Origin of the sequence: Clostridium sp. (assembly GCF_050717635.1) — a bacterium.
GTDB lineage: Bacteria > Bacillota > Clostridia > Clostridiales > Clostridiaceae > Clostridium_AD.
On record NZ_JBOITO010000013.1, the window covers coordinates 461371 to 687014 of the forward strand.

At 31.5% G+C, this 225644-nt stretch carries 211 protein-coding genes, 3 tRNA genes, 1 other RNA gene, 1 pseudogene, 1 CRISPR repeat array and 2 riboswitches (1 of these 219 running past the window's edge); of the genes and pseudogenes, 182 read left to right on the forward strand and 34 right to left on the reverse strand.

What is annotated here, in order from left to right:
* The 3 genes in view from ACREWB_RS08110 to ACREWB_RS08120 are tightly spaced (at most 48 nt apart) and all read right to left on the reverse strand, a layout consistent with a single transcriptional unit that may run on beyond the window.
* A protein-coding gene (locus ACREWB_RS08110) for an ABC-2 transporter permease (protein WP_431546949.1) crosses the window boundary here: on the reverse strand, positions 1 to 488 show its 5' portion. Its footprint begins 208 nt before the window's first position; the window shows 488 of its 696 coding nt (coding positions 1-488); its start codon is at positions 486 to 488; the stop codon falls past the left edge of the window.
* A 48-nt stretch (positions 489 to 536) separates the two neighbouring features.
* Entirely contained in the window at positions 537 to 1385 is an 849-nt protein-coding gene (locus tag ACREWB_RS08115; protein WP_431546950.1) for an ABC transporter ATP-binding protein, read from the reverse strand.
* 1 nt (position 1386) lies between these two features.
* Entirely contained in the window at positions 1387 to 1767 is a 381-nt protein-coding gene (locus tag ACREWB_RS08120) for a GntR family transcriptional regulator (protein WP_431546951.1), read from the reverse strand.
* Positions 1768 to 1990: 223 nt separating this feature from the next.
* On the opposite strand from ACREWB_RS08120, the gene ACREWB_RS08125 reads away from it, so the two are divergent.
* The 3 genes from ACREWB_RS08125 to ACREWB_RS08135 are packed head-to-tail and all read left to right on the forward strand — an operon-like array spanning position 1991 to position 5100.
* Positions 1991 to 3226 carry an ABC transporter permease gene (locus ACREWB_RS08125; protein WP_431546952.1) on the forward strand — a complete coding sequence of 412 codons (1236 nt, stop codon included), beginning with the start codon at positions 1991 to 1993 and terminating at the stop codon, positions 3224 to 3226.
* The gene (locus tag ACREWB_RS08130; RefSeq protein ID WP_431546953.1) at positions 3214 to 4440 is read left to right on the forward strand and encodes an ABC transporter permease; all 1227 of its coding nucleotides are present in this window, start codon (positions 3214 to 3216) and stop codon (positions 4438 to 4440) included. The genes ACREWB_RS08125 and ACREWB_RS08130 overlap by 13 nt, the downstream gene beginning before the upstream one ends.
* A 24-nt stretch (positions 4441 to 4464) precedes the next feature.
* On the forward strand, positions 4465 to 5100 hold the full coding sequence (locus ACREWB_RS08135; RefSeq protein ID WP_431546954.1) for an NUDIX hydrolase: 636 nt from the start codon (positions 4465 to 4467) through the stop codon (positions 5098 to 5100).
* A gap of 63 nt (positions 5101 to 5163) precedes the next feature.
* Here ACREWB_RS08135 and ACREWB_RS08140 read toward each other — a convergent pair whose 3' ends face one another.
* Positions 5164 to 5514, reverse strand: coding sequence for a hypothetical protein (locus ACREWB_RS08140; RefSeq protein ID WP_431546955.1), 351 nt, complete (start codon positions 5512 to 5514; stop codon positions 5164 to 5166).
* Between the two features lie 148 nt (positions 5515 to 5662).
* On the opposite strand from ACREWB_RS08140, the gene ACREWB_RS08145 reads away from it, so the two are divergent.
* The 8 genes from ACREWB_RS08145 to ndk all read left to right on the forward strand — a co-directional run bounded on the left by ACREWB_RS08145 (position 5663) and on the right by ndk (position 13330).
* The gene (locus ACREWB_RS08145) at positions 5663 to 6304 is read left to right on the forward strand and encodes a lactate utilization protein (protein ID WP_431546956.1); all 642 of its coding nucleotides are present in this window, start codon (positions 5663 to 5665) and stop codon (positions 6302 to 6304) included.
* 51 nt (positions 6305 to 6355) lie between these two features.
* Positions 6356 to 6555: riboswitch (cobalamin riboswitch) on the forward strand.
* A gap of 101 nt (positions 6556 to 6656) precedes the next feature.
* Complete coding sequence (locus tag ACREWB_RS08150; protein ID WP_431546957.1) at positions 6657 to 7514, forward strand: energy-coupling factor transporter transmembrane component T family protein; 858 nt, start codon at positions 6657 to 6659, stop codon at positions 7512 to 7514.
* A gap of 22 nt (positions 7515 to 7536) precedes the next feature.
* Entirely contained in the window at positions 7537 to 9201 is a 1665-nt protein-coding gene (locus ACREWB_RS08155) for an ABC transporter ATP-binding protein (RefSeq protein WP_431546958.1), read from the forward strand.
* A complete protein-coding gene (locus tag ACREWB_RS08160) occupies positions 9201 to 9902 on the forward strand; it encodes an ECF transporter S component (RefSeq protein ID WP_431546959.1) in 702 nt (233 codons plus the stop codon). Before ACREWB_RS08155 ends, ACREWB_RS08160 begins: the two co-directional genes overlap by 1 nt.
* A 12-nt stretch (positions 9903 to 9914) precedes the next feature.
* The gene (locus ACREWB_RS08165) at positions 9915 to 11726 is read left to right on the forward strand and encodes an LPXTG cell wall anchor domain-containing protein (protein WP_431546960.1); all 1812 of its coding nucleotides are present in this window, start codon (positions 9915 to 9917) and stop codon (positions 11724 to 11726) included.
* A 49-nt stretch (positions 11727 to 11775) separates the two neighbouring features.
* Positions 11776 to 12459 carry a DUF4430 domain-containing protein gene (locus tag ACREWB_RS08170; protein WP_431546961.1) on the forward strand — a complete coding sequence of 228 codons (684 nt, stop codon included), beginning with the start codon at positions 11776 to 11778 and terminating at the stop codon, positions 12457 to 12459.
* 118 nt (positions 12460 to 12577) lie between these two features.
* Positions 12578 to 12793: a hypothetical protein gene (locus ACREWB_RS08175; RefSeq protein WP_431546962.1), complete on the forward strand. Its 216-nt coding sequence runs from the start codon at positions 12578 to 12580 to the stop codon at positions 12791 to 12793.
* Between the two features lie 66 nt (positions 12794 to 12859).
* Complete coding sequence (ndk, locus tag ACREWB_RS08180) at positions 12860 to 13330, forward strand: nucleoside-diphosphate kinase (protein ID WP_431546963.1); 471 nt, start codon at positions 12860 to 12862, stop codon at positions 13328 to 13330.
* Positions 13331 to 13388: 58 nt separating this feature from the next.
* On the opposite strand, the gene ACREWB_RS08185 is transcribed toward ndk, so the two are convergent.
* Both ACREWB_RS08185 and ACREWB_RS08190 read right to left on the reverse strand, forming a co-directional pair.
* Positions 13389 to 13748, reverse strand: coding sequence for a hypothetical protein (locus ACREWB_RS08185; protein ID WP_431546964.1), 360 nt, complete (start codon positions 13746 to 13748; stop codon positions 13389 to 13391).
* A 39-nt stretch (positions 13749 to 13787) separates the two neighbouring features.
* Positions 13788 to 15266 (reverse strand): nicotinate phosphoribosyltransferase, encoded by a 1479-nt coding sequence (locus ACREWB_RS08190; protein WP_431546965.1) that lies wholly within the window; start codon positions 15264 to 15266, stop codon positions 13788 to 13790.
* A 138-nt stretch (positions 15267 to 15404) separates the two neighbouring features.
* Between ACREWB_RS08190 and ACREWB_RS08195 the strand changes: the two genes are divergently transcribed.
* The 6 genes from ACREWB_RS08195 (at position 15405) to ACREWB_RS08220 (ending at position 23934) form a co-directional block, all read left to right on the forward strand.
* Positions 15405 to 17453, forward strand: a complete 2049-nt coding sequence (locus tag ACREWB_RS08195; RefSeq protein WP_431546966.1) for an ATP-dependent helicase — start codon at positions 15405 to 15407, stop codon at positions 17451 to 17453.
* 141 nt (positions 17454 to 17594) lie between these two features.
* Positions 17595 to 17894, forward strand: a complete 300-nt coding sequence (locus tag ACREWB_RS08200; protein ID WP_431546967.1) for a hypothetical protein — start codon at positions 17595 to 17597, stop codon at positions 17892 to 17894.
* 95 nt (positions 17895 to 17989) lie between these two features.
* The gene (locus ACREWB_RS08205; protein WP_431546968.1) at positions 17990 to 19999 is read left to right on the forward strand and encodes a cell division protein FtsA; all 2010 of its coding nucleotides are present in this window, start codon (positions 17990 to 17992) and stop codon (positions 19997 to 19999) included.
* A gap of 60 nt (positions 20000 to 20059) precedes the next feature.
* Positions 20060 to 21217 (forward strand): M20 metallopeptidase family protein, encoded by a 1158-nt coding sequence (locus ACREWB_RS08210; protein WP_431547165.1) that lies wholly within the window; start codon positions 20060 to 20062, stop codon positions 21215 to 21217.
* A gap of 122 nt (positions 21218 to 21339) precedes the next feature.
* Positions 21340 to 22293, forward strand: a complete 954-nt coding sequence (locus tag ACREWB_RS08215) for a pseudouridine synthase (RefSeq protein WP_431546969.1) — start codon at positions 21340 to 21342, stop codon at positions 22291 to 22293.
* Positions 22294 to 22305: 12 nt separating this feature from the next.
* Positions 22306 to 23934, forward strand: a complete 1629-nt coding sequence (locus ACREWB_RS08220) for a putative polysaccharide biosynthesis protein (RefSeq protein WP_431546970.1) — start codon at positions 22306 to 22308, stop codon at positions 23932 to 23934.
* Between the two features lie 57 nt (positions 23935 to 23991).
* Here ACREWB_RS08220 and spoVB read toward each other — a convergent pair whose 3' ends face one another.
* Positions 23992 to 25491 (reverse strand): stage V sporulation protein B, encoded by a 1500-nt coding sequence (spoVB, locus tag ACREWB_RS08225; RefSeq protein WP_431546971.1) that lies wholly within the window; start codon positions 25489 to 25491, stop codon positions 23992 to 23994.
* A gap of 293 nt (positions 25492 to 25784) precedes the next feature.
* Here spoVB and ACREWB_RS08230 point away from each other — a divergent pair, with 293 nt between their 5' ends.
* The 20 genes from ACREWB_RS08230 to ACREWB_RS08325 all read left to right on the forward strand — a co-directional run bounded on the left by ACREWB_RS08230 (position 25785) and on the right by ACREWB_RS08325 (position 46220).
* Positions 25785 to 26306: a hypothetical protein gene (locus ACREWB_RS08230; RefSeq protein WP_431546972.1), complete on the forward strand. Its 522-nt coding sequence runs from the start codon at positions 25785 to 25787 to the stop codon at positions 26304 to 26306.
* Positions 26307 to 26393: 87 nt separating this feature from the next.
* Positions 26394 to 26948, forward strand: a complete 555-nt coding sequence (locus tag ACREWB_RS08235; protein WP_431546973.1) for a ferritin-like domain-containing protein — start codon at positions 26394 to 26396, stop codon at positions 26946 to 26948.
* Between the two features lie 76 nt (positions 26949 to 27024).
* Positions 27025 to 28323 (forward strand): PQQ-dependent sugar dehydrogenase family protein, encoded by a 1299-nt coding sequence (locus ACREWB_RS08240; protein ID WP_431546974.1) that lies wholly within the window; start codon positions 27025 to 27027, stop codon positions 28321 to 28323.
* A gap of 39 nt (positions 28324 to 28362) precedes the next feature.
* Entirely contained in the window at positions 28363 to 29064 is a 702-nt protein-coding gene (locus ACREWB_RS08245) for a zinc dependent phospholipase C family protein (RefSeq protein WP_431546975.1), read from the forward strand.
* 79 nt (positions 29065 to 29143) lie between these two features.
* The gene (locus ACREWB_RS08250) at positions 29144 to 29683 is read left to right on the forward strand and encodes a class I SAM-dependent methyltransferase (RefSeq protein ID WP_431546976.1); all 540 of its coding nucleotides are present in this window, start codon (positions 29144 to 29146) and stop codon (positions 29681 to 29683) included.
* Positions 29658 to 31385 carry a B12-binding domain-containing radical SAM protein gene (locus ACREWB_RS08255; RefSeq protein WP_431546977.1) on the forward strand — a complete coding sequence of 576 codons (1728 nt, stop codon included), beginning with the start codon at positions 29658 to 29660 and terminating at the stop codon, positions 31383 to 31385. Before ACREWB_RS08250 ends, ACREWB_RS08255 begins: the two co-directional genes overlap by 26 nt.
* Positions 31386 to 31573: 188 nt before the next feature.
* Positions 31574 to 31900, forward strand: a complete 327-nt coding sequence (locus tag ACREWB_RS08260; protein WP_431546978.1) for an ATPase — start codon at positions 31574 to 31576, stop codon at positions 31898 to 31900.
* On the forward strand, positions 31887 to 33854 hold the full coding sequence (locus tag ACREWB_RS08265) for a V-type ATP synthase subunit I (RefSeq protein ID WP_431546979.1): 1968 nt from the start codon (positions 31887 to 31889) through the stop codon (positions 33852 to 33854). Before ACREWB_RS08260 ends, ACREWB_RS08265 begins: the two co-directional genes overlap by 14 nt.
* 13 nt (positions 33855 to 33867) lie before the next feature.
* On the forward strand, positions 33868 to 34344 hold the full coding sequence (locus ACREWB_RS08270) for a V-type ATP synthase subunit K (protein WP_431546980.1): 477 nt from the start codon (positions 33868 to 33870) through the stop codon (positions 34342 to 34344).
* 47 nt (positions 34345 to 34391) lie between these two features.
* The gene (locus ACREWB_RS08275) at positions 34392 to 34991 is read left to right on the forward strand and encodes a V-type ATP synthase subunit E (protein WP_431546981.1); all 600 of its coding nucleotides are present in this window, start codon (positions 34392 to 34394) and stop codon (positions 34989 to 34991) included.
* A 67-nt stretch (positions 34992 to 35058) separates the two neighbouring features.
* Positions 35059 to 36060 carry a V-type ATP synthase subunit C gene (locus ACREWB_RS08280; RefSeq protein WP_431546982.1) on the forward strand — a complete coding sequence of 334 codons (1002 nt, stop codon included), beginning with the start codon at positions 35059 to 35061 and terminating at the stop codon, positions 36058 to 36060.
* Complete coding sequence (locus ACREWB_RS08285) at positions 36053 to 36361, forward strand: V-type ATP synthase subunit F (protein ID WP_431546983.1); 309 nt, start codon at positions 36053 to 36055, stop codon at positions 36359 to 36361. The genes ACREWB_RS08280 and ACREWB_RS08285 overlap by 8 nt, the downstream gene beginning before the upstream one ends.
* Positions 36362 to 36378: 17 nt before the next feature.
* Positions 36379 to 38151: a V-type ATP synthase subunit A gene (locus ACREWB_RS08290; protein WP_431546984.1), complete on the forward strand. Its 1773-nt coding sequence runs from the start codon at positions 36379 to 36381 to the stop codon at positions 38149 to 38151.
* Complete coding sequence (locus ACREWB_RS08295) at positions 38144 to 39526, forward strand: V-type ATP synthase subunit B (protein ID WP_431546985.1); 1383 nt, start codon at positions 38144 to 38146, stop codon at positions 39524 to 39526. The genes ACREWB_RS08290 and ACREWB_RS08295 overlap by 8 nt, the downstream gene beginning before the upstream one ends.
* A 2-nt stretch (positions 39527 to 39528) precedes the next feature.
* Positions 39529 to 40200 (forward strand): V-type ATP synthase subunit D, encoded by a 672-nt coding sequence (locus ACREWB_RS08300; protein ID WP_431546986.1) that lies wholly within the window; start codon positions 39529 to 39531, stop codon positions 40198 to 40200.
* A gap of 163 nt (positions 40201 to 40363) precedes the next feature.
* Positions 40364 to 40834, forward strand: coding sequence for a peptide deformylase (gene def / locus ACREWB_RS08305; RefSeq protein WP_431546987.1), 471 nt, complete (start codon positions 40364 to 40366; stop codon positions 40832 to 40834).
* A 156-nt stretch (positions 40835 to 40990) separates the two neighbouring features.
* Positions 40991 to 41899, forward strand: a complete 909-nt coding sequence (gene nadA / locus ACREWB_RS08310) for a quinolinate synthase NadA (protein ID WP_431546988.1) — start codon at positions 40991 to 40993, stop codon at positions 41897 to 41899.
* A gap of 4 nt (positions 41900 to 41903) precedes the next feature.
* Entirely contained in the window at positions 41904 to 43205 is a 1302-nt protein-coding gene (locus ACREWB_RS08315; RefSeq protein ID WP_431547166.1) for an L-aspartate oxidase, read from the forward strand.
* A complete protein-coding gene (nadC, locus tag ACREWB_RS08320; protein WP_431546989.1) occupies positions 43186 to 44022 on the forward strand; it encodes a carboxylating nicotinate-nucleotide diphosphorylase in 837 nt (278 codons plus the stop codon). Before ACREWB_RS08315 ends, nadC begins: the two co-directional genes overlap by 20 nt.
* 113 nt (positions 44023 to 44135) lie before the next feature.
* Positions 44136 to 46220 carry a methyl-accepting chemotaxis protein gene (locus ACREWB_RS08325; protein WP_431546990.1) on the forward strand — a complete coding sequence of 695 codons (2085 nt, stop codon included), beginning with the start codon at positions 44136 to 44138 and terminating at the stop codon, positions 46218 to 46220.
* A 530-nt stretch (positions 46221 to 46750) separates the two neighbouring features.
* Here ACREWB_RS08325 and ACREWB_RS08330 read toward each other — a convergent pair.
* Entirely contained in the window at positions 46751 to 47587 is an 837-nt protein-coding gene (locus tag ACREWB_RS08330) for an SDR family oxidoreductase (RefSeq protein ID WP_431546991.1), read from the reverse strand.
* A gap of 263 nt (positions 47588 to 47850) precedes the next feature.
* On the opposite strand from ACREWB_RS08330, the gene ACREWB_RS08335 reads away from it, so the two are divergent.
* A complete protein-coding gene (locus ACREWB_RS08335; RefSeq protein ID WP_431546992.1) occupies positions 47851 to 49026 on the forward strand; it encodes an FprA family A-type flavoprotein in 1176 nt (391 codons plus the stop codon).
* Positions 49027 to 49070: 44 nt separating this feature from the next.
* Positions 49071 to 49469 (forward strand): hypothetical protein, encoded by a 399-nt coding sequence (locus tag ACREWB_RS08340; protein ID WP_431546993.1) that lies wholly within the window; start codon positions 49071 to 49073, stop codon positions 49467 to 49469.
* Between the two features lie 3 nt (positions 49470 to 49472).
* Here the strand turns inward: ACREWB_RS08340 and ACREWB_RS08345 are convergent, their stop codons facing one another.
* The gene (locus ACREWB_RS08345; protein WP_431546994.1) at positions 49473 to 49649 is read right to left on the reverse strand and encodes a Spo0E family sporulation regulatory protein-aspartic acid phosphatase; all 177 of its coding nucleotides are present in this window, start codon (positions 49647 to 49649) and stop codon (positions 49473 to 49475) included.
* Between the two features lie 276 nt (positions 49650 to 49925).
* Between ACREWB_RS08345 and ACREWB_RS08350 the strand changes: the two genes are divergently transcribed.
* The 3 genes from ACREWB_RS08350 (at position 49926) to ACREWB_RS08360 (ending at position 52527) form a co-directional block, all read left to right on the forward strand.
* A complete protein-coding gene (locus ACREWB_RS08350; RefSeq protein WP_431546995.1) occupies positions 49926 to 50087 on the forward strand; it encodes a DUF896 domain-containing protein in 162 nt (53 codons plus the stop codon).
* A 23-nt stretch (positions 50088 to 50110) separates the two neighbouring features.
* Positions 50111 to 51034, forward strand: coding sequence for an HPr(Ser) kinase/phosphatase (hprK, locus tag ACREWB_RS08355; protein ID WP_431546996.1), 924 nt, complete (start codon positions 50111 to 50113; stop codon positions 51032 to 51034).
* A gap of 86 nt (positions 51035 to 51120) precedes the next feature.
* Positions 51121 to 52527: an aminopeptidase gene (locus ACREWB_RS08360; protein WP_431546997.1), complete on the forward strand. Its 1407-nt coding sequence runs from the start codon at positions 51121 to 51123 to the stop codon at positions 52525 to 52527.
* Between the two features lie 48 nt (positions 52528 to 52575).
* Here ACREWB_RS08360 and ACREWB_RS08365 read toward each other — a convergent pair whose 3' ends face one another.
* The 5 genes from ACREWB_RS08365 to ACREWB_RS08385 form a co-directional block, all read right to left on the reverse strand.
* Positions 52576 to 53409: a PHP domain-containing protein gene (locus ACREWB_RS08365; RefSeq protein ID WP_431546998.1), complete on the reverse strand. Its 834-nt coding sequence runs from the start codon at positions 53407 to 53409 to the stop codon at positions 52576 to 52578.
* Between the two features lie 85 nt (positions 53410 to 53494).
* Positions 53495 to 54547: a flavodoxin family protein gene (locus tag ACREWB_RS08370; protein ID WP_431546999.1), complete on the reverse strand. Its 1053-nt coding sequence runs from the start codon at positions 54545 to 54547 to the stop codon at positions 53495 to 53497.
* Positions 54548 to 54578: 31 nt separating this feature from the next.
* Positions 54579 to 55823, reverse strand: coding sequence for a lactate/malate family dehydrogenase (locus ACREWB_RS08375; protein WP_431547000.1), 1245 nt, complete (start codon positions 55821 to 55823; stop codon positions 54579 to 54581).
* Between the two features lie 27 nt (positions 55824 to 55850).
* Entirely contained in the window at positions 55851 to 60707 is a 4857-nt protein-coding gene (locus ACREWB_RS08380; protein ID WP_431547001.1) for a cytidyltransferase, read from the reverse strand.
* Positions 60708 to 60834: 127 nt separating this feature from the next.
* Positions 60835 to 61308, reverse strand: a complete 474-nt coding sequence (locus ACREWB_RS08385) for a DUF4883 family protein (RefSeq protein WP_431547002.1) — start codon at positions 61306 to 61308, stop codon at positions 60835 to 60837.
* Positions 61309 to 61462: 154 nt separating this feature from the next.
* On the opposite strand from ACREWB_RS08385, the gene ACREWB_RS08390 reads away from it, so the two are divergent.
* The 6 genes from ACREWB_RS08390 (at position 61463) to ACREWB_RS08415 (ending at position 66391) form a co-directional block, all read left to right on the forward strand.
* The gene (locus ACREWB_RS08390) at positions 61463 to 62401 is read left to right on the forward strand and encodes an acyl-CoA dehydratase activase-related protein (protein WP_431547003.1); all 939 of its coding nucleotides are present in this window, start codon (positions 61463 to 61465) and stop codon (positions 62399 to 62401) included.
* On the forward strand, positions 62355 to 63452 hold the full coding sequence (locus ACREWB_RS08395) for an acyl-CoA dehydratase activase-related protein (RefSeq protein ID WP_431547004.1): 1098 nt from the start codon (positions 62355 to 62357) through the stop codon (positions 63450 to 63452). Before ACREWB_RS08390 ends, ACREWB_RS08395 begins: the two co-directional genes overlap by 47 nt.
* Positions 63433 to 64389: an acyl-CoA dehydratase activase gene (locus tag ACREWB_RS08400; RefSeq protein WP_431547005.1), complete on the forward strand. Its 957-nt coding sequence runs from the start codon at positions 63433 to 63435 to the stop codon at positions 64387 to 64389. The genes ACREWB_RS08395 and ACREWB_RS08400 overlap by 20 nt, the downstream gene beginning before the upstream one ends.
* A 139-nt stretch (positions 64390 to 64528) precedes the next feature.
* A complete protein-coding gene (locus tag ACREWB_RS08405) occupies positions 64529 to 64675 on the forward strand; it encodes a Spo0E family sporulation regulatory protein-aspartic acid phosphatase (RefSeq protein ID WP_431547006.1) in 147 nt (48 codons plus the stop codon).
* Positions 64676 to 64845: 170 nt separating this feature from the next.
* Positions 64846 to 65199, forward strand: coding sequence for a P-II family nitrogen regulator (locus ACREWB_RS08410; protein WP_431547007.1), 354 nt, complete (start codon positions 64846 to 64848; stop codon positions 65197 to 65199).
* Positions 65189 to 66391, forward strand: a complete 1203-nt coding sequence (locus tag ACREWB_RS08415) for a cation:proton antiporter (protein WP_431547008.1) — start codon at positions 65189 to 65191, stop codon at positions 66389 to 66391. The genes ACREWB_RS08410 and ACREWB_RS08415 overlap by 11 nt, the downstream gene beginning before the upstream one ends.
* Before the next feature lie 35 nt (positions 66392 to 66426).
* On the opposite strand, the gene ccsA is transcribed toward ACREWB_RS08415, so the two are convergent.
* The 3 genes from ccsA to rsmH form a co-directional block, all read right to left on the reverse strand.
* On the reverse strand, positions 66427 to 67977 hold the full coding sequence (gene ccsA, locus ACREWB_RS08420; protein WP_431547009.1) for a cytochrome c biogenesis protein CcsA: 1551 nt from the start codon (positions 67975 to 67977) through the stop codon (positions 66427 to 66429).
* Between the two features lie 2 nt (positions 67978 to 67979).
* Positions 67980 to 69233, reverse strand: coding sequence for a hypothetical protein (locus ACREWB_RS08425; RefSeq protein WP_431547010.1), 1254 nt, complete (start codon positions 69231 to 69233; stop codon positions 67980 to 67982).
* Between the two features lie 169 nt (positions 69234 to 69402).
* The gene (gene rsmH / locus ACREWB_RS08430; RefSeq protein WP_431547011.1) at positions 69403 to 70452 is read right to left on the reverse strand and encodes a 16S rRNA (cytosine(1402)-N(4))-methyltransferase RsmH; all 1050 of its coding nucleotides are present in this window, start codon (positions 70450 to 70452) and stop codon (positions 69403 to 69405) included.
* Between the two features lie 347 nt (positions 70453 to 70799).
* Here rsmH and ACREWB_RS08435 point away from each other — a divergent pair, with 347 nt between their 5' ends.
* The 14 genes from ACREWB_RS08435 to ACREWB_RS08500 all read left to right on the forward strand — a co-directional run bounded on the left by ACREWB_RS08435 (position 70800) and on the right by ACREWB_RS08500 (position 89410).
* Positions 70800 to 71645: a hypothetical protein gene (locus ACREWB_RS08435; RefSeq protein WP_431547012.1), complete on the forward strand. Its 846-nt coding sequence runs from the start codon at positions 70800 to 70802 to the stop codon at positions 71643 to 71645.
* 90 nt (positions 71646 to 71735) lie between these two features.
* Complete coding sequence (locus ACREWB_RS08440; protein ID WP_431547013.1) at positions 71736 to 73130, forward strand: L,D-transpeptidase family protein; 1395 nt, start codon at positions 71736 to 71738, stop codon at positions 73128 to 73130.
* 100 nt (positions 73131 to 73230) lie between these two features.
* On the forward strand, positions 73231 to 73851 hold the full coding sequence (locus ACREWB_RS08445; protein WP_431547014.1) for a uridine kinase family protein: 621 nt from the start codon (positions 73231 to 73233) through the stop codon (positions 73849 to 73851).
* A gap of 199 nt (positions 73852 to 74050) precedes the next feature.
* A complete protein-coding gene (locus tag ACREWB_RS08450; protein ID WP_431547015.1) occupies positions 74051 to 74674 on the forward strand; it encodes a hypothetical protein in 624 nt (207 codons plus the stop codon).
* Positions 74671 to 76686, forward strand: a complete 2016-nt coding sequence (locus tag ACREWB_RS08455; RefSeq protein WP_431547016.1) for a flotillin family protein — start codon at positions 74671 to 74673, stop codon at positions 76684 to 76686. Before ACREWB_RS08450 ends, ACREWB_RS08455 begins: the two co-directional genes overlap by 4 nt.
* Before the next feature lie 42 nt (positions 76687 to 76728).
* On the forward strand, positions 76729 to 81651 hold the full coding sequence (locus ACREWB_RS08460; protein ID WP_431547017.1) for a DNA repair ATPase: 4923 nt from the start codon (positions 76729 to 76731) through the stop codon (positions 81649 to 81651).
* Between the two features lie 305 nt (positions 81652 to 81956).
* Positions 81957 to 82913, forward strand: coding sequence for an Rpn family recombination-promoting nuclease/putative transposase (locus ACREWB_RS08465; RefSeq protein ID WP_431547018.1), 957 nt, complete (start codon positions 81957 to 81959; stop codon positions 82911 to 82913).
* 136 nt (positions 82914 to 83049) lie between these two features.
* Positions 83050 to 83397, forward strand: a complete 348-nt coding sequence (locus tag ACREWB_RS08470) for a hypothetical protein (protein ID WP_431547019.1) — start codon at positions 83050 to 83052, stop codon at positions 83395 to 83397.
* A 432-nt stretch (positions 83398 to 83829) separates the two neighbouring features.
* Positions 83830 to 85209 (forward strand): DNA repair protein RadA, encoded by a 1380-nt coding sequence (gene radA / locus ACREWB_RS08475; protein WP_431547020.1) that lies wholly within the window; start codon positions 83830 to 83832, stop codon positions 85207 to 85209.
* Positions 85209 to 86153: a polysaccharide deacetylase family protein gene (locus ACREWB_RS08480; protein WP_431547021.1), complete on the forward strand. Its 945-nt coding sequence runs from the start codon at positions 85209 to 85211 to the stop codon at positions 86151 to 86153. Before radA ends, ACREWB_RS08480 begins: the two co-directional genes overlap by 1 nt.
* A 24-nt stretch (positions 86154 to 86177) precedes the next feature.
* A complete protein-coding gene (locus tag ACREWB_RS08485) occupies positions 86178 to 86927 on the forward strand; it encodes a tetratricopeptide repeat protein (protein ID WP_431547022.1) in 750 nt (249 codons plus the stop codon).
* A gap of 169 nt (positions 86928 to 87096) precedes the next feature.
* Positions 87097 to 87909, forward strand: a complete 813-nt coding sequence (locus ACREWB_RS08490) for a transporter substrate-binding domain-containing protein (RefSeq protein WP_431547023.1) — start codon at positions 87097 to 87099, stop codon at positions 87907 to 87909.
* A gap of 9 nt (positions 87910 to 87918) precedes the next feature.
* The gene (locus ACREWB_RS08495; protein WP_431547024.1) at positions 87919 to 88692 is read left to right on the forward strand and encodes an amino acid ABC transporter permease; all 774 of its coding nucleotides are present in this window, start codon (positions 87919 to 87921) and stop codon (positions 88690 to 88692) included.
* Complete coding sequence (locus tag ACREWB_RS08500) at positions 88676 to 89410, forward strand: amino acid ABC transporter ATP-binding protein (protein ID WP_431547025.1); 735 nt, start codon at positions 88676 to 88678, stop codon at positions 89408 to 89410. The genes ACREWB_RS08495 and ACREWB_RS08500 overlap by 17 nt, the downstream gene beginning before the upstream one ends.
* Positions 89411 to 89629: 219 nt before the next feature.
* On the opposite strand, the gene ACREWB_RS08505 is transcribed toward ACREWB_RS08500, so the two are convergent.
* The 8 genes from ACREWB_RS08505 to ACREWB_RS08540 all read right to left on the reverse strand — a co-directional run bounded on the left by ACREWB_RS08505 (position 89630) and on the right by ACREWB_RS08540 (position 97604).
* Positions 89630 to 90481 carry a DMT family transporter gene (locus ACREWB_RS08505; RefSeq protein WP_431547026.1) on the reverse strand — a complete coding sequence of 284 codons (852 nt, stop codon included), beginning with the start codon at positions 90479 to 90481 and terminating at the stop codon, positions 89630 to 89632.
* A gap of 25 nt (positions 90482 to 90506) precedes the next feature.
* Complete coding sequence (locus ACREWB_RS08510; RefSeq protein ID WP_431547027.1) at positions 90507 to 91832, reverse strand: DUF4317 domain-containing protein; 1326 nt, start codon at positions 91830 to 91832, stop codon at positions 90507 to 90509.
* 231 nt (positions 91833 to 92063) lie between these two features.
* Entirely contained in the window at positions 92064 to 92666 is a 603-nt protein-coding gene (locus ACREWB_RS08515; RefSeq protein WP_431547028.1) for an SPOCS domain-containing protein, read from the reverse strand.
* Positions 92667 to 93061: 395 nt separating this feature from the next.
* On the reverse strand, positions 93062 to 94069 hold the full coding sequence (locus ACREWB_RS08520) for a DUF3231 family protein (protein ID WP_431547029.1): 1008 nt from the start codon (positions 94067 to 94069) through the stop codon (positions 93062 to 93064).
* Positions 94070 to 94138: 69 nt separating this feature from the next.
* The gene (locus ACREWB_RS08525; RefSeq protein WP_431547030.1) at positions 94139 to 95131 is read right to left on the reverse strand and encodes a DUF3231 family protein; all 993 of its coding nucleotides are present in this window, start codon (positions 95129 to 95131) and stop codon (positions 94139 to 94141) included.
* Positions 95132 to 95310: 179 nt separating this feature from the next.
* Positions 95311 to 95889, reverse strand: a complete 579-nt coding sequence (locus ACREWB_RS08530; RefSeq protein WP_431547031.1) for a bacteriorhodopsin — start codon at positions 95887 to 95889, stop codon at positions 95311 to 95313.
* A 182-nt stretch (positions 95890 to 96071) separates the two neighbouring features.
* The gene (locus ACREWB_RS08535; RefSeq protein WP_431547032.1) at positions 96072 to 97013 is read right to left on the reverse strand and encodes a hypothetical protein; all 942 of its coding nucleotides are present in this window, start codon (positions 97011 to 97013) and stop codon (positions 96072 to 96074) included.
* Positions 97014 to 97070: 57 nt separating this feature from the next.
* A complete protein-coding gene (locus tag ACREWB_RS08540; protein WP_431547033.1) occupies positions 97071 to 97604 on the reverse strand; it encodes a hypothetical protein in 534 nt (177 codons plus the stop codon).
* 568 nt (positions 97605 to 98172) lie between these two features.
* On the opposite strand from ACREWB_RS08540, the gene ACREWB_RS08545 reads away from it, so the two are divergent.
* The 18 genes from ACREWB_RS08545 to ACREWB_RS08630 all read left to right on the forward strand — a co-directional run bounded on the left by ACREWB_RS08545 (position 98173) and on the right by ACREWB_RS08630 (position 118356).
* A complete protein-coding gene (locus tag ACREWB_RS08545) occupies positions 98173 to 98334 on the forward strand; it encodes a YvrJ family protein (protein WP_431547034.1) in 162 nt (53 codons plus the stop codon).
* 510 nt (positions 98335 to 98844) lie between these two features.
* On the forward strand, positions 98845 to 99957 hold the full coding sequence (locus ACREWB_RS08550) for a DnaD domain-containing protein (RefSeq protein ID WP_431547035.1): 1113 nt from the start codon (positions 98845 to 98847) through the stop codon (positions 99955 to 99957).
* Positions 99945 to 100358: a sigma-70 family RNA polymerase sigma factor gene (locus ACREWB_RS08555; RefSeq protein ID WP_431547036.1), complete on the forward strand. Its 414-nt coding sequence runs from the start codon at positions 99945 to 99947 to the stop codon at positions 100356 to 100358. The genes ACREWB_RS08550 and ACREWB_RS08555 overlap by 13 nt, the downstream gene beginning before the upstream one ends.
* 67 nt (positions 100359 to 100425) lie before the next feature.
* Entirely contained in the window at positions 100426 to 100587 is a 162-nt protein-coding gene (locus ACREWB_RS08560; protein WP_431547037.1) for a YvrJ family protein, read from the forward strand.
* A 114-nt stretch (positions 100588 to 100701) separates the two neighbouring features.
* Positions 100702 to 100926, forward strand: coding sequence for a DUF1659 domain-containing protein (locus ACREWB_RS08565; protein WP_431547038.1), 225 nt, complete (start codon positions 100702 to 100704; stop codon positions 100924 to 100926).
* A 43-nt stretch (positions 100927 to 100969) separates the two neighbouring features.
* Positions 100970 to 101206, forward strand: a complete 237-nt coding sequence (locus ACREWB_RS08570) for a DUF2922 domain-containing protein (protein ID WP_431547039.1) — start codon at positions 100970 to 100972, stop codon at positions 101204 to 101206.
* 293 nt (positions 101207 to 101499) lie between these two features.
* The gene (locus ACREWB_RS08575; protein WP_431547040.1) at positions 101500 to 101715 is read left to right on the forward strand and encodes a hypothetical protein; all 216 of its coding nucleotides are present in this window, start codon (positions 101500 to 101502) and stop codon (positions 101713 to 101715) included.
* Positions 101705 to 101938, forward strand: coding sequence for a helix-turn-helix transcriptional regulator (locus ACREWB_RS08580; protein WP_431547041.1), 234 nt, complete (start codon positions 101705 to 101707; stop codon positions 101936 to 101938). Before ACREWB_RS08575 ends, ACREWB_RS08580 begins: the two co-directional genes overlap by 11 nt.
* Before the next feature lie 347 nt (positions 101939 to 102285).
* Complete coding sequence (gene cas3, locus ACREWB_RS08585; protein WP_431547042.1) at positions 102286 to 104703, forward strand: CRISPR-associated helicase Cas3'; 2418 nt, start codon at positions 102286 to 102288, stop codon at positions 104701 to 104703.
* A gap of 14 nt (positions 104704 to 104717) precedes the next feature.
* Positions 104718 to 105458 carry a type I-C CRISPR-associated protein Cas5c gene (cas5c, locus tag ACREWB_RS08590; RefSeq protein ID WP_431547043.1) on the forward strand — a complete coding sequence of 247 codons (741 nt, stop codon included), beginning with the start codon at positions 104718 to 104720 and terminating at the stop codon, positions 105456 to 105458.
* Complete coding sequence (gene cas8c / locus ACREWB_RS08595; protein ID WP_431547044.1) at positions 105433 to 107349, forward strand: type I-C CRISPR-associated protein Cas8c/Csd1; 1917 nt, start codon at positions 105433 to 105435, stop codon at positions 107347 to 107349. The genes cas5c and cas8c overlap by 26 nt, the downstream gene beginning before the upstream one ends.
* Before the next feature lies 1 nt (position 107350).
* On the forward strand, positions 107351 to 108208 hold the full coding sequence (gene cas7c, locus ACREWB_RS08600; protein ID WP_431547045.1) for a type I-C CRISPR-associated protein Cas7/Csd2: 858 nt from the start codon (positions 107351 to 107353) through the stop codon (positions 108206 to 108208).
* Complete coding sequence (gene cas4 / locus ACREWB_RS08605) at positions 108198 to 108860, forward strand: CRISPR-associated protein Cas4 (protein WP_431547046.1); 663 nt, start codon at positions 108198 to 108200, stop codon at positions 108858 to 108860. The genes cas7c and cas4 overlap by 11 nt, the downstream gene beginning before the upstream one ends.
* Positions 108860 to 109891, forward strand: a complete 1032-nt coding sequence (gene cas1c, locus ACREWB_RS08610) for a type I-C CRISPR-associated endonuclease Cas1c (protein ID WP_431547047.1) — start codon at positions 108860 to 108862, stop codon at positions 109889 to 109891. The genes cas4 and cas1c overlap by 1 nt, the downstream gene beginning before the upstream one ends.
* 8 nt (positions 109892 to 109899) lie before the next feature.
* Complete coding sequence (gene cas2 / locus ACREWB_RS08615) at positions 109900 to 110190, forward strand: CRISPR-associated endonuclease Cas2 (RefSeq protein WP_431547048.1); 291 nt, start codon at positions 109900 to 109902, stop codon at positions 110188 to 110190.
* Between the two features lie 166 nt (positions 110191 to 110356).
* Positions 110357 to 114845: a CRISPR direct-repeat array (repeat unit 32 nt; unit sequence GTCGCTCCCTATATGGGGGCGTGGATTGAAAT).
* Positions 114846 to 115489: 644 nt separating this feature from the next.
* Positions 115490 to 115927, forward strand: coding sequence for a hypothetical protein (locus ACREWB_RS08620; protein WP_431547049.1), 438 nt, complete (start codon positions 115490 to 115492; stop codon positions 115925 to 115927).
* A 601-nt stretch (positions 115928 to 116528) separates the two neighbouring features.
* Positions 116529 to 117908, forward strand: coding sequence for a D-serine ammonia-lyase (dsdA, locus tag ACREWB_RS08625; RefSeq protein WP_431547050.1), 1380 nt, complete (start codon positions 116529 to 116531; stop codon positions 117906 to 117908).
* Positions 117909 to 117942: 34 nt separating this feature from the next.
* The gene (locus ACREWB_RS08630; protein WP_431547167.1) at positions 117943 to 118356 is read left to right on the forward strand and encodes an acyl-CoA thioesterase; all 414 of its coding nucleotides are present in this window, start codon (positions 117943 to 117945) and stop codon (positions 118354 to 118356) included.
* A gap of 129 nt (positions 118357 to 118485) precedes the next feature.
* On the opposite strand, the gene ACREWB_RS08635 is transcribed toward ACREWB_RS08630, so the two are convergent.
* Positions 118486 to 118851 carry a VOC family protein gene (locus ACREWB_RS08635; protein WP_431547051.1) on the reverse strand — a complete coding sequence of 122 codons (366 nt, stop codon included), beginning with the start codon at positions 118849 to 118851 and terminating at the stop codon, positions 118486 to 118488.
* Positions 118852 to 119276: 425 nt separating this feature from the next.
* On the opposite strand from ACREWB_RS08635, the gene ACREWB_RS08640 reads away from it, so the two are divergent.
* The 8 genes from ACREWB_RS08640 to ACREWB_RS08675 all read left to right on the forward strand — a co-directional run bounded on the left by ACREWB_RS08640 (position 119277) and on the right by ACREWB_RS08675 (position 130401).
* The gene (locus tag ACREWB_RS08640; protein ID WP_431547052.1) at positions 119277 to 120203 is read left to right on the forward strand and encodes an NTP transferase domain-containing protein; all 927 of its coding nucleotides are present in this window, start codon (positions 119277 to 119279) and stop codon (positions 120201 to 120203) included.
* A gap of 331 nt (positions 120204 to 120534) precedes the next feature.
* Positions 120535 to 122652: a xanthine dehydrogenase family protein molybdopterin-binding subunit gene (locus tag ACREWB_RS08645; RefSeq protein WP_431547053.1), complete on the forward strand. Its 2118-nt coding sequence runs from the start codon at positions 120535 to 120537 to the stop codon at positions 122650 to 122652.
* Between the two features lie 54 nt (positions 122653 to 122706).
* Entirely contained in the window at positions 122707 to 123180 is a 474-nt protein-coding gene (locus ACREWB_RS08650) for a (2Fe-2S)-binding protein (RefSeq protein ID WP_431547054.1), read from the forward strand.
* Positions 123174 to 124001: an FAD binding domain-containing protein gene (locus tag ACREWB_RS08655; RefSeq protein WP_431547055.1), complete on the forward strand. Its 828-nt coding sequence runs from the start codon at positions 123174 to 123176 to the stop codon at positions 123999 to 124001. Before ACREWB_RS08650 ends, ACREWB_RS08655 begins: the two co-directional genes overlap by 7 nt.
* Before the next feature lie 25 nt (positions 124002 to 124026).
* A riboswitch (purine riboswitch) is annotated at positions 124027 to 124127 on the forward strand.
* Between the two features lie 267 nt (positions 124128 to 124394).
* Entirely contained in the window at positions 124395 to 126263 is a 1869-nt protein-coding gene (locus ACREWB_RS08660) for a DNA/RNA helicase domain-containing protein (RefSeq protein WP_431547056.1), read from the forward strand.
* 11 nt (positions 126264 to 126274) lie between these two features.
* Positions 126275 to 128911: a DUF8426 domain-containing protein gene (locus ACREWB_RS08665; protein WP_431547057.1), complete on the forward strand. Its 2637-nt coding sequence runs from the start codon at positions 126275 to 126277 to the stop codon at positions 128909 to 128911.
* A gap of 4 nt (positions 128912 to 128915) precedes the next feature.
* A complete protein-coding gene (locus ACREWB_RS08670) occupies positions 128916 to 130187 on the forward strand; it encodes an McrC family protein (RefSeq protein WP_431547058.1) in 1272 nt (423 codons plus the stop codon).
* A complete protein-coding gene (locus tag ACREWB_RS08675) occupies positions 130180 to 130401 on the forward strand; it encodes an SRA domain-containing endonuclease (RefSeq protein WP_431547059.1) in 222 nt (73 codons plus the stop codon). The genes ACREWB_RS08670 and ACREWB_RS08675 overlap by 8 nt, the downstream gene beginning before the upstream one ends.
* Before the next feature lie 123 nt (positions 130402 to 130524).
* Here the strand turns inward: ACREWB_RS08675 and ACREWB_RS08680 are convergent.
* Positions 130525 to 130611, reverse strand: a tRNA-Leu gene (locus ACREWB_RS08680).
* 302 nt (positions 130612 to 130913) lie between these two features.
* On the opposite strand from ACREWB_RS08680, the gene polA reads away from it, so the two are divergent.
* The 36 genes from polA (at position 130914) to ACREWB_RS08860 (ending at position 161391) form a co-directional block, all read left to right on the forward strand.
* On the forward strand, positions 130914 to 133529 hold the full coding sequence (gene polA / locus ACREWB_RS08685) for a DNA polymerase I (RefSeq protein WP_431547060.1): 2616 nt from the start codon (positions 130914 to 130916) through the stop codon (positions 133527 to 133529).
* A 27-nt stretch (positions 133530 to 133556) separates the two neighbouring features.
* Positions 133557 to 134174: a dephospho-CoA kinase gene (gene coaE, locus ACREWB_RS08690; RefSeq protein ID WP_431547061.1), complete on the forward strand. Its 618-nt coding sequence runs from the start codon at positions 133557 to 133559 to the stop codon at positions 134172 to 134174.
* Complete coding sequence (locus ACREWB_RS08695) at positions 134164 to 134724, forward strand: lytic transglycosylase domain-containing protein (protein ID WP_431547062.1); 561 nt, start codon at positions 134164 to 134166, stop codon at positions 134722 to 134724. Before coaE ends, ACREWB_RS08695 begins: the two co-directional genes overlap by 11 nt.
* A gap of 109 nt (positions 134725 to 134833) precedes the next feature.
* A tRNA-Leu gene (locus ACREWB_RS08700) sits at positions 134834 to 134915 on the forward strand.
* Positions 134916 to 135061: 146 nt separating this feature from the next.
* Positions 135062 to 135514 (forward strand): hypothetical protein, encoded by a 453-nt coding sequence (locus ACREWB_RS08705; protein WP_431547063.1) that lies wholly within the window; start codon positions 135062 to 135064, stop codon positions 135512 to 135514.
* Between the two features lie 188 nt (positions 135515 to 135702).
* The gene (locus ACREWB_RS08710) at positions 135703 to 136218 is read left to right on the forward strand and encodes a GNAT family N-acetyltransferase (protein WP_431547064.1); all 516 of its coding nucleotides are present in this window, start codon (positions 135703 to 135705) and stop codon (positions 136216 to 136218) included.
* Between the two features lie 80 nt (positions 136219 to 136298).
* Positions 136299 to 136919, forward strand: coding sequence for a C40 family peptidase (locus ACREWB_RS08715; RefSeq protein ID WP_431547065.1), 621 nt, complete (start codon positions 136299 to 136301; stop codon positions 136917 to 136919).
* 113 nt (positions 136920 to 137032) lie between these two features.
* Positions 137033 to 137767: a hypothetical protein gene (locus ACREWB_RS08720; RefSeq protein ID WP_431547066.1), complete on the forward strand. Its 735-nt coding sequence runs from the start codon at positions 137033 to 137035 to the stop codon at positions 137765 to 137767.
* A gap of 181 nt (positions 137768 to 137948) precedes the next feature.
* Positions 137949 to 138209 carry a DUF4321 domain-containing protein gene (locus ACREWB_RS08725; protein ID WP_431547067.1) on the forward strand — a complete coding sequence of 87 codons (261 nt, stop codon included), beginning with the start codon at positions 137949 to 137951 and terminating at the stop codon, positions 138207 to 138209.
* A 10-nt stretch (positions 138210 to 138219) separates the two neighbouring features.
* A complete protein-coding gene (locus tag ACREWB_RS08730) occupies positions 138220 to 138795 on the forward strand; it encodes a Maf-like protein (protein WP_431547068.1) in 576 nt (191 codons plus the stop codon).
* 12 nt (positions 138796 to 138807) lie between these two features.
* Positions 138808 to 139494: a RadC family protein gene (radC, locus tag ACREWB_RS08735; RefSeq protein WP_431547069.1), complete on the forward strand. Its 687-nt coding sequence runs from the start codon at positions 138808 to 138810 to the stop codon at positions 139492 to 139494.
* Between the two features lie 20 nt (positions 139495 to 139514).
* Positions 139515 to 140522 carry a rod shape-determining protein gene (locus tag ACREWB_RS08740; RefSeq protein ID WP_431547070.1) on the forward strand — a complete coding sequence of 336 codons (1008 nt, stop codon included), beginning with the start codon at positions 139515 to 139517 and terminating at the stop codon, positions 140520 to 140522.
* Between the two features lie 2 nt (positions 140523 to 140524).
* Positions 140525 to 141373 (forward strand): rod shape-determining protein MreC, encoded by an 849-nt coding sequence (gene mreC / locus ACREWB_RS08745; protein ID WP_431547071.1) that lies wholly within the window; start codon positions 140525 to 140527, stop codon positions 141371 to 141373.
* Between the two features lie 10 nt (positions 141374 to 141383).
* Positions 141384 to 141875: a rod shape-determining protein MreD gene (gene mreD, locus ACREWB_RS08750; protein WP_431547072.1), complete on the forward strand. Its 492-nt coding sequence runs from the start codon at positions 141384 to 141386 to the stop codon at positions 141873 to 141875.
* A gap of 28 nt (positions 141876 to 141903) precedes the next feature.
* On the forward strand, positions 141904 to 144798 hold the full coding sequence (locus tag ACREWB_RS08755; RefSeq protein WP_431547073.1) for a penicillin-binding transpeptidase domain-containing protein: 2895 nt from the start codon (positions 141904 to 141906) through the stop codon (positions 144796 to 144798).
* Positions 144799 to 145079: 281 nt separating this feature from the next.
* Positions 145080 to 145712, forward strand: a complete 633-nt coding sequence (minC, locus tag ACREWB_RS08760; protein ID WP_431547074.1) for a septum site-determining protein MinC — start codon at positions 145080 to 145082, stop codon at positions 145710 to 145712.
* A 14-nt stretch (positions 145713 to 145726) separates the two neighbouring features.
* Positions 145727 to 146533: a septum site-determining protein MinD gene (minD, locus tag ACREWB_RS08765; protein WP_431547075.1), complete on the forward strand. Its 807-nt coding sequence runs from the start codon at positions 145727 to 145729 to the stop codon at positions 146531 to 146533.
* Between the two features lie 14 nt (positions 146534 to 146547).
* Positions 146548 to 146811: a cell division topological specificity factor MinE gene (minE, locus tag ACREWB_RS08770; RefSeq protein ID WP_431547076.1), complete on the forward strand. Its 264-nt coding sequence runs from the start codon at positions 146548 to 146550 to the stop codon at positions 146809 to 146811.
* 97 nt (positions 146812 to 146908) lie between these two features.
* Positions 146909 to 148006 carry a rod shape-determining protein RodA gene (gene rodA / locus ACREWB_RS08775; protein ID WP_431547168.1) on the forward strand — a complete coding sequence of 366 codons (1098 nt, stop codon included), beginning with the start codon at positions 146909 to 146911 and terminating at the stop codon, positions 148004 to 148006.
* 23 nt (positions 148007 to 148029) lie between these two features.
* Positions 148030 to 148401: a methylglyoxal synthase gene (mgsA, locus tag ACREWB_RS08780; RefSeq protein WP_431547077.1), complete on the forward strand. Its 372-nt coding sequence runs from the start codon at positions 148030 to 148032 to the stop codon at positions 148399 to 148401.
* A gap of 143 nt (positions 148402 to 148544) precedes the next feature.
* Positions 148545 to 148916, forward strand: a complete 372-nt coding sequence (locus tag ACREWB_RS08785; RefSeq protein ID WP_431547078.1) for an endopeptidase — start codon at positions 148545 to 148547, stop codon at positions 148914 to 148916.
* Positions 148913 to 149776, forward strand: coding sequence for a M50 family metallopeptidase (locus ACREWB_RS08790; RefSeq protein ID WP_431547079.1), 864 nt, complete (start codon positions 148913 to 148915; stop codon positions 149774 to 149776). Before ACREWB_RS08785 ends, ACREWB_RS08790 begins: the two co-directional genes overlap by 4 nt.
* 205 nt (positions 149777 to 149981) lie before the next feature.
* Positions 149982 to 151835, forward strand: a complete 1854-nt coding sequence (locus ACREWB_RS08795) for a TIGR03960 family B12-binding radical SAM protein (RefSeq protein WP_431547080.1) — start codon at positions 149982 to 149984, stop codon at positions 151833 to 151835.
* Complete coding sequence (locus ACREWB_RS08800; RefSeq protein WP_431547081.1) at positions 151819 to 152523, forward strand: TIGR03936 family radical SAM-associated protein; 705 nt, start codon at positions 151819 to 151821, stop codon at positions 152521 to 152523. The genes ACREWB_RS08795 and ACREWB_RS08800 overlap by 17 nt, the downstream gene beginning before the upstream one ends.
* 20 nt (positions 152524 to 152543) lie before the next feature.
* Entirely contained in the window at positions 152544 to 153986 is a 1443-nt protein-coding gene (locus ACREWB_RS08805) for a ribonuclease E/G (RefSeq protein ID WP_431547082.1), read from the forward strand.
* Between the two features lie 145 nt (positions 153987 to 154131).
* Entirely contained in the window at positions 154132 to 154443 is a 312-nt protein-coding gene (rplU, locus tag ACREWB_RS08810; RefSeq protein ID WP_431547083.1) for a 50S ribosomal protein L21, read from the forward strand.
* Between the two features lie 2 nt (positions 154444 to 154445).
* On the forward strand, positions 154446 to 154784 hold the full coding sequence (locus ACREWB_RS08815; RefSeq protein ID WP_431547084.1) for a ribosomal-processing cysteine protease Prp: 339 nt from the start codon (positions 154446 to 154448) through the stop codon (positions 154782 to 154784).
* A gap of 4 nt (positions 154785 to 154788) precedes the next feature.
* Positions 154789 to 155091 carry a 50S ribosomal protein L27 gene (gene rpmA, locus ACREWB_RS08820; RefSeq protein ID WP_431547085.1) on the forward strand — a complete coding sequence of 101 codons (303 nt, stop codon included), beginning with the start codon at positions 154789 to 154791 and terminating at the stop codon, positions 155089 to 155091.
* Positions 155092 to 155144: 53 nt separating this feature from the next.
* Positions 155145 to 155681, forward strand: a complete 537-nt coding sequence (locus tag ACREWB_RS08825; RefSeq protein ID WP_431547086.1) for a Spo0B domain-containing protein — start codon at positions 155145 to 155147, stop codon at positions 155679 to 155681.
* 69 nt (positions 155682 to 155750) lie between these two features.
* Positions 155751 to 157034 carry a GTPase ObgE gene (obgE, locus tag ACREWB_RS08830; protein WP_431547087.1) on the forward strand — a complete coding sequence of 428 codons (1284 nt, stop codon included), beginning with the start codon at positions 155751 to 155753 and terminating at the stop codon, positions 157032 to 157034.
* Between the two features lie 52 nt (positions 157035 to 157086).
* The gene (yhbY, locus tag ACREWB_RS08835) at positions 157087 to 157377 is read left to right on the forward strand and encodes a ribosome assembly RNA-binding protein YhbY (protein WP_431547088.1); all 291 of its coding nucleotides are present in this window, start codon (positions 157087 to 157089) and stop codon (positions 157375 to 157377) included.
* Between the two features lie 92 nt (positions 157378 to 157469).
* Complete coding sequence (gene nadD, locus ACREWB_RS08840; RefSeq protein ID WP_431547169.1) at positions 157470 to 158072, forward strand: nicotinate-nucleotide adenylyltransferase; 603 nt, start codon at positions 157470 to 157472, stop codon at positions 158070 to 158072.
* A 53-nt stretch (positions 158073 to 158125) separates the two neighbouring features.
* A complete protein-coding gene (gene yqeK / locus ACREWB_RS08845) occupies positions 158126 to 158698 on the forward strand; it encodes a bis(5'-nucleosyl)-tetraphosphatase (symmetrical) YqeK (protein WP_431547089.1) in 573 nt (190 codons plus the stop codon).
* 4 nt (positions 158699 to 158702) lie between these two features.
* Positions 158703 to 159977, forward strand: coding sequence for an LCP family protein (locus ACREWB_RS08850; RefSeq protein WP_431547090.1), 1275 nt, complete (start codon positions 158703 to 158705; stop codon positions 159975 to 159977).
* Between the two features lie 26 nt (positions 159978 to 160003).
* Entirely contained in the window at positions 160004 to 160384 is a 381-nt protein-coding gene (locus ACREWB_RS08855) for a RidA family protein (protein ID WP_431547091.1), read from the forward strand.
* Positions 160385 to 160458: 74 nt separating this feature from the next.
* The gene (locus ACREWB_RS08860; protein WP_431547092.1) at positions 160459 to 161391 is read left to right on the forward strand and encodes an RluA family pseudouridine synthase; all 933 of its coding nucleotides are present in this window, start codon (positions 160459 to 160461) and stop codon (positions 161389 to 161391) included.
* A 57-nt stretch (positions 161392 to 161448) separates the two neighbouring features.
* On the opposite strand, the gene ACREWB_RS08865 is transcribed toward ACREWB_RS08860, so the two are convergent.
* Positions 161449 to 162726, reverse strand: a complete 1278-nt coding sequence (locus tag ACREWB_RS08865; RefSeq protein WP_431547093.1) for a serine hydrolase — start codon at positions 162724 to 162726, stop codon at positions 161449 to 161451.
* Positions 162727 to 162864: 138 nt separating this feature from the next.
* On the opposite strand from ACREWB_RS08865, the gene ACREWB_RS08870 reads away from it, so the two are divergent.
* The 5 genes from ACREWB_RS08870 to ACREWB_RS08890 all read left to right on the forward strand — a co-directional run bounded on the left by ACREWB_RS08870 (position 162865) and on the right by ACREWB_RS08890 (position 168141).
* Positions 162865 to 163536: a helix-hairpin-helix domain-containing protein gene (locus ACREWB_RS08870; RefSeq protein WP_431547094.1), complete on the forward strand. Its 672-nt coding sequence runs from the start codon at positions 162865 to 162867 to the stop codon at positions 163534 to 163536.
* Positions 163537 to 163617: 81 nt separating this feature from the next.
* On the forward strand, positions 163618 to 164646 hold the full coding sequence (gene selD, locus ACREWB_RS08875; protein WP_431547095.1) for a selenide, water dikinase SelD: 1029 nt from the start codon (positions 163618 to 163620) through the stop codon (positions 164644 to 164646).
* Between the two features lie 32 nt (positions 164647 to 164678).
* A complete protein-coding gene (gene selA / locus ACREWB_RS08880) occupies positions 164679 to 166058 on the forward strand; it encodes an L-seryl-tRNA(Sec) selenium transferase (protein ID WP_431547096.1) in 1380 nt (459 codons plus the stop codon).
* A gap of 20 nt (positions 166059 to 166078) precedes the next feature.
* Entirely contained in the window at positions 166079 to 167995 is a 1917-nt protein-coding gene (gene selB / locus ACREWB_RS08885) for a selenocysteine-specific translation elongation factor (protein ID WP_431547097.1), read from the forward strand.
* Positions 167996 to 168044: 49 nt separating this feature from the next.
* Positions 168045 to 168141 (forward strand) — tRNA-Sec (locus tag ACREWB_RS08890).
* Between the two features lie 81 nt (positions 168142 to 168222).
* On the opposite strand, the gene ACREWB_RS08895 is transcribed toward ACREWB_RS08890, so the two are convergent.
* Both ACREWB_RS08895 and ACREWB_RS08900 read right to left on the reverse strand, forming a co-directional pair.
* Positions 168223 to 168606, reverse strand: coding sequence for a hypothetical protein (locus tag ACREWB_RS08895; protein ID WP_431547098.1), 384 nt, complete (start codon positions 168604 to 168606; stop codon positions 168223 to 168225).
* A gap of 48 nt (positions 168607 to 168654) precedes the next feature.
* Positions 168655 to 168912, reverse strand: coding sequence for a hypothetical protein (locus ACREWB_RS08900; protein ID WP_431547099.1), 258 nt, complete (start codon positions 168910 to 168912; stop codon positions 168655 to 168657).
* Positions 168913 to 169158: 246 nt separating this feature from the next.
* Between ACREWB_RS08900 and ACREWB_RS08905 the strand changes: the two genes are divergently transcribed.
* From ACREWB_RS08905 to holA, 16 genes are all read left to right on the forward strand, one after another.
* A complete protein-coding gene (locus ACREWB_RS08905) occupies positions 169159 to 169473 on the forward strand; it encodes a hypothetical protein (protein WP_431547100.1) in 315 nt (104 codons plus the stop codon).
* 12 nt (positions 169474 to 169485) lie between these two features.
* Positions 169486 to 170526 (forward strand): V-type ATPase subunit, encoded by a 1041-nt coding sequence (locus tag ACREWB_RS08910; RefSeq protein WP_431547101.1) that lies wholly within the window; start codon positions 169486 to 169488, stop codon positions 170524 to 170526.
* Positions 170527 to 170560: 34 nt separating this feature from the next.
* The gene (locus ACREWB_RS08915) at positions 170561 to 172528 is read left to right on the forward strand and encodes a V-type ATP synthase subunit I (protein WP_431547102.1); all 1968 of its coding nucleotides are present in this window, start codon (positions 170561 to 170563) and stop codon (positions 172526 to 172528) included.
* A gap of 63 nt (positions 172529 to 172591) precedes the next feature.
* Entirely contained in the window at positions 172592 to 173017 is a 426-nt protein-coding gene (locus tag ACREWB_RS08920) for an ATP synthase subunit C (protein WP_431547103.1), read from the forward strand.
* A 16-nt stretch (positions 173018 to 173033) separates the two neighbouring features.
* On the forward strand, positions 173034 to 173342 hold the full coding sequence (locus tag ACREWB_RS08925) for a V-type ATP synthase subunit F (protein ID WP_431547104.1): 309 nt from the start codon (positions 173034 to 173036) through the stop codon (positions 173340 to 173342).
* A 46-nt stretch (positions 173343 to 173388) separates the two neighbouring features.
* Positions 173389 to 174000 (forward strand): V-type ATP synthase subunit E, encoded by a 612-nt coding sequence (locus tag ACREWB_RS08930; protein WP_431547105.1) that lies wholly within the window; start codon positions 173389 to 173391, stop codon positions 173998 to 174000.
* A gap of 20 nt (positions 174001 to 174020) precedes the next feature.
* On the forward strand, positions 174021 to 175778 hold the full coding sequence (locus ACREWB_RS08935; RefSeq protein ID WP_431547106.1) for a V-type ATP synthase subunit A: 1758 nt from the start codon (positions 174021 to 174023) through the stop codon (positions 175776 to 175778).
* A 30-nt stretch (positions 175779 to 175808) separates the two neighbouring features.
* On the forward strand, positions 175809 to 177191 hold the full coding sequence (locus ACREWB_RS08940; protein ID WP_431547107.1) for a V-type ATP synthase subunit B: 1383 nt from the start codon (positions 175809 to 175811) through the stop codon (positions 177189 to 177191).
* Between the two features lies 1 nt (position 177192).
* Positions 177193 to 177813 carry a V-type ATP synthase subunit D gene (locus tag ACREWB_RS08945; RefSeq protein ID WP_431547108.1) on the forward strand — a complete coding sequence of 207 codons (621 nt, stop codon included), beginning with the start codon at positions 177193 to 177195 and terminating at the stop codon, positions 177811 to 177813.
* Positions 177814 to 177997: 184 nt separating this feature from the next.
* Complete coding sequence (locus tag ACREWB_RS08950) at positions 177998 to 178177, forward strand: hypothetical protein (RefSeq protein WP_431547109.1); 180 nt, start codon at positions 177998 to 178000, stop codon at positions 178175 to 178177.
* Between the two features lie 185 nt (positions 178178 to 178362).
* Positions 178363 to 178527, forward strand: a complete 165-nt coding sequence (locus tag ACREWB_RS08955) for a zinc-ribbon domain-containing protein (RefSeq protein ID WP_165413721.1) — start codon at positions 178363 to 178365, stop codon at positions 178525 to 178527.
* A 151-nt stretch (positions 178528 to 178678) separates the two neighbouring features.
* A complete protein-coding gene (locus tag ACREWB_RS08960) occupies positions 178679 to 179197 on the forward strand; it encodes an MORN repeat-containing protein (protein WP_431547110.1) in 519 nt (172 codons plus the stop codon).
* Between the two features lie 145 nt (positions 179198 to 179342).
* On the forward strand, positions 179343 to 179489 hold the full coding sequence (locus ACREWB_RS08965) for a hypothetical protein (protein ID WP_431547111.1): 147 nt from the start codon (positions 179343 to 179345) through the stop codon (positions 179487 to 179489).
* 192 nt (positions 179490 to 179681) lie between these two features.
* Positions 179682 to 179942 carry a hypothetical protein gene (locus tag ACREWB_RS08970; RefSeq protein WP_431547112.1) on the forward strand — a complete coding sequence of 87 codons (261 nt, stop codon included), beginning with the start codon at positions 179682 to 179684 and terminating at the stop codon, positions 179940 to 179942.
* A gap of 132 nt (positions 179943 to 180074) precedes the next feature.
* Positions 180075 to 181415, forward strand: a complete 1341-nt coding sequence (locus ACREWB_RS08975) for a ComEC/Rec2 family competence protein (protein ID WP_431547113.1) — start codon at positions 180075 to 180077, stop codon at positions 181413 to 181415.
* 27 nt (positions 181416 to 181442) lie between these two features.
* On the forward strand, positions 181443 to 182474 hold the full coding sequence (gene holA / locus ACREWB_RS08980) for a DNA polymerase III subunit delta (protein ID WP_431547114.1): 1032 nt from the start codon (positions 181443 to 181445) through the stop codon (positions 182472 to 182474).
* A 36-nt stretch (positions 182475 to 182510) separates the two neighbouring features.
* On the opposite strand, the gene rpsT is transcribed toward holA, so the two are convergent.
* Complete coding sequence (rpsT, locus tag ACREWB_RS08985; RefSeq protein WP_431547115.1) at positions 182511 to 182777, reverse strand: 30S ribosomal protein S20; 267 nt, start codon at positions 182775 to 182777, stop codon at positions 182511 to 182513.
* A gap of 201 nt (positions 182778 to 182978) precedes the next feature.
* Between rpsT and gpr the strand changes: the two genes are divergently transcribed.
* The 25 genes from gpr (at position 182979) to ppdK (ending at position 208088) form a co-directional block, all read left to right on the forward strand.
* Positions 182979 to 183953 (forward strand): GPR endopeptidase, encoded by a 975-nt coding sequence (gpr, locus tag ACREWB_RS08990; protein WP_431547116.1) that lies wholly within the window; start codon positions 182979 to 182981, stop codon positions 183951 to 183953.
* A 91-nt stretch (positions 183954 to 184044) separates the two neighbouring features.
* Positions 184045 to 184302, forward strand: a complete 258-nt coding sequence (locus ACREWB_RS08995) for a hypothetical protein (RefSeq protein WP_431547117.1) — start codon at positions 184045 to 184047, stop codon at positions 184300 to 184302.
* A 74-nt stretch (positions 184303 to 184376) separates the two neighbouring features.
* Positions 184377 to 186182, forward strand: a complete 1806-nt coding sequence (lepA, locus tag ACREWB_RS09000; protein ID WP_431547118.1) for a translation elongation factor 4 — start codon at positions 184377 to 184379, stop codon at positions 186180 to 186182.
* A gap of 52 nt (positions 186183 to 186234) precedes the next feature.
* Entirely contained in the window at positions 186235 to 187356 is a 1122-nt protein-coding gene (gene hemW, locus ACREWB_RS09005; RefSeq protein ID WP_431547119.1) for a radical SAM family heme chaperone HemW, read from the forward strand.
* Between the two features lie 252 nt (positions 187357 to 187608).
* The gene (gene hrcA / locus ACREWB_RS09010) at positions 187609 to 188655 is read left to right on the forward strand and encodes a heat-inducible transcriptional repressor HrcA (RefSeq protein WP_431547120.1); all 1047 of its coding nucleotides are present in this window, start codon (positions 187609 to 187611) and stop codon (positions 188653 to 188655) included.
* A 50-nt stretch (positions 188656 to 188705) separates the two neighbouring features.
* Positions 188706 to 189380, forward strand: a complete 675-nt coding sequence (gene grpE, locus ACREWB_RS09015; protein ID WP_431547121.1) for a nucleotide exchange factor GrpE — start codon at positions 188706 to 188708, stop codon at positions 189378 to 189380.
* Between the two features lie 69 nt (positions 189381 to 189449).
* Positions 189450 to 191297: a molecular chaperone DnaK gene (gene dnaK, locus ACREWB_RS09020; RefSeq protein WP_431547122.1), complete on the forward strand. Its 1848-nt coding sequence runs from the start codon at positions 189450 to 189452 to the stop codon at positions 191295 to 191297.
* A 143-nt stretch (positions 191298 to 191440) separates the two neighbouring features.
* Positions 191441 to 192568, forward strand: coding sequence for a molecular chaperone DnaJ (gene dnaJ, locus ACREWB_RS09025; RefSeq protein ID WP_431547123.1), 1128 nt, complete (start codon positions 191441 to 191443; stop codon positions 192566 to 192568).
* Positions 192569 to 192637: 69 nt separating this feature from the next.
* Positions 192638 to 193573: a 50S ribosomal protein L11 methyltransferase gene (gene prmA / locus ACREWB_RS09030; RefSeq protein WP_431547124.1), complete on the forward strand. Its 936-nt coding sequence runs from the start codon at positions 192638 to 192640 to the stop codon at positions 193571 to 193573.
* 36 nt (positions 193574 to 193609) lie between these two features.
* Entirely contained in the window at positions 193610 to 194362 is a 753-nt protein-coding gene (locus ACREWB_RS09035) for a 16S rRNA (uracil(1498)-N(3))-methyltransferase (RefSeq protein ID WP_431547125.1), read from the forward strand.
* The gene (mtaB, locus tag ACREWB_RS09040) at positions 194362 to 195669 is read left to right on the forward strand and encodes a tRNA (N(6)-L-threonylcarbamoyladenosine(37)-C(2))-methylthiotransferase MtaB (protein ID WP_431547126.1); all 1308 of its coding nucleotides are present in this window, start codon (positions 194362 to 194364) and stop codon (positions 195667 to 195669) included. The genes ACREWB_RS09035 and mtaB overlap by 1 nt, the downstream gene beginning before the upstream one ends.
* Positions 195670 to 195757: 88 nt before the next feature.
* Positions 195758 to 196102: a histidine triad nucleotide-binding protein gene (locus ACREWB_RS09045; protein ID WP_431547127.1), complete on the forward strand. Its 345-nt coding sequence runs from the start codon at positions 195758 to 195760 to the stop codon at positions 196100 to 196102.
* A 192-nt stretch (positions 196103 to 196294) separates the two neighbouring features.
* Positions 196295 to 196471, forward strand: coding sequence for a 30S ribosomal protein S21 (gene rpsU, locus ACREWB_RS09050; RefSeq protein WP_291643704.1), 177 nt, complete (start codon positions 196295 to 196297; stop codon positions 196469 to 196471).
* A 20-nt stretch (positions 196472 to 196491) separates the two neighbouring features.
* Positions 196492 to 196743: a GatB/YqeY domain-containing protein gene (locus ACREWB_RS09055; RefSeq protein WP_431547128.1), complete on the forward strand. Its 252-nt coding sequence runs from the start codon at positions 196492 to 196494 to the stop codon at positions 196741 to 196743.
* 45 nt (positions 196744 to 196788) lie between these two features.
* The gene (gene yqfC, locus ACREWB_RS09060; protein WP_431547129.1) at positions 196789 to 197073 is read left to right on the forward strand and encodes a sporulation protein YqfC; all 285 of its coding nucleotides are present in this window, start codon (positions 196789 to 196791) and stop codon (positions 197071 to 197073) included.
* A complete protein-coding gene (yqfD, locus tag ACREWB_RS09065; protein WP_431547130.1) occupies positions 197066 to 198214 on the forward strand; it encodes a sporulation protein YqfD in 1149 nt (382 codons plus the stop codon). The genes yqfC and yqfD overlap by 8 nt, the downstream gene beginning before the upstream one ends.
* Positions 198215 to 198268: 54 nt before the next feature.
* Positions 198269 to 200371, forward strand: coding sequence for an HD family phosphohydrolase (locus tag ACREWB_RS09070; RefSeq protein ID WP_431547131.1), 2103 nt, complete (start codon positions 198269 to 198271; stop codon positions 200369 to 200371).
* 16 nt (positions 200372 to 200387) lie between these two features.
* Positions 200388 to 200888 (forward strand): rRNA maturation RNase YbeY, encoded by a 501-nt coding sequence (gene ybeY / locus ACREWB_RS09075; RefSeq protein WP_431547132.1) that lies wholly within the window; start codon positions 200388 to 200390, stop codon positions 200886 to 200888.
* Between the two features lie 21 nt (positions 200889 to 200909).
* Positions 200910 to 201608, forward strand: coding sequence for a diacylglycerol kinase (locus tag ACREWB_RS09080; protein ID WP_431547133.1), 699 nt, complete (start codon positions 200910 to 200912; stop codon positions 201606 to 201608).
* A 130-nt stretch (positions 201609 to 201738) separates the two neighbouring features.
* Positions 201739 to 202137 (forward strand): cytidine deaminase, encoded by a 399-nt coding sequence (locus ACREWB_RS09085; RefSeq protein ID WP_431547134.1) that lies wholly within the window; start codon positions 201739 to 201741, stop codon positions 202135 to 202137.
* 51 nt (positions 202138 to 202188) lie between these two features.
* A complete protein-coding gene (gene era / locus ACREWB_RS09090) occupies positions 202189 to 203070 on the forward strand; it encodes a GTPase Era (protein ID WP_431547135.1) in 882 nt (293 codons plus the stop codon).
* Positions 203067 to 203831, forward strand: a complete 765-nt coding sequence (recO, locus tag ACREWB_RS09095) for a DNA repair protein RecO (protein ID WP_431547170.1) — start codon at positions 203067 to 203069, stop codon at positions 203829 to 203831. Before era ends, recO begins: the two co-directional genes overlap by 4 nt.
* A gap of 44 nt (positions 203832 to 203875) precedes the next feature.
* On the forward strand, positions 203876 to 204517 hold the full coding sequence (locus ACREWB_RS09100) for a DUF4342 domain-containing protein (protein WP_431547136.1): 642 nt from the start codon (positions 203876 to 203878) through the stop codon (positions 204515 to 204517).
* A gap of 247 nt (positions 204518 to 204764) precedes the next feature.
* Positions 204765 to 205406: a transcriptional regulator CcpN gene (gene ccpN / locus ACREWB_RS09105; RefSeq protein ID WP_431547137.1), complete on the forward strand. Its 642-nt coding sequence runs from the start codon at positions 204765 to 204767 to the stop codon at positions 205404 to 205406.
* Between the two features lie 45 nt (positions 205407 to 205451).
* Entirely contained in the window at positions 205452 to 208088 is a 2637-nt protein-coding gene (gene ppdK / locus ACREWB_RS09110) for a pyruvate, phosphate dikinase (protein WP_431547138.1), read from the forward strand.
* Between the two features lie 65 nt (positions 208089 to 208153).
* Here ppdK and ACREWB_RS09115 read toward each other — a convergent pair whose 3' ends face one another.
* Positions 208154 to 209224: a CotS family spore coat protein gene (locus tag ACREWB_RS09115; RefSeq protein ID WP_431547139.1), complete on the reverse strand. Its 1071-nt coding sequence runs from the start codon at positions 209222 to 209224 to the stop codon at positions 208154 to 208156.
* Positions 209225 to 209466: 242 nt separating this feature from the next.
* On the opposite strand from ACREWB_RS09115, the gene ACREWB_RS09120 reads away from it, so the two are divergent.
* The 7 genes from ACREWB_RS09120 (at position 209467) to rnpB (ending at position 216497) form a co-directional block, all read left to right on the forward strand.
* Positions 209467 to 210495, forward strand: a complete 1029-nt coding sequence (locus ACREWB_RS09120; RefSeq protein ID WP_431547140.1) for a deoxyguanosinetriphosphate triphosphohydrolase — start codon at positions 209467 to 209469, stop codon at positions 210493 to 210495.
* A 170-nt stretch (positions 210496 to 210665) separates the two neighbouring features.
* A complete protein-coding gene (gene dnaG / locus ACREWB_RS09125) occupies positions 210666 to 212438 on the forward strand; it encodes a DNA primase (RefSeq protein ID WP_431547141.1) in 1773 nt (590 codons plus the stop codon).
* A gap of 19 nt (positions 212439 to 212457) precedes the next feature.
* Positions 212458 to 213552: an RNA polymerase sigma factor RpoD gene (gene rpoD, locus ACREWB_RS09130; RefSeq protein WP_431547142.1), complete on the forward strand. Its 1095-nt coding sequence runs from the start codon at positions 212458 to 212460 to the stop codon at positions 213550 to 213552.
* 103 nt (positions 213553 to 213655) lie between these two features.
* Positions 213656 to 214543 carry a PH domain-containing protein gene (locus tag ACREWB_RS09135; protein ID WP_431547143.1) on the forward strand — a complete coding sequence of 296 codons (888 nt, stop codon included), beginning with the start codon at positions 213656 to 213658 and terminating at the stop codon, positions 214541 to 214543.
* 11 nt (positions 214544 to 214554) lie between these two features.
* On the forward strand, positions 214555 to 215238 hold the full coding sequence (locus ACREWB_RS09140; protein WP_431547144.1) for a tRNA (adenine(22)-N(1))-methyltransferase: 684 nt from the start codon (positions 214555 to 214557) through the stop codon (positions 215236 to 215238).
* Positions 215235 to 216050 carry a Nif3-like dinuclear metal center hexameric protein gene (locus ACREWB_RS09145; protein WP_431547145.1) on the forward strand — a complete coding sequence of 272 codons (816 nt, stop codon included), beginning with the start codon at positions 215235 to 215237 and terminating at the stop codon, positions 216048 to 216050. Before ACREWB_RS09140 ends, ACREWB_RS09145 begins: the two co-directional genes overlap by 4 nt.
* A 58-nt stretch (positions 216051 to 216108) precedes the next feature.
* Positions 216109 to 216497: RNase P RNA component class A (rnpB, locus tag ACREWB_RS09150), an RNA gene on the forward strand.
* A gap of 15 nt (positions 216498 to 216512) precedes the next feature.
* Here the strand turns inward: rnpB and ACREWB_RS09155 are convergent.
* The gene (locus ACREWB_RS09155; RefSeq protein ID WP_431547146.1) at positions 216513 to 216725 is read right to left on the reverse strand and encodes a tyrosine-type recombinase/integrase; all 213 of its coding nucleotides are present in this window, start codon (positions 216723 to 216725) and stop codon (positions 216513 to 216515) included.
* 1164 nt (positions 216726 to 217889) lie between these two features.
* Between ACREWB_RS09155 and ACREWB_RS09160 the strand changes: the two genes are divergently transcribed.
* The 5 genes from ACREWB_RS09160 to ACREWB_RS09180 all read left to right on the forward strand — a co-directional run bounded on the left by ACREWB_RS09160 (position 217890) and on the right by ACREWB_RS09180 (position 224574).
* On the forward strand, positions 217890 to 219632 hold the full coding sequence (locus tag ACREWB_RS09160; protein WP_431547147.1) for a serine hydrolase domain-containing protein: 1743 nt from the start codon (positions 217890 to 217892) through the stop codon (positions 219630 to 219632).
* A gap of 250 nt (positions 219633 to 219882) precedes the next feature.
* Positions 219883 to 220554 carry a response regulator transcription factor gene (locus ACREWB_RS09165; RefSeq protein ID WP_431547148.1) on the forward strand — a complete coding sequence of 224 codons (672 nt, stop codon included), beginning with the start codon at positions 219883 to 219885 and terminating at the stop codon, positions 220552 to 220554.
* Positions 220555 to 220615: 61 nt separating this feature from the next.
* Entirely contained in the window at positions 220616 to 221629 is a 1014-nt protein-coding gene (locus ACREWB_RS09170; RefSeq protein ID WP_431547149.1) for a sensor histidine kinase, read from the forward strand.
* Positions 221630 to 221831: 202 nt separating this feature from the next.
* Positions 221832 to 222599, forward strand: coding sequence for an ABC transporter ATP-binding protein (locus ACREWB_RS09175; RefSeq protein ID WP_431547171.1), 768 nt, complete (start codon positions 221832 to 221834; stop codon positions 222597 to 222599).
* Positions 222589 to 224574, forward strand: a complete 1986-nt coding sequence (locus ACREWB_RS09180; protein WP_431547150.1) for an FtsX-like permease family protein — start codon at positions 222589 to 222591, stop codon at positions 224572 to 224574. Before ACREWB_RS09175 ends, ACREWB_RS09180 begins: the two co-directional genes overlap by 11 nt.
* 186 nt (positions 224575 to 224760) lie before the next feature.
* Here ACREWB_RS09180 and ACREWB_RS09185 read toward each other — a convergent pair.
* Positions 224761 to 224974 (reverse strand): annotated as a pseudogene (locus tag ACREWB_RS09185) (IS3 family transposase); the annotation flags it as partial.
* Positions 224975 to 225644: the final 670 nt, after the last annotated feature.

The following is a 225644-nucleotide window of genomic DNA, read 5'->3' on the forward strand; positions in this document are numbered from 1 at the left end:
ATTAATATTGTAAGGAGTTTCCTAAGAAAATTAAGCTTTATAAAGAATATTGGCAATGAGATACTTGCAATTATAGAAGTTATACAGTATATAACTAAGATAGTTTTCCAGCTATTTGTTGGTAGATTCATACCCAAAGTTAAGTTTAATTGTGTAAAAAGCATTATCGCTATGAGCAATAAAGTAGTTGCAACATATATAGATATAAAAACATATAAATAGATGTTTGTAAGCAAATACAATTTTGAAACTGGTATAACTTCATATAATTTATTTTTTGCAGTTATAATGGAATAAACTGCAAACAGTGTAGAAACTGTGGGATAGAATATGAATCCTCCCTCTCCAAATGTTATCATGAAAATAATCAGAATATACATTAGTATAAACGTAAGAAAAAGTGTCGATTTTGAGCGTTTCTTACCACTAGTGAATTTTGTTGAATAACTTAAAAGTTTTTGATAATTCAAAAATTTCTTTAGCATCATTCCACCCCCTTGTAAGAATTTTTGTATTGTAGTTTCTATTGATTTTCATTACTTCGCACCAATATAAACCATAATATCTTCAATAGTTGGCCTAGCAGTTTTTACTCCGTCTAAACTTTTTAGTTTTATATTCTCACTTAATCCATCAAAGCCGAAAATTGTTTCTTTTAATCCTATAATTTCAGATTTGATTTCATTTGTCATAGCTTCTTTCTCAATTTGTACCAGGATATAGTTGTCAAGCATCTCGTCTTTTCCTTTAGTAAAAACAATTTTACCATCATCAATCATAGTTATATAATCAGCAATTTTTTCAAGGTCACTTGTAATGTGTGTTGAAAAAAGTATTGACCTTTTTTCGTTTTGCATAAGCTCTAAAAGTAAGGAAGTTACCTCAGCTCTTGCTATAGGATCAAGCCCTGCTGTAGGTTCGTCAAGTATGATTAATTCTGGGTTATGACATAAGGCCATTACAACTCCAAATTTCATCTGCATACCTTTTGAATATGTTGAAAGCTTTTTATTTGGATCAAGTTCAAAACGTTTCATTAACCCGTCAAATTTTTCATGGTCAAAGGTTTTGTAAAAGGGAGATATCATCTTTTTTATCTTCCTAGGTTTTAGATTAAGGGGATAAATTAAACTATCGAAAACAACTCCTATTTTCGCTTTAACGATTTCTTCGTTTGAAAACATAGGGACACCGTCGAATAACACTTCTCCTGATTTTCTTTCAAGTATATTAAGTATTGTTTTAATAAGGGTGGTTTTGCCTGAACCGTTCTTTCCTATAAAACCCATGATAGTTCCCTTTTCTATTGAAAAACTTATATTATTTAAAGAAAAATCTCCTATTTTTGAATTCAAGTTTTTAATCTCCAAAGCCTTATTTGTCATTTTAACTACCTCCATATATTTCATTTATAACACTATGCATTTCCTCAGGGGATATGCCTGAAGTATCTGCAAATTCTTTAATTTCAAGGAGCCGTTCCCTGAGCATATCAAGGTATATGGCTTTTATTTTAACCCTGTTAATCTCTGCTACAAAGCATCCTCGTCCTTGTAAATTTACAACCATACCCTCTTTTTCAAGTTCTTCATAAGCACGTTTTACGGTTATGATTCCAACTTTCAAATCCTTTGCCATAAGCCTGATTGAGGGTAATTGTTCCTTAGATTTTAGATTTCCACTTAAAACCATTTCTTTTATCTGATTCTGTATTTGTTCATAAATGGGTGTTTGCGAAAGGGCAGATATAAGAATATTCGTGCACACCACCTCCTTGTCTACTGTTATTATACAATAGATACAGTGTGATGTCAATAATTTCTTTTGATTACAATTAATCCTTTATAAAATTTATGAGTAATATTTATGTCTATTTGTGTGTGAATTAGTAAGCTAATGTGGAATATAAAAGAGGATAGTTGAAATTTATGGAGAATATTAGTTGTTAACTAGATTTAAATTAACTATATGAAAAATTAGGGTGGAAATTATGATTAAAAGATTAAGAATTTTAATATTAAAAGAATTGAAAATTATTATAAGACATAAGGAGTGGCTTCTAGCTTCTTTATGTCTTCCGTTTATAGTGTTTTTTATACTTTCCTTTTCATTTAAAGACATGATGAAAAAAGAATCTGATATTTCCCCAATAGTTGTTGCTATAGTGGATAAGGATAATAGCACGGCAAGTAAGCTTCTATTAGAAAATTTTAGTAATAATAAAAACTTTTCAAATTTTATAAATGTTGAAGTATGTACAAGTGGGTCAGCTAATGAGAAATTTAATAACAGTTTATTAACTGGAATAATAGAAATACCTAAAAACTTTTCTGAAAGCTTGATTGCTATGGAAAATCTACCTTTGGAGATAACTCTAAATTCGGATGAACCTCTTAAAAGTTCCATACTAAAAAATGTTATGCAGGGGTATTCACGGATTATCGGAGCTGTGGGAATAGGAGTTACTTCTGTTCAATATTATATGGATAAATATGATGAGCCTACGGAAAATAAAGTTAAGGTAAATGATTTTTTATCAAGAAATTTAGTTTTTACCGCATTGGGTAGATCTAGATTTTTTACTTATGAGCCTCACAACGATATTCCGTCTACCACATCTGTAGAATATTACATTATTGCAATAGCAGTACTTTTATTAATGTATATGGGTATAGTTTTAGGAAACTTACTTATTAAGGATCGGAATTCAATGGTGATTAAACGACTCCTTATCACTCCGGCTACTTCCTTTGAAGTCATATTAAGTAAGTGGATAGCATATTCTACTTATTGTGTTGTGCTTTTAATGATTTTTATAGCACCTATATTTATATTTTATAAACTAGATATAGGGGATATAATGAAAAATTTATTTGTGTTTATAATAATCAGTGTAGGATTTATAATAAGTTTTTACATAATGCTTGCTACTTTTTTTAGAAGTGAGGAGAGTTATATTTTGATGACTAATATATATGTATTTGTATCTGCAATTATTGGTGGGAGCTTTATACCACTCACAATGATGCCTGAAAAGATAAGAAATATTTCTAAATTAACCCCTAACTATTGGATAATAAAAGGGGAGATGTACATAATAAATTTATATTCTCTTAATGATATTAAATTTATTATAGGGGGGATGCTCTTGCTAACACTATGCATGTTAATGACCTCCATGCATATGCTTAAGAGAGGTAAGAGGAAAATACAATGGATAGTATAAGAATACTAATAGCTATAAGAATGAAAATATTATTTAGGAAGAAAATATTTATTATACTTAGCATCCTTGCGCCTCTAATTTTATTGTTGTTTGTTGCAACTATTTTTACTAAGCCATCTTTTTTAAGTAAGGTGCCGATAGCTGTAATTGATGAAGATAATTCTTTGACTTCTAAGAGAATATTAGAGGGGCTTGGTCAAAGCAATTCGCTGAAATGTACAGTTATTAAAAAAGCAGATATCAGTAAAAATCTTAATGATAATTTTGTGCAAGGGATATATATATTGAATTCTGGATTAGAAGAAAACATAGAAAAACAAAGATTTGATGAATTGGTAACTGTTCATTATTTGCCACACAATGTTTTTGCACCAGGAATTACAGACGTAATTGCCGGTGAAATATTGTATTATGTCTGTGGGGTCAAGGCTGCTAGCACAGGTGCTAAGGCAATAAGTGAAAATGATGAAAAAAAAGTTTATGATGAAATCATAAAGTATAGTTTAAGTCATATTAATGATCCTGATTTTAATTTGCCGCTAAAAGTAAATTCTATTTCTCCAAATACTAAAATAGAAAATACGGTTATGATTAAAGGAGATATTGTATCTAAGCAGTTTTCTCTGGGAATGGTTATAATTTTTTCTACCTTGTTTTTATTATCGGGAAGTGCAACAATAATGAAAACTAGATCATCAGGAGTTTATAAAAGAATTAAGGCATCTGGAGTGGCATACTCTTATTTGCTTTTAAGTGATGTAATAAGTATTATGCTAAGTGGAAGTTTTGTAGTTTTATTGCAATTTAGTTTTTTATATAAAATAATGGATATGCATAGTTTAAAAAGCTTTGGTTTAGTTGTTATTGTTTGTATAATCTATATGTTTTGTATGTCGAATTTATTTGTACTGTTAACTCGCATATTCAAAAGCCACATTACTTTTCAGAGCGTTATGCCGGTGTTTATATTGTTTATGGGACTGATTTCAGGTTGCCTCTGGAGCACAGAACTGATGCCAAAAAAAATAATTCAAGTTGCACACTTAATGCCAACATATTGGATACACAATGCTATAACAAAGTTAATATTATATAATGGAGTTATTAATGATATTTTATTGAATTTAATTTATTTGGTCCTTTATGGAATAATATTTATGGTTATAAGTTTTATAATAGAAAAAAACAGAGCTTTTAAAAATAACCAAGCTTAGGTTATAAATTTGGAGGTGATTAATATGATAAATAAGTTAGAACAAATATTTGCGGATAGAAAGTCTAAGGTAATAGGTGAATTTAAGGAAAGTGCAGTTATGATATTACTTGTGGAGGATTCAGAGGAGTTATCAGTGATATTTGAAGTGCGTGCACATAAATTAAGGAGTCAGCCAGGTGATGTTTGTCTGCCAGGAGGTCAATTGGAACGCGATGAAAATCCAAGGGAAACTTCTATAAGAGAAACTATGGAAGAATTAAACTTAAAAAGAGAGCAAATTCAAGTTATAGGAGACATGGATTATTATATAAGTCCTTATGGAAATATAATGTATGCTTTTGTGGGTAAGCTAAAATATGGAGAAATAAATCCTAGCCAAGATGAAGTGGACCACATATTTAAAGTTCCACTTACATTCTTCTTAGAGAATGAACCACTGCTTTATAAAATGGGGATAGGACCTATAAACCAAGAGGGTTTTCCTTTTCATTTAATAAATGGAGGTAAAGATTATAAGTTTAGGAAAGGGTATTTAGATGAGTATTTTTATGAGTATAATGGATATATAATATGGGGGTTCACAGCGCAAATTATTAAAAGCTTTATTGATATACTATTAAGTGGTGCCACCCACGTGGCAAGTGGCAAGTTACAATAAATTTTAAAATCAAGTGCCACCCACGTGGCAAGTGGCAAGTTTAAACTGATATTATAAGTTGGATTATTTGCCTGCTACAACTTTATTTTGCGTAAGGAATAATGAAACACTTACTACAATTACAGTTAAATAGACAAAGACATATATAATTGAAATTAATCCTGCTGTATGGAAAAATTTAAGATAGATAAAAACACTTATTGAGATTATGGTCCAAAACAGAGAAACATAAGCCATTTTATTATTTCTGTCTCTCCAATTATCAGGGTCTTTCATGGAGCCAATAATTTTATCACGCCTTTTACTTTTCTCTCCGGTGTTAATCACAATGAATTTGTAATACAAGAAAAATATTAATGCTATTATAAAAATGCCTAAAAATACATAGGATAAGGATATACTGGTAATATTCAAAAAAATCACTCCTCTTATAAGGTGACTATAAAATCACACTTTATATGATTAATATGTCCTGAAAGTTAAAATATATGTTTATTTTTGTTTTATAAGTTATAATTATAAAAGTGATAATATAAAAAACAATTAAAAGGAGAAAAATAAAATGAAAGAAATAAATGATTGGCATAATGGAATTATAGGTTCAAGAGTAGTAGAAGCACTTGAAAAAAATGGTTTTAAAGCTATTTATTTTCCGAATGGTGAACAAACCTCAGAATTTATAATGAATAATATAGTTAAAGGGGACAAGGTAGGTTTTGGAGGATCAATGACTATAAAGAAGCTTGGTATACAAGAAAAGGTGAAATCTATGGGAGGTATTGTGCTAGATCATGGTGACCCAAATTTATCCCCAGATAAAAAAATGGAAACTATGAGGGGAGAGCTTGTTTGCGATGTTTTTCTATGTAGCTCTAATGCTGTAACTTTAGAGGGAGAACTTGTTAATATTGACGGGGTAGGAAACAGAGTGGCGGCAATGAGTTTTGGACCTAAAAAAGTAATTGTTGTAGTAGGAGTTAATAAAATCTGTAAAAATGAAGATGCAGCTTTTCAAAGACTAGAACAAATCGCAGCACCAAAGAATAATAAAAGGCTAAATACGCCTAATCCTTGTACTAAAATTGGAATTTGTAGTGATTGTAAATCAGATTCTAGAATTTGTAGGATTTATTCAGTAATTAAGAGAAAACCAATGAAAACTGATATTACTGTGATTGTAATTGGTGAAGACTTTGGGTTTTAATAAAATAATTTTATTGGATTGTTATAAAAGAGTGGACAATTAAATATAATAACAATATAATTGAATTATAGAAATAATTAAATATAACATGTAATTATAAGAGGGAATGTGGTTTAATGCCACAGCAGCCCCCGCTACTGTAATCATGGACGACGGGTATATTACCACTTGACGTAATTTAAAAGCGTTAGGGAAGGGTACCTTTAGGACGAAGTGAAAGCCAGGATATCTTTTATAATTATAAACAATACAATATCTTCGGAGGGAAGGTAAAGGCTTATATTATATAGACCTTTACCGAACTTTTAAGTTCGGTTTTTTTGATTTTCAGGAAGTATCAACAGGAGGAGTTATGGTTAGTGAAAGCAGTAAAATTCATGTTTTAACAGCAGCACTACTAGGACTAAATTTACTTGTAATAACCTTTTTATGCAGAAATCCAATGGTGCTGGCAATAATTTTTATGTTCTGCACTATCACTATGTTATACAGCGGAAATATGCAAAAACTTAAAAATGGCTTTAAATATTTTATTCCTTTTTCTATATTAGCAATAGTGGTTAATATGATATTTGTGGCTCAGGGAAGTACTACACTATTTTATTTGTTTGGAGGAAAATTCACATTGGAAGCTTTACTTTATGGTGCTATATTAGCATTTAAACTTTTAGTGGTAATTTATTTATTTATGGTAGTTTCAATAATTATAGATACAGATGTGGCATCATCCTATTTTTCTTCAAAACTACCAAAATCAACATTAACTATTATGATTTCGCTTAAAATATTTCCTAATATGAAAAATAGAATTATAAACTTAAAGGAAATATATAGCATAAGGGGTGTTGACTTTGAAAGCAAAAAGCTAAAAGAGAAAATCAAAAGCAATATACCTGTATTATCTGTTTTGCTGGAAGATTCCTTAGAGGGGGCTTTTGGTATAGGCGAAGCTGCCTATGTGAGAGGGTTTTTAAGTGGTAAAAGAACTGTATATGATAAACCTAGGCTCCAAACAATTGATTATTTAATAATTATAGGCAGCAGTGCTGCAATGATTTTTTATTTGATAATAAAGGCAAGTGGATTAGATGACTTTGATATATATATGAAGGTTAGCACGTCACAACTTATAAATTATTGGGTTATAGTCCTACTAATACTAGTGATCACAATAGAAATTATTCTAGCTGAAAAAATAAAACATAAATAATATTACTACAGGGAGCAAAGAAATGTCATATATAGAGATGAAAGAACTAACCTACTACTATCCTAAAGAATCAAACCCGGTACTTAAAAATATAAATTTAAAAGTAGATAGAGGAGAAATTTTATTTGTTGTAGGAGAATCAGGCTCAGGAAAATCAACGTTAGCTAAATGTATTTCAGGAGCTGTACCAAATTTTTATGGAGGTACGATAAAAGGCAGTGTAACAATAGATGGTAATGAAGTAACAGAAATGGAACATAGTACGCGGGCAAATGAGATAACTATGGTTTTTCAAGATCCAGAAAGTCAATTGATTATGAATAAAGTTCACAGGGAGATTGCTTTTGGACTTGAAAATGTTGGAGTTGAAAGCTTTGAAATGAAGAGAAGAATTTTTGAAGCTATGCAGTTTTCTAATATATTAGACTTAGCAAATAGAGACATTAATACTCTATCCGGTGGGCAAAAACAGAGAGTTGCAATAACTTCTGCAATAGTTTATTTACCAAATTGTATTATTTTAGATGAACCTACGTCGCAATTAGATCCAGCTTCTGCAGAAGATGTTATTGGACTTATAAAGAAAATAAATGACGAACTAGGAATTACCATTATAATCATTGAACAAAGGATCCATAAATGCTTTGATATTGCTGATAAAATCCTTATATTATCTAAAGGAGAAATAGCTTTTTCAGGAAGTAAACAGGAGCTTTATAATGAGACAGATAAGGATCTCCAATTGTTTCTACCTGATTATTTAAAAATATCAAAAGAGTTAAATATTGCAAATATGCCTTATAGTTTAAGAGAAGCAAGAAGAGCTATTGATGAATTTACATATGAATATAAACCGAGCTCTCTAGAGGAAAGTTTACCAAACAAGGAAGAACTTATAAAAATCCAAAATTTGAGCTGTAAATATGATGATGATTTAGTTATTAGTGATTTAAACACTAGTATAAAACAAGGCGAATTCATTGGTATTATGGGTGCTAACGGTGGTGGGAAAACAACTTTTCTAAAATCACTTATGGGCCTTCTAAAATATAGTGGTAGCGTTAAAGTAAATTTTAGTGGACAGTATAAAGAAATTAAAAAGCTGAAAATCAAAGATATAGCAAGGATTATAGGATACATTTCACAAAATCCTAATGATTATATTTCAAAGGAAACTGTCTATGATGAATTAAAGTTTACTTTAGATAATTACAATATTAAAGATTACGAGGTTATAGAAGATACTCTAAAAGCTTTAGATATTTACAAATTAAAGAATAGAAACCCAAGAGACCTTAGCGGTGGTGAGATTCAGAGAGTTGCCATAGCCTCAATTTTGGTTCTTAAACCCCGAATTCTACTTTTGGATGAGCCAACTAGGGGATTAGATTTAAAGGTAAAAACAATGCTAGGGGAAATATTACAAGAACTCAATAAAAATGGGACTACCATAATACTCGTAACTCATGACGTGGAATTCGCATCAGAATTTTGCAACCGATTTTTATTAATGTTTAATGGTGAGATAGTAGGGGATGGGAATCGTTTAGAGGTTCTTGGTACGGGAATTTATTATACCACCACAATTAATAAGATCTTTAGAAATAGTAATAGTAATATTTTTACTTTGAAAGATTTTGCTTTTAGTAAAGTGCATTCAAATAAGCTTGATTTGAAGGTGAGATAGTGAAAAAAATTACAATGTATTTTACATTTTTAGTTCCAATACTTCTAATAGTGCTGGGTATAAAATATAAGAGTTATATTAATATGTCCTTAAGCGTAACTTTAGCTGTGTTTTTAATAATATTTTTAAGCTATTTTTATTTTGAAAAAAGCTCAATGGGAACTAAAGAAATAGCAGTTATTGCTACCTTAAGCGTATTTTCAGCAATTAGTAGATTACCCTTTGCAGCCATAATAAATGTTCAACCCACAACCTTTTTAGTAGCACTATCTGGACTTGTTTTTGGACCTTATGAAGGTTTTTTGGTTGGGAGCACTGCAGCTTTTATATCAAATATATTTCTCGGTCAAGGGCCCCATACCCCTTGGCAGATGCTTGCCTGGGGTATAGTTGGAGCACTCTCAGGCTTAATAGGTAAAAGAGGAAAAAAACTTTCTGTAGAAAAGTTTGCAATTATATGTTTCTTATACGGATTTTTGTTTGATTGGATAATGAATTTATGGTCGGTGCTTATAATATTAGACCCAATCAGTATTAAAGGCATTATAACCATTTATATTACAAGTGTTACTGCAGATATAATGCATGCGGTGGGAAACTTTATTTTTACTTTGATTTTTTACGAAAGCTTTTACAAAGTCTTAACTAGATTTAAAAGCAAATTAGAAATAACTTATATTAAAAATATCAAAAAAAATTAGGGGGAAATAATAATGAGAAAGACAATAAAAATGAAGATTTACACTATGGCTTTGGTACTAATATTCGTAATGGGTCAAATTCTTGCAGGAACTAGCACAATGGTTAGTGCTGTAGAAAATGATTTTCAGGTTTCGGTGCAGGTAGAAGGATTCGATAAAATAATTACAACAGGAAAATCTAGTAAATCAAATGGGTTTGAGGCTTTAAAAGAGGTATTAGATAAAAATAATATCCCTATGGTTTCTACTGATGGGAAAAATGGTAAATTCATTGCAGAAATTGATGGAATAAAAAGTGGCAAATTTGGTGGTTATGATGGGTGGCTTTATGCAATAAGTAGAAATAATAGTTATGAAAATATTGTTTCAGGTATTGATGGTTCCACGTTAAAAAGCGGAGATAAGCTTATTTTATATTATGGTGATATGGGAACTATGACGGCAAATAAAATAGATTATTCAACTAAGGATGCAAATGTTGAACTAACTATAAGTTTAAATAATGCTTATGAAGATTGGACAACAAAAAAAGAAATAATTCAACCTATTAAGGGTATAAAGGCTAAGATTGATGGCACTGAGGTAGCAGTTGTAGATAATAAAATTACACTAAAAGAAGGACTTGACGCTGGAAAACATACGCTTGAGCTAAGTGATTTTAGAGCTGATGGATCTCCAAAAGTTGTTTATGACAAAATAGAATTTACTATAGGAAAAGAAGTAACAACAGGCGTTAATGATAATGAAAATAATGCAAGTGAAGACGTAGATAATACTACAATTGCAAAAGAAACTTCTAAAGCAATAAATAGTTCAGTGGCAGTTGTAAAAGCAAAGGGAATTGATACTTGGTCTGCTGTTAGTTTAAATAAATTAGGTGAAAAGGTAGACACTGCCTTCTTAAAAGAAAGTGTGGAAGATATCAAGACAAATGGAGTGAAAGATTTAAACAACACAGACATTGAAAAATTAATTATAGGCTTAACGGCATCTGGCTATACACCTTATAATGTGGAAGGTCATGATTTAGTTTCAGAACTACTAAATAGGGATATAGATACATTTTTAATTAATGATGCAGTGTTTGGAATCTTTGCTTATAATTACGCTAACATAAAGGGTGATTACAAAGTTACTAAAGAAAAACTAGCTGATATTATAATGAAATCAAAGTTAAGTTATAATGCAGATACAAATAAAATGGTAGGATGGACTTATTATGGGGACAAAATAGATCCAGATATGACAGGAGCAGCTATAAATGCACTATCAGAATTTTATAGTACGAAACCAGAGGTGAAAGAAGCTATTGATGCTTCAGTAAATACTCTATCCATATTGCAAAATGAAAGCGGATACAGCGTTAGTCAATATGGTTTAGCTAGTGAAACTACAGCGTTTGTTATATTAGGACTTACGTCAGTAGGAATAAACCCAGAGGGAGAAATATTTAATAAAGCCAAAGGGGATTTAGTTTCAGCACTATTATCCTTTAAAGCAAAAGATGGAGGGTTTAAGCATTTAGTAGAGGAAACTAAGTCAAACTACACATCAACAGAACAGGTACTTAGAGCGCTAATAGCACTTAAAGAATATAAAACTTCTGGGAAATATGATTTTTACTCTAGCGATATTAATTCAAAAGAGTTACCAGTTTTTTCTCTAGCGGACAATACAACAACGGATACAGTTACAAGTAAAGCAGAGGCTGGTAAATTACCTCAAACGGGGTCTGTTATTGATACTAATATTCTTATAGTTTTAGGAATGCTATTTATGGTTATAGGAGTGTTGTATACAAGAAAGATTAGAAGTGAAAAATAATGTATAGTCTAAAAATGCCGTAATGTCAAAATAGAAGAGAGTGATTTAGTTGAAAAAGAAAATATTACTTTTAGCTACAGTTATATTAATAAGCGTAGGGCTTTTAAGTGTTACAAAAATTGTACAAGATAAGTACCTTAATAAAAATACCGCTGAAGTGCAGCAAGAAGAAAAAGACTCAACTTCAGAAAAAGTTGTTGTAAAAGAAAAGGATATACAAGAACAAATGGTTAAAGAGGAAACAGTTAAGGATGATGTTAAACCGGAAGTTAAGAAGCAGGAAACAAAAGCGGTAGTGGAAAACAAAACAACAAATACAAAGGCTAGTAGCACTGGAAATGCAGTGGTTGCAAAGAAAAAAGCAGTAGTTGTAAAAAAAGCAGCACCTTCTAAAACTCCTGAACCTAAAAAAGAACCTAATTTAATAATTAGAGATGATATCTCGGGTAAAATGATTTTATCTGTATATGTAAACCTGGAGAATAAAACAGTAGCTGATATTACACGCAGTGAATTAGATAGCAAGGGTATTAGCTATAAAGCAACAGGTAGAGGGGGAACAACTTACTTTACAATGATTAATAACCTTAAAGAAAGGGGTGGTGGCAATCCCTTAAGCGGTTGGTGTTATTATGTAAATGGAGTTAAACCAGGCATAAGCTGTGGAGCAATAAAACTTAAGTCAGGTGATGTTGTAAAATGGAAATATTTAATAGATGCGGTGAATAATTAAGGCCATTTTCAGGCACATTTAAATTTATATTTAGAATTTTCAAAAAACACTGTAATTTATCGCTTAAATATCTTATAATGCTATTAAGAGTAGTAAATTATGGGAATGAGGTGATGAAATGTTACAGTGTCCTTTTTTAACAACAGCGGAAGAAGAAGTTAATTGTTTTAAGGAATGTGCACTATACAGATGGGCAGATAATGGTGGCAATTGTCCATTTCTTGAACTTAAAGCTTTTAAACCACTAATCATTAAAAATCATTCAGATTATGATTTATTTAGTGAGGATAAAGAATCCCCTTTAAGACTATTATATAAACAAACTTATTCATAGAGTTATAAGTACTAGTTTATATTATGCAATAATTGGATATAATTAATTTATAGAGGGGTGAATTATATGGAAAGAACCTTGGTTTTAATTAAACCTGATGGAGTTAATCGTGGACTTATTGGGGAAATTATCAATCAATATGAGGAAAAATCGCTTGAAATTGTAGCACTTAAAATGATGATTGCTACAAAAGAAAGTGCTGAAAAACATTACAGTGAACATGCAGGAAAGAACTTTTTTGAAGAGTTAATAAATTATATTACCGAAGGCAAGATTTGTGCAATTATTTTAATGGGCGATAAAGCTGTGGATGTAGTAAGAAAAATAAATGGAGATAAAGATCCTACAAAGGCAGAGATTGGAAGTATAAGAGGAAAATTTGCTTTAGATAAAACTCAGAATTTAGTTCATGCATCTGATAGCACTGAAAGCGCAGAACGTGAAATTACAATTTGGTTTCCAGAGCTTACACAAGGCGCGTATGATAGAACTGTGGATTTATTTGCAAAAATTCCTGGACCATTAGTAAACGTATAGTTTATTTAAATGGCCATAAAAAAACTAACCAAAAACATTTTGGTTAGTTTTTTTATTATTAGTGAGAACCACAATTTCCAGAGCAACCGCCACAAGATTTATCATCACTTTTAGAGCAATTAGGTTTGCTGTTTTCTGGTAATTTTGTTTTAATCCAAAAGCGAGAATCTTTGTAGGCTATTATGAGTTCTGCAATATTATCTATAAGAGTTTCATCATATAATATTTTTAAATCACCAATGGTGTTTTTAATGTCTCCTGCTTTAAAATTGTCTAAGATGATTTCTGTTTTTGTAGTATTGCAACAACCACTAGCGTTCACAAATCTGACGCTGTCATAATCTTCGCTCCATTTAATCATTTTTGTAAGCTCTTGATGAGCATCCTTTGAGAGTTTAATTTTTAAAGTTTGTTTCATAATTTCTCCTATTATTCTTAGTAATATTTATTATTATTTTTATTCTTCCAAGGCCTCAGAATAATGGTTTAATAAACTCTGCTTTAAATTCCATAGATTCCAAGAAAGATCTATATAATATGCATGGGGATTTTGTAATCTTAAAACTTCTGGCCATAAATTAGAAACTTCTCTAGCAGAAAAAGCTTTTATTTCCATAACTGAAGGAGAGTTATAAATAGGTTTTCCATTTTCAAATATTTTAACCATAAGATCTTTTACATAGTAATTTTTTAGTTTTGTCTTTTTCCAGGTAAAGATTTGATTAAATATCTCAAGTGGTCTATTTTCATCAATTACCTCGTCATGTAGTGTAATTAAATCTGCAATGGCTTTATGTGTTGTTTTATCAAAAATCCTATATATTTTTTTAAATGCAGGATTAGTTATTTTTTCTTCGTTTTCACTAATTTTTATTTTTGGTATTATAACTGAATCGTTTTCAACAGCAACTAATTTATAGACGCCGCCAAACACTGGTTCTGATCTTGCAGTAATAAGTCTCTCGCCAACACCAAAGTTATCAATTTGTGCCCCGTTTTCTAAAACACTCTTTATTATATGTTCATCAAGGGAGTTAGAAATCGTTATTTTTACATCTGAGTATCCAGCTTCATCTAGAATCATTCTTACTTTTTTAGTTAAATAGGTAATGTCACCGCTATCTATTCGGATTCCTTTAGGCCTTTTGCCCATTGGTTTAAGTACCTCATCAAATACTTTTATGGCATTTATCACACCAGAGCGTAGTACGTTATAAGTATCTATAAGAAGCATGCAGTTGTCAGGGTAAGTTTTAGCCCAAGATTCAAAGGCCTCGTATTCCGTATCAAAAAGTTGTACCCAACTATGAGCCATAGTACCAATAGCAGGAATATCAAACATTTCTTCAGCTATGGTGCAGGCAGTACCAGAACAACCACCAATAACAGCAGCCCGAGCACCATATATGGCACCATCATAGCCTTGAGCACGTCTAGAACCGAATTCCATAACAGGCCTACCTAAGGCAGCTCTACATATCCTACTTGCTTTAGTGGCTATTAAGGTTTGATGATTTATTGTGAGTAGCACCATTGTCTCAACAAATTGAGCTTGTATAACAGGTCCTTTAACTATAACTAGGGGTTCACCAGGAAAAACAGGATAGCCCTCTGGTATTGCCCATACATCGCAACAAAATTTAAAATTCTTTAGGTAATCTATAAAGTCTTCTGAAAAAACATCTTTTCCTCTTAAATAGGATAGATCATCTTCTGAAAAACTTAAATTTGAAAGGTATTCAATTAACTGTTGTACGCCGGACATGATGCAATATCCACCACCGTCAGGTATTCGTCTGAAAAACATATCAAAGTATGCTATTTTATCTCCAACATTATTATCAAGATAAGCGTTAGCCATGGTTAATTCATAAAAATCTACTAGCATTGTTAGATTTCTTTCATTTCTCACATTAAAATCTTTTGAGTATTTCATAATTTTTCCCCTTTGAAATTTAATAAAAGTATATAATGGAATTATAACATAATTCCAATTTATTAAGTACTTATGATTAATAAAGAGAATTTTGGGTATAAACATAATATATGACATAACTATAGTAGGTGAAAGAAAGTGGAAACAAAACGTATTATGGATAATAAAGTATTTAAAGATAAAATAAATACAAATTTAAGTCAGGAACAAAAGGCAGCGGTTTTTTCTGAAAACAGAAATTTATTAGTTACGGCAGGACCGGGATCGGGTAAGACAGTAGTTATCGTTAATAGAATTGTTTATTTAATAAACCATAAAAAAATAAACCCTAAAAATATTATAGTAATTACTTTTACAAGAGCTGCGGCAATTAATATGAAAAGGAGATATGTTGCTATTAATGGAAGTGAAAGAGTTCCGTTTTTTGGAACGTTTCATGGCCTGTTTTATAAGATTCTTAAAAACTATTATGGCGAGATAACTATAATTAATACGCTAGAGGTATATAAACTTATAAAAAATGTACTAATGTCTTATTTAGATGAAGTTAGTGACGAAAAAGTAAAGGAAGTAATAAATAATATTTCTGTGTTTAAGACTAGTTCCGATGATCTGGAAAATTTCTCTTCAAGTATTGATAAAGGAATCTTTACAGCAGCCTATAATATTTACGAGCAGTATAGGAAAGAAAAAAACTTATATGATTTTGATGATCTTCAAATAGGTTGTAGAGACTTGTTTATAAAAGATTACACACTGCTTAAGGGTTATAAAAGCTTATTTAAACATGTTTTAGTTGACGAATTTCAAGATTGTGATTCCATGCAAGTGGAAATACTAAAACTTATAAATGAAGGTAATTCAATTTTTGCTGTAGGTGACGAGGATCAGTGCATTTATGGCTTTAGAGGATCAAATCCTGAGTGTATGGTTAAGTTTTCAGATCATTTTCAAGGGGGAGGGAAATTACCCTTGTCCACTAACTATAGATGTCCGAAGAATATAGTGGAAATATCCATGAGTATTATAAAGAATAATAGTATGAGAAATGAAAAAGACATCATAGCGTTTAAGCAGCGAGATGGTGGCATTTCTGTACTAAATAATGTAAATGAAAATTATCAGGCAGAGGAGATTAGTTGCATCATTGAAAAACGCAATGGTGTACAGGATAAAAATTATAGAGATAATGCAATATTGTACAGAACAAATGTAGAGTGTAGAAGTCTAATAGATGTTTTCATTAAAAAAAGAATCCCTTTTCTACTTTTAGATAAGGAATATGATTTTTTTGAGCATTTCATTTGCAAAGATATAATAGCATATTTAAAACTCAGTATTGATAAGACGGAAAGAGATAGTTTTCTTCGCATAATTAATAAGCCCTTTAGATATATAAGTAAATTAAATTTAGATAAATTAAGAAGAAATTCTGTAAAAGATGATTGTTTTGAAATGGTAAAGGATATAGAAGGTACACCAGTGTTTCAAATGAAGATGTTAGATAAATTAAAAAAAGATATTCATAGTTTAAATAAAATTTCATTAAAAAGTGCCGTAGACAATATAGTCTTAAGTATTGGTTATCATGATCATATTAAAGAGTATTGCACAAAATTTAAGATTGATGTAGTTGAGATGGAGGACGTTATAGACGAGTTTAGACAATCAATAGAAGGCTATAATTCTATAACGGCTTTTCTTGCACATGTAAAGCAGGTTAAAGAGGAGATTAAAAGGCATAAGAAGAGTACAGAGGATGATGCGGTGATACTTAGTACAATTCATGGCGTAAAGGGTATGGAGTTTAAGAACGTATACTTGATTAACTGTAATGAGGAAAATATCCCACATGTAAATAGCATGGATAAAAACATAGAAGAGGAAAGAAGACTATTTTATGTAGGAGTTACAAGAGCTATAGATAATGTTTGGCTGTGCATTTCTAAAAATATAAAAGGAAAAGTAAAAGAAACCTCACGATTTATTGTGGAGTGCAATATTATAGGAGAAGATGGTACAAATTTTCCTTTTAAAGAGGGAGATACGGTGCTGCATAAAAGTTTTGGCAAAGGAAAAGTAATTTCTATTACAAATAATGATTTAGAACTTAAGTTTGAAGGGGGAATTATAAGAAAATTTGATGCTAAGGTACTATATAATAATTCACTAATATCAAAAGTTTAAAGTTTAAAGATTACTTTTTATATTTTGTTTTGGGTTGTAAAGTGGAAAAATAACACATATAATGTAATGGTAGGCTATATTTTACATCTGGTATGAATATATGTACTATAAGAGGAAAATGTTTATTTAGGAGGAGTTTTAATGGTTGCCTTTAAGAAAATGTGGGAAGATGTAGGATTGATTTTGTCCAATGGAGATTACTCAGATATAAAAATTTTAGAAAAGTTTAATTGTGGATTTACAGTTAAAGAGCGAGATAATGTAATCTTTATTACAAGAGATGATTTTGTGGATTTTTGGTGTAAGTTACTGTATTATAATGAATTATCCTTAGAGCAGGTTTTAAAAGATGATAAATCAAAACCAAAATACATTTACACTATTGTAAAACAGTTACCTTATATATCAGAAAATTCTGGAGTAATTAAGTTAATGCAGTAGTTTTGTTGAATATTGCAATATTATGTTATATAATTTTACTAAGCTCATATGTTATTAATATGAGCTTAGTATTTTTGTGAGGAAGAGGTATAAAAATGGATATCACAAATGTTAATAAAGAGAAACTAATATTTGCTTTAGATATAGGAACAAGATCCATTATAGGAACAGTTGGAGTAATATCCGAGAAGAAATTTGAGGTTCTTTCCGAAAGCTATATAGAACATGAGGATAGAGCTATGATTGATGGTCAAATTCACGATATTGACTCCGTAGCTAGTGGAGTGAAAAAGGTAAAAAATGAATTGGAGAGTAACCTAAATATTTCCTTAACTAAAGTAGCTATTGCTGCTGCGGGAAGATTTTTAAGAACAACTACAATAAAGGCTGAAATAGAAGTAGATGGCGATAAGGAAATTAATAGAGAAGCTATTAGAAGTTTGGAGATTACTGCGGTTAAAATGGCGGAGGATGAAGTTATTAAATCTACACAAGGTAAGCTTTATTGCGTAGGCTATAGTGTTAAAAATTACTATTTAAATGGTTACGTAATTTCAAATTTAAACGCTCACAAAGGTGAAAATATCGGAGTAGACATTATTGCCACCTTCCTTCCACGTTCAGTGGTTGATAGTCTTTATGCTGTTATGAATAAGGCTGGACTTTCTGTTGTGAGCTTAACATTAGAGCCAATAGCAGCTATGGAAGCTGCAGTACCACAAAATTTACGGCTTCTAAACTTAGCATTAGTTGATATTGGTGCAGGCACTGCGGATATTGCTATTAGTAGTAAAGATAGTATAAGTGCATATGGTATGGTACCAATGGCTGGGGACGAGGTAACTGAAATAATAGCTCAATCCTATTTGGTAGATTTTAATACCGCCGAGAGAATTAAAAAGCAGGGAAGCGGAGAAGAAAAAATTGTATTTATAGATGTATTAGGCCTTGAAAATGAAATAGAGCCTGAAGAAGTATTAAAAATAATTAACCCAATAGTTATTAAAATTGCAGAACAAATTGGAAATAAGATAATTGAATTAAATGGAGGCAAAGCCCCTAATGCTATATTTCTAGTAGGAGGGGGAGCACATACGCCTTTTATCAAAGAAAATCTTGCTAAAGTCCTAAATCTACCAATTCAAAGAGTTGCAATTAAAGGAAGAGAAGCAGTAGTTGATTGCATATGTGATCCTAGCCTTGGAAGCATTGGAGTTACTGTTTTAGGTATAGCACTTATATCAGTAAAGAGATTAGGAAATGATTTTGTTGATGTCACAATAAACGATAAGATTGTAAGCCTTTTTAATGCACATAAGCATACTGTTATGGATGTAATGGTGCAAGAAGGTATTAACCCTAAAGTATTAATTGGTAAGAATGGTAAGAATATCAGATTCACGGTTGATGGAATAAAACGAGTTGCCTTTGGCAGCTTAGCTAAAGGGGCGGAAATAAGAATAAATAACTCCACTGCAAATATTGATTCTGAGGTAATAGAAGGGGATGTCATAGAAGTTTCTTTTTCCATTGATGGAAATAGCGCTGAGCCTAAAATTATTGATTTTGTGAAGAATATTCAAGTTGTGAGTTTTTATTTTGATGATGAAATACGAAATATTGAGCCTGTAACATTCATTAATGGAAAAAGAGCTCTAATAGATGCAATAATTAATGAAAATGATGATGTAAATATAGAATTTTCAGCTACAATTCAGGAATATATAAAATATTTTGGAAATGAAGATAGTGGTTTAATTTTTATGATGAATAATAAAAAAGTTCAGAAGGAATATGTTATTAAAGAGGGAGATAGAATATATAGTGTAACGTTAAAAAAAGAGAATACTAATGAACATGTTCAGGTTAAAGATGTGCATAATAAATTAGACGCAGGATTAAAAGAGCTTGTAGTGGAGGTTAATAAAAAAAATATTACTCTTAAAAATAAAGAAAAATATATATTTGTGGATATATTTAATTATGTAGATTTTGATTTGTCTAAATCAAAGGGAAACCTAATCCTTACGCTAAATGATATTAAAGCTAGCTATTATCAGCCACTAAATAATGGAGATGTAATTCAAATATATTGGGATAACTAGTAATAGTTTTTTCAAGCGAACAATAAGTGGAGAGGTGTGTAAAATTTGAATTTTTTAGAAATGGCAGAAAATATTCATAGTCAGTTAGTAGATATAAGACGAGACCTTCATAAGAACCCAGAACTCGGTTTTGATTTATATAGAACTTCGCAAAAGGTAAAAGACTTTTTAGTAACGGAAGGTATTGAATATTACGCAGTAGCAGGAACGGGAATTTGTGCTATTATTCGTGGCAAGGGCGAAAAGACTGTTGCACTAAGAGCAGATATGGACGCACTTCCATTAGATGATAGGAAGATATGTGATTATTCTTCTACAGTTAAAGGTAAAATGCATGCTTGTGGACATGACGCTCATACCACTATACTTCTCGGCGTGGCCAAAATATTAAATAGCATGAAAGAGGAAATTCCGGGAAATGTTAAACTTTTTTTTGAACCAGCTGAAGAAACTACTGGTGGTTCAAAAATAATGATTAGTGAGGGAGTACTTTTAGATCCTAATGTGGATGCTATTTTTGGACTTCATGTAGAAGAATGGTTAGAGGCTGGAACTGTTGGTTTAAAAAGAGGTGTAGCCTATGCAGCATCCAATCCATTTACTATAAAAATAATAGGTAGTGGAGGACATGGTGCAAGTCCACATATGACAATTGATCCTATTGTAATAGCTAGTAGTGTAATTGTATGCCTTCAAAATATTATAAGTAGGGAGATTTCTCCTACAGATCCTGCAGTACTTACTATAGGGTCTATCCATGGAGGCACAGCTGAAAATATTATACCTGAGGAAGTTATAATATCTGGAATTATTAGAACTACAAACATCGAAAATAGGCAGTTTGTTAAGAATAGATTAATTGAAGTAGTAGAAGGCATAGTTACATCCATGAGAGGAAGATGTGAGATTGATATTAGGGAAAGTTATCCTTGTCTTTATAATGATGATAAGCTAGCGGGAATGTTTGAAACACTGGCAAGTGAGGTTATGGGAGAGGATAATGTTTATAAATTGGATAAGCCGACTATGGGAGGGGAAAGTTTTTCTTATTTTACTATGGAAAGACCATCGCTATTTTATTTTTTAGGAAGTGGAAATCTGCAAAAAGGTATAGTACATCCTGCTCATGGTAGTTTATTTGACATAGATGAGAGTTGTTTATCTATAGGCGTAGCTATGCAATGCAAGTTAGCTTATGAATTTCTATTGGATTTGTAACGATATTAGTATATAATTGATGCTTGATGTGATTTTTTTAAAACGTAAGGTGATTTATTAGAAAATAAATTGGATTATAAGCGGAAGTCGTCATTATATAGAATGCAAATAGGAGGAAACATATGAGGATAGAGATCGGAGTAAATGAAGCAGGACAAAGAACAGATAAATTTATGAGAAAAGTACTAGGTGATGTACCATTAAGTAAAATATATAAAGCTTTTAGAAAAGGTGATATTAGAGTTAATGGTAATAAAATCAAGGAAAAACATTCACTAGTACAAGGTGATATAGTTGAAACAAAATATATTACAAGTGAATTTAAAAAAGAAGAGTTTATTAGAATTGATAATAATCTAAAGATAACTTTTGAGGATGCAAATATATTAATGGTTGAAAAATGGCCAGGAGTTTTAGTTCATTCTGATAAAAAGGGTGGAGAAGCTACTTTAGTAGATTATGTCCTTTCTTATTTGTTTGACAAGGGAGATTATAGGCCTGAAAATGAAATAACCTTTACGCCAGCACCTTGTAATAGACTCGACAGAAATACTTCAGGTATAGTTATGTTTGGTAAAAACTTTAATTCTCTTAAACTTTTAAATGAAATGGTAAGGGAAAGAAGTGTTGAGAAATATTATATGGCACTAGTAAAAAACAGAATCAAAGATGGTGTTTATGAAGGGTATATACGTAAAGATGAGGATGCAAATATCTCAGAGGTATACGACACTAAGATGCCAAATACAAAAAGAATAGCCATGGAAGTTAAAAACATAGAAAGTTGTGGTACATTCTCACTAATAGATATTAATCTTATAACAGGAAGAAGCCATCAGCTACGTGCTCATTTAAGTCATTTAGGAAATCCTATTGTGGGTGATCCAAAATACGGTGAGAAAAAAATGAATAGTTTCTTCCAGAACAAATATGGTTTAGATTATCAGTTTTTATATGCTTATAAGGCAATATTTAAGAATTGCCCAGAGGAACTATCTTATATGGAAAACAAGACCATTGCAGAAAGTTTACCTCCAGTACTTAAGAAGATTAAAAAGGATGTATTTAAATTTTAAAGGGTGGGTTTAATGAGTGAAAAAGTGAACTTAAATAAACAGTCTACCTCAAAAGGCTTTGCCATATTATCTGCAGCGGGTTTTATGGTTAAGCTTTTATCTTTGCTCTATGTACCTTTTCTACTTGCGATATTAGGAGACGTAGGATATGGTATATATGCCCGTGCATACCCTATATTTGTATACATGTATGTATTAACAAATGCTGGTATTCCGGTGGCTATATCCAAGATGGTATCGGAGCTCATAGCTGTAGGAAATTACAAAGATGCGGTGAAGACTTTTAAAATAGCTAGATTTTTACTTTTAATATTAGGCACAATTATGTCACTATTGATGCTGATTTTTGCAGGGAATTTAGCGGTTATGGCAAAAAGTTCTAATGCCAAATTGGCAATTATGGCTCTTGCTCCAACTATTTTAATCTCATCTGTATTATCAGCGTATAGAGGGTATTTTCAAGGAAGAGGCAATATGACTCCAACTGCTATATCGCAGGTTTTGGAGCAAATTGCCAATACTGTATTTAGTTTAATTTTTGCAGCATATTTTATAAAGTATGGATTAGCAGCAGGTGCTGCAGGTGGAACTATTGGTACAACTCTAGGAGCATTAGTTGCAGCTATATATATGATTCATGCTTATAAAAAAAATAAAGTCTTCAGAGTTCCTAAAGGACATAATAAGTTAGTTATAAAAAGATTTACTACTAAAAGATTAGTGAAAAGGTTAATAAGTTATGCTATGCCGATGACAATATGTTTAGGATTACAACAATCAGGATTACTAATTGATATAAGGATAGTTCAATCAAGACTGTTTGACTCTGGATTTGTTGAGAGAGAGGTTACTATTTTATGGGGTGTTTTAACCCAATATACAACATTAATAGGTGTACCTATAGCTATTATTTCATCTCTGGCTATAACTATTTTACCTTCTATATCTAGCTTAGTGGCACTTGGGGACAAAAGAGCCGTTCGGTCTAAAATTAATTATGCTTTTAGGCTATGCTTTTTAATAGCAGTACCTTCAGCATTTGGACTTGCGGTTTTAGCTAAACCTATAATATATCTTCTTCACTTTGGTTCTGATGTTTCAAGATTACTGACCTATGGGTCAGTGGTAATAATACTTATGGCTGTGGTCAGTATTCAAACTTCAATTCTACAGGGTCTAGGGAAACTATATGTGGTTACTATTTATGCGGTAATAGGATTAATAGGGAAAGTTATTGTTAATTATATTTTTGTAGCAATTCCGAGTTTCAACATATTAGGTGCTGTTCTAGGTAATGGAGTGAGTTTTGCAATACTTTTGATACTGAACAATATTACTATGAACAAAGTGCTAAGGATTAGAATAAAGCTATTTAAACATGCAATTAAACCTATAATAGCATCAAGTATTATGGCAATAGTTGCAAAACTCATGCATGGGTACCTTGAATTTAGTTTTAGTTTTATAAAAGAAGGAATTTTTGCCAATGCTATGGCTATAATAGTTGCCATATTCTTATCCATGCTAACTTATTTCTTCATATTAGTGATTATAGGTGGAATAACTAAAGAAGATTTGGAAGGGTTTCCACGTAAGATTACGAAACTCATACCGGTATTTATTTTAAAAAAAATCAGGTAGGAAATTTAAATATGAATAGTAAAAGAAATAAGTCTAGGGCTTTTTAGAGCATTAGACTTATTTACTATTTTTTGAAATAATAAAAGAAAATAATATTAGGGAGAACCCAGTAACAATAATTACTATATTTTTAGTGATAAACATAGAATTTGGTATAGTATTATCTAAAATTTTAAGTATGAAGTATAAAAATATGCTAAGACAAACATTAATTATAATTTCTGTTATTGAAAACTCTAGATAACAGCTTTTTTTGATTGCAATAAAATTCAATATAAAGCTTACTATAGAGGTTACAAGGAGAGTTATTCCGTAGCCTAAAATACTCATACCTGGAATACCTAAGAGTATATATAGTAGCACAAGCTGTAAAATAGAAGTTATTAGAGAATTTATTAAAATTGTCTTTTGTTTACCAAGTCCGTTTAGTATTCCAAAGGTTGAACCAGCCATATACATGAATGGTGCGCTTAAGGCGGCAAGACGTATGTAGATGCCTAGGTCATATCTGTCGAAAAATAGTTTTCCAAGGGAATCACCAGTAGATAAACATATTATAAGAGTGGATACGCCCAGCAAAAATGAAATTTTTATAACCTCCACAACTCTGTCCTCTAAAGCGTGATAATCATTTTTACTAATACTTTTAGAAATATCTGGAGTTAATATGGTTGCCATAGACATTACAATAATAAAAGGAAAAAATACGATGCTCATAGCCATGCCTGCAAATTTACCGATTAAGGATAGAACCTCCGTGTATTCAAGACCTGCATAAACTAAGCGCCTAGGCACAATTAAGGTGGATAGTGCAGAAATTGCAGTGGTTAAAAAACCGTTAAGGGATAGTGGCAGAGAAACAACAAGGACATTAAATAGGAGTTGAGCTCTTCCTTCAGCTTTTTTAGTATACTGCTTGAATTTATTTTTACTTTTTTTATAGAAGGCATATAACAAAACAAAGCTTATAAATTCCCCAACGGATAAGGCAATGTAAGTAGCGGTTACAGTAGATGTTACATTTTTGAGTGTAAAGAAATTTATTATTCCAACTAATATCACCATTCTTACGGTTTTTTCAACTATATCTATTATTGCAGGTACTTTAACATTTGAAATACCATAGAAATAACCTTTGTATATAGATGAAAGAGCAACAAAGATTAAAGCGGGGCAAATAACTAAAAGAGAATATAATGTCCTTTGGTCTTTTATTATGTAAGTACTAATGAAGGGTGAAAAAACGAAAACTGATACAGCTATTAATAGAGCCCAAATAAAATCGAAAACAATGGCAGTATGTATAGTTTTGTTTAAATTGCCATAATCGTTTAGTCCGAAGTAAGATGAGGCTTCTTTTGAAATAGCTGTTACCATTCCACCACAAATAAGACAAATGAATAAATCATAGATTGGCATTACAAGGCTATAAAGACCCATACCTTGTGCTCCAAGTTTTTTAGAAAGTAGAATCGCAAACATAAATCTAAGTATACCGCCAACTAAATTTGAAACCGTAAGTATTATTGAATCTCTATAAAAAGTATCTTTTATCATGGATGGATCCTCCTTGTTCTTGACCCTGACCTATAACAGTTATTAATTATTTGTATGTGTAGTGATTGAATTATATTCTATAAGGTGGATAAAACTTGCATTCTTTTTAAAATAAATAGTTGATGTGGTTTGACATTAAACTGATAAAATTGTATAATACCAAGTGTACTAGGAAAATATAATTGAAAATTCAATATAATTCGAAAAGAAATTAATATAAAATGCTTTTTACATAATATATAACAGAAATTAATACATAGTTTTACACGATATGAATATTTAGGGGGATTAAAGTGAGCGAACAAATTGCGCAACAGTCAGTGAAATCATCTTTTTTTAAAAAACAATTTTTTAATTTTAAAATTAATGAGGCAATTAGAAATTGTAATAAAATTAGTGAGTATTTGCTAAAAAAGAACTATTTAAGTAAATATGATAGTAAATTAAGCTTAATAATTTCTGATGGGGTTAGTAGTGAAGTGGATGATAGTTATTTATTATATAAAGGATACAATAAGGATGGAAGCTTAAAACCTATTCGAAAATTTTCTGTTGTAAATAACGAAATACTAGAATATAAGAGTGATATTATGGGCGATATTATTGTTATAGATTTATATGAAAATAGTATATACTTACATAGCTATATTAATGATAACCAATTTATTACTGGGTATTTAATCAAAGAAGAAATAAAATCTTCTAATAATACACTGATTTTCAGTAATGAAAAGATTAAAATAAACCTTAGGAATATAAATAAATTTGATACGAGTAGTGTGGTTGATGATTTTGTAAATAAATATATTATATAAAAAACTCTCCTTAGGGGGAGTTTTTGTGTTAAAATATTCTTATTAATGATTGTTGTAACCAAAAAAACATGGGGGTATAATAGAAATATGAGATGTTTGATTTGTGGTATGGATATAAATATAAAAAATTTTAATATAAATAATAAGGGCCTACTGGAAGATAACAAGAGTAAATGTATTAAATATTGTCCGTTTTGTGGTGTAAATGCTAAGTATATAGTTGAAAGCGAAGAGTTATTTGAGGCCCCTTGTGAGTGCTTAGATCCTAGTAATTTAGTAATACTTGATCATGCTATGAAACTTGAAATATTTAATTCCGATTTTTATAAATCAGCAGCGCTTCTTGCGAGTAGCATAGAAATTAAAGAAACTTTTGAAGCACTTTCAACGATTGAGCGGATGCATGCTATAGTGCACATGAAACTAGGTGGATTCAAAGAATTGCCTAAACTTGTAAGCATAGATTATAGTAAACATAAGACTGACCAAAGCCTAATGAACCTGGCAGAAGATAGAGAAATTCATGCATCGCGGTTTTATGAAAAAAATATAAAAAAAATTGTTAATCCTAATGTTAAACAAGTATTTATTGCACTATCAGAAGTTGAAAGGGATCATATAAAAATTGCCAAAAGTAATTAACGCCTTTTATTAATACATATACTCTAATCTATGTAAATATATATAGATTAGAGTATTTATAATTTAGGGGGGAAGTATGAAAAAGACCATTGGATTTATAGTTATTTTAGCCACAATGGCTTTTGCACTATTTTCAATGAAAGGTTTCCTTACAGAATATAAGATTACAGTAAAAGATGGAGGTATAAAGTCACAAATACTTTTTAAAGGATTAAATGAAGCGGTAGATTTTACTGTGGACAAAGAGGGAAACTACTATATAGCTTTCAAAAATAGCATACAGTGTATTGATAGTGTAGGAAAATCATATGATATATTTGAAGATAAGAAATTGAGTATAAACAGTTTGGATTATAATGATAAAATATTATATTATGCATCAGGGACTGGAGTCTACTCTTATAATTTAATATCTAAAGAAGATAAACAAATAATTAAGGACATACCTAATTATGGAGATTATAATAAGAGTTTGATTAAGATTTATGGTGATTATATATTTGTTACTATAGGTGCTGCAACAAATTCTGGAGTAGTAGGTCCTGATAATAAGTGGTTAGAGGATTATCCTGTAAATCATGATATTTCTCCAAAGAAAATAACAGTTAAAGGAATAAATTTTACAAAAGAAAAAACTGGAGCATTTGTTCCATATAAAACTAAAAATATAAAAGGGCAAATTATTACGGAACATGTGCCAGGGAATTCTTCAATTATAATCTATAATTTAAAAACAGGAGCAAAGGCAAATTTTGCTTGGGGTATAAGGAATATGAAGGGCATAGATATTAACAGTGAGGGTAAAGTAGTGGTTACTGTGGGAGGGATTGAGGATAGAGGTTTAAGGCCAGTAAAAGGTGATAGTGATTATATATACCAGATTAAAAAAAATGCATGGTATGGTTTTCCAGATTATACGGGTGGAGATGAAGTTAGTTCCCCTAAATTTAGTGGATTAAATAACAGCATTATACCTTTTATTTTAGATAAACACCCTACAACAAATCCCAAAGCGCCGATTTATCAACATAAAGCAGTAGATAGTTTAGTTAGTTTAGCAGTTGATACAAAAGGAATATTAGGAGACTTAGGTTGTATATATTTCTATGAAAAGAATGATAATAGTATATATAGTCTGAATAGTTTGGGTGTGCTTAAAGAAAAAATTAACTTTGAAAAAGGTACTTATATATCTAGTATTAAGTTTTTTGATGGTCTAATAGCGTTAGATTCTACAAATGGATATCTTGTTAGAATAGAAAGAATTAAAGTGGATATTATAGAAAGTGGAACGAAAAGGTTTAGTTACTACTTATTAATAGTAGTGGTAACTTTAATAGTTAGCATACTTGTTGCTTTAAGCAAAAAGAGGTAAAATGTAGGTGGATTTATAATAAATTAAGAGGTGAACATTTTGAAGAATAAAATCGAAGCTACTTATGGGAAAACATTAAGAGGACTTATGATAACAGTAAATCCAATTAAAAAAAAGGTTATGAAAACTCATTGTATTGTCCATAAATTTATAAATATTCAAGCTATCGAAATATTGAAAAATAAGGGCTATAGTGAAGTCCATAGCTTTTACAAGGGATATATAAAAGAATTAAATAGCGGAGTAGCATGGGCGGATCAAGATTTTAAAAGCACAAATCACTTTTATCATCATGTTAAGGGAACTGGTCTATATGGATTTTCAAATGCCTTGACAGAATTTGAAAAGTATTATAAGTGTGCTTTGAAATTTATAGAAGCAGGAGATAAAAAGCAAGCGCTCTTTTATTTTGGAGCAGCTTGTCATTTAGTTCAAGATGCTACAGTTCCCCAACATGTGAACAATAAGCTTCTAAAAAGTCATAGAAATTTTGAGCTTTGGATTATAAGTAGATTAATGAGTGATTATTCTTTTCCTATTTTCAACGAAATTATAAATGAAGAGAATATAGAGGATTATATAAAGAATAATGCATTATTTTCTAATAAAACATATTTAGCTTATGCCAATGTAAAAAATAGAGAAGATAGATACAAAAAAATATCTACACTAATTGTGCAAAGATCACAAAAGACCACTGCTGGCTTAATGTTAAACTTTTATAATGAAATTAATAAATAATTCCTTTATATTAAAGGAATTATTTTGTTTTTGAAGAATAAATAGAACATGCAAATTATATTTACGAGGGGGTCAATAATTGAAAAAGGAGGTTTTTATAAGTTTAGAGAAAGAAATTTTTAAAGGTAACATATTAGATATAGGATTTTCAAACCATGGGATTATATATAATATATATAAACAATATCTTGATGATAGCAGCAGTATAGAGTATTTAGAAGGCAAAGAGGAAAAGATAAGAATAGAAAAGGGTCAATATGACGTTTGCGCACTATTCCTTACTTTAAGTGACATGAAATATGCACATACTAGAAAGAAAATAATAAAGGATATATATGAATTTTTAAAACCAGAAGGACTTCTATATATATGGGACATAGATAAGGGATTTTTCAAAACTTTTAATTCAACAATAAAAGTGGTCTTGCCTGATAAAAGTACCAAACAAATATCCACAAAAGATTTTAACATATTTAAAAATAGTTCTAAGGAAAATACAATAAAAATTTTAAAACCTTATTTTGAAGTATTAACACTTAAAAATTCAGATAATATCTATTATATGATATGCAAAAAGAAAGGAAAATCAGAAGATGAAAGTAATCCTAGTAGGAATTAATGCAAAATATATTCACAGTAATTTGGCAGTAAGGTATTTAAAAACATACGCTGAAGATCTAGATTATGAATGTGATATTATGGAATTTTCAATCAATGATAAGGTTGATAGAATTTTAGAGGAGATTTTAAGGCAGAAGCCTAATCTTGTGGCGTTTTCTTGCTACATATGGAATATTCAATACGTTAAGAAGATAGCATCACTTATAAAGCTTGTAGATAGTAAAATTGAGATTCTTTATGGTGGACCAGAGGTTAGTTATGACTCTGAGGCTTTTCTTAAAGAACAACCAGGCGATTACGTAATAGAGGGTGAAGGCGAAGTAACATATAGTGAACTTATTAACTTGAAAATTACCCATAAGAACAATTGTAAGACTAGTAGTGACAATGAAAATAATATTCAAAATATTTTAGGATTATATTATAGAAATAATGGTATTATAGGTTATAATGGTAAAAGACCTTTAATGGATATGGATGAGATTATTTTCCCATATAATGATGAAGAACTTACTAATAAAATAGTTTATTACGAAGCATCCAGGGGATGCCCTTTTAATTGTAAATATTGTCTTTCATCTACTACGCACGGAGTTAGATTTTTAAATACTGAAAGGGTAAAAAGAGAATTGAAATTCCTTGTTGATAAAAAAGTAAGACTCATAAAGTTTGTTGATAGAACATTTAATTGTAACCCGAAATTTGCATTAGAGATTTGGGAATACTTAATAAATCTAGATACTGACATAACTTTTCATTTTGAAATTTCAGCGGATATTCTAAACAGACAGGAGTTAGACGTTTTAGCTAAGGCACCAAAAGGAAGATTTCAATTTGAGGTTGGGGTACAAACAACAAATCCCGTAGTACTTAATAATATAAATAGATTTGTGAATTTTAATGATATAAAAGAAATAGTGGAAGAACTAGAAGGAATGAGAAACATCAATCAGCATTTAGATTTAATAGCAGGTCTTCCTGGAGAAGATTATGAGTCTTTTAAAAAATCCTTTAATGATGTTTATAATATTCATTCTGAAGTAATACAATTAGGATTTTTAAAGTTACTTAAGGGCTCAGATATGACAAATGAAGCGAAGCAGTGGGGGATGGTGTATGCACCTTATCCACCTTATGAAATTTTAAAAACAAGGGATATAAGTTATGATGAATTAGTAATACTAAAAAAGGTAGAACAAATGCTTGATAAATATTATAATTCACAAAAATTTAGCACTATTTTAAAATATTTTGTGGAAAAATTTAGTACACCATTTGAATTCTATTATGAACTAGGTCTATTTTGCCATGAAAGTGGATATTTAAGCAGAAGTATTTCTTCGGTAGATTATTATAAAATATTTATTGAATTCAATGAGTCGGTGCTTAAAGAAGACAATTTTGTTTTAAAAGAAATTGTGAAATATGACTATCTTAAATATAACAAAAAAAAGTGGTTGCCAGATTTTTTAACTAGAGATTTAGATAAGGCAGTAGAAAGAACAATTAAAGATATAATAGTACAAAGTGACAGTGTGAAAAATCTAAATAGCATTCATGTTGAAAAATTTATGATTAATATTTTGAATTATATAGATAATAATACTATTGTATACGAAAATCATTACTTAGTTTATGATATTAATAGTGATATAATTGATGTAACTAATCTTGTAAGTTCAACTATAAAACCACTTTAAAACCGCTTTTGTGACATGAAAGTGATATAATATTGTGAATATTAGTTGAAATCTGAAAAATGAGTTGAAATTTATACTTAAAATTAGTATAATAAAACTAGAGTGATTAAGGTGTAATTAATACTACATAAAGTATTAATAGTTAACTATGGATGTTTTAGTAAACTATTATAAAAGGTGGTGATATTTTGGCATTAGAAGCAATAAAGAATATAAAAAAAGCAGAGCAGCAAGGAGCAGAAATTATAAATAAGGCAATTTCAGATAGCAAGGATAGTTTAAAAAAATCTCAGATTGAAGCTCAGGGGCAATATAAAAAGATTTTAGAGGATGCAAAAGGGGAAACTAAAAAAATAATTGAAACTGCTAAGCAAGAAGCTGAAAAAACTTCCGAACCAATTTCTGAAAGTGGCAAAACAGAAGTGGATAGTATACTAAATTTGGAAAATGAAAGATTTGAAAAGGCTGTTAATATAGTGGTTGAGAGGATAGTGAAAAATAATGGCAATAGTTAAAATGAGTAAATTCACATTGTTTGCCTTTGAATCACAAAAAGAAACTTTGCTAGATAGCCTTCACAAATTTGAAAATGTTCAATTTATAAACCTACAAGAATTTGAAGAAGAACATTTACAATCACTTGTAAAAGACTCAGAAAAAGATAAAGTTTCTTATATAGAAGGTGAGCAGGCCAAAGTAAAATTTGCCCTTGAACTATTACTAAAGCATGCAGAAAAAGAAGGTGCTATAAAATCTTTAGTAAAGGGTAAAAACTTATTGAATTATGATGAGTTAGAAACTTTAGCTAAAAAATCAAACTATGAAGAGAATTACAAAAAAATAAAAGATAAAGATTCTGAATTAACCAAAATGAAAAATGAAAAAACTAAAATCAATACTGAAATAGAAGCATTAACTCCTTGGAAAACACTAGATGCTACGTTCAATGATTTAAAGCAGTTAAAGTCTTCTGTGTTTCTAATGGGATCTCTTCCAAAAGCATTTAAAGATACTTTTAGAGAGAAATTTGAAAGTGAAATTCCATATTCATATTTAGAAGTTATTAGTGAAGTAAAAGACGAAATAAATGTAATCGTACTAATATATAAAGAGTATGAAGATGAAGCTAAAGAGATACTTAAACAAAATAGATTTAATGAAATTACTTTTGCATATGATGGTACTCCAGCTCAGATTGTTTTGGATTCAAACAAAAGATTAGCTGAAATAACAAAAGAGGAACAAAGAATAAATGTGCAAATAAAGCATGACTGTGATTATATAGAAGATTTTAAAGTAGTATATGAATATTTATCAAATAAACATATAAAGGCTACAGCATGCGAGAATTTCTTAAAAACAGAGTCTGTAGTTGCTATAGAAGGATGGGTACCCACAGATTTAGCAAGTGAACTTGAAGACGTTGTAAAAGCTATAACAAAAGAAGATTTTTATTTGGAGCTAAAAGAAGCTTCTAAGGAAGATCTTGATGTACCTATACTTCTAAAGAATAATTCAATTGTAGAACCTTTTGAGTCAGTAACATCAATGTATAGTTTACCTCAGTATTCAGAATTAGACCCAACTCCATTACTTACTCCCTTTTATATGGTATTCTTTGGGATGATGGTAGCTGATATTGGTTATGGCATAATAATGTTTGTAGCTGCGCTAATGGCATTAAAGAAATTCAATTTAGATCTGGGTCAAAAAAAGTTTGTTAAGTTTTTCTTAGTATTAAGCATACCAACAACTATTGCAGGTGTTGTTTATGGAAGTTTCTTTGGAGATTTAATTCCGCTAATATCTAATAATAGCATAATAAAGCCCGAAGTGGATTTAATGATGATATTGGCAATATCAATAGTACTAGGTGTGTTTCAAGTTTATTTTGGTCTTGGAGTAAAAGCTTATATGTTAATTAAAGATGGCAAGCCAATGGATGCTGTTTATGATGTTCTAACATGGTACTTCGCATTAACTGGTGCTTTTTTATTCATAGGCGGTCCACTTGTAAAATTAAGTGCAACTGTAAGCAATATGGGTAAATGGGTTATGATAGCTGGTATGGTTGGACTTATATTAACACAAGGGAGAGAAAGTAAAGGCTTAGGCGGAAAAATCGGTGGAGGAATATATGGTTTATATGGTATTACCGGTTACATAGGAGATTTGGTTTCTTACTCAAGGCTTATGGCTCTCGGCCTTGCAGGTGGATTTATAGCATCTGCATTTAATACCATTATTAGAATGTTACCAACACCATATAATATTATTTTAGGAGCATTCATATTTGTGGGTGCACAAATGTTTAATTTATTCTTAAGTGCTCTAGGTGCTTATGTTCATAGTGCAAGACTTCAATATGTAGAATACTTTAGTAAGTTTTATGAAGGTGGCGGAAAAGCCTTCAAAGCTTTTAAACCAAAAAATCAATATGTTAATGTAAAAAATGAAATGAAAATTTAAGGAGGAATTAATTATGACGTTTATGGACTTTTTTGTTAAAAATGGTGGTTTTGTTTTTGCTGCACTAGGGATGGCTTTAGCGGTATTTTTACCAGGTATAGGATCTGCAAAAGGTGTAGGTATAGTTGGAGAAGCGGCTGCGGGACTTACAACTGAAGAACCAGAGAAATTTGGTAAAGCGCTTATACTTCAATTGTTACCAGGTACACAAGGACTTTATGGTTTTGTTATAGGTATAATGTTATTACCTAGATTAGCTGTAGATATGGAGTTAGGTACTGGAATGTATTTATTTATGGCTTGTTTACCAATAGCATTTGTAGGATTATATTCAGCAATAGCTCAAGCTAAAACAGCTGCAGCTGGTATAGCAATACTAGCTAAAAATCCAGAACATACTACAAAAGCTATTATACTATCTGTAATGGTTGAGACATATGCAATATTAGCATTCGTAGTTTCAATAATTCTAATTTTTAAGAAATTTTAGTTAAAAAATTTTAATTTTAAAACTAAGTAGTTAGAGGAAGTGAATATATGTCAAAAATAGATAGCTTAACAGCTAAGATAATAGAAGATGCTAATACTAAAGCAGAAGCTATATTGAAAGAAGCTAAGGATACAGAGGTATCAATGGTAGAAAGTAAAATCAAAGAAGCTGAAACACTAAAACTTCGGATGTTAGAAAAAGCTAAGATCGAAGCTAGTACAGCAAAACAAAGGATTGTATCAAATTCTCAGCTAACAGTGAGAAATGAAAAGTTAGTTGCTATGCAAACAATGATTGATAAGGTGTTTGTAGGAGCGTTAGAAAAGCTTCTACAAATAAACGAAAGTGAATATCTTGAAATTTTAAAAAGATACCTTCTATCAATGGAAATAGCAGGAGATGAAGAAATAATACTTCCTGGGAAATATAAAGAAATAGTAAGTGATGACTTTTTACTTGAAATAAATACAGCACTAAAAACTTCAGGAAAGATAGGAAAGTTAACTTTTAGCTCTGAGTCTAGGGATATAAATAGTGGATTTATAGTGCTTAAAAATGGTATAGAGATTAATAATACTTTTGAAAGCTTAGTTAATTCTTTAAGAGATGAAATGGAAGCACAAATCGTTGAACAACTATTCAAATAAATTTAAGGGAAGATAGCAATTGATAATTGATATCTACTCCTGAGCAAAATAAGGAGGATAGCCATATATGGATAATATGAATTTCACACAAGCTGTGGCTAGGCTGAGAGTATTAGAAACAAGACTCCTTAATAAAGTAAAGATTGAGAGAATGATTGATAGTAACTCGGCTGAAGATGTTCTTAAAATCTTGCAGGAAACTGAGTATGCAGGTTTGATGGGAACTATAAAAATAGCAGAGGACTACAATGTATTACTTAAAGAGGAGTTGAAAAGAGTATATTCCCTTATGTATAAAGTTTCTCCTGACCGCGCCATAGTGGATATTATGAGTTTGAAATATGATTATCATAATATCAAGGTGCTGTTAAAGGGTAGAACTTTAGATAAGGACTTTTCACATATGTTAATTCCAGTAGGTACAATAGATATAGAAAAGTTAAAATTATATATTGAAACTATGGAATATAGGGATTTAAATCCTATTATGAAAGAAGGTATACTCAAAACAGAAAAAAGCTATGAGGAACTTAAAGACCCGCAAAAGATAGATACTATAATAGACAAATTTATGTATATAGATATGTTAGCTAGGGCAAAAGTTTTAAAAATTGATTTTATTATTAGTTATGTTAAAAGAAGTATAGATTTTACTAATATAAAAACAATTATCAGATTAAAAAAACAAGAAAAGAATATTAATTTCTTTAAAGAGGTAATGCTTGCTGGTGGAGATATAGATGACGACATTTTAATGAAAGCCTTCAATGAGCCTATTGAAAACATGGCAAATAAATTTGCACTATCAAAATATGGGGAAGTTATAACACAAGGGATAGAAGAGTATATCCAAACAGGTAAACTTTCAACTCTTGAAAAGCTTTCAGAAAATTTCATCATGAAATATTTAAAAGATGCCAAATATGTTAGCTTTGGTCCAGAACCTATATTTGCATATATTGCTGCAAAGGAAACTGAGATAAAGATAATAAGAATAATTATGGTTGGCAAATTAAACAATGTTAGTACTGACGTTATAAGAGAAAGGGTGCGTGAGGTTTATGCATAAAGTAGGAGTAGTTGGAGATAAAGATTCAATACTTGCTTTTAAAGCCCTTGGAATTGACGTATACCCTGTTATTGAAATTGAAGAGGCTAAAAAAGTTATAGATAAAATGGCATTTAATAATTATGCAGTAATATTTGTTACAGAGCAAATAGCTCAGCATTTAAATGAAACTATAAAAAGATATAATAGACAGATGCTTCCTGCCATTATATTAATACCAAGTAATCAGGGCTCACTTAATATAGGAATGCAAAGAATTAGAGATAATGTAGAAAAAGCGGTGGGCGTAAATATTTTATAGAAAGGTAGGGAGATAACTTGAAAATCGGTAAAATTGTAAAAGTTTCAGGTCCTTTAGTTGTTGCTAAAGGCATGGAAGAAGCTAATATATACGATGTAGTTAAGGTTGGAGAAAAAGGCCTTGTTGGTGAAATCATCGAAATGAGAGGCGATAGAGCCTCCATTCAAGTATATGAGGAAACATCAGGTCTTGGACCGGGAGATCCAGTAGAAACTACAGGAGAACCACTAAGTGTTGAACTTGGACCCGGGCTTATGGAATCAATGTTTGACGGTATTCAAAGACCTCTTGAAGCAATAAGAGCTATAGCTGGTAATTTCTTAACAAAAGGCGTGAATGTTCCACCTTTAGATAGGACACGAAAATGGCAATTTGTTCCTACTGCAAAAGTTGGAGATGAAGTTTCATATGGTTATCAAATAGGTACAGTTCAGGAAACTACTGTTATCACTCAAAAGATAATGATTCCTAAGGGGATTTCTGGAACTATAACTTCTATAAAAGATGGAGAATTCACTGTAGAGGAAATGATAGCAGAAGTTGAAACTAAAGATGGTATTAAAGAAATTACATTAATGCAAAAATGGCCAGTAAGGCGTGGAAGACCATATGCTGAAAAATTAAATCCAGTAGAGCCATTAGTTACAGGTCAACGAGTAATAGATACATTTTTTCCAGTAACTAAAGGTGGTACTGCATGTGTACCTGGTCCTTTTGGAAGTGGTAAAACAGTAGTTCAGCATCAATTAGCAAAATGGGCAGATGCTGAAATAATAGTTTATATAGGTTGTGGTGAGCGTGGAAATGAAATGACAGATGTTTTAAATGAGTTTCCAGAACTAAAAGATCCAAAAACAGGCGAATCACTTATGAAAAGAACAGTGCTAATTGCTAATACCTCTAATATGCCAGTTGCAGCTAGAGAAGCTTCTGTATATACTGGAATAACTATTGCAGAGTATTTTAGAGATATGGGATACTCTGTAGCATTAATGGCAGATTCTACGTCTAGATGGGCAGAGGCTCTTCGTGAAATGTCAGGTAGACTTGAAGAGATGCCAGGTGATGAGGGGTATCCAGCATACCTAGGTTCACGTGTAGCTGACTTTTATGAAAGATCTGGAAAGATAAAATGCGTTGGAGACGGCGATAGGGTAGGCGCTATTACAGTTATTGGTGCAGTTTCACCTCCAGGTGGAGATTTATCTGAACCAGTTACTCAAGCAACACTTAGAATAGTTAAGGTATTTTGGGGACTAGATGCTCAACTTGCTTATAAAAGACATTTTCCAGCAATAAATTGGCTAGAGTCTTATTCATTATACTTAGATCAGACAACTGGTTGGATGAATGAGAATGTTGCAGAAGATTGGACTGAGCTTAGAGTTAAAGCTATGATAATACTTCAAGAAGAATCAAAACTTGATGAAATAGTAAGACTTGTAGGAGTAGATGCACTATCTGAAAAAGATAGATTGAAATTAGAAGTTGCAAAGACAATTAGAGAAGATTACTTACAACAAAATGCTTTTCATGAGGTTGATACATATGCATCTTTAGATAAACAATATAAAATGTTAAAGCTGGTAATAACATTCCATCATGAAGCTGAAAGAGCTTTAAAAGCTGGCGTTTATTTGAAGAACATATTAGAAATGAAAGTAAGAGATAAAATAGCAAGGGCAAAGTATATTCCAGAAACTGAGATGTCAAAAATTGATGATATATACAAAGAATTATCTGAGCAAGTTGAAAAATTGATAACGGAAGGAGGGGTTGCTAGTGCTTAAAGAATACAGAACAATAACAGAAGTTGTAGGTCCTTTGATGGTTGTAGAAAAAGTTGAAGGCGTTTGTTACGATGAACTAGTGGAAATAGAACTACAGACTGGCGAAATACGTAGCGGAAAAGTTCTTGAAATAAATGAAGATAAGGCAATGGTCCAATTATTTGAAAGTTCTGCAGGAATTAACTTAAAAGGTAGTAAGGCTAAATTCCTAGGAAGACCGCTTGAACTTGGCGTTTCTGAAGATATGCTGGGAAGAGTCTTTGACGGACTTGGTAGACCTAAAGATGGTGGACCCAAAATTATACCTGATAAGAAATTAGACATAAATGGAGAAGCATTAAACCCTGTAGCAAGAGACTATCCTTCTGAATTTATTCAAACAGGTATTTCAGCTATTGATGGACTTAATACACTAGTTAGAGGACAAAAGTTACCAGTATTTTCTGGTTCAGGTCTTCCACATGCGCAACTTGCGGCACAAATAGCAAGACAAGCGAAGGTATTAAATTCAGAATCAAAATTTGTCGTTGTATTTGCAGCAATAGGCATAACTTTTCAAGAAGCACAATTCTTTGTAGATGATTTTACGAATACTGGAGCCATTGATAGGACTGTGTTATTTATGAATCTTGCAAATGACCCAGCTATTGAGAGAATTGCTACACCTAGAATGGCGTTAACTACAGCAGAATTTCTTGCTTATGAAAAAGGATATCATGTTCTTGTAATTATGACTGATATTACAAACTACTGTGAAGCGTTACGTGAAGTTTCAGCTGCAAGAAAAGAAGTTCCAGGTAGACGTGGATATCCAGGATATCTTTATACTGACCTTGCTATGCTATATGAAAGAGCAGGAAGGATTAAAGGTCTTGAAGGTTCAATAACTCAAATCCCTATTTTAACAATGCCTGAAGATGATATAACTCATCCTATTCCTGACTTAACAGGATATATAACAGAAGGTCAGATTATCTTAAGTAGAGAACTTTATAAAAAGGGAATTATGCCACCAATAGATGTTTTGCCTTCATTATCAAGACTTAAAGATAAAGGTATAGGTAAAGATAAAACAAGAGAAGACCATGCTGATACTATGAACCAATTATTTGCTGCATATGCTCAAGGTAAGCAAGCAAAAGAGCTAGCAGTTATACTAGGTGAGTCAGCCTTATCTGAAGCAGATAAAAAATATGCAATATTTGCAGATGAGTTTGAGAAACAGTATGTTGCACAAGGGTTTGAAACTAATAGAACAATTGATGAAACAATAAACTTAGGATGGGAGCTTCTATCTATTCTACCAAGAAATGAACTTAAGAGAATTAGAGATGAATTTGTAGAAAAATACTTACCACTAAAAGAGGGTGAGTAAAAATGGCTAGGTTAAATGTCAATCCTACTAGAATGGAGCTTACTAAACTTAAAAAAAGATTAGGTACAGCGACTAGAGGGCATAAATTATTAAAAGACAAACAAGATGAACTTATGAGAAGGTTTATCGATCTTATAAAACATAATAATGAACTCAGAAAGAGTGTTGAAGAAGAACTACAAAATGCTTATAAGGATTTTTTAATGTCAAGTGCACTAATGTCTTCAGAATTTCTAGAGGAGGCTATTGCCTACCCAAAAGAAAGTATTTCTGTAGAGGTAGAAACAAAAAATCTTATGAGTGTTAATGTTCCATTAATGAAATTTGTAAGAAAATTAGAGGATGATCCTGGCAGCATATATCCTTATGGATTTGCTAACACATCAGCAGACCTAGATGGAGCTATAGAAAAATTATATCTGATTTTACCAAAACTTTTAGAACTAGCAGAAGTAGAGAAAACTTGTCAACTTTTGGCAGATGAGATTGAAAAAACTAGAAGGACAGTTAATGCTCTTGAGTATATGATAATACCTCAACTTCAAGATACTATAAAGTATATAAAAATGAAGCTTGGTGAAAACGAGAGAGGTGCTTTAACTAGACTTATGAAGGTTAAAAGCATGATGGAAGAATCTCAAAGAATAGCAGAAGCAAATAAAATTAAGGGATAAATATTAAGGAGTTAAGGTGTTGTTATGACATCTTAATTTTTTTTGTGAAAATTTAAGTTGATGTATGCTTCTAATTGGAATAGAATATATAATGAAAGTAATTAAAATTTATTGCTATGAAAGGCAATTAATATAATTAAATATTACAGTAAGGAGAATTAATATGGCAGTTAGAAAAATTTTACAATATGGGGACAAACGTCTGAATACAGTTTGTCAGCCAATTAAAAAAGTAGATGGAAGGGTTTTAGACACAATCGATGATATGATGGACACTCTTTATGAGGGTACTGGAATAGGTCTAGCTGCTCCACAAATAGGTGTTTTGAAAAGAGTTATCCTAATTGATTTAGGAGAAGAAGACGGTGAGCCAATAATAATTATTAATCCTAAAATAACGGCAAAGTCAGGAAATGAAAAGGATTGTGAAGGTTGTTTAAGTTATTTAGGCTATGAAGGTGAAGTATTTAGACCTACGAACGTTACTGTTGTGGGAATGAATGTTAAAGGGAAATCTGTTACCTATGAAGCTGAAGGATTACTTGCAAGAGCATTCTGTCATGAAATTGACCATTTAGATGGGATATTATATATGTCTAGAGCTGAGGAAATGTATGAATTAATTGAGGAATAATTTTATAAAAGAGCATACCCTATGATTATTAAAAATCATAAGGTATGCTCTTATTTTTATTAACATATTGCTATATTATTACACAAATGTTATTATGATATGAAACATTAGTGTATATACACCAGTATATACACATATAAAGAGGTGTATAAATAAATGAAACAGTTAAAAGAAAAAATTCAGAAGTTAAAAGTAGAAAAAAATGCTTTGATTTTAGCTCATTATTATGAAAATGACGATATTCAAGAGATAGCTGATTTCGTAGGGGATTCTTATTATCTTAGTAAAATAGCTAAAGAGTGTAAGGAGCAAACTGTGGTACTTTGTGGAGTAAAATTTATGGCTGAGAGTGTAAAAATACTTTCACCAGAAAAAACAGTGCTACTGCCCAATATGGATGCTGGGTGTACTATGGCAGATATGATTAATGCAGAGGATGTTAGGAAACTTAAAGAGGAGCACCCCAGCGCAGTGGTTATTTGTTATATAAATTCAACAGCAGAAGTTAAAGCTGAAAGTGATATATGCTGTACGTCTTCAAATGCACTAAAAATAGTAAATAATCTAAATAAAGAGGAAATAATATTTATACCAGATAAAAATTTAGGTGAATATATAAATGAAAAATCTAATGACAAAAAAATGATTTTATGGAATGGATTTTGCTGCGTTCATGAATTTGTAAGTGTAGAAGAAATTGTTGCAGTTAAAAATGGTGATAGTAATATAAAGATTTTAGTCCATCCTGAGTGTAATAGACAAATTAGGAAATTAGCTGACTTTATAGGAAGTACTGGAGATATAATTAAATTTGCTACGCAGGATACGGGTAAAAAATATATGATAGTAACAGAAGAAGGTGTACTGTATGAGCTGAAAAATAAAAATCCTAATAAAGAGTTTATAACTCCAAAGACAGCTATGATATGTAAGAGTATGAAGAAGACCACCTTGAATGATGTTTATTTGAGTCTTTTAAGTAAACAATATGAGATAATCTTAGATGAAAATATAAGACAAGCAGCGCATAAATGTCTAAATGCAATGCATGAAATGGCCAGGTGATTTTATGGATATGTATGTAGATGTGTTAATAGTTGGAACTGGTGCAGCGGGATTATATGCAGCACTTAATTTAAAAGAAAATTTAAATGTACTTGTAATAACTAAAGATGTAATAAATAAGTGCAATACCTCCTTAGCTCAAGGTGGTATTTCAGTAGCTAGAGATGAAAAGGATTTTGATTTATTTATACAAGATACACTAAAGGCTGGAAAGTTTAAAAACTCCATGAATGCAGTAACAACTCTAGTATATGAATCAATGGATAATATAAATAAAGTAGTAGATTATGGGGCAACCTTTGACACGGAGAATGGTGACTTTAAATATACAAAAGAAGGTGCACATAGCACTAGTAGAATCGTTCATAGCAAGGATGAAACTGGTAAAGAACTTTTTTTAACTTTAATAGAAGCACTTAAAAATAAGAAAAACGTTGTTATATTAGAAAACACTACTTTAATTGATATTATCATTAAAAAAAATAAATGCGTTGGAGGCATCGTCATTAAAAGAGAAAAAATAATAAATATTTATTCTAAGGAAACTATTTTAGCAACAGGTGGCATAGGAGGTCTATTTAAAAATTCAACTAGCAGGAGAAATCTTACAGGAGATGGGATAGCTATTGCATTAAGACATAAGATTAAAACTACTGATTTAAATTATATACAATTTCATCCAACTGCACTATATGATGATAATTTGAATTGTGAAAAGTTTCTTATATCTGAGTCTTTAAGAGGTGAAGGTGCAGTGCTTTTAAATAGATATGGCATAAGATTTGTAGACGAACTACTACCAAGAGATGTAGTAGCTAAGGCTATTTATGAAGAAGAAAAAAACAGCGGAATGCCTTTTGTATTTTTAGATATTTCATTTAAAAATAAAGATTATCTTGTAAATAGATTTCCTGGTATTTATAAAAAATGTTTAGAGTGTGGTATAGATATTACAAAAGATAAGATTCCAGTAACGCCTGTACAACATTATCACATGGGGGGAATTGCTGTTGACCTATTTTCTAGAACATCAATGAAACATCTATTTGCTTGTGGTGAAGTGAGTTGCACAGGAGTACATGGAGCAAATAGACTGGCAAGTAATTCGCTACTAGAAGCCTTGGTTTTTTCCAGAAGAGCTTCAGAATTTATAAATAAATCCATCGATGAGGTTAACTGCTTAAACTATGGGTTTATAAAGGATACAAAAGGAATTAGAAGTTATGGTGAAATTAATAAAAATACAGTTATAGATGAATTTAAGAAAATGGGGGAGGGCATAAGAAATGAATTGGTTAATTATTGATAATTTTATTATAGAAGCAATAAAAGAAGATGTACCTCAAAATGATATTACAACAGAATTTATCATAAGTGATGATTGTATTTGTAGTGTTGACTTAATAGCTAAAGAAAATGGAGTAATAGCTGGGCTACTTGTATTTGAGAGAGTTTTTAAGATACTTGGCCAGGTTAATATAGAGTTTTATAAAAGTGATGGAGATATAGTAAAAGAGGGAGAGTGTATAGCAAAACTAAGAGGAAAGACAAAACATATATTGACAGGAGAAAGACTTGCGCTAAACTACCTTCAAAGAATGAGCGGTATTGCTACATTAACCAAAACATATGTAGATTCATTATCGGGTACGGGAGTGAAAATTTTGGATACAAGAAAAACCACACCTAATATGAGGATATTTGAAAAATATGCTGTAAAAATTGGTGGCGGTTGTAACCATAGATATAATCTGTCTGATAGTGTACTAATAAAAGAAAATCATATAAGTGCAGCAGGGGGAATAAAGGCTGCGGTTAGTATTATACGTGAGAATGTTTCCTTTGTTAAAAAAATAGAAGTAGAAGTTGAAACTCTGGAACAAACTTACGAGGCTTTAGAAGTAGGGGTGGATATTATAATGCTAGATAATATGGATGTGGAAACTATGAAAAAAGCAGTAGAGATAATTAATAAAAGGGCTCTAATCGAGGCATCAGGGAATATAACATTAGATAATATTTTGAAAGTAGCCAGTAGTGGAATTGACTATATATCTGTAGGGGCCTTAACCCACTCCTACAAAGTGCTAGATTTGAGTATGAAAAACTTAGTTAATAGATAGGTGCTTTCAGGTGCAGGCAAGAATTACCAGCCTTGTTTATTGTTATTGGTCTAAAGAAAATATAAATTTGATCGATAATAATAATAATAAGAAATAACACAGGGGGTAAATATATGTCAAAATTAAAAAGGAAACAAGATGTAAATGTTACAACAGGTAAAAGTCTCAAGACGATAATAATTATTTCAATTCTACCAGTAGTGTTATTATCCTTAGTAATAATGGGTGTTTTTTCGAACTATACTTCTAAAAAACTTATAACTATAGAAATTGAAAATAGGATGGAACATCAGTTGCAAGAAACTATTAACTTAATTAATAAAGATATGGAAAAGCATGCTCAAATAGCAGTTGATTTAGGAAAGTTTGTTGGAACTAGTAGATTAGTATTAACCAAGGCAACAATGACAAAAGCTCAAGAAGAAGTACTTTCTACTAATGAGGATACATTTGGAGTTGGAGTTTGGTTTGAACCATATATGTATAACAAAGGTATAAAATTCTTTGGACCTTATGCATATAAAGAAGGCGATGTTTCAAAGATTACTGAAGATTATGCTACAGAGGAGTATAATTATCCAGAACAAACTTGGTATACTATAGGCAAAAATGTTGATAAAAATGTTGCATGGCAGGAACCTTACTATGATGAAACTCTAAATACTACTATGCTAACAACTACTGCACCAATGTATGATGAAAATAAGAACTTTTTAGGTGTTGTAACAGCTGATATGAATTTAACGACTATACAAGAAAATATTAAAAATATTAAAGTAGGCAAAAAAGGAAAAGCAATGTTGCTGGGAAAAGATGGAACATATTTTGCAGGTGTTTCTGAAGAATTAATTATGAAGACTAAGGCTTCAGAAGATAAAAATGCAAGCATAGCAAAACTAGGACAAGATATTTTAAAAAATAAAGAAGGAATATCTTATTTTGAAGATGAGAATGGTAAAAATCTTGTATATTACAAACAAATACCAGAATTAGGCTGGAATGTAGTGCTATCAATTCCGCAAAAGGAACTTTATGCTCCAATTAATAAGCTATTGATTAGTATAATTATACTAAGTCTAATTGCTTGTGCATTGGTTACATTAGCGGTAAGTATATTCAGTGGATATATTACTAAGAATCTCAAAGAAGTAAATGATCTTTCATATGCAATCGCGGAGGGGGATTTGACTCAAGTAATAAAGATAAAAAGTGAAAATGAAATAGGGTTAATGGGGAACAATTTAAATAAAATGACTAATAACTTAAGAGAAATAGTCCAGAAAGTTACTGGAAGTTTAGAACAAGTAGTAGCAACATCGGAAGAGCTTACAGCAAGTTCTGAGCAAACGCAACAATCTGCAGAACAAGTATCCCACGCTATTCAAGAGGTAGCCATTGGTAGCGGAGAACAAGTTGCTATAACTAATAATACAACAAAAATTGCAGAAGATATATTTACAAGTATGGAACAAATTTCAGATAATATTCAATCAGTAACACATACATCTTTAGAAACATCAATGCGAGCTGAAAAAGGTAATGAGGTAGTATCTTCTGCTATAGAACAAATGAATAATATTAGCGATAAAGTAGCAGTATCTACGCAAGTTGTGTCAAAACTTGGAGAAAAATCGAAAGAAATTGGAAGCATAGTATCATTAATAACGTCTATTGCTGGTCAGACAAATTTATTAGCACTAAATGCAGCTATTGAAGCTGCAAGAGCTGGTGAGCAGGGCAGGGGATTTGCTGTAGTAGCTGATGAAGTTAGAAAGTTAGCAGAACAATCTGCATCAGCAGCTGGGAATATATCAAGCTTAATAAATGAGATTCAAAAGGAAATAGTAAATGCCGTTAAGGCTATGGATAATGGTACCATTGCAGTTGAATCTGGCATTAGCATGGTGGGTCAGGCAGGTAAATCTTTTAGTGAGATATTAGAGGATATAAATAGTATAGCTTCTCAAATGCAGGATGTGTCTGCGGTAACAGAAGAAATAAGTGCTGGAACACATAATATGATAGAGTCAATTGGGAATGTTGCTAAGATTTCTACTGAGTCTACAGCAAATGCTGAGAATGTAGTAGCAGCATCACAGGAGCAGACAGCTCTAATGAAAGAGGTGGCTAATGCTGCTGAAAATTTAACTGAAATGGCTATGGAACTTCAAGCTTTAATGAGTAATTTTAGGTTATAGTGTTCAGCGTGTATTAACTAATTTTAAAAAAGTATATATTATGCAAATACATTTTGCATAATATATACTTTTTTTGGCTTTAGATTTTCAGTTTTATTATGAAACACCACTCATTAGTGACATCTTGTCTAATGCGCCATAAATAATTGTATTACCTTACGCCTTTGATACCATATATAGATCCTAAAAATGGGATTTTTAGCTTTTGATATACATGTATATTCTTACTAAGAGTAATACCTTTATGAATATAGACCTTCACATCTTCATATTCCATTAAAATAAATTGTTCAGAGGGAGAAAAATTTTTCTGAGTCTCAATCCAGAGACTTCTTGTAGGTGTGCTTCCTCAGCCACCACAAGAACTTTCCATAGACTGAACAACTATAACTGAGTTTCTTTTTTTTATCGAATTAATTGCTTTATTATCGATGGTTAACATAAAAACACCTCCATACCCGTGGTGGGTATATTTATATATTCATTCTATGCTGAATCGGGTTAAATGTCAATCACATATATATAAACTCTTATATTTTAAGGCAATTATCAATATAATCTTTTAGTCTATCAGTCCAAGATGGAATTTCTATATTCAAAGTCCGCTTTATAAGCGAACTATCTGCACAGGTGTATTTAGATTGATTAATTAGGTTGGACAAAAGTTTATCTGAACTAACAATCAATGGAACATTAAGATTAGCAAATTCTATTATGCTATTTATTAGCGCTCTTTTTGATAAAGAGCCTTTATTGCTATAGTTATATATCCCGTATTTATCAGTATCTAAAAGTCTTTCAAGGACTTCTACTAAATCTCCAATATAAGTTACTGAAAGGGTAGGGTTAGAAAATAAATAAATTGTTGTATGTTTACCCTTTATAAGGTTTCTTACAAAGCAATCATTGCCACCATAGACGTTTGAGCTGCGAACAATAAAATATTTCTTGCAAATTGTTTGTACTAATTCTTCGCCTCCCAGCTTGCTCTTGCTATAGGCATTTAAGGGGTTGCAGTCATCAGTTTCCACATGTGGTAATGTCTTAGTATCACCGTATACGTCTGTACTAGATAGATATATTAAGGGTATATTAAGCGCATTACAACACTTTGCAATGTTTAAAGTTCCTAAAGTGTTTACACTATATGCTAAAGATTCATGGTACTCACAAAAATGTTTATTTGTTATTGCTGCAGTGTGAATTACAGCGTCTGGCTTCAATTCATTTATAACTTTTTCAGTAGCTATCTTATCCGTTATATCAAGTTGGGTCTTATTTAATCCATATATAACATGTGATTTTGATAAAACACTGCAAAGATAAGTTCCAATATTACCACTTGCACCAGTTATTAAAATATTCATAAATTCCTCCTTAAAATACATGTTATTAAAGTATATGAATTAATATCTTGATTATTAGCATTATGGGACAAAACAAGAGAATACTTTACTCTATTGGTGTTAAACTATAAAATAGAAACTTTTTATCTGTAGATAAGGTTTTATTAATCAATAATTATTGTTAGTTGATGAATTTAACTAAATGTGGTAAAATATATAGTAAGTAAGGTAATTAAAATGGTAGATATTTAAAGTATTATTGACATATAAGGAGGAATTTGGGAATGAAAACAACAAAGTTAAGAGATAATATATATTGGATTGGGGTAAATGACCCGAAGCTCAGGGTTTTTGATATTATAATGGAAACCAAAAAAGGAACTACTTATAATTCATATATAATTGATGATGAAAAAGTAGCTATAATAGACTCAGTTAAAAATGGTTTTTTTGATGAGTCATTAGGTAAAATAAAAGGGGTTATTGGAGAGAGAAAAGTTGATTACATAATTGTTCAACATACAGAACTAGATCATAGTGGTTCTTTAGCTAAACTTTTAGAAGTTTATCCAGAGGCTGTTATTGTTGCCTCTACAGCAGCTATAAACTATTTAAAAGAGATTATTAACAAGGATTTTAATAGTGAAAAAGCAGTAGGAGAACTTTGTTTAGGAAAAAATACTTTGAAATTTATTTCTGCACCAAATTTACATTGGCCTGATACAATGTTTACATATGTTGTGGAAGAAAAAATACTATTTACATGTGATGTAATGGGTTGTCATTATTCACCAGCAAATTGTATAACAGATGCTTGTTCTGGTGATTATTTTGATGAAATGAAATACTATTTTGATGTTATAATGGGGCCTTTTAAAAAGTTCGTAAATATGGGTCTGGATAAAATCAAAGATTTAGAATTAGATATGGTAGCACCAAGTCATGGACCTATACATGTTGATGACATTAAAATGTATGTGGATCTTTATAGAAAGTGGGCTACAATTCACGAAATAAAAGAAAAAAATATTCAAATCTTCTATGTTTCTGCTTATGGTAATACGGAAGCTATAGGTGAATATATTGCAACTTTGATAAGTAAAAAGGGCATAAAAGCCGAGGCTCATGAAATTACATCTATGAGTTTAAGTGATATTGTGGAATTAATTGAAAGTGCAAGTGGCATTATGATTGGTTCTCCTACTATTAATCAAGATGCGGTAAAGCCTGCATGGGATGTTCTATCTCTTGTATGTCCTATAACCAATAGAGGTAAGTCTGCTGCAGCTTTTGGTTCATATGGATGGAGCGGAGAAGGTGTTCCTATGCTTACAGAAAGATTAAGATCATTAAAGTTTAAAGTGGTTCCAGAAGGATTTAAATTTAAATTTGTTCCTGATAGCAAGGAATATGATGGGGCTAACAAATTTGTAGAAGAATATTTAAAACTTTTAAATTAGGAATTCACTATAAGTAATTTATGGATGATGTTGGAGGTGTTTTTTTGAATAAACAATATATTATAAATTTTTTAAAGCAAAATGGCTTAAGTGATTTAGCTGAAATCAAGTATAAAAATGATACCATTGCGCTAAAGTTTAAATATTATTATGATGAAATAGAAATGGAAGCCGCTACATCTTTTGCAAACGAGGAAGGGGATTTCAAGCAAAATAAAGAAGATTGGTACGAAGAATATTTTTTGCCTTATTTAAGTGATATTGCAGCAGATAATGTGGAAGACATTATGGAAGAATGCGCTGAAGAGTTGGGAATTGAATACGAATTCATTGGCTGTGATATATCAGAAGATGATTATGAATACAATGAATTCGCAGTAGTTTTTTATGGCAAAGATGCAGATATTGAAATTGATGATATCTTAATGCAATTAGATTTTTAATCTTCAAGCCGCTTTTTTTATAGTGGCTTGAATTTTATGATACTTAACTATAACTTCATCTAGTTGCTGGCTGCAACTTACAACTAGTTTATCTGTAGGTTTTCTAAAATTAAGTAACATATGTAGAATCATTCTTAAGGATTCTAGTTCTTTTTTTATCAGACGTAATTTAATATTCATATTTATACCTCTTATTCTTAATTTATTTTGTTCTGGGGAACAAATACATAATACCAAAATATACAAACAATGTAAAATAATTTTTAAGTCATTATAGTATAAAAAGCAACATAATGGGATATGATTTTAGCAATTAGACAACTATAATATGGTAAAATATACCAACTATCGACCTGAGCATGTTTAAATAAGCTAATTGTTATAATATGTAAATGACGAAAAAAGTCTTAAATTGCATATTCTATAATTGTATAAATTGAAATAAGGAGTGATATTATGGATGAATTAACTAAAAGAGTGAATTATCTTTATAAGAAAAGTAAAGAAGAGGGACTTACAGAAAAAGAAAAAACAGAGCAACAAGAATTAAGACAAAAATATATTGATAATGTTAAAAGAAATTTTAGATCTCAATTAGATACAATTAAAAAAGTTTAACACTTTAATAGGAGGAAATTATAATGTCTGTTACTATAGAGGAATTAATAGAGCATTTTGAATTAGAAGTTTTAGTGCAAGGTAGTCAGGGTAAAATAATAAATGTTACAGATATTAATAGACCGGGTCTTCAGATTGCAGGATTTTATAAGCATTTTGACAATAATAGAGTGCAACTCCTGGGCATGGCAGAGTGGAGTTTTTTAGATTGTATGGAAACAGATTTGAGAATGAAGAGATTAAATAAATACTTTAAATTTGATACCCCTTGTGTTATTTTTACTAGACATTTAGAGCCTCATAAGGAAGTTATCAAAGCAGCTCAGGAAAATGGACGATGGGTATTAAGAACCAAATTGATTTCTACAAGATTTATCAGTAAACTTACCAACTTTTTAGATACTAAGTTAGCACCTGAAACTAGGCTTCATGGCGTTTTAGTAGATGTTTATGGTATAGGTATATTATTAACTGGAGAAAGTGGCATAGGTAAAAGTGAGTGTGCATTAGAATTAATAAAAAGAGGGCATAGGCTCATTGCAGACGATGCAGTAGATATTAAAGAGATAGATGGTACGCTCCTTGGAAGTTGTCCATACATAACTACAGGAATGCTTGAGGTAAGAGGTATGGGTATAATAGATATTCCAGCAATTTATGGGACTAGTTCTCTTTTAACAACTAAAACTATTAGTATACTTATTTCGCTTAACTTATGGAATGAGAATGAAGAATATGATAGGCTTGGTATAGATGATGAATTTATAAAAATTTTAAATGTACATTTAAGAAAAATAACACTGCCAATTAGACCAGGCAGGAATATAGCAGTTATTATTGAAGCTGCTGCAGCTAATTATAGATATAGTTTAAATTCTAAGATAACCCCAGTTGAAACTATAAATATGCGAATAGCAGAAGTAACTAAAGCAAAAAAAGCTAAATAAAAACAATATGTTTTAGTATTTGTAATTTAACAGAATATTTAGTAGAATGGTAATGTAGAAATTATTTTCGTAAGGAGGAAATATGTATGACAGATGTTAAAAGTTTAGAGAAAAAATATGAAGTAGCTTGGGATAAGTATAGTAAAAGTGATATTGAAAAGGTGTTTGCATTATCTGATAGCTATATAGATTTTATGTCAAAATGTAAAACCGAAAGAGAGTGCGTAACAGAGGTTGTTCGACTTGCTGAAAAAAACGGTTACAAGAATATTGACACTTATATAAATGAAGGTAGTACATTAAAAGCTGGTGATAAAGTTTATGCAAACTGTATGGGTAAAACACTAGCATTATTTTTAATTGGTTCTGAACCTATTGAAAAGGGTTTTAAAATTTTAGGTGCTCATGTTGACTCACCTAGGCTGGATCTTAAACAAAATCCATTATATGAGGATGCAGATTTAGCTTTAGCTAAAACTCATTATTATGGTGGAGTTAAAAAATATCAATGGGTGACTATACCTTTAGCTATTCATGGTGTTGTAGTTAAGAAAGACGGCACCATAGTAAATATAGTAATAGGAGAAGATGAAAAAGAACCAGTAGTGGGAATTTCAGACCTTCTAATTCACTTATCTGCAGACCAAATGCTAAAAACTATGGCAAAAGGAATTGAAGGTGAAGATTTAAATGTGTTCATGGGAAGTATACCAGTAGAGGATAAAGATGCTAAAAATAGAGTTAAGTTAAACATATTAAGACTTTTAAATGATAAATATGATATAGATGAAGAAGATTTTGTATCTTCAGAACTGGAAGTAGTACCAGCAGGACGTGCTAGAAATTATGGACTGGATAGCAGTATGGTTATGGCTTATGGACATGATGATAGGGTTTGTGCTTACACGTCTTATCAAGCATTAATGAACATAAAAGAAACAGACAAAACTTGTATTGTTTTGCTTGTGGACAAAGAAGAAGTTGGAAGTATAGGTGCTACAGGTATGCAATCAAGATTCTTTGAAAATACAGTAGCTGAAGTTGTTAATTTAATGGGAGAATACAGTGATTTAAAAGTAAGAAGAGCATTAGCAAATTCTAAAATGTTATCTTCTGACGTAAGCGCAGCTTTCGATCCGAATTATCCATTAGTTATGGAAAAACGTAATGCTGCATATTTTGGAAAAGGTATAGTTTTCAACAAGTACACAGGAGCTCGCGGAAAAGGTGGATGCAACGATGCAAACCCAGAATTTATTGCAGAGCTTAGAGGAATAATGGAAAAACATAAAATTTCATGGCAAACATCAGAACTTGGTAAAGTGGATCAAGGCGGCGGTGGTACTATTGCTTATATATTAGCTGAGTATGGTATGCAAGTTATTGATTCAGGAGTTGCCCTTCATAACATGCATGCACCATGGGAAGTTGCAAGTAAAGCAGATATATATGAAGCTTTAAGAGCTTATGAAGCTTTCTTAATCGAAATTTAAAATATGAAAGTATTAAAACAAAGAAGGAGATGTGTAGACATCTCCTTTTTATGAGTCTAATGCATTTACAAAGGTAGCTAGCTCGTTATGGCTTAAGGAAACTGAACCAATAACACCATGAGAGGTATCGGAGGTTGTAATTCCATGAAAATCTGAACCAGCAGTAATTAAAAGGTTGTACTCTCTAGCTTTTGCTTTTAGAAGAGCTTTTTGTTTTTTTGAATTCTGTGGATATACGGCTTCGATTCCATCGAAATCAAAGCACAACATTTCATCTATAGAAGAATGTTTGATTAAAACAGGATGTGCAAGTACAACTATTGCATTATGTTCTCTTAAAAGACTAATACCATCGGCTGTTGAAATTTTCTTTGTTTGAACATATGCAGGACTGTCATTTGATAGTAAAACATTAAATATATATTTCCAGTCATATTTGTAACCAGCATTTATTATGGCTTTAGCTATATGAGGTCTAGCTATTACGCCCTTAGCTTCATCTGAAATTTGTTTATAGTCTAACTTTATATTAAAAAAAGTATCTAAATTTTCCACTATTTTTTTAGCTCTTATTACTCTATAATTAGCCATGTCATACAACAAATTCTGAAAGTTTGGATCTTTATACTTATCGTCTTTAAAATAACCTAAAATATGAATACTTTCATCATTGTGAATAGTAGAAAGTTCTATAGCAGGGATTACCCTTATATTTTTAATTACACCTTCTCTAATGGCTTCCTCAACATTTAAAGTAGTGTCATGATCTGTTATTGCAATAATATCTAAGCCATTTATAGAAGCTTCATAAATTAATTCCTTAGGGTTTAGTTTTCCATCAGATGCATTTGTATGAAGATGGAAATCACCTCGATTGTACATATAATCACCTCGATTATTTGAATTGTTATTTGTGTTAATGTTCCACTTATCATTTTACCTAATAATTGCAAAAAATAAAAGGGTTTTAGCCTTTTATTTCTTTTTTTATATTTTCTGCGAAGTCTTTAGCAGTTTCTTGAATTTGTGGAATATTAAAAATTTCTCCAGGATCGTTAGCGATAGCCATTTTAGAAAAATATGGTGGCAATCTAAAACCCTTGTTTATATTTAAGGCTCCAATTAATTGTTTACTTATAGAATCACTGCCAGAATTACCAGAAACAACTACTGCAAAAGTAGTTTTATCATAAAAATCTATTTTTCGATATAGCACAGTTAGTCTATTTATTACAGATGTTAAGTTTGCAGCAACTGCATCATTATAGTTTGGGCATAACCATATTATTGCATCAGATTCTTCAATGGAAGGGAGTACATCGTGAATCATGATTCCTCCATAAAAACATTTGTTTTCATTCCCATAGTGGGTACACATTTTATAAGAACACCCGTTACAGTCTAAAACTTTTCCGTTTTCTATTTGTAATTCTTTAATATCGTAATGGGAGAGATGTTTTGAGACCATATGCCATAAATCTAGTGTATTAGAAGTTTTATGTGGACTGGAGTACAAAACTAATATTTTGGGACTATTTATGGTAACTGGGCTATATTCAAGTAATCTAGTACCGAGCTTTGAACACATGGTTAAACAAATTTCTTTTACGGATAAATTCATTGTTTTTTGCCAACTGCGATAATTCCTAAGGGAAGATGTAGCTTCAACTACAGAATGTCCTATAAAAGAGCAGCCTAAGTTGTTTGCAAGATATATAATATCTTGACTTGTACGCTTTGTGCCATGTTCAGTATTACTATGAGCTAATATTCCAGCAGTAGAGCCGAGAAGACATTTATCACCTTTTTCATATAGCTTTGAGAAAAATTGTAGCATGGAAGTATCGCAATCTATATTTGTTATTTCAGAAGCAAATAGTATTTTTTTGTTTTGAAGATTAGGAATGTGGTTACAATCGTTAACTATAGTATAATATGTGTTTTTAGTAACTACGCTTATCATTTCTGAGAGCATAATAGATATATCACTACTTGGTATAATTACAAATAAATCTTTCATAAAACCCCCTTTTATATTCCACTAAGTAAAATTAAATAAATTCACTAAGAAGTTTATAGGTTGAATTTAGCTTACAAAGTAGTACTTCATTTAAGTCTAATGTTTCTAGCTCGATGCCAGAAGGCAGAAGTCTGTTTTTAGAGCCCATAAAAGTACCCCCAATAAATGTAGCACTATAATGCCACTGTGAATTAATAGTAGCAAGTATTGACAAGGCACCAGATGAAAGAGCTGGTGCAATATAGGGCTTAAAGCCTGTTGACCTAACTTCTAGGTTAGCAGTTTTTGTGCTATGGGTTAAAGCATCTGAAAGCTCTTCATTGTAGTTTACAATACTATCTGCTATTATAAGGCCTTCTCCATGTGGCCCAAAAGCTCTACCCTCATGAATATAATGTTTTGTACTTTCATTCTGAGATGCATAATAGCAGGCTCTAGCATTCATAACGCCCAGGCCATAGCCTCTAATTTGTTCTGGCGCCAGGCCCTTAAAATCCATAATAGAAGCATTATCTGTATTACTCTGATTAAGGGCTGCTTTGCAAAGTAAATCTACTGGATCTGATACTACAGCAAATAAACCTTTAAAGTTTTTTACGCGAGCAAGAGTAGCATAATGTTCTACAATTTTAGAATTACCTATAAATTGCATTAACCTCACATCCTCTCCTTCTTTTATAACCGCAGGAACTCCAACGGATACGCAAAAAACGAACATGTCACAATCAAAGACCTCATCTTCACTTAAGGAAATTATATCTATAGAATTTTCCTTCATATCTGGTGAGAGAATTTGACTAAGTTCATATTGGTAACGCTTAATCCGATTTGTATCTTTATCATAAAGGCCTAAGCTTTGAATCTTATCCATACCTAATAGTTTTAGTCCTGTAAGCAGAGTCCCACCAACATCCCCTAGACCTATTACATTGATTCTCCATTTTTCAGGTTCCGTGTAGGTTAATACATCTTCCCAGTTATAGAACTTCGTATTAAGTGCGGTAACCCTATTACTTAAAATAGCATCTTTTATCCACTGGGGAATAGTTACAATAGGAGCTGTTGGCTTAATAAGTAAATTTAAGTCTTCTTCCTTTAGAAAGAGAAAATTCTCATGGGAAACAGAAAAACTTCTCCTTCCTTGTTCTGGGTTAAGCTGGTTTAGAGCAAAAATCATACCCTTATATTTTTCTGCTTCACTTTCCGATATTTCTTCTAGATTATAATATTTATGGCAAGATATTAATAATTTTTCTTTGTATATATAGTAGAACATTTTAAAATCACCCTTTCTGTTAAAGTTTTATGTTTTTTCACTTAATCTATTTAAGAGTTCTAAATCATTTTCCAGGTAGTGAGAGGGAGATATATTTAAATCATACTGCATATCCACTCCAATATCAGGGCACCGTGGAACAGTAAAGACTTCTCCGAGAGAAGCTAAAGTTAAATTACGAGTATATAAAATATGGAATTCAATTTCTAAAGCTTTTAATAGTTCTATAGAATTTTCAATACAAACCTCCGATAATTCATAAAGACTCTTTAGCGGTACATTCCTTATGAAAATTGGACGAGTGTAAGGAAATATTAAATTAATTGAAGGAAGCAAGTTACGTTTGGGGTAAAAGCCTCTCCAAAGAGCATCTCCACCAATGAAGGGATATAAGGTATTCTCATTAAACCAAATTTTAAGCTTTGGTATAAAATAAACACTATCAACATCTCTGGTTTGCTTATCCATAAGGTCTTTTCCACGTCCTGATAGAATACCTGTAATAATTTTCTTAACATTTACTGACTCTTTTTTTAACAGTGGATCTATAGCTTTAATCCTATAACCTTTATGCAGTATATTATCTACTAGTATTACAGGTCTATTAAAGGATTTTATCATTTTAATTTGATGCTCTAGATTTAAGTAATAAGGAACTTCTGCGATATTAAATTCCTTAACATCAGGGCTAAAAAACTTTTCTGTATGCAGGGATTTAGTAACGGTATTAGGAACTAGGTATCTATCAAGAATATCTCCATAAGGTACACACATAGCATCACCGTTTTGTTTATTTTGATTTAAATAAGTAGAAACATTATTTTCCTTGCAAACCTTTTTTACCATTTGCTGATGAAGTACATCACTATCAAAAGATAATACAAGTTCACCAGGATACAAATTAGTAAGTACCTTTTGTAGGCGTTTTCTTGTGCTATTTATAACTTGTTTTATTCTTTGACTACTTCTAAAAGGTTCTTTAAGAATATTTTCTAAATCTAAATTTAATATACAAGGATTATTCATATCTACAACTAGAGCTGTTAAATTAGGTCTTGTTGTAAAAGTTTTTTTGAATCCATGCAAATATAAAAGTTCTATTAGTGAAGGGGCATATATATCTGTTAGGATTGGTTTGAAAATTGCATATTCATAGTCTCTAGATATTGCATAAGCTAAAGTTTCAGTAATAAGTATTTGCTCAAATATTTTATTCTTTTTCTTGTTGTTAATATACATTAAATCAATAAGGATAATTCTACCAGAGGCGTTTTCACGAACGTACATTGATAATTTATCATCGTCTAATTCTTTATATAGAACATTAGAACGAATCCAGTGCATTGATGAAAAACCTAAGATTTCATTAGTTTGGATATTTTTAATTACTACAATCTTAGGAGCGATTTTCTTTGAAAGCTCAGTTAAAATATCAAAGATAAGGGCTTTATCATCACAACAATCGGAGAGCTTTTTTATGAAAATTTCAGTAATCTCTGTGTCTGAAATAAACTCAATATCTATATGAGAAGAGGCCAAAGAAGGTTTTTCTTGTGGTTCCCTTTGATAAAAACCATTTTCATAAATATACTGCTGAACTAGCGGATCAACTAAACTTGAAATGTCTCGATTATTGTCAATATAGTTTCTTATTTGACTAGAGCTAATGTTTGCATAACTAGCAGGTAAATTTATATATTTAATTTCACCAAGTATTTTTTTAGAAGCTTCAGTTAATAGCCTGTTTTTTCCACGTTCAAGAATTATATGCGAAAAATTGTGTATAGAGAACTGCGTTACAGGATTTTTATAGCAACTTGAATTTAATATAACATCGCTTCCACCAACAAAATAAACGTCAGAACCACTAAAATTTTCTTTTAATATTTTTAAATCCTGTGGATTTGAAATATTAGTTTGAAACTCTTCTGGGTATATAAAAATATTTAACTCATCTGAGATGGACATACTTAGTAAATTTTTACGAAGTAAATTTGGTAAGGTTTTTTTTGACCAAGAAAATTCATCTACAGATAAATAAACTTCAAAATCCATATTTCTTATTGTTTTTGCAATGTTCTTATGACTAAGTGAAAAAGGATCAAAAGTGCCTGGGAAAAAAGCTGTTTTTGTTGGGAGAGGTATATCAATATTACCCACAAAAAAACTATAATCTGATATAAATCTATATATGTGATTAAGTGCAGCAGAATTTGTAAGAAAAAGCAATTGCTCTGATTTATCCTCAGCAATTAGTGTAAGAATTTTTTTTGATGTTAATCTAAATATAATACACTTTTCTTCAAAAGATAAAAGTTTAGAACCGAAAATATCTTTTCCAAAGGTACTTATAGCAGATTGTTTAACTTTTGTTTTATAATCACCTAGTCCATTTAAAAGAATTCCAAGCATGTTTAACATTCGCAGGTCATAATCTTCTGATTTTTCAACAAATCTACTTTTGTATTTTGGATAATTAGATAAACACACACCTATGGTCTTTAGGACCAAGGGCTTTACATTCTCAGTAGCTATCTTTATTTTTATTTTTAAATCATCAATAATTTCGTTTAATTCCCTAGGTTGTAGCCAAAGAAGTATTTCACCTAGGAAAGGCGGAATGTACTCAGTAAACCGGTGACCTTCTATTTCTAGTGCACGTAGAAGTTCTATTGCAACCTCATTTCGCTCAGGTAGTGATAAAAGTGGCATAAGTTTATGTATAGCAACGCCAGCTCTATTACGAACAGCTTCAACAGCGCTTACTTTAAGTAAATTACAAAAATGAATAGCTGTGTGCATGCCTGTAGTAGGGGCTTTGTACATAGTATAATTTAAAAGTAAATCTATTTGATTTTTCTTTTTAATCCAATCAGTTGCTGTTTTCAAATTGCTTAAAAATATGTCAGGTATTTTTGCATAATCTTGCTCACAATATCTGTAAAAAACAGGAATAAAAGTTTTCATATCAAGCAGTGTAAAAATTCTAAGTCTAAGTAAATTCTCTGTAGGAATTTTACTTTTGGTATAGAGATTGTTAAAATGTATCTTTAAATTATCCTTTAAATAATTTTCTTTTGGAAGCTTGATTATTATGTCATTTATAATTTGTAGTGCAGATAGTCTTAGAATACTGCTTTTTTTATTTGTCATTGAAATTATGTAATTAAATACTACGCCTAAGTTGTCATCATATGGATCCATTGGAATATATTTTGCAGTTTCAAGTAGAAATAATTGAGTTTCTGTACTGGTAAAACGTGCTGAATCATAATATTTAATAATAATATCCCTGTAGGTAGATAGCATACTTTTCCTACAATTTTTAAATAAGGCATTAACCATAATTCTAGTGCTGTAACCCATCCATGTTCTATGACTTGCAATTATCTTATGACTCGGATAAAGTAGCAAATTAAAATATTCTACGAATAAGTCTGGGCTTGTTATGTTAAAATTTTGTATATTTACATCTTTAGGAATTTCCTTATTATAATCCTCATCAAAAATAGCAATGAGTACCCCAATAAGCTCAGCACAATGACGTCTAATATCATCTTCAGAATGAGTTAGATTATCGAAGAGAAATTTAATAGTCTGTAGCTTTTGTTTTTGAGTTAAATAGGTAGAATATTCTTCGAATACCCTTATATATTGTCTTAGATTTTTCCAGTGTTTTTCACTTCTAGCTTGCTCTAATATTTCATTTAGGGAGTATTCATCACGTAGCATATACATTAAATTGATATTGTGATTTATAGAAAGATATTTAAAATTTTGAACTATCTCATTTCCTTGCATTAAAGAAAAGATTGGAGATTTTTGAATGGTTATATCTTCTTTTTTGTCTAAGGAAGTGTTAATACCAATACTAATTAAATAATCCTCAAAATCTTTTAATTTAGCATATACTCGTCTATATCTTTTTTCCTTTTTTTCGTCAACATTTTCTAATTTATCAAGGATAACCTTAAAAGATTTATCTAATGGAAATATATTCATAGCTATGGTTTCACCAGTTGCATAATTTTTAACTCTAAAGTCACAATATATTAGTATTAGTGATTCTAGTGAAAGATTTTCAATTTCTAAATCCCAGGTGGAATGGTTTATTGCAATATTCCTAATGTAGTTTATGTTATGTTTTTTAAACCATTGATCAGTGTAATAATAATGCAAATGAGGAACTCTTTTAAGTTCTTCTCCTATGCAACCATATTTACCGATATCATGGCCCGCAGCAGCTCCTGAAACTCTTCCTAAATCTATTTGAACATCTTTTTCCTTAAGTTGTCTTGCAATATACAGCGATAGATAATGTACCCCACAAATATGATCAAGGGTGTTATATTTAAAAACCTCACCATTTAATTTCATCATTTCATAGATGAAATCACTTTTGAAAGCCTTAATAAATCTTAAGTATTCATCGTTATTTTCTAGATTTTCTATTTCTGCTTGAAGCAAGAAATTCATAGCGTAGTTACTCTGCCAGGAATTGTCGTTATAACCTTTTTGAACTGCACATACAATTCTAAGAACTGCTAGGTATAGTTCACAGGCAGGATATAAGGCTACATCAAGCGCTATGGTTACGGCCTTTGGAAAGGATTTGTTTAACGTGTAATTATATAAATAAGAGAGTGCGTCTTTTGGGAATTCTTCTTTGCACAGGTTACCTATCACATTTTTACAAATTAAAAAAGTTCGAGTGCATGTGAAATCCTTTAAATCTATCATAGCTTTTACGTTTTCTATATAGGATGGACTGGATAAAAAAATTTCAATAAGAGCTTTTGGAATGCCATTGTTTTTTAAAAAAATTGGATTTAATAATTTTCCTGATATTCTCTGATTAATTTCTTTAAAATATAAAACTTTCATGTGAGCCTCCTTGTCGTTATCTGATGATAATAACGTTATTATCTCTACTGTTATCTATATTGAAAATTATATACTTTAAATGTGATTATTTATAGGGGATAATGAACATTTTGTAAAAAAAAATACCTTAGTTAGGTATAAGGTATTTGCATAGTCCATAGAGATTATAGGCTTTATACATTTTACTTGTGTCTATATAATCCATTTTGTAGTCACCATCAAAGGGATATATAGAAATGAAATTTTCATTATAGAGATTTATTATATATTTGTTTTTATTAAAGCTTACAAAAATCTTATATAAGGGCTTTTCTGGTAAGTCAGCAGGCTTTTCTATAAAGTTATCATTTTTTAATGAATTAAAAAAATCAGAGAAGATAGATAAGTCTTCCTGGGAAAAATTCTTTTCTTTATAAAAGTTCATGTATAGAGCATAAATTTCTGTTGGCTTTTCTGTAGATAAATCACTCATTAATAAACTGGTGTAATGATAATTATTTGGTTTATTTTTACTGAACATATTTTTATTGATTTTATAATTACAGCCAAATAGGCTTAAAGATAAAAAAGCACACATTAGTATCAAAACATATTTTTTCACATTTAATCACATCCTTTAATAGTCTTGTAAATAAAATATGTTGCACAATTATTTTTTAGTACAAAAAAACATATATTAACCTATTTTAGGAATATTTTTTAGTCTAGTAGTTCAGAATAGAAATAGAAAGTATAAAGAATAATAAGGAGAAGTTATGAGAGTTGGTGTACCTAAAGGATTATTATATTACAAATACTACCCTTTTATAAATAGGTTTTTAATTGAATTAGATGCAGAAGTAATTACATCTATAGATACAAATAAAAACATTTTAAATGATGGGGTTAAATACTGTGTGGACGAGGCATGTCTACCTATAAAAATATTCCATGGACATATAATAGATATTAAGGACAAGTGTGACCTATTAATTATACCTAGGATTATGAGGGTCCGCCCGCGGGAATTTATATGCCCCAAATTTTGTGGGCTTCCCGAAATGATTTTATATAGCGTGCCTAATTTGCCAAAGGTAATGATAGAACCTATTTACGCTACTAGCGAGAAGGAATTATATAATTGGTGCAAAAAACTTGGAGGGATGATTACAAAGGATAAGAAAAAGATAAAAGTAGCATTTAGTAAGGCCTTAGAAGAACAGAGAAGTTTCAAATTTGGTATTAAAGATGAAGGATATAAAAAAAATATTGCCTTAGTAGGGCATCCATATAATCTTTACGATACTTTTATTAATATGAATATAGTAAAAAAATTAAACAAACTGGGGGTAGGAGTTATAACAGAGGAATATGTAGCGGAAGAACAGATTGAGGAAGAGGTAAAAACTCTTTTTAAGAGGCCCTTTTGGACTTTCGCGGCTAATTCTTATGGATTTACAACTAGTATAGCTAAAAATAGCGGAATAAATGGTGCTATATACATATCATCCTTCGCTTGCGGAATAGATTCTGTGATACTTGAGCTTATTCAAGATAAAATAGAGGATTTTCCTCTTTTAGTTTTAAAAGTTGATGAACATACTGGTGAAGGCGGTCTAGATACAAGAATTGAAGCTTTTATTGATATGATTGAAAGGAAAAAAAATAATGAAGATAACATTTCCACATTTAGGCAACACACATCTTGCAGCTAAAGCACTATTTGATGGACTTTCAATAGAGTGTATAATTCCACCTTTTAGTAGTAGTGAGGCACTAGAGCTAGGTTCAAAGTTTTCACCTGAAGAGATGTGCATGCCATATAAAATTATGATGGGCAATTATTTACAGAGTATAGAGATGGGAGCAGATACTGTAATTCTCCCTGGAAGCTGTGGTCCTTGTAGATTTGGTGAGTACTGCGAATTACAAATTAATGCACTAAAGAAAATAGGACACGATTTAACTTTTGTTGTAATAGATAGTCCTTTTGATGTAGGTAAAAATGAATTTTTAAATCGCCTTAAAAAGATTACAGATAATAGTACAAAAAGTAAAGTTGAAAGAATTAAAGCACTAAAGATAGCCTATGATGTAAATGAGCTAATAGAAAAAAATGAAGCTGCAGCACATTACTTAACAGGCTTTGAAATAAACAAGGGAGAATTTAAGAGACTTTTAAATGAATGCAAAATTGATGCAGCAAAAGCAAATTCTCCATGCCAAATGGTAGATATACTAAAAGATTATAACAAAAGAATAAAAAATATTACTATTAACAAACATAAATCTCCCATAAAAATTGCTATCATCGGTGAAATTTACACAGTGATTGAACCTTTTTCTAATCTTTATATAGAAGATAAACTTATGGATTACGGTGTAGCAACTAAAAGGATGCTTACTCCTAGTTGGTGGGTTAAAGATGCATTACTTAAATGTGTGAATCTTAACTCTATAGGTATAAGAATAGCATCTAAAGAATATCTACAGCATTATATTGGTGGGCATGCTAGGGAATGTATAGGAGAAGTACTGCTTGCAGAGAAAGAGAATTTTGATGGAGCAATTCAAATTTTTCCAATGGGATGTATGCCTGAAATTGTAGCCAAGGCTATTTTACCTGCAATTTCAAATGATAAAGATTTTCCAATAATGACTTTGGTAGTAGACGAAATGACTGGAGAAGCGGGATACGTTACTAGAATAGAAGCATTTATAGATATGCTAGAAAGGAGAAAAAATAATGTACTATATGGGAGTTGATGTAGGATCTGTAAGTACTAATGTTGTACTATTAGATAATACACTAAAGGTTGTTGATAAATTATATCTAAGAACAAAAGGCAAACCAATACTTGCAATTCAATATGGGCTTAAAATTTTAAGCGAAAAATATTATAATAACGAAATAAGATCTGTTGGAACTACAGGCAGTGGAAGACATATGGCTTCTTTTTTAATAGGTGCTGACATAGTAAAAAATGAAATTACAGCTCATGCAGTTGCAGCTCTTCAAATTGATAATGAGGTAAAAACCATATTAGAAATTGGAGGGCAAGATTCAAAGATAATCTTGCTTAAAAATGGTATAGTTACAGATTTTGCAATGAACACTGTATGTGCAGCGGGTACAGGGTCTTTTCTTGATAGGCAGGCAGAAAGGCTGGAAATACCTATTGAAAATTTTGGAGATTATGCATTAAGGTCTAAAGCACCTGTAAGAATAGCTGGTAGATGTGCAGTATTTGCTGAGTCGGATATGATACATAAGCAACAGCTTGGATACAAAGAGCAAGACATAATAGGGGGCCTTTGTGAGGCGCTAGTAAGAAACTATCTTAGTAACGTAGGAAAAGGAAAACAAATTAAACCTAAAATATTTTTTCAAGGTGGGGTTGCAGCTAATAAAGGAATTAAAGTAGCTTTTGAAAAATCCTTAGGAGTAGAAATTTATGTTCCAGAACACTATGATGTAATGGGAGCTATTGGGGCGGCCATACTTGGAAAAGAAGAACTAGCCAAAAGTGGAAAAACAAACTTTAAAGGTTTTGAAACAGCAACTAGTAATTTTGTGCCTAAAAGTATTGAATGCCATGATTGTGGTAATAATTGTGAGGTAATTGAAATAAAAGATGGAGAGAAAACTGTAGGCTGTTTTGGAGATAGATGTGGTAAATGGAGTAATAAGATGGTGATATAGATTATACAAATAACTATTCAATTGCTTAGAAATAAGTTCTTTAATAGTTATTTTTTTAGAATTTAACCATTATATGTTGCAAATGGTCTTATTATGTATTATAATTGTAACTAAATGACTTAAGAAAAGGGTGGGGAATATGGGTATTCAAATAGAACTACTAAGAAAAAAATTAGAAAAGTTAATATCAGCGGCTGATAGCCTTGTAGATAGTGAGATCATTTATGTTAGTGAGCAATTGGACAAGCTTATTGTTCATTATTATTTATATGAATATAAAGTATAATAAAAATTATGTGCATCTTTTGTGCATTTTTTTTATTTTTGAAACATTTCATATACAACCGTTAAAATAATGATTGTCTCAAGCTGATTTGTAATATAGCTACATTAGTAATATACTTATCATATTACAAATATTCTGAAATATTTCAAATAAAGTTGCAAGGAGGAAATATGAAGCTTTTATTTTTTATATTAAATAAAACAGAAAAATTAGATGAGGTTTTAACTGAACTTGCACGCATTAACATCAGCGGGGCCACGATTTTGGAAAGCGTGGGTATGGCTAGATTATTAAGTCATGCACATGATGAAGGTGAAATCCCTTTTTTAGGATCTCTTAGAGCATTTTTAAATCCTGAAAGAGAAAAAAGCAAGGTAATATTTGCAGTTATAAAGGAAGAGAAGTTAGAAGAAGCTGTCAGTGCTATCGAGTCTGTAGTGGGGGACCTTTCACATGAAGATACTGGTGTAATTTTTAGTGTGCCAATTGATTTTACGAAGGGGATTAGAAAAATTGGAAAGTAAAATAATAATTGAAGTTGCTATAATACTGTTTGCCGGAATACTTTTTGGTAGGCTTGCTAAATTCATAAAACTTCCCAATGTAACGGGTTACTTAATTGCTGGACTTCTACTGGGACCTTCTTTTTTCAACTTTCTTCCGGCTAATATGGTTAACGGTTTTTCTGTTATATCAGATGTAGCACTTGGCTTTATTGCTTTTTCAATCGGAAGTGAGTTCAATTTAAGCTATTTTAAAAAAGTTGGAATTTCACCTATAGTAATAGCCATAGCAGAGTCTTTTGGAGCGATTATACTCGTAACCATAACTTTAATTATTTTTGGTTTTGACATAAAGCTTTCAATATTATTAGGTGCAATTGCAGCTGCTACGGCTCCAGCTCAAACTATAATGGTTATAAATCAATATAAAGCTAAAGGACCATTAACATCAATGCTTATGAGTGTTGTTGCTATAGATGATGCTGTTGCTCTTATTGGATTTGGATTTGCTACCACCATAGTAAAAATGATGTCTTCAAATATTAACACTAATATTATTTTGTCAATATTAACTCCTATATATGGAATATTAATATCCTTTATTTTGGGAGGAATCGCAAGTATTCTTATGAAGTTAATATTCCGATGGTTTAAAAAATCATCAAATAGACTTTGCATTATTATTGCATTTATATTAATCACGTATTGGGTAGCTGGATTACTTCAGGGATCTCCACTACTAGCTTGCATGGCGCTTGGTGGTGTGTTTGTTAATATATATGAAGATATTGATAGTGTAATTAAAATTACAGAGAACTTTTCACCTCCAATTTTCATGGTATTCTTTGTTATTTCCGGAGCGGGTTTTAAAATTTCTGCACTAGCTGGAATAGGGGTCATTGGACTTTTATATGTTATTATGCGTATTATTGGAAAAATAGCTGGTGCGTGGTTAGGTGGAAAAATTACTAAACAAGATGATAAGATATGTAAATATCTAGGACCAACACTTATGCCACAAGCAGGAGTTGCATTAGGATTAATTGTAGTTGCTGGGAATCTTATACCGGAATATGCAACGCAAATTCGGGTTATTATATTATGTTCTACATTTATATACTCTATAATAGGTCCTATTGCCGCAAAAATAGCATTAGAAAAATCAGGAGAAATTGTAATTCCACATAAAATAATTCATAATTCAAATGCATAAGATATAGAGAAAATAAGGAAGGGGCAAGTAGGGTGTTATTCACTACTTGCCCTTTTTGAGAAGAAAAGCGTACCAAGAATCCCACTAAGTATCATAAATCCACCTAACCAGAATAGCCAGATAAAAGGTTTTGTTGTATATTTTAAACTTTCAGTAATTATGGTATCTCCTAAAAGTTTATGAATAGTTGTAGTTTTTCCTAAAGGGATTTTCAATAAATTTGTTTTCATTAAAATTCCCTCTTCACTAAAAACAGAAGATGTAATACTGCCAATTATAAGCAGCAAAACTCCAATGTGAGAAATATGTGCCCATATGTTTTTAAAAGTACTTACAAACATTATTTTAGGGATAAGTGGAAGCATCACTATCCAAAGTATAATTAACCATGGGAAGGATGAAAAAGCTGTTGCGGCAGAAATAATAATTATTAAAATAGTATTTATGATTATTATTTTTAGAAAATTCACTTCAAATAAATTACGCATGTAAACCGTAAAAAGAACTGAAGAAAAAATAGCAAAACTGAGTGCTACTGGAGTATAAAAACTAATTTCTGTTGAAATTCCAGAGAAAATAGGTAAGACAGTTCCAAGCAATATATAAACTGCAAAAATATATATAATATAACGGAATGCTGATAAAGTCTTTGCTTTGTTAACCTTAACCTTAATTTTAATACCATTTCTCAGCTTGTCCTTTAATAGAGCCACTATTAATATTAAAACCGAGAGTATGAATACTATTAAGAGTGGTAATGATATCGAGGATGAGGCATAAGAATGTACTGATGTATTTTGTAAAATTCCACTTCTTGCTAAAAACGTACCAAAGATAGCTAAAATAAAAGGAATCATAGCAAGCTTATGAGATATTTTTTTCTTATGAACGATTGCAGTTAAAATAAGAAAGGGAACCAAAGCTGCATTTTCAATAGGATCCCACGCCCAGTAACCACCCCATCCTAGTGCACGGTAAGCCCACAAACTTCCGGAAAATATTCCAGCCCCAAGAAATAGTAAGGACGCAATTACCCATTTTCTATTAATTTTTCTAAAACTTTGAGAAAATAACACTCCCATTGCAGAGTATCCTATAAATACAAGAGGTGGGTGAATTACCATCCATGGATCCTGTAGTGCTATATTAAGTCCATTTCCTTCCGTTGGTATATAATTCATAAGAGAAAATGGAGCACTTGAAAGAGCTAAGATCAAAATGATTGTACTTATCAAGGTATAGATAACATAAGACTTACGCTCACCACGTGCCAGTAGATTAATCCACATTGCAATCATTGCCCACAAAAGAAAAGAACCCTCCTGTCCTGCCCAAAGAGCTGAAATGCGGTAAATTGGTTTTAGCGACTTTGAAATATGATTAAATACATAAGCATATTGAAAATTGAAGGTAAATTGATAATAAATAAGGAGTAGCATAGAAGCCGTTATACAAAATATAGAACTAAATAAAAATAGATTTACCCAAAAACTTGCAAATTTTTTTTTATGAAAGAATAAACTTACAATTATATTTCCTAAACTCATTATTAAAGCAATAACAAGCAATAATTCACCTAGATTCATTTTTAATCCACTCCTTTATATCCGTGTATTTTTACATCCCCCTTTTGCTCATGACATGCTGAACATTTTCTAATAAAATCAGGTACACCATAAATTTTTATAGGTATTTGATTGTCTAACTCTAATGTAGATGGCCATTCTGCATGTGGGCTATTGTGGCAGGTCTCACAGGTAATAAAATCATTCATTGCCAAAGGTCCATTCTGAAGGTATGACTTACTGTATAATGTATTAGTATTAGGTGCATAATTTACCCCATGACAATCACCACAATTTGGCTCATTAATCCATGGCTGTCTACCTTGTTTTTGAGAACTAGAGACGGTCTCCATATCTCCATGACATTTGCTACTACTGCAAGTATATCCTGCGGCTGCCATAACTCCTCTATTACATTTAGTTTCAACACCTGGATGACAATTATAGCAAGTATTCTCAAGGCTTGACATTGTCATTTTAGAGGCATGATAATCGTGCATTGCAAGTGAAAGACTTTTAATCCCTTCTTTCCCCTTAGCATTTAATGCATTATCTTGATGACATTCATTACAACTGTGTGGTGTGCCGTTTATTGAATCATCATAAAGTTTTGTGCCTTTATTTTTATCGTGAGATTTTAATATATTAGCATTTGTATTAGTTTTTCCATGGCAATTGCTGCAGAGCATTTCAGTTGAAACTGGTGCAACAACTGCATCTTCTACGGCTATAACCTTCTTAGTTATTGCACTTTTCACTGTAATAGTTACGGTTTGATATGGATTAATAATTTTGCTTCCATCATTGTAAGGTGTTATGGGAATATATTCTGCTTCATAATATTTTTTATCCACAGATAGTTTGCATGTTCCGCTTAAGTAATTACCAGTAATACCTTCATTAGGCTTTAAATTATAACCATAAGCTTTTGCATAATCCCAAAAATTAACCTTATCAATAGAGGAAGTATTATTATTAACTGCATACTCTACTATTACCCCACCATTTATTAATTTGGCTTCTTTTACGCCTTTTTCAAATACTTGTACACGAATTGTATTTGCTGGAGGAAGTATCATAAAAGATGAGTAATCAGACTGAATACAGTGCATACCACTATCATTGTAAGCTAGTATAAGGTATTCTTTGTCCCTTTGTAATATAGTTGTAGTGGATTTTAAAATACTACTTGCGGCCCAAAGTATAATAAAACATGCGGCAACTAAAGGAATTGGTTTTAATAACTTTTTTATATCTAAAGTAATAAAAACTCTCAAAATTTTACTCCTTTAATATAGTAATCATTTAATTATATTAATAAATCTAAATATTAATTCATAATTATTTTTACCTTTATTATTATAAAATTTATAAAAGAATATAAAATGCCTATTATAACCAAGATAATTGATTATAATAGGCATTTTTGATCTAATTATTTAAAAATTATGCTTTTATAGCCCAACGCAATTTAGCACAGCGAGCACGACCATTGGTATTACATTCTTGTGATGATGGTCTTATAGGACCTGGAGCTATTTCACTATAGACACCTTCACGGAAAAAACGCTTAAAAGATTTTTTTACAAGACGATCTTCTCCTGAATGAAATGAAAGTATAGCAACGCGTCCACCCTTTGCAAGGGTATCAGGAAGCTTTTCCAGAAATTCATATAACACTTCAAATTCACTATTAACATCAATTCGTAACGCTTGAAAACACCTCTGACAGGTTTTTTTAATAACATCATTACTATTATTTCCTGGAATGAATTTAAGAGCCTCACTTATAATTTGTTGAAGCTGAGTTGTTGTTGATATGTCTATTCCTTTTTTAATTTTGGAAATAATAGCGCGGGCTATTGGTGCAGCATTTGGCTCATCTGCATTTTCTATAAGCATACCCTCTAATTCATCTACCGAAAGAGTTTTTAGACGATCCGCGGCAGATTGACCTCTATTAGGATTCAGACGTAAGTCCAGTGGCCCTTCACTCTTAAATGAAAATCCTCTTTCAGGATTGTCTATTTGCATTGAAGAGACACCTAAATCTGCCAATATAAAATTTAGTGGCCCTGATTCTAAAGCAATTTGATCTATATCGGAAAAATTCATTTGTTTAATCGTTAAAATTTCGGAGCCATAACCTAAGCTCTCTAAACGCTTTTGGGTGCGAGGTAATTCAACAGAATCTACATCGATTGCATACAAGTGCCCCTTTGAGTTTAAACATTTAAGCATCTCTAAACTATGACCACCATAACCTAGTGTTACATCGAGTCCTGTTTGACCAGGAGTAATTTGTAAAAATTCTAATATTTCTTTTACGCAAATTGAACGGTGCATACCAGCAGGAGTACTGCCTTTTTGAATAACTTTTGCCACAGTATCAGCATATTTTTCTGGTTGAAGTTCCTTATATTTTTCTTTAAAAGATCTAGGGTTAGTGCCTTTATATCGAACACGCCTTTGATGTTTTTGCTCTTGATTATCCATTGTTCTCCACCTTCTTTAATAACTTTTCGTAATGTTCTTACAAATCATATAATATCAAATAGAATTCATAAAAGCAAATTCACAAAAGTGGAACTTTGCTGTAATCTTATTTCACTTCAATAAGTTCAAATTCTTGTGAAATTAATCTTAAAAAAAATTTCCATATTATCTTTACAAATTTGTATAATTTCAGTATTATTAACTGGGTTGCAATATTATTTTTGAATTTATAGTTCCAATTAGGACAATTCCGTAATAAATAATAATATTAAATAAGATTGCTATCGCCACGTATACTTATTAATAAAATTAATCGAAAATTAAATAAAGAATATGGAGGGTTAAGCATGAAAAATATTAAAAAAAGTTTGGTTCTATCAGGTGTTTTCATACTAGCTATAAGTCTTGCTGCGTGTAAGGGAAACGAAACATCACCTGAAGTGATGGTGAAACCTACAAAGAATACATCGCCTGAAGTGATAGTAGAATCTGCAAAAAATACAGAAGTGAAAAATTCTGAGATTGCGAAAAAAGCAGACTTTACTTACAGTATTATTGATGAAATTTATACAGAGAAGGGAATCACAATAAAATTTCCACAGCTTAACAAGTCAAATAATGAAGCCAAGGTGGATTTAGTAAATAAAACAATTCAGGAGTATATTAAAATGAAATTGGATACACTTAGGATGGGGCAAGAGGATATGGATGCTTTTTCTATGGATTTAAAATATGAAATCACAGATTACAAGAACAAAGTAATTAGCATTGTCTATCAGGGAACCTCTAATTTTGAGAAATCTGCTTATCCAGTTAATATATATTACACGCAAAATATTACATTGGGTGAAGTTGATACCTTGATTTTAAAAGATATATTTGTTATTGATGATAAGTTTGTTGAAGCCTTCAAATCAGGTATTTATTCACCTTCTAGAGATGATTTAGATTTAGAAAAATCCGGTGTTAATCTTAAAGAAACAATTGAAAGTCAATATTCTAACGAAGATTTAATTAATCTTTTAAAAACACAAGAAGTAAATTACAAGTTAACTATGGATGGGGTTATAATAAGTATTGAAGTTCCGCATGCTATTGGGGATCACCTTGAGATGGTAATTCCTTATAAGACAGTGGAAGAAAATATGATTAAAAGTAGCCCAGTGTGGAAAGATTATTTATTTGTTAAGTGAGCATAAAGGTTTTAGTTTTAAAATCAAAAATTTAAACATATTATAAACTAGTTATTATGTTTAAATTTTTGATGAAAGGTATAAATCGATATGGTGAATTTTGATTTAAAAAAGCTTTTTAAAAGTAAGGGTACAGGAAATGTTATTATTTTAATAGCTTCAATTATACTAATATATTTACTTATTTCTTTATACTTTTCTAAGTATTCCTTTTTTAATACAGTGATAAATGGGGTAGATGTGTCATTAAAAACAAAAGAGGATATAAAGGATATAATAAGGAGTAATGTTAAAGATTATAAGTTGCAGTTAACAGAAAGAAATGGTGAAATTGAAGAAATAACAGGACAAGATATAGGAATGGAATACAATGAAAAAAATAGTATTGATAGTGTTTATCCAGGGCAAAGTTCTTTTAAATGGATAGTTTCATTGTTAAAGGAGCAAAAATATTATGTTGAGGATTTATTTATTTACAATAGTGATAATTTAAAAAATAAGATAAATGAATTAAATTGTTCAAATACAGATATTATACAACCTCAAAATGTAAGCTTTAAGTATAAAAATGGTTCCTATACAATTATTGAAGAAGTATATGGAAATAAGATAATTAAAGGTAAATTATATGAAGATATAGAAATGAGCATACTAAAAGGAGTAAGAAAATTAGATTTAAATGAAAGTCATTGTTATGAAAATCCAAGATACACTTTAAGTTCTGATAAAACTTTTGAAACCAAGAATTTACTAAATGAATATGTGAAAGCAAAGATTACTTATAAATTTGGGAGTAAAAACGAAATATTAGATGGAAATATAATAAGTAAGTGGCTTGGCGTTGATGAAAATTTAGAAATGGTAATAAGTAAAATAGCAGTTATGAAATATGTTAAAGAACTGAGTATAAAATATGATACTGTTGGAATATCAAGAAATTTTAAAACATCTATAGGGAAAATAGTAGAAGTTAGTGGGGGGATTTATGGATGGGCAATTAATCGTGAGGCTGAAACAGAAGCATTATTAGAAAATATAAAACTTGGTAATGTACTTGAAAAAGAACCTATATATACTCAGAAGGCTTTATATAGAGCGGAAAATGAAATAGGCAATACTTATGTAGAAGTTAATATAACAAGACAGTATTTATGGTTTTATAAAAATGGAAAGATAATAGCGCAAGGTTCTGTAGTAACAGGAAATCCAAATAGAGGACGTTCTACTGTCCTTGGAACTTATATGCTTAATTATAAACAAAAGGGGGCAATATTAACTGGACAAGGTTATGAAGCACCAGTAACTTATTGGATGCCTTTTTTCGGGAATACAGGAATACATGATGCAAGCTGGAGATACTCTTTTGGAGGAGAAATATATAAGAGCAGAGGAAGCCATGGATGCATAAATGCTCCAATATACTTAGCTAAAACAATTTTTGAAAATATAGAAGAGGGAACTCCGATTATTTGTTATGAAGAATAGAGAAATAAGCTAACTTTACAGTTAGCTTATTTATGTGTTTTTTTGTAATTAGAATGTACTATAATAAGGGTAAATTAAAAATACTAAGGAGGGACACATCATGAAAATTAATACACAAGACGATGTAGTTAAGCAGAATTACGTAAAGTATCCTTTGGTGTTTGCAGCAGTGAAAAAGTTAGCTAAGGCAAGTGCACCTATAATTATAGCAATTGAAGGTAGGTGTGGTAGTGGTAAAAGCTCTCTTTCAGTATTACTTTCAGAGGAGTTTGACTGTAATGTCTTTCATATGGACGACTTTTTCCTTCCCTTTGATATGAAAACAAAGGACCGTTTGGAACAACCGGGTGGCAATGTACATTATGAGAGATTTGAAGATGAAGTTCTTAAATCACTACAAAATCGGGAGGCTGTTACTTATCGAAAATATTCATGTTTGAAAGGAGCACTAAGTAAACCTATCCATGTAGAGCCTAAAAAAATCACTATCGTTGAGGGTGTTTACTGTCTGCATCCTACCCTTGCGAAGTATTATGATTATAGAATTTTTTTGGATTTAAGTTCGCAGGCTCAGTATGAGCGCATTCAAAAGCGCAACGGAGAAGAGATGCTTCAAAATTTTTTAGATAAATGGATTCCCATGGAGGAATATTATTTCTCAACACTGAATATTAAAGATCAATGTGATATTGTAGTTGATACCACCGTTTTGTGGAAATAGCTGTATACTTTTTTACGTTTATTACGTCCATGGACTAAACAGTCTCCCATAAATTTAAATTCTTATTATTTACATTTCAACCACAATATAATAAAATATACTTATGACAAATTATTTAATGGTAATGTTGGGTTAGCATTCCATGAATGTGAAGAATGTACAGTTAAGTTGAGGGGAATGTATGAGGAGGGGGGGTATTATGCCAGAGCTTTTAAAAAATGCTTTCGAAGGGATAAATATTATACCAACAGTATTGTTAATACTTATAGTGTTGTATTGGATTATTGTCATTATTGGTTTCTTAGACTTTGATTTTTTAGATTTTGATTTTGATTTAGAGGCTGGTGATACTTCAGGCCCACTCATTGCGCTACTGGGATTTCTGAATGCGTCAGAATTGCCATTTATGTTTATTTTTAGTGTACTAACATTAAATTTTTGGATTATAGCTATGTTAATGTATTACTTACCGATAACTATCGGAGGGGTAGTGAATACAGTATTATTAATACCAGCATTGATGCTTAGTATGGTTATTACTAAGTTTGTGTCCTTTCCGCTCAAAGTTATTTTAAAGTATAGCAGTATGCAAGATGACAGAGGTAGTGAAGTAATCGGTCAATTATGTATACTTAAATGTAATGTCAAAAATGGTCGACTAGGACAGGCAGAACTAAAAAGAGACGGGGCTTCTGTGGTGATAAATGTGAGAGCAGAATATAATTTAGAGTCATTTAATAAAGAGCAGGTTGCATTTGTTGTCAGAAAAGACATTGACAAAAACGTGTATTACATTGTTAAAAATGAAGGAGTGATAAAATGAGTTATTCGGTTCAGGTTTTGTTAGTTAGTATAGGAGTAGTTGTAGTAGTAATCATTGGTTTATTAGCATTGTTTTCTAAGTTCTACCATAAGGTGGAGCAGGGCAAGGTTATAATAAGAAATGGTGTTGGTGGTAATAGTGTGTGCTTTGGTGGTATTTTTGTAGTACCTACAATACATAAATACGAAATCATGGATATTTCGGTTAAGAAAGTGGAAATTGCTAGAGAAGGTAAAGATGGACTCATTTGTAAAGACAATCTAAGAGCTGATATTAGAGTTGTATTTTTTGTTAGAGTTAATCAAACACGAGAGGATGTACTAAAAGTCGCTCAGTTATTAGGGTGTCAAAAGGCATCTGATCCAAAAACACTTATGGAATTTTTTGATTCTAAGTTCTCAGAAGCTTTAAAAACAGTTGGTAAGAAGTTTGATTTTATTCAGCTATATACTGAAAGAGAGACTTTTAAAGATGAAATTCTTCAAATTATTGGAACGGATTTAAATGGTTATGTGATGGATGATGCTGCTATTGATTATCTTGAACAAACTGATGTTAACTTACTTAATTGTAACAATATATTAGATTCAGAGGGCATTAAGAAAATAACTGAGCTTACTGCAAAACAGTTAATATTAGCTAATCAGATACAAAGAGAGAAAGAAAAAACTATAAAACAACAGGATGTATCTGCAAGAGAGGCAATACTAGAACTTGAAAAGCAAAATGCAGAGGCAGAAGCAAAGCAGAAAAGAGAAATTGCAATTATTGTTTCTAGAGAAACGGCAGAAGCTGCAAAAGTAGCCCAAGAAGAGAGATTAAAGTCAGAGCTAGCAAGAGTTAAATCTGATGAAGAAATTGAAGTTGCCGAGCAAAATAAAGATAGACAAGTTATTGTTGCACAGAAAGCAAAAGAAAGCACAGATGCAATTGAGACTGAAAGAGTTGATAAAAAAAGATTACTTGAAAGAACAGAGAAAGAAAAATTAGTTGAACTTGCCATTATTGAAAAGGAGAAAGCATTAGAAGTTGAAAAGAAAAATATTCAGATAGTTATAAGAGAAAGAGTAGCAGTTGAGAAAGATACTGCGGTTGAAGAAGAGAAAATTAAAGATACCCGTGCAATTGCTGAGGCAGAACGTTTCAAAACTGTAGCAATTAAAAAAGCGGAAGAACAAGGAGAAAAAGACCGTATTATTTTGGTTAGAGCTGCAGAGGCTTCAAAACAAGCGGCTGAATGCTTAGCTGAGAAAACAATTATTGATGCTGAGGCTAAACTTAAGGCTGCACAAAAGGAAGCTGAGTCAATTAAGGTTATTGTTGATGCTAATATCCTTGAAGAATCAACTAGTGGTATAGCTCAGGCGAAAGTTATAGAAGCAAAAGCTCTAGCGCAGGCAAAAGGTGATAGTGCTATGATTGATGTAAAAGAGAAAGAAGGCAGTGTTGAAGCAGATATCTTAAAGAAAAAATACCTAGCAGAAGCAGAAGGGATTAAAGAAAAAGCTAATAGTATGAAGGCATTAGATGAAGTTGGTAGAGGCCATGAGGAGTTTAAACTTAAACTTGAAAAAGAGAAAGAGATTGAACTTGCCAGTATCAATATTCAGAAGGATATTGCACAGGCACAAGCTTCAGTTATTAACGAAGCGCTTAAATCAGCTAAAATTGATATTGTAGGCGGAGAAACAATGTTTTTCGATAAGATTATTGGTTCAATTACTCAAGGTAAATCTTATGACCGTTTAGTAAATAGTAGTGAAGTACTTACTGATATTAAAGATACATTTATTACAGGTGATCCAGAGTACTTTAAGAAACAATTACAAGATTTAACTGGTAGATTTAACATAACATCAGAAGATTTGAAGAACCTATCAATAGCTGGTGCTGTTAATAGGATGATGAAGGGTGCCAGTAGTGCTGACACGACAATGCTGGAAAAGCTTCTAGATACTGCTAATAAGGCAGGGGTAGGTAATTTGCCAGCAAATATTATACAAGGTAAGTAAAAGCACATATACCTAAACTACACGTGAATGAGGTAGATAAAGTTGGATGATAAAGATATAAATATTAAAAACAATGATATGGATAGTAGCACATATGAGGTTATTAAAAATCGTCTTGCAAAACAAGGCAATGACTTAAAAGAACGTGTTGAGAGTCTTAACTTGGTGCGAAAAGAAGTTTTTGGTTCTATTGAAACAAAGCTTCTTAGCAGCGAGAGAATAATAACAGAGAATAATTGTATACCTAGAGATATGGCACCAGTAGATGATTCTTTCATCTTTGGATACAATGTCAATATAGGCCTTAAATCTAAGGTGGAACTCAGTGATGTATTTTCAATTTATAAATATAAAGAATGTACATTTCAAAAGCAAACACTCCACTTAATTAATGACCAGCAGTTTTTGAAAGATTTCGATGATCTATATAAATATTATAAGAATACGGTTTTTGCTAAGTTTACTATAATAGAACCATATTTTTACATGGTTTTTCAAACAGGAGTGAATGCTACTGATATTAAAGCCTTTAAATGGCTAATTGAAGGTGACACGCTAATATATGTAGACTGTAGAAGTGAACATGAAGTTGTGTTTGCCAGTAAAAATGAGTTCAATTTTGTTAAAGCAACGCGGGATGATCAGCGTAGTGGTGTTCATCCCCATGTTTCAATTCTAGATAAGGTATTTGTAGAAACACTTGGTGGAGATTTAACAATTAAAATTGAGGATAATACTCAGACAGGTAAGGGAATTTATTCTGAAGCAGTGGAGGATAAAGACCAGAACCTTGATGATGCAGAAATATTTTATGCTGATTTAGGTAAAATAATAATACTTAAAATAAGGCCTTATAAGGAAAATGATTATAGGTACTTTTTATTTAACAACAAATTGAAGAATATTATAAGAATTGATTCAATAAAAGATACTTGTATGCTTTTACCAGGAAATCATGGACTTATTTTCCCAAAAGGCTATTATCTACAAAACGGAGAATATAAATTATTTGATGTTCCAGTAGAGCATTCAGTATTTGATCAGATGATTAGCTCATCTAATGGAGAAGACTATCAGTATATTTTTTATAATATAGAAAGCGGAATATATTTAATATATTCATATAATATAATCCAGCAAACAATTGAAACACCAATTGTTTGCACGGGATACTCTCATTTTAATAATGGTGAAATGATTGTATTTAAACATGAAAATGAACCAAGAAAGAATCATATGATACAGATATGGCAAACGCCTTATGTGGGCAAAAACTATGTAAGGGAAGGTCACACTGATTCCATTCTTTTTAATATTGGTAATGTGGATATCGTTAAGTGTATGGCTGATTGCACCATTGTTTTCAAACTAATTCAAAAGGGTGAGGGCTATCAGAGTATTTATTTTGATATTGTAAAAGAATCTCAGCAAATAATTGATGCGTATTTTTGGGTAGAAAAGCCGGAAGCATATAATTTAAAAGAAGTGCTTCTACGTATAAAAGAGACATCAACTTTTGCAATAGGTGAGTTTGAAAAAGTAGTTAGAATTAGGAATTCAACCCAAAAGCAAATAAGCGATGTAAAAGATGAATCAGAGCAGCTATTAAAAAAGTTGAAATATGGAACTTTTGATACCGTTTCTGAATATGTAAGGGTCCTTACTGATATTCGAAATCTTAGAGGCAGGATTGTTTCATTAAGGGACTTACGATATATAGACCTTTCCATTGTTGATTCACTTGATACTAGGGCACGCGAAAAAAATGAGGAATTGGCGAAGAAATGTGTTGAATTCTTAATACAGCCTGAAGGGCTTAAGATTTATGCCCATAGAGTAGAAGATTTACGAGATGCTGTTGATAAGGTTAATAAATCAAAAGAGGGGAAAGAGCTTACAGAAAAGATGGATGAAGCCTCTAGCGATTTAGAACTTCTTATAGATATTGTAGGTAATTTTAAGATTGAAGACCCTACCATAACAACAGAGATAATAGATAAAATTTCTACATTATTTTCTCTTTTAAATAATGCAAAGGCAAGGGTAAAGTCTAGGGTAGAGGAATTTGCTAAGAGTGAAATGACGCTGCAGTTTAACTCCCAAATGAAACTGCTTAGTCAAGCTGTAGTGAATTATTTGGATATTTCAGATACGGCAGATAAATGCGAGCAGTATCTTAATAAGGTTATGGTTCAAATACAGGAATTAGAAGGAAAGTTTGCTGAATTTGATGATTATGTAGTAAAACTTAGTGAAAAAAGAGAAGAGTTATATAATGCTTTTGAAAGTAAGAAACAGTCACTTCTAGATAAGTTAAATAAACGAATAATTGGATTGTTTAACTCGTCTGTTCGCATTATCAGCGGAATAGCTAATAGGTTAAAGGGTTTAGACTCTGTAGAAGGGATAAATGGATATCTTGCTACTGACATAATGGCTGAGAAGGTAAGGGACATTATATCTAAACTCCGAGAGCTGGGAGATAGTGTTAAGGCTGATGAGATTAGTTCAAAATTAAAGACTCTAAAAGAGGATACTATTCGCAATTTGAAGGATAAGCAAGAGCTATATGTAGACGGAGAGAACGTGATAAAACTAGGCAAACATCACTTCTCAGTAAATACGAAAGCTATAGATCTTTCCATAGTACAAAAGGATGATCATTTGTATTACCATATAGCAGGGACAGATTTTTGGGATAAGGTAGTGCACCCGGAAATTAGTAAGTTTCAGCATGTGTTTGATCAGAGTATCCTATCAGAGAATGTGGATGTTTATAGAGCGGAATACCTTGCTTATTCAGTTTTTGAAGCAGCAAGAAAGATGCAATTTGAGAGATTAGATATTTTGTACTCAAAGACGGAGCCACAATTAGTTGAACTTGTTCAAAAGTTTATGGAACCTAGATATCAAGAGGGTTACACTAAAGGGGTACACGATAGTGATGGGGCAAAGATACTAAAAGTATTACTTGAACTTCATTACAATATAGATTTGTTAATATATAAAAGCCCGGTTAGAGCTTTAGCTAGATTGTTTTGGAATCGTTTAGTAGATGATGAAACTAAAAAGCTGCTGACAGTTCGCTTAAAAGAATTAGCTAAGGTTCAGTTGTATTTTAAATCACTACCTAATTTGCAGAACTATGTTCCATATATAATTGAAAAAATGAGCAATACCTATAAGGAAATAAGCTTCTTTGATAACAAATATATCCCTGATGCGGCAGAATATCTTTGCATGGAGATTATGAAAGGTGAAGATTTTGTAGTTAGCAGGTCAGCTAAAAAAATATATGATGGTTTTATGAACTACATGCGAGATAACAATGCTTTAGATGAATTCTCTACATCAGTTAAAAATAGTTTAAAAGATATAGAAGGAGTTTTTTATCTTATTAAAGAATGGGTTAATGCTTATCGCTTTGATGTAATAGACAATACCGATATATTTGAAGCTTTGGACGAGGAAGAATTATCAGGGGTGCTTTACGAAGTTATTATTCTGCTAATTGAGGATAATGCTAGTTTAGGCAGAGTTATTAATGTTGAGACTCAAACAACCATAAAGGGAATTGTTGGAACACACGGGGTAATTAATGGAGGCATATATATTTTAGCTTATACAAAATTTATGCAAAGGTTAAAATATTATAGTGAGAGCGTAGTTCGCGATTATATTAAGTTTCAGAATATTAAAAAGGAACTAGTAGAGAAGTTTAAAAATGAACTTCATTTAGATGATTTTAAACCAAAAGTACTATCATCATTTGTTAGAAATAAGCTAATTGATAAAGTTTATTTACCATTAATAGGGAATAACCTAGCTAAACAAATTGGCGTTGTAGGAGAAAATAAGCGAACAGATTTAATGGGATTGTTACTTTTAGTTTCTCCACCGGGTTATGGTAAAACTACTTTGATGGAGTATATAGCAAGTAGACTTGGTATTAATCTTGTTAAAATTAATGGTCCCGCCCTAGGAAACGCAGTTACTTCATTAGATCCTACGATGGCTAATAATACTAGTGCTAGAGATGAACTAAGAAAACTTAATCTTGCATTAAAGATGGCAAATAATATAATGATATATGTTGATGATATTCAGCACTGTAATCCAGAATTTCTACAGAAATTCATATCATTATGTGATGGTCAACGAAAGATTGAAGGGGTATACAATGGTACATCACAAACTTATGATTTAAGAGGTAAAAAGGTAGCTGTGGTTATGGCGGGTAATCCATATACAGAAAGTGGTGAAAAATTCAAGATACCAGATATGCTATCTAATAGAGCAGATGTATACAATCTTGGAGATATGCTTCGTGAGAATGAAGAAGCATTTAAGCTTAGTTACATTGAAAACAGTTTAACTTCAAGTCCAGTACTTAGTAAGCTATCAAATAGAAGCCAGAAGGATTTATATGGTCTTATTGAAATGGCAAGTGGAGTGGAAAGAGAAAAAATTACTTTTGAGGGTACTTATTCTATAGATGAGCTTAATGAATATATTGGAGTTATAGAAAAGTTATTTATAGCACGGGATATAGTATTAAAGGTTAACATGGAATATATATATTCAGCATCTCAAGCTGATGAGTATAGGAATGAACCACCTTTTAAACTGCAAGGTTCTTATAGAAATATGAATAAGATTGCAGAGAATGTTGTTTCTGTTATGAATGATGAAGAATTATTTGAGAAAATACTTGGAAGCTATGAGAATGACTCCCAAACATTAACAACTGGGGCAGAGGCGAATATGCTTAAGTGGAAAGAACTTGTTGGTTGTTTAAATAGTGAAGAAGAAAGACGACTAGATGAAATTAAAAAGATATTCGTTGAAAACAAGTTTATTAAAGGTGACGACAAGATAGGTCAAGCGGTCATGGTTCTAAGTAATCTTACTGATAATTTAGAAATGATTAAGGACATAATGGCTAGAAGTAATAAAAAGAATTAAAATGCATAGTGTTTTTTAGCTGAGGTAGAGTTTGTATTGTTTAAAGACATAGACCGTAGACAAATTACTATATTAAGAGTACTTATATAATTAAATAGAAATCCAGATAAGTCACTGTAATAGAAAAATCTGAAAAATAAGAATACCAAAGCTGGTATTCTTATTTTTAAAAATTTCGTGCATTTAATATTGCAATATATACGATATTGCTTAATATCTAAAAGTAGTGTAAATGAAAAGTCAATATGATATAATAAAATAAGATTAATTATTTTACAAAAGATATATAAGGAAGTGAAAAAGCCTTGGCAAAGAAACATGATTTTGATGCAGCATGGAAAGCAATTTTAGAAGCTTTTGAAGTAGAAATAGTAGAACTACTTTTTCCAGAGATATTTAATAAAATAGATTGGACAGTAGAAACAGAATCATTAGATAAAGAATTATTAGAAATACAAAAAGATATATTTGATAAAGATAGTAGTGAAAAAGTAATATCAGATAAAATAATAAAAGTGAAATTAAACGATAAGGAAAGTAAGATACTGTTCATTCATGTAGAAGTACAAAGCTATGGTAGTGGAGATGAAATCTTTGGAGAAAGAATGTTTAGATATTTTTATAGAATATGGGACAAATTTAGGTATAAGCATAAAGATAGATCAGAAATAGTGGCAGCTGCAATATATACATATAAAGGTCAACGAGGTAAGGATAAGAAATATGTATATAAAGTACCAGGGATAAAAAATGAAATACTAATATATAACTTCAAAACTATTGATGTGGAAAAAATAAAACTCGAAAAAATTAGTGATGTTAACCCACTAAAACTAGTTTTTAAAATGGCAAAAAGTATATTAAAAACAGGTATACGGGATGAAGACATATATGATGCAAAAATAAAATTAGCAGAAGAACTAAAAAAATATGATAAAGTTAAAAATACTGATCAAATAAAAGCACTAGTAGATTTTTTGGAATACTTGTTTTTAATCGAAAATATTGAGTTTGAAAAAAGATATGAAGAATATAAAATGGTAAATGGAGGTGTATTTAAAATGAGTATAGACGAGATTAGAAAGTTACACTACAAGGAAGAAGGAAGAGAAGAAGGAAGAGAAGAAGGAAGAGAAGAAGGAAGGATAGTAATAGCAACAGAAATGTTATTAGATGGCGAATCAATTGAGAAGATTAAAAAATATTCTAAATTAAGTGATGAGGAAATAATAAAATTAAAAAATACACTATTTCCAAATTAGATATTTGAACATTAGAGTGGGCATCAGTGGCTGGAGTAGCAGCTATTGATGCTTATTTTTATTTTCTAACAAGTGAGACCTTCGCTCTCACAATAGTGACTGTCACATGTCGAAAGATAGGAAGTTAGAACATCTGATGCAGATTTTAGGATATAAAGTTGGGCAAGAAGTTTTTGGAGAAAGAATGTTCAGATACTTTTATAGGATATGGGATAAATTTAGGTATAAAAATAACGATGAGTCGGAAATAGTGGGCGCAGTAATATATTCTTATAAAGGTGAGCGAGGCAAAGATAAAAGATTAGTGGATTTTTTAGAATATTTATTTTTAGTTAAAGATCCAGAGCTAGAAAAGAAGTATGAGGAATATAAAAAGAAAAATGGAGGTGCATTTAAATTGAGTATAGACAAGATTAGAAAATCGAACTACATGAAAGAGGGAAGAGAAGAAGGCATAGCGAAAGAGGAATCAGATAATACCTAAAGAATGGGTTAAGAAATTATTTAAAGCACAATCAGATCCGGGTAATGGGCAGAAATACGGATACTTATGGTGGCTAGAGAATAAAAAAGACGGTAAACATAATACTAGATTATATTTTTACTTTTGTAAAATGAAGATACATGTTACAAAAATACAGTAATTTTTAAAAGAAAAAAAAGCAAGCTCATAAAGAACTTGAAACAAAAAAACGTTCTAAAATGATTTTATGTAAAGCTTATTAATTTATAATTGTGTTTGAAGTGAATGCAGAAAGATTGTTCATATTACTTTGAAGACTTTGTTAGTCAATTAGGTTTATGATATAATGGTAAAATAGTGCATTAAATGATTATATAGTGGAATGATGTTAATAATAAACAAATAAACAAATAAATAATTGCATAGAGGATGATAATAAGGGGATGTATTTAATTGGCTAAAGATAAAAAAGTTTATATCTGTAAAGACTGTGGGGCGCATTCTCCAAAATGGATGGGGAAATGTAATGAGTGTGGTGCTTGGAACACATATGAAGAAAAAATAGTTAAGGCAAGCTTTAGTAAATCTAACTCAGGTAGAATGGCAATAACAACTAACCCAACAAAACTAAGGGCGATTGTACAATCAAACAGTGACAGGATAGTTACAGGAGTTTCAGAATTTGATAGGGTTATGGGTGGTGGAATAGTTAGAGATAGTATAAGTATAATTTCAGCACCTCCTGGCATGGGCAAGTCAACTCTTTTATTGCAACTAGCAAATGCACTGTCTTTGAAAGGATACAAAATTTTATATGCATCTGGGGAGGAAAGCAATAGTCAAATTAAAAATAGAGCTGATCGTACGGTAAAAGAAATAGCTGATAATTTCTGGGTAGTTTCTGATACTAAGTTAGATGATATATTACAACATATAGAAGCAGTTGACGCAGACTTAATAATACTTGACAGTATTCAAACATTTACTTTAGAGGAGTATTCAGGTTCAAGAGCAGGATCTCCTACTCAAGTAATTGAATGTGCAACAGCTTTAAAGGATAAAGCAAAAAATCCAGATAGACCAAGAGCTGTATTCCTGGTTGGGCAAATGACAAAAGCTGATGAGATGGCGGGTCCTAGGATACTAGAGCATTTAGTGGACACAGTACTATACATAGAAGGAGAAGATGGAGAAGAACTGAAGCATTTAATTAGCAAAAAGAATAGATATGGGGATACGTCTGAAAGTGGGTTATTCCGCATGACGGAAATAGGGATGGAAGAAATAACTGACCCATCGGAGTTTTTTATGACCAAAAGGGAAGAGCTAGTTCCAGGTAGTGCCTTAGCCGTTATAAAGGATGGTACAAGACCAATTGTTATAGAGGTAGAAAGTCTTGTATCTAAATCGTTTACCCCTTATCCAAGCAGACTAAGTGAGTGTTTTGCAAGGAAGGAACAACTAGGGACTCTTATCTCAATTCTTGAGGAAAGAGGAGGGGTAGGACTTTATGATAAGAATGTTATTATAAAAGCAACAGGGGGTCTTAAGCTAACTGAAACATCAGTAAATCTTGCTGTAGTGATGAGTATTGCGTCCTCTGCATTAAACCATGGAATATCTACGGATACAGTTTTTATAGGAGAGCTTGGTCTTACTGGAGAGCTAAAAAAAGTACCGTCACTTGAGCAAAGATTAAAAGAAGTAGATAGAATGGGTTTTAAAAAGGCATATATACCGATGAATTGTTTAAAAGCAGGGGTCAAATTTAAGAATATAAAGGTTATTCCTTGTAAGAAATTAATAGATGTTATTCAAAAGGAAATCAAATAATGATGAAAGAAAAAATTATAACACGCAAAACAAGTAAAAATAAGTTTGCAAAAGAAATGCTTATTTGTCTAACGATAATTTCTTTATTGGTTGCTTCTGGCTGTTCAAGTAAATATTCCCAGCTAACTTCCAATGCCAATACTAAAAAAAATTCCATTGTAAAATCCAATCCCGTTCAGCCTAAAATAGAAACGAAAGTAAATGCAAATACAAATACGGAAAGTAAAGTTGAAGAAGCAACAAGTTTAAACAATACGATACAAAATGATCAATCTGTGCCTATACTTATGTATCATTCTGTAGGGAATAAAAGTGGGAATGAACTTATTATACCTCCAGCTCTTTTAAAGAAGCAATTTCAATGGCTTAAGGATAATGGGTATACTACTATTACACTAGATGACCTTTATAACTATTTTAAAAATAATAAACCAATTCCTAAAAAATCTGTTGTACTGACTTTTGACGATGGATATGTAGATAACTATACAAATATGTATCCAATCATAAAGGAGTTTGGATTTAATGCAACAGTTTTTATTATCACAAATACTGTGGATAAAGACCCTAAGTATCTCACCTCCGCTGAGTTAAAAGAAATGAATGCAAACGGAATTGATATCGAAAGTCATACAGTAGACCATGATATACTTGGTGAAATTTCTTATGAAAAACAATTAGAAACATTGAAAGACTCCAAGGCATTTCTGGAAAATCTTCTAAATAAGAAAGTAAATTATATTGCATATCCTGAGGGCAGCTATAATAGTTCTACCCCAAAAGCAGCTGAAGATGCTGGCTATAGTATGGGTGTTTCTACAGACGGAAGATGGTCCAGTAAAAAAGATGGAATGTATAAACTGGAGAGAGTTTATATCAGTGCTTTTTTTAATATGGATACATTTGAAGAAAGAGTTACTAATCCTCAATATAAATTTAAATAAGTGCATAAGGAAGGGTGTAATCTAATGAAAAAAGCAGTCTGGTCTAAGGCATTTTTAGCTGTAGCTTTTATACTTTTGATTCTGATCGGTGGCATTGCTCTTGCTCAAAAGAAACATGCTGATATAAACCAAACACAAAACAAAGCTAGTAATACTGGCACTTCAAGTAAGGCAGATAGTGAAAATAAAACTATTAGTACAAACAATGCTAACAATGTAAAAGGTACTAATAGCACTTCAACTAAAATATATAATAGTGATAATAACAATTTGCAAACTGCCCAAAAACAGCTTCAAGATAAATATGAGAAGGGTTATAATGCTTTTTTTAAAGGTGACTATAAAACTGCAATAAAGCTTGAAAATGAAGTGATTCATGAGTCTCCTGATTTCTATAAGGCATATAATTTAAAGGGAATTGCCTTATGTTATTCAGGTGATTTTAAAAATGGCATGGCAAATATAGATAAAAGTTTAAGCATGAAGTCTGATTTTGGATATGCATTATTTAATAAAGGCTTAGCTTACGAATTATACGGTTATTATGATAACGCTCTTTTATGGTATAACAAGGATTTACAAGTTGAAAATTATGTTTGGACATATTACGGAATATCTAGTATTTATGGACGAAGGGGAGATGTTTCAAATACAATAAAGTATTTGAAAATTGCAATAAGCCTAAACCCTGGCATAAAAGAAATGGCAAAAACTGAAAAGGATTTTAATAATGTGAAAAATTATGACGAATTTCAATCTTTAATTAAGAGTTAGCAGTTATCTGCTAGCTCTATTTTTCATACTATTATTCTTGCTAAAGTAAGTACTCTTTGATATCCTATAATAAGGTAAACCAAATACAACAATTGAAGATGTTATGTTAGTAAAGAATGGCAAAATATTTTCCGAAATAGGAATTTAGAAAATAAGGAGACTGGTGTTTATGAAAAAAATAATACCAACATTATTAGTGTTAATACTTATAACAACATTGTTTACAAGTTGCAAATCAAAGAAGAAAGATATAAGTACTGAGGACAAATCTTTAGTTGTAGGAATGGAGCTTGCATATCCACCTTTTGAAACAAAAGATGCAGCAGGTACTCCAAGCGGTGTTAGCGTAGATTTGGCAAGTGCTTTAGGTAAATATTTAAAAAGACCTGTGAAAATTGAAAATACTAATTGGGATGGACTTGTTCCGTCACTTCAGACTGGAAAGGTAGATGTTGTTATATCTTCTATGACTATTACTGATGAACGTAAAAAGGTTGTGGACTTTTCCATTCCATATGCTCATTCCTATCTTGCATTATTAGTAAATAATAACACCAGTGTAAATAAAATTGAGGACTTAAATCAAGAGGGTAAAATTATAGATGTTAAAAAAGGGACTACAGGATATATATATGCAACAAAATTTTTGACAAAAGCAAAGATAAATGCGCTTTCATCAGAAAATGCATGTGTTACAGAAGTTACTCAAGGAAAAGCAGATGCTTTTATTTATGATCAGCTAACAATTTACCGTCAGAATCAGTCTAATAAGGACACTACAAAGGCTATATTAATACCGTTCCAGGACAGTGAGAATTGGGGAATGGCTGTTAAGAAAGAGAATTCTGAACTATTAAATAAAATAAATGATTTTCTAAAAGAATACAAACAAAATGGTGAATTTAATAATCTTACAAGTAAATATATGCCAGAGGAAAAACAAATTTTTGATAAACTTGGTTTCCCATGGTTTTTCGATTAAGGAGATAATATGAAATATACAACTTATAAAAAGCCCACGGTTTTAAATAAAGTTTTAAGTGCCATTAGTGTAGGTCTAATTCTAATTGGTTTTGTTTGGTTATCTGTGGATTCAGCTGGCTTGGAATTAGATTTTACAACGCTGTTTCAATACAAACAGCGGTTATGGCAGGGATTTTTGATGACGATAGTTATATCTATTGGAAGTCTAATAATAAGTCTATTTATTGGTTCATTAACTGCTATTTTTCAAAATTCAAAAATATTAACAATAAATTATCTATGTAAGATATATGTACAGTTAATAAGAGGTACACCACTTTTGGTGCAAATCTACATTTTTTACTATATTATAGGTACCGCTTGGGGTGTTGATAACCGATACTTATCTGGAATTATAATCCTTTCAATATTTGAAGGAGCCTATATTTCTGAAATTATTAGGGGGGGCCTTCAAAGCATTGATAATCAGCAATATGAAATAGCTAAAGCCATTGGACTTACTCCTTTAAAAACCTTTCAGCTTGTTACATTTCCTATTTTAATGTCAAGAATATTGCCAGCACTAGCAGGCCAGTTTTCATCCATAATAAAGGATTCGTCTCTACTTTCTGTAATTGCGGTGATTGAACTTACACAAACAATACAAGAAATATCAGCAGACAACTTTAGAATGTTCGAAAATTATATATTTGTTGGATTCTTATACTTTATACTTACTTTTTTCATATCAATGTTATCTGGAATGTTTGAAAGGAGGTATAAACATGAATATAGAGCTTAGACATATAGCCAAAAGTTTTGAAGATAAAGTAGTATTACAAGATATATGCTTTGAAAATGATATTACCTCAATTGCCATTATTGGTCCCTCTGGAGGGGGGAAGTCCACTTTGCTTCGTATTATTGGTGGGCTACTTGTACCAAGCTCTGGGGAAATGTATATTGATGGGCAGAAAATTGATTTTAATGAAAAGTTATTGCAAAATTATAGAAGAAACATTGGATTTGTATTTCAATCTAAAGGTCTTTTTGAGCATCTTACAGCTATGGAAAATGTTACGCTTCCACTTATACATAGCTTTGGCATAAATAAAGCACAATCAATACAAACAGCTAATAAGCTTTTTGAGAGATTTGGGTTATCGGAGGAGAAGGACAAATATCCATTTCAGCTCTCAGGGGGCCAGCAGCAGAGAATTTCCATAGCAAGGGCAGTTGCTGTAAAACCAAAACTTTTATTACTAGATGAACCAACTTCAGCCCTTGATCCAGAGTATACTTCGGAAGTGCTAGATATGTTGGGTGAGCTTCAAAATGATGGCCTAAAAACTATAATTGTAACTCACGAAATGGGTTTTGCTAAAAATGCTTGTGAAAAGGCCATATATTTAGCAGATAATAAAATAATTGAAAGTGGTAAAAGCTCGGAAATATTCGAATTCCCTAAATCAGATAAGCTAAAGAGTTTTTTAAATAAGATACTTGAGTGGAAAATATAATAGCGCCATATGGTTTTTAAACATATGGTGCTAAATTTATTAAAGTAGTACTATACTAGAATCCACCATTCTTCGCCTTCATTAAATAATTCAATTGCTTTTCCGTCAATATTACATTTATATCTGACTGCATTATTAAAAAGTTTCATCGTTGTAAGGTTTATATTTCCTTAGTACTAGTATAATACATTTTAAATAAACTTGTCAGTGAAAAATAAATTATTTAGATCTAATAGTTGAGTAAAAAACAGTACCTAAAATAATAATTCCACCTAAAACTTCCCTTAAAGTTGGTATTTCACCTAATAGAAAAACAGCAAAAGTGATACCATAAACTGGCTCAAGGCTCGTAATAATGCCTGCGGTTTGAGTTTTGGTATTTTTCAAACCATTTATGAACAATGTATGAGAAATTCCAGTGAAAACTGTACCTAATAAGATAAGTAATAATATATCTTTAGGTTGAAAAACAGGTTTTTGCAAAAATAAAAATGGAATTAATACAATTGTTGCTACAAGTTGTTCATAAAAAGCAATTACCATACTTGAATAGTCTTTTACATACTTTCTATTAAGCATTGAAAGAATTGCATAAGTAAAACCAGATACTATTCCCCATAAAACACCTTGAGTTAAGTTATTGCTTAGTTCAAACTTTGGAATGACAAGCATTACACCTAAGAATGTAATAATTGCAATTACAATATCTGATAACTTAAATTTCTCTTTAAAAAAATATGGTTCAAGAAAAGTAACAAAAACAGGGAATGTAGAAAATGTGAGTAAGCCTATTGCTACTGTAGACACTTGGATAGCTATAAAAAAAGTGCTCCAGTGGATTGCTAAAATCACACCCATTACTCCCAAATAAAAATAATGTTTATGTTGCTTTAGTTTTATATTTTTCTTAAGATAAAGCATTATAAGTAATAAAAAAATACTTGAAAAAAAAGCTCTCCCAAAAACAATTATCATTGATGGCAACGCTAGCAGCTTCCCAAATAATCCCGATAAACCAAACAAAAAAACAGCTATATGAATTTCCATTAGACTTTTATTTTTTATCTTCAAATAGTTACCTCCAAATAAAATTGTTTTAAATCAAATTATTTATGCCATTAACCGTAGTTTGTTCATTGTCGTTTACAGGAATAACTATGCATTTTTGGCCATTAATTATTTGAGATTTTATTTGAGATATTTTTTCGGGCTTTACTTGAAGTATAATATCATAATCAGGGGTAACATTATTATCTTCTAAATCAGTTGCGCAAGCTTCTTCTAAAACCACATTGTCATCACTAATTTCTGTAGACAGTTGAGTTTCATTATTCAAAGTTTGCTCTTGTTTAACTTGATCAAGTCTAGTTTGAAGTACTTCTACTTGTTTGTAAAGGCGTTCTTCCTTTTTCCTTTGCACATTTGCCTTAAGAGCCTTTGCGTCAATTAAATGTTTTGCTAAAGGGATATCATCACCAAAGGTTTCTACATAGGAGTTTTCAATCATAGTAGTAATTTCAGGTGGAACTTCACTGTCTATAAAAAGGTTTTGTATATCCTTCTTTGTTAAGCTTATAGGTTCAGAATCTTTATCATCATTTAGAGCATTGTATTCTTCTATCATAGTGCTTAGGTTTTCTTGTATGTCCATAAAAATTTTATCAGCCTTATTTTCATCAGTACTAAAAGAATCTTTAATAATTGAGTGGAATGTTTCCTTTTGCACTGTAGCAGTTTGTTTTGAAGTACAACCTAGTGCATTTTCCATTAATTCAGGATGTGTATCCTTTGCATTTTTTGTGTAATACATAATTGAGTTAACATCGCAGCTACGATTAATAAAAGCTGGAAACACAAAGCCATTAGTGGGGGACTCAACTACCCAATCTCTAATACGTGCTTTTATCTTGTTATTTTCTTCAAAGTATCTAAGACCAGGTTCTGAAAGTGAAACTGGGCATATTGCACATAACACATATTCATATACTTCTTCAGATTCATCTATCTTTATATTATCTTTGGTTTTACTAATAACATCATAAGCATCATGAAAAAACAGTATTAAAAAATTACCAGTGTAATCATAATTAGAAATAATCAAATCATAAAAAGTATCAAGAATAGCATCATCTTTTAGTTGACTGTTTTTAAGCTGCATAAGTGAAAGTTGTCTTTCATTTGTAAAATCTTCGTTAGGTTCAAAGTTAAGTTCTAAAATATTATTTCCAATAGGTCCAGACAGTACTTTTTTAGCAATTTCTAAGTATTTAAAGTATTCGTCTTCATCTAAATTTAGAAAGCTTTCTCTGAATTTTAATATAGTATGTTTTTCTCCATTAACATAGCAGCCACACATTTTAGTGAAGGTGCATTGTTCTTTTTTAAAACGTTTTTTTAACTCAAGTATATCTTTTTTTCTCATATATAAACTCCTCAATGTATAGTTTTTATTTGTAGCTATAATTAATATAGTATCATTATTAATTATAGTATTTTTTTTGCATTAAATAAAGGGTTTATATATTCATTAAATTAAAAATATGCGAAAAGCACAGTTGTAAAAAATAACAACTGTGCTTAATCAAATATTATACTATTTTACATTTAGTTAAAATGGGTAATCTAATACATCTTTAAAATATTTTTAAGCAAGTTATCTTGCACAGCAATTGTTGTAATCGTTTCTTGTAATTTTAACCACGATTTTTACAATCATTTTTTCTAGAAGTGAATTATAGGTGATTGCAAAAGCGGGTGCACCTGGTGCAACATCATTTGGATCTAATAACTCATCTAAATCGCCTTCAACAATGGATTCACATATTTCAACGTGGTCAGTTAAAAAGATTTGATCTATCGATTTTACTTCAACAAAAGTTGCGAATTCTATTCTTGTTGTATATTGGTGTACTGGTCCACTTACAGCTTCCTCTGTAAAATCGGTTATTGTCTTATATAATATATTTTTATCAATATATCCATCAATTATTACTTTTGCAGTCCACCATGGGTGGCATATCCCAGGTGCAGTAATTGATGCTAGTTTAAAATTTGTAACTGTAACGACTTTATCAATAGCTACAATACGAAAAATAGGAGGACTTAGTGGTGCTAGTGTTATTTGTTTCACTACTAATTCTTCTTTTTGTCCAAATTTTCCAATTACAGGAATTGGAAGTGCATTTACTGATGCTGGTGTATTAGGAGTTGGAACCATCTTAGTATATGGGTTGCTGCGTACTTTCTCTTTATACATATAATTTAAAACCCCTTTAATATATTTTTAATAACATAGTTCAATAATGAAGATACTTCATTAAGGATTAATGTTATGTAATCCTTCGTTTGTAATATATTTTATGCAGTTAAATTATTTGTGTTACTAGATTTTTGTATAGAAGAAATTATTTATAGGGGCTGCGCGGCCACCTACTATATGGAGTATTAATTGAAAGGACGGTGTTGAAAGGGGGGACGGAAAAATTTGGAAACGTATATGGACAAGTGGTACCATCTAAACTAATAAAAGAGCAGAAATTTCTGCTCTTGATGTTTGTCGGTAACACTCCATTTTCTAGTATATAGTTTGTTGACATAACATAATATTTATACGCACCATTGCAATTAAGCTTAAATATATTCGTATTAATCTTAGACTCCCACTAAATTTTCATGTTTTACAGCTTGTGGCGATTCTTGTAACCACGAATTGTCAATCATTAGATTTGCACCTTTTTTACTATATTTCATTAATTCATATACACAGTTAATGTACTTACCCACAAGGTCGCTTCTTAAGGTTTCTGATATAGACATACACGCACTGCTTATCTGTGTTGAAGATAACATCACTCTTATATAGTTCATCATAAATTTTTCTGAAAAGGGTGAAATTGTAGAATCATTTACAAATGAGTCTGAAGTAGATGGGACTGGGATGCCTTCATTGGTAAACAGTGTAGTTAGTATATCAATATGTTTTGTTGCAATATCTTTTCCTTCAAAAAAATAATCGGAAACATTTTTATCTTTAGAAACTTGACCAAATGCTGTTGCTATCGCTCTATCCATTATACATGTAAAAATATTGCTGAAAACAGCAGTTATTTCGGCTGTAAGTAAAGGTCTTTTTTCTCCAAACCAGTCTGTAATAAAGCTTTGACTTTCTATATATTGGACCTCGTTATTAACTTCTACTCGTGGAGCTCTTATATAGATACCCTTTGCTAACCTTAAATCTACCGAATTGTTTAAAAGGTCAATGTTTTGATTAATAAGTTTTGAAAAGAAAGCTCTAATATCAGAACGTGTTATATGATTTAATATAAGAGTACTTTTATGCATTTGTACTCTTGCCGTATAGCTTAAATAAAGCAAGTAGAAAGAATCACTAAACAAGCGCGGAGAACCTTGGTTTATATCGCTGTCATTAAATCCATCTGGAAGAGTCAGTTTTTCCATGTTAAATATATTTGTTAAATCTTGTATATTCTGATTTGATAAATCTAAAGTTTGTTGTAAAATAGTACGAATTTCACTATCTTCTACATTACTCATAAAATGCTTAATCATACAAACAATCATGGTATTGGCAATATAAGAATTCCATATGCCTGATATTTCTGTTGAAACTAAAGGAATTTTTGCAATATCTGTCATGAATATAACCTCCTGTATTATATTAATTAATTAAATTAGTATCTTGAGCTTATTAAATTTAAACTCCTGCTAATTTTCTTGTTTTACTGCTTGGGGGGGCTGTTGAAACCATGCATTATCAATCATAATATTTGCACCTTTTTTACCATACTTCAAATTTGAAAGTAAATATTTAATGAAAATAGTCTCAAGGTCTCTCCTCGAGTTGTCTGGTACAGCCATACCCAAACTACTTATCCCTTGTGAAGTTAAAGCTGCTATATGATTTAACATCAATTTTTGTGAAAAGGGTGCAACTGTAGAGTCAGTTACAAAAGAATCTGAAGTAGATGGGATTGGAATTGCTTCATTAGTTAAGAGTGAAGTTAATTCACTAATACGTTCCGTTGCAATATCTTTTCCTTCAAAAAAATAATCGGAAACTTTTTTATCTTTAGAAACTTGACCAAATCCCGTTGTTATAGCTCTCCCTACATAATTCGAAAAAATATTGGAGAAAATATGGGTTATTTCATCTGTAAGTAAAGGTCTTTTTTCTCCAAACCAGTCTGTTAAGAAGCTTTGACTTTTTACATATTGGATTTCCTTATTAACTGCTACAAGTGGGGCTCTAATGGCGATTCCCTTTGATAATCTTAAATCTGATGAATTGTTATAAAGGTCAACGTATTCGACAATGCGTTTAGAAAAATAAGCTCTAATATCGGAACGTGCTATCAGATTTAAAATCCGAGTGTAATTATGCATTCCAGTCCTTGACATAAAGGTCAAATAATGAAGGTAGAAAGAATCAGTAAATAGACGTGGAGCATCCATATTTATATCCTTGTTATTAAATCCATCAGGAAGGGTCAGCTTCTCCCTATTAAAAATATTTGTTAATTCTTGTATATGCTGATTTGCTAAATCTGAAGTTTGTTGTAAAATATCACGAATTTCGCTATCTTCTACATTATTTAAAAAATGCTTAGTCATACACACTATCAAAGTATCGCTCATATAAGAATTCCATAAACCTGTTATTTCCGTTGAAATTAAAGGTATTTCCATAATATCTTTCATAAATATAGCCTCCTGTTTCATAATCAATGTATGTAGTATTTGCTTTTTTATAAGTTAATATGTTTGCCTTAAGTAATTTCTAAGTCGTATATAAAAAATGAAACTATAAAATTGAAAAGGTGGAATAGGCATCACTAAATTCAAGAAAATAGGATTCACATTCACCTTATAGCTACTGTTTAGATAGCTGATTTTATTGCAGCATTATTGGCTGGACTTTTTAATTTCCTAAGTCCTAATAATGTCAATAAACCAAATCCTACCTTAGAGAAAATTGGAAGAATTATAAATAGATAAGTATCTACTCTCTGAGAAACTAATGCTAATCCAGATGGTCCAATTATCCAAGTAGTTGGATAACCAATCCATAGTATTGATAAATATCCTGATAAGATTAAGTAAAGCTTATACAGATTGGGGTTTTGTTCACGTGCAATATTTCTGATAGGCACCCAAATTAACCATTGGATAACTAGAAATGCTATCATACCAATGGAGAACCAAATGTACCTATTGACGCCTGTAGATAAATCAGCAATTAAACCACACAATACCATTACTACATCAGCTGTCATGATTCCAATTATAATTACTTTGTTTTTAGGTACATAATACATTGCTGTTAAACAAAGAGACAATAGTAAAAGAGGTGTAGTGACAACCCAATCTAAATAACGTGCATAGAATGTTATTTGGTTGGCTATTTCTATCATCCCTTGACCAATTGCCATAGATGTATAAGCAATTGCAGAACACATTGGTATCAGAAAACTGAAACTCCCACGCATAAATGCAGGGGGTTCTTAAGTACTAAATAACTTTCTTTAACATCACGAATGACAGTTAACACTAATTATTTTCCCTAAGAATTTCACCATCAAGAATTGCTCCCAATCCATTAGCGATAGCATAACGCCCATTTCAAGACGTTTTTTATATTTTAGATTCCTATACTACTTAAATTATTCATTCCTTGCAATCTTCTAACTTCCTTATTATGCAATTCTAAAAACTTATCAAACCCTTCACTACATTTCTCAAAATGTATGTTGCATAAATCTTCAGCAACATTTTTTATTAAGTATGCGGAATATATATCCCTTTGCACTTTAATTTCCTCTCCATTATACTCAAAATAATTCCATCTTTGAGATAGTTTCTTTTTATTGTATTCATGGCTTAAATGGTTGTACTGTGACGCTTTTACTTCTCTAGTATTAATTTCAAAGTATTTTCCACCTTTAGCTTTTAATTTGTTTGCCAATATAGTTAGAAATTTACTAGGGGCTTTATTTGCAAGTGATTTCCCAAATCGTTTCTTCTTATTAATCCTTCCAGTTTTCTCATTTACAGTTGTTTTTCTAGCACGTTTTTGTAGTGTCTTAAAATTCATTTCTTCAACATATACCACATTACAATTTTTTAATAACTCATTGCCCATTATGTTATGATCTTGCTGTCTTAGATCAGTCTGTTGTCTATATAAATCTTTTAGTTTGTTTTTAGCTTTGCTATATTTCTTCGAAAACTTCCATTCTAATTTAATACCTTTTTTAATAGTACCATTTTCATTGAAGTTATTAGGATTAAATTTTCTCTTACTTCTATCCATATACCTTTGAATTCTACGTTTTTTATTTTCAATATTCTGTACATGTGGAGCCAATTCATATAGCTTAACATCATAATCAGAAGTATAAGCAACTGTTTGTGTACCTATATCTATTCCGCAATCTCCAATTCCTATATCATTTCTAATCTCTCCAGTCTCTTTGTTAACCTTAACAGGAGCTCCCCCCTCTAAAACTATTTGAAGTATATATTTATATCTTCCGCGTACAAATTTTCTTTTAATTCTACAGAAGCATATATTGTTACTCAAAGTATCTATCTCATATTGGTTATATATATTAAAGTTTGTTCCAATCTTTAACCCATTTCATTTAAAAATATTTGTTTCAATATCATATCTTATGCCAGTGCCATTAGATTTACCTTCTAATGAATTCAACTGGTTATTTCGGCCTTTAAAATGAACTTGTTCACCTTTGCCAAACAGATTAGCTTCTAAAGCTTTCCATACTCTTGATGCAATCTTTTGAGCAGTGAAACTGTCTACATTGTTTTTAAATGTATGCTGCGTTGATTTTACATCTTGATGAAGTAAATATTCTGTCAGCCTAAATTCTTTAAGCATTTCATTTTTAATATCAAAATATGGAATACAAAGCTTACTCAATTCTTTCTTATCATAACTTTTAAAACTCTTGTAGATATTTGCTAATTCATTTTGATTATTTCTCCATTTCTTAGTCTTGCACATTTCTTTGTATCTTTTCAAAGCTTTACCTAGAACTGAATTATAGATAAGTCTACCGATATCAAAGCGTGCATCTAAAATGTCTTCCTGCCACCTTTCAGTTTTAAGTTTTAAATTCAATACAAATCGTTGTTTAGGTTCTTTTTTAGCCATGAATATTCACCTCACTTTCTCTAAACCTTAATGTCTTATTTTTTGCATTTCTATATATTTTTATGCACGTATTGCTATTTATTAATCATTTGTTGCCTATCGGCAAGTGCTATTCATCCCACACCTCAAGGAGTGGGCTTTACACACAAAATATTGTAATAAAGTAATCCATCTTTGGAACACGTTTTGGATTTTTGCTCATAATAATTATCGCTATTGCACCGCCAGCCATTATGGCAACGTAAAGCCAGTGCAATATAATGAACTCAGAATTCATAATGTCACAACCTTTCTAAAATTTTGTTAGTAATGTTACATAGTTTTGTCATTTTTAAAATATTTATGCTTCTTCTTATTCATTTCTGCTATGAATAAAACTGTAATTTTGTTTTATCAAAGGAGGATTTCTGCGTTTACTTATCAATCGGCTCCTGGCTATGTTTTTAAAAAAGTGAAGAGCTATACTTGCTTAAGAGAAATTAGATTTTTTTGAGAGGAAAGTTGTGAAGAGATTCTATCTTTTAGAGGATAGCCTTAAGGAAATAGCCTGTGAGGGGAGGAATGCAGCATGTTTGATGCATTTGTTAAACTGGCTAATACAGTTGGCTTCCCTATAGGAGTGAGTATATATCTTTTAGTTAGATTTGAGAAGAAAATTGAGGATCTCAATAAATCTATCTCTAATTTAACAGCAGTTATATCCGCCGTTATAGGAAAATCTGAAAAATAAGGTTGCCGAATCTGGTATCCTTATTTTTTTAGTTTTATTTTAAAAACTCCACATGCGTTACAGGTAGAGCCTCGCTTCGCTATCTAACAAATAATATATTTATAAAAATGAAAAGGGAACGTTATTTGAAAATTCATATAATTGGGCTCTAGGAATAAAAGAAAAATTCGAAAATGATATGGTAAAACAGGTTGGTATCATGGTTAAGTAATATATGATTTTGACAAACAAACAGAAACATATAAATAGAATCGGGTTGACCTATACTTGCTAAAAATAAGCATCCAGCCTTTTGTATTTTTACTTTAATCAATCACCTAATGTTACCAAATATATAAAAATTATTCAATAATCCATTGACTTGTTACTATTTTGGTAATATAATTATATTACCAAATGGATAAAATTACTTTTGTAAAGTGGTGAGCTGATGGCAGTTAATTATGAAATGAAAATTTTAAGTGCCGAAAATAATAAACAAGATGCTTTGATTAGAGGGAGGATTTAACAATGGCTAAATATAGACAGCTGTATACTGAGTTCTGGAGTGATGGTTTTGTAATGGATTTAACACCTGAAGAAAAGTTTTTCTATCTTTATTTAATGACTAATTCGAAAACCAGTCAGTGTGGTATTTATGAACTTCCAAAACAAATCATAGTTACTGAGACTGGTTATAATAGAGAAACTATAGACAAGCTTCTTAATAGGTTCTGTGAGTACAATAAGATAGTTTATTGTAATGAAACAAAAGAAATCATGATTATAAACTGGATAAGATTTAATCCGCCAAACAATATAAATGCAATAAAATGCGTAAATAAAGAATTGTGTAAAGTGAAAAATTTTAAATTTATTGAGATGCTTTATCAGAGGTGTGAGGTGGAGGATTTAGAGATAGAGAAAATATTTGAGGGGCTTTATAGGGGCTTACAAGGGGCTACTAAGGATACTCCGAATATTAAATCAGTAAGTGATGAAAAACCTTGTGATAATCAGAAGACTGAGGAAAATCAATGCTTTGCACCTTTATACAATACTGAGGAAAGGGGCTATGAAGGGGCTTATAAGGGGCTACCAAGTAATAGAATAAGAAGTAATAAAGAAGAAATAAAAAGTAATAAGCAAAAAGCAATAAATAAAGAAGAAGAAGTAAGAAGTACTAAAAATAATTCTGCTTCTGACAATTCAAGTGTAATTAAAGTTTTCGAAAATAATATTCATCCACTGTCACCACTAGAACATGAAAAGCTAATGGACTTTACACGGGATGTAAGCTGCGAAGTGGTTATTATGGCAATTGAGGAAGCAGTAAATTATAACGCTAAAAATATTAAGTATATAACTAAAATAATAAACTCCTGGATAGGCAGAGGTATTAAGACTACAGATGATGTACGAGCTTATCAAAGGGAATGGGATAATAAAAAGAATTCATCTGCAAATGGAAATAAAAAAAGGGGTACTTTCTGCGATTATGACCAAAGGCAATATGACTTTGATGAGCTTGAGAAAAAGCTATTGGGGTGGAGTGAGCCTGAGAAGAAAGTTTATTTAAAAAGTGGACAAGATGTTGATCATTTAACATATTATAAAGGACGGTGTGTATTATGGAAGACCTAGTTCAGCAAGGGTATCTTTCTGTTATTAAAGTGATTGGTATGTACAAACTAGGCAGTAACAGCTTTAATGGATACTGCATAAATGCTATTAAAACTAATTTCAAAGCTCTTTTAAAGGGTAAAATAAAGCATTATAGAGAAGTTCCAAATTCAGAGCTTATAAGTCTAGGTGCAGCTGCAGATTACAGTTTTACCTTAGAAGATGAGGTAATAGCTTACGAGGAAGTTAAAAAGCTCTATGCTGCACTAGAGAAATTAGAGCCCTCTGAGAGAGAAGTTGTGGAGAGATTCTACCTATTAGAGAATAGCCTTAAAGAAATAGCCTGTGAGGGAGACAATAGTTATTATCACTATGCGAGAGTTAAAAATAAAGCTTTAGCTAAACTAAGAAAGTATATTTAAAAAACATATGCAAAATAATTTTAAAAAGCATATATATTATTTATGACGGTGAGGGGAGGAATGCAGCATGTTTGATGCATTTGTTAAACTGGTTAATACAGTTGGCTTCCCTATAGGAGTGAGTATATATCTGCTTGTTAGATTTGAGAAGAAAATTGAGGATCTCAATAAATCTATCTCTAATTTAACATCAGTTATATCCGCCGTTATAGGAAAATCTGAAAAATAAGGATACCGAATTTTGTATCCTTATTTTTTTACTTTTATTTTCAAAAAAAACGCAATAACTTTTGGAAGAGCATATATATGCTGTGAAAAGAAAAAAAGAAAGGAGTGATTCAGTATGGCAGTAGTATCTACAAAGGTAGCAAGCACATTAAAGCTTACTATGAAAACTGGAGTTGACATCAAAGGTAAAGACACTTATGCAACAAAAAGATTAAGCAATCTAAAGGTTGCTGCACTAGACGAGGACGTTTTTGCTGTAGGGGAAGCTATCTCAAACATCAAAACATATCCGTTATTCAGACTAGACAGAGAAGATCAGTTCAACTTAGTTAGTGAATAGTTTTAGCTATGAGGGTTAAATAATTTAAAGGAGGGAAAAGGATATGCATAAATTAGTTATGAGATTTTTAACAGCTACAGAAGGTAAGTATTTTACTTTAACTGTAGATGACATTAAAGCTGATGGGGATGGAGTTCCAACTGTGACAGATGTTGAGGTAAATGCGCTCATGGATTTAGTCATTGCAAAGAGCATTTTTGAATCAGCCAGTGGTAACTTAACTGGCAAGAAAGATGCTAAAGTAGTTACTACTGATACTAATACAGTTGACGTAGCATAGTGAAGATCTTCCACTAAGATTAATTCTTGGTGGAAGATTTTTTTATTAAAAAGTTAAATCAGAGAAGTTAAGGATGTTGTATTTGTTATAGGATAGTAAAGCTCCTGAGGTATAATCAATAAAAGGTAAAAAACTATTTACATTTTGTTAGAGTTAGTGTTAAAATGAAAATGTAAAATGGTTTTTACATTATGGGAGTTATTATTATGAAAAAAATATTGTGCGTTGTTATGTTTTATAGTTATTTTAGTGGTGGGTAAGTTACTTATAATTTAAATAAGGGAGTGATTTTTATGAGAAAAATGGATGAGATGGAACTTAGTATTAGTTTAAAAGCGATAAAATGGGCTTGGGGTTATACAATCCTATTTTTATTTGTTTGGGTTATCTATGAATTCACTCAGACAGGAGTATTGGGTTTAGGATTTCTTCTTTTAATATCGCAAAATCTTGTGCTTTTAGGAACTCAATCTTTTTTGAAGTGGAAACTTGGCAAAGATGAAAAATAATATAAGAGAATTAAGAAAACAACTTGGATTTAGACAGGAGGATATAGCGACCATGCTTGGCGTTACAAGGCAGACCATAAATGCTATTGAAAATGAAAAGTATAATCCTACTCTGGAATTAGCTATGAATCTTGCTAAACTATTAAATACTACGGTCGAAAAATTATTTATACTTAAAGCTCTACCCTCAAAGGAAACAAGTCCTACTGATAAGCATCAGTAGGACTTTGTTTTGGGTTATGATACTATTATTTTAAAAAACTCCACACGCGTTACGGGTAGAGTTTCGCTCTAAAGCTAAAGCAAACTTACATAAGTTAGAAATAAAATTTAAAGCTTATGTATTCTATTAGAAATTAAGATGGAAAAACTATTTATGATATAGTTTTTAGCTATCTTAATTCCAATATATAATTTCAAGTTAATATGTATTGTAATAATTAGAATAATAGAAGGAAATTGTAATTTTATGTTGAATATATAAACTATACAACAATTTGAAATATTTAAAGTATTTAGGGAATAAATACTTTGAGCTTAGTAAAATGCAATTAACAAAGGAGTGACAATATGCTATGCGCTCATATTAATCCAATAACTTTTAAGGAACAAAGCGTTAAGGAACACTTATATAATGTTTCTATTATGTCCAAGGAGTATGGTGCGAAAATTTCATTAGATGCTACTGGAGAATTAATTGGTATTCTACATGATATGGGAAAGGGAACAAAAAAATTTGATTCGTATATACGCTATTCTTCTAAGCACCCTAAGGATAAATCTCTTAAGGGTACAATAAATCATTCTACTGCTGGTGCAAAGTATATTTATGATAATTTTTATAATGCTGATGACCAATATCAAAAGTTTACAGCTCAAATTATTTCACTTGCTATTTGTTCTCATCATGGAGGGCTTATTGATTGTTTAGATCTTAAGGGTATGGATAAATTTACAGATAGAATGAGTCCGCATAAGGATGTTTTATACGATGAGGCACTGAATTATTTTAAGGAAGAATGTTTTGAAATTGAACAAATCAAAGAATTGTTTAATAAAGCGACGAAAGAGATAAAAGCTATTCTTATTAAAATCAATAAGATAGATAGCTCTGCTAGATTTAAGTGGTTTGCATTTGGGATGCTAGAGAAATATCTTTTTAGTTGCGTTATTGATGCAGATAGATATGATACCTACACATTTATGGAGGGTAAAGAACAGAATATTAATATTGATAGAGTAGTTTTATGGAATGAGCTTTCTGCTTTGTTAGAATTTAAACTAGAAGGCTATCCCAAAGTAACTAAGATAGATTTATTGAGGGTGGAGGTGTCCTCATCTTGTAAGGATTTTGCAGTAAATAAGCCTGGAATATATCACCTATCTGTGCCAACGGGTGGAGGAAAGACACTTTCAAGTTTGAGATATGCTTTAGCTCATGCAAGGGAATTTAAGAAAGATAGAATTTTTTATATTATACCCTTTACCACTATAATTGATCAGAATGCTAAGGAAATAAAAGATATTTTAGGTCACGAGGATATGATTTTAGAACATCATTCAAATCTTGTTATTGATTATTCTAAGGACAATGACGAAGAGCTAGAAGCGTATAAGCTTTTAACTGAACGCTGGGATAGCCCTATTATTCTAACCACAATGGTACAGTTTCTTGATACTTTGTTTAGCGGAGGAACTCAAGGCGCTAGGCGAATTCATAACCTGGCAAATTCAGTTATCATATTTGACGAAATTCAGGCCATCCCTATTAAGTGTATAAATATGTTTAATAGTGCTATAAATTTCCTGTCAAACATTTGTAATGCAACAGTTATACTCTGCACAGCAACGCAGCCTCTTTTAGAAAAAACCGAAATGCCAATAAAGCTAAGTGAAAAATCTAATATAATTCCCAATGCACACGAGAAATTTGAACAATTTAAGCGTGTGAATTTGGAGGATAAGATGATTGTTGGAGGGTATAGTGCAAATTCACTAAAGAATTTTATTATAGACAAAATGAATCACGTGAAAAGTTTATTGGTGATTTTAAATACTAAGAATTCAGCTAAGGAAGTTTTTAATGAATTACAGGCAGCGAATAAAGAATTACCAAAAGAAAAACAATACATTCTTTTTCATTTGAGCACCAATATGTGCCCCTCTCATAGAATGAGTATTTTAAAGGATATGAGAGATAAATTAGGCGAGGAGAGGGTTATTTGTATTAGTACTCAATTAATAGAAGCTGGTGTTAATATTTCCTTTGGGTGTGTTGTTCGTTCTCTTGCGGGCCTTGATAATATTGCACAGGCTGCAGGAAGATGCAACCGACATGGGGAAAATGAGGATTGCAGTGAGGTTTATATAGTTAATATTGAAGGCGAAAATGTGAGTAAATTGGTGGACATTAAAGCAGGCCAGCAGTGTACAGAACGAGTTTTACGTGATTTTAAAGAAAATCCCAATATATTTGATAATGATTTACTTTCACAAAGGGCAATGGAAAGGTATTACAAATATTATTTTTATGAGCGAAGGAATCAAATGAATTATACTTTATCAAAGGAAAACAGCGATAAATCAATGTATGGTATATTATCAGGAAATACTGAGGCGGCTAATGAATTTAGTAGTAGAAACGGATACAAAGCAAAATTAATGTTAAAGCAAGCATTTAAAACTGCGGGAAAAGAGTTTCAGGTAATTGACCAAAATACTACAGGCATAATTGTTCCCTATGGTGAGGGGGAGCATCTTATAACTCTTATAAATGGAGAATGTAGTTTGAGTGAGTTAAAACAGTATTTAAAAAGGGCACAACAATTTTCTGTGAATTTATTTGAACAGGATAGAAGAAAACTAGAAGAAAAAGGAGCACTTATTGGATTAAAAAATAATGCAGTAATTGCCTTAAGAAAAGAATTTTATACAGATGAGGTTGGTGTTACCTTTGATAATTCACCAATGGAATTTTGCAATTTTTAAGGAGGTCGAGTCTATTGGAATACAAAAATATAGTTGAATTTAAAGTTAGTGGGAGATATGCACTTTTTAGTGATCCTATCAACAGAATTGGAGGAGAGAAGTTTTCCTATCAAGTTCCTACATATCAAGCACTAAAGGGAATCATGGAGAGTGTTTATTGGAAACCTACATTGATTTGGATAATAGATGAGGTAAGGGTTATGAATTTAATTAAAACACAATCCCAAGGTATTCGTCCAATTAATTTTGGTAAAGAGGGAAACACACTGTCTATATATACTTATCTAGCAAATGTTGAATATCAAGTTAAAGCTCATTTTGAGTGGAACTATAATCGTCCCAGTCTAGAGAAAGATAGAAACGAGAATAAGCATCATATAATAGCTAAAAGAATGATTAAATGTGGTGGTAGACGAGATGTTTTCCTTGGAACACGGGAGTGTCAAGCGTATGTAGAACCCTGTAAATTTGGAGAGGGAGAGGGAGCTTATGATGATTATGGGTCACTTTCCTTTGGGCTAATGTTTCATGGTTTTGACTATCCAGATGAAACTGGGGAGAACAGCCTGACAGCCAGACTTTGGACACCAATAATGAACAATGGTTATATAAAATATTTAAAACCTGATGAATGCACTATAAAACGGGAACTATCATCTATGAAACCTAAGGTATTTGATGAAACTAACTTCAGTGGATATTCAGAGTTTGAAAAGGAGGGGGAGATTATTGAGTTGGATTCAGAAACTTTATGATACCTATGAGAATTGTAAGAGTGAAGTAGGGGTTGTAGGAACAGATGAGAGAAAAACTCCACTTCTTCCTATTGCACATTCAACCCAAAATGCACAAATAGAAGTTGTTCTTAATGGAGAAGGGGATTTTCTAAGTGCAAGAATAATTGGAAAAGAAGAAACTGTTACAATTATCCCTGTAACGGAAGATTCCGCAGCAAGAGGTAATGGAATAATACCTCACCCGCTATGTGATAAATTGCAATATGTTGCCGGGGATTATGCAACTTACGTAGAGAAGAAAAATGCAGCAGGATTCTACACTGAGTACATAAAGAAGCTTGAGGGCTGGTGCAATTCTCATTATTGCAATAGGAAAGTTAGTGGAATTTTAAGTTATCTAAAAAAGAAATCAATTATTTCAGATTTGATAAGTCAAAAGCTATTGTTATGTGATGATTCTGGTCTTCTTTCTAAAGGTGTAAAGATGGGGACAAGTGACCAAAGTGATGCTTTTATAAGATTCAGAGTTGAATTTGAAGGAGAGAATGAATCAGCGGTATGGCTTGATCCAGAGGTATATGAGAGCTATATTAATTACTATTTAAGTCTTCAACAAGAAGTAAATTTGTGTTATGTAAAAGGAAAGGAAATTCCTTGTTCAGAAAAACATCCGGCAAAGATTAGGCACACAGGAGATAAGTCGAAGTTGATTTCAGCAAATGATGATGCTGGATTTACATATCAAGGACGACTTGGAGGCAAAAGTGATAAAAATAAAGTTGTAAGTATAGGATATGAGACTTCACAAAAGGCTCATAATGCACTACGCTGGCTTATTGATAAGCAGGGTTATAAAAATGGAGATCAGGTGATAGTAGCTTGGGGTACCAACAATCAAGAATTACCTGAAATCTTTGAAGATACTTATGATAGCATGTTTGAGGAGGAAGAGATACTTACTATTTCAACAGAAAAAGAATTTGCGAAAAGACTTAATAAAGCTATTGCAGGTTACGGCTCCGATATTGATACAAAGGCAGAAATTATAATAATGGGATTAGATGCAGCAACAGTAGGACGATTATCCATAACCTATTACCGTGAGCTTAATGGCGTTGATTTTTTAAATAGGATTGAGAATTGGAATAAAACTTGTATTTGGAAACATTCTTATAAGAATGTACCTGATGGAGTTAGTGAAAAAGGAAAACCGAAATTTAAACATATTACTTTTATTGGCTCTCCTTCTCCTAAAGATATAACTATATCAGCTTATGGAAGTAAAGTAAGTGACAAGTTGAAGAAAGCAACTGTTGAGAAGTTATTACCGTGTATTATTGATGGTGCTAGGTTACCGTATGATCTTGTTAATTCAGCATTGAATCGTGTTTCAAATCCAATCTCTATGGAAAATTGGGAGTGGGAAAAAGCATTAACTATAGTTTGTGCATTAATTAAAAAATATAGATATGATAAATTTAAGGAGGAATGGTCAATGTCACTTGATGAAAAGCAGAATGATAGAAGTTATATTTTTGGAAGACTTTTAGCCGTTGCACAACAAATTGAAGAATACGCGTTAAATACCGCAGGAGAAAAAAGAGATACAAATGCAGAAAGGTTAATGCATCAATTTAAAATTCACCCTTATAGAACATGGGGAATTATTACAGATAAGCTTAAGCCATATATGGCAAGATTAGGGCTAAAGGGTACAAGTTTAACTGAATTAATGACAAAGATAAATTCTATGCTGCCATATGAGGATTTTACAAGTCAAAGGAAATTAGATGATAGTTATATTTTAGGATATTATTGTCAAAGACAAGTTTTTATTGATGAGAAAAATAAAAGAATAGAGGAAAGTGCAAAAAAGAAATTACAAAAAATAAACGAAGGAGTGAATTAATATGAGCAAATTTATAAATAAAATAGATTTTGCAGTTATTGTTTCTGCAAAAAATGCAAATCCTAATGGAGACCCATTAAACGGAAATAGACCTAGAGAAAATTATGATGGTTTTGGAGAAATTTCTGATGTGTGTATTAAAAGAAAAATTCGGAATCGCTTTCAAGACATGGGTAAGCAAATATTTGTTCAATCAGATGAAAGAAGAACTGACGGTTTTAGAAGTCTTAAGGATAGAGCTGAAGGATGCCCAGAGCTTAAAAAATCAAATAAGGATAAGGAAAACTATGCTAAAATAGCGTGTGAAAAATGGATTGATGTGAGGAGTTTTGGTCAAGTATTTGCATTTAAAGCAGGTGAAGATAATTCTGTTTCAGTAGGTATAAGAGGGCCAGTTTCAATTCACTGTGCAGTAAGTGTTTCTCCAATTGAAATATCAAGCATGCAGATAACAAAAAGTGTTAATGGTGAGACTCAAAAAGACCCTGATAAGAAAAGTTCAGATACAATGGGAATGAAGCACAGGGTTGAGTTCGGTGTTTACGTAATATATGGGAGCATTAATACTCAACTTGCAACAAAAACAGGTTTTAGTGAAGAGGATAGTGACATTATTAAAAAGGCTTTAATTACACTTTTCGAAAATGATTGTTCCTCTGCTCGTCCTGATGGTAGCATGGAGGTATGTAAGCTCTATTGGTGGAAACATAATGCGCAGATGGGTCAATATTCTTCTGCAAAGGTGCATAGAAGTTTAAAGATAGTTCCAATGATAGATATACCAAAAAATATTAGTGATTACAAAATTTCTAATGAAACATTAGATGGTCTAACTCCAGAAATATATGATGGAATATAAAGAAGACGATTTTTTGCTATTGTCTGGGATACAGCACTTTGTATTCTGTAAGCGTCAGTGGGCATTAATACACATTGAACAACAATGGCAAGAAAATCTTCGCACTATTGAGGGTGAAATTCTTCATGAGAAAACGCATGATGAGACAGTAAAAGAAAAACGTGGTGATTTGATTATTTCAAGAGGCATGGCTATTTTCTCTCGCACACTTGGAATAACTGGAGCTTGTGATGTTGTTGAATTGCATAAGTCACAAGATGGGGTAAATATATTTGGTAGGGAAGGAACTTATAAGCCTGTTCCTGTAGAGTATAAACGTGGGAAACCAAAAGAGGATGAATCAGATCTTCTGCAATTATGCGCGCAGGCAATGTGTCTTGAAGAAATGCTATTATGTAAAATTCCAGAAGCGTTTTTATTCTATTGGGAAACAAAACGTAGGCTTAAAGTTATACTTGACAATGAGTTACGGGAGCACGTTAGAATAATAACTAAAGAAATGCATGAATTATATGCCAAAAGATACACACCTAAAGTCAAACTATCTAAAAGTTGCAAAGCATGTTCACTTACTGAGGTCTGTATGCCGAAATTATGCAAAAATCTCTCTGCTTGTGATTATATTAAGAAAAATCTTTTGGAGGTGGAATAATGAGGAAATTACTAAATACACTTTATGTTACTTCTCCAAATACCTATTTATCGCTTGATGGTGAGAATATTGTAATTTTAAAAGAAAACATAGAAATCTCAAGAATTCCATTGCATAACCTTGAAGGGATTGTTGCTTTTGGTTATACTGGTGCAAGCCCAGCATTAATGGGAGCTTGTGCAAAACGTAATATTGCATTAAGCTTTATGAAACAAAGTGGTAGATTTCTTGCAAGGATAGTTGGCGAAGTTAGGGGGAATGTAACTTTAAGAAAGGCTCAATACAGGATTTCGGATAATACAGATGAAAGCAATAAGATTGCTAGAAATTTTATTATAGGAAAGATTTATAATGCGCGTTGGGTAATTGAGCGTGCAACTCGGGACTATGCAGTACGACTTGATGTTGCCAAATTAAAAGGAGTTTCTAAAACTCTTGTAAATTCACTTAAATTGGTTCAACAGAGTGGTGATTTAGATCAACTTAGAGGATATGAGGGAGAAGCAGCATCACAGTATTTTAGCGTGTTTGATGATTTAATTCTTCAACAAAAGGATTCATTTTATTTTCATGGCCGAAATAAACGCCCTCCACTTGATAATGTCAATGCAATGCTATCATTTGTATATACACTACTAGCGCATGATGTTGCTGCAGCGTTAGAAACAGTTGGGCTTGACCCTTATGTGGGATTTTTACATCGAGATAGACCTGGGAGGATTTCACTTGCCCTTGATATGATGGAGGAATTACGTTCTGTTTATGCAGATCGATTTGTTATTTCGTTAATCAATAAAAGAGAAATAAATGCAAGTGGTTTTACCCAAAAGGAAAATGGTGCTGTTATTATGGACGATGACACAAGAAAAAATCTGTTAAAAGCTTGGCAGAGTAAAAAGCAGGAGGTAATTACACACCCATTTTTACAAGAAAAAATACAATGGGGACTTATACCTTATGCACAGGCAATGTTGTTGGCTAGGTTTATTCGTGGTGACCTGGATGGATATCCAACCTTTATGTGGAAGTAGGTGATAAAATGTTAGTATTAATAACTTATGATGTAAATACACAAACACCAAGTGGTGTGCGACGTTTGCGTCAGGTTGCAAAGCAATGTGTAAATTATGGTCAACGTGTCCAAAATTCAGTGTTTGAATGTATACTAGATGCAGCTAAATGTCGTGAAGTTCAGCATAAACTTGAGAAAATTATTGATAAGAATACGGATAGTTTGCGGTTTTATTATTTAGGGAATAATTATAAAAGCAAGGTTGAACATATCGGGGCAAAGGATTCATTCGACGTTGAAGGTCCACTTATTATTTAGTGCGAATATATAGTGAACATGAAATAACCGTATCCTTCGCACCATAAATATAAGAGCAATTCTTTAAAACAGTAAAATATATGATAGGAGTGATGTATATAAAGAATAAAACTGTAAAAATGAACATAAATCTATTAGATTAAGTGGATTTTTGTGTATTTTTGCTGTCGCTCCCTATATGGGGGCGTGGATTGAAATTATGCTACTATCTTTTATATCTAATAAACTAGAAGTCGCTCCCTATATGGGGGCGTGGATTGAAATCTTAATAATGATTTTTAAAAATACCCTAAAAACAAGTCGCTCCCTATATGGGGGCGTGGATTGAAATTAACATTTCCATTTTCATTTTTTCATTTTCATTTGTCGCTCCCTATATGGGGGCGTGGATTGAAATTTGTAGAGTTTACCGGTGGTAAAAGTAAAAGAAAGTCGCTCCCTATATGGGGGCGTGGATTGAAATTTTATCTGTACTCGGATAATGTACTGTGGTAGCTATGTCGCTCCCTATATGGGGGCGTGGATTGAAATACAATATCATTATTGCCCATATCAATTATCGGAGGTCGCTCCCTATATGGGGGCGTGGATTGAAATTCTTTATTTATCCGTATGAGTTAATCAGCAGAATTGTCGCTCCCTATATGGGGGCGTGGATTGAAATTAATGGTAAAGCTATTGGTTATTATAGGCACTCTAGTCGCTCCCTATATGGGGGCGTGGATTGAAATTGATTCTATTGATATAAGATATACTGTTTTTGAAGTCGCTCCCTATATGGGGGCGTGGATTGAAATTAATACCGATTGCAGTTGGTCTTATATTTACAGTGTCGCTCCCTATATGGGGGCGTGGATTGAAATCCTTTGAAACTTAGTAGCAGTATTAACGATTTAAGGTCGCTCCCTATATGGGGGCGTGGATTGAAATTTCTTTTCTCACTGTGCCATCATTTGCATGGACAGTCGCTCCCTATATGGGGGCGTGGATTGAAATTGTTTATCTCGCCTGACGTTGCACTAATATAGCTTGTCGCTCCCTATATGGGGGCGTGGATTGAAATATTTTGACGCATTTGATGGAAAGTTTGATGGAAGTCGCTCCCTATATGGGGGCGTGGATTGAAATCAGAAAGAAGTCGCTAGAGAACACGCACAAGGTATGTCGCTCCCTATATGGGGGCGTGGATTGAAATCCTGTCTCTTTAACTCAATCAAATGCAAACCAAAGTCGCTCCCTATATGGGGGCGTGGATTGAAATATCAAAATGTTTAGGATTGAATAGCGTACTAGGTTGTCGCTCCCTATATGGGGGCGTGGATTGAAATTTCTGACATCTTACGCTTAACTCTCCTATCTTTAGTCGCTCCCTATATGGGGGCGTGGATTGAAATTATGTCCCATACTATTTTAAAAGTATCTATAAATGGTCGCTCCCTATATGGGGGCGTGGATTGAAATTTGATACCTTTGACAAGTGGGGTGGAGATTTTAAGTCGCTCCCTATATGGGGGCGTGGATTGAAATTTTTGTCATGCTCCTACCATCCTTTTTACAGATAGGTCGCTCCCTATATGGGGGCGTGGATTGAAATTTATACTCCTTTTGTACCTATCGTTACTGCTTCAACGTCGCTCCCTATATGGGGGCGTGGATTGAAATCTTCATATAATTTTATACCTTTTAAATATCTTTCGTCGCTCCCTATATGGGGGCGTGGATTGAAATTGTAAAGCTACAATAGTTTCGTTAAACATTTGTTCGTCGCTCCCTATATGGGGGCGTGGATTGAAATTCTATTTTTTTCTATTGCATGAATAAATAATTCTGTCGCTCCCTATATGGGGGCGTGGATTGAAATATATTAACGAGTTGAAAGATTAAACCAAGTACGCAAGTCGCTCCCTATATGGGGGCGTGGATTGAAATATTTAGTTCAAGTTCTTCGAGTTGTTCTAGCGTTAGTCGCTCCCTATATGGGGGCGTGGATTGAAATCGCTTTTTTATAGCTGCGTATGTGTAGAGTGCTTGTCGCTCCCTATATGGGGGCGTGGATTGAAATATTTTGTGGTTGTTGCCATTTTAGACATAACCACTGTCGCTCCCTATATGGGGGCGTGGATTGAAATTAAAAATTACCCATACTGTAAATTAAGGAGAAATTGTCGCTCCCTATATGGGGGCGTGGATTGAAATCTATGGGTATGACAATGGATAACAGAAGTCCTTATGTCGCTCCCTATATGGGGGCGTGGATTGAAATTCCATTAGCAGGAATATTCCACCCATAGGGCAATGTCGCTCCCTATATGGGGGCGTGGATTGAAATCATCTAATAAATTAGTAATGTTATTCATTTAAAATGTCGCTCCCTATATGGGGGCGTGGATTGAAATGGTTAGGCATAATGCAAAAATGAAGATTGCTGGTGTCGCTCCCTATATGGGGGCGTGGATTGAAATTTTTTTTATTTAATTATAACATATATATATGCAGTCGCTCCCTATATGGGGGCGTGGATTGAAATTATAATGGTAGATTCTGATGATGCAGACAAAAGGTCGCTCCCTATATGGGGGCGTGGATTGAAATTGTCAATATACTTATGTCTTGTTATGTGGTCCTGCGTCGCTCCCTATATGGGGGCGTGGATTGAAATGCTAATTGTTTACTTAAATCAGCACCTACTGTTAAAGTCGCTCCCTATATGGGGGCGTGGATTGAAATTTCATTACTTTATTTTCTGCTTTAGTTTTAAAATAGTCGCTCCCTATATGGGGGCGTGGATTGAAATACCCTGTTTTTTAAGCACATAAAATAATAGCCATGTCGCTCCCTATATGGGGGCGTGGATTGAAATCCTCCTTTGAATTACTTAACCTTTTTATAATGTTGTCGCTCCCTATATGGGGGCGTGGATTGAAATAGGTACATGGTAAAAATAATCGTTCTCCAAGTGGTCGCTCCCTATATGGGGGCGTGGATTGAAATTCGTATCTCTTTAATCGTTTGTACCATATCTGCCAGTCGCTCCCTATATGGGGGCGTGGATTGAAATTTAGAAAATAGATTAACGGTAGAAGATGATAACAAGTCGCTCCCTATATGGGGGCGTGGATTGAAATCGGTAGTGTTCACAACCTCTGCATTTATAATTTCAAGTCGCTCCCTATATGGGGGCGTGGATTGAAATTAAAGACTTCAAGTAAAATTCCACACAACTTTTGAGTCGCTCCCTATATGGGGGCGTGGATTGAAATTTCTATAGATACTTTTTTCCATGTATCTGTTATGTCGCTCCCTATATGGGGGCGTGGATTGAAATTTCAAAAATTAACGATACAATAACTTTATAAGTTGTCGCTCCCTATATGGGGGCGTGGATTGAAATCGTTAAATATAGGCTTTAAAGAGTTGTTCCATAAGGTCGCTCCCTATATGGGGGCGTGGATTGAAATCAAGATATAGAGTTATTTGAAAAAACTATACCATGTCGCTCCCTATATGGGGGCGTGGATTGAAATTCATCCTGGCTTGTAATAGCTGATCTGTATTTATAGTCGCTCCCTATATGGGGGCGTGGATTGAAATTTTTCTTTGTCTTTCCGCAGATGCAATAAGTTTGTCGTCGCTCCCTATATGGGGGCGTGGATTGAAATTTTGCTGTTATACAAGTTTATCAAAATTATCACCTGTCGCTCCCTATATGGGGGCGTGGATTGAAATTCTTTGTAATGCTCTATACTGTTCTTCGCTTATTTGTCGCTCCCTATATGGGGGCGTGGATTGAAATTGCCCACTGGCGAAGTGAACCATGTTTTGACTTGTCGCTCCCTATATGGGGGCGTGGATTGAAATCTCTTCATTAAATGCCATTGTATATAATTTCATAGTCGCTCCCTATATGGGGGCGTGGATTGAAATCTTGAATAAATAACCTGATATAAAAAAGAATATAGGGTCGCTCCCTATATGGGGGCGTGGATTGAAATTCTCGACATGATACGCTTCAAATCTGTTGTCGATGTCGCTCCCTATATGGGGGCGTGGATTGAAATGAACGTTACCATTTCATTCAATTTTACCATTGTAGTCGCTCCCTATATGGGGGCGTGGATTGAAATCATTTATCTTAGTAGCTCCACCGTTTTCTATTGCAGTCGCTCCCTATATGGGGGCGTGGATTGAAATTTATTTCATATTGTTTGGTTTGTTCAGCTCTTTTGGTCGCTCCCTATATGGGGGCGTGGATTGAAATAAAATGGTATTAAAATATCTCTGATGGTAATGGATGTCGCTCCCTATATGGGGGCGTGGATTGAAATCTTTGTTTTAAGGTACAATCATAAGCCCCTACCGTCGCTCCCTATATGGGGGCGTGGATTGAAATTACTTTGTTCATATTGAGTTGACCACTTACAATGTCGCTCCCTATATGGGGGCGTGGATTGAAATTTTCTACGGGATAAGAGTTTGAACGTCTCGGGGCTGTCGCTCCCTATATGGGGGCGTGGATTGAAATAAGAAGGGGGGATGTTAACCTTTTATGCTCATGCGGTCGATCCCTATATGGGGGCGTGGATTGAAATATTTTATCCATTGTATTATATTTTTTTAAAATTGGTCGCTCCCTATATGGGAGCGTGGATTGAAATCACCGGATAGAAGGTGAGTAGCAATTAGCAGCTAGTAAATAGCTTCCGCTTCGTTCTAACCAGTATATGGAAACTAAGCGGATAGCTATGTAAAGATGGAACATCTGATGCTAGTGCCACCTTAATTACTGCATAGCACCCTCATAGTAAAAGTGAAGACGCATTCACTGTCAGTAATGCTACACTTCGGGTTCAATCATATATAGTTATAATTTTCTTGCATTTAAATTCCAAACAAATAATTTCTTCTTGCTATAAATATTTATTTCACATCTAATATTACATTTTGGACTAGTTCACAGGCTTATCATTCATGTGATTTCATATATTGGGTTGCAGGTGCGACACCGTTATAGAAATTGGTAACGCAGTAGACAATTTCTGTTTACTAACTATGAGGGATATAAATTGGATTATCGTCAAGAGAAAGGTTAAGACCGACTAGCTTTTATATTAACTATTACCAAGAAGAAATTGAGTATTGATTTTTGATGTTTAAAAAACAATAAAAATTTATTACAATTAATTAAAGATATGTTATAATATATAATATATTTTATTAATTGTGGTTTAAGTATTTGAGACTATAGATGTACCAATGGAAAATTAAATATAAGATGCACAAAGAAGGAGGGAGAATCTTTTTGGAAAATAGAAAAAGGCTTAAAATATTTTTATGTATACTAATTGTTATATTTTTTTTATATCATTTTAGAGAACTAAACATAAATAAGTTAGTAAATTTTAGTTCTATTAGTTCCTCCGACTCATTAAAAGTGGTGATTTTAAAAAGGAATACATTTTTGGGTGAAATAGTTAAACAAAAAGAAATAACTAATAGACTAGAATGTATCAAATTTATCGATGATTTGAAAACTTATAAATTAAGAAGGGCTTTTATTAAAAAAGGGAGTGATGACGTTACTCAATATTTTATAGGCGTGAAAGTTAACGGCAATAATATTATTAATTTAACAGTTAAAGGTGATAATTACATTCACGTTAACAGAAGTATTTATACTGATTATAAAATATTAAAGACCACATATAATACAGATTTGCTAGAAAAGTTATTAAATTAAAAATAGAATGAGTCTGTTCTATTAATAGTACAAGGTATGCTGTAATATGGATATGTGCTAATTTTTTGTGATTGCACAGGTGTGCAATATGTTCATATCACACGTTTTTCTCACACTTAGTATATATAATCCGGAAATGTTTGCGAGACTGCCTATTTTAGTTAAGCAAGAAGAAACTGTTTGCAGTTTCTTCTTGGGTTAGGTCCAAAGGTTACTTCTTTAGACATTTCGTCACAGACCAGTTCAATTTTGTTTCACACTCTCCTAAGAAAGCAATTTCTTTTTCTGGACCTGCAATGAATCTTCTATCTACACTAAGCCCAACTATCTCGGTGTAAAACTTTATAATTTTATTCTTTTTTTACCTGAATTTGTACAACTCCACTTCATTCTATTCATTTATTATAATCGCATCATCCATTCAGCATATGGGAATTAAGCGGGTAGCTATGCGAAGATGGAACATATGATGCGAGTGCTACCTTAACTATAGTAAGGACTATAAGCGTTAGATAACGTATTAAATAACATATATGATTTAGAGTGAGTTTTAGAGGCTAAAAAATATATGTTATTAAATTCTCAAAATGAGGTGTTTATTATGAAAAATAAACTTGTTGCAGGTAATACTATACAGGAATGGACTTCAAGATTCCCATTAATAAATAATATAGTGAATTATGAAGAAGTATTTTGGGTAAATCCTAAATATAATATTTTTGATGAAGCATTAAAAAATATTAATTTAACAGAAGATGATGCGAAAGACGCTGAAGAAAGATTAAATCGTTTTTCCTCCTTTATAATGAAGCATTTCCCAGAAACAAAAGAAAAGAATGGCATAATAGAATCTCCTATAATAAGAATTCCCAATATGCAGGCAGCAATTTCAAAATTATTTGATCAACAAATACCAGGTGATCTAATTTTAAAAATGGATAGTCATCTTGCAGTCGCAGGTTCAATTAAAGCTAGAGGTGGAATATATGAAGTATTAAAACATACTGAGGACATTGCTTTGGAAAATAATTTAATAACACTAGTAGATGATTATTCAAAATTAGCACAGGATGAATACAGAACATTCTTCAATAAGTATACTATTCAAGTAGGTTCTACAGGAAACCTAGGATTAAGTATTGGTATAATGGGTGCGAAAATAGGGTATAAAGTAATAGTTCATATGTCTTCAGATGCAAAACAGTGGAAGAAAAATCTTTTAAGAAGTAAGGGTGTTACTGTTGTTGAATATGCTTCAGATTATAGTGAAGCAGTAAAAGAAGGTAGAAAATTATCTGATGAAGATCCAAGGAGTTATTTTGTAGATGACGAAAATTCCGAAAATTTATTTTTGGGTTATAGTGTTGCTGCAGCAAGACTTAAAAAACAATTAGAGGATATGAATATAGTAATTAATTCAGCTAACCCAATGTTTATATATCTACCATGCGGGGTTGGCGGTGGTCCTGGTGGAGTTGCTTTTGGATTGAAACTGATATTCAAAGATAATGTCCATTGCTTTTTTGCGGAACCAACTCATTCTCCATGTATGCTTTTAGGTATGATGACAGAAAAAAATGAAGAAGTATGTGTTCAAGATTTTGGAATCGATAATGTTACTGCAGCTGATGGATTAGCGGTCGGAAGAGCTTCTGGTTTTGTGGGAAACACTTTAAAAGAATTATTGAGTGGTATTTATACAGTTCAGGATGAAAAAATACACGCCCTATTATGTACTTTAGCTGATACTGAAAAAATTTATTTGGAACCTTCAGCTTGTGCTGGGTTTCCTGGAATTGTAGAGCTGTTTAAAAATGAAGCTAATTTAGAATACCTAAAGAAAAATAATTTAACTAATAAAATGTCAAATGCAGTACATATAATTTGGGCTACAGGTGGAAGCCTTGTACCAAAAGAATCTATGGATGAATATTATAGGCTAGGATTAGAAGCTTTAAAAAATTATAACGCTGTGATATAGTTGCTTAAATAACATTATGGAAGAAGGTTTTAAAATGTATATAAGTGAAAATACACTAGTTGTTCGGTATGCGGAAACGGATAAGATGAGTATAGTTTATCACTCTAACTATCTAGTGTACTTTGAAGTTGGCAGAACAGAATTTATAAAGAAAATTGGCATGAGTTATTCGGATATGGAGAAAATTGGAATAATGATGCCGGTGCTTGAAAGCAACTGTAAATATATTCAAGGGGCAAGATATGACGATAAATTAATAATTAAAACATGGATAGAAGAATTAACTCCAGTAAAGGTAATCTTTAATTATTTAGTTGTTAGGGAAAAAGATGGTATAGAAATTACTAAAGGGAGTACAAAACATGCCTTCGTTGATAATGATTTTAAGATAGTTAATTTGAAAAAAAAGCATCCCGATACATTCGAAAAGTTGAAATTATTGGTATAAAATTTCAGGTATTTTATTAGCTTTTTTTTACATGAATATTAAAAACCTAGGGGTATTTGAGAGGTGACTAATAAAAATAAGGATACCAAATGGTATCCTTATAGTGACTTTTGTTTTATACTTTTTATGTTATAGAATATTTTCTACAAACTGAATTTTTAATCCATTTGGATCTAATATGTAGAAAAATTTGGTGTGTGGATTAGGTTGAAATGGACCATCTTGAATATCTATACCTTCCGCCTTAACAAAAGCTATCATTTCGTCCACTGAATTTACCTCAAATCCAAGTGAAATGTCTTGCCCAAAGCTTACTTCCTTAGATATTTTATCACATACTAGTTCAATTTTTGTTTCACCCTCTCCCAAGAAAGCAATTTCTTTTTCTGGCCCTGCATTGAATCTTCTACCTGCACTAAGCCCAACTATATCGGTGTAAAACTTTAAACTTTCCTCTAAATTTTTAACTTTTAACGTGCTCCAACAAAATTTCATGATTTTATTCCTCCTTATAAATTATTTAGTTTAGTTAATTGCATAAACTTGTAGTCAAGTTAGGATTATAAAATATTATCAAAAGTTTAAGTTGTCATCTAATTTATAATACCTATAATGAAATTATATCAAATAACACAAAAGACACTTCCCTAAAATGCATAAGGAGATGCCTAAAGTATACAATAATAGTATATATAGTTTTACAACCATTGTCAATATTGATATAATTATTCCATTGCTTTGAGGCTACCTTATGGTATAATATGCATTACAATACACAGCAGACTCTACAGCCTTAACTTCTCTACCAATAATTGGTTGTAATGCTGCGCCCAGATATCGGGAGCATTGTCAGTTTGATTTTTACTGTTAATAGTATAGAATATAATAAGATATCAAGAATATTTTAATGAGGTGATACCATGAGGGAAGTTGGAGGAATAATTGCTGCTGCCAACAAATCTGTAGCTTATCCAATGAAAAAGGTTGGTTCAATTTCTTTAATTCAAAGAATAGTACTTACATATAAAAAAGCTGGTATATGGCCTATTGTGGTAATTACAGGTTTTGAAGAACCAGAAATAAAGTCAGATCTTGCACGAGAAGATGCTATTTTTATTATAAACAATGATTATGAGAATCCTCCACTTATCGATTCCTTCAAGATTGGACTTAAATATCTTCTAGGTAAATGTAACAGAGTTTTATTAACACCTGTAAATGTGCCTATGTTTAATTATAAGACAGTGATAAAAATGATTGAAACAAAGGGTGATATTGTTATTCCATCATATAATATGCATGGGGGGCATCCTTTACTTATCGATAGTTTACATATTCCTTATATTCTTTCCTATGATGGTGAGAATGGACTTAAGGGGGCTATTAATTCCTTGGGCGAAGATATAACTTGGCTCAATGTGAATGATAAAGGAGTTACATGCTCAATTAACGATGAGGATGAACTTCAAGGACTCATACCTTCGCACAATGATAGTTTGTTTCAGCCTGATTTAATTATAAATATAAGGAAAGAGAAGGTTTTTCTTGATTCTAGATTAAGACTTCTTCTTGAGCTTATAGATGACAATGAATCTGTTAATGGCGCTTGTAAAAGGATGTCTTTATCCTTAAGTAAAGCTTGGGATATGATTAATGAACTTGAAAAAAACCTTGGGTATGAAATAGTTTTAAGAAGACGAGGAGGCGCAAAAGAAGGGAGAACACGACTTAGCCATGAGGGTAGAGAATTTATGGAGAATTATGATAAGTTCTACAGTGCGGTAACCAAGTATACTTGGGAGCAATTTAAAAAGTATTTTGAAGACAAAACACCCAATGATAAATAGTATGATGTAAAAAATGTAAATCTTGTGATTTGCATTTTTTTATATTGCTGCACTAGCGGCGATGATTAGCTTCGCAGATAAAGATTTAATGATATTACAGAAGGAAATTCTCCTATTTATAGAAGTGCTTTTTCAAGTGTTTTTTAAGAAGTATTTGAAATTTGGAAAACGATATCATATAATTGAGCTAAGAAACACATGATAATGATAGCATATAATTTTATTATTCGAAATTAAGAAGCATCATTTTATAATCTTCGATCAAAAAGAGATTTAAGAAAAGAAGTCATGCAAATGCATTTGAAAACGTAGCAAATACGAGGAGGATATTATGAATAATATAGGAAATTCAGTTCGTAAAAAAGATCATTCAAAAAAGATATTAGGTGTGGCCGAGTATGTAGCAGATGCTTCTACAGATGGCATTCTTCACGGTAAGTTTTTGAGATCAACAGTAGCTCATGCTAAAATAAAGAACATTACAATTCCAGAATTACCGGATGGATACATGATAGTTAACAAGGATGATGTTCTTGGTGAAAACAAGGTTCATATAGTGTTAGAAGATATGCCAGTATTTGCTATAGATACTGTGAAATACATTGGAGACCCAATTCTCATGGTGGTAGGACCGGATGAAAAAATCACACAGGGAATTGTAGCAAAAATAGTTGTGGATTACGAGGAACTTCCTGTTGTACTAGATATGACTAAATCAGAAGTTGCTTTTTTTGAATACAATCATGGAAAAGGCGATGTGGATGGGTGCTTTGAAAATGCTGACAAAGTGTATGATGAAATTTTAAATACAGGTTATGGTGAACAATTGTATCTTGAAACTAATGGAATGATTGCAGATTATCATGATGGTAAAATTACAGTTAGGGGATCTATGCAATGTCCATATTATGTTCATGGGGCAGTGAAACTTGCAACGGGACTTGAAAGGGACAAGGTTCAGATTAAGGGAGATGTTACAGGTGGAGCTTTCGGTGGAAAGGAAGATTATCCATCAATACTTGCATGTCAGGTAGCTGTAGCAAGTATGAAAGCTAAAAAACCAGTAAGAGTTATATTTGATAGAAGAGAAGATATTACATCCACTAGCAAGAGACATCCGTCGACTGCAAGGTATAGGGCAGCTGTTAAAGATGGAAAAATTACAGCCATGGATATCGATATTATATATGATGCAGGTGCATATTCAACACTTTCAGCAGTAGTACTTCAGCGTGGAACAATCTGTGCTACTGGAGTTTACAATATAGAAAATCTAAGAGTTCACGGCAGCGCTAACAAAACAAACACAGTTCCTAAAGGAGCTTACAGAGGATTTGGAGCACCACAGGTATTCTTTGACATGGATCTTTTTATGAGTCACGTAGCAAAAGGTGAAGGAAGAAATAGTTTAGAATTTAAACAAGAACATATTGCAAAGCAAGGAGATAATACCTCAACTAATGGAAAGTTTCACTTCCACGTTCCACTTAATGAGATGATTAAAGAAGTGGATACTCTTTGTGATTACAAGATGAAAAAAGAGCTTTATGACAAACCACAAACTGGAAGATTACGACGTGGAATAGGTATGCAACTTGCATTCCATGGAGCAGGATTCACAGGCTCAGGAGAAAGAGACTTAATAAAAGCAGTACTAAAAGTTAAAAAATATAAAGACGGTACTGTGGAAATACTTACTTCAAATACCGATATGGGTCAAGGGCTACACACAACTTTTTCAAAAATAGCAGGTAAGGAGCTGGGAATTCCATATGAACAAATAATAGTACGTGACCCAGATACTGATAAAGTTCCAGACTCTGGCCCAACTGTTGCATCGAGATCACTTATGATAGTTGGAGAGCTTATCCGTCGTGCCACAGTTCGCCTTAAGGATGAATGGAAGGATGGAGAAGAGCAAATCATTGAGGAGCGCTACAAGCAACCAGAGTATATTATACCATTCTCACTTGATAAATTCCATGGAGATGCTTATCCAACCTATGCTTGGTCAGTTCAGGCTGTAGAGCTTGAAATTGATATGTTAACAGGACAGCACAATGTTATAGGGGCATATGGGTCTTTTGATGTAGGAACTCCTATTGACATGAATATTGTAGTAGGTCAAATGGAGGGTGGAATGCTTCAGGGCATTGGTTATTCATCCATGGAATTTATGGATCATGATAATAAAGGCCTTATTAGAAATAACAGCTTGAGTGATTATATCATACCAACTGCTATGGATGTTCCAGTTATTAAGGTTCAGATGCACGTTAATGAGTATGCATATGGACCTTATGGAGCTAAGTGTGCAGGAGAACTTCCAAATGTAGGAACCGCTGCAGCATATATAGAGGCTGTAGAACAGATTTTAGGTAAGAAGGTTCAGCATATTCCATTTACAGTAGAAGATACACTAAGAGCAATATCCTCAAAAGAGGACTAGATATAAGTAATTACATGTGGAAAACCATATTAAAATAGAGAGGAAGGTATACTTATGAAATATATTGAGTTCAAACTTAATGGTGAAAATGTTCAATATGAGGGTAGTGCATCAGACAGGCTCTTAGATATACTCAGAGAAACCTATAAACTTACTGGAGTAAAGTGTGGTTGCAAGGAGGGTGAATGTGGAGCTTGCTCTGTTATCATCGATGGAAGACTTGCTAATTCATGTATGATAGCAATGGGAAGTATTCATGGAAGTGATGTTATGACCATAGAGGGCTTTAGTAATACTGAAAGGTTTAAGGTTATTGATAAAGCTTACGGCGATGTTTCAGCAGTACAATGTGGATTTTGTATACCAGGGATGGTACTTGCAACAGAGTGCATACTCGCAGTGACTCCACATCCAACGGAAGAAGATATAAGACGTGGAATATCCGGAAATTTATGCCGTTGCACAGGATACAATTCAATAGTTAAAGCTATAGGAATCGCAGCAAAAGAAGGTGAAGGATTATGGTAAAATTAAATAATGGATACGTGCCAGCAACATTAGACGAGGCACTTTTAGTAATGAGAGATGAAAAGGTTAAGCCTTACAGTGGAGGAACTGACCTTATGCTTGAAGTGGAGGAAGGTGAAAGCTATCTGTTTTTGAATAAGATATCTGAGCTTAAGATAATAAGGGAAGATTCTAATTATATAAGAATTGGGGCACAGTGTACTTTTACTGAAATAGAGGAATCAGAAGCTTCCCCTCAAATTTTAAAGGAAGCAATGTCACAGCTTGCAGGCCCGGCTGTAAGAAATTTCGGAACTATTGGTGGGAATATAGGGAATGGATCTGCAAAGGCTGATTCAGCTTTGGTATTATTCGTTACGGACTCACTAATTAGACTAAAAAGTGCTAGTTCTGATAGAACAATATATATTAAAGATTTTTATAAACAAAGAAAACAGCTTGACTTAAGAGAAGGGGAACTCATAGTTGAAGTTTTAATTCCTAAAAAATATCTTGAAAATTATTATTATAAGAAAATAGGAGCTAGAAAGGCACTAGCAATTACTAGAGTGGGATTTGCAGCACTTTTGCATGAGGAACATGGAGTGATTACTCATGTAGCAACTGCATTTGGGGCAATAGAACCTACCATAGTTAGACATCCAGAAATTGATGAGATTTTTATAGGAAAAACTATTAGTGAAGCTAAGGGTTTAAAAGATAAATACCTAGATTTATACGATAATGCAATAAATCCAAGCACTGGAAGAGTTTCAAAAGAATATAGGAAAACTGTATGTATTAATCTATTAAAAGATTTTTTAAGTGAAAATGGTATCTAATTAATGTGTAAAGTTGTAAAATAAAGATAACAATTAAGTATTATTTTATATATATTAGAAACATGTTCTAATAGTATATACCAGATTGCTGTAAATCATCTGACTACAAGAATAATTTGAAGCTATGCTAAATCTAGCTATAATTATTCTATAGTCATTTAACCTAGCAATCTGTTTTTTTATGCATTTTTAAAAGTCAGCTTTAGAGGCTAAAAATATTATTATTAAATTCTCAAAATTAGGTGTTTATCATGAAAAATAAATTTGTTGTAGGTGGCCTTCTGGCGTTGCTTTTGGGTTGAAATTGATATTCAAAGATAATGTCCATTGCTTTTTTGTTTAGATATTATACAATTATGGTAGAATATAGCTAGCAACTAAAAGGAGAATTTTATGAGTCCATTTATAATTTCATTAGATAAATTTTTAAGAATAGACAAGTTAAGTTTTATAGAACATTTAACAAACTACATAGTAAGCTACGAATTACCTTTAGGAGAACTACAAATTAGTGCATGGGAAGATTGTTATTATTTTCTGCAGGAGCAATTATTTAAATTACAAGGCGAGTTTAATGATGCCTACATGATATTTGAATATATGCTACCCCTTGAAAAATATAGAAGACCAGATGTTATTTTGTTATTTAAAGAGAAGGTTATTATTTTAGAGTTTAAACAAAAGGATAAAGTTGAACTTAAAGATATTGAACAAGCTATTGGATATAGAGAGGATATAAAGCATTTTCATTATGCTACTAGTAAATATGATATGGAGGTAGAAACATTCCTTGTTGTTACTAAATTACAGCATGAAACAAAAGTACACAGAGGTGTAAAAGTATTAAATAGTAAAAACTTCATTGAAGAGGTTTTTGATGAAGATTATGATTATTTAGATGAAGCGCAGGTAAATGAGTGGGTTAATTCTAAATATGAACCTATTCCAAGTATTATTGAAGCTACTAATCAGTTATTTTTCCATGGTGAATTACCTTATATTAAAAATATAGCACAAGGTGATATTGATGTTACTGTTAAAAAGGTAGCTAAATTAATTGGTGAAAATGAAAAGACAGATAAAAAGAAAAGAATTATTTTTGTTAGTGGTGTGCCAGGCTCAGGAAAGACTTTAGTTGCATTGCAAACATTATATGATTATAACAAAAAGAAGTTTGAAAAGGAAAATGTGCCTTTTGGAGCTGTGTATTTATCAGGGAATGGTCCTCTTGTTAGCGTTTTAAAAGAACAATTATCAACGGGTGATTTAAATGTGTTAGAAGGGAAAGCCTATATTAAAGGAATGCTTGAATATAAAAAGGAATATCTTAATAACTCTAAGGTCCCAGATAATACTGTTTTATTATTTGATGAAGCTCAAAGGGCTTGGGATAAAAAGCAGATGAAAAAGAATTTATCAGAACCAGAGGGGCTACTTCAAATTGGTGAGAAGATTTATAAAGATAAAGGGTATGTAACTATAGTTTGCTTCATAGGAGATGGCCAATCTATTTATAAAGGTGAAGAAAAGGGGTTAGTCCTATGGGAAGAAGCTCTTAAAGAATATAATGATTGGGAGGTCTATATACCATCCAAATATGAAGAGGAATTCAATTTTTTAATTAGGGACAATATCGATAATGATTTATTTCTTGACACATCAATAAGGAGTAATTTTATTGATACCTCTAAATGGATTGAATCCTTGTTAAAGCTTGAAACAAAAGAGTGCAAAGAATATTTAAAAGATATGCAAGAGAAAGGCTTAATTTTAAGACTTACAAGAGAGATGCAAAAGGCCAAAGAATTTGCAGAAAGTTTTGCTATAGAATATCCAAAAAGTAAATATGGATTACTTATATCTTCAAAGTGTAGAAGAACTGAGAAAAACATTACGATACTAACTAATGGCTATTTCAAAGGCAGTTATATAAAACAGACTGATGCCGGTAAATGGTTTATGCAAGATTCTACAAAGTTAAGCCTTGCAGCATCAGAATTCTTATGCCAAGGGCTTGAAATTGATTTGCCAATAGTTATTTTTGGTGGAGATTACTACATTAAGAATAATGAATGGTATTTAACAAAGGCAATGGAAAACGATAATAAGGGCATCTATGAAGATTATAATAAAATTATAGAAAACACATATAGAGTTTTACTATCTAGAGCTAGAAAAGGAATGATTTTATTTATTCCGAGTAGTAATGGATTTAACGAAACCTATGAGTATTTTAAAGAATTAGGTATAGACGAAATATAGGGGGATTATGAGTGTACAAATTTGAAAAAGCAGATCATGCATTATGGGTTGCTGCGCTATTAATAACTTATGATGAATATATGAGTAAATTAAAATTTAAAGAAATAGTGGAGGATGATCTATATTTTAAGCAAGCTAAAATTTTAAAGAAAGCTAATGAAATGTGTACTAAAAAAATTGAAGCTGCTAGAATATCATTTCACTCAGATGCAGAAAATGATAAGTCGTCACATAAATATTTTATAAAAAGAAAACCTGGTTCATATGTAAGGCTAGTATATAAAGGGGAAATACATGGCGTTAAAGAAAGGCCGGATGAATTAAAAACAGATTTCTTATTCAATACTTTTAATGGAGAAAAAACAATAGATGAATTAATAGATTTTATAGATAATGAGTACACACTTTTCATGAAAAATGTGATAGAAGCTCAGGCCTTGAAGAAAGAAGATTATGTGGGGATACTTGAGTTTATAAGAGATCATTCAGGAGAGAGTTATACTAGCTTAGACAAAATACAAGATAATAAAGAAATAGAAAGATGCACAAAACTAAAGTCTGATGCACAAGAGGCCGTAAAGAAATTTAAGATTATAGGAGATACATTTTCAAAGTACAATCTTACTTATGATGGCAATGCATCAACTTGGTTAGATGGTAGTAATACAAAGGTTAGGAGCTATTTTTGGATTGAACTTAAAAAGAAAGATAAGACTAAGCTATCTACTAGTATTTCATTAGTTGCTGAATTTCAAGATGAACTTAAATTCATAGTTCATCTTGAAATTAGAGATAACAAAAGTGAAGAAAAAGATTATGGAAGACATTTTAGATACTTAGACATATTAGATGTAGATAACACTAATTTTGAGTATTTCGGTTCTAGAAATAATACTTTAGAATTAGGTGAATTAAGCAAAGATAATAAGAAAAAATGGGTTAAAGATGTAAAAAGTAGAAAAGAAACTAAGGTTACAATAGGAAAGACTTTGAAGTATGATGCTTTAAAAGATATGAGTGCTGAGGAAATAGGAAACTTCTTTGAAAACAGTGTTAAAGAGCTTGAAAAGTATTATGATATTGCAGTAGGAGATGATGAGGACGTTATGGTTAATTCAATAGATAATTCTAAAGTGTTAAGTAAGAATCAAATATTATATGGACCTCCTGGAACAGGTAAAACTTATAATGCTATTTATAGAGCATTAGAGATTATAGATAAGGTAAAGTATAGTGATTTAATATTGAATCCACTTAAAAGAGATGAAGCTGTAAAGGTATTTAATCAGTTATTAGATGATGGACAGATATCCTTTTGCACATTTCATCAATCTTATGGGTATGAGGATTTTGTTGAAGGGTTACGTAGTAATGAAGCAGGAAATGGCTTTGTACCAAAGGATGGTATATTTAAACAAATTTGTGACAGAGCTTTAAATAAGTACAAAGTTCGTAGATCTAAATATGATTTTGATGAAAACAAAATTGATTTCTTTAAAATGTCTTTAGGTGAGAAAGGAACTGATGATATTTATAGATATTGCATAGATAATAGTTGTGTTGCTCTTGGGTGGGGTAGTGATATAGACTATAAAAATTGCGAATCTATAGAGGAAATTAAAGATATATATTTAAGCACTTATCCGGATGCTGAGATTAATAAATTTGAACTTGAAGCTGTAAAAAGATTTAAAGTGTGGATGAAAAAAGATGATATTGTAGTTATATCAGATGGAAATAAAATGGCTAAAGCAATTGGAAGAATTACTGGAGACTATAGATATGAAGATCAGAGTGAAATATCCTATAAGCATTTTAGAGATGTAGAATGGCTATATGTTGGAGATTCTATTGATGTTAATAAGATACTTTTGGGAAAGCAATTTTCACAACAAAGCATCTATATGTTTTATAAGGTTGACTTAAATATGGATGGAATAAGAAGTTTAATAAGTAGCGATTCAGTTGAAATACCAAAAAATAATAACTATGTACTTATTATTGATGAAATTAATAGAGGAAATATTTCTAAGATATTTGGTGAACTTATAACTTTAATTGAAGAGGATAAGAGACTTGGTGAAAAAAATACATTAAAGGTTACATTACCATATTCTAATGAAAAATTTGGAGTTCCAAATAATCTTTATATAGTAGGAACTATGAACACCGCAGATAGATCCATAGCTTTATTAGATACTGCTTTAAGAAGAAGATTTGAATTCTTTGAATATATGCCAAATGAATCTGTATTACCTGAAGATGTTGATGGTATTAATCTTAGAGAGTTCTTGAAAACAATAAATGCTAGAATTGAGTATTTATTTGATAGAGAGCATACTATAGGCCATGCTTATTTTATAAAGGAAAATCTTCATTTTGATAAATTAGTTTCAATAATGAAGAATGCAGTAATTCCTTTAATTCAAGAGTACTTCTATGGAGATTGGGAAAAAACTATGCTTGTTCTTGGTGGAGTGGGAAATGTTGATAATACTAATTACTTTATCTCAAGAGAAAAAATTGATGTTAAAAAGTTATTTAGTGGTATGAAAGTAGAGAGTTATCAAGAGCAATATAGTTATTCAATAGTTAAAAATCCAAGTAAAGAAGCCTTTTTAAACATATATGAAGATAATGAGGAATAGTGTCATGAGACATATAACAATTCAAGAGTGTTATGACAATCTTGTTATTTCTGATACTATAGGAGAAAAAACTATTACTCAAAAGGAAGCAGATGAACTAAATAAATATGTAGTTTTTGAAAAATTAGATAGGGAAAATGTAATTTGGGGAAGAGACACAGTAACTTTTATAAATTACGTTGGATATATAAAGTTATCTACAGTAGATATTGAAATACTGCCTAAAATAAGTATTAATAAAAATGATCCTGAAATGAGTAGAAAAGCATTGCTAAACATGCTTTCAAGGTGTGGAATACTAAGTGTTAAATATTCAGATATAAGCTCTCTTAATATTTATAAGATGAATTTAAATGAGATATTGTCATTTTTATTTGCGCAAAAGCTACAAAGGGAGTTAACTAAGGGACCTTACCAGGAATATGTTTATGTTGAGGAAAATAGTGATGTGTTAAAAGGTAGTCTTTTAGTACAACAACATATTAAAAATTTAGCTGCTTGTACTCCAAAAGCATTTTGTAGATATGAAGATTTCTCAATGGATAACGTGTTAAATCAGATATTAAGTTATTGTGTAAGGATATTAATTACATATATAAAAAATCCAGAGACAATAAAATTGTTAAGGCATGCACAAGCTTATTTTGCAGAGGTAACAGAAAGAGAACTGAGTAATCATGAAATAGTAAACTATACGTTCAATAGACTTAACAGTAGATTTGAACAAGTATTTATATTAGCTAAGATGATAATTATGGGACACTCATCTCTTGCCAGTGTTGGAGGCGAAAAAACATATTCTATTTTGTTTAAGATGAATGATGTATTTGAAAAATATATAACAAAGTTATTATCTATGAATTTAGAAGATTCAATAGTTCATGTCCAACATTCAAAATATAAGTTATTAGTTAATGAAGATACAAATAACAGTATCTTTAGATTACTGCCAGACATTGTTATTGAGAAAGATGGTGTAGAGAGTATAATAATAGATACAAAGTGGAAGCGAGTATCTAGTGGATACAATAGACATGGGGTTAAAAGAGATGATATTTATCAAATGTATGCCTATTTAACAAGGTATCCTAATGTTAAAACAGTTATACTTTTATATCCGCATAATGAAGAAGTAGAAAGAAAAGATAAAAGGTATCTTGAATCTTGGTATTTAGATAATGATAAATCTAAGAAAATTAGGGCTTATACTATTGATTTAGAATCAGAAGAAATAACTAATAAATGTTTAAATGAGATAATTAGAGATATTGAGTAGACGTGAAGAAAATTATGATATTATGGATACCTTTGGATGTAGTGGACAAGGTGGGATGAGAAGATCACGTAAAACTAATGCATTAGTACTTGTATCTAATCATTTTAAATCCATCTATGACGATAGATGGTATGGTGACATATTTCACTATACAGGAATGGGACAGAATGGTGATCAAAGTTTAGAGTTTATGCAAAATAAAACTTTAAATTAATCAAGAGCTAATGGTGTAAATGTACATTTATTTGAAGTGTTTGAAATGGACAAAAGATGGACAAAACAAAGAAAAGAGCATTTAGGAATATTCTTCCTAAATGCTCTTAACCTTTTAAACAACTGGTGCCGGAGGCGGGAATCGAACCCGCACGGTTGTTACACCTCTGGATTTTGAGTCCAGCGCGTCTGCCAGTTCCACCACTTCGGCATGTCTGACAAAATAATTTTAACATAGATTTATTATTATTGCAACAGTTAAAAAGATATATACCAATATTTCAAGAGATAATATCAAAAATTAAATGGAAACAGCGGTTTTTACATAGAAATAATGAAATTTATAGAGGGATTTTGAAAATAACATTAGCTTAGATATTTGCTAATGTTATTTTCTGTTGTTATAACACAATATAAACTGTTATAATAGAACATATAATGAGGTCGAAAATTTAAACGAAAATTAAGTAGTGTAATATATTAAGTAAAACTATTAGAAAGAAGGGATTTACCATGTCTAAGGAAAGATTATTAATTTTGGATGGGCATAGTCTTATGTATAGAGCCTTTTATGCTTTACCAGCCCTAACAAATTCAGATGGAATATACACCAACGCGGTTTATGGCTTTACGGGTATGCTTTTAAAGATGAAAGAGGAGTTTAAGCCAGATTATATCGTTACAACTTTTGATAGGAAGGCACCTACTTTTCGTCATGAAGAATATAAGGACTATAAGGCAGGACGAAAGAAAATGCCTGATGAGATGAAAGGACAGTTTCCTATAGTTAGAGATCTTTTAGAGAAAATGGCTATAGATATTTTTGAGTTAGATGGATATGAAGCTGATGATTTAATAGGAACATTATCTGTATTTGCAGAAGCAAAGGGACTTGAAGTGTTCATAGTAACAGGAGACAGAGATGCACTTCAGCTTGCAACAGACAATGTTAAAATTGTAATAAACAAAAAAGGAATGTCTGAAAAAGAAATTTATGATAGAAAGCGTATGATAGAGGACTATGGAGTAACCCCTACGGAATTTATTGATGTAAAGGGACTAATGGGTGATGCTTCGGATAATATACCAGGTGTACCAGGAATTGGTGAGAAAACTGCTTATAAGCTTATTAAAGAGTATAAGAGTATCGAAAATGTTCTAATGAATATTGATAAACTTAGTGGTAAAAAGCTTATTGAGAATTTAACAACTTATAGTGAACAGGCTATTTTTAGTAAGAAGTTAGCTACTATTATTACTTGCGTACCTATGGAAATGGATTTAGAATCAATTAAATCAAAAGACAAATATGATGTGCGTGCTGTAAAAGATTTATTCTACAAATTACAATTTAAATCACTAATAGATAAAATACCAGATGATGAAGATTCAATTGAAGAAGTATTTTCTGCTAATTTCACAGTTGTGGATAAGCTAGAAATACTCTTAGAACTTGTGGATAAAATTAAAGATACGGTTTATATATTATTTGATATTAAAGACGCTAATGTGTTTTCAAAAATTAGCGTAGACAACATATACGTTAACTATAATGAAGAAAATTATTGCATTGTGATCAAGGATTTATTTGAAGAAGACAAAGAAAAAACTATAAATTATTTGAAAATTATTCTTGAGGATAACAATATTAAAAAGGTATGTCATTCTATTAAAAATGCATATACTGCTCTTAATAGAGAAGGTATTGTACTCTGTGGTGTGAAATTCGATACAGAAATCGCAGCCTATTTGCTGGATTCAGCTAAAAGTGAGTACAGCTTAGAAACTCTTATTGAAACCAACCTTAGAATCAGTATTACGGGGGAAGGTAATGAAAAAGGGATCAATAAAGTGGCTCTATTAAAAAGAATTTATGACATTTTAGAAGTGAAGATTCAGGAGTACGATATGGGAGAACTTCTATCCACCGTAGAGCAACCACTAACAGAAGCTATATCATATATGGAATCAGAAGGTTTTACAATAGACAAGGATAAATTATCCGAATTAGGTGTTAAGTTTGCCATAGATATAAAGGAAATGGAAAGCACTATTTATGAATTATCTGGGGAAGAATTTAATATCAAATCTCCAAAGCAATTAGGAAAGATATTATTTGAGAAATTAGATTTACCTGTTATAAAGAAAACAAAAACGGGATACTCAACTAATGCAGAAGTATTAGAGGCCTTAGTTGATAAACATCCTATTATTAAAGAAATCACTCGCTATAGAGGACTTACAAAGATTTTTTCTACTTATATAGAGGGTCTACAAGCAGTAATTGATACAGATTCTAGAGTACATTCCAACTTTACTCAAACAGTTACAACAACAGGAAGGCTATCAAGTACGGAACCTAACTTGCAAAATATTCCCATAAGAAATGAAATGGGTAGAGCTATAAGACGTGTGTTTATACCTCATAATGATCAGTGTGTTATTTTATCTGCGGATTATTCACAGATAGAGCTTAGAGTCCTTGCTCATATAGCAGGTGATGAAAATTTAACCCAGGCTTTTATTAACCATGAGGATATTCATACAAGAACTGCTTCAGAAGTATTTAATGTACCTATGGAAGAGGTTACATCCCAAATGAGAAGTAATGCTAAAGCTGTAAACTTTGGAATAGTATATGGTATTGGAGAATTTAGCTTAGCTAAGGATATAAATGTATCTAGAAAAGAAGCTAAAACCTATATAGAAAGCTATTTTGCAAGATATCCAAATGTTAAAAAGTATATGGAAGATATAGTAGTTGAAGCTGAAAAGAATAGTAGCGTTTCTACAATTTTGAATAGAAGAAGATTTATATTTGAAATAAATTCATCCAATAAAATTGTACAGTCTTTTGGAAAAAGGCTTGCAATGAATACGCCTATTCAAGGTAGTGCGGCAGATATTATTAAACTGGCCATGGTAAATGTATTCCATAAATTAAAAGAAGAAGGGTTAAAGAGCACATTAATTCTTCAAGTACACGATGAATTAATATTAAATGTATACAAGGATGAACTTGAACGAGTTGAGAATTTGGTTAAAGATCAGATGGAGAATGTTATTAAACTTTCAGTTCCTCTAGAAGTAGAAATAAGTGTTGGAGATACTTGGTATGAAGCTAAGTAAGCCAAAGCTTAGAAGTGGGGGCAGAAAATGTTAAAGGTTGGAATAACAGGTGGGATAGGTAGTGGAAAGAGCACGGTAACTAATATGATAAAAAGCAAGTGCTTTCCAATTGTTGATGCAGATATTGTATCTAAAGAGGTTTTTATATTATACCCTGAGGTAATTAGTCAAATTAAAGAGGAATTTGGGTGTAATTTCTTTGGCGAAAATGATAAACTTATGCGTAAAGAGTTTGGAAATTATATATTTAAGAGCGAAGTTCGAAGAAAAAAACTTGAAAATATAATGATGCCTTTTATATTGTGTGAAATACACCAAAGAATAAAAAAACTAGAAGAAAATAATTGTAAATTGTGTTTTTTAGATGCACCTACTTTAATAGAAAACAACTTACATACTGTTATGGACCAAAATATATTAGTGTGGGTAAGCAGAGAAGTACAAATTCAGAGGGTTATGAGTAGAGATACTTTAAAAATAGAGCGTGTAATGGATAGAATTAGAGCTCAAATGCCAATAGATGAAAAGAAGAAGTTTGCGGATTTTATTATTGATAATGAAGGAAGCCTTCAAGACACGAAGTTACAACTAGATTTTATTATTACACAGTTGGAAAGGTTAAATGTGAAAAGTTATGAAATTTAAAAAGATTATAAAATTTTTGTTCTTAATTTTGTTTATAGTTATATTACTAAATATAAAAAGTATTTTTAAATACTTTTACCCAGTAAAATATGAAAATCATATAATAGTGTATTCACAAAGGTATGATGTAGACCCTTATTTAGTTGCAGCTGTAATTAGGGCAGAAAGCAATTTCAAGGAGGAGGCTGTTTCTCATATGGATGCTAGTGGACTTATGCAGATTATGCCTGAAACGGCACTATGGATTGCTGAGAGTATGAAATTAAACAATTTTAAGGTGGAAAAATCATATGACCCTGAAATTAATATTGCTATGGGCTGTTGGTATTTAAACTATTTAAACAATGAATTCGATGGGAATATAGACTTGGTTTTGGCAGCCTATAATGGTGGACCAGGAAATGTTCAAAAGTGGCTTAAGGATAGTGAGCTTTCAAAGGATGGGAAGACAATAGACAATATACCATTTGAAGAAACAGATAAATATGTAAAAAAGGTAAAGACAAATTATAATATTTATTTAAAGCTATACAATGATAAACTTCAGTAAATCAGAAAAAAATTATTGACAGTTCACACAAAACTAATATATAATAAATCTTGTAGTTGTAAGGGCATATGACTATGAGATTAATTATCCTTTAGGTTAAGTAATATTTGCGAGAGTGGCGGAATGGCAGACGCGCATGTTTAAGGGACATGTGGGAGACCGTACGGGTTCAAGTCCCGTCTTTCGCACCATAAATTTATAATCTAGAGCCAGAAAAGATAGAAGTAGAAATACTTCTTTTTTTTTGCCTAAAAATATTATAAAAGTAAGTATCAAAACAATGATTTCAGCATAAATTGGTAATGTATTAGTAATATGGAAAATAGGGAGGGAAATGATGAAGGTAGATTACAGAAATATTGAGGATATAGAGGATAAAGAAGATTATGAAATGGTCCCATTAGAATCTATAATGCAGGGATTTAATCAAATGGGTATGGACCCCAATATGGGTATGGACCCATGGATGGGAATGGAACGATTTAATAACGAGGGTATTTTTATGAATGGTTCGGGTCCAATGGGTATGCCATATGCAGATGTAGATATGCGTGATTATGAGGATTATGGGTTAAGTGAACAAAACATGTATGAAGATAGAAAACCGTATGATCATGGATATAATAAGTATAATCCTAAACACAATGATGTTGATTCCATTGTAAGAAAGATGGAGAGGTATAATCCTGAAATATTTAGAATGCTTACTAGATGTGGCATACATTATGCAGGTGCAGTGGGACTAGTTAAAAGAATTGTTAGACTTGCATTTATGTATAGAGATGAATAAAGGACAATCAGAATTTAACATAAAAGAGTAAAGTTATTTGATTATAAAGTAATCCTGTAGAAATTTACAGGGTTATTTTTTATTGTATTTTAATAATTAAAAATTGAATTTTAAATTTATAATGAAGGAAATTTGAAAGTAACGTAGAATTTAGTTATACAAGAAGTGTAAAATCGAAGAGGTGTAATATGTTTAATATAGATATTGTGTCCCAGGATGTTAGCATTGTTAATGTAGAAAAAGAAGATATCTACAAAATTGAAAAATGGATTAATAATCAACGAGTTCTTAGCATAGCTGCTAAAAAAAATTATAGTGTTAAGGAATTCTATGAAAGATATTTAGAGTATTACGTTAGCGAGGGAGAGTATTTTGTTAAAGTGTTATTTGGCGGTGAGATTATAGGTATTATAAAGGGTAGAATAGAATTTAAAAACCCAAATGAAGTCTGGATTATGTGTTATTTAATAGAATTTAAATTATATGGTACGGATATTGCTACATCAATTATTAATAAATTTTTAACACATTTATATGAAAATTATGGAATGCGTAATTTTTATACTTTTGTTTCGGTTAATAATAAAGAGATGCTGGAATTATGGGAAAATAATGATTTTGAGATAAGTAGAGTAACAAGTAATTTTCTAGAAGTGGATGGCAAAGATAAGGATATTTTAATTCTAAAAAAAACGATTTCATAAGAATAAAGTGTATTGGTCGTCGCATATATTGGTAAAGTAAACACAATAATAACTTCGGAAGCTTTCGAGGGGGTTATCAAATGAATATTTTAAAATCTAACCTGGTTAGAATGGTGATTTTTGCATTATCAATTGGAATTTGTTTGAGCTTGGAAATTGGAGTGGTAAAAGCAGATGTGGCCATCAAAGAACAAACACAAGGGGTTATACGCGTTGCAACGCTTAAAACGGATAAGGTTATTAAAGTGCCAGCTAGAATTGTAGAAAAAAAGAAAAAGGAAACGGAAAAAATATTATCAAGAGGTGAAACTTTATCAGAATCCATATCCACAGGTGGTAGAAGTGATTTGATTTCTTATGCTTATAGTCTTATAGGAAGACCGTATGTATGGGGAGCAGAAGGACCTAGCTGCTTTGATTGTTCAGGCTTTACAATGTATATTTATAAGGAATTTGGAGTGGATTTACCGCATTATACAGGATCTCAAATAGGGCAGGGAAGTTCAGTATCAAGAGAAAATCTAAAACAAGGGGATTTGATTTTTTTTAATACGGATGGGAAAGTATCACACGTTGGTATTTATGTAGAGAATGGAGATTTTATCCATGCATCTTCAGGAAGTAAAAAAGTTACGGTGAGTAATTTAAGCCAAAGCTATTACAATACAAGATTCGTTGGTGCAAGACGAATATTTAATTAGGTATAATATATTTTGTTTTCTTATTCTAAAATCAACTTTTAATTAATAATATTTTAAATAAGGCAGCTAAAAAAAGAAAGCCTTAAGATATATATAAGTTAGGGGATGTTTAAGTGAGATATACTAGATATAATTATAAACCACCTAGGAAAAGTAGTAATTTTATGATCATCATTATATTGACATTAATAACAGCTATTATTCTTGGCACGCTTATTTCAAAGATATTACCTAAAAATACTACTGGGAATAGTGTAACTGATAATAAAACTAAAATAAACTCAGAAGATAAGGTAAGCCCAAATAAAGAGGGAACAGATGCTTCTAAGGTTAATTCTACAAGCAATAGTGGTAATTATGTAGCAATACAATGTGGTGCTTTTGGAGACATGGGAAAAGCTTTAGATTTGAAAAATAGTTTGATGAGGTTTGGTACACCATTTATTGTTGAAGAAGATAAAGTTAATAAAGTATTGTTTGGTATTTATCCAGCTGATTCTATTGATAGCATTACAAAGGTGCTTACTGAAAACAAAATAGATTATTTTAAAATTAAAATGGGACTTACTGCAAAGGACTCAACAGGTGCACAAACTAATGAAATGGTAAGTGCACAAATTAAAATATTAAATAGGCTCTCAGAAAAAGATGCTAGTTGGTATGATACAGTGGAACTTAAAAAATGGCTTCTTTCTTTAGAGGGTGCTGAAGAAAAAAGTGAAAATTATAAGGATATGACAGTAATAAAAGCATATTTAACTGCCTTACCTGCGGAGTTTAAAAAAGAAAAAACGGAGGAAGGGTATATATATATCTATAAATTTATTAAAAAACTAAGTGCAATATAGATAAAATACAAATGGATTATTTAAATCCATTTGTATTTTTTTGGCCTAGTTGTTGGTGAACACCTTCTATAGTAACGAAGTGTAATTATAAACATTTCTTGAATAATGGTTTATCTACTTGTTTATAGTCTTATTCAATGTTAAAATGTATGAGATATATAAGTAAAGTGGGGGATGTAATTTGAAAAGTTCAGAAAAGAAAAATTCATACTTTGTTTTTTTTATGCTGATAGGTGCTATTTCTGGAAGTTTAATAGGTGAACTATTGGGACAGAATATAAATGCACTTGCATTTTTGAAGAATACATATACCATAGGAATGAGTACGCCAATGCTTATAGATCTTAAAGTGTTATCAGTAACTTTCGGTTTGAATTTTAATGTTAACATTATGTCTATTATAGGCATTGTTTTGGCAATAATACTATATAGAAAATATTAGGAGTGATGTAGTGAATATTATTTTAGCTTCTGCGTCAGAACGTAGAGCGGAACTTTTAAAAAAAATAACAAGTAATTTCAAGATAAAAGCAAGTGAGTTTGAAGAAAGTGACATACCATTTTCAGGCAGTTGTAGTGACTACGTTATGGCACTTGCAAGAGGAAAGGCTATGGATATAACAAGCTCTGTGAAAAAACCAGCTGCTATAATAGGGTGTGATACTGTAGTTTACTTTAAGGGTGAAGTGCTGGGAAAGCCTAAAGATAATGAGGAAGCTTTTAAAATGCTCAGTGCTTTAAGTGGAAATATACATGAGGTATATACAGGAGTTGCAGTGATAAATACTGAAACTCAAGAAATTTCTACTGAATATGTTCGCACAGAAGTGAAATTTTCAAAACTATCTGAGGAAGAAATAAACAATTACATAGAAACAGGAGAGCCTTTTGATAAAGCCGGAGCTTACGGAATACAAGGTGCAGCATCTTTATTTGTTGAAGAGGTAAAGGGTTGTTATTATAATGTGGTGGGGTTACCGGTAAATAAATTGTACTTTATGTTAAGGGAGATGGGGGTCAATCTATAAAGGAGTTGTTTTATGGATATGACTAATAAAATTATGGATTTACCTCAAAATGAAAGACCCAGGGAGAAGTTATTAAGGTACGGTGCTGAAACGCTATCAAACAATGAACTATTAGCTATAATACTTAGAACAGGATCTAAAGATGAAAATATTTTAAACCTTTGTGGTAGATTAATATCTGAGTGTGGTGGACTAAATGGACTTTTAAGCTCAAGTGCAGAAGAATTTATGAGCTTAAAGGGTATTGGAGAAGCTAAAGCAACGCAACTTTTAGCGCTTACTGAAATTTCAAAAAGATTTAAAAGTTTTAAATCTGGAGAAGAGTATAAAATCACTTCACCAAAAGATATTGCACAGTATCTTATGGAGGAAATGAGATACTTAAAAAAAGAATATCTTAAATTAATTATGCTAAACACAAAGAATATTATTATAAGTATAAAAGATATTTCAATTGGTAATCTAAACACTTCTATAGTTCATCCAAGAGAAGTGTTTTATGAGGCTATCAAAAAGTGTAGTGCCTCTGTGGTGATTTGCCACAATCATCCTTCAGGAGATCCAACGCCGAGTAAGGAAGATATAAGCATTACTACAAGACTTAAAGAATGTGGAAAGCTACTAGGCATAGAAGTGCTTGATCATATAATTATTGGAAATGGAACATATATTAGTTTAAAAGAAAAAGGATTGCTTTAGATACGAAAGGAGAAATTTTAATGGGAATGTTCGGAACGTCTCGTGATATGGGAATAGATTTAGGAACAGCAAATACGTTGGTTTATCTTAAGGGAAAAGGAATTGTATTAAGAGAACCTTCTGTTGTAGCTATAAATAAAGATACTAATAAGATTTTAGCAGTTGGTGAAGAAGCTAAACAGATGATAGGTAGAACGCCAGGCAACATTGTTGCCATTAGACCTATGAGAGATGGAGTAATTGCGGATTTTAATGTTACTGAAAAAATGCTTAGGCACTTTATTAGTAAAGTTACATCAAAAGGTTTTACAAGCCCAAGAGTCGTAGTTGGGTTCCCGTCTGGCGTAACAGAAGTTGAAAAAAGAGCAATAGAGGAAGCAACTAAAAGAGCAGGAGCGAGAGAGGCATATTTAATGGAAGAGCCAATGGCAGCGGCTATTGGGGCTGGACTTCCTGTAAATGAACCCACTGGAAGTATGATAGTGGATATTGGAGGCGGAACTACTGAGGTTGCAATAATTTCACTAGGTGGGATTGTAACAAGTAAGTCTTTAAGAATTGCTGGGGATGAACTTGATCAAGCAATAATAGCCTTTATTAAGAAACAATATAATCTTATGATAGGAGAGAGAACTGCAGAGAACATTAAAATGGAGCTTGGATCAGTATTTGCATCAGAAGATGATGCAATGAGCATGGGAATAACAGGTAGAGATTTAATATCAGGACTTCCAAAACTTATACAGATAACCCAAAAAGAAATAAGAGAAGCTCTTAGTGAGCCAGTTCAAGCAATTATTGAGGCTATAATTACAACCCTAGAAAAAACCCCACCAGAACTTGCATCGGATATAATGGATAAAGGAATTATGTTGACTGGCGGTGGTGCACTTCTAAAAGGAATAGATGCACTTATAAACCGTGAAACACATATGCCTGTACATATAGCCGAGAATCCATTGGATTGTGTTGCTATAGGAGCAGGTAAGGCTCTCGATAATATAGACGTTATGAGTAAAAGAAGATAAATATGGGATTTATGAAGAATAAACTGGCAGTAGTTATTATAATACTGTCAGTTACATTTTTATTTTTAATAGGATATAGTTATAATCGAGAAAAAATGTCCATGGTCGAGAATGGGTTAGGGGTAACTATAAATTCAGTTCAAGGTGTATTCAATGATGGGTTTTATAAAGTAAAAGATACTTTTAAATTTATAACAAACTTCTCAGATGTTAAGAAGGAGAATGAAGAACTTAGAAAAACAAATGCTGAGCTACAAACCAAAGCCTTAGAATATGATACTGCGTTAAAAGAAAATAAAACATTAAGAACCATGTATAAGTTTTCAGAGCCAAGAGATCAATACGATTATATAGGTGCTGACATAAAAGGATTAAGTTCAAATACTTTTTCGGATGGGTTCATTATAAATAAGGGTACAAATAAAGGTATAAAAAAAGGAATGGTAGCTATGACTGGAGAGGGCCTAATAGGTCAGGTTACATCTGTAGCTAGTAATTGGGCAGTAGTTCAATCCTTATCTAATGAAAACATAGGTGTGGCAGCTCTTGTTCATGGACCAGGAGATAATAATGGTATGGTTAGAGGTTATATAGATGATAATGGTAAATCACTTGCAGAAATACAGCGTATTTCTCTAGATTCGGATATAAAAAAAGGTGATATAATAGTGACATCAGGTCTTGGTAAATTTTATCCAGCTGGAATTAGAATAGGAAATGTTCTAAGTGTTCATGAAGATAAAGGTGAAGTAATGAAAACGGCTATAATACAGCCATATGTGGACTTTTCAAAAATTCAAGAGGTTTTTATTGTGGTACCCAAAGACAGTACAGGAGAAATAAAATATTAGGAGTTGAATTATGAAGAGAATATTAACATTAGTATTTTTATGTATTCTATTCCTAATATTAGATAATACTTTGATGCCTTTACTTGTGATACACGGTGCGTTTGCTAGTTTATTATTTACTTTTGCACTGTGTTATTCTATTGTTAGTTCTCCAAAAGACGCAGTGATAATTGGAGTTTTTACTGGCGCACTGCAGGATCTGTATTTTTTTAATGGGTTTGGAATTAATATGCTCTGCAATATGCTTATGTGTGTTGTAGCTGCAAACATAGGTAAAAATATATTTATTGAAAAATCATTTCTTCCAATAGTATCATCTTTTGTATTAAGTTTAGTTAAAGGTTTAATAGTATTTTCTCTGTTATTCGCAATAAAACAATATACAAATATAGAGATAATATTATATCAGGCTTTATGCAATTTAATAGCTTGTATTTTTATGTATAAATTTACATATAAACTTTCTCGAAAAGACCATATGGAGAAAGAGTGGAGATTTTGATATATTTCATGTAAAGGTTGGTGAAATAGTGAGTGAGAGAAAGAAAGAGAAAAATCAATTTTCTAGATTGAATGCAATGGTAATAATTATGTTTATTATTTTCACAGCTATTATAACAAGGTTAGTGAATATACAGGTGGTTAAGGGTGAGGGATATAGAGAAACTGCAAATAAAAAGGGTAACAAGATAATATCAACACCGGCTCCCAGAGGAGAAATAGTTGATAGAAAAGGTACTATACTTGCTACAAGTGAGTCAAGTTATATATTAACTTTTACAAATACAGAGGAGAGTGACAAAAGTTTCTTTTCCACTATGGACAAGGTTTTTAAAATTCTTGATAAAAACAAGGAAACTCAAGTAGATGAGTTTTTACTTAAAGTAAATACCGGTGATGATAAAAAATCTATGGAGTACAGCTTTGATTTTAAGACTCAAGACAAATCATCACAAGATTGGATAGAACTTAGATTTAAAAAAGATAGAGGCTTTGATACTGACGTTATTACAGAGTTATACGGTGACAAAAGGAAAGGTGACTTAAACGATGCGGAAAAGAAAAAAGTTGATGCAAAGCTTTTAGAAATTACTCCTGAAGAAGTCTTTAACCAGTTAATAGTGCAGTATAAGATAGATGAAATCGAAAATTTTAAAAGTAAAAGTATAGAAGAACTTCGTAGGTATATGTTAGTTAAGGATACATCTTTTATGCAGAGTTTTTCTGGATATAAGCCTGTAACTATTACTAGTAATTTAAAGAAAAACACTGCCTTTATTTTTGAACAAATGCAACCTGAAATTCCTGGCATCAGTGTTTTAACTCAACCAATTAGAGTTTATCCTAATAAGGACCTAGGTTCTGCTTTTTTAGGTTATATTTCAAAAATAAATCCTTGGGATAAAGATAAATATGAGGAAAAGGGTTATGATATAAGTACAGATTATATAGGCGCGGCAGGTATTGAAGCGAGTTTTGAAGATGTTTTGAGAGGCAATAAAGGCCAAGAAAGTATTACAGTTAATAAACAAGGGCGTAAAGTTAAGTCTTTAGGTGAAATTGAAACTTATCCTGGTCAAACAATACAGCTTAATATAGATGCAGATATGCAATATGCTGCAGAGAAGTCTTTAGATGCTGTAATGATAGATCTACAAAAGGCAGGAAATAACAAATCACAACAGGTAAATACAACAAATGCAAACAGAGGTGCGGTGGTGGTTCTGGATGTTAACACTGGTAAGGTATTAGCTTTAGCAAGTAGACCTGGGTATGATCCTAATATGTTTGCAGTGCCGGGAAGGTTAACTACTAAGTTATATAATTCGTATCTAAACCCAGATATAGAGAAAAAGGGATTAGAATATATCCGAAAACGAGGGTTAACAAAATTTGAAGGTGTTTTAACTTATAAAGACATAGCTGAAAAATCAGAAAGTGAAAAAGAGCAAATAATACTTGATTATATGTTTCCAGTAGATAAAAGTATACAAGGTAATACTAAAATTCGAAGAGATAACAACGATATTTTTCCAAAACCAACTTATAATAATGCAACTAAATCTCTAATACCTCCTGGTTCCATTTTTAAGCCGCTAACAGCTATTGCAGGACTTGAAGAAGGCGTTATAGACGAGAATACTAAAATACTAGATGGTGGTGGTAACCCACATGGCTACTTCACTGAACGTTATGATACTGTTACTTCAGCTTGTTGGAGATTTAATGAGCATGGTTATGGGCATGGACTTGTAGATGTTAAGGAGGCGCTAAAAGTATCTTGTAATTACTTTTTTTATAAGGTGGCAGATTTACTTTTTGCGAAGGGTGGAGAGAGTAAAAAGGGTTTAAACATAATAGCAAAATATGCATGGAAATTTGGTCTTGGTGTAGATTCTAGCAGTGATAATAAACCTACTACAGGTATAGAGATACCGGAAAACTTTGGTCAGGTATACAATTATGAATCTAGTAAAGAAATATTTTCTAATCTCTATATAAGTAATATGATAAATTATTTACAACAGGGCAGATATGGTATGAATGATAAACATAAACAATTTGACATAATGTCACAAAAAGAAAGTGGTACTAAAAAAGAAATAGAGGAAATTATAAAATCAAACAAACAAAAGACTGATTTTCTTGCTACTGTTAAGGCAGAGATCAAAAAAGATGAAAAAAATACTTTTAAAACTATTATTATTCCCAAAGAACTCATTCAAAGTGAAAGTATATTAAAAAATATTAACTACACGGGTGATGATATCAAACTTATAAATAAAACTATAGAATTGGTAATAGGGGATGCTAGGAGTGAAATTAGGTCTGCTGCTAATGCATATAATGCATCTATAGGCCAAGGGTTTGACGTTTTTACACCTCTACAGTTAGCCAATTATGTGGCAACTATGGTGAATGGCGGAAATAGATATGAAACGCATTTGGTTGATAAATTTTTAGATCCAGATGGAAACGTAATAAAAGAAGTAAAGCCTGTAGTTTTAGAGAAAACTGGAGTAAGTGCTAAAACTATTCAACTAATTAAAGAAGGTATGCTAGAAGTTACTAGTGATAAGCAAGGTACAGCATATAGTGTTTTTGGAGATTTCCCTATACCTAATGGAGGGAAAACAGGATCAGCTACTTTTAATGATACAATACAATCAGCTCTCGGAAGGACATCCTACGGGTATTATATAGGCTTTGCGCCTTATGATAAACCTGAAATAGCTGTCTGCGCAGTGGTTTTCGATGGGGGTCATGGTGCATATGTGGCACCAGTGGCAAAAGCAGTTTATGAACAATATTTTAAAGAAGAAATACTAAAAAAAGATCCTAAATATGATTTCCAAGTTGATCCAAAGAAGAAAACTGCTGATATAGAACTTCATAAGGGTTCAGTTGGAAGTTCTCCTGATTAGTAGAAAATATTTACGACTTATTAAATTATAATAGAATAATAATTTCAAATAAACTCTGACAAAATTTTTGGTCGGAGTTTATTTAGTTATTAATCATAAAAAACCGAAGGAATTATCCCATAATTATTAAAATTAATAGCAAAAAATAAAAAAAATATATTTATATTGAAATTAAGAAGGAATTTAATGATATTATGTTGAAATAGTAGTTTAAGTTGAATTATGCCAATTATACAATAAAACAATTGTGTGCTACATAGGAGAGCTAGGAGGTAGAAATTATGGTTACAGATAAAATAATAATTAAGGGTAATAAAGAAGGATTAAATGTAGTTATAAATATGAATCATTTCAGTGATTTTGATGATATGTTAGAGTCTTTGATTGATAAGCTTTCAAAAGGTAAAAAATTTTATAAAGGTAGCACTATAAAAATTACAACTGAACTTAAATACATAAATGAAAGAGAGTGTAGAAAATTAAAGGAAATATTATTCGATGAGTTTTTAATTAGTGATTGCATTTTTCAAGACCAAGAGGACTCTACTCCTAAAGTTTTTAATGGTATATATGAAGGGAAAACTAAGTTTCTTAGAAAAACAATAAGAAGTGGGCAAAGTATAAATTACCCAGGTAATATAGTTATAGTTGGGGATGTAAATCCAGGAGCTGAAATATATGCAGCTGGAAATATAATTGTCATTGGCAATTTAAGAGGAGTTGTACATGCAGGTACTAATGGTAATGAAAAAGCTATAATTGCAGCATTTAAGTTGGAACCTCAAATACTCCGGATTGGAAACATTGTCACAAGGGCCCCCGAAGATGCTGTAAAACCTGAATATCCTGAGGTTGCAAAAATTAAAAATGGTAGCATTATTGTAGAACCATATTTAGAGAACAAATATATTTAATGGAGGGAATTAACATGGGAGAAGCTATAGTTATAACATCAGGCAAGGGTGGCGTTGGTAAAACAACTACCACAGCAAATATTGGGACGGCTCTTGCATCTATGAATAAAAAGGTAGTAGTTATTGATGGAGATACAGGCCTTAGGAACCTTGATGTGTTAATGGGACTTGAGAATAGAGTAGTATTTACATTAGTAGATGTTATCGAAAAAAGATGTAGGTTAAAGCAAGCACTAATAAAAGATAAAAGGTTTAGCAATTTATATTTAATGCCAACGGCTCAAACAAGAGACAAAAATGATGTTAATATAAAAGATATGCTACTTGTAGTAAATGAGCTGAAAGAAGAATTTGATTACGTTATTATAGATTGTCCTGCTGGAATAGAACAAGGTTTTGAAAACGCCATAGTAGGTGCTGATAGAGCTATTATTGTTGTCAATCCAGAATTAACTTCAGTTAGAGATGCAGATAGAGTAATTGGAAAGTTGGATTCTAAAGGGTTAGATAGACATGAGGTTATAATAAATAGAATAAACTATGAACTTACAAGAAGTGGAGATATGTTATCTGTGGACGATATTATAGAGTGCCTAGCAATTAAATTAATAGGAATTGTTCCAGATGATAGGAAGGTTACAGTTTCAACCAATAGAGGTGAGCCTATAGTATTAGATGAAAAGTCTTTAGCGGGACTTGCTTTTAAAAATATTGCTAGAAGAATAACGGGAGAGGAAGTATCCTATGCTACTTTAGATGGCTCATCACGTAGTGACACAGGATTCTTTGCTTCACTAAAAAAAATGTTTAGAACAGTATAAGGGAGGGGACATTAATGAATTTATTTAAGATTTTTTCTAATAAGATTTTTTCGAAAGATATTGCCAGTGATAGATTAAAGCTTATTTTAATACATGATAGGGCAGACGTGTCACCTGATTTTTTAGAAATGATTAAAAGTGACATACTAAAGGTAATACAAAAATATGCTGAAATAGAAGCAGGAGAAATCGAGGTTAGATTAACAACAACAGAAGAATATGAAGGGAATTCACCAGCACTAATCGCTAGTATTCCTATTAGAAAAATCAAGAGATAACCTATCTAAGCTATGTATAATTAACAACTTATGCATAGCTTTTTTTAAAAAATATGATATAATCATATTTGGAACGGAGGTAGGTTAAAATATGAGGATTTTAGAAAACCTAAAACTTAATAAGAAACTTTTAAGAGAATTGAATTATAGCGTAATTATATTTGCAATTTGTATTGTTATTTTTGGGAGCATGAATATTTATAGTGCTATTGGAGCCCATTACTTTAAATTGCAAATTGCGTTTATGATATTAGGTCTTATTACAGTTTATTTTCTTTTAGTATTTGATTATATGTTAATGAAAAATTATGCAGTTATAATATATTGGGCAGGAATTTTATTGCTAATAATTGGTGATGTTTTTGGAAAGGTAACTAATGGTGCAAATTCTTGGATAAGATTTAAGGGTGTGGGCATACAACCTTCAGAGTTTGCTAAAATTGGAATGATAATAATGCTGGCTAAAAAGTTAGATGAAATGGAAGGGAAAATTAATGAACCTAAAAATTTGTTCCTATTGATATTTTATGCCGCGGTGCCAATGTTCCTAATTATTATTCAGCCGGATATGGGAATGACTATGGTTAGTTTTTTTATCGTTCTAGGGATATTTTATTGTATGGGTCTAAACCTCAAAGTGATAATTGGAGGAGCAACCTCACTTTTATTAGTAATTGTAGGTGTATGGAATTCGTCAATTATAAAACCTTATTGGAAAGGAAGGCTTACATCTTTCATAAATCCTGAACAAAATGAACTTACTTATGGGCTTCAACTTATTCAGTCAAAACTGTCTTTAGGATCAGGTGGGATATTTGGTAGAGGTTTTGGAAAAGGGATACAATTTAAGTTTGTTCCAGAAAATCATACGGATTTTATTTTTGCTGTTTTGGGGGAAGAATGGGGACTTATTGGTGCATTATCTTTACTGTTTTTATATGGTATGTTAATATATCGATTAATAAGAATTGCCAAAAGTTCTAAAGATATTTTTGGGACTGTAATATGTGTAGGATTTATTTCAAATTTATTGTTTTCAATAATGCAAAACATAGGCATGGCCATTGGACTTATGCCAATTACAGGGATAACCTTACCGTTTATGAGTTATGGTGGAAGTTCTCTTTTAACAAGTTTCATTGCACTAGGTCTTGTATTAAATGTAGGTATGAGAAGGAAGAAAATAAACTTTTAAAGTAATTAGAAGGAGTGATATATATGAGAATAGCATTAATTGCACATGATAAGAAAAAGGATGATATAATTGATTTCGCAAGACGTTATAAGGATATCTTAAAGCAACATGAGTTATACGGAACAGGAACAACAGGGAAATTAATAACTGAACAAGTGGGGCTTCAGGTTACTAGATTTTTGTCAGGTCCTCTAGGAGGGGATCAGCAGATTGGAGCAAAGCTTGCACAAGGGGAACTGGATATGATAATTTTTTTAAGAGATCCACTTACGGTGCAACCCCATGAACCAGACATCTCAGCGCTACTTAGATTATGTGATGTACATTGTGTTCCACTTGCTACAAATTTAGGAACAGCAGAAGTTTTAATGAGAAGTTTAAAAAATCGTGAATAATAATAGGATTTATGGAGCACTACTTATTTAGTAGTGCTTTTTGTTTTTAAAAAACATATCTCTACTTTTTTATTAAATAAGTAATATAAATGATAAAAAATAAATATATATAAATAGAGAAAACATTGCATGAGGGGGAGGAAATGGGTAATTATAATATGCAGTATCAAAGCTATTATAATAATTTAGCTAGAAAACAAAGGGGTACAAATAAAATTTCCGGTAATAGTAATAAAAACAGTAGAATGGCAAATTTTTTTATAAAGAGAATAACAAGAGAACTTATTGGTGTTTTAGTGCTGATTATTTTTGTGCTATTTTGCAAGATAGTAGTTACACCTAAAACTCAGTATGTTTATGATTACTCTAAAGCTGCTATAAATAAACATTATGATTATAGTACTTTAATAAATAATGCTAGAGGTTTAAAATTTGAAGATATAGGTTCTATTACAGTGAATTTTATAGATAAAGTTAAAAGTACGATTTCTAGTGAACAGGAGCTAATTAATTGATAAAAATAAGCAAGTTATTTATACCCTACATTATTTTACTAATAATACTAGGGTTTAAAGGAGAGATTGTAATAGCTTTTTTGATGGTGTTAATTCATGAATTAATGCATTTTAAGACTGCTAGAATTTTAGGTTTTTCGGGATTTGATATAGAAATACTTCCTATAGGCGCTGTACTTAAGATGAAAGATTTAGATGAGGCAAGTGCTAAGGAGGATTTAATAATTTCATTATCAGGTCCACTATTAAACTTATTATTAGCAGTTATTTTTTATGGATTATTTATATCATATAATATAGAAATTTTTAATTTGATATGTAAGAGTAATTTATCTATAGGTATTTTTAACCTTATTCCAGCCTTTCCACTTGACGGTGGAAGAGTGCTAAGAGACATATTATCTTTTAAAACTATATATAGAAAGGCTAATGAAATTTCAATTAGGGTAAGTATGGTACTTGGAAGCATTTTTATGTTTATATACTTTGTAAGTGTGGATTTAAATAAAAGTAATTTAAATTTGGGATTAATTTCACTATTTATATTAGTATCTTCAATTAAAGAAAAAGAAAGGATAGTATATTTGATTATGGGCTACATTATAAAGAAGAAATATAGATTTATAAATAGAGGATATATAGAAAATAGAAGTATATCTGTTTTTTGCAATAAGGATTTATTGTTGGTTCTTGGAATAATTGATAAAAATAAGTACAATATATTTACTGTATTAGATGAAAACATGAATGTACTAGAAATTTTATACGAAGAAGAAATTTTAGAGGCAATAAAAACCTACGGTAATATAAGTTTAAAAGATTACATTAGTTGTAAAAAAATAAAAAGTAAAACATTATAAGGCATCTTCAAAAAAAGACCCAGTGGTTGTGAAAGTCTGTTTAAGGCTTACGTTTAACCCACTGTTATTTTATTGAGGATGCCTAAAATCATTTTTCGTTTTGAGATTTAACTTTCATGTGTTAAAATAATATAATGGAATAAACTTAGGGTAATATAAGAAATAGTTAGTATGTATCCTAGAGAAAAAACGAGGAGGAATTTTTATGAATAAAATTTCCGATGATATTTTATTTAAGGTTGAAAAGCCTGGAAGATATATAGGTGGAGAACTTAATTGTTGCTATAAAGATAAAGAAAGTGTGGATATAAGATATGCCTTTTGCTTCCCAGATGTGTATGAAGTGGGTATGTCACATTTAGGTACTAGAATACTTTACCATGTGATAAATTCTAGAACCGATGCCTACTGTGAAAGGGTTTTTGCCCCTTGGCCAGATATGGAAAAACAAATGAGAGAAAATAATATAGATTTGTATGCACTAGAGAGCAAGGATTCACTAAGTGAATTTGATTTTTTAGGGTTTACACTGCAATATGAGATGAGCTATACTAATATACTTAATATGCTAGATATGTCTGGTATAACTATAAGAGCGTCTCAAAGAGGTGAGAACGAACCTATAATTATGGCGGGAGGTCCATGTGCTTATAATCCTGAACCATTACATGATATAGTAGATTTTTTTGTTATTGGTGAAGGTGAGGAAGTAATAAATGATGTGTTAGATATTTATAAAAAGTACATAGGTAAGAGTAAGAAAAGTGAATTTTTAAGAGAAATAACTAAAATAAGAGGAATATATGTGCCTTCATTATATGAGGTTTCCTACAACGAGGATAATACTATTCGTGAGTTTAAACCTAAATATGCCGATGTGCCAAGCAGGGTTTCAAAAAGGTTTGTAGTAGATCTTGATAAGGTTTCATTCCCTGTGAAAATGATAGTTCCATATGTTGAGATAGTACATGATAGAGTTATACTAGAGACTTTTAGAGGTTGCACCAATGGATGTAGATTTTGTCAAGCTGGCATGATATATAGACCAGTAAGAGAAAAAAGCACTAAAAATCTTGTTGAGGCTGCAGACAAATTATTAAAGAGTACAGGGTATAGGGAAATATCACTAAGCTCACTTAGTATTTGTGATTACTCAGATATACAAAACCTTGTAGTCACACTTATAGAAAAATATAAGGATGAAAATATAGGTGTATCCTTGCCTTCCATTAGAATAGATTCTTTTTCAGTGGACTTAATAAAGGAAATACAAAAGATTAAAAAAACTGGCTTAACTTTTGCACCAGAAGCTGGATCTCAGAGAATGAGGGATATTATAAATAAAGGTGTTACAGAGGAGAAAATCCTAGAAGTTGCTAATAGTGTATTTGCTTCAGGTTGGTCAACTATAAAACTTTATTTTATGGTGGGACTTCCTTATGAAACATTAGAAGACGTAAAGGGAATAGCTGAGTTATCAGATAAGGTTGCAGGAGAATACTTTAAGATTCCTAAAGAGGTAAGAAAAAGGGGACTCAGAGTTACTACAAGTTCTGCTATATTTGTACCAAAACCATTTACTCCTTTCCAATGGGTCGCGCAGAGCACAATGGACGAGGTAGTGGAAAAAATTAAAGCAGTTAAATACGCTATAAAAAGCAAAGCAGTTATTTATAATTATCATGAATCTTTAGTGTCATACCTAGAAGCAGTTATTGCTAGAGGAGACAGAAGAGTTTGTGATGTTATAATAAAAGCCTTTGAAAAGGGTGCAAAATTCGATGGGTGGTCTGAGTATTTTAATTTTGAGATATGGCAAGAAGCTATGGAGGAATGTGGCGTTTCTGGGAGTTTCTATGCTTATAGAGAGAGAAGCTACGAAGAAATACTTCCTTGGGATTTCATAGATATTGGAGTGAATAAGGAGTATTTAATTGCTGAAAATGAAAAAGCAAAAAACGTAGAATTAACTCAAAATTGTAAACTAGGTTGCACGCAGTGCGGAATCGATGTTAATTTTAAAGAAGGGACGTGTTTTAAAGGTGCGTTATCTAATTAAATATACCAAAGAAAGTGAAATTAAATTTATTTCTCACCTAGATTTAATGAGAACACTGCAAAAGATAGTTAAGAGAGCAGATCTTCCAATAGAATATTCAAATGGTTTTAATCCTCACATGGCGGTGTCGATAGCGCAGCCATTGTCTGTAGGATCATATTCCAGTGGTGAGTACATGGATGTAGTATTAAATCGTGATTTAGAAGAAGAATATATTTTGCGAAAAATGAAGGAAAACACACCTCGAGGAATTAAGATTTTAGATGTTGTAAGAGTTATTCCTGGTGAGGGGAAAAAGAAGCCACAAGCCATGGCAATTATTGATGCTGCTAAATATACTATCAAACTAAAATGCACAGATGGAGCAGGGGTAAAAGAAATTTTAGAAAATCTTCGTGAAACTGCTGAGTGGAATATCGTTAAGAAAACTAAAAGTGGAGAAAAAATGGTTAATATAAAATCATTAGTGCATACATTTGATTATAAGGTAGACAACTTCGTGCTTTGTATAACTGCACTTGTTTGCTGTGGGAGTAGAAAAAATTTATCTTCTTCGTTATTAGCAGATTTTATGAAAGATAATATACAATCTATTGATAAAGATGCCTTTGTTAATATAAGGCGGGAAGAAATGTATGCATATAAGAATGAGAAATTAGTCACTCTTAGCGAATTTTTCAAAATTTAGTGTGATAGGAGTGGGGTATAGTGAAAGAAATATATATTGAAAGACAAGAAGAATTTTTGAGGATAGCTATAAAAGAGAATAATAAATTAAAGGAATGCTTCATAGAAGAAGAGCTGGGTGGGCCTATTCCTGGACAAATATACAAGGCAATTGTAAAAAATATTGTTCCAGCAATTAAGTGTGCTTTTGTAGATATTGGTCACAATAAAGATTGCTATATGTATATTGATGAAAGGTTTAATAATACAAAGATAAAAAAAGGTGAGGAACTTATAGTTGAAGTTTTAAAAGAAGCAATAGATAAAAAGGGAGCTAAAGTAACCAGTGCTTTTGGTATTCCAGGAATTTATTCTGTGGTTGTAAATATGAATAAAGACATAAGTTTTTCCAAAAAAATAAAAAATAGAGATTTTGAAAATATGGTGCAGCGTGAATTAAATAAACCAGATGACATAGGAGTAATGATTAGGACAAATGCTATTGAGGTAGATATTAACACTTTAAATCGTGAAGTAAAGGCTTTATACGAAATATATAAAGATATTGTAAAGAGGGCTGAATATTCTAGAAATCCTATGTTATTATTTAGTGATGCTGGTGCGTTAAATAGAACACTTCGTGATATTTTAGATAAAAATACTTTCAAAATAGTGCTTAATAATGATAGTGATTTTGAATATGCGAGAAAATTTGCACGGGGTCGAGAAGACATAGATGTAAAAGTTGAGTTTCATGATGAAAGTAGAATGCTCTTTGATTATTATGGGATAGAAAAAGAAATACTCAGTCTTCGAAGTCATAGAATCTCACTAAAGTGTGGAGGTAATATTGTAATTGATAAAACTGAGGCAATGTACGTAATTGATGTTAATTCTGGTAAGAATATAAAAAGCCATTCACTTCGAAAAACGGCACAAACAACTAATACTTGCGCCGCAGAAGAAATTGCAAGACAAATAAGGCTGCGAAATTTAAGTGGAATAATTATAATAGATTTCATAGATGTGGAGGATTTAGAAGTTCGATCGGTTATACTTAGCACTTTAGAAGCGGGATTTGCTGATGATAAAAATAAGACTGTAATTTATCCATTTACTCAGCTTAATTTGGTACAAATAGCAAGGCGTAGGCGTGGAAAGTCCATATATGAATTTATTGAGGAGCCTTGCAAGTATTGCCAAGGTAAGAGTAGCAGGGTTAAACTATCATATATGCAGTTTTTAATTAAGAATGAAATTTTTAAATTGTACAATGAACAAGGATTAAAAGATATATATATTGAAATCGACGAAATTTACAAAAGGGATATAATGGAGGATGTTTTAGAATTTGCAAAGCAAATAGGAGCTTTAGACAATAGTATTTATATGAATTTTATCCCTCATTTAGAGAATTTCAAAGTACAATCGCTAATTTTTGCAAATCAAATAAGAAATTTGGAGTCCTATAAGATATATGGGTAAATATACTTTACAAATAGATGTGTATGTGTTAAAATGGCTTTTGTAGACCGCACACACAAGGTTATAAAACATACGTGATATTAGTAGAATTTTACATAAGGTATGTACCTGGGATGGCGAGACTGGATCAAGGAGGTGTATTTTTATGTACGCAGTTTTACTTACTGGTGGAAAGCAATATAGAGTTCAAGAAGGAGACGTTTTATTCGTTGAAAAATTGGATCTTGAAGTTGAAACAACTGTTGAATTTGACCAAATTCTTGCTGTAGGCAAAGAAGATGGATTAGTAGTTGGAAAACCTGTAGTTGAAGGAGCTAAAGTTGTTGCTAAGGTATTGGCACAAGGAAAAGCTAGAAAGATAGTAGTTTTCAAGTTTAAGAGAAAACTAGACTACAGAAAGAAACAAGGACACAGGCAAGCATATACTAAGATTCAAATCGATAAGATTGAAGCTTAATTATGGTAAATGTTGAATTTGTTCGAAGCAATGGTAAAATAGTTTCTTTTAAAATAAAAGGTCATGCTATGCCAAAGGAATCCAAATTAGATATAGATTTAATTTGTAATTCTATTTCAGTAATTTCTCAAACTACAGTAATTGGTATTGAGCAAGTTTTGAAAATTAAAGTAAAGTATGATATAAAGGATGGATTTCTAAGTTTAAATTTAGAAAATCAAAATCTTATAGATATCGAAAGATGTCAGGTTTTACTTGAAACGATGATACTTGGACTTAAAAGTATAGAAAAACAAAAAAAATATGGTAAATATATAAAAGTAGAAATAGAGGAGGTGTAATACTATGTTAGTTATGAACCTTCAGTTATTTGCTCATAAAAAAGGAGTAGGTAGCTCAAGAAACGGTAGGGACAGTGCTTCTCAGAGACTTGGAACTAAACGTGCAGATGGACAATTTGTTCTTGCAGGCAATATTTTAGTAAGGCAAAGAGGAACAAAAATCCACCCAGGCAACAATGTTGGAAGAGGTGGAGATGATACTCTTTTCGCTAAAGTTGATGGAGTTGTTAAATTCGAGAGAATGGGAAAAATGAAGAAAAAAGCAAGCGTTTATCCTGTTGATGTAGAAATTTTAATGGCTGAATAATTTAAGGCACCCTTAAAGGGTGCTTTTTTAAAATTCTCTTTCGGAGGATAGTAATGAATGAATTAGAAAATTATATAAGTTTACACAGAAAACAGAGACATGATTTTATGAATGATTTACAGATCATATATGGATATTTGCAAATGAAGAGGCCAAGTAATGCTTTGGAATATATAGAGAGACTAGCTAAAGAAAATGAGATTATTAGTGAAATTTATAAATTACAAGACAATGGATTTTCACTATGCCTTGAGAGTAATATTAAAAGGCTATGGGCAAGTGAAATAAAAGTGGAATTGGATATTGAAATTAGTAATTTTAAAAATAGTATCTTTGAAAGTGAATATAATAAAAAAAGTGATTTAGTTAACACTATATTTATTGAAATAGAAGAAACTAACCAGAATTTTGTTTATATTTATATATTTGAGGATGAATTAGGTGAAAGTTTACTTATTACCAATAATGCAGCAATGTCTGACGAGATAAGTTGGATGGATGAATGGCAACAAAGAGACGTAGAAATAGAACACTTGAGAATTTATAAATGTGGTTTTGGTAACAATATAGCTTATAGATTAATATTTTAGTGAACCTAACGTTTGTTAATTCATTAAAATAAAACAAAATAGAAATTGAACTAAGGTAAGGTGAAATATATGTTTATTGATACAGCTAAGATTTTTGTGAAATCCGGAAATGGTGGAAATGGAGCCGTTTCATTTAGAACAGAAAAATATATACCACTGGGTGGACCAGATGGCGGAGATGGTGGAAATGGTGGAAGTGTAATATTAGTAGTTGATGCTAGTATGACAACACTACTGGATTTTTCCTATGCAAGGAAATTCATAGCAAAAGCTGGAGTACAAGGTTCTGGCTCTAAATGTTATGGAAAAGGTGGAGAAGATTTATTAGTTAGTGTTCCAATGGGTACTATTGTAAGAGATTCAGAAACAAATAAAATAATGTGCGATTTATCTCATGATGGTCAAACTTATGTTATTTGTAAAGGCGGACATGGCGGAAAAGGAAATGTTAAGTTTTGTACACCTACAAGGCAGGCACCAAATTTTGCTGAACCAGGAATGCCAGGAGAAGAACGTTTTATTAAGCTTGAACTTAAGCTTTTAGCTGATGTTGGACTTTTAGGTTTCCCAAATGTTGGTAAATCAACACTTCTTTCAGTAGTATCTAAAGCAAGACCTAAAATAGCCAATTATCATTTTACTACACTAAAACCAAATTTAGGAGTAGTAAGTGTTAAAGGCGCTAAGAGTTTCGTTATGGCTGATATACCAGGAATAATTGAAGGAGCAGCTGAAGGAGTAGGCCTTGGAATAGGATTTTTAAGGCATATTGAAAGAACTAGAATGCTTATTCATGTAGTTGATATATCACAAATTGAAGGTAGAGATGCTGTAGAGGACTTTATTAAAATAAATGAAGAACTTAAAAAATATAGTATTAAACTATGGGATAGACCTCAAATTATAGCAGCTAATAAAAGCGATATGCTATATGATGATGAAATCTTTGAAAACTTTAAAAAGAGATTAAATGAAATGGGATATGATGATAGTAAGATATTCAAAATATGTGCGGTTACAAACCAAGGCGTTGAAGCACTAATTAAAGAAGCAACAAGAATTTTAACCACTATCCCAGTTACAGAACTAGTAATAGCAGATGATGAAAAATATGTAGTAGAAGAAAAACATTTTACCTACACAATTGAAGTGGACTCGGAAGGAACTTATGTTGTTGATGGAACCTTTGTTGATAGACTTTTAAATGCTGTTAATATAAATGAACCGGATTCTCTTAAATATTTCCATAAAGTACTAAAGAATAAGGGAGTATTTGATGCATTAGTTGAAAAAGGAATTCAAGATGGCGATTTAGTAAGACTACAAAAGTTTGAATTTGAATTCTTATTATAATAGGTAATAGATTAAAACTATTACCTTATAAGAATGTGACTAGGAGGATATTATGATTACAAGTAAGCAAAGAAGTTATTTAAGAACCCTAGCAAACCCATTACAACCTATATTTCAGGTTGGGAAAGCTGGAATAGAACAGAATTTCTTAAAACAGTTAGAGGATGCATTAGAATCTAGAGAACTTATTAAAATTAAGATTCTAAATAATAGTGGAATAACTGCAAGGGAAGCTTCAGATATAATTTGCGCGGCCATAGCTGCTGAGGCAGTTCAAACTATTGGTAGCAAATGTGTATTGTACAAAAGGTCTTTTAAAAAGCCTAAAATTGAATTACCATAAAAGCATGTAATTTTACATGCTTTTTCCTCTATTCAGAATTTGAATATATGTTATTATAGGTTGTGATATCTTTATAAAATAAAGAGGGTGTTATAGTGAAAAAAGCTATTTTTGGAGGAACATTTGATCCGATTCATATAGGTCACATTCACATCGCTTATGGTGCGTTATATAATTTACAGTTGGATAAGATTATATTCATGCCAGCAGCTAATCCACCTCATAAAACTAATAAAGTAATTATAGATTCCAAAATTAGGTATGAGTTAGTTAAAAAAGCAATAGAAATGGAAAATCACTTTGAAATAAGTGATTATGAAATAAATAAAAAAGAAAATAATTATACCTTTGAAACCCTTGAACTTTTTAATTCCATGGACAGTAGTATAGAGTGGTACTTTTTAGTTGGTGCTGATAGTTTAATGGATTTAGAAAAATGGAAAAATGTAGCGGAAATATTTGAAAATTGTAAGCTGATAGTTTATAATAGAACAGGGTTTACGAAAGATGAGTTGTTAGTGCAGAAAAATTATATAGAACAGAAATTTAATTCGAAAATATTTTTTTTGGATTTACCAATCATAGATATATCTTCAACAGATATTAGAAATAATATAAAGATAGGTAGAAATGTAAATTATCTTTTACCAAAAGGTGTGGATGAAATTATCCATAAGTTTAAGTTATATAAATAGTAGTGGAAAATATGTAATGTTTTATGTACAATATAAGTAATAGGGGGAATTTAATGTGGAGTGAAGTGAAAATGTACAATTATTTACATGAAAATTTAAAAGAAGCTAGATTTAGACATAGTTTAAGTGTTAGTGAAACAGCAGTCGCGCTAGCTATAAAATATGGAGTAAATATAAAAAGCGCAAGAATTGCAGGCTTAGTACATGACTGTAGCAAGAATATGAAGGATGAGCAGCTTATAAAAATGGCTACAAATCATGGATTGCAGTTAGATGAAGTGCAGTTTAGAACCCCCACCTTATTGCATGGAATAGTTGGTGGCATAATAGCTAGGGAAGTAATGGGAATTTATAATGATGATATTATAAATGCAATAAGCTTTCACACTACAGGTAGAAAAAACATGAGCATTTTAGAAAAAATAATTTTTATTTCAGATTATACAGAGCCATTAAGAAAATTTGATGGGGTAGAGGAATTAAGGTGCTTAAGCATGAGGGATTTAGATGCAGCAGTGTTGCAGTCTCTTGACAACACCATAAAGTATATTGTAAATCAAAAAAAAATATTGCACAATGATACAGTAGATGCAAGAAATTATTTATTGTGCAAAAACAGTAGGTGAGAGTATGAAAAAGGTGGGTAAACGAAAGAAAATAGTTAATTATAAAAGATTTGCTCTAGTTACTATTATAACTTTGGTGACGATAGTTGCAGTAGCAGTCATATGGTTTTATTCTTATTTAGCAGGGTTTAATGATAATTCAGTAGATTTAACTAAAAAAAATCCCGCTGGAAACATTGAAGCTAGTGACGTAGAAAAAATTGTTAATGACGGTAAATCTTGTAACATATTAGTTATGGGAGTAGATATAGGGGATCCGAATTCTAAAAGTGCTAATGACCCTAAGAGGACGGATACAATGATACTGGCACATTATAATGCAGAAGCTAAAAAACTTGATTTGATTTCTATTCCTAGAGATACCTTAATTGTGATAAATGATAGAAATCAAAAAATTAATAATGCCCATGCTATTGGGGGTGTGGAGCTTGCTGTTTCCGCTGTAGAAGAGCTATTAGGTATTCAAATTGATTACTATGGTAAAATCAATTATGAAGGGTTTAGAAGTGTAATTGATGCTATTGGTGGAGTGGATATGTATATAGAAAGAACAATGCATTATGATGACCGTTCTCAGAATCTAAGCATAAATTTTAAAAAAGGCACAACAGTACATTTGGATGGTAAAAAAGCTGAAGAATTTTTTAGATGGAGAAAAAATAATGATGGCAGTGGTTTCGCAAATGGAGATATAGACAGAATAAAAAATCAACAGAAATTTATTACTAAAGTTATGGATAAAATAAAAAGCCCTATGATAGTAGTTAAGATACCAAGTATTTTATCGGCTATTCAAAAGAATGTAGAAACTAATATGGATGCTAATGATTTACTTAGTTATGGGTCTACATTTGCTACTATGAGTAGTGATGATATATCTATGGACACTATTGAAGGTGTGGGGGAATATATAAATAATATATCCTATTTTATATATAATGAAGAAGCAAGTAAAGAGATTAATTCTAAATTAAGAAATGGTAGTACACAATCTATTGATAAGTCTAATCTTAAAATAAAAATACTCAATGGTACTAAAAAAGTAGGACTAGCAAGTGATTTTTCAGAATATCTAAAAGAAAATGGATATAACGAAGCGGTAACCGGGAATGGGGAAGCTACTAGTGAAACTATAGTTACTGTAAATGAAAATAGTAAAGGCCTAATAAATGATTTAAAAAAAGACTTTAAAATAAATAATATTAAATTTTCATCGTCAATTGAGGGAGAGTTTGATATAATAGTGTTGTTAGGCGAAGATCATGAATTAATGCACTAATGCATTAATCACAAGGAGGAGTAAAAATGGAAAAACATATCATAAGTACAAGTAAAGCACCAGCAGCTTTAGGCCCATATTCTCAAGCAGTAAAAGTAGGGGAGCTAATATATACTTCAGGTCAATTACCAATAAACGCAGCTACTGGAGAATTTATAAATAATGATATAAAAAAAGCAACAGCACAATCTTTAGAAAATGTAAAAGCTGTATTAGAAGAGGCAGGCACAAGCCTCGATAAGGTAGTGAAAACACTAGTGTTTTTAAAGGATATGAATGATTTTGCGGATATGAATGAAGTGTATTCACAATATTTTAGTGAAAATCCACCAGCTAGGTCTTGTGTTCAGGTAGCAAAACTTCCTAAGGATGCATTAGTAGAAATAGAAGTAATTGCTATAGCTTAAAATAAACTTTGTTTAGTAATAAGTTTTATTAGCCTCGGATTATAATCCGAGGCTTTTTATAAAAGAGGTGCAGTATGACAAATAAATTAACGTATATGGTTAAGGTGGATGTAAAGGAAGTTAAATTAAGGGATTATTTAAAGTACACTGAGGACTTATCTAGTAGATTCTTAAAAAGCTCAGGTATTAGTGGGAAAATAAGTGTGAATGGTAGTGTTTCTAAGTTAAACCATAGAATAAGCACAGGTGATAAAATTGAAATTGATATGAAGAAAAATGAGCATCAAAACATTGAGCCAGAGAAGATGGATTTAGATGTTATATATGATGATGTGGATCTTATTGTCATAAATAAAAAGCCAGGTATAGTGGTTCATCCTACTAAGGGATATCCATTTGGAACTCTTGCCAACGGAGTTTCATATTACTTTAAAGAAAGAGATGAAAAATGTATTGTAAGACTAGTGAGTAGACTTGATATGTATACATCGGGTCTTATAATAATTGCAAAAAATCAATTTTCACATATGGCCTTAGCTAGGGACATGCAAAGTATCCACAAAAAAGCTGGAGATATGGAAGGAAAAACTTTTGAAAAAAGTTATATGGCTATTGTACATGGAAATATGAAAAAGAGATCAGGTACTATTGATTTACCTATTGGAAAACCTGACGAGGAAAGTATAAATAGAGAAGTTTTTGAAGGTGGACAAAGAAGTATAACTCACTATGAGGTTATTGAGTCTTATAAAAATGGAGATTTAGTAAAAGCAACTTTGGAGACTGGTCGAACACATCAAATTCGTATTCATTTTAGTCATCTTGGTCATCCTATTTATGGAGATAGCCTTTATGGAACAAGTGAAGAGTGTTATATCCATAGGCAGGCACTGCACGCCTATAAATTAATTATCCCTCATCCAAGAACAGGTAAGCAGCTTATACTTGAGTCGGAACTTCCAGAGGATATGAAAAAACTTATAAGCAAATTAAAAGCAGAGTGTTAATATAAAAAAGCGCCAGGTACATACTATTGATTTAGTATACTTGACGCTTTTAAAATATTATCTTCTATCACTAAAGTTGTTTATATAACTATCAGATTTCCTTCTTCGTCTTCTTCTTGCTCTTCTTATTCTCATAAAAATTATGAATAAAACTAAGGCAACTAGAACATATTTTATTATGTTGGCTAAAAGAGGTGATTTTTTTGAATTATTCTTTGAAAACATATTGGTAAGTGATGATTTTTTAGCATAATCTATGCCGCTAGACAAGTCTAAACTATAAGAATCCTTACCAAAAGCGATTGTAGATTTACTTACTACATCACCTTTCTTAATAGATAATTTATCCGAATTCGTTCCATCAATTTTTACAACTGGAGGTGGAGTTGAATCTTTAGCTTTGACAATATACAAATCCTCCGAAGCCAGAAGAGGAAGTACAGTACCATCTTTTAAGGTTAAATTTGAAACTGCATCACCTTTATTAAAATATTTAAAAAGCACAAAATTATCAAATCCATAATCCAGTAAGTCTCTACTGTCTTTGAAAAAAGTCTTTTTGGAGTCATGTACAAGAGCAACTATAAGTTTTTGACCATTTCTAGTAGCTACTGCGATATAAGAATGTTTTGATTGAACAGTATAGCCCGTTTTGCCACCTACGCAATCTTCATAATAGTAAGGGTCACCCTTCTGTATTAGTCGATTACCATTCCAAAGAGGACGTTTATCCTTGCACTTATTTGTGGGCGCCATTAGATAAGAAGAAGTCATCGCTATTTCCTTGTAAGTATCATGCTTAGTAAGCTCCTGCATAATTAGAGTTAAATCGTAGGCTGAAGTTTTATGATTAACATCATATAGCCCATTTGGATTTACAAAATTAGTACTAGTGCAGCCTAGGGATTTTGCTCTTTCATTCATAAGCTTTGCAAATTCTTCTACTGAACCACTTATATGTTCGGCTAAGGCTATGGCACAGTCATTAGCGGAGGCTAATGTTAGTCCGTATAACAATTCTTTTACGGGAAGTTTTTCACCTTCGCGTAAATATATTTTTGAACCGTCAGCTAATGATGCATTTTTACTTACTGTTACTATATCATCTAATTTCGTTTTTTCTAAAGTTAGAAGTATAGTCATTATCTTAGTTGTGGAGGCCGGAGGGTATGCAGAATCCTTATTTTTCTCATAAAGTATTTTACCCGTAGCTGCATCCATTAAAACAACACTATCAGCTGATACCGTTTTCGGGTTTTCTTGTGCTTTAGCTATTGGAGCTATGTTAAAGAGTATAAAAATCGACAAAAGTATAATTGTATTTAATTTCCTCATAGATTACCTCCAGTCATTGATATTTATATTATAGCAAAAAAAACTTTTCTTAGCGACAGTATTTATGAAAAGTTGTCAATAATTTTATATATAAGGTAAATTAAAGCAAAATGCAACTTAGGCTAAAGAGGAGGAACTATGAAAAATAAAGAAAAAATAATTGGTTCAATAGTAATTTTGTGCATAAGCATTGTTTTTATAATAGTTGGATATACAATGTCAAGTCCAAAAGAAAATGTTACTGCTAAAGATTATGAGGATATATTTGTAGAAACTGATAAAAGTACAGTAAAGAAGGATTTAGTAAAGAAAGAATCTACGGGAGCTTTAGTGACTGAATCATCTATGGTAGAAGATATTAATATTAAGGTGGATATAAAGGGTGCTGTAAAAGTTCCTGGGGTCTACGAAATAAAAAAAGGAAGTAGAGTAAATGATCTTATAAACTTAGCAGGAGGAGCTACTATTGACGCAGAACTTGATGCAACTAATCTCTCTACAAAACTAAATGATGAGGACTGTGTTGTTATTTATAAAAAGGGAGAGGAAGTTCAGAGTGAAAACTTTAAAGGTAGTACGCAGAGTGCTACCGTTTCAAGTTCACCAGAGGAAAAAGACATTATTAATATTAATACTGCGGAAAAAGATCAATTAAACACTCTACCGGGCATAGGGGATGTTAAAGCTGATGCTATAATTAAATATAGAGAAGAAAATGGAGGATTTAAATCCATAGATGAGTTAATAAAAGTAGGAGGCATTGGGGAAAAGACTTTACTTAAGTTTAGAGATAAGGTAGACATAAAGTAACTAATGGTATAAAATTATTATGAAGATTTAGTAACAACAAATTATTATAATTATTTAATAAAAATATGAGGAGGCGGCAATATGGAAAAGAGACTTACAGAGCTTTCAAAAACATCTGGCTGAGCAGCTAAAATAGGGCCGGGTGCCTTAGCAAAGATATTAGATAAATTACCTAAAATGGCAAATGAAAATTTAATTGTTGGAATTGAAACTTCTGATGATGCAGCGGTATATAAATTAAGTGATGAAATAGCAGTTATTCAAACCTTAGACTTTTTTACACCAGTGGTAGATGATCCTTATACCTTTGGCCAAATAGCAGCAGCAAATTCATTAAGTGATGTGTATGCTATGGGAGGTAAGCCAACCTTAGCACTAAATATAGTGTGCTTTCCTAATTGTTTAAAGATAGATATACTTGGAGAAATTTTAAAAGGTGGCGCAGATAAAGTAATAGAAGCTGGAGCAATGGTAATAGGTGGGCATTCTGTACAGGATGATGAACCTAAATATGGTCTATCCGTTATGGGAATAGTGCATCCAGATAAGGTATTAAAAAATCATGGCTGTAATGTAGGAGAAGTATTGATTTTAACAAAACCCTTGGGTACTGGTATAATTAGTACAGCAATTAAAGCTGAAATGGTTTCTAAAGAAGCTTATGATATTGCGGTTAAAGTTATGAGCACACTAAATAAATATGCTGGAGAAATCATTTTGCAGCACCAGATTAGTGCTTGTACGGATATAACAGGTTTTGGGATAATGGGACACTGCTATGAAATGGCTAGTGGGTCGAAGGTAAGCCTTAAATTATTTAAAGACCAAATACCATATATAAAAGAGGCTAAAGAATATGCAAAGATAGGTCTGGTTCCTGAAGGCAGTTATAATAACAGGGCATACTTAGAAGGAAAATATGAGTTTAGGAATGTACCCGAATGGTTTGAAGATATTTTATTTGATCCTCAAACTTCAGGCGGGCTTTTAGTATCTTGCAAAAGTGAAGAAGCAGAAAAGATTATGATCAAGTTAAATAAATTGGATTTAGAATCAAAAATCATTGGAGAGGTAATACCACTAGAAGATAAGTATATAATTGTAATCTAACTAACAAAATAAATGCAGGGAGGTTAATTACTATGAATACAGAACTTTTAAGAAGTTTACCTAAGATAGATGAATTACTTCAAGAAGAATCAATAAAAAAGATACTCAGCGGTAATAGTCGAGTTCTTGTATTAGATTCTTTAAGAGAAACTATAGAAGTTTATAGAAATGCAATCCTAAAAGATGAAATAGAATTATTAACAAAGCAGCAGATAATAACTTCCTCAATTAAATTACTAAATAAAAAAAGCAGCCCAAAACTTAAAAAAGTTATAAATGCTACTGGAATTGTAATTCATACAAATTTGGGAAGATCTCTTTTATCAAAGAATGCAATAGAACAGGTAATTAATGTTTCTGGAAATTATAACAATCTTGAATATGATATAGAAAAAGGTAAAAGAGGGTCTAGATATTCACATATAGAAGACATTCTAATAAAAATAACTGGAGCAGAGGCTGCAATGGTGGTAAATAACAATGCAGCGGCGGTAATGCTTGTGTTAGATACGCTCTGCAGGGGAAAGGAAGCTATAGTGTCTAGAGGGCAATTAGTGGAAATTGGTGGGTCTTTTAGAGTTCCTGAGGTTATGAAATTTAGTGGAGCTAAATTAGTAGAAGTTGGTACCACTAATAGAACTCATTTATATGACTACGCGGATAATGTTACTGAAAATACAGGAGTAATGTTAAAAATACATACTTCTAATTTTAAAATTATGGGATTTACCCAGGAGGTATCTATAGAAGAGCTAGTAGTGCTTGGTAATGAAAAGTCTATACCAGTAGTTGAAGACATAGGAAGTGGAGTCCTAATAGATTACGCTAAATATGGACTCCAATATGAACCCACAGTGCAAGAAAGTATAAGAAAAGGCATAGATGTAGTAACATTTAGTGGAGACAAGATGCTAGGTGGCCCCCAAGCTGGAATTATAGTGGGCAAACAGAAATATATTGATAAAATGAAGAAAAACCAGTTAACTAGAGCTCTTAGAATAGATAAAATGACTTTGGCAGCTTTAGAGGGGACGCTTGGGAATTATTTAGATGAAGCAGAAGCTATTAAAAACATACCAACACTAACCATGCTTTTGTGTCCAAGTGCAGAGCTTAAGAAAAGAGCACAAAGACTAAAGAGAAAGCTCCAAAATAAAAGGTCCAAATTCACTTTTATTATAGATGTTGATTACTCAATGGTGGGTGGAGGCTCCATGCCCACTGAGAAAATGGAAACATACGTTATTAAAGTGAAAAGTGACATTTTTACAGCACAGCAAATAGAAGAAAGATTAAGAATGAACAAAGTAGCTATAATTGTAAGAATTAATAATAATGAAGTGCTTATGGATCTTAGGACACTATTCCAAGAGGATTATGAAATTATTACTGAAGCTTTCAATGAAATGTAAGAAAAGGGAGTTGTTATTATATGAAACATATTATTATAGGTACGGCAGGGCATATAGATCATGGAAAGACAACTTTAATTAAAGCCTTAACGGGTAGAGAAACGGATACTTTAAAAGAGGAAAAAGATAGAGGAATTTCTATAAATATAGGATTTACATATTTTGATTTACCTTCCGGAAGAAGAGCTGGAATTATTGATGTTCCAGGTCATGAAAAATTTATTAAGAACATGCTAGCAGGAATAAGTAGTATAGATGTAGTGCTCCTTGTAATAGCAGCAGATGAAGGGATTATGCCTCAAACTAGAGAGCATTTTGAAATACTACAATTATTAAATGTAAAAAAAGGAATAATAGTGCTTACAAAAGCGGATCTTGTGGACCAGGAATGGATTGATATGATCACTTGTGATATCGAGGGTGAGTTTAAAGGTACATTTTTACAAGACGCACCTATTCATGCAGTATCCTCAAAAACTAAAATGGGATTTGAAGGGCTTATTTATAATATAGACAAAATTACAGAAGAAGTTGAGGCTAAAGATACGCAGGGTCATTTTAGGTTGCCTGTGGATAGAGCGTTTTCTGTAAGTGGATTTGGAACAGTAGTAACTGGAACAATAATAAGTGGAAGAGTAAATGTAGGAGATACTGTAGAAATATATCCATCAAAAGTAGTTACAAAGGTTCGTGGCATTCATATTCATGATAAACCTTGCGGGGTTGGAGAAGCAGGTCAAAGATGTGCTATAAACTTAGCAAATATAAAACTAAGTGAAATAAGCCGCGGTAATGTAGTGTCTGTGTTAAACATAATGGAACCCTCTTATTCAATAGATTGCGCCCTTTATTATCTAAAAAGTGCAGGAAAACCACTAGTTAATAGGCAGAGAGTTAGATTATACCATGGAACAGATGAAATTATTTGTAGAGTAATTATACTAGACAGAGAAGAGATAGCTCCGGGAGAAAATGCTTATGTGCAATTGAGACTAGAAAAGCCAATAAATGCTCAAAGAAATGATAAATATGTCCTTAGAAGTTACTCGCCCATGTACACCATAGCTGGTGGAACTATAATTGAGCCTTTCGCGGACAAGGCTAAAAGGTTTAATGAAAAGTATATTGAAGATCTTGTGGTAAAAGAAAGTGGGGAAACTGAAAACATTTTAGAAAATACTCTAAGAAAACTAAGTGGAGACTACCCAGATGTTAACATGATTTTAAAAGCGCTAGGTAAAAATGAACAAGATATAGAAGATAAATTGCAAACGCTGGTAGAAGATAACAGAATAATAAAGTTAACAGCATTAGACAAGACAATATATATACATACAGAGTTTATTAAACAAAAGATAGAGGAAATAGAAAAGATTTTAATAGTATATCATAATGAAAATTCACTTAAGGTTGGAATGCCAAAAGAGGAAATTAAAAACAAGATTTTCGGAAAAAATATTAAGCAAAAAACCTATGACGAAATATTAATCCTTATGCAAAATAGAAATGTTATAAAAGTTTATGAAAAGAATGTATCATTATATGATTTTAGGATACACTATACAAGTGAGCAAGAAAAATTGAGGAATACAATTATGAAGGCTTATCATGAAGGGTGTTACAATACCCCTAAGTATAATGACTTAGCAGTAAATGAAAAGGACAAAAAGAATTTTAAAATGGTGTTTGATTCGCTTATGGATAATGGAGAGTTAATAAAAATAGCTGAGGATTGTATTTTTACAAAAGAGCACTATGAAAACTCAAAACAAATAGTGTATAATTACATTGTGGAAAATGGTAGCATAGCTGCATCAACAGCTAGAGACGCCTTCAATACAAGTAGAAAATTTTCAGTAGCTCTTTTAGAACATTTTGATGGTATAAAATTGACGAAAAGAGTAGAAAATGATAGGATATTGTATAAGGAAAGTTAAAATGTTGTTGAATATAGTAATGTTATATGCTATAATTAACACTGCTACTGGGAGTAGATAGGTGCTGGTGTGCCTGCCAGTCTTCAAAACTGTGTTGTCGTGCTAATACCATGATGGGTGTGTTCGATTCACACATATTCCCGCCAATTGAAATGACATATTGCGGCCTAGATACATATCTTTATGTATTCTGGGCCGCTTTTTTTGGTGCCACGTGGGTGGCACTTTTAGTGCTTTTTTGTAATATAGTTAATTAAATTATATAACACAGTGTAAACAAAAAAGAATGCTATAAACCCCCACAATCCTGCCACAATATCTGAAAATTCCATATTGCCTCTTTTAGTGATCTTCTGCATTATCTCAATAGCAAAAACAATAACTAAAAGTACAGTAAATGTATATATAAAGGATAAAATAGAAATATTATATTTTGACATAATCTTAAATAACTTATCAACAATAATATAAATAAACATACCAACTATGCCAATTACAATAAAATGAAGCACTTTATCATTTGATTGCATTCCAAAGCTTGGGAAAATAGCTATTAGTAAGTCGTGTAATTCATTTGTGATTGCAACAATAAATTTTAAGATTTTAATCATGCGTAACCACCCCCATAAACATTGATTTAAATCTTAATAAATTAGCATCTAATCTTCTTTTGGAGCATCTTCAATAAAATCTATTCCATTTTGTACAATTTTATAATTTCCTCTGTCTTCTTGTTTCTTTATAAAATTCTTTAAAATTAGAGAACTTAGAGAAGCTTTAAATAATCTAATATCACCTTTACCCTTGCCTAAATCAATTCCTAATTTTATTTTTGCCACGCTTTGTGGGGATGAAGCTCTATTTTCATATAGATAACTTAATGTGTTAGCTTCAATTTCTTTTATATCATCCTTCATAATGACCTCCTTGAAATTTCATTTATTATTAGTACATCATTATACTATACCTCTTAAATAATAAAAAGGAAAATTATTATTAAAAGTTGATATATTAGGCATAAATAAGAGATATAAGCAGTTAGAGTTAGCTATTGCGAAATATATTTTAAAAGCCTATAATGAAAAGATAGTTATTATTGATAACTATAGGATAATATGGATCTATATATGGATTTTAAATTTATAAATATTGGAGGCGAGGCTTTGGAATTTGCAATGAACAAAATAATGAGTATAGATAAGGATGCTGAAAACTATAGAAAAGGAACGTACAAATTGCTAAAAGAAAAGCAAGACGAACTCAAAACTACAATAGTGGATATAAAAGCTTCATTTCAAGAAGAATCTAAAAACATTAAGAATGATATAGCAAATGAAAAATTGTTAGAAGCGGAGCATAAAGCTGAAAACATAAAAAAAGAGAAAGAAGAAGGATTAAATAATATTAATACAAAATATCAAAGTAATAAACTAGAACTTATAGATGAAGTATTTAATAAAATAATAAAGTCGATATAGAGGTGAAAATATATGGGAAGTGTTGGTAAGTTTGGTGCTGTAAATACTAAAGTGAAGTCTATGATGGGAAAGATGCTTAGCACTGATCAGTATTTAAAACTACTAAATTGTAAAGACTTTAAAAGCACTGTTAAAGTAATAATAGAAGAAACAAGTTATGGCAAACTATATGAAGGATACAACTCAGAGAACATTCATAGAGAGAATCTAGAGATCGTTTTAGATAGGCACTTTATAAGTATTTATAGTAAATTCATAAACTATTTTAATGGTGAATATAGGAAACTCATAAAAGCATTATTTCTAAGATGGGAAATAGAAGATTTAAAGGTAATTATTAGAGGTAAATATTTAGGCCGTAGTGGAGGCGAAATTGAAAGTAAGCTAATTGCAAGAAGTCCATTAAATACAATAAATTATGATTCGCTATTAACACTTAAGACTGTAGAGGATGTAATAGATGGGCTAAAAGGCAGTATATATTATAAGCACTTAAGAAATTTAGCGGATGTCACAAGTGAAAAAGGACTGTTTAAGATTGAAACAGAGCTTGACTTTGTTTATTTTTCATCTATACGGCGGGTATTAAAGCATTTAGATGCTGAAAATAAAGAAGTGGTCAGTGATATTATAGGAGTAGAAGCAGATCTTTTAAATTTAGGATGGATATATAGAGGGAAGACTTTTTACAAAATACCTCCAGAGGAATTATTCAATTATATTTTATTTAATAGTTTTAAGCTTTCAAAAGAGAACCTTAGAAATCTTTGTTATATAAATAATATGGAAGAGTTTCATACCATAATAGAAAAAACACCTTATGCATCCATATATGAGAAAGATGATCCTAATGTTATAGAAAAGCGACGTAGGGAATTTGAAAAAAAATACTTTAAAAAATTTCTTACACAAAATAAAACTAATATTAGCATGGTTATGAGTTTTCTTATGTTCTATAGAATCGAAACCAGAGATATTATATCTATAATAGAGCAAAAAAGGTATGACATTGATATGAATGAAGGTATTAATTATATATCTGTCACGTTATAAATTTTACTACAAAAGAACATAGGAGGTGATTTTTGTGGCTATAGAAAAAATGCATATGGTTAATTTAGTTGGAGCAATTGAAGATTTTGATAAATTAACTAAAATGTTAGCAATAGAGGGCTGTATGCAGCCAGTAAGTGCGTTGCAAGAAATAAATTCATCAGACTTTGTACTTAAAACTTCCGTGGATAATATAGAAGCTTTAATGGATGTAAACTATATAAGACCATACTTATATGATAAAGATTATAATATAAGTTTAAAACAAATCGAGAAACTTTCGGAGATTCAAAAGAATTATGTCATAAATAAGGAATATAGCAAAGAGATGATTTTTGATTTTGATATGGTAGAGAGTGAATTATCCGAAGTATATGACAAATACATGATTTTAAATACAAAATTTGAGGAACTAAAACAAAAAAAGCAAGATCTTAAGAATACTTATGATGCACTAGAATTCTTAAAGAGTGTATCTATTCCCATTGAAGAAATTATCACTATGAAGAATTTTAAAGTGGGCTTATACAAAGTCCCTGAGCAAAATATGCTTAAGCTAAAAGCAAATTATGAAAATATCCCTTCAGTAATTGAAACTGTGAACAAGGGAAAATACTTTGTTATGTTCATAGCATTTACTCCAATACTCTTAATAGCAGAAACTGAAAGAATTTTTAAATCTGCAAATTGTGAAGAGATTTTCATGCCTACTCATTATAAAGGGATTCCGAAGGAAGTTACAGTAGTTGTGCAGGGTGAAATAAATAATGTGAAAAATGCTACAGTTGAAATTGAAAAAGAAATTCAAAATTTTCTAAACGATAATTATGAAACTATAGTGAATCTAGAAAATAGTTATGAGCTAGAGAGAAAATCTGAGGCAATAAAAAAGACAGCAGCTTGCACAAACGAATTTTTTTATCTTTCAGGGTGGATACCTAAAAGTTTCATGGAAAGAATTGACAAGTTATTGCTTGGTTTTAATGATAGAATATTAATTATTAAAAAAGAACCTAACCAAAGAACTAATAAAATTATAACTCCACCAACAATGCTTAAAAACAATAAATTGTTCAAACCTTTTGAAACCATGGTTTATATGTATGGTGTTCCTAGCTATGATGAAATTGATCCAACCACGTTTATGGCAATAACATATATTCTAATGTTTGGAGCTATGTTTGGAGATGTAGGGCAAGGGTTAATATTACTTTTAGCAGGTTTCCTTATAAACATTAAAATGGGTAAGAGCAATATAGGCGGAATATCTCAAAGACTGGGACTAAGTTCTATAATATTTGGGTTTCTATATGGAAGTGTATTTGGATCTGAACACGTAATTTCTGCCCTTCTAATTAGGCCGATGGAAAATATTAATGATGTATTAATCGGTGCCATAATATTTGGAACTGGTTTCCTTATTATAGGTTTTATACTGGGTATTACCAATAGTCTAAGGCGAAAAGATATAGAACGTGGTTTTTTTGGCAAAGAGGGACTCGCTGGTTTTATGTTCTATATTGGAGCTTTAATACTAATAGCATCTATAATTTATAAAAAGCCACTACTACCAATTGGTATATGGATAATATATTTTATTTTCTTTTTACTTATGATATTACTAAGACAGCCGTTAGCTAATATTATTTTAGGAAAAAAAGAATTATTCGAAGCAGGAGCAAAGGAATATTTTATAGAGTCAAGTTTTGAGGTAGTAGAAACTATACTCTCTTTATTTTCTAATACACTTTCATTTGTTAGAGTAGGAGCATTTGCGCTAAATCATGTGGGACTTTTCATGGCATTCTCTGCCTTGGCTTCCATGACTAATAATGGATTTGTTTCAATATTAATAATGATAATTGGAAATGTAGTAATTATATGTCTTGAAGGGCTCATCGTATTTATACAAGGATTAAGACTTGAATATTATGAACTATTCAGTAAGTACTATGAAGGTAGTGGAGTTGATTTTGAACCTGTGAAAATTAAATTTAAGTAATATATATTAACAAATTAAGGGTTCTTATTTATGATTTAGATATTAGAAGGAGGAATAATAATTATGACTATATTATTAATGTTAACATTTTGTGTTGTTATAGCGACTATCACTTACGGAGTTGTTCAGCAAAGTAAGAACAATATTTTAGGTAAACAAAAAATCAAAAAAGCATTAAAAATAAACCTAGGTGCATTTATACCAGTAATGACAGTAGCACTTATTACTAATATTCCAAGCGTAGCAAATGCTGCAGGAACAGTGGCAGCAAACCCATCCGCTGGTCTTGGATATTTAGCAGCAGGTCTTTCTACTGGACTTGCAACCATTGGTGCAGGAGTTGCAGTAGGCGCAGTTGGATCTTCTGCGGTAGGTGCTGTATCTGAAGATCCTAAATTGCTTGGAAAAACTCTTATATTTGTTGGTCTTGGGGAAGGTATTGCTATATATGGACTTGTTATATCCATAATGATACTTCAAAGATTATAATTTTCAGGAGGGATTTATGAGAAGTTATTTAATAAGTGATAATGTGGATACATTTGTGGGTATGAAGATGGTAGGAATGGAAGGCATTGTTCTCCATGAAAAAGAAGCAATAATAGAAAAGATTGAACAACTTAAAAATAACGAAGAAATAGGGATAATAATAATAACAGAGAAAATTGCTCTTTTAATTCCAGATGAAGTAAATAAAATTAAGTTGTCAAAGGAAAGACCTCTTATAGTAGAAATTCCGGATAGGCATGGATGGCGTAAGGGTAGCGACTCTATACTAAGATATGTTAAAGAGGCTATAGGGCTTAAAATATAATCATAATAAATATACTTTAGTATATGAATTTACAGGAGGTTAGGCTATGACCACCATTGAAGATAAGATAAGTTTATTTTCTAAGATAATATATGACAAGGTAAATGATGAAAAAAATGAAAAGCTAGAGGCTTTAAATACTGAAATTGAAAAAAAATTGGATGCAGAAAAAGAAAAGATAGAAGAACTAAGACGAAATCTCCAAATAGAAGTTACAAAAAAATCTAATATTAAAGCAAATGGAATAGTGGCAAAAGAAAGGCTTAATAAGCAAAGAGAAATTTTATTTCTAAAAGATAAGCTTATTCAGAGTACTTTAGAAAATGTACGTGAAAAGCTTATACAATTTGTAGGTTTACCGGAATATAAATTATATTTCATAAGTACGCTGCAAAAAACATTAAAGGAAATAGATAGTGGAAACTACTATATTGTTGTACTTAAAAGGGATAAAGAAAAATTTAACAGTGACATCCAGGTGGTAATCAGTGAATACCCCAATTTAAATGTTGAAATTCTGGTTTCAGATGTGGATTTTATAGGTGGAGTAGTTATAAAGGATTTTGAAGAAAAATTTAAAATAGATAATAGCATAGAGTCTAAATTACAGGACAGTAAAGAATTAATAGGTGTTAGAGTCATGGAAATGCTGGCGTAGGAATCAGGGAGGGAAAACACATGGAAGGAAATATAATAGGAGTAAACGGTCCAGTTATAAAAGCTGAGCACATGAAGGGCTTTAAAATGAGAGGAATGGTTATGGTTGGTGAGAGGAAGCTTATCGGCGAAATTATAATACTAGAGGAAGATAACGCAACCATTCAGGTTTATGAGGAAACTAGTGGACTTAAGATAGGTGAGCCTGTAATTTCAACTGGTAGTCCTCTTTCTCTTAAACTTGGGCCTGGAATCCTTGGAAACATATTCGATGGAATTCAGAGACCACTTGAGAAAATAAATGAGATATCCTATGGATTTATACCGGAAGGAATAGGGCTTATGTCTATAGATGAAGAAAAACTTTGGGATGTAGATATTACAGTTGAGCCTGGAACTGTGCTAAAAGAAGGAGATATATATGCAACTGTTCAGGAGACTGAATCTATTGTTCATAAGCTAATGGTTCCACAAGGGTCCTTTGGAACCGTAACAGAGGTAAAAGAAAATGGAAAGTACAATATCGAAACTACAGTAGCCCAGCTTAAACAGGGTGAAACAAGTCATGAACTTAAGCTTTATCAATATTGGCCTGTAAGAAATCCTAGACCAGTAAAAGACAAAAAAACTATTTTTAAACCTCTCATTACGGGGCAAAGAATAATAGATACCTTCTTTCCTTTGGCTAAGGGAGGTACCTGTGCTATTCCTGGAGGTTTTGGCACGGGGAAAACTATAACCCAACATCAGCTTGCAAAGTGGTCTGATGCTGATATTATAGTTTATATTGGCTGTGGAGAAAGAGGAAATGAAATGACAGAAGTCTTAGAAGACTTTCCAAAGCTTATAGACCCTAAAACGGAGTTACCTCTTATGAATAGGACTGTGCTTATAGCTAATACGTCAAATATGCCTGTAGCTGCAAGAGAAGCAAGTATTTATACTGGTATAACTATAGCAGAATATTTTAGGGATATGGGATATCATGTTGCTATAATGGCAGACTCCACTTCAAGATGGGCAGAGGCACTACGTGAAATATCTGGAAGACTTGAAGAAATGCCAGCTGAAGAAGGATATCCAGCATATCTTCCTTCAAGAATTGCAGAGTTTTATGAAAGAGCGGGTTATGTTGAAAATTTAAACGGAAGCGAAGGCTCTGTTACTGTAATTGGGGCTGTATCACCTGCAGGGGGTGATTTCTCAGAACCTGTTACTCAAAATACTAAAAGGTTCGTATCTGTATTTTTAGGACTTGATAAAAAGTTAGCTTATGCAAGACACTATCCAGCTATAAACTGGTTATCTAGTTATAGCGGATACTTATCACTTTTGAAGGATTGGTATGAGGAAAACGTGGCTGAGGATATAATGCAGTTAAGGGCAAAGATGCTTAAGCTTTTATATGAAGAAGATAAACTTCTTGAAATAGTTAAGCTTGTAGGCGAGGATGTACTACCTGATGATCAAAGACTTATTATAGAGGTAGCCAAGTGCCTAAAAATAGCATTCTTACAGCAAAATGCTTATAATGCTGTGGATGCTTTTGCACCCTTAGATAAACAGTATAAGATGCTTAAAGTTATAGAATCCTTATATGATAATGGTAGAAGAGCTGTAAAAGTAGGAATACCTATTTCTGTTATAATTGATAAGGAGTTAATGGAAAAACTTTATAAAATGAAATATAATGTGCCAAATGATAAGCTTTCGCTAATAGATGATATAGAGCAGGAATTGGTGAATTATTTTGATGAACTTATAAAAAAATATAAATAAGCTGGGTATATACTTGTGAGGAGGTCCAATATGAAAAAAGAATATTTAATGTTAAATAAGATCCAAGGACCTTTAATTATACTTTCTAACGTGGAAAATGTAGCCTATGATGAAATCGTTGATATATTGGTTGATGGAAAGTATAAGAAAAAAGGAAAGGTTGTTCAAATTCATAAAGATAAGGCCATAATCCAAGTTTTTGAAACAACAACTGGCATGTCAGTGGATAATACTTCAGTTCATTTTAAAGGTGAATCATTTAAAATAGCGGTTACTAAGGATATATTAGGTAGGGAATTTAACGGAATAGGTGAAGCAAAGGATAACGGGGGAGAGGTTTATTCTTCTATAAAATACGATGTAAATGGAAGACCTATGAACCCTGTAGCTAGAAGATACCCTAGGGATTATATACAAACAGGAATTTCATCTATTGATTGCCTTGCTACATTAATTAGAGGACAAAAGCTTCCTATATTTTCTGGAAATGGTATTGCTCATAATGAGCTAGCAGCACAAATTGTAAGGCAAGCAAAAATCTCCGGTGATGCGGATGATAATTTTTGTATTGTGTTTGCAGCTATGGGTATAAAGTATGATGATGCAAACTTTTTCAAGAAAAGTTTTGAAGAAGCAGGAGTGCTTGAAAAGGTGGTTATGTTTATAAATTTAGCAGAGGATCCTATAGTAGAGAGAATAATAACTCCAAGATGTGCTTTAACCGTTGCAGAATATTTAGCCTTTGAAGAAAATATGCATGTGCTTGTAATACTTACTGATATGACTAATTATTGTGAAGCGCTTCGAGAACTTTCATCCTTAAAAGAAGAAGTGCCAAGTAGAAAGGGCTATCCGGGATATTTATATTCGGATTTAGCGTCGCTTTATGAACGAGCTGGGATGATGAAGGGAAAAGAAGGTAGCATAACACAAATACCTATATTAAGTATGCCTAATGATGATATAACGCATCCTGTACCAGATCTTACGGGGTTTATAACAGAGGGGCAAATTGTTTTAAGTAGAGGTCTTCAGCATAGAGACATATATCCACCAGTGAATATCCTACCATCGCTTTCTAGACTTATGAAAGATGGTATTGGCGCCGGATTTACTAGAGAGGATCATGCAGATGCGTCAAATCAAATATTTGCAGCTTACTCTAGGGTACAGGACGTAATGGCTCTCTCTCAAGTTATAGGAGAAGATGAACTGTCGGAAATAGATAAAATATATATGGATTTTGGTAGAGCGTTTGAAGAAAAATTTTTAAAGCAAGATTATGATGAAAATAGGGATATGTCAGAAACTTTAGATTTAGCATGGGAAATTCTTGGAATACTACCTAAAAATGAATTAGATAGAGTTTCACCAGAGATTCTAGATAAATATTATAAAAAAGTGGTAGAGTAATATGGAGAATTTTGCACCTACTAAATCTACGTTAATGGCTGCTAAAAGTTCCTTGGATTTTTCTAGAAAAGGCTTTGAGTTATTGGATAAAAAAAGAAATGTGCTTATAAGAGAAATGATGTCTTACGTTGATAAGGCGCGAGAACTTCAAAATCAAGTAAATATAGTTTTTTCAAAGGCGTACAAAGCTTTAGAATATGCAAATATAAACACAGGAATAATAAATATAGAGGACATAGCTATGGCGGTAGAAGAGGCTAAAGACTATGAAGTTTTATTTAGAAGTGTTATGGGGGTAGAAGTCCCTAAAATTATTTTCGAAAAAAAAGATATAGAGCCGAAATATGGGTTTTATAGAAGTAGTGCTTCCATCGATGAAGCAATGAAAGAATTTAATGGAGTTAAATATTTAACATACGAGCTGGCAGAAGTAGAAAATGCCGTGTATAGATTAGCTATGGAAGTTAAGAAGACTCAAAAGAGAGCCAATGCACTTCAAAATATACAAATTCCTAAATATGAGGGAATAGTGAAGTATGTTACAGAAGTTTTAGAGGAAAAAGAAAGAGAAGATTTCTTTAGGCTTAAAATAGTAAAAAAGAAACATAGAAAAGAAGATTAACACTAAATTCAATAAAAGAATATTCAAATTATTCTAAATGTGTTATAATGACGTTATAAGAAAGGGAGGACAAAAAAAGGAAAATTATATGAAAAGTAAAATAAAATTACAGTTTAGTTTTAAATGATATATGTAAAGTATATAATTATGAACAAAATTTTAAATAAATAATAAGAGGTGGAATATGGAAGAATATAGAGGCTACGTAATTGAAGTTATAGAAAACAGTGAGAAAGAATATCCATTTAGGGCTGTAGCAAGAAAAGAAGGAGAAGAGATTAAACATAAAGGACATAGCAAACTACAAGCAATAGATCGTGTTAAAGAGACCATTAATTTAACAATATCTAGAAGTAGTAAATAAAAAACAATATTTCAAAAAAAATAAAAAAGTATTGCACATTGGAAATATGTATGCTATTATTAAGAAGTTGAGATTGCAAAATCAGCAACAACAAGATTTAATATGATTAAAACATTACCTTTTTAGGCATATAAAGTAAATCAGCTCTTAAATCTTAATATAATTAAAAAGGAGAAATGTTTAAAATGGCAGATAAAACTATTGTATGTAAAGATTGTTCACAAGAATTTGTATTCACTGAGGGAGAGCAAGAATTTTACAAAGAAAAAGGATTCGAAAATGAACCTCAAAGATGTCCTGATTGTAGAAGAGCTAAAAAACAACAAAACAATAGAGGATTTCAAAGATAATTTAATCTAATAAAAAATACCTGTAGGATTTAGTTCCTATAGGTTTTTATTTTGCAAAAAATTCACCGTAATCTACAAAATTATGGTATATTATATTTGCTATAAGGGAAATTTAATATAAATACTACATATTAGAAGGAGAGATTATTACGTGAAAAGTATAAAGCTGAATACAGCTAATTTAAATAAAATTAAAATGCATAGTATTAAAGTTGAAAATACAACACACATTCATGGTGGAAAGTATGAAGGGCAAAGAAAAGATGGTTTAAAACATGGTGAAGGAACTTTTATTTATAGTGATGGCAGTAAATTTATAGGACTTTGGAATAATGGCAAGATGCATGGTCAAGGGACTCTTACTTGGGCCTGCGGAGAAAAGTATATAGGTGAGTGGGAAAATGATGAAAAACATGGGTATGGAATATATACTTGGCCAGATGGTGAAAAGTACATAGGTTTTTTTGATAATGGTGAGAAATCTGGTCAAGGTATTTGTATATGGCCAGAGGGAGATACATATGTAGGTGATTTAGTGGATGGGTTAAGACACGGAGAGGGAATCCATACTTGGGCTTCTGGAGAAAAATATATAGGTCTGTGGCAAAATGATGAAAGACATGGGCAAGGAATGTATATATATCCTGATGGGAAAGTAGAAGTGGTATAGCTGTAATAAATTAGTGGAACTATTTCATGGGATACATAATATTATGTACTAACAAAAGAAGCAGTGGGTGTTTCACAAAAATAAATACATTTTTTTGCGAAGATGCCTTATTAAAAAATATTGCCTTAAAAGAGGGGGAATATGAATGTATTTTTGGTGGATAATATTATTACTACTAGTTGATAACAATGATGGCTGTTGTAATGATTCTAATAATAACAACGGTTGTTGCAATACTATTATTATAAACAACAGGAGAAAATGTCATAGAAAATGCCCTAGAGATTGTTAAAACCTTTCTGTTAAAACTTTAATAATGGGTCTTAATATTAGTATATAAATAATTATTTTGAATTGTTTGATTGAAATATGGAGACTTTAGCGAGGTTTGCTGAAGTCTCCTGTTTAATACAAGAGTTATATAATAAATAAAATTTTCAAACATATAATTATACTAATATAATTATTTGATTGGAGGTTTACTATGGATTATGATTATAAAGGCATCGCCCTTATACCCATAATAACAATTTTAGTTGACGTTATTAAAAAAGCAGGGTTACCTAAAAATTTTGCCCCTTTAGCATCTTTAATTCTTGGAGTTATTGCTGGACTTGTATTTGAAAACAATGGAGATATTAAAAATGCAATCATTACAGGATTAATAATGGGAATGAGTGCATCTGGGTTATATTCTGGCGGAAAAGAGGCATCTAGGGGATATATAAAAATGATAAACAAGTAGGGATAGATTGATTACTATAGATATTTATTGGATAAAATGAAATTGTGGAGGGTTAAAATGCTTGATAACATATTTGGAACAAATTAATATGTTCTATTTAAAAAAATAAACTTTCAAGTAGAATAATTTATTATGACTAGACCCTTAGTTTATTATGCAATAACAATATTTATGGGATGTATTGCTGTTTTAATCTTAATCAATAATCCTATTTTAGGTGCAGTATTTGCTGCATCTTTTTTAGGTATAATGTATTTTACTATAGATAATAAATTTTTTTATTTAGTAGTTTGCTTTTTTATTATTGGGGCTGTAAATTATTATGCTTATTTTAATGTTAATTTACCCCATCATCAAAAGTTGAAAGTTAGAATTTCAGACAAGAGTAGTTATTATTGCTATGCAAAGTATAATGATAAAAAGATACTACTAGAGGGTAATACTTATAAATTAATAAAAGGAAGAAGTGTTTGGATTACTGGTAATTTTAAAAAAGATGCAGTATATGAAAGAGGTATCGTTGGAACATATACAGTAAAAAGTTATGAAATTTGTAATGAGGATTTAATATCAGTAGTTGAAAGTTTTAGAATGAATTTATATGATGAGTTTTCTGGAATCCTTGGTAATGAAAAAGCAGCTATAGTTATGGCGGTATGTTTTGGAGACAGTGGATATATAGAAAAAACACAAAAGGATGATTTTAAAAAATTAGGGATCAGTCATGTTATTAGCGTATCAGGATTACATATGTCTATAGTATATAGTGCACTAGAAATTATTGTTGGTTATAAGATTGCACTAGTATTCTCATTTTTGTATGTGATATTCACAGGGGGAAAAGCCTCAACAATAAGAGCTTTTATAATGATTTTCATACTGAAAATCTCAAGTAAAATTTATAGAAAATATGATAGTCTATCTGCCCTTAGTCTAGCTGCAATTATACTATTAATAATTAGACCCTTTTATATTCTTGATATAGGATTTATGCTTTCATTTCTTTGTGTTCTTGGAATTATATTATATAATAAGAGTGTAGAGAAAATATTATATAAACTCCCATCTTCTTTAAATAAACCCTTTAGTTTAAGCCTAAGTTCTCAAATATTTTCTATGCCTTATGCAGCTTTTGCACTTAAGACGTTTAGCGTAGGTTTTATTTTTAGCAATTTATTTTTGTTGCCATTTTATACCATGGTTGTGGTGCTGGGGAATATGGGACTGGTATTTAGCTGGACTCGTGGAATATTTAATTTAATAAATTACGGGCTATTTACTGTGTTAATAATTATAGAATCCATTCAGAAAGCACTAGTGGCACTATTGCCAGAATTAATTAACTTTTCAGATATAGAGAGTTTAGTTGTATTTGGACTATATTTATGTTATCTTGGAATTAAAAGTGGATATAAGCAATTCAAGTATGTTCCACTGTGTACTATTTTTATCCTTTTATTTAAATTTTTTTAAATATTTGTAGGGGCTGGAGGAAATAACTTGATTAATTTTACAGATTTAGAGAAAAACATTACGAAAAATGGATTAGAAAATTGTTATATATTTTGCGGAGTTGATGAGAAATTAATAAAAAACCATGTTAAGTTTATAACTGATAAGGTATTAGATAGTGAATTTATAGATTTGAATTATTCGAAATTCGATGGGAGTAAAACTGATTTTGAGTTAATTATTGATGCTTGTGAAACCATGCCTTTTATGAGTAATAAAAAGGTAGTGGTAGTATATAGAGCTTCATTCTTAGAGGATAGTGTCAGTAAAAACTCAGGAGATTTAAAAAATAATAATTTTACATTGTTAAATGACTATTTAAAAAACCCATCACCCCATTGTGTTTTAATTATATATTATGTATTTTCAAGTGACAGAGAAAAACCAAGTAATAAAATTAAAAAGTTAGATAAAAAGGTATGTGTTATAAAGGTTGATAAATTAAAGGGAGAGGTTCTTCAGAAAAAGTGCAGGGATTTATTTTCAGCAGCAAGCGCAAAAATAGGAAAATCAGAACTTACTTTATTTTGTAGTAGTGTAGATAATAATATGGATATCATATTAAACGAAATAGAAAAGTTAGTTTCGTTTGCAAAGGGGCGAGAAATTACCAAGGGTGATATTTTGGCAATGATGCCTCAAAAGAGTGAAAATGATATTTTTAATTTAGTGGATTATTTGTCACAGAAAAACACTAAAAGGGCTTTAGATATTTTAAATGAGCTAATATACAAAGGAGAGAAAATTCCATTTATTTTATATATGATAGGAAGACAATTCAATATATTATTCCATCTTAAATTAGGTATTGAAGGTGGTAAAACAAAAGATAATTTAGCAAATGAACTTAAGCTTCATCCATATATTTGTGAAAAAATGATTTCACAGAGTACAAAGTTTACATTAAATAGGCTAAAGAGAAATATTGAACTATGCGTTAAAACAGAAAAAACCTTGAAAAGTTCTTCTACCGACTCTAAAATAAATATTGAAATGTTTATGATAAAAACTATGATGTGATAAAAAAAATAACCGGTGCATGTCACCGGTTATTTTTTATGCTGTTAAAGCATTTAATTTTATAGCTAATCTTGATTTTCTTCTTGCTGCTTTATTAATGTGAAGTATTCCTTTTGTTACAGACATATCTAATGCTTTAACTACACTTGCATATGTAACTTTAGCTTCTTCAACATTTCCTGAAGCGATAGCTGTTTCAAATTTCTTTATTGTAGTTTTTAAAGCAGATTTAATCATTGTATTTCTAGCTGTTTTAACCATAGTAACTTTAATTCTCTTTTTTGCTGATTTAATATTTGCCATTTATTTTAGCCCTCCTTGAATTTAATAACGAGTCAACAGCTTTGGGGAAAGCTGCATCCGAATTTCTTTAATAGACAACTGATATTATAGCATTAAAATTAAAGCACTTCAAGTGAAATTTAACCTATATATATTATTTTTAAAGAATAGGAAAGCACTATTAGGAAAAACTAATATTAAAAATCTAGGTGAGGTGAAATTATGATAAGTGTAAGAACTGATTTAGCTGTAGAAGCTAAAGAGTTATACAGTGAAGAAAACAGTGGTGAGATGCCTGGTATTGATGTGGATGAATATAATGATGGCGATATTAAAATAACTAATGTGAAGATAGTAAATGATATTGGCGAAAAAATGATGGGAAAACCAAAAGGTACTTATGTAACAATTGATATCCCAGAATTTGTTCACTATGATGGCGATGCTATGGACAGAGTAAGTATTGTAATGGGAAAGGTTTTGAAACCGTTAATAAAACTCCAGGATAGTATGACAGCATTAGTTGTTGGACTTGGAAATTGGAACGTTACGCCTGATGCCGTAGGACCAAAAGTTGTATCAAAAATAATGGTGACTAGACATTTAAAACAGTTGGTGCCTGACTCTATAGATGAAGGTATAAGACCGGTGTGTGCTATATCGCCGGGAGTCCTTGGAATAACCGGAATGGAAACTGGGGAAATCATTAGGGGAATTGTGGAGAGAATAAAACCTAATTTAGTAATTTGTATTGATGCATTGGCTTCTAGAAAAATGGATAGGGTGAATAGAACAATACAGATAGGTACTTCTGGAATCTCTCCAGGAGCGGGAATTGGAAATCGAAGGATGGAAATAAGCGAAAAAACCTTAGGCATTCCTGTTATTGCTATTGGAGTCCCAACAGTAGTTGATGCTGCAACACTAGCCAATGACACTATTGATTTAGTGTTAGATGAAATGATTAGGACTGCAAAGGAAGGCGGACAATTTTACACTATGCTTAAATCAATTGATAAAGTAGAAAAACAAAAGATGATTACTGAGATATTAAACCCATATGTTGGTAATCTTGTTGTTACACCAAAGGAAATTGATGTTGTTATAAACTCTGTATCTAAAATTATTGCTAATGGCATTAATATAGCCCTTCAGCCAGCATTAGGTTTAGAGGATATAAATAAGTTCTTAAACTAGTATAATATATTTTAAAAAGTGCATCCTTACTAGATAGAGGATAATAAATAATGATTGCTATTTATTATCTAATTATAAGGAGGCATTTTTTATGCGTAAAAAAAATAAAGGGAAAAATTTTATTGTAATTATTTTGTGTGTTTTTATTTTTATATATGGATTCATTATGATTAGTGTTAGTAAACCAGAACTTGTCAGAAAAAAGTCTCCATTTACTGTAGATGTGAGCTTAAAACCTATTGACATTAAAATAGAGACCAAGGATTATATTATTTATGTGAATAATAAAGTTATTGATGGTGTGAGTGAAAAGTGTAAGGATGTTTATAACAATATTTTTTCAAAATAAGATAAGTTTAACAAAGCTCTATATATTTATGATATAATTTAATAATTCGTATATAATAATGGGGGTAAAAATTAATGCAGACCAACAGACAAAAATACATAAGAAACTTTTCTATAATTGCACATATTGATCACGGCAAGTCTACGCTAGCTGACAGATTATTAGAAAAGACAGGAACACTAACTAAAAGAGAAATGGAAGAACAAGTACTTGATAATATGGACCTAGAAAGAGAAAGAGGAATTACTATAAAATCTCAACCAGCTAGGCTAGTTTATAAAAGAGATAATGGAGAAGAATACATATTTAATTTAATAGATACTCCAGGGCATGTAGATTTTAACTATGAGGTTTCTAGGAGCTTAGCTGCGTGTGAAGGTGCAGTGCTAGTAGTTGATGCCTCACAAGGGATTCAAGCTCAGACGCTGGCAAATTGCTATCTTGCAGTAGATAACAATCTTGATATTGCACCTGTTATTAATAAGATAGATCTTCCTAGTGCTAGGCCTCAAGAGGTAATTCAAGAAATTGAAGATGTAATAGGTATTGAAGCCCAAGATGCACCTTTAATTTCAGCTAAGACTGGGCTAAACATAGAAGATGTTTTAGAAACTGTAGTAAAAAAGATTTCGCCACCTAGTGGTGATGAAGAGGCTCCACTAAAAGCACTGATTTTTGATTCTTCATATGATAGCTATAAAGGTGTTGTATGTTATGTAAGAGTTCGTGATGGTAAAGTTAGGCAAGGAACGAAAATTAAATTGATGAATACAAGTAAGGTATATGACGTAGTAGAAGTTGGAGTTTTTGTTCCTAATTATCTTCCTGTACCTGAGCTGTGTGCTGGAGATGTTGGGTATATAACTGCGTCTATAAAAAATGTTAGGGATGCCCGTGTTGGGGATACAGTAACAGAAGCTTCAAGGCCGGCTTTAGAGCCACTTAAAGGATATAGACCTGCAATACCTATGGTTTTTAGCGGAATTTATCCTATAGATGGTGCTAAATATGGAGAGTTAAAAGAGGCATTAGAAAAACTTCAGTTGAATGATGCAGCTTTAGGGTTTGAACCAGAGACATCTGTTGCTCTGGGTTTTGGATTTAGATGTGGATTTTTAGGACTTCTTCATATGGAAATAGTACAAGAAAGAATAGAAAGAGAATTTAATTTAGATATTATTACTACGGCACCATCAGTTATATATAAAGTAATGAAAACTAATGGAGAGCTAATAGAAATAACAAATCCAACAAATCTTCCAGAGCCTACAGAGATTAATTATATGGAAGAACCAATAGTTAAAGCTTCTATCATAACACCATCAGAATATTTAGGGACAGTAATGGAGTTATGCCAACATAAAAGAGGCGTATACATTGATATGACATATATAGAAACTACTAGAGTGGTACTTAATTATGATATGCCTCTTAATGAAATAGTGTATGACTTTTTTGATGCTTTAAAATCAAGAACAAAAGGTTATGCGTCTTTTGACTATGAATTAAAGGGATATGTAAAGGCAACTCTTGTAAAACTAGATATTTTGCTTAAAGGTGAAAAAGTAGATGCACTGTCTATGATTGTTCCTGAGGAGACAGCTTCAAATAGAGGCAGAGTTATGTGTGAAAAATTAAAAGAGCATATACCAAGACAAATGTTTGAAATTCCAATACAAGCAGCTATTAATGCAAAGGTAATTGCAAGAGAAACTGTAAAAGCACTTAGAAAAGATGTTTTAGCTAAATGCTATGGTGGAGATATTTCAAGAAAAAGAAAATTATTAGAGAAACAAAAAGAAGGTAAAAAGAGAATGAGGCAAGTGGGAAGTGTAGAAGTTCCACAAGAGGCATTTATGGCTATACTTAAGGTGGATTAAATCATCTTCTGCGAAGCTGAAATGTCGTTAAAAGGTAAGGTGATTAGAAGATATGAAAAGTGTGGCATTATATATACATATCCCATTTTGCGCGCAAAAATGTTTATATTGTGATTTTCCGTCTTTTGCTGGCAAGGAGAATTTTATGATGGATTATGCCATAGCCTTAGCAAGTGAAATAAATAGTATAAAACATAGAAAAATTAAAACCATATTTATAGGTGGGGGTACCCCCACCTATTTATCTTTGAAAGGCTGGAAAATAATAAGCGAAAGTATAGAAGGATTAGACACTGACCCTAATTTAGAGTTTACAGTGGAAGGAAACCCTGGAACATTTACAATGGAAATATTAAAGCTTTTAAAAGAATTGGGAGTAAACAGGCTTAGTATTGGACTTCAAGCCTTTCAAGATCCTTTGCTTAAGAAACTTGGGAGAATACACACAGCTTACGATTTCAAACAAAGTTTTGAAATGGCAAGAAATATAGGGTTCCATAATATTAATGTGGATTTAATGTTTGGGCTTCCGTCGCAAAGCCTTGTGCAGTGGCTAGAAACCATAGAAAATGTAACAAAGCTTAATCCGGAGCATTTATCTTGCTATAGCTTAATTATAGAAGAAGGAACGGTTTTTTATAATAAATTTAAGACAGGTGCATTAAATCTTCCTAATGAGGAATTAGAAAGAACTATGTACTATGAAACTATAGAGCGTTTAAGGGAGAAAGGGTATATACAATATGAAATCTCGAATTTTGCAAAAAACCATATGGTGTGTGAGCATAATCTAGTATATTGGAATTTGGATGAATATATTGGATGTGGATCTGCTTCTCATTCATACAGTGATGGTTTTAGGTATAGAAACGAAGAAAATATAGAAAAATATATAGAGAAAATGAATACAATTGGCAATGCAACAGTAGAAAAAACAAAAAATTCAATGGTGGATGATATGGAAGAGTTTATGTTTATGGGGCTTAGAAAGATGCGAGGAATAAATAAAAGTGAATTTAAGAAAAGATTTAATAGTGATATACATAGTGTTTATGGCAGCGTAATAAACAAATATGTAATAACTAAGTTTATGGAAGAGAGTGATGATAATATATTTTTGACTTATGAAGGTATCCAGCTCTCCAATGTAATTATGTCAGAATTCCTGCTGTAGCAGCTGTTAGCACACTTACTATGAAGCATAAATTGCATTAGGATATTACAATTCGGAATAAATTTTAATTTTTAATAGATTCTTATGAAAGTCGAAGTAAAACGTAGCATTTGAAAGATAACTCCAAATAAACAATATATAATGGCTATATTCAAAAATAGAGGTTATTGACAAATACTATAGTAAATGATAACTTAAATACATACTCGTTAGCACTCAATGGTAGTGAGTGCTAATAAAAGAGGTGAAATTATGGAAATGGATGACCGGAAAATTAAAATACTTGGGGCTATAGTTACAGATTATATAAATAATGGTGAGCCCGTAGGATCCAGAACCATAGCTAAAAAGTATGATTTAGGTATTAGTTCGGCTACTATAAGGAATGAAATGGCAGATCTTGAAGAGATGGGATATATAGAACAACTACATACCTCATCTGGTAGAAAACCATCAGATAAGGGTTATAGATTATATGTTGATAGACTTATGAAAATTACGAGCTTATCTATTGAGGAACAATATATGATCAAAAACCAACTTATTAATGTCGCTTTGCATGAGGTTGATAAGGTTGTTAGGCAAGCAACACAAATGCTTGCACATCTTACGAATCTTACGTCTATAGTTAAAGCTCCGTCTGTTCAAAAGAGCAGCATTAAATATATTCAGCTAATGAATCTAGATGCTGGGAGTGTTTTGTTTGTAATTATTACTGATAGCGGTATTATTAAAAATAATTATATTAAAATCAGTAAACCTATTGATAGTTCTACTATAGAAAAACTTACCAATATACTTAATTTTAGATTGGGAAAACACACAATTGAACAAATAAACTTAGAAGTAATCAATAATTTAAAAAGTGATTTGGTTTGTTTTCAAGAGATTTTTGATGGTATTATTCCAGCTTTATATGATAGTCTATCCGGGATTGAAACTTCAGAAGTATATATTCAAGGAGCAACAAATATATTTAACTACCCAGAATATAACAATATAATTAAAGCTCGCGAGTTCTTAGTTCTAGTGGATAATAAAGAGAGCATAAATAGTTTACTAGGTGTTAGGGATATTACTGGTAATATTACAATTAAAATTGGCGGTGAAAACTTTGTTGAGTGCGCAAGAGAATGTAGCATTATAACGGCAGTTTATAGCGTAGCTGAAATGCCACTAGGATCTATTGGTGTTATAGGGCCAACAAGAATACCTTATGGGAAAGTTATATCTGTTTTAACTGAAGTAGTTAAAGAGTTAAATGACAATATAGCTCAAATCTATGAAGATCATAGATAAGACTTTAAATTAAAAGATTTATTTTGAACCTGGAATGGAGGAGTGATTTAGTGAGTGCACGTAATGAAAGAATTTCAAAAGAAGATATATCAACGGAGGATGAAGATTTAATCTCTGAGGATTTGTGTTTAAAAGATGAAATTAATGAAAATGAAACTATCATAGAAGAAGTTGATGGGACTCTACAAGAGGCTTCAGAAGAAGCTGAAATAGTAGACGCAGAAGAGCCTATAGAGCTTTTAGAAAGTGAAAAAGAAAAAGATATGAGCAAAAAAATGAAGAAATTAATCCAAGAGAACATGGAATTACAGAATAATGTTGATGTTTTTAAAGATAAGCTTTTACGAACAACGGCTGAATATGAAAATTTTAGAAGAAGGACATCGAAAGAGAAAGAAGGCATATATACTGATGCTTGTGCAGATGTTTTAAAAGAAATTCTAACACCGCTTGACAATTTGGAAAGGGCCCTTGCTGTTGAAGGAACTTCAGAAGATTTAAGGGTTGGTGTTGAGATGACTGTAAGACAATTTAATGAAGCCTTTAGTAAGCTTGGAGTTGAAGAGTTAGCATCAGAAGGCGAGTTTGACCCAAATCTTCATAATGCAGTAATGCATATTGAAGATGAACAATACGGAACTAATGAGATAGTTGAAGTATTTCAAAAGGGATATAAAAGAGCAAGCAAAGTATTAAGACATAGTATGGTCAAAGTGGCAAATTAAAATATAAAAATAATAAGATAATAAGTAGCAATTATTATAAATTAAAAGAAGTTTAAGGAGGAAATAATAATGGGAAAAATTATAGGAATAGATTTAGGTACAACAAATTCATGTGTAGCAGTTATGGAGGGTGGAGAACCTGTGATAATTACTAATTCAGAAGGTGCAAGAACAACGCCATCTGTAGTATCATTTCAAGCAAATGGAGAAAGACTTGTAGGTCAAGTTGCTAAGAGACAATCAATTACAAATCCAGATAAAACAATAAGTTCAATCAAAAGAGAAATGGGTACTGATCATAAAATAGATGTCGATGGAAAATCACATACACCACAAGAAATTTCTGCTTATATTTTGCAAAAAATCAAAGCTGATGCTGAAGCTTATTTAGGAGAAACAGTTACAGAGGCTGTAATAACTGTACCTGCATATTTCAATGATAGCCAAAGACAAGCAACAAAGGATGCAGGAAAAATAGCGGGCCTTGATGTTAAGAGAATAATAAATGAGCCAACAGCAGCAGCACTAGCTTATGGTTTAGATAAAATGGATGTTAATCAAAAAATATTAGTATATGATTTAGGTGGCGGTACATTTGACGTATCTGTATTAGAACTTGGTGATGGTCTATTCGAAGTTAAATCAACTAACGGAAATACTAAACTTGGTGGAGATGATTTTGACCAAAAGGTTGTGGATCATATAGCTGATACTTTTAAAGCAGATAATGGAATAGATTTAAGAAATGATAAAATGGCACTTCAAAGATTAAAAGAAGCTGCTGAAAAAGCAAAAATTGAATTATCATCATCAATGCAAACAAGCATTAATCTACCATTTATCACTGCAGATGCAACAGGTCCTAAACATGTAGAGATGAATTTAACAAGAGCAAAATTTAATGAGTTAACTCACGATTTAGTTGATGCTACCATAGAACCAATGAAAAAAGCTCTTAAGGATGCAGGCTTATCACTTAATGAAATAGATAAAGTTGTGCTCGTAGGTGGTTCAACAAGAACTCCAGCAGTTGTAGATGCAGTTAAGAACTTTACAGGAAAAGAACCTTCAAAGGGAGTTAATCCAGATGAATGCGTTGCACTTGGTGCAGCAGTTCAAGCAGGAGTATTAAGCGGAGAAGTTAAAGATGTATTACTTCTTGACGTAACTCCATTAACACTAGGAATTGAAACACTAGGTGGAATAGCTACTCCACTAATTGAAAGAAATACTACAATTCCAGCTAAAAAGAGTCAAACATTCTCAACAGCTGCAGATGGTCAAACATCAGTTGAAATTAACATTGTTCAAGGTGAAAGAAAAATGGCTGCTGGTAACAAGACCTTAGGAAGATTTACTCTTTCAGGAATACCATCAGCACCAAGAGGAATACCACAAATAGAAGTTACTTTTGATATAGATGCTAACGGTATTGTTAATGTATCAGCTAAAGATAAAGGAACAGGAAAAGAAGCTAAGATAACAATTACAGCATCCACTAATTTAAGTGATGATGAAATTGATGCAGCAGTAAAAGAAGCAGAGAAATTTGCAGAAGAAGATAAGACTAGAAAAGAAGCAATTGAAGTTAAGAATACTGCAGAACAATTATCATACCAAACTAAAAAAACATTAACTGAACTTGGGGAAAAAGTATCAGAGGAAGATAAAAAAGATATTGAAGCCAAGTTAGAAGTTCTTGATAAAGTTAAAGAAGGCGAAGAAACAGAGGCTATTAAGAAAGCTACTGAAGAACTAACTGAAGCTTTCTACGCAGTAACTACAAAGATATATCAAGCAGATGCAGAAGCAGCACAAGGTCAAGGAGAAAATCCTGACCAAGATAATTCTTCTGAAAATGGTCCGCAAGATGACAATGTAGTGGATGCTGACTTCAAAGTAGACGATAAAGAATAATTTATTAAATTAAGGGATGGGTAATTACCCTTCCCTTAATTTAAGTAATATTGTAAGTGATTATATAATACTATGGGTTGAATTATTTTGCGCATTAGTTTATATTTATAGAAGCATATATATTTTAGGTGGTGTAAAACAGCATGGCAAAAAAAGATTATTATGAAAGTCTTGGTATACAAAGAGATGCCAGTGATGAAGAAATTAAGAAGGCCTTTAAAAAGGCTGCATTAAAATATCATCCAGATAGAAATCCAGATAATAAAGCTGCAGAGGATAAGTTTAAAGAAATGAATGAGGCATACCAAGTTTTATCTAATCCAGAAAAAAAATCAAATTATGATCAATATGGTACAGCTGATGCCGGCGGATCAGGATTTGACGGTAGTTCAGGATTTGGTGGTTTTGGTGGTGGTGGTTTTGGTGATATTTTTGGTGATATATTTGGAGGAGGATTCTCTCAAAGAAATCAAAATGGACCCCAAAAAGGTGCAGATTTAGAGTATAATTTAAATTTAAGTTTTGAAGAGTCTGTTTTTGGCGTTGAAAAAGAAGTATCAATTACAAAAAATGAAAAGTGTAGTGAATGCGGTGGTAGTGGTGCTAAAGCAGGTACTACTCCAAAAACCTGTGATAAGTGCGGTGGGAATGGGCAGATAAAAGTTCAGAGAAACACTGCTTTTGGAAGTTTTGCAAGTATGAGCACTTGTGATAAGTGCGGAGGTAAAGGTAAAATAATCTCTGAACCATGTAGAAATTGTCATGGTTCTGGAAAAGAGAGAAAAAATAGAAAAATTAAAATTAATGTTCCAGGTGGAGTTGATACTGGGAATGTTATGCCTCTTAGAGGACAAGGGGAACCTGGTGAAAAGGGTGGCCCATCAGGAGATTTATATATAAATATAAGAGTAACTCCTCATAAAACTTTTAAAAGAAATGGAATTGATATTCATATTGAGTCGCACGTAAGCTTTGGATATGCGGCCCTAGGTACTGAAATTAAAGTACCAACAGTGGATGGAGATGTTAAATACAAAGTGCCAGCAGGAACACAATCTGGTACTGTATTTAGACTTAAGAGTAAGGGTGTACCTAGAGTAAATGGACATGGAAGAGGAGATCAATACGTAAAAGTTATTGTTGATATTCCTAAAGCTTTAAACGATAAGCAAAAGACAGCACTGAAACTCTTTATGGAAGCCAGTGGTGAAATTGTAGAAGTTTCTGAGGAAAATAAAAAATCTTTTGTGGATAAAATATTAGGTAAATAGAAAGGTAAATACAAATAAAAAACTTCGTTTATAAAACGGAGTTTTTTATTATAAAATAGGAGGATGAAAGTGGATAAAAATTGGGTTGAAGTAACTATAATTACAAGTAGTGAGGCAGTTGAGGCTGTGTCAGAAATGTTAAATAATACTGGTGTAAGTGGAGTTTCTATTTTAGACCCTGCTGATATGATTTATAGGCGAGATCATACTACGGATTGGGACTATTTTGATGAGACTATTATAAATACAAATAATGAGGTTGTAATTAAGGGATACTATAAAAAAGATGATAAATTTGATAGTAGCTTTGAAAAAATTAAAACAGGAGTAAACAATCTGCCTGAGTTTGGATTAGATAAAGGCCTTGGAACTGTTACAATGAATGATGTAAAAGAAGAGGATTGGGAAAATAACTGGAAAAAATATTATAAACCAACAAAGGTAGGAGAAAAGGTAGTTATAAAACCTATATGGGAAGAGTACAATAAAAAATCAGATGAAGTGATTGTAGAACTAGATCCGGGCATGGCTTTTGGAACTGGTACTCATGAGACTACTAGGATGTGTATAAAAGCGCTAGAGAGGCACGTAGACAAAGATTCTACGGTTTTTGATATAGGAACAGGGTCAGGCATCTTATCTATTACAGCAGCTAAGCTAGGGGCTGTCAAAGTCATAGGAGTAGATCTGGATCCAGTAGCGGTAGTATCTGCAAAACAAAATGTTAGCTATAATGACTTAAATAACATTGAGATATTGTATGGAGATTTAATGGAAGTCGTAAAAGGAAAAGCAAACATTGTTATAGCAAATATTATGGCAGACATAATTATGTTTTTGACTGAGGGAGTTAAGCCATTTATTATAGAAGGCGGATATTTTATATCTTCAGGAATAATTTTAAGTAAAAAAGATGAGGTATTAGATAAATTAAAGTCATGTGGTTTTAAAATTGAAGAGATAAATATAGAGGGCGAGTGGGTCTGCATAGTTGCAAAACTCTAGTGCGATAATTAAATAAGTCGAGGAGAGAAAAAAATAATGCATAAATTTTTTGTTCCAAAGCAAAGTATAGTAGACAATGTGGCTACTATTGATGGTGAAGATGTAAAACATATATATAAGGTATTAAGGCTCAAAATTTCTGATAAAGTGAGTATAAACAACTGTGAGGGAAAAGAATATATTGGGGAAATAACACTAATAGATAAAAAACAAGTAATTATAAATCTATTAGAGGAAAGCTCTATTAATAATGAAAGCGCTATTGATGTATACTTATTTCAGGGTCTGCCTAAATCAACAAAAATGGATTTGATAGTTCAAAAAAATACAGAACTTGGAGTAAAAGCAATAACACCTGTTATTACAGAACGAGTAGTAGTTAAGACGGAGCCTTCAGAGTTTAAAAAGGTGGATAGGTGGAATAGGATAGCACTAGAGGCTGCTAAGCAGAGCAAGAGAAGTTTGGTGCCTCAAATTAATACTCCTATAGAGTTTGTAAATTTGTTAGAACAATTAAAACCTATGGATTTAGTGGTTGTTCCCTATGAAAATGAAGAGGGATATGGTATAAAAAAAACAGTTCAAAACATAGAAAAAAAAGATATTGTTAAAGTTGCTATTGTAATAGGACCAGAGGGTGGATTTGAAGAGTATGAAATATCAAAATTAAAAGAGATAGGGGCTCAAATCGTCACGTTGGGACCGAGAATACTTAGAACCGAGACTGCGGGGTTTACATGTTTAAGCCTTATAATGTATGAACTAGGAGATTTGGGGGGAGCTATATAATGAAAGTTGCAATTGCTACTTTAGGCTGTAGGGTTAATCAGTACGAATCAGAAGCGATGTTAGAAAAATTCATTAGAGAAGGTTACGAAGTAGTAGAGTTTCATGAATTTTCAGACGTATATGTTATCAATACTTGTACTGTAACCAATATGAGCGATAAAAAATCAAGACAGATGATAGGACGCGCAAGAAGAGCAAACAGTGAAGCTGTTATTGCAGTGGTGGGATGTTACGCACAGATAGCCACTGAAGAAGTAGCTAGTATTTCTGGTGTTGATGTAGTTTTAGGTAGTCGGAATAAAGGCGATATTGTCTACTGGGTAAATAGAGCTAAAAATGAAAACAAACAAATTGTAGAGGTTAGTGATGTTCTAAAAAATAAAGCGTTTGAGGATTTAAATATAAGTGAGTACCAAGATAGAACCAGGGCGTTTGTAAAAATTCAAGATGGTTGTAATAGATTTTGCTCTTATTGTATAATACCATTCACAAGGGGAGCAGTTTGTAGTAAAGATCCTTCTAAAATAATAGCAGAGGTTCAGGAACTCGCCGCAAACGGCTTTAAAGAGATTCTTTTATCAGGTATACATATAGCATCTTTTGGGTCTGATTTAGAAAAGGGATGGGATTTAGTTCGAATTTTAGAAGAGGTTGACAAGGTTCCTGGTATAGAAAGAATAAGAATAGGGTCAATAGATCCCACTTTTTTTACAGAGGGAGTTATAGAGAAAATAGTGTCACTGAAAAAGCTATGTCATCATTTTCATCTTTCACTGCAAAGTGGATGTGACGAAACCCTTAAAAGAATGAATAGGAGATATACGGCGCAGGAGTATAAAAATGTAGTAGAAAATCTTAGACGTAATATTTTGGGAGTGTCTATAACTACTGATATAATTGTGGGCTTCCCTGGAGAAACAGAAGAAGAATTTAATGAAACCTATAATTATTTAGAAGAATTAGAATTATCAAAAATGCATATTTTCAAATACAGCATAAGAGAAGGTACTAAAGCTGCTGAAATAAAAGAGCAGATTAATGGGAATATTAAAGACGATAGAAGTCATAAGCTAATTGCTCTTAACAATAGGCTGGAACAAAAATTTATGAGCAAATTTTTAAATAAATCTATGAGAGTTCTTTATGAGCAAAAACTGGGAGCCAGTGAAGATGAATACCAAGGGTACACTGATAACTACATAAAGGTTGTTTCAAAGGCTTCTAAAAATATAGAGGGTGAATTTCACATGTCTAAACTTATAGAATGCAAGGTAGATCATTTAACTTCAGAGGTTGAAGATTTATAATATTGTGTAGACTAATTAATATATATAGCAGGAGAATAAAATTTTATGTTGAATAGTATAATAATATAAGATGGTAGGAGGTGATTATGTGGATGACTGTATCTTTTGTAAAATCATAAAAAAGCAAATTCCTTGTGAGTTACTTTATGAGGATGAAAGCGTTATAGGATTTAAAGACATAAGTCCAGAGGCTCCAGTACATGTTATAATTATTCCTAAGGGACATATCTCTAACCTCAATGAATTAAGTGAAGATGGATCAGATATAATAGGTCATATATTTATGGTTGCAAAAAAAATTGCAAATGACCTAGGGATTTCTGAAAGTGGGTATAGAATTGTTTCTAATTGTGGAGAACACGGGGGTCAAACTGTTCAACATATACATTTTCATTTATTGGGAGGTAGGATGCTTAAGTGGCCACCTGGCTAAGAAAAAGTAAGTTTTGAGAATGTTGTGTATTTAGTATAGGCTTATGTATAAATATATTTTATATGGTCAAAAATCAATGAAATTGTTGACATACTGTAAAATAGTGTTGTATAATAAAAACTGTGCTATTTAGGCCCCGCATTGGCTGCTTTTAATGTAAATTGAATTGAGCTAGCGGAGGGAGGGATAATGATGTCAGAAATTAAAGTTGGAGACGATGAGACAATAGAGAATGCTTTAAGAAGGTTTAAGAAAAAATGTGCAAGAAGTGGAGTGCTTGGAGAAGTAAGAAAAAGAGAGCACTATGAAAAACCAAGTGTTAAAAAGAAATTAAAATCAGAAGCTGCGAGAAAGAGAAAATTTAAATAAAATTTTAAAAAATTGTAATTTTGTTAAAATACCTTCCTCAGCAGTTAACTAAATCAGAAATTTTAGAGTTAGTCATAGAAACAGTGGTAAAATTGGGAACCAATAGCATGAAACAATGGGGAAAATTTTGTTTACCACATTGCCTTAAGTTATGGGCAGATCAATGGGTAAACTCTTTAGTTAAAAATATTATAATAAATAAGAGGCTCAGCTTTTGCTGGGCCTTTTTTGATTTAAAAAATTATAAAATTAAAAAATGTAATTTCTTATGATTTTATTTCATAAATTTAGTATGAAGTATTTTATGAGGTGATTAGATGGAAAATAAATTTTATAGGACAAAAGAAACCATAGCTAATAAGTTGGAATTACCAAGAGATGTTATATTAGATTTACCCAAAATAACTATTTTGGCTAATAGCGAAATAAATATAGAAAATCATAGGGGTATAGTAATTTTTGAAGAGGATATAGTGAAAATAAATTCCAATGTTGGTCCAATTTCAATATATGGTAAAAATTTTAAAATATTATTTATAGGGGGTAACACAATAACTTTAAGCGGCAACTTTAAGTCTATTGTGTATGAAAGCCATGAATAATTTTAAAAAATATAAAAAAGGTATAATCACAATGGAAATTGGATCGTTAATGCCAGAAAAGTTTATAAATTTGTTATGGAGAAATGGTATTGTAGTTAAAAATATAATGAAGATTAATATTACAACTGTAGTTTTGCAGGTGAAATTGTGTGACTATAGCGAAATTAGTAAAGTGGCAAAACTGACAGACACAAGGATTAGAATTACAGGAAGAAGTGGATTGTCATTTTTTCTAATGAAAGCGAAAAAACGATCTGCACTCTTAATTGGAGTGTTCTTATTCGGAAGCATAATATATTATTTGTCTACATTTGTGTGGAATATAGAAATTAATACAGAACGATATATAAGTCCATATGAATTGCGTAATCAAATTAAAGGGCTTGGAGTAATACCTGGGATTAGAAAGAAAAATATAGACATCTACGAAATTGAAAATAAACTTACGAAAATTAATGATGAAATAATGTGGGTAAAAGTCAGGATTGAGGGCGCTAAACTAGTTGTTAATGTAATAGAAAGACAATCGCCACCTACCATAATTGTAGATAAAACCCCTGCTAATTTAATAGCAAGTAAAGATGGTGAGATAGTTAGAGTATTTACTACAGAAGGTACAGCCATTGTAAACAGTGGGAATATGGTACAAAAGGGTGATATATTAGTTAAGGGAGAACAAGGTAAAGAAGGAAGTGTCTATTCTGTACATGCAGAAGGTGAGGTAATAGCAAAAACCTTCTACGAGGTAAAAAAAGAAGTACCGCTAAAGAATAAATCTAGGTTGAAAACAGGTAACAGTATAAGTAATTTATACTTTAATTTAGCAAATAAAAAAGTTTATCTTAAAAATAGCTTAATTACTTATGAAAATTATGATAAAATAGAAAATAAGGATAAATTTATCAAGAGCGAAATATATTATGAAGTTGAGGAAAAAAATACACCTGTGAATGTTATTGAGTTGGTAGATGAAATGTATTCTGATATCCTCAGGAACCTGGACAGAAATGTTCAGATTAAAGATAAAATTTCAGATGTGAAAAAGGAAAGTGATGGGTATATTATAAGAGTAGTTGTAGTTGCAGAGGAGAACATTGGAGTAACTGAAGAGAATATTGGAGTAGAACAAAAATTACATTAGAACAAAAACTGTTTGTTTTATAATTTACGAGAGAAAAAAAGGCGGGGATAGGGCATGAAAGATATTAGAGGATTTATTAAAATTAAAAAAGCAAAACCATATTTGATTTTTATAATTACAGCAATGGTTATGTTTTCTATTTTAGTAACAGCTTTGGTTCCTAAAAAATACACTCTAAATGTGGGGGATATTGCAAAAGTAGATATAAAAGCTCCTAGAGAAGTTGAAAATGAAGTTGGTACAAAAAAAAATAGAGATGATGCTGTACAAGGTGTAGGAAAAAGAACAACTAAAATCCAAGTAAATAAGCAGGTTATAGCAGATATTGATGAACTATTTTCTGCAGTGCGAGAGTTAAACGGTGTTACAGAATCATCCACAAATAATGAAAGTCAATTATCAGAAAAAGAAAAAATAACTGCACTTAAAGAAAAAAAAATAATTCCAGATATTATTTATGAAAATTATCAGATTTTAGTAGGGTTAGATACTAAAAAAGCAGAGGAATTACAAGCGTTTCTCCAAAAAACAATGATAAAACTTTATGATTTAACTACAATAAATGAAAATAAGCCAGAGGAAATTAAAATGGCGCAAGGAATTATAGCTGTAGAGTTTAATAACTCTAGTTTTACTAAGGACATAAGAGAAATGGGGATATCAATCGCAAATGTAGAAGTATTTCCTAATACAATATATGATAAGCTAACAACAGAATCATTAATACAAGAGGCTAGAGAAAGTGTTAAACCAGTAATGATTAAGAAGGATCAAATCATTGCAAAAGAGGGAGAGCCAATAACCTCTGAACAGAAGGGACTCCTAGAGTCGCTCGGACTTCTTAACAATGTGGGTAATTTTGAATGGCCCTTATATTTAAGTTTAGCGGGGCTTGTTTGCTTAGTACTATTACTTCAATGGTTTTATTTATTTAAGTATCATCCACAAGTTTTTAATGACATAAAGAAGTTAATCATGCTCAATATTCTTAGCATAATTGCAATATCACTTGCTAGAATACTAGGTATAATCTCATTGTATGTAATTCCACTGGCTTGCATACCAATACTTATGGCTATATTAATTAATGATGAAGTAGCGATTGTAGTAAATATTCTTAACTGCATTTTAATTAGTGTTGCAGTTAAATTCAATCTTGAAATTACAATACTGGCTATGCTAAATTCTATTACAGCTGTTATGCTACTTAAAAAAATGCAACAAAGAAATGATATACTATATTCATCTATATATATAGGAATGATAAACCTAGCCATGTATCTTTCTATGGGATTTCTTTTAAGCAATAGCATTGTTGAAGTTGTGAAAAAGGCTGGCATGGTGTCCCTTGCAAGCGTTTTATCTGGAATTCTTGCTATAGGGTTTTTACCGTTTTTCGAAAGTTTGTTTGATGTAGTGACTACAGTAAAACTTTTAGAACTATCAAATCCTAATCATCCACTGCTAAAAAGACTACTATTAGAGGCTCCTGGCACTTATCACCATTCTGTAATTGTAGGTAACCTGTCAGAGGTTGCAGCAGAAACAGTTGGTGCTAGTGCTGTTATTGCAAGGGTGTCCTCTTACTATCATGATATTGGCAAGATAAAGAGACCTTATTTTTTCAAGGAAAATCAATTAGGAAATGATAATCCGCATGATAAAATAACTCCAAACCTAAGTACACTTATAATTATTTCTCATGTGAAGGATGGAATAGAACTTGCAAAAGAATTTAAAATACCTAAGGTTATTCAAGACGTTATTGGGCAACACCATGCAATGACCTTAGTTAAGTACTTTTACGTAACTATGAAAAATTCCAGTGATAAACCAGATGAAATTAAAGAGGAAGATTTTAGATACCCCGGTCCAAAACCTGAAAGTAAGGAAGCGGCAATTATAATGTTAGCAGATGCAGTGGAAGCCGCAGTAAGATCTCTTCCGAATCATACAACTGGTAAAATTGAGGAAATGGTTAATAAAATAATAAAAGAGAGGCTTACTGATGGGCAAATGGATAATTGCGATTTAACTCTAAAAGATTTAGAAAAGATAAGGAAGGCTTTCTTAAAAGTACTTTCAGGAATATATCATGAGCGAATAGAGTATCCTTCCGATAAATGGGAAAAGGATAAGGAACGCGAGTCTAAATAGGAGAGTGGAAAACAGTATGATTTTTATGGATAATAGGCAAAATAAGATAGAAGTAACAAAGGAGCTCAAAAGCGTTATAAAGAATGTTATTGAATATACACTGAGTGAGGAAAAACTTCTTGTGGAAAGTGAAGTAAGTGTTATCTTTATTGATAATGAAGAGATCAGGGAGATAAATTTAAAACATCGTGGTATAGACGAAGTTACTGATGTATTATCTTTTCCTATGTTACATTATCCTGAAAATAAGGTATTTAAGGAAGTGTATACAAATTACAAGTTTGACCAAAATGATTTATATGATGGGAAATTAGTTGTTGGAGATGTTGCACTATCACTAGAAAAAGCAGTGCAGCAAAGCGAAGAATTTGGACATTCCACTACCCGTGAATGTGCTTATCTTACAGTGCATTCAATACTGCATCTTTTAGGCTACGATCACATAGAGGAAGCGCAGAAAAACATTATGAGAAAAAGAGAAGAAGAAATACTCGGTACTTTTAACATATATAGATAAAAGATTTGAAGGTGGTTGTGTATGAAAGTTAAAAAATTAGTTGATAGTTTGAATTATGCTATTGAAGGAATAATATATTCAATTCGAACGCAAAGAAATATGAAGATACATATGCTAGTGGCAATGTTAGTTCTTACTGCTACGTTTTTTTATGATTTGTCAAGAATAGAACTTTTAATTATAACGATGACTATAACACTAGTTATCGTGGCGGAAATGATAAATACTGCAGTAGAATGTGCCATTGATGCCACAACAAACTTTTACCACCCATTAGCAAAAATTGCTAAAAACGTAGCTGCTGGTGCAGTGCTGGTAACTGCTATAAATTCACTATTAGTGGGTTATGTGATATTTTGGGAAAGATTAACACCGTTTAACAAGTCAGTAATGGCAAAGATTAAAAAATCTGACACTGATACGACTTTTTTTATTCTAGTTATAGTTTGCATCGCAGTGGTAGTAATTAAGGCGATTTATGGTGAAGGAACACCGCTAAAAGGTGGTATGCCAAGCGGTCACTCAACTATAGCTTTTTCAGTGGCAACAGCTATAACATTATTAACTGCTGAGCCGTTAATTATGGTTTTAGCTTATTTTATAGCTGTAATTGTTGCACAAAGTAGAGTTGATTCAGAGATTCACTCCATCCTAGAAGTGATTTTTGGTGGTATTTTTGGGACGTTATTAACTTTGCTACTCTTTAAAGTTTTAGGATAATAAATTTTTATAAAATTTTATAATTATAATATTATTTGAAATACTGATATTTAGTGATATAATTGCTATACGTGATTTTTCATTGTTATTTATTTTCACAAAATTTAAATTATTTTACGGGGGTGTTCTAATGGATTATAAAAAGCTTGCTAAGCTTGCAATAGATGCTAGGGCAAATGCATATGTGCCATACTCGAAATTTAAGGTAGGCGCTGCGGTTGTTACTGAGGATGGATCAATATATACGGGGTGTAATATAGAAAATGCATCCTATGGTGCTAGTAATTGTGCCGAGCGAACTGCGATTTTCAAAGCTGTGTCTGAGGGACATAGAAAAATAAAAGCAATAGCAATAGTAGGGGATATGTCTACTAATACTTATCCATGTGGTATCTGCAGACAAGTTATAGTAGAATTTGCTACAACTGATATCCAAATTATATTAGTAAAAGATGAAGATAACTATATAACAAAGACTATGGAAGAAATATTACCAGGTGCCTTTACTAAAGAATGTTTACTGAAGTAAGAATTTACTAAAGTAAAAACAAATTACAAATGATAATTATAAGGAGGAAATATGTTTAAATCAGGATTCGTATCTATTATCGGAAGGCCTAATGTAGGGAAATCTACATTAATGAATTATATTATGGGGGAGAAACTATCAATTGTGTCTAGTAGACCTCAAACCACAAGAAACAATATACAAACTATTTTAACTACTAAAGAGTCTCAAATAATATTTGTGGATACTCCAGGAATGCATAAACCTAGACATAAACTAGGAGAATACATGGTTAAAGTAGCCAAACAATCCACAGATGCAGTAGACGTTATATTATTTATAACTACACCAGGTGATGAAATTGAACCAGGGGATAAGCATATTCTTGAAGATTTAAAAGATACTAAGATACCTGTTTTTTTATTAGTCAATAAGATTGATGAAAATACACAGGAAAGGGTAGCTAAAACTATTAAGTCTTATTCTGAATATTTTAATTTTAAAGAAATAATACCGATAGCTGCCATTAAAGGCAAAAATGTTGACATAGTTACTAATCTTTTAGGGGAACTTATGCCAGAGGGGCCATTATATTATCCAGAAGATATGATTACAGATCAGCAAGAAAGATTTATTATAACTGAGATTATAAGAGAGAAAGCTCTTAAATTATTATCTCAAGAGGTACCTCATGGAATAGCAATAGAAATTATTTCTATGAAAAGAGACAAAAACAATTTGTACAATATTGAAGTTAATTTGTTATGCGAAAAGGATTCACATAAGGGTATAATAATTGGCAAAGGTGGAAAAACACTTAAGCAGATTTCCACTTATTCAAGACAAGATATAATGAAATTCTTAGGCGAAAAAGTATACTTAAGATTATGGGTAAAGGTAAAGAAAGAATGGAGAGACACTTCAAGTATGCTCAAAGAACTTGGATATAAATAGGGGATGATGTTCTGTCTATTTTAAAAACTAGAGCTATAGTTATAAAAACACAAGAGTTTAAAGAATCTGATAAGCTTGTTTGGCTTTTTACTGAAGAGTTTGGAAAAATAACAGCCATAGCAAAGGGAGCAAGAAAAAACAAAAGCAAATATATATCATCCACATTACCTTGCTCATATGGAGAATTTGTACTTTTTAAAGGCAGGAATTTATATACAATAAACGAAATTACAATAATAGATTCTTTTCAACAATTATTAAGGGACTTAGATACAATTACCTATGCCTCTTATTTTGTTGAATTAATTGATATCGCAATGGAAAACGAGGATGTTAATAAGGAACTTTTTAAAGAGCTAGTCACTGCTTTTTATTTTATAAAAAATGACGTTATGGATATAGAAGTTCTAGCTAGAGCTTTTGAAATAAAGCTACTAAGAGCAACAGGGTACGGATTAAATTTTAGTAAATGTGTTAAATGTAGAAATAAAGTAGATACATCTAATAATATTGATTTGCAATCTTATGGACCTATTTGCAAAAATTGTGATAAATCAAACAGTATATATATATCAAACCCTACATATAATACATTAAAATTCTTAAATAATTTTGGTATGGATAAAATTAATAGAATAGTTGTATCCAAAACATCCAAACTGGAGTTATATAAATTTTTATCTTTTATCATTTCAGAGAATTATACTAGAAAGCCAAGGAGTTTAGAAATGTTCGATTATTTAAACCAATACAAAAACTAACAATTATTTTAAATAAAGTACAAATTATTAGGAGGTAGATTTTAATGGAAGAGATTACGCTGGAAAAAATTGACATAATTAAAGAACGGACAGGAGTTTCATATACTGAGGCAAAAGAAGCACTGCAAGAATGTGATAGCAATGTAGTTGATGCACTAATTTACATCGAGGCTAAACAAAAGAAATATCCTATATTTAATATGGATGAAGTATATACTACCAAGGAAGAATTTATAGTATGGATAAAGAATACTGTAAAAAAAGGCAATGTAACTAGAATTAAAATTAAAAAAGATGAAAATGTAGTTGTAGATATACCTGTTAACGCTGGTATTGCAGCAGGGCTAGTTGGATTATATATGCCACCTCTAATTGCACTAGGTTTATTAACAGCGGTACTTACAAAGGTTACTATTGAGATAACTAAAGCAGATGGATCTGTTGAAGTAGTTAATACTATTATCAAAAATACTGTAGAAGACTTAAAGGGCAGAATGAATGATATAAGTGAAGATGTAAAAGAAAAATATAACGATACAAAAGGTGGTTTTAGTAAAGATAGTAAAAGCAGTAAAGATAGTAATGATGAAAATGTATACCAATATACAGTAAAATTTGATAAAAACTTAGAAAAACAGGAAGAAAACGAATCAAAAAAAGAAGAAGAAAAAGAAAGTGAAGAATAACAAATTTTTTTAATTAAAAAGCCAGCAACTAATGTTGCTGGCTTTTTAAATGAAAGATTATTCATAGTACATAAAAATACTAAAAATTTTCATGAGATATTCTAAAACATTAAAAGATTCTACATTTCATTGTAATAATGTGGTACAATGTTTCAAATGGTATGTAAGATTTTACTAGAATAATAAATTTTGCAATCGTTTATATTTCAAATATATACCATGGTTAAAGCGCTAAAATAGGGAGAAGGTGGAAGCAATAAAATTAACACCAAGACAAGATGAGATAATTAGATTAGTTAAAGAAAATCCACCTATCACAAGTGAAAAACTAGCTAATAAACTAGGGGTCACAAGAGCTGCACTAAGGCCAGATTTGGCCATACTAACAATGACTGGTATATTAGATGCAAGACCTAAGGTTGGATATGTTTATTCTAAGAAACCTTCTTATAGTTTAGTTTATGACTATATAAGAAATATTAAAGTTAATGATGTAATGTCTAAACATGTAACGGCAACAGAAGAAACTATGGTTTATGATGCGATAGTACATTTGTTTTTAAATGATGTAGGTACACTATTTATAAATAATAATGGCAATTTAGTGGGAGCTGTTTCAAGAAAAGACTTCCTTAAAATGGCTATGGGTGGAACAGATATCCACAAAGTACCTGTAGGAATTATAATGACTAGAATGCCAAATATAGTGTTTGTTGAAAAAGAAGATAGTGTTTATTTGGCTGCACAAAGAATTATAGAACATGAAGTAGACAGTCTGCCTGTGGTAGAGAGAAAATTTGAAAATGGCAGAGAAGTTTTTAAAATTGTAGGCAAAGTGTCTAAAACTAATATTACAAGGTTGTTTGTAAAAATGGGTGAAAATGGTTAATAACCATTATCATATATAATTTAGAATCGAAGGGGTTGTATACAAATGGATAACAAAAAATATGTTTATCTTTTTAGTGAAGGTAACGCTTCAATGAAAAATCTTCTAGGAGGAAAAGGTGCAAACCTTGCCGAGATGACTAACCTTAAAATCCCAGTACCACAGGGATTTACAGTTACAACTGAAGCATGTAATAAATACTATGAAGATGGTAAGTTAATTGCATCTGAAATTATTAGTGAAATTAATTCAAAAATGACTGAACTTGAAAAAATTACAGGAAAGAAGTTTGGTAGTTTAGAAAATCCATTACTCGTATCAGTTAGATCTGGCGCAAGAGCTTCAATGCCGGGTATGATGGATACAATTTTGAATCTAGGGTTAAATGATGAAACAGTAGAGGTTATGGCAAAATTAACAAAAAATCCGAGATTTGCTTATGATTCTTACAGAAGATTTATCCAGATGTTTGCTGACGTTGTTATGGACGTTGAAAAAAGAAACTTTGAAAACATAATGGATAAGATGAAAGAAGAAAAAGGTGTAAAAATTGATACAGAACTAGACGCTAATGATTTAAAAAAATTAGTTAAAGAATTTAAAGCATTTTATAAAAAAGATAAGGGCGAAGAATTTCCAAGTGATCCAAAACGCCAACTAATAGATGCTATTTCAGCAGTATTTAGATCATGGGATAATCCTCGTGCTAATGTATATAGAAGACTCAATGATATTCCAGGTAGTTGGGGAACGGCAGTAAGTGTTCAAGAAATGGTATTTGGTAACAAAGGAGAAACATCAGGAACTGGTGTTGCTTTCTCTAGAAACCCATCTACTGGAGAAAAAGGAATATATGCTGAGTACTTAATGAATGCACAAGGTGAAGACGTTGTTGCAGGAATAAGAACACCAAACGATATATCACAACTTCACGAAGATATGCCAAAAGTATATGGCGAATTCATGGCAATTGTTAATACTCTTGAAAATCACTATAAAGATATGCAAGACATGGAGTTTACAATTGAAGATGGTAAATTATATTTCTTACAAACAAGAAATGGTAAGAGGACTGTACAAGCTGCCCTTAAAATTGCTGTAGAACTTGTTGAAGAAGGAATGTTAACACAAAAAGAAGCTGTTATGAAGGTTGAACCTAAACAATTAGATACATTGCTTCATCCTAATTTTGACACTGAAGAATTAAGAAAATCGAAAGTAATAGCTAAGGGACTTCCAGCATCTCCAGGCGCTGCTTGTGGTAAAGTTTATTTTTCAGCTGAAGATGCTAAGGAAAGACATGAAGCTGGAGAAAAAGTTGTTCTTGTAAGACTTGAAACTTCACCAGAAGATATTGAAGGTATGATAGCTGCAGAAGGTATCTTAACAGTAAGAGGAGGAATGACATCTCATGCTGCCGTTGTTGCAAGAGGAATGGGAAGATGTTGTGTTGCTGGCTGTGGAGATATAAAGGTTAATGAAGAAGCTAGAAATTTCCAAATAGGAAAGACTATTTATAATGAAGGCGACTTTATTTCTATGGATGGAAGCACAGGAAATATATATTCTGGAGCAATTAAAACAGTTGAACCTGAAATAAGTGGTTACTTTGAAATACTTATGGGCTGGGCTGATAGCATAAGAAGTTTAAAAGTTAGAACCAATGCTGATACTCCAAGAGATACTGCACAAGCAGTTAAATATGGAGCTGAAGGTATAGGCTTATGTAGAACAGAGCATATGTTCTTTGATGCTGATAGAATAATGGGTATAAGAGAAATGATAGTTGCTAAAGACGAAGCTAAGAGAAGAGTTGCACTAGATAAATTATTACCAATGCAAAGAGAAGACTTTATAGGAATATATGAAGAACTTGAAGGGAAACCAGCTACAATTCGATTCTTAGATCCACCACTACATGAATTCTTACCACATGATGATGGAGATATAAAAGAATTAGCAATTGAAATGGGTATAACTTTTGAAGAACTTAAAGGCACTGTTGAATCATTACATGAATTTAACCCAATGATGGGACATAGAGGCTGTAGACTTGCAGTATCATATCCAGAAATAGCTGAAATGCAAACTAGAGCGGTTATAGAAGCTGCTTTAGATGTTAAGACTAGAAAAGGATATAATATTGTTCCTGAAATAATGATTCCACTAGTTGGAGAAGTTAAAGAATTAAAATATGTTAAAGATATAGTGGTAAGGACAGCTGATAAAATTATAGCTGAAAGTGGCACTGATATGAAATATATGGTTGGTACAATGATAGAAATACCAAGAGCAGCACTTACAGCTGATTTAATAGCAAAAGAAGCAGAATTCTTCTCATTTGGAACAAATGATTTAACACAAATGACATTTGGATTTTCAAGAGATGATGCTGCAACTTTCTTAAAACATTATTATGAAAAGAAAGTTTACGAATTTGATCCATTCCAAAAACTAGACCAAACAGGAGTAGGTAAGCTTGTTCAAATGGCTGCTGAACTTGGACGTAAGGCTAGACCAAATATAAAACTTGGAATATGTGGAGAACATGGTGGAGATCCATCTTCTATTGAATTCTGTCACAATGTGGGACTTGATTATGTATCATGTTCACCATTTAGAGTTCCAGTTGCAAGACTTGCAGCTGCTCAAGCAGAGATAAACAATCCAAGAAAAAAATAGTATTTTAAATTAAAAGAAACAAATAAAAAGCCGCTGCATTGCAGTGGCTTTTTATTTGTTATGTTTTATTCTAAATTCACTTTGAATTTATTCCCAATGTAATCTTTAAGTTTACGTGCAAAGTCTAATTGATAGTCATTTTTATTAGTTCCGTTATCTAAGAGGTGTATAAAGGCTTTTTTATTACATTTATTAATATTACCATAATAATCCCTTGATATTTTCCAATACCTTTGAGGAAAAGCTAAATAAACAAGAATATATTTATAATCATCCAAGGTTAAAGGCAAGATTTTATTGTAAAGTTCTAAAAAACTTATTGCTATTTCTAAATCCCATTTTGTACTGTCTCTTTTTAGAAGTCTTCGCAAACAATAGGAGATATCGTGGGCGCAATAATCATATCTACATTTATCAAAATCGATTACCCATATATCATTATTATTATCAAAAATAATATTTTTATTAACATAATCAAGGTGACATAAGGATTTAGTAAGATTATTTGTATCCATGGTGCATGCAATGTCCCTAGAGCACTTAGCTAGTTTAATGCTTGAATCAAAATACCTAAGGTATAGATTTGAAAATGAATCATTATATTTATAAGCTAAATTAGAAAATTTAAGGAGACCTATATAATGTTTATATATAGAAGTACTAAGGGAACCGTAATCTTCCTTTATAGTACTTCCAAATATAGGTTTGAAGTTTATACTTGTTTTGTGCATATTTGCAAGGTTGCTTCCACATGCTAATATATGATCAATATTATCATAATCACATTTGATGCCATTAACCCAAGGGGTAAGTATAAATAGCATGTTACTATAGTTTACAAATCTACTATTAGTGATTGTAGGAAGTATACGAGGTACATTAATGTTATTTCTATATAGCCATTCTATAGCTGAGTATACAAATAGTAAATCTTTTACTGAGTAATAAACTTTTTTTAAACAGTAACACTCTTCAAAGTATTGCACTTTATATACAGCTCTTTGTTTATCAGTATCTTTAAATTTAATTTGTGTTATATCAGCATTAGCTAAGTTATATTGTGGGAGAATGTATTTTTTTACGTTTTCTTCGGATAATAAAGCTATGTTATTAAAGTTTTTAACCGTGGAGGGCATATCAACGCTCCTAATAAAATTATTACATTATTAGAATATTAATAAACTATTAATATTATACGTTTAAATATAAAAAAAAGGGAAATTTATTTAATTTGTAGAATACTAACTAAGACGATTAAAATAAATAAGGAGCTAAGACCATTAAAATAAATAAGGAACGTGAATATTGTTATTTTTCATGAGCCCTAAAAAAAGAACATAGTAATTTTATATATAGTCTTTAATTCAGGAGGAAGTTTATGAATATTCGTCAAAGAATAGAAGCCAGTGAAGTTAAGAACATTATACATTATGGGGCATTATCTTTAAACTCAAAGGGTAGGAGTGTAATAGAAGATGAGGATGAGGTAAGAACCTGCTATATGGTGGATAGGGATAGGATAATACATAGCAAATCATTTAGACGACTTCAACATAAAACCCAAGTATTCATAAAAACCAGTAGTGATCACTATAGAACAAGGTTAACACATACTTTAGAAGTTGCACAGATAGCTAAAACTATAGGCCGGGGTATAGGATTAAATGAAGACCTAATAGAAGCTATTGCTATAGGGCACGATATAGGGCATGTAGCCTTTGCTCATAATGGCGAAGAGGTGCTTAATAATATTTTAAAAGGCGGATTCAAACACAACGAAAATAGCATCAGGGTGCTGACAAAAATCGAAAAATCAGGAAAGGGACTTAATTTAAGTGCGGAAGTACTAGATGGAATTCTTCATCATAGTGGTTTTTCTAAGGAATATGGAAAAGCCTTTACTTTAGAAGGTCAGGTTGTTAGATATAGTGACAAGATTGCATATGTTAACCATGATATTGATGATTCTATAAGGGCAGGGTTATTAGTGGAATCTATGCTACCTAAGAGGTCTATTGGAATTTTAGGAGCAAGTCATAGCAAACGCATAAACACATTAGTTGTGGATTGTATTTACAATACATTAGATAACTTAGATAGAGGGTCTATAGGCGTTTCACTTAGTGAAGAGATTGGATGGGCATTGGGTGATTTACGTAACTTTATGTTCAATAATATATATAAGGGTGAAATGTTAAAAGAAGAAAGGAAAAAGGCACAATTCGTGTTAACACAGGTTTATACATATTACTATAACAATCCACAGGCTATGCCAGAAGTTTATAAAAACATAGTTCAGAATGAGGGATTAAATATAGGAGTAGCAGATTATATTTCAGGTATGAGTGATGATTATTGTTTAATGCTATTTAATAATTTATTTGTACCTAAGGTTGGTATTTATTAGTCCGAATTTATAAAAAAAGCCATTATTGAAGGAAATCTTTGTTTTATAAAGAATATATTATATGCAAATATTATTTTTTTTAAAAATATTGGATTTTAAAGAGGATAAAACAGTTTTTTGTCGAATAAAAATATATTGTGAATTTAAATAAGTAAGGTGGTAATAAACTATTGATTGCTGAAGATGTCATCCAAAAAATAAAAGAACAAAATGATATTGTGGATGTTATATCTGAAAGAGTTAAGCTTAAAAGAACAGGAAGAAACTATATTGGTCTTTGTCCTTTTCATAATGAGAAGAGTCCGTCGTTTACAGTATCTCCTGAAAAACAAATATATAAATGCTTTGGGTGTGGAGAAGCTGGGAATGTAATTAGCTATATTATGAAGGATAGGAACACAACTTTTCCTGAGGCTGTAAGGATACTCGCTGAAAGAGCTAACATTACTATAGATTTAGAAAGTGAACAAAGTAATGTGCAAAAAGACACCTATAATAAAATGTACAATATTAATGTAGAAGCAGCTAGGTATTTTTATAATAATTTAAGAAAGGATAAAGAGGCTGGATTATATTTCACCAAAAGAGGTATAACAGAGACTACTATGAAAAAGTTTGGTTTGGGGTTTTCCTTTGATAAATGGCATGGGCTTTTATCATACTTAAAAAATAAAGGATATTCGGAATTAGATTTGTTCAGTGTAGGATTAATTATAAAAAGTCCTAAAGGCTCCTATTATGATAGATTTAGAAATAGAATAATGTTTCCAGTGTTTGATTATAGAGGTAAAGTTATCGGATTTGGAGGAAGAGTTTTAGATGATTCAAAACCTAAATATTTAAATTCTCCGGAGACACCACTGTTTTATAAAGGGTTGAATCTTTATGGACTTAATTTTGTAATCAAAAACAATAAATCTAGAACAATAATAATTGTAGAGGGATATATGGATTGTATTTCACTTCAGCAGTATGGATTTTCAAATGTTGTTGCATCCCTTGGTACCGCACTTACTATTAATCAAGCAAAATTATTAAAAAAATATGTAGACACAGTTATTATTTCATTTGATGCTGATGTTGCAGGTCAGGCAGCAACACTAAGAGGTCTTGAGTTATTAAGGAATGAGGGATTTGACTTAAGGGTACTTCTAGTACCAAAAGGTAAGGACCCTGACGAATATATAAAAATGAATGGAAAAGAGGCTTTTCAGAAATTAGTTGATGAAGCACTGCCTCTAATAGATTATAGGATTAAAAGAGCTGGTGATGGAATAAATTTTTCGAATAGTGAAATGATAATACAGTATGCGAAAAAGATCACTGAAATTATTATAGATTTAGATCCTGTTGAAAAAGATGTTTATATAAAAAAGATTTCTGAGCAAACAGGGATCAAAGAACAAGCAATATATGACTTATTAAGAGAAGAAATCAACAAAAATACAAATAAAGTGAAAAAAATGAATACACATCAGGATTTTGGACAAAAATTATATTTAGAACTAGCTTATATTAAGGCTGAAAGAAATTTATTGAAATATATGTTTATAAATGAAGAAAATTGTGATCATATTATAAATAATATGTCAATTGATCAATTAGTACTTCAAAGTCATAAAATTATATATTCATTAATTGTTGGGTGTAAAAACTTATCAAAAGATGAAAAAATTAAAAATATAGAATTTAGATGTACTGATATAGAGTGCACAAAAGAATGGATAAACATAATTGAAATTGAGTTTGACGGGGAAGAAGAGGATTATAAAAAATTTATAAATGACTGTATAAAGGAATTAAAAAAATTCAAGTTAGAGGAGTCGAAAAAAGAAATTATGAATAAAATCAAAGAATATGAAACAAAGGGTTTGCTAGAAGAATCTATAGTGCTTGCACAAAAACTTTTAGATCTTCAAAAGGATATAAAGAAGTTATATTAAGTAGAAGGGAGGTAATAAGATGAAGGATAAAGCTGCAAAAATGTCTATAACCAAAAAACTTATTGAAAAAGGTAAGAAAAAGGGATCCTTAACTTATAAAGAAGTAATGGATGAACTTTATGAAATAGATTTAACACCAGAACAAATAGAAAAAGTTTATGAAGTTTTAGAATCAATGGAAATAGATGTTGTTGGGGATATGCATGATGTACCAGCAGGCGTAGGAGATAAATCTCAGACTGAACCAGAAACTGAAGAATTAGATGTTAGTATACCAGAGGGAATATCTATAGATGACCCTGTTAGGATGTATTTAAAAGAGATTGGTAAAGTTCCACTTTTAACATCTGCTGAGGAAGTTGATCTTGCCAAAAGAAACGAAGAGGGAGACCTTGCTGCCAAGAAGAAACTTGCAGAGGCTAATTTAAGACTGGTGGTAAGTATTGCTAAGAGGTATGTTGGGAGAGGAATGTTATTCCTAGATCTTATTCAAGAAGGTAATTTAGGACTAATTAAAGCTGTAGAAAAATTTGACTATAGAAAAGGATATAAATTTAGTACCTATGCTACTTGGTGGATTAGGCAAGCTATAACTAGGGCTATAGCTGACCAAGCAAGAACAATAAGGATACCTGTTCATATGGTTGAAACTATAAATAAGCTTATTAGAGTTTCAAGACAATTACTTCAGGAACTTGGACGGGAACCTCAACCAGAGGAAGTTGCTGAAATTATGGAAATGCCTGTAGGAAAAGTTCGTGAAATTATGAAAATAGCACAAGAACCAGTATCTCTTGAAACTCCTATAGGAGAAGAAGAAGATAGTCATTTAGGTGATTTTATTCCTGATGATGATGCTCTTGCACCAGCAGAAGCTGCTGCATTTACAATGCTCAAGGAGCAATTAATAAACGTTCTAGATACACTTACTCCAAGAGAAGAGAAAGTTCTAAGATTAAGGTTTGGACTAGATGATGGACGCGCAAGGACACTTGAGGAAGTTGGTAAAGAATTTAACGTAACTAGAGAAAGAATTAGACAAATTGAAGCTAAAGCACTACGTAAATTGAGACATCCAAGTAGAAGCAAAAAGTTAAAGGATTATTTAGATTAAACACCTTATATAGGGTGTTTTTTTTATTATAGTGCAAATATATGGAAAATCGTTTACAAGAGAGATTCCAATATGCTATAATGTGCAGTGAGAAGGTGATTAAATGGATAGTTTTATATCAAAGCGTGGACGTGGACTGGGGTTTATCCTTTTGATGACGGCATTATATAATATATTAATAATTATATTACTTCAAATTAATAACTCATACATAGTAGCTAGCATATTAGAAATATTACTGTGGGCATGCAATATATATGGAGTATATTACATCGTACTTTATTCAACAATCAAATGCATTATTGATGACCAAAATCTTTCGATTTATGCCATTTGGTCATTAAAGAAAATAGTAGTGCCATTAAATGAAGTTGAAGGGTATACTACAGCAACTGGTGAAATTAAAGGAGTTAAGCTTTATGGAATGGCTTCTAGTAGATTTGCAATGGGCAGATTTGTAATTGATAAAATAGGTATTGCTAGAATGTTTGTTACAGATAATGAAAAAATATTCTATATAAAAACAAAATATATGACTTATGCAGTGTCACCTCTAGATTATAAAAAGTTCGAGGAACATTTGGTAGATCATGATATACAGGTAGTAGAGTGGAAATGCAAAGTTAATAACAGTTATAATCTACATAAAGATAAGCATTTCATTTTACCCTTAATAGGAGTAAGTATAGTAATACTAATCTTAACTCTAAATCCATTTATATTATATTTAAAAGATATTATACCGGGTGTTATGCCCTTAAGCTTTGATGCGAAATTTAACCCTATAAAATTGGGTACGGGAAAGCAATTTGCGTTTACCCAAATGATTTATGGTGTATTAAATATGATCTTACTATTTTGTATGTATTATGCAAGTTATTTTTGTGCAAAATATGATAGAAAATCTGCATATAAGTATATTTATGTGTCATTAGCGGTGGCAATGATATTTTTATTTATGCAGTTTAAAATATTAATTAATTTTAGATAAGGATGTAATTTATGGAACTCAGTATAAGATTAAAAGCAATTGTAAATATGATGGATAAATGTGACAATATCATAGATGTAGGCACGGATCATGGGTATGTACCTATTTATTTAGTTAAAAATGGGTTTATAAAGAGTGCCATTGCATCTGATATAAATAGTGGACCAGTTGAGAAGGCTAAAAAAAATATTCTTAAAAACAATGTATATTCTCAAATTAGTTGTAGAAAGGGAAGTGGATTGTCTACCGTTAAAGATGGGGAAGTAAAAGTAGCTATCATCGCTGGGATGGGTGGAAATTTAATAAGAGACATATTAGAGGCAGACCTTGCTGTTGTTAAAAAATTAAAATATGTGGTACTTCAACCAGTTCAAAATGCTGAAATTTTGAGAGAGTATTTGTATACTACCGGATATGATATTATTAAAGAAGATATTTGTCTTGAGGATGGAAAGTTTTATGAAATTATTAAAGCTAAATATAATACTGTGCCAGTAGTATTAGATAGTATATATTATGAGATAAGTAAAACATTATTGGATAAAAAACACCCTGTAATGCAGGAGTTTATAGAATATAAATTAAAAAAATATTCGAAAGTATATAATAGATTAAATGAGGATACAATTGCAGCTAAAAATAGAAAAGTGCAATTATATCATGTAATAAAGACACTTAAGGAGTTCTTAAAATGATTTTAAAAGTAGAAAACGTCCAGCATATTATGGAAGAATATGCGCCTTCTATCCTAAGTGAAGATTATGATAATGTTGGACTAATGGTTGGGGATAGAGATGTAGAGGTTACAAAAATTTTAATTGCATTAGATTGCACAATAGATGTAATTCATGAGGCGGTGGACATGGGATGCAATTTTATATTGACTCATCATCCTCTTCTTTTTATTAAACCTAAGACAATAACTAGTGATACATTAATAGGTGTGAAGATAATGGAACTTATAAAAAATAATATTGCTCTTTTTGCAAGTCACACAAATTTAGATTCAGTTAAAGGTGGTCTTAATGATATAGCCACAGAAATGTTAGGATTTAATGAAAGCAAGGTAATGGAGTCATCAATAATTCCAGGTTATGATAATGGGCATAATGGTATTGGACGTCTAGTTACTTTAGATAATCCTATTTTATTAATTGAACTGTGTGAAAAGGTTAAAAAAGTCTTTAATGCTGTGCAAATTAGATATGTAGGAGAGGATAATAGGGAAATCAAGACTATTGCTATTATAAATGGTAGTGGGGAAGATTTTTTTGAGATATCTAGGGCTCTTAAAGCAGATTGCATAATTACAGGGGATACAAAATATCATGGCGCTTGTGATCTCAAAGAGCAAGGTACATCATTAATTGATGCCGGTCATTTTATAACAGAGTGGCTTCCTTTTCAAATTTTCGGAAAGATTTTTCAGGAAAAGTTAAGAGGTAAGGGTTATAGTAATGAGGTACTGATTTCAAAAAGTACTGTGGATACTTATAAGTTCATATAACTAATGTTGTTAAAATATTATTTGATTTTTGGTCTATAGTATGATATTATATTCCTTGTGAGTAAGCCAGACAATCGCTGCTGAATGCTGTTTTACAGTATGTCAGGAGAGGAAAGTCCGAGCTCCATAGGGCAGGGTGCTGGATAACCCCCAGTGAAGGTAACTTTAAGGAAAGTGCAACAGAGATATACCGCTAAAGGTATTCTTATAGTTTAGCTTGCTAAGCTATTTTAATATACTAGCAAGGATGGAAAGGCGAGGTAAGAGCTCACCAGCGCAATGGCGACTTTGCGGCTATGTAAACCCCACTTGGAGCAAGATCGAATAGGAGAACATTTTGGGACGGCCCGTCTCGTTCTCGGGTGTATCGCTGGAGCCTATTGGTAACAATAGGCCTAGATAGATGATTGTCTAATACAGAACTCGGCTTATAGGTTTAGTCACACTATGGAAAACACTATGTTAATCGCATGGTGTTTTTTTATTTGCCACCGGTTTGCCACCCAAAATATTATTTAATTTTTCTGTAGCGTTTTTTTGCATATCTTTATTGACATGACTATATATATTTAGAGTTGTATTTATATCTTTATGGCCAAGTCTTGTTTGAATAGTTTTGAAGTCTATACCCTGGGATAATAACAAAGTTGCATTTGTATGTCGAACAAAATCCAAACGTTTGGATTTCCTTCGTTATCCAAACCTTTATAAAATCCAAACCTTTTTCAAATATGCCTGATATTTAAGGATTTTACTGAAAAAAGGTTTGGATTTTTTTCATTACTTTTTCATTGACTTAACAGCACAGAATTCTGCCAGTTCACCTTTTACATTTTTCCATTTCTTTGATACCCTTTTTTCGTTCTCATCTTCATGTCTCCTGTTTGGGTGTACTTAAAATATACATCTGTATAACATGTATATTCCTTTAAATCAACAGCTGCCACGATTTTTCTAATTTCCCGTTTGAACCTGTCAACATATTTTTGAGTACCCGTTTATCAACATGTAGGAAATGAGTTTGGGATAATTATCACGTAGGTTTTGCACATTTATTAGTATGTCCTCCTATTTCATTTGATAAGAAGAGAATGCACTAGAAGAATAAAATCCAAACCTTTTCAAGATGAAATGACTGAAATATAAGACTTTCATCAAAAAAGTATGGATTTTATTTAAGTTTGGATAACTCAAATCATGAAATCTTATTTTCTTATTAATATTAGCTATAGTTAATATTTTTTTTAATTTATTCAAATAATACATTGGATGTATGCGTGATCCATTTTCCCAAGTGAATATAAAATCATATTCTCTTTCATTAAAAATATTTTTAATGCTGAAATCTCCATATTTCAATTTATTCTCATTCTGCCTTATGTGAGTAGAGGGGCAAGAGATTATCTATTCCCCCTTACTTAAGATTATATCTTATACATAAAAATAACAATGCAGCACTTAGGGGGACCACAGCGCAGCATTGTTTTCTTTAGTTATTAATAAAAAGGATTGGTATTTAAAGTATAGACAAATCCGAAAAATATATTCACTGTATTCAACCAAAACGTGGCAGTTAAATCGATTGATTATAAAGCATATAAAGTATATAAAGTTTAGGAGTAAGAATTGAGTTAAATTTAACTGAAATTGTATAGAAGTTCTTTATATAAAAAGAGAAATTTAATATATCAGTAAAAATCTACTTATAGTTATAATTGCAAACAAGGGTATTAACAAAGTGACAAGTCTATTAAATGTATAATTAATGAGGTGAGGAAACTGCCCTTTTTTATATGTGTATTGATGAACAGGGTTTAATAAGGTAATTACTATTGCCGTTTGGGTTCCATTGCTACACATACCCCTATTTACAGTATAGGGGCAGCCGTTGCAGTAATAAAAGACGATAAAGTGATATTAAATAAAGCTTATGGGTATGCAAATCTTGAAAAACAAACCTTACTTGATAATAGTAGTCAAGTTTTTGAGTGGGGTTCTGTAACAAAGTTGGTTACTTGGGTATCTGTAATGCAGTTGGTGGAAGAAGGACGTCTTGATTTAAATAAAGATATCAAGACATACCTACCAGATAACTTTTTGACGAAATTAAAATATGAGAAACCCATTACTTTATTAAATTTAATGAATCATACGGCTGGATTTGAGGATTATCTTCTTGATTTAGGGTTTAAAACACCAGATAGTATTAAACCTTTATCTGAAGGACTTAAACTTGCAGAACCAGATCAAGTATATGAACCCGGTACAGTGATGTCATATTCAAATTTTGGTGCAGCACTTGCGGGCTATATCGTAGAAAGGGCATCAGGCATGGAGTTTTATGAATATGCAAATAAAAATATATTTGACCCTTTAGGGATGAAGCATACGTCTATTCAACCAACACTAAAGGACAAGAAGTTTTTATTTGATAATAAGCCTATGGGATATACGTGGCAGGGTAATAATAATTTTGGACTAGGCTCATGGACATATGTATCGCTTTATCCCTGCGGTGCAGCAAATGGGACGGTTGCAGATATGGCTAAATTTGCTTGTGCATTTATGCCGAAGGAAAATGAAAGTTCACCATTATTTAAAAATAAGAACACTTTGAAGGAGCTATTATCAACAAGTTACTCTGTAGTTGATGGACTTCCAGGAGTTGCGCATGGACTTATGGAAGCTACGAACGATAAAAGCATATTATTTCATCCAGGGAGTACAATTTGTTTTTCAAGTATGCTTGCATTTAAGCCAGATGAAAGATTTGCTATTATTATAGCCTCAAACCAAGGAAGTGAATCTCAAGTAGTATTTGGATTAACAAAAGAGCTTCTATTTGGTAAAGGTGTTGATGTCAGTACTGATATTGTCACTGATTATAAGGACGTAACAACTGCTCATACATATCTTCCAGCTCGATATCAGCATGGTGGATATTTGGAGATACTTGGCTACATGTCCTATTTGAATCTAGATAAAGTAGATAATAAAACTATTACTTTAAAACAACTTGGACACGGTTTAGTATTTACTAAAAAGAAGAATGGTATATATACAAGGGATAGTGATAAGGATGCAATCTACCTATCAGTGGTAGATAATAAAGTTGAGAAGTTTTGGTTAAGCGGCATGGAGTATGTACCTGCTCCTAAAATTAGATCAGAAATTTGGCTTGTTGTTAGTGTAATAACACTGGTTTTGTCAGGGTTGTATTTTATTATTGCAAACATTGTTGGAGCTATTCAATGGATTGTATCTTTTGTAAAGAAGAAAAAGAAGAAATTAATATATAAATTAGTAGCATTACTGAATCTATGTGGTCTGCTTATGATTATTAACCTTATTTTATTCTTTGTGCGTTCATTACCTTGGCCTGATTCTAGTGTTGTAAAGATTCATATAGTATTTGTGTATATTCTTTCAGTGGGTATGATTGCTTTAATAGGATTTATATGCAAGGCTTTGAGAACGTCGGATCTGAAGAAACTGCAGAAAGTTTCTATTATACTAGCTAACATTATAGCAGTGTTATTCATAATAGTAATAAAATATTGGGGATTTTATTCTATAAATTAAAGCATTGTAATTGCAAATAATATCCAATGTCCACACCTGAGTTGGCACTTTTGCTATATGTGTGTGTGGATATTTTACTCTGATGGTTTTAAATTATGAAATTTCTTGAAATATGGAAAAACAAAGCATAAATATGACAAATATCTTATCTTATGTAAGTATCTGTGTTAAAATAAACAGAAGGACATCCTTTATTTTTGAATACGAGACAAAGAATTGAAATTTTAATTTAGAGTAAGGTGAGTGATGAATGTTTAAAATTATGGTTGTTGAGGATGACAAAAGCATCAGAGATGAACTTACAGTACTACTTCGTAATGCAATGTATGAAGTTGCTACCGTGACTGATTTTACTAAGGTTGCTAATACATTTAAACAGGAGGAGGCAGATTTGATTTTGTTAGATGTTAACCTGCCTGAAACCAGTGGACTAAAAATCTGTGTGGAAATCCGCGCTTTTTCTGAAGTGCCAATTATATTTGTCACTAGCTGTAACACGTCTATGAATGAACTTAATTGTATTAATATGGGGGGAGATGACTATGTTACAAAGCCATATAATTCAGCTGTATTATTGGCTAGAATTTCTACAATGTTAAAGAGAGTTTATGGACAATTAAATAAAGAAAATCATCTATTAGTATATAAAAATCTTGAATTAAATTTAGCAACTGCCATGGTTTTATATAACGGTAAAGCTGTAGAATTAACGAGAAATGAATTGAAAATAATGTATTATTTGTTTCAGAATACAGAAAAAATCATACCTAGAGTGGAGATTATAGAATATCTTTGGAACAATCAAATGTATATTGATGATAATAATTTGAGCGTCAATATAAAAAGAATAAGAGTAAAATTAGAAGAAATTGGTGCGATGGATTTCATAGAAACAAAAAGAGGTCTCGGATATAAAGTATAAAAAAAGACTTTGTATATTTCTATAACAGACTTATTAGTTAATATCTAGACTTGGAGGAATTATGAATTTTGGAGATTATTTTAACGATAAAATTGAATCTATTTTACTGAATATATCATGTGCCCTTGCATTATCGGCGTTTTTATATGTAATGGGGAATGATCTAGGGGTAATTGCTCTTATTTTAGTAGCGTGGTCAATTGTGTTCATAGGGCATATTATTGTAAACTATATAAGTAGGAGGAAATATTTTAATCGAATTAAGAGCATGTTAGGTATACTAGAGCAGAAGTACCTAATTTCTGAGATGATTGGAAACCCAGATAGATTAGAAGATAAAGAGTATGTTTCAATCTTAAAAAGAGCTTCGAAATCTATGACAGAACAGGTAAATAGTATTAAATATGATAGTCAAGAATATAAAGAATATATTGAAATCTGGATTCATGAGGTTAAGCTACCAATAACATCAATTCAGTTAATGTGTGAAAATAATAAGACTGATGTAACTCGTAAGATTCTTTTAGAACTTAGAAAAATAGAGAATGATGTGGAGAAAGCTCTTTATTATGCCAGATCCAATGAAGTTTGGAAAGATTATATGATTCAGGAAATAAATATGGATAAAGTTGTAGAATATACAATCAGTAAAAATATACAGTTCTTTATTCAAAATGCCATTCAAATAGAAAGAAGTTGCCAAAACACTTATGTTTACACAGATGGAAAATGGATGGAATTTATAGTAAATCAGTTATTAGTCAATGCAGTTAAATATAAGAAGCATCAAGATTCTATGATAAAGATATATACACAAGAGATGAAAAATGGTATAGCATTGGTTATTTACGACAATGGAATAGGAATAAAAAAAAGTGAGATTAATAGAATCTTTAATAAAAGTTTTGTTGGGAGTAATGGAAGAAAAACAGAGAAGTCAACAGGAATGGGACTATATCTTTGTAAAAAACTATGCGATAAACTTGGCTTAGAGATTTATGCAGAATCTGAAATAGATAACTATACGAAGATTATAATAAACTTTCCGAAAGGAGAATTTATCTTACAAAACTGAAAGATAAATGTAATGTTGTTAGATACAATAAGTTTAATATTTGTTTTATAATAAGATAAGCTTAGGTTTTGCAGAAGAAGTTAAAGACATTTCAGAAGGAAAATCTCCTTTTGAAGTCTAATATTGTAGTATAGAAGATGTTTGTATAACTGTAAAGCTTGATGATGTAGCTTATATTATTTGAGAGGGAGAGATGATGAAGATGAATGAAATTCTTAAAATTAGTAATATTGAAAAATACTATGGAAAAAAGGGGAACATCACAAAAGTATTAGAAAATGTAAGTTTTGGTGTGGAAAAAGGTGAATTTGTAGGAATTATGGGGGCTTCTGGCTCTGGAAAGACCACTTTACTAAATGTTATATCAACAATTGACACAGTAACTGCTGGACATATCTTCTACGATGACACTGATATTACAGAAATCCCAGAAACAAAACTTGCAAGTTTTAGAAGAAAGAACTTAGGGTTTATATTTCAAGATTTTAATTTACTAGATACACTTACCATTGAAGAAAATATTTCCTTGGCTTTAACAATCAACAATGTAAACATAGATGAAATTGAAGGTAAAATAGAAAAAATTGCAAATGATTTGGGCATATTTAAGATATTAAAGAAATTCCCATATGAAGTATCTGGTGGAGAGAAACAAAGATGTGCTTGTGCAAGGGCACTTGTTAATAATCCAAAACTTATTTTGGCAGATGAGCCAACTGGTGCACTAGATTCAAAATCTGCACAAATGTTATTAGAATCTATAACTACTATGAACAAAAGTCTATTGGCAACGATTTTAATGGTTACTCATGATCCTTTTTCTGCTAGTTATTGCACTCGAATTCTATTTTTAAAGGATGGAAAAATATTCAATGAGTTAGTACGCGGAGAGAAAACCAGACATCAATTTTATAGTGAAATTTTAGATGTTTTATCACTCCTTGGAGGTGACACGAGCAATGCTAGCTAAATTGGCATATCGTAATGTAAAAAGATCTATGAAGGATTATTATATATACATTATAACTATTACAATCGTTGTATCGTTAATGTTTGCTTTTAATTCTATGATGTTTTCTGATATGATTCGCGGAATGAATAGTCATATGACAGACTATATGTTTTTACTTGTTTTCTTTTCCATTATCGTTGTCATTATTGTTGCTTGGCTTATTAACTATATGACTAAATTTATGCTTGATAAACGAAGTAAAGAGTTTGGAACGTACTTATTACTTGGTATGGAAAATATTAAAATATCCCAATTATTTCTTTATGAAAATGTTTTGCTAGGAATTATTTCATTTATTTTTGGTGTTATTTTGGGGAGTTTTATATTCCAAATACTGACAGCTGTAGTTACGATGTTTTTTGGAAGAGATTATAATGTTGAGATAGGATTTAATTTTAAGGCATTATTGCTTACAATTGTTTACTATGGTGCAATCATGTTCCTAGTTGTATTAAAAAACAACAAAAGACTAAAGAAAATGAAAATATATGAATTACTTTATGCAGATAAAAGGAATGAAGTAGTTAAAATCAAAAACGTAACGAGAAATTGTGTTATGGTTGCATTATCACTCATTGCAGGAATCGTGGCACTGAATGGTGCACCGGTTATTGTTACTTTGGTTTGTGTCGTATTTTTTATCTATAACTTTTATATTGGAATATCAAGCGTTATTATTTTGATATTTTTAAAATCTAAGCGTCTGAAATATAAGAAAACTAATTTGTTTATATTCCGTGAACTATCCTCTAAGCTTAATACAATGGGATTTACCATGGGAACTTTAGCAGTACTATTTACCCTAACATTACTAAGCAGCAATTATGCAGTTGGAGTAAGTAGCTTCAAGGGTGAAATAGAGAAGAGTGTTCCCTTTGATACTTGTCTTACAGTACTTAGCAAGGATGAAAAATTTGATAAAGTATCTGCTTATATGGAAAAAAATGATTGGGTAAAGGAAAGTATTGTGTATCGTATTTATAAGGGTGAAAATAATACGTTTACGAAGATACTATCTCAGAAGAAGGGTTTAGGTGGTTTTTTTAAGTATGATACCTATTTGAAAGTAAGCGATTATAATGTTTTAAGAAAATTTTTAGGTTTAAAGGAAATAACACTTAATGATAATGAGTTCTTAGTTCATTCGAATTCTTCAGTAGCAGATTATTATACTGCGTATACTAAAAAAAATCCGACCATGGATATAGAAAATATAAAGTATTCATGCAAGGGGGTTTATTCAGAGGATTTTTCGCAAAATGGACAGAATGGGGCTGGCTTTATATTGGTAGTACCAGATGACGCTATAAGTCAAATGGAAGTATATTATTCACAATATGCAGCAAGTACGAAAAAACAGCCAAATGAAAAACTCTATAGTGATCTTAAAAAATATGTAAAACAGGATGCAGAGAATTGGGCAAGTGCTAATCATAGACCTAACGAACTTGATCATGGTATGGGAATCAATAGTGTTTATTTGATTTTTGATAATATTATGGTTAGAAATGGAGGGCTTGATTATGAGGTTAAGGCCGCTCTTATCACAGTGGTTTCATCTATTTTCTATGTAGCATTGGTATTTTTAAGTGTTGCATTGACAGTGCTTGCTGTTCAACAATTAAGCGACTCTGCAAAGTACAAGCAAAGATATAAGATATTAAATCAATTAGGGCTTGACGACAAGCAGCGAAATAAATTGGTGTTTAAGCAACTGTTAATTTACTTTTTGTGGCCAATAGTCATTCCTATCATAATAAGTTTCACTGTTTCAATGAAGTTAAATAAACAGCTTTTAGTGGGAACAAAGATTGCAGCAACCACTTATACCTTCTATGGAGCAACACTTGGTCTATTCTTAATAGTTTACTGTATTTATTTTGCGGCTACCTACGTAGGATTTAAAAGGAATATTAACCAAAAGAGTAGTTAATAATAATGAAGAAAGAAGCTATAATTTGGTACCTTTGTCAAGGATAATATAAAAAAGAGTGTTAAGAAGCTAAAAGATGATTTCGGTATTGTGATATGATCCCCTTAAAGTGAAGTGAATCCAAAAAATTGAACAAAGTATTTCATGTATGGGACCAGTAGTTTAATGTAACTGCTGGTCATTGTATTATACTACTGATTTTCTATAATTAACTGGACTTAGCCAATTCAAATTATGTTTGATTCGATCATCATTATAGTATTTTACATACTGTATTAAATTCCCTCTTTATTTCTTTCATTGATGTAAATTCCTTTATATACAATAGTTCAGTTTTTAAAATACTAAAAAAATTTTCTACTACTGCATTATGATGACAGTTTGTATTATGTGACATACTTTAATGCCAGGGGGTAAGCTTGTAGCATCTGTGTTGAGAAAGCTAAAAAATTAGCAAGGCCTGTAGGTTATGATTATCTTGATTTGTTGGACATTAGATATAATCAGCTCCGCAGACACACGTAAGCGATAGAACACATACCGCTACCTAAAAAGACAGCTCCACATTAGCCTGTGAAGCTGTTTCTTTTAATAAAATCCTTCTTTAGCAATTTTTTTTATGTAGTTATACTGTTTATGAATAAGTTTCTTAAACTCAGCGTCTGATAACTCATTATATATAGCAATGCCTTCTTCATAAATACATTAAGCGGTGGCAAATTTATGGTTTGCCACCTATTTGCCACCGCTCTATAAAATATTAATGAATAAAGATAGTCATAATTTAATATGAAAAACCTGTTAAACATAGTATAATCATTGCTTAACAGATATAAGAAAATATAAGAAAATCCATATAAATAATGAAAAGGTTGAATACAGAACTCGGCTTATAGGTTTAGTCGCATTGAAAACACTATGTTTAACGCATGGTGTTTTTTTATTTGTGCGCCCGGCATGGGCGCAATCTAACGGGTGTAAGTCCCGAGTGCGGGTTGATAGTGCCAAGCACATAGCCGACACCAAGGGTGTCCTTAGCGATGAGGAATCTGAAGGAAGGTCTAGGCAAA

What these genes read in the sequence shown, in the direction of transcription:
- ACREWB_RS08115 (WP_431546950.1), bottom strand. Translation starts at nt 1,385, where the DNA reads ATGACAAATAAGGCTTTGGAGATTAAAAACTTGAATTCAAAAATAGGA.
- ACREWB_RS08125 (WP_431546952.1), top strand. Translation starts at nt 1,991, where the DNA reads ATGATTAAAAGATTAAGAATTTTAATATTAAAAGAATTGAAAATTATT.
- ACREWB_RS08130 (WP_431546953.1), top strand. Translation starts at nt 3,214, where the DNA reads ATGGATAGTATAAGAATACTAATAGCTATAAGAATGAAAATATTATTT.
- ACREWB_RS08135 (WP_431546954.1), top strand. Translation starts at nt 4,465, where the DNA reads ATGATAAATAAGTTAGAACAAATATTTGCGGATAGAAAGTCTAAGGTA.
- ACREWB_RS08145 (WP_431546956.1), top strand. Translation starts at nt 5,663, where the DNA reads ATGAAAGAAATAAATGATTGGCATAATGGAATTATAGGTTCAAGAGTA.
- ACREWB_RS08150 (WP_431546957.1), top strand. Translation starts at nt 6,657, where the DNA reads ATGGTTAGTGAAAGCAGTAAAATTCATGTTTTAACAGCAGCACTACTA.
- ACREWB_RS08155 (WP_431546958.1), top strand. Translation starts at nt 7,537, where the DNA reads ATGTCATATATAGAGATGAAAGAACTAACCTACTACTATCCTAAAGAA.
- ACREWB_RS08165 (WP_431546960.1), top strand. Translation starts at nt 9,915, where the DNA reads ATGAGAAAGACAATAAAAATGAAGATTTACACTATGGCTTTGGTACTA.
- ACREWB_RS08175 (WP_431546962.1), top strand. Translation starts at nt 12,578, where the DNA reads ATGTTACAGTGTCCTTTTTTAACAACAGCGGAAGAAGAAGTTAATTGT.
- ndk (WP_431546963.1), top strand. Translation starts at nt 12,860, where the DNA reads ATGGAAAGAACCTTGGTTTTAATTAAACCTGATGGAGTTAATCGTGGA.
- ACREWB_RS08185 (WP_431546964.1), bottom strand. Translation starts at nt 13,748, where the DNA reads ATGAAACAAACTTTAAAAATTAAACTCTCAAAGGATGCTCATCAAGAG.
- ACREWB_RS08190 (WP_431546965.1), bottom strand. Translation starts at nt 15,266, where the DNA reads ATGAAATACTCAAAAGATTTTAATGTGAGAAATGAAAGAAATCTAACA.
- ACREWB_RS08200 (WP_431546967.1), top strand. Translation starts at nt 17,595, where the DNA reads ATGGTTGCCTTTAAGAAAATGTGGGAAGATGTAGGATTGATTTTGTCC.
- ACREWB_RS08205 (WP_431546968.1), top strand. Translation starts at nt 17,990, where the DNA reads ATGGATATCACAAATGTTAATAAAGAGAAACTAATATTTGCTTTAGAT.
- ACREWB_RS08210 (WP_431547165.1), top strand. Translation starts at nt 20,060, where the DNA reads ATGGCAGAAAATATTCATAGTCAGTTAGTAGATATAAGACGAGACCTT.
- ACREWB_RS08215 (WP_431546969.1), top strand. Translation starts at nt 21,340, where the DNA reads ATGAGGATAGAGATCGGAGTAAATGAAGCAGGACAAAGAACAGATAAA.
- ACREWB_RS08220 (WP_431546970.1), top strand. Translation starts at nt 22,306, where the DNA reads ATGAGTGAAAAAGTGAACTTAAATAAACAGTCTACCTCAAAAGGCTTT.
- spoVB (WP_431546971.1), bottom strand. Translation starts at nt 25,491, where the DNA reads ATGATAAAAGATACTTTTTATAGAGATTCAATAATACTTACGGTTTCA.
- ACREWB_RS08235 (WP_431546973.1), top strand. Translation starts at nt 26,394, where the DNA reads ATGAGATGTTTGATTTGTGGTATGGATATAAATATAAAAAATTTTAAT.
- ACREWB_RS08240 (WP_431546974.1), top strand. Translation starts at nt 27,025, where the DNA reads ATGAAAAAGACCATTGGATTTATAGTTATTTTAGCCACAATGGCTTTT.
- ACREWB_RS08255 (WP_431546977.1), top strand. Translation starts at nt 29,658, where the DNA reads ATGAAAGTAATCCTAGTAGGAATTAATGCAAAATATATTCACAGTAAT.
- ACREWB_RS08265 (WP_431546979.1), top strand. Translation starts at nt 31,887, where the DNA reads ATGGCAATAGTTAAAATGAGTAAATTCACATTGTTTGCCTTTGAATCA.
- ACREWB_RS08270 (WP_431546980.1), top strand. Translation starts at nt 33,868, where the DNA reads ATGACGTTTATGGACTTTTTTGTTAAAAATGGTGGTTTTGTTTTTGCT.
- ACREWB_RS08275 (WP_431546981.1), top strand. Translation starts at nt 34,392, where the DNA reads ATGTCAAAAATAGATAGCTTAACAGCTAAGATAATAGAAGATGCTAAT.
- ACREWB_RS08280 (WP_431546982.1), top strand. Translation starts at nt 35,059, where the DNA reads ATGGATAATATGAATTTCACACAAGCTGTGGCTAGGCTGAGAGTATTA.
- ACREWB_RS08285 (WP_431546983.1), top strand. Translation starts at nt 36,053, where the DNA reads ATGCATAAAGTAGGAGTAGTTGGAGATAAAGATTCAATACTTGCTTTT.
- ACREWB_RS08300 (WP_431546986.1), top strand. Translation starts at nt 39,529, where the DNA reads ATGGCTAGGTTAAATGTCAATCCTACTAGAATGGAGCTTACTAAACTT.
- def (WP_431546987.1), top strand. Translation starts at nt 40,364, where the DNA reads ATGGCAGTTAGAAAAATTTTACAATATGGGGACAAACGTCTGAATACA.
- nadA (WP_431546988.1), top strand. Translation starts at nt 40,991, where the DNA reads ATGAAACAGTTAAAAGAAAAAATTCAGAAGTTAAAAGTAGAAAAAAAT.
- ACREWB_RS08315 (WP_431547166.1), top strand. Translation starts at nt 41,904, where the DNA reads ATGGATATGTATGTAGATGTGTTAATAGTTGGAACTGGTGCAGCGGGA.
- nadC (WP_431546989.1), top strand. Translation starts at nt 43,186, where the DNA reads ATGAATTGGTTAATTATTGATAATTTTATTATAGAAGCAATAAAAGAA.
- ACREWB_RS08325 (WP_431546990.1), top strand. Translation starts at nt 44,136, where the DNA reads ATGTCAAAATTAAAAAGGAAACAAGATGTAAATGTTACAACAGGTAAA.
- ACREWB_RS08330 (WP_431546991.1), bottom strand. Translation starts at nt 47,587, where the DNA reads ATGAATATTTTAATAACTGGTGCAAGTGGTAATATTGGAACTTATCTT.
- ACREWB_RS08335 (WP_431546992.1), top strand. Translation starts at nt 47,851, where the DNA reads ATGAAAACAACAAAGTTAAGAGATAATATATATTGGATTGGGGTAAAT.
- ACREWB_RS08345 (WP_431546994.1), bottom strand. Translation starts at nt 49,649, where the DNA reads ATGAATATTAAATTACGTCTGATAAAAAAAGAACTAGAATCCTTAAGA.
- ACREWB_RS08350 (WP_431546995.1), top strand. Translation starts at nt 49,926, where the DNA reads ATGGATGAATTAACTAAAAGAGTGAATTATCTTTATAAGAAAAGTAAA.
- hprK (WP_431546996.1), top strand. Translation starts at nt 50,111, where the DNA reads ATGTCTGTTACTATAGAGGAATTAATAGAGCATTTTGAATTAGAAGTT.
- ACREWB_RS08360 (WP_431546997.1), top strand. Translation starts at nt 51,121, where the DNA reads ATGACAGATGTTAAAAGTTTAGAGAAAAAATATGAAGTAGCTTGGGAT.
- ACREWB_RS08365 (WP_431546998.1), bottom strand. Translation starts at nt 53,409, where the DNA reads ATGTACAATCGAGGTGATTTCCATCTTCATACAAATGCATCTGATGGA.
- ACREWB_RS08370 (WP_431546999.1), bottom strand. Translation starts at nt 54,547, where the DNA reads ATGAAAGATTTATTTGTAATTATACCAAGTAGTGATATATCTATTATG.
- ACREWB_RS08375 (WP_431547000.1), bottom strand. Translation starts at nt 55,823, where the DNA reads ATGTTCTACTATATATACAAAGAAAAATTATTAATATCTTGCCATAAA.
- ACREWB_RS08380 (WP_431547001.1), bottom strand. Translation starts at nt 60,707, where the DNA reads ATGAAAGTTTTATATTTTAAAGAAATTAATCAGAGAATATCAGGAAAA.
- ACREWB_RS08390 (WP_431547003.1), top strand. Translation starts at nt 61,463, where the DNA reads ATGAGAGTTGGTGTACCTAAAGGATTATTATATTACAAATACTACCCT.
- ACREWB_RS08395 (WP_431547004.1), top strand. Translation starts at nt 62,355, where the DNA reads ATGAAGATAACATTTCCACATTTAGGCAACACACATCTTGCAGCTAAA.
- ACREWB_RS08400 (WP_431547005.1), top strand. Translation starts at nt 63,433, where the DNA reads ATGTACTATATGGGAGTTGATGTAGGATCTGTAAGTACTAATGTTGTA.
- ACREWB_RS08405 (WP_431547006.1), top strand. Translation starts at nt 64,529, where the DNA reads ATGGGTATTCAAATAGAACTACTAAGAAAAAAATTAGAAAAGTTAATA.
- ACREWB_RS08410 (WP_431547007.1), top strand. Translation starts at nt 64,846, where the DNA reads ATGAAGCTTTTATTTTTTATATTAAATAAAACAGAAAAATTAGATGAG.
- ccsA (WP_431547009.1), bottom strand. Translation starts at nt 67,977, where the DNA reads ATGAATCTAGGTGAATTATTGCTTGTTATTGCTTTAATAATGAGTTTA.
- rsmH (WP_431547011.1), bottom strand. Translation starts at nt 70,452, where the DNA reads ATGGATAATCAAGAGCAAAAACATCAAAGGCGTGTTCGATATAAAGGC.
- ACREWB_RS08435 (WP_431547012.1), top strand. Translation starts at nt 70,800, where the DNA reads ATGAAAAATATTAAAAAAAGTTTGGTTCTATCAGGTGTTTTCATACTA.
- ACREWB_RS08440 (WP_431547013.1), top strand. Translation starts at nt 71,736, where the DNA reads ATGGTGAATTTTGATTTAAAAAAGCTTTTTAAAAGTAAGGGTACAGGA.
- ACREWB_RS08445 (WP_431547014.1), top strand. Translation starts at nt 73,231, where the DNA reads ATGAAAATTAATACACAAGACGATGTAGTTAAGCAGAATTACGTAAAG.
- ACREWB_RS08450 (WP_431547015.1), top strand. Translation starts at nt 74,051, where the DNA reads ATGCCAGAGCTTTTAAAAAATGCTTTCGAAGGGATAAATATTATACCA.
- ACREWB_RS08455 (WP_431547016.1), top strand. Translation starts at nt 74,671, where the DNA reads ATGAGTTATTCGGTTCAGGTTTTGTTAGTTAGTATAGGAGTAGTTGTA.
- ACREWB_RS08470 (WP_431547019.1), top strand. Translation starts at nt 83,050, where the DNA reads ATGCAGATTTTAGGATATAAAGTTGGGCAAGAAGTTTTTGGAGAAAGA.
- ACREWB_RS08480 (WP_431547021.1), top strand. Translation starts at nt 85,209, where the DNA reads ATGATGAAAGAAAAAATTATAACACGCAAAACAAGTAAAAATAAGTTT.
- ACREWB_RS08485 (WP_431547022.1), top strand. Translation starts at nt 86,178, where the DNA reads ATGAAAAAAGCAGTCTGGTCTAAGGCATTTTTAGCTGTAGCTTTTATA.
- ACREWB_RS08490 (WP_431547023.1), top strand. Translation starts at nt 87,097, where the DNA reads ATGAAAAAAATAATACCAACATTATTAGTGTTAATACTTATAACAACA.
- ACREWB_RS08495 (WP_431547024.1), top strand. Translation starts at nt 87,919, where the DNA reads ATGAAATATACAACTTATAAAAAGCCCACGGTTTTAAATAAAGTTTTA.
- ACREWB_RS08500 (WP_431547025.1), top strand. Translation starts at nt 88,676, where the DNA reads ATGAATATAGAGCTTAGACATATAGCCAAAAGTTTTGAAGATAAAGTA.
- ACREWB_RS08510 (WP_431547027.1), bottom strand. Translation starts at nt 91,832, where the DNA reads ATGAGAAAAAAAGATATACTTGAGTTAAAAAAACGTTTTAAAAAAGAA.
- ACREWB_RS08515 (WP_431547028.1), bottom strand. Translation starts at nt 92,666, where the DNA reads ATGTATAAAGAGAAAGTACGCAGCAACCCATATACTAAGATGGTTCCA.
- ACREWB_RS08520 (WP_431547029.1), bottom strand. Translation starts at nt 94,069, where the DNA reads ATGACAGATATTGCAAAAATTCCTTTAGTTTCAACAGAAATATCAGGC.
- ACREWB_RS08525 (WP_431547030.1), bottom strand. Translation starts at nt 95,131, where the DNA reads ATGAAAGATATTATGGAAATACCTTTAATTTCAACGGAAATAACAGGT.
- ACREWB_RS08530 (WP_431547031.1), bottom strand. Translation starts at nt 95,889, where the DNA reads ATGTGTTCTGCAATTGCTTATACATCTATGGCAATTGGTCAAGGGATG.
- ACREWB_RS08540 (WP_431547033.1), bottom strand. Translation starts at nt 97,604, where the DNA reads ATGGCTAAAAAAGAACCTAAACAACGATTTGTATTGAATTTAAAACTT.
- ACREWB_RS08545 (WP_431547034.1), top strand. Translation starts at nt 98,173, where the DNA reads ATGTTTGATGCATTTGTTAAACTGGCTAATACAGTTGGCTTCCCTATA.
- ACREWB_RS08550 (WP_431547035.1), top strand. Translation starts at nt 98,845, where the DNA reads ATGGCTAAATATAGACAGCTGTATACTGAGTTCTGGAGTGATGGTTTT.
- ACREWB_RS08555 (WP_431547036.1), top strand. Translation starts at nt 99,945, where the DNA reads ATGGAAGACCTAGTTCAGCAAGGGTATCTTTCTGTTATTAAAGTGATT.
- ACREWB_RS08560 (WP_431547037.1), top strand. Translation starts at nt 100,426, where the DNA reads ATGTTTGATGCATTTGTTAAACTGGTTAATACAGTTGGCTTCCCTATA.
- ACREWB_RS08565 (WP_431547038.1), top strand. Translation starts at nt 100,702, where the DNA reads ATGGCAGTAGTATCTACAAAGGTAGCAAGCACATTAAAGCTTACTATG.
- ACREWB_RS08570 (WP_431547039.1), top strand. Translation starts at nt 100,970, where the DNA reads ATGCATAAATTAGTTATGAGATTTTTAACAGCTACAGAAGGTAAGTAT.
- ACREWB_RS08575 (WP_431547040.1), top strand. Translation starts at nt 101,500, where the DNA reads ATGAGAAAAATGGATGAGATGGAACTTAGTATTAGTTTAAAAGCGATA.
- ACREWB_RS08580 (WP_431547041.1), top strand. Translation starts at nt 101,705, where the DNA reads ATGAAAAATAATATAAGAGAATTAAGAAAACAACTTGGATTTAGACAG.
- cas3 (WP_431547042.1), top strand. Translation starts at nt 102,286, where the DNA reads ATGCTATGCGCTCATATTAATCCAATAACTTTTAAGGAACAAAGCGTT.
- cas7c (WP_431547045.1), top strand. Translation starts at nt 107,351, where the DNA reads ATGAGCAAATTTATAAATAAAATAGATTTTGCAGTTATTGTTTCTGCA.
- cas4 (WP_431547046.1), top strand. Translation starts at nt 108,198, where the DNA reads ATGGAATATAAAGAAGACGATTTTTTGCTATTGTCTGGGATACAGCAC.
- cas1c (WP_431547047.1), top strand. Translation starts at nt 108,860, where the DNA reads ATGAGGAAATTACTAAATACACTTTATGTTACTTCTCCAAATACCTAT.
- cas2 (WP_431547048.1), top strand. Translation starts at nt 109,900, where the DNA reads ATGTTAGTATTAATAACTTATGATGTAAATACACAAACACCAAGTGGT.
- dsdA (WP_431547050.1), top strand. Translation starts at nt 116,529, where the DNA reads ATGAAAAATAAACTTGTTGCAGGTAATACTATACAGGAATGGACTTCA.
- ACREWB_RS08630 (WP_431547167.1), top strand. Translation starts at nt 117,943, where the DNA reads ATGTATATAAGTGAAAATACACTAGTTGTTCGGTATGCGGAAACGGAT.
- ACREWB_RS08635 (WP_431547051.1), bottom strand. Translation starts at nt 118,851, where the DNA reads ATGAAATTTTGTTGGAGCACGTTAAAAGTTAAAAATTTAGAGGAAAGT.
- ACREWB_RS08640 (WP_431547052.1), top strand. Translation starts at nt 119,277, where the DNA reads ATGAGGGAAGTTGGAGGAATAATTGCTGCTGCCAACAAATCTGTAGCT.
- ACREWB_RS08645 (WP_431547053.1), top strand. Translation starts at nt 120,535, where the DNA reads ATGAATAATATAGGAAATTCAGTTCGTAAAAAAGATCATTCAAAAAAG.
- ACREWB_RS08650 (WP_431547054.1), top strand. Translation starts at nt 122,707, where the DNA reads ATGAAATATATTGAGTTCAAACTTAATGGTGAAAATGTTCAATATGAG.
- ACREWB_RS08655 (WP_431547055.1), top strand. Translation starts at nt 123,174, where the DNA reads ATGGTAAAATTAAATAATGGATACGTGCCAGCAACATTAGACGAGGCA.
- ACREWB_RS08660 (WP_431547056.1), top strand. Translation starts at nt 124,395, where the DNA reads ATGAGTCCATTTATAATTTCATTAGATAAATTTTTAAGAATAGACAAG.
- ACREWB_RS08670 (WP_431547058.1), top strand. Translation starts at nt 128,916, where the DNA reads ATGAGACATATAACAATTCAAGAGTGTTATGACAATCTTGTTATTTCT.
- polA (WP_431547060.1), top strand. Translation starts at nt 130,914, where the DNA reads ATGTCTAAGGAAAGATTATTAATTTTGGATGGGCATAGTCTTATGTAT.
- coaE (WP_431547061.1), top strand. Translation starts at nt 133,557, where the DNA reads ATGTTAAAGGTTGGAATAACAGGTGGGATAGGTAGTGGAAAGAGCACG.
- ACREWB_RS08695 (WP_431547062.1), top strand. Translation starts at nt 134,164, where the DNA reads ATGAAATTTAAAAAGATTATAAAATTTTTGTTCTTAATTTTGTTTATA.
- ACREWB_RS08705 (WP_431547063.1), top strand. Translation starts at nt 135,062, where the DNA reads ATGAAGGTAGATTACAGAAATATTGAGGATATAGAGGATAAAGAAGAT.
- ACREWB_RS08710 (WP_431547064.1), top strand. Translation starts at nt 135,703, where the DNA reads ATGTTTAATATAGATATTGTGTCCCAGGATGTTAGCATTGTTAATGTA.
- ACREWB_RS08715 (WP_431547065.1), top strand. Translation starts at nt 136,299, where the DNA reads ATGAATATTTTAAAATCTAACCTGGTTAGAATGGTGATTTTTGCATTA.
- radC (WP_431547069.1), top strand. Translation starts at nt 138,808, where the DNA reads ATGGATATGACTAATAAAATTATGGATTTACCTCAAAATGAAAGACCC.
- ACREWB_RS08740 (WP_431547070.1), top strand. Translation starts at nt 139,515, where the DNA reads ATGGGAATGTTCGGAACGTCTCGTGATATGGGAATAGATTTAGGAACA.
- mreC (WP_431547071.1), top strand. Translation starts at nt 140,525, where the DNA reads ATGGGATTTATGAAGAATAAACTGGCAGTAGTTATTATAATACTGTCA.
- mreD (WP_431547072.1), top strand. Translation starts at nt 141,384, where the DNA reads ATGAAGAGAATATTAACATTAGTATTTTTATGTATTCTATTCCTAATA.
- minC (WP_431547074.1), top strand. Translation starts at nt 145,080, where the DNA reads ATGGTTACAGATAAAATAATAATTAAGGGTAATAAAGAAGGATTAAAT.
- minD (WP_431547075.1), top strand. Translation starts at nt 145,727, where the DNA reads ATGGGAGAAGCTATAGTTATAACATCAGGCAAGGGTGGCGTTGGTAAA.
- minE (WP_431547076.1), top strand. Translation starts at nt 146,548, where the DNA reads ATGAATTTATTTAAGATTTTTTCTAATAAGATTTTTTCGAAAGATATT.
- mgsA (WP_431547077.1), top strand. Translation starts at nt 148,030, where the DNA reads ATGAGAATAGCATTAATTGCACATGATAAGAAAAAGGATGATATAATT.
- ACREWB_RS08785 (WP_431547078.1), top strand. Translation starts at nt 148,545, where the DNA reads ATGGGTAATTATAATATGCAGTATCAAAGCTATTATAATAATTTAGCT.
- ACREWB_RS08795 (WP_431547080.1), top strand. Translation starts at nt 149,982, where the DNA reads ATGAATAAAATTTCCGATGATATTTTATTTAAGGTTGAAAAGCCTGGA.
- rplU (WP_431547083.1), top strand. Translation starts at nt 154,132, where the DNA reads ATGTACGCAGTTTTACTTACTGGTGGAAAGCAATATAGAGTTCAAGAA.
- ACREWB_RS08815 (WP_431547084.1), top strand. Translation starts at nt 154,446, where the DNA reads ATGGTAAATGTTGAATTTGTTCGAAGCAATGGTAAAATAGTTTCTTTT.
- rpmA (WP_431547085.1), top strand. Translation starts at nt 154,789, where the DNA reads ATGTTAGTTATGAACCTTCAGTTATTTGCTCATAAAAAAGGAGTAGGT.
- ACREWB_RS08825 (WP_431547086.1), top strand. Translation starts at nt 155,145, where the DNA reads ATGAATGAATTAGAAAATTATATAAGTTTACACAGAAAACAGAGACAT.
- obgE (WP_431547087.1), top strand. Translation starts at nt 155,751, where the DNA reads ATGTTTATTGATACAGCTAAGATTTTTGTGAAATCCGGAAATGGTGGA.
- yhbY (WP_431547088.1), top strand. Translation starts at nt 157,087, where the DNA reads ATGATTACAAGTAAGCAAAGAAGTTATTTAAGAACCCTAGCAAACCCA.
- yqeK (WP_431547089.1), top strand. Translation starts at nt 158,126, where the DNA reads ATGTGGAGTGAAGTGAAAATGTACAATTATTTACATGAAAATTTAAAA.
- ACREWB_RS08850 (WP_431547090.1), top strand. Translation starts at nt 158,703, where the DNA reads ATGAAAAAGGTGGGTAAACGAAAGAAAATAGTTAATTATAAAAGATTT.
- ACREWB_RS08855 (WP_431547091.1), top strand. Translation starts at nt 160,004, where the DNA reads ATGGAAAAACATATCATAAGTACAAGTAAAGCACCAGCAGCTTTAGGC.
- ACREWB_RS08860 (WP_431547092.1), top strand. Translation starts at nt 160,459, where the DNA reads ATGACAAATAAATTAACGTATATGGTTAAGGTGGATGTAAAGGAAGTT.
- ACREWB_RS08865 (WP_431547093.1), bottom strand. Translation starts at nt 162,726, where the DNA reads ATGAGGAAATTAAATACAATTATACTTTTGTCGATTTTTATACTCTTT.
- ACREWB_RS08870 (WP_431547094.1), top strand. Translation starts at nt 162,865, where the DNA reads ATGAAAAATAAAGAAAAAATAATTGGTTCAATAGTAATTTTGTGCATA.
- selA (WP_431547096.1), top strand. Translation starts at nt 164,679, where the DNA reads ATGAATACAGAACTTTTAAGAAGTTTACCTAAGATAGATGAATTACTT.
- selB (WP_431547097.1), top strand. Translation starts at nt 166,079, where the DNA reads ATGAAACATATTATTATAGGTACGGCAGGGCATATAGATCATGGAAAG.
- ACREWB_RS08895 (WP_431547098.1), bottom strand. Translation starts at nt 168,606, where the DNA reads ATGATTAAAATCTTAAAATTTATTGTTGCAATCACAAATGAATTACAC.
- ACREWB_RS08900 (WP_431547099.1), bottom strand. Translation starts at nt 168,912, where the DNA reads ATGAAGGATGATATAAAAGAAATTGAAGCTAACACATTAAGTTATCTA.
- ACREWB_RS08910 (WP_431547101.1), top strand. Translation starts at nt 169,486, where the DNA reads ATGGGAAGTGTTGGTAAGTTTGGTGCTGTAAATACTAAAGTGAAGTCT.
- ACREWB_RS08920 (WP_431547103.1), top strand. Translation starts at nt 172,592, where the DNA reads ATGACTATATTATTAATGTTAACATTTTGTGTTGTTATAGCGACTATC.
- ACREWB_RS08925 (WP_431547104.1), top strand. Translation starts at nt 173,034, where the DNA reads ATGAGAAGTTATTTAATAAGTGATAATGTGGATACATTTGTGGGTATG.
- ACREWB_RS08930 (WP_431547105.1), top strand. Translation starts at nt 173,389, where the DNA reads ATGACCACCATTGAAGATAAGATAAGTTTATTTTCTAAGATAATATAT.
- ACREWB_RS08935 (WP_431547106.1), top strand. Translation starts at nt 174,021, where the DNA reads ATGGAAGGAAATATAATAGGAGTAAACGGTCCAGTTATAAAAGCTGAG.
- ACREWB_RS08940 (WP_431547107.1), top strand. Translation starts at nt 175,809, where the DNA reads ATGAAAAAAGAATATTTAATGTTAAATAAGATCCAAGGACCTTTAATT.
- ACREWB_RS08945 (WP_431547108.1), top strand. Translation starts at nt 177,193, where the DNA reads ATGGAGAATTTTGCACCTACTAAATCTACGTTAATGGCTGCTAAAAGT.
- ACREWB_RS08950 (WP_431547109.1), top strand. Translation starts at nt 177,998, where the DNA reads ATGGAAGAATATAGAGGCTACGTAATTGAAGTTATAGAAAACAGTGAG.
- ACREWB_RS08955 (WP_165413721.1), top strand. Translation starts at nt 178,363, where the DNA reads ATGGCAGATAAAACTATTGTATGTAAAGATTGTTCACAAGAATTTGTA.
- ACREWB_RS08965 (WP_431547111.1), top strand. Translation starts at nt 179,343, where the DNA reads ATGTATTTTTGGTGGATAATATTATTACTACTAGTTGATAACAATGAT.
- ACREWB_RS08970 (WP_431547112.1), top strand. Translation starts at nt 179,682, where the DNA reads ATGGATTATGATTATAAAGGCATCGCCCTTATACCCATAATAACAATT.
- ACREWB_RS08975 (WP_431547113.1), top strand. Translation starts at nt 180,075, where the DNA reads ATGACTAGACCCTTAGTTTATTATGCAATAACAATATTTATGGGATGT.
- rpsT (WP_431547115.1), bottom strand. Translation starts at nt 182,777, where the DNA reads ATGGCAAATATTAAATCAGCAAAAAAGAGAATTAAAGTTACTATGGTT.
- gpr (WP_431547116.1), top strand. Translation starts at nt 182,979, where the DNA reads ATGATAAGTGTAAGAACTGATTTAGCTGTAGAAGCTAAAGAGTTATAC.
- ACREWB_RS08995 (WP_431547117.1), top strand. Translation starts at nt 184,045, where the DNA reads ATGCGTAAAAAAAATAAAGGGAAAAATTTTATTGTAATTATTTTGTGT.
- lepA (WP_431547118.1), top strand. Translation starts at nt 184,377, where the DNA reads ATGCAGACCAACAGACAAAAATACATAAGAAACTTTTCTATAATTGCA.
- hemW (WP_431547119.1), top strand. Translation starts at nt 186,235, where the DNA reads ATGAAAAGTGTGGCATTATATATACATATCCCATTTTGCGCGCAAAAA.
- hrcA (WP_431547120.1), top strand. Translation starts at nt 187,609, where the DNA reads ATGGAAATGGATGACCGGAAAATTAAAATACTTGGGGCTATAGTTACA.
- dnaK (WP_431547122.1), top strand. Translation starts at nt 189,450, where the DNA reads ATGGGAAAAATTATAGGAATAGATTTAGGTACAACAAATTCATGTGTA.
- dnaJ (WP_431547123.1), top strand. Translation starts at nt 191,441, where the DNA reads ATGGCAAAAAAAGATTATTATGAAAGTCTTGGTATACAAAGAGATGCC.
- ACREWB_RS09035 (WP_431547125.1), top strand. Translation starts at nt 193,610, where the DNA reads ATGCATAAATTTTTTGTTCCAAAGCAAAGTATAGTAGACAATGTGGCT.
- mtaB (WP_431547126.1), top strand. Translation starts at nt 194,362, where the DNA reads ATGAAAGTTGCAATTGCTACTTTAGGCTGTAGGGTTAATCAGTACGAA.
- rpsU (WP_291643704.1), top strand. Translation starts at nt 196,295, where the DNA reads ATGTCAGAAATTAAAGTTGGAGACGATGAGACAATAGAGAATGCTTTA.
- yqfC (WP_431547129.1), top strand. Translation starts at nt 196,789, where the DNA reads ATGGAAAATAAATTTTATAGGACAAAAGAAACCATAGCTAATAAGTTG.
- yqfD (WP_431547130.1), top strand. Translation starts at nt 197,066, where the DNA reads ATGAATAATTTTAAAAAATATAAAAAAGGTATAATCACAATGGAAATT.
- ACREWB_RS09070 (WP_431547131.1), top strand. Translation starts at nt 198,269, where the DNA reads ATGAAAGATATTAGAGGATTTATTAAAATTAAAAAAGCAAAACCATAT.
- ybeY (WP_431547132.1), top strand. Translation starts at nt 200,388, where the DNA reads ATGATTTTTATGGATAATAGGCAAAATAAGATAGAAGTAACAAAGGAG.
- ACREWB_RS09080 (WP_431547133.1), top strand. Translation starts at nt 200,910, where the DNA reads ATGAAAGTTAAAAAATTAGTTGATAGTTTGAATTATGCTATTGAAGGA.
- ACREWB_RS09085 (WP_431547134.1), top strand. Translation starts at nt 201,739, where the DNA reads ATGGATTATAAAAAGCTTGCTAAGCTTGCAATAGATGCTAGGGCAAAT.
- era (WP_431547135.1), top strand. Translation starts at nt 202,189, where the DNA reads ATGTTTAAATCAGGATTCGTATCTATTATCGGAAGGCCTAATGTAGGG.
- ACREWB_RS09100 (WP_431547136.1), top strand. Translation starts at nt 203,876, where the DNA reads ATGGAAGAGATTACGCTGGAAAAAATTGACATAATTAAAGAACGGACA.
- ppdK (WP_431547138.1), top strand. Translation starts at nt 205,452, where the DNA reads ATGGATAACAAAAAATATGTTTATCTTTTTAGTGAAGGTAACGCTTCA.
- ACREWB_RS09115 (WP_431547139.1), bottom strand. Translation starts at nt 209,224, where the DNA reads ATGCCCTCCACGGTTAAAAACTTTAATAACATAGCTTTATTATCCGAA.
- ACREWB_RS09120 (WP_431547140.1), top strand. Translation starts at nt 209,467, where the DNA reads ATGAATATTCGTCAAAGAATAGAAGCCAGTGAAGTTAAGAACATTATA.
- rpoD (WP_431547142.1), top strand. Translation starts at nt 212,458, where the DNA reads ATGAAGGATAAAGCTGCAAAAATGTCTATAACCAAAAAACTTATTGAA.
- ACREWB_RS09135 (WP_431547143.1), top strand. Translation starts at nt 213,656, where the DNA reads ATGGATAGTTTTATATCAAAGCGTGGACGTGGACTGGGGTTTATCCTT.
- ACREWB_RS09140 (WP_431547144.1), top strand. Translation starts at nt 214,555, where the DNA reads ATGGAACTCAGTATAAGATTAAAAGCAATTGTAAATATGATGGATAAA.
- ACREWB_RS09145 (WP_431547145.1), top strand. Translation starts at nt 215,235, where the DNA reads ATGATTTTAAAAGTAGAAAACGTCCAGCATATTATGGAAGAATATGCG.
- ACREWB_RS09165 (WP_431547148.1), top strand. Translation starts at nt 219,883, where the DNA reads ATGTTTAAAATTATGGTTGTTGAGGATGACAAAAGCATCAGAGATGAA.
- ACREWB_RS09170 (WP_431547149.1), top strand. Translation starts at nt 220,616, where the DNA reads ATGAATTTTGGAGATTATTTTAACGATAAAATTGAATCTATTTTACTG.
- ACREWB_RS09175 (WP_431547171.1), top strand. Translation starts at nt 221,832, where the DNA reads ATGAATGAAATTCTTAAAATTAGTAATATTGAAAAATACTATGGAAAA.
- ACREWB_RS09180 (WP_431547150.1), top strand. Translation starts at nt 222,589, where the DNA reads ATGCTAGCTAAATTGGCATATCGTAATGTAAAAAGATCTATGAAGGAT.